General features: G+C 64.5%; 167 protein-coding genes (1 of these 167 running past the window's edge). 69 read left to right on the forward strand and 98 right to left on the reverse strand.

Going from position 1 to position 186,166, the window contains the following annotated elements:
- The 3 genes in view from bcsB to PQQ53_RS10440 are tightly spaced (at most 10 nt apart) and all read left to right on the forward strand, a layout consistent with a single transcriptional unit that may run on beyond the window.
- A protein-coding gene (gene bcsB / locus PQQ53_RS10430; RefSeq protein ID WP_408323977.1) for a cellulose biosynthesis cyclic di-GMP-binding regulatory protein BcsB crosses the window boundary here: on the forward strand, nucleotides 1–1,616 show its 3' portion. The gene continues 904 nt to the left of window position 1, outside the view; 1,616 of the gene's 2,520 nt are visible here — the last part of the coding sequence; its start codon lies beyond the left edge, outside the window; it ends in the stop codon at nucleotides 1,614–1,616.
- Between the two features lie 10 nt (nucleotides 1,617–1,626).
- Nucleotides 1,627–2,811, forward strand: coding sequence for a cellulose synthase complex periplasmic endoglucanase BcsZ (bcsZ, locus tag PQQ53_RS10435; RefSeq protein WP_408153064.1), 1,185 nt, complete (start codon nucleotides 1,627–1,629; stop codon nucleotides 2,809–2,811).
- Nucleotides 2,802–7,502: a cellulose synthase subunit BcsC-related outer membrane protein gene (locus PQQ53_RS10440; protein WP_408323979.1), complete on the forward strand. Its 4,701-nt coding sequence runs from the start codon at nucleotides 2,802–2,804 to the stop codon at nucleotides 7,500–7,502. Before bcsZ ends, PQQ53_RS10440 begins: the two co-directional genes overlap by 10 nt.
- Before the next feature lie 99 nt (nucleotides 7,503–7,601).
- On the opposite strand, the gene PQQ53_RS10445 is transcribed toward PQQ53_RS10440, so the two are convergent.
- On the reverse strand, nucleotides 7,602–8,498 hold the full coding sequence (locus tag PQQ53_RS10445; RefSeq protein ID WP_408323981.1) for a fructose bisphosphate aldolase: 897 nt from the start codon (nucleotides 8,496–8,498) through the stop codon (nucleotides 7,602–7,604).
- 139 nt (nucleotides 8,499–8,637) lie between these two features.
- Nucleotides 8,638–8,784: a hypothetical protein gene (locus PQQ53_RS10450; RefSeq protein WP_408323983.1), complete on the reverse strand. Its 147-nt coding sequence runs from the start codon at nucleotides 8,782–8,784 to the stop codon at nucleotides 8,638–8,640.
- 402 nt (nucleotides 8,785–9,186) lie between these two features.
- On the opposite strand from PQQ53_RS10450, the gene PQQ53_RS10455 reads away from it, so the two are divergent.
- The 5 genes from PQQ53_RS10455 (at nucleotide 9,187) to PQQ53_RS10475 (ending at nucleotide 13,360) form a co-directional block, all read left to right on the forward strand.
- Nucleotides 9,187–9,654 carry a FecR family protein gene (locus PQQ53_RS10455; protein WP_408142592.1) on the forward strand — a complete coding sequence of 156 codons (468 nt, stop codon included), beginning with the start codon at nucleotides 9,187–9,189 and terminating at the stop codon, nucleotides 9,652–9,654.
- A complete protein-coding gene (locus tag PQQ53_RS10460) occupies nucleotides 9,651–10,286 on the forward strand; it encodes an OmpA family protein (protein WP_408323985.1) in 636 nt (211 codons plus the stop codon). The genes PQQ53_RS10455 and PQQ53_RS10460 overlap by 4 nt, the downstream gene beginning before the upstream one ends.
- A 38-nt stretch (nucleotides 10,287–10,324) precedes the next feature.
- Nucleotides 10,325–11,809 carry a CHASE2 domain-containing protein gene (locus PQQ53_RS10465; RefSeq protein ID WP_408323987.1) on the forward strand — a complete coding sequence of 495 codons (1,485 nt, stop codon included), beginning with the start codon at nucleotides 10,325–10,327 and terminating at the stop codon, nucleotides 11,807–11,809.
- A gap of 319 nt (nucleotides 11,810–12,128) precedes the next feature.
- The gene (locus tag PQQ53_RS10470) at nucleotides 12,129–12,851 is read left to right on the forward strand and encodes a cytochrome c oxidase assembly protein (RefSeq protein WP_408323988.1); all 723 of its coding nucleotides are present in this window, start codon (nucleotides 12,129–12,131) and stop codon (nucleotides 12,849–12,851) included.
- A complete protein-coding gene (locus tag PQQ53_RS10475; RefSeq protein WP_408153070.1) occupies nucleotides 12,848–13,360 on the forward strand; it encodes a HemJ family protein in 513 nt (170 codons plus the stop codon). The genes PQQ53_RS10470 and PQQ53_RS10475 overlap by 4 nt, the downstream gene beginning before the upstream one ends.
- Here the strand turns inward: PQQ53_RS10475 and PQQ53_RS10480 are convergent.
- On the reverse strand, nucleotides 13,324–13,836 hold the full coding sequence (locus tag PQQ53_RS10480) for a DUF2231 domain-containing protein (protein WP_408142602.1): 513 nt from the start codon (nucleotides 13,834–13,836) through the stop codon (nucleotides 13,324–13,326). The two genes, PQQ53_RS10475 and PQQ53_RS10480, sit on opposite strands and share 37 nt — an antisense overlap.
- Before the next feature lie 51 nt (nucleotides 13,837–13,887).
- Here PQQ53_RS10480 and coxB point away from each other — a divergent pair, with 51 nt between their 5' ends.
- From coxB to PQQ53_RS10500, 4 genes are all read left to right on the forward strand, one after another.
- The gene (gene coxB / locus PQQ53_RS10485) at nucleotides 13,888–14,586 is read left to right on the forward strand and encodes a cytochrome c oxidase subunit II (RefSeq protein ID WP_408142604.1); all 699 of its coding nucleotides are present in this window, start codon (nucleotides 13,888–13,890) and stop codon (nucleotides 14,584–14,586) included.
- Nucleotides 14,583–17,120: a cytochrome c oxidase subunit I gene (gene ctaD, locus PQQ53_RS10490; RefSeq protein WP_408323990.1), complete on the forward strand. Its 2,538-nt coding sequence runs from the start codon at nucleotides 14,583–14,585 to the stop codon at nucleotides 17,118–17,120. Before coxB ends, ctaD begins: the two co-directional genes overlap by 4 nt.
- Nucleotides 17,117–17,455, forward strand: coding sequence for a hypothetical protein (locus PQQ53_RS10495; protein WP_408142608.1), 339 nt, complete (start codon nucleotides 17,117–17,119; stop codon nucleotides 17,453–17,455). The genes ctaD and PQQ53_RS10495 overlap by 4 nt, the downstream gene beginning before the upstream one ends.
- Before the next feature lie 150 nt (nucleotides 17,456–17,605).
- Entirely contained in the window at nucleotides 17,606–18,931 is a 1,326-nt protein-coding gene (locus PQQ53_RS10500; RefSeq protein WP_408323992.1) for a ferredoxin reductase family protein, read from the forward strand.
- Between the two features lie 214 nt (nucleotides 18,932–19,145).
- Here PQQ53_RS10500 and PQQ53_RS10505 read toward each other — a convergent pair whose 3' ends face one another.
- The 12 genes from PQQ53_RS10505 to PQQ53_RS10560 form a co-directional block, all read right to left on the reverse strand.
- Nucleotides 19,146–19,958: an ATP-binding cassette domain-containing protein gene (locus PQQ53_RS10505; RefSeq protein ID WP_408153075.1), complete on the reverse strand. Its 813-nt coding sequence runs from the start codon at nucleotides 19,956–19,958 to the stop codon at nucleotides 19,146–19,148.
- Nucleotides 19,958–20,968 (reverse strand): ABC transporter permease, encoded by a 1,011-nt coding sequence (locus PQQ53_RS10510; RefSeq protein ID WP_408142614.1) that lies wholly within the window; start codon nucleotides 20,966–20,968, stop codon nucleotides 19,958–19,960. Before PQQ53_RS10510 ends, PQQ53_RS10505 begins: the two co-directional genes overlap by 1 nt.
- On the reverse strand, nucleotides 20,968–22,077 hold the full coding sequence (locus PQQ53_RS10515) for a sugar ABC transporter substrate-binding protein (RefSeq protein WP_408142616.1): 1,110 nt from the start codon (nucleotides 22,075–22,077) through the stop codon (nucleotides 20,968–20,970). The genes PQQ53_RS10510 and PQQ53_RS10515 overlap by 1 nt, the downstream gene beginning before the upstream one ends.
- A gap of 578 nt (nucleotides 22,078–22,655) precedes the next feature.
- On the reverse strand, nucleotides 22,656–23,033 hold the full coding sequence (locus PQQ53_RS10520; protein WP_408153076.1) for a response regulator: 378 nt from the start codon (nucleotides 23,031–23,033) through the stop codon (nucleotides 22,656–22,658).
- A gap of 12 nt (nucleotides 23,034–23,045) precedes the next feature.
- Entirely contained in the window at nucleotides 23,046–26,186 is a 3,141-nt protein-coding gene (locus PQQ53_RS10525) for a CheR family methyltransferase (RefSeq protein ID WP_408323994.1), read from the reverse strand.
- Nucleotides 26,186–26,425 (reverse strand): type II toxin-antitoxin system ParD family antitoxin, encoded by a 240-nt coding sequence (locus PQQ53_RS10530; protein ID WP_408142622.1) that lies wholly within the window; start codon nucleotides 26,423–26,425, stop codon nucleotides 26,186–26,188. Before PQQ53_RS10530 ends, PQQ53_RS10525 begins: the two co-directional genes overlap by 1 nt.
- Nucleotides 26,426–26,591: 166 nt before the next feature.
- A complete protein-coding gene (locus PQQ53_RS10535) occupies nucleotides 26,592–27,086 on the reverse strand; it encodes a RidA family protein (protein WP_408323996.1) in 495 nt (164 codons plus the stop codon).
- Between the two features lie 44 nt (nucleotides 27,087–27,130).
- Nucleotides 27,131–27,895, reverse strand: coding sequence for an arsenical resistance protein ArsH (gene arsH, locus PQQ53_RS10540; protein WP_408323998.1), 765 nt, complete (start codon nucleotides 27,893–27,895; stop codon nucleotides 27,131–27,133).
- Nucleotides 27,895–28,317 (reverse strand): arsenate reductase (glutaredoxin), encoded by a 423-nt coding sequence (gene arsC, locus PQQ53_RS10545; protein ID WP_408142628.1) that lies wholly within the window; start codon nucleotides 28,315–28,317, stop codon nucleotides 27,895–27,897. The genes arsH and arsC overlap by 1 nt, the downstream gene beginning before the upstream one ends.
- A gap of 12 nt (nucleotides 28,318–28,329) precedes the next feature.
- A complete protein-coding gene (gene arsB / locus PQQ53_RS10550; protein WP_408323999.1) occupies nucleotides 28,330–29,400 on the reverse strand; it encodes an ACR3 family arsenite efflux transporter in 1,071 nt (356 codons plus the stop codon).
- 74 nt (nucleotides 29,401–29,474) lie between these two features.
- Entirely contained in the window at nucleotides 29,475–29,807 is a 333-nt protein-coding gene (locus tag PQQ53_RS10555; protein WP_408142631.1) for an ArsR/SmtB family transcription factor, read from the reverse strand.
- Between the two features lie 294 nt (nucleotides 29,808–30,101).
- Entirely contained in the window at nucleotides 30,102–32,369 is a 2,268-nt protein-coding gene (locus PQQ53_RS10560; RefSeq protein WP_408324001.1) for an SdiA-regulated domain-containing protein, read from the reverse strand.
- A gap of 170 nt (nucleotides 32,370–32,539) precedes the next feature.
- On the opposite strand from PQQ53_RS10560, the gene PQQ53_RS10565 reads away from it, so the two are divergent.
- Nucleotides 32,540–33,721: a serine hydrolase domain-containing protein gene (locus tag PQQ53_RS10565; protein ID WP_408324003.1), complete on the forward strand. Its 1,182-nt coding sequence runs from the start codon at nucleotides 32,540–32,542 to the stop codon at nucleotides 33,719–33,721.
- A 28-nt stretch (nucleotides 33,722–33,749) separates the two neighbouring features.
- On the opposite strand, the gene PQQ53_RS10570 is transcribed toward PQQ53_RS10565, so the two are convergent.
- Entirely contained in the window at nucleotides 33,750–34,175 is a 426-nt protein-coding gene (locus tag PQQ53_RS10570) for a cupin domain-containing protein (protein WP_408153089.1), read from the reverse strand.
- A 77-nt stretch (nucleotides 34,176–34,252) separates the two neighbouring features.
- Nucleotides 34,253–35,080, reverse strand: coding sequence for an AraC family transcriptional regulator (locus PQQ53_RS10575; RefSeq protein WP_408142636.1), 828 nt, complete (start codon nucleotides 35,078–35,080; stop codon nucleotides 34,253–34,255).
- A 285-nt stretch (nucleotides 35,081–35,365) separates the two neighbouring features.
- On the opposite strand from PQQ53_RS10575, the gene PQQ53_RS10580 reads away from it, so the two are divergent.
- The 5 genes from PQQ53_RS10580 (at nucleotide 35,366) to PQQ53_RS10600 (ending at nucleotide 38,311) form a co-directional block, all read left to right on the forward strand.
- Nucleotides 35,366–35,554, forward strand: a complete 189-nt coding sequence (locus PQQ53_RS10580) for a hypothetical protein (protein WP_408142638.1) — start codon at nucleotides 35,366–35,368, stop codon at nucleotides 35,552–35,554.
- 420 nt (nucleotides 35,555–35,974) lie between these two features.
- On the forward strand, nucleotides 35,975–36,721 hold the full coding sequence (locus PQQ53_RS10585) for a GntR family transcriptional regulator (protein WP_408324005.1): 747 nt from the start codon (nucleotides 35,975–35,977) through the stop codon (nucleotides 36,719–36,721).
- 17 nt (nucleotides 36,722–36,738) lie between these two features.
- Entirely contained in the window at nucleotides 36,739–37,611 is an 873-nt protein-coding gene (locus PQQ53_RS10590; protein WP_408324007.1) for a sulfite exporter TauE/SafE family protein, read from the forward strand.
- Nucleotides 37,608–37,940 carry a DUF1634 domain-containing protein gene (locus PQQ53_RS10595; protein ID WP_408142644.1) on the forward strand — a complete coding sequence of 111 codons (333 nt, stop codon included), beginning with the start codon at nucleotides 37,608–37,610 and terminating at the stop codon, nucleotides 37,938–37,940. The genes PQQ53_RS10590 and PQQ53_RS10595 overlap by 4 nt, the downstream gene beginning before the upstream one ends.
- 104 nt (nucleotides 37,941–38,044) lie before the next feature.
- Nucleotides 38,045–38,311, forward strand: a complete 267-nt coding sequence (locus PQQ53_RS10600; RefSeq protein ID WP_408142646.1) for a hypothetical protein — start codon at nucleotides 38,045–38,047, stop codon at nucleotides 38,309–38,311.
- Nucleotides 38,312–38,392: 81 nt separating this feature from the next.
- On the opposite strand, the gene PQQ53_RS10605 is transcribed toward PQQ53_RS10600, so the two are convergent.
- The 6 genes from PQQ53_RS10605 to PQQ53_RS10630 all read right to left on the reverse strand — a co-directional run bounded on the left by PQQ53_RS10605 (nucleotide 38,393) and on the right by PQQ53_RS10630 (nucleotide 46,952).
- Nucleotides 38,393–39,742 (reverse strand): ATP-binding protein, encoded by a 1,350-nt coding sequence (locus PQQ53_RS10605; RefSeq protein ID WP_408324009.1) that lies wholly within the window; start codon nucleotides 39,740–39,742, stop codon nucleotides 38,393–38,395.
- Nucleotides 39,742–40,452 carry a response regulator gene (locus tag PQQ53_RS10610; RefSeq protein WP_408324011.1) on the reverse strand — a complete coding sequence of 237 codons (711 nt, stop codon included), beginning with the start codon at nucleotides 40,450–40,452 and terminating at the stop codon, nucleotides 39,742–39,744. Before PQQ53_RS10610 ends, PQQ53_RS10605 begins: the two co-directional genes overlap by 1 nt.
- Nucleotides 40,453–40,468: 16 nt before the next feature.
- Nucleotides 40,469–43,624 carry an efflux RND transporter permease subunit gene (locus PQQ53_RS10615; protein WP_408324014.1) on the reverse strand — a complete coding sequence of 1,052 codons (3,156 nt, stop codon included), beginning with the start codon at nucleotides 43,622–43,624 and terminating at the stop codon, nucleotides 40,469–40,471.
- Nucleotides 43,621–44,688 carry an efflux RND transporter periplasmic adaptor subunit gene (locus PQQ53_RS10620; protein WP_408324016.1) on the reverse strand — a complete coding sequence of 356 codons (1,068 nt, stop codon included), beginning with the start codon at nucleotides 44,686–44,688 and terminating at the stop codon, nucleotides 43,621–43,623. The genes PQQ53_RS10615 and PQQ53_RS10620 overlap by 4 nt, the downstream gene beginning before the upstream one ends.
- A gap of 133 nt (nucleotides 44,689–44,821) precedes the next feature.
- The gene (locus PQQ53_RS10625) at nucleotides 44,822–46,393 is read right to left on the reverse strand and encodes an efflux transporter outer membrane subunit (RefSeq protein ID WP_408324017.1); all 1,572 of its coding nucleotides are present in this window, start codon (nucleotides 46,391–46,393) and stop codon (nucleotides 44,822–44,824) included.
- A 265-nt stretch (nucleotides 46,394–46,658) separates the two neighbouring features.
- Complete coding sequence (locus PQQ53_RS10630; protein ID WP_408324019.1) at nucleotides 46,659–46,952, reverse strand: EF-hand domain-containing protein; 294 nt, start codon at nucleotides 46,950–46,952, stop codon at nucleotides 46,659–46,661.
- 486 nt (nucleotides 46,953–47,438) lie between these two features.
- On the opposite strand from PQQ53_RS10630, the gene PQQ53_RS10635 reads away from it, so the two are divergent.
- Both PQQ53_RS10635 and PQQ53_RS10640 read left to right on the forward strand, forming a co-directional pair.
- Entirely contained in the window at nucleotides 47,439–47,780 is a 342-nt protein-coding gene (locus PQQ53_RS10635; protein WP_408153104.1) for a hypothetical protein, read from the forward strand.
- Nucleotides 47,781–47,985: 205 nt separating this feature from the next.
- The gene (locus PQQ53_RS10640; RefSeq protein WP_408324021.1) at nucleotides 47,986–48,231 is read left to right on the forward strand and encodes a hypothetical protein; all 246 of its coding nucleotides are present in this window, start codon (nucleotides 47,986–47,988) and stop codon (nucleotides 48,229–48,231) included.
- Nucleotides 48,232–48,294: 63 nt separating this feature from the next.
- Here the strand turns inward: PQQ53_RS10640 and PQQ53_RS10645 are convergent, their stop codons facing one another.
- Nucleotides 48,295–49,542, reverse strand: a complete 1,248-nt coding sequence (locus PQQ53_RS10645) for an arsenic transporter (RefSeq protein WP_408153108.1) — start codon at nucleotides 49,540–49,542, stop codon at nucleotides 48,295–48,297.
- A gap of 112 nt (nucleotides 49,543–49,654) precedes the next feature.
- The gene (locus tag PQQ53_RS10650; protein WP_408324023.1) at nucleotides 49,655–50,602 is read right to left on the reverse strand and encodes a GGDEF domain-containing protein; all 948 of its coding nucleotides are present in this window, start codon (nucleotides 50,600–50,602) and stop codon (nucleotides 49,655–49,657) included.
- Between the two features lie 187 nt (nucleotides 50,603–50,789).
- Here PQQ53_RS10650 and PQQ53_RS10655 point away from each other — a divergent pair, with 187 nt between their 5' ends.
- The 4 genes from PQQ53_RS10655 (at nucleotide 50,790) to dinB (ending at nucleotide 54,044) form a co-directional block, all read left to right on the forward strand.
- Nucleotides 50,790–51,347, forward strand: coding sequence for a cytochrome b (locus PQQ53_RS10655; protein WP_408142668.1), 558 nt, complete (start codon nucleotides 50,790–50,792; stop codon nucleotides 51,345–51,347).
- Nucleotides 51,348–51,481: 134 nt separating this feature from the next.
- A complete protein-coding gene (locus tag PQQ53_RS10660) occupies nucleotides 51,482–52,072 on the forward strand; it encodes a YceI family protein (RefSeq protein WP_408153113.1) in 591 nt (196 codons plus the stop codon).
- Nucleotides 52,073–52,121: 49 nt separating this feature from the next.
- A complete protein-coding gene (locus PQQ53_RS10665) occupies nucleotides 52,122–52,700 on the forward strand; it encodes a YceI family protein (RefSeq protein ID WP_408324024.1) in 579 nt (192 codons plus the stop codon).
- 177 nt (nucleotides 52,701–52,877) lie between these two features.
- Nucleotides 52,878–54,044, forward strand: a complete 1,167-nt coding sequence (gene dinB / locus PQQ53_RS10670) for a DNA polymerase IV (RefSeq protein WP_408142674.1) — start codon at nucleotides 52,878–52,880, stop codon at nucleotides 54,042–54,044.
- On the opposite strand, the gene PQQ53_RS10675 is transcribed toward dinB, so the two are convergent.
- From PQQ53_RS10675 to PQQ53_RS10700, 6 genes are all read right to left on the reverse strand, one after another.
- Complete coding sequence (locus tag PQQ53_RS10675; RefSeq protein WP_408142675.1) at nucleotides 54,011–55,471, reverse strand: heavy metal sensor histidine kinase; 1,461 nt, start codon at nucleotides 55,469–55,471, stop codon at nucleotides 54,011–54,013. The genes dinB and PQQ53_RS10675 overlap by 34 nt on opposite strands.
- Nucleotides 55,468–56,154 carry a heavy metal response regulator transcription factor gene (locus tag PQQ53_RS10680; protein WP_042328199.1) on the reverse strand — a complete coding sequence of 229 codons (687 nt, stop codon included), beginning with the start codon at nucleotides 56,152–56,154 and terminating at the stop codon, nucleotides 55,468–55,470. The genes PQQ53_RS10675 and PQQ53_RS10680 overlap by 4 nt, the downstream gene beginning before the upstream one ends.
- A 79-nt stretch (nucleotides 56,155–56,233) precedes the next feature.
- Entirely contained in the window at nucleotides 56,234–57,760 is a 1,527-nt protein-coding gene (locus PQQ53_RS10685) for an efflux transporter outer membrane subunit (RefSeq protein ID WP_408324026.1), read from the reverse strand.
- Nucleotides 57,757–58,980 (reverse strand): efflux RND transporter periplasmic adaptor subunit, encoded by a 1,224-nt coding sequence (locus tag PQQ53_RS10690; protein WP_408324028.1) that lies wholly within the window; start codon nucleotides 58,978–58,980, stop codon nucleotides 57,757–57,759. Before PQQ53_RS10690 ends, PQQ53_RS10685 begins: the two co-directional genes overlap by 4 nt.
- 29 nt (nucleotides 58,981–59,009) lie before the next feature.
- A complete protein-coding gene (locus tag PQQ53_RS10695) occupies nucleotides 59,010–62,306 on the reverse strand; it encodes an efflux RND transporter permease subunit (RefSeq protein WP_408324030.1) in 3,297 nt (1,098 codons plus the stop codon).
- 387 nt (nucleotides 62,307–62,693) lie between these two features.
- Nucleotides 62,694–63,128, reverse strand: coding sequence for a VOC family protein (locus PQQ53_RS10700; protein WP_408153119.1), 435 nt, complete (start codon nucleotides 63,126–63,128; stop codon nucleotides 62,694–62,696).
- 163 nt (nucleotides 63,129–63,291) lie between these two features.
- Here PQQ53_RS10700 and PQQ53_RS10705 point away from each other — a divergent pair, with 163 nt between their 5' ends.
- The 3 genes from PQQ53_RS10705 (at nucleotide 63,292) to PQQ53_RS10715 (ending at nucleotide 65,427) form a co-directional block, all read left to right on the forward strand.
- A complete protein-coding gene (locus PQQ53_RS10705) occupies nucleotides 63,292–64,176 on the forward strand; it encodes a LysR family transcriptional regulator (RefSeq protein ID WP_408142685.1) in 885 nt (294 codons plus the stop codon).
- Nucleotides 64,177–64,358: 182 nt separating this feature from the next.
- Complete coding sequence (locus tag PQQ53_RS10710; protein ID WP_408324032.1) at nucleotides 64,359–64,997, forward strand: LysE family translocator; 639 nt, start codon at nucleotides 64,359–64,361, stop codon at nucleotides 64,995–64,997.
- A 70-nt stretch (nucleotides 64,998–65,067) separates the two neighbouring features.
- Nucleotides 65,068–65,427, forward strand: a complete 360-nt coding sequence (locus tag PQQ53_RS10715; RefSeq protein ID WP_408142688.1) for a hypothetical protein — start codon at nucleotides 65,068–65,070, stop codon at nucleotides 65,425–65,427.
- Between the two features lie 18 nt (nucleotides 65,428–65,445).
- Here PQQ53_RS10715 and PQQ53_RS10720 read toward each other — a convergent pair whose 3' ends face one another.
- Entirely contained in the window at nucleotides 65,446–67,158 is a 1,713-nt protein-coding gene (locus PQQ53_RS10720) for a SulP family inorganic anion transporter (RefSeq protein ID WP_408153123.1), read from the reverse strand.
- Between the two features lie 29 nt (nucleotides 67,159–67,187).
- On the opposite strand from PQQ53_RS10720, the gene PQQ53_RS10725 reads away from it, so the two are divergent.
- Both PQQ53_RS10725 and PQQ53_RS10730 read left to right on the forward strand, forming a co-directional pair.
- The gene (locus PQQ53_RS10725) at nucleotides 67,188–67,514 is read left to right on the forward strand and encodes a hypothetical protein (protein WP_408324033.1); all 327 of its coding nucleotides are present in this window, start codon (nucleotides 67,188–67,190) and stop codon (nucleotides 67,512–67,514) included.
- 471 nt (nucleotides 67,515–67,985) lie between these two features.
- Entirely contained in the window at nucleotides 67,986–68,843 is an 858-nt protein-coding gene (locus PQQ53_RS10730) for a PA4780 family RIO1-like protein kinase (RefSeq protein ID WP_408142692.1), read from the forward strand.
- 108 nt (nucleotides 68,844–68,951) lie between these two features.
- Here PQQ53_RS10730 and PQQ53_RS10735 read toward each other — a convergent pair whose 3' ends face one another.
- From PQQ53_RS10735 to PQQ53_RS10760, 6 genes are all read right to left on the reverse strand, one after another.
- Entirely contained in the window at nucleotides 68,952–70,004 is a 1,053-nt protein-coding gene (locus PQQ53_RS10735; RefSeq protein WP_408142694.1) for a LacI family DNA-binding transcriptional regulator, read from the reverse strand.
- 48 nt (nucleotides 70,005–70,052) lie between these two features.
- A complete protein-coding gene (locus PQQ53_RS10740) occupies nucleotides 70,053–71,258 on the reverse strand; it encodes an ABC transporter ATP-binding protein (protein ID WP_408324035.1) in 1,206 nt (401 codons plus the stop codon).
- Between the two features lie 9 nt (nucleotides 71,259–71,267).
- The gene (locus PQQ53_RS10745; RefSeq protein ID WP_408324037.1) at nucleotides 71,268–72,182 is read right to left on the reverse strand and encodes a carbohydrate ABC transporter permease; all 915 of its coding nucleotides are present in this window, start codon (nucleotides 72,180–72,182) and stop codon (nucleotides 71,268–71,270) included.
- Nucleotides 72,182–73,147, reverse strand: a complete 966-nt coding sequence (locus PQQ53_RS10750; protein ID WP_408153126.1) for a carbohydrate ABC transporter permease — start codon at nucleotides 73,145–73,147, stop codon at nucleotides 72,182–72,184. The genes PQQ53_RS10745 and PQQ53_RS10750 overlap by 1 nt, the downstream gene beginning before the upstream one ends.
- Before the next feature lie 10 nt (nucleotides 73,148–73,157).
- Nucleotides 73,158–74,396, reverse strand: a complete 1,239-nt coding sequence (locus tag PQQ53_RS10755) for an ABC transporter substrate-binding protein (protein ID WP_408324039.1) — start codon at nucleotides 74,394–74,396, stop codon at nucleotides 73,158–73,160.
- Between the two features lie 75 nt (nucleotides 74,397–74,471).
- On the reverse strand, nucleotides 74,472–75,875 hold the full coding sequence (locus tag PQQ53_RS10760) for a GH1 family beta-glucosidase (RefSeq protein WP_408153127.1): 1,404 nt from the start codon (nucleotides 75,873–75,875) through the stop codon (nucleotides 74,472–74,474).
- 679 nt (nucleotides 75,876–76,554) lie between these two features.
- On the opposite strand from PQQ53_RS10760, the gene PQQ53_RS10765 reads away from it, so the two are divergent.
- The 3 genes from PQQ53_RS10765 to PQQ53_RS10775 all read left to right on the forward strand — a co-directional run bounded on the left by PQQ53_RS10765 (nucleotide 76,555) and on the right by PQQ53_RS10775 (nucleotide 78,244).
- On the forward strand, nucleotides 76,555–76,857 hold the full coding sequence (locus PQQ53_RS10765; RefSeq protein ID WP_408142707.1) for a VF_A0006 family four-cysteine protein: 303 nt from the start codon (nucleotides 76,555–76,557) through the stop codon (nucleotides 76,855–76,857).
- A gap of 198 nt (nucleotides 76,858–77,055) precedes the next feature.
- Nucleotides 77,056–77,703 carry a glutathione S-transferase family protein gene (locus tag PQQ53_RS10770; protein ID WP_408324041.1) on the forward strand — a complete coding sequence of 216 codons (648 nt, stop codon included), beginning with the start codon at nucleotides 77,056–77,058 and terminating at the stop codon, nucleotides 77,701–77,703.
- 157 nt (nucleotides 77,704–77,860) lie between these two features.
- On the forward strand, nucleotides 77,861–78,244 hold the full coding sequence (locus PQQ53_RS10775) for a hypothetical protein (RefSeq protein WP_408142711.1): 384 nt from the start codon (nucleotides 77,861–77,863) through the stop codon (nucleotides 78,242–78,244).
- A 210-nt stretch (nucleotides 78,245–78,454) separates the two neighbouring features.
- On the opposite strand, the gene PQQ53_RS10780 is transcribed toward PQQ53_RS10775, so the two are convergent.
- On the reverse strand, nucleotides 78,455–78,913 hold the full coding sequence (locus PQQ53_RS10780) for a hypothetical protein (RefSeq protein WP_408142713.1): 459 nt from the start codon (nucleotides 78,911–78,913) through the stop codon (nucleotides 78,455–78,457).
- 258 nt (nucleotides 78,914–79,171) lie between these two features.
- Nucleotides 79,172–79,621, reverse strand: coding sequence for an ester cyclase (locus PQQ53_RS10785; protein ID WP_408142715.1), 450 nt, complete (start codon nucleotides 79,619–79,621; stop codon nucleotides 79,172–79,174).
- Between the two features lie 427 nt (nucleotides 79,622–80,048).
- Between PQQ53_RS10785 and PQQ53_RS10790 the strand changes: the two genes are divergently transcribed.
- Nucleotides 80,049–80,291, forward strand: coding sequence for a hypothetical protein (locus tag PQQ53_RS10790; protein ID WP_408324042.1), 243 nt, complete (start codon nucleotides 80,049–80,051; stop codon nucleotides 80,289–80,291).
- A 212-nt stretch (nucleotides 80,292–80,503) separates the two neighbouring features.
- Here PQQ53_RS10790 and PQQ53_RS10795 read toward each other — a convergent pair whose 3' ends face one another.
- The 4 genes from PQQ53_RS10795 to yfcF all read right to left on the reverse strand — a co-directional run bounded on the left by PQQ53_RS10795 (nucleotide 80,504) and on the right by yfcF (nucleotide 85,206).
- Entirely contained in the window at nucleotides 80,504–81,718 is a 1,215-nt protein-coding gene (locus PQQ53_RS10795) for a DUF2252 domain-containing protein (RefSeq protein WP_408142717.1), read from the reverse strand.
- 241 nt (nucleotides 81,719–81,959) lie between these two features.
- The gene (locus PQQ53_RS10800) at nucleotides 81,960–82,925 is read right to left on the reverse strand and encodes a tetratricopeptide repeat protein (protein WP_408324044.1); all 966 of its coding nucleotides are present in this window, start codon (nucleotides 82,923–82,925) and stop codon (nucleotides 81,960–81,962) included.
- 507 nt (nucleotides 82,926–83,432) lie between these two features.
- Complete coding sequence (gene ftrA, locus PQQ53_RS10805; protein WP_408324046.1) at nucleotides 83,433–84,398, reverse strand: transcriptional regulator FtrA; 966 nt, start codon at nucleotides 84,396–84,398, stop codon at nucleotides 83,433–83,435.
- Between the two features lie 175 nt (nucleotides 84,399–84,573).
- On the reverse strand, nucleotides 84,574–85,206 hold the full coding sequence (yfcF, locus tag PQQ53_RS10810; protein WP_408153134.1) for a glutathione transferase: 633 nt from the start codon (nucleotides 85,204–85,206) through the stop codon (nucleotides 84,574–84,576).
- A gap of 681 nt (nucleotides 85,207–85,887) precedes the next feature.
- Here yfcF and PQQ53_RS10815 point away from each other — a divergent pair.
- Together PQQ53_RS10815 and PQQ53_RS10820 are read left to right on the forward strand one after the other, a co-directional pair.
- The gene (locus PQQ53_RS10815) at nucleotides 85,888–88,308 is read left to right on the forward strand and encodes a membrane-bound PQQ-dependent dehydrogenase, glucose/quinate/shikimate family (protein WP_408324048.1); all 2,421 of its coding nucleotides are present in this window, start codon (nucleotides 85,888–85,890) and stop codon (nucleotides 88,306–88,308) included.
- Between the two features lie 184 nt (nucleotides 88,309–88,492).
- Nucleotides 88,493–89,581 carry a porin gene (locus tag PQQ53_RS10820; RefSeq protein WP_408324050.1) on the forward strand — a complete coding sequence of 363 codons (1,089 nt, stop codon included), beginning with the start codon at nucleotides 88,493–88,495 and terminating at the stop codon, nucleotides 89,579–89,581.
- A 98-nt stretch (nucleotides 89,582–89,679) separates the two neighbouring features.
- Here PQQ53_RS10820 and PQQ53_RS10825 read toward each other — a convergent pair whose 3' ends face one another.
- The 6 genes from PQQ53_RS10825 to PQQ53_RS10850 form a co-directional block, all read right to left on the reverse strand.
- Entirely contained in the window at nucleotides 89,680–91,422 is a 1,743-nt protein-coding gene (locus PQQ53_RS10825; protein WP_408142728.1) for an ABC transporter substrate-binding protein, read from the reverse strand.
- Between the two features lie 108 nt (nucleotides 91,423–91,530).
- Nucleotides 91,531–91,812 carry a DUF2160 domain-containing protein gene (locus tag PQQ53_RS10830; protein WP_408142730.1) on the reverse strand — a complete coding sequence of 94 codons (282 nt, stop codon included), beginning with the start codon at nucleotides 91,810–91,812 and terminating at the stop codon, nucleotides 91,531–91,533.
- Entirely contained in the window at nucleotides 91,812–92,621 is an 810-nt protein-coding gene (locus PQQ53_RS10835; protein ID WP_168663913.1) for a carbohydrate ABC transporter permease, read from the reverse strand. The genes PQQ53_RS10830 and PQQ53_RS10835 overlap by 1 nt, the downstream gene beginning before the upstream one ends.
- The gene (locus PQQ53_RS10840) at nucleotides 92,611–93,507 is read right to left on the reverse strand and encodes a carbohydrate ABC transporter permease (RefSeq protein ID WP_408142732.1); all 897 of its coding nucleotides are present in this window, start codon (nucleotides 93,505–93,507) and stop codon (nucleotides 92,611–92,613) included. The genes PQQ53_RS10835 and PQQ53_RS10840 overlap by 11 nt, the downstream gene beginning before the upstream one ends.
- Nucleotides 93,504–94,592: an ABC transporter ATP-binding protein gene (locus PQQ53_RS10845; RefSeq protein ID WP_408324052.1), complete on the reverse strand. Its 1,089-nt coding sequence runs from the start codon at nucleotides 94,590–94,592 to the stop codon at nucleotides 93,504–93,506. The genes PQQ53_RS10840 and PQQ53_RS10845 overlap by 4 nt, the downstream gene beginning before the upstream one ends.
- A complete protein-coding gene (locus tag PQQ53_RS10850) occupies nucleotides 94,579–95,685 on the reverse strand; it encodes an ABC transporter ATP-binding protein (RefSeq protein WP_408142736.1) in 1,107 nt (368 codons plus the stop codon). Before PQQ53_RS10850 ends, PQQ53_RS10845 begins: the two co-directional genes overlap by 14 nt.
- Nucleotides 95,686–96,157: 472 nt before the next feature.
- On the opposite strand from PQQ53_RS10850, the gene PQQ53_RS10855 reads away from it, so the two are divergent.
- The gene (locus PQQ53_RS10855) at nucleotides 96,158–96,892 is read left to right on the forward strand and encodes an ABC transporter substrate-binding protein (RefSeq protein WP_408153138.1); all 735 of its coding nucleotides are present in this window, start codon (nucleotides 96,158–96,160) and stop codon (nucleotides 96,890–96,892) included.
- 125 nt (nucleotides 96,893–97,017) lie between these two features.
- Here PQQ53_RS10855 and PQQ53_RS10860 read toward each other — a convergent pair whose 3' ends face one another.
- From PQQ53_RS10860 to PQQ53_RS10870, 3 genes are all read right to left on the reverse strand, one after another.
- Nucleotides 97,018–97,428 (reverse strand): rhodanese-like domain-containing protein, encoded by a 411-nt coding sequence (locus PQQ53_RS10860; RefSeq protein WP_408153139.1) that lies wholly within the window; start codon nucleotides 97,426–97,428, stop codon nucleotides 97,018–97,020.
- 159 nt (nucleotides 97,429–97,587) lie between these two features.
- On the reverse strand, nucleotides 97,588–98,967 hold the full coding sequence (gad, locus tag PQQ53_RS10865; RefSeq protein WP_408142741.1) for a glutamate decarboxylase: 1,380 nt from the start codon (nucleotides 98,965–98,967) through the stop codon (nucleotides 97,588–97,590).
- A gap of 335 nt (nucleotides 98,968–99,302) precedes the next feature.
- Nucleotides 99,303–99,659 (reverse strand): hypothetical protein, encoded by a 357-nt coding sequence (locus PQQ53_RS10870; protein WP_408142883.1) that lies wholly within the window; start codon nucleotides 99,657–99,659, stop codon nucleotides 99,303–99,305.
- Nucleotides 99,660–100,223: 564 nt separating this feature from the next.
- Here PQQ53_RS10870 and PQQ53_RS10875 point away from each other — a divergent pair.
- The 5 genes from PQQ53_RS10875 (at nucleotide 100,224) to PQQ53_RS10895 (ending at nucleotide 106,530) form a co-directional block, all read left to right on the forward strand.
- On the forward strand, nucleotides 100,224–101,516 hold the full coding sequence (locus PQQ53_RS10875; protein WP_408324053.1) for an LssY C-terminal domain-containing protein: 1,293 nt from the start codon (nucleotides 100,224–100,226) through the stop codon (nucleotides 101,514–101,516).
- Complete coding sequence (locus tag PQQ53_RS10880; protein ID WP_408324055.1) at nucleotides 101,513–102,766, forward strand: LssY C-terminal domain-containing protein; 1,254 nt, start codon at nucleotides 101,513–101,515, stop codon at nucleotides 102,764–102,766. The genes PQQ53_RS10875 and PQQ53_RS10880 overlap by 4 nt, the downstream gene beginning before the upstream one ends.
- A gap of 43 nt (nucleotides 102,767–102,809) precedes the next feature.
- Nucleotides 102,810–103,907 carry a hypothetical protein gene (locus PQQ53_RS10885; RefSeq protein WP_408142885.1) on the forward strand — a complete coding sequence of 366 codons (1,098 nt, stop codon included), beginning with the start codon at nucleotides 102,810–102,812 and terminating at the stop codon, nucleotides 103,905–103,907.
- 332 nt (nucleotides 103,908–104,239) lie between these two features.
- The gene (locus PQQ53_RS10890; RefSeq protein ID WP_408324056.1) at nucleotides 104,240–106,309 is read left to right on the forward strand and encodes a putative bifunctional diguanylate cyclase/phosphodiesterase; all 2,070 of its coding nucleotides are present in this window, start codon (nucleotides 104,240–104,242) and stop codon (nucleotides 106,307–106,309) included.
- 2 nt (nucleotides 106,310–106,311) lie between these two features.
- Nucleotides 106,312–106,530, forward strand: a complete 219-nt coding sequence (locus tag PQQ53_RS10895; protein ID WP_408324057.1) for a hypothetical protein — start codon at nucleotides 106,312–106,314, stop codon at nucleotides 106,528–106,530.
- A 24-nt stretch (nucleotides 106,531–106,554) separates the two neighbouring features.
- On the opposite strand, the gene PQQ53_RS10900 is transcribed toward PQQ53_RS10895, so the two are convergent.
- From PQQ53_RS10900 to dapA, 4 genes are all read right to left on the reverse strand, one after another.
- On the reverse strand, nucleotides 106,555–107,004 hold the full coding sequence (locus tag PQQ53_RS10900; RefSeq protein WP_408324059.1) for a bactofilin family protein: 450 nt from the start codon (nucleotides 107,002–107,004) through the stop codon (nucleotides 106,555–106,557).
- Nucleotides 107,005–107,084: 80 nt separating this feature from the next.
- Nucleotides 107,085–107,477 (reverse strand): hypothetical protein, encoded by a 393-nt coding sequence (locus tag PQQ53_RS10905; RefSeq protein WP_408153144.1) that lies wholly within the window; start codon nucleotides 107,475–107,477, stop codon nucleotides 107,085–107,087.
- Nucleotides 107,470–108,441, reverse strand: a complete 972-nt coding sequence (locus PQQ53_RS10910; protein WP_408153145.1) for a M23 family metallopeptidase — start codon at nucleotides 108,439–108,441, stop codon at nucleotides 107,470–107,472. Before PQQ53_RS10910 ends, PQQ53_RS10905 begins: the two co-directional genes overlap by 8 nt.
- A 332-nt stretch (nucleotides 108,442–108,773) precedes the next feature.
- Nucleotides 108,774–109,694 carry a 4-hydroxy-tetrahydrodipicolinate synthase gene (gene dapA, locus PQQ53_RS10915; protein ID WP_408324060.1) on the reverse strand — a complete coding sequence of 307 codons (921 nt, stop codon included), beginning with the start codon at nucleotides 109,692–109,694 and terminating at the stop codon, nucleotides 108,774–108,776.
- Between the two features lie 416 nt (nucleotides 109,695–110,110).
- Between dapA and PQQ53_RS10920 the strand changes: the two genes are divergently transcribed.
- Nucleotides 110,111–111,403, forward strand: a complete 1,293-nt coding sequence (locus PQQ53_RS10920; protein ID WP_408142756.1) for an aspartate carbamoyltransferase — start codon at nucleotides 110,111–110,113, stop codon at nucleotides 111,401–111,403.
- Nucleotides 111,404–111,434: 31 nt separating this feature from the next.
- Here the strand turns inward: PQQ53_RS10920 and PQQ53_RS10925 are convergent, their stop codons facing one another.
- Both PQQ53_RS10925 and PQQ53_RS10930 read right to left on the reverse strand, forming a co-directional pair.
- The gene (locus PQQ53_RS10925; RefSeq protein WP_408142758.1) at nucleotides 111,435–112,304 is read right to left on the reverse strand and encodes an alpha/beta hydrolase; all 870 of its coding nucleotides are present in this window, start codon (nucleotides 112,302–112,304) and stop codon (nucleotides 111,435–111,437) included.
- A 184-nt stretch (nucleotides 112,305–112,488) separates the two neighbouring features.
- Nucleotides 112,489–113,265: an NAD(P)H-dependent oxidoreductase gene (locus tag PQQ53_RS10930; protein ID WP_408324062.1), complete on the reverse strand. Its 777-nt coding sequence runs from the start codon at nucleotides 113,263–113,265 to the stop codon at nucleotides 112,489–112,491.
- A gap of 89 nt (nucleotides 113,266–113,354) precedes the next feature.
- Between PQQ53_RS10930 and PQQ53_RS10935 the strand changes: the two genes are divergently transcribed.
- Complete coding sequence (locus PQQ53_RS10935; protein ID WP_408324064.1) at nucleotides 113,355–114,248, forward strand: LysR family transcriptional regulator; 894 nt, start codon at nucleotides 113,355–113,357, stop codon at nucleotides 114,246–114,248.
- A gap of 6 nt (nucleotides 114,249–114,254) precedes the next feature.
- Here the strand turns inward: PQQ53_RS10935 and PQQ53_RS10940 are convergent, their stop codons facing one another.
- Nucleotides 114,255–115,127 (reverse strand): aldo/keto reductase family oxidoreductase, encoded by an 873-nt coding sequence (locus PQQ53_RS10940; protein WP_408324066.1) that lies wholly within the window; start codon nucleotides 115,125–115,127, stop codon nucleotides 114,255–114,257.
- A gap of 104 nt (nucleotides 115,128–115,231) precedes the next feature.
- On the opposite strand from PQQ53_RS10940, the gene PQQ53_RS10945 reads away from it, so the two are divergent.
- The gene (locus PQQ53_RS10945) at nucleotides 115,232–116,143 is read left to right on the forward strand and encodes a LysR family transcriptional regulator (protein WP_408153150.1); all 912 of its coding nucleotides are present in this window, start codon (nucleotides 115,232–115,234) and stop codon (nucleotides 116,141–116,143) included.
- Nucleotides 116,144–116,162: 19 nt separating this feature from the next.
- On the opposite strand, the gene PQQ53_RS10950 is transcribed toward PQQ53_RS10945, so the two are convergent.
- Entirely contained in the window at nucleotides 116,163–116,522 is a 360-nt protein-coding gene (locus PQQ53_RS10950; RefSeq protein WP_408142766.1) for a response regulator, read from the reverse strand.
- A 269-nt stretch (nucleotides 116,523–116,791) separates the two neighbouring features.
- Here PQQ53_RS10950 and PQQ53_RS10955 point away from each other — a divergent pair, with 269 nt between their 5' ends.
- Nucleotides 116,792–118,009, forward strand: coding sequence for a sensor histidine kinase (locus tag PQQ53_RS10955; RefSeq protein ID WP_408324068.1), 1,218 nt, complete (start codon nucleotides 116,792–116,794; stop codon nucleotides 118,007–118,009).
- A gap of 105 nt (nucleotides 118,010–118,114) precedes the next feature.
- Nucleotides 118,115–118,609 (forward strand): GNAT family N-acetyltransferase, encoded by a 495-nt coding sequence (locus PQQ53_RS10960; protein ID WP_408153152.1) that lies wholly within the window; start codon nucleotides 118,115–118,117, stop codon nucleotides 118,607–118,609.
- A 33-nt stretch (nucleotides 118,610–118,642) separates the two neighbouring features.
- On the opposite strand, the gene PQQ53_RS10965 is transcribed toward PQQ53_RS10960, so the two are convergent.
- From PQQ53_RS10965 to PQQ53_RS10975, 3 genes are all read right to left on the reverse strand, one after another.
- Complete coding sequence (locus PQQ53_RS10965; protein ID WP_408142771.1) at nucleotides 118,643–118,999, reverse strand: hypothetical protein; 357 nt, start codon at nucleotides 118,997–118,999, stop codon at nucleotides 118,643–118,645.
- An 11-nt stretch (nucleotides 119,000–119,010) separates the two neighbouring features.
- A complete protein-coding gene (locus PQQ53_RS10970) occupies nucleotides 119,011–120,003 on the reverse strand; it encodes a hypothetical protein (RefSeq protein ID WP_408324070.1) in 993 nt (330 codons plus the stop codon).
- 263 nt (nucleotides 120,004–120,266) lie between these two features.
- Nucleotides 120,267–120,638 (reverse strand): lysozyme inhibitor LprI family protein, encoded by a 372-nt coding sequence (locus PQQ53_RS10975; protein ID WP_408324072.1) that lies wholly within the window; start codon nucleotides 120,636–120,638, stop codon nucleotides 120,267–120,269.
- A gap of 322 nt (nucleotides 120,639–120,960) precedes the next feature.
- Here PQQ53_RS10975 and PQQ53_RS10980 point away from each other — a divergent pair, with 322 nt between their 5' ends.
- Nucleotides 120,961–121,347 carry a DUF2917 domain-containing protein gene (locus PQQ53_RS10980; protein ID WP_408142777.1) on the forward strand — a complete coding sequence of 129 codons (387 nt, stop codon included), beginning with the start codon at nucleotides 120,961–120,963 and terminating at the stop codon, nucleotides 121,345–121,347.
- Nucleotides 121,348–121,488: 141 nt separating this feature from the next.
- Here PQQ53_RS10980 and PQQ53_RS10985 read toward each other — a convergent pair whose 3' ends face one another.
- The 9 genes from PQQ53_RS10985 to PQQ53_RS11025 form a co-directional block, all read right to left on the reverse strand.
- Nucleotides 121,489–122,067, reverse strand: a complete 579-nt coding sequence (locus tag PQQ53_RS10985; protein ID WP_408324074.1) for a hypothetical protein — start codon at nucleotides 122,065–122,067, stop codon at nucleotides 121,489–121,491.
- 287 nt (nucleotides 122,068–122,354) lie between these two features.
- Nucleotides 122,355–123,557, reverse strand: a complete 1,203-nt coding sequence (gene pcaF, locus PQQ53_RS10990) for a 3-oxoadipyl-CoA thiolase (protein WP_408153156.1) — start codon at nucleotides 123,555–123,557, stop codon at nucleotides 122,355–122,357.
- A 585-nt stretch (nucleotides 123,558–124,142) separates the two neighbouring features.
- Nucleotides 124,143–125,123 carry a D-erythronate dehydrogenase gene (gene denD, locus PQQ53_RS10995; protein WP_408324075.1) on the reverse strand — a complete coding sequence of 327 codons (981 nt, stop codon included), beginning with the start codon at nucleotides 125,121–125,123 and terminating at the stop codon, nucleotides 124,143–124,145.
- 27 nt (nucleotides 125,124–125,150) lie between these two features.
- Nucleotides 125,151–125,939: a 2-oxo-tetronate isomerase gene (gene otnI / locus PQQ53_RS11000; RefSeq protein ID WP_408324079.1), complete on the reverse strand. Its 789-nt coding sequence runs from the start codon at nucleotides 125,937–125,939 to the stop codon at nucleotides 125,151–125,153.
- 78 nt (nucleotides 125,940–126,017) lie between these two features.
- On the reverse strand, nucleotides 126,018–127,352 hold the full coding sequence (locus tag PQQ53_RS11005; RefSeq protein WP_408153159.1) for an MFS transporter: 1,335 nt from the start codon (nucleotides 127,350–127,352) through the stop codon (nucleotides 126,018–126,020).
- 69 nt (nucleotides 127,353–127,421) lie between these two features.
- Nucleotides 127,422–128,084 (reverse strand): 3-oxo-tetronate 4-phosphate decarboxylase, encoded by a 663-nt coding sequence (gene otnC, locus PQQ53_RS11010; RefSeq protein ID WP_408324081.1) that lies wholly within the window; start codon nucleotides 128,082–128,084, stop codon nucleotides 127,422–127,424.
- Nucleotides 128,081–129,394 carry a 3-oxo-tetronate kinase gene (gene otnK / locus PQQ53_RS11015; RefSeq protein WP_408324082.1) on the reverse strand — a complete coding sequence of 438 codons (1,314 nt, stop codon included), beginning with the start codon at nucleotides 129,392–129,394 and terminating at the stop codon, nucleotides 128,081–128,083. The genes otnC and otnK overlap by 4 nt, the downstream gene beginning before the upstream one ends.
- A gap of 15 nt (nucleotides 129,395–129,409) precedes the next feature.
- A complete protein-coding gene (gene ltnD, locus PQQ53_RS11020; RefSeq protein WP_408142793.1) occupies nucleotides 129,410–130,300 on the reverse strand; it encodes an L-threonate dehydrogenase in 891 nt (296 codons plus the stop codon).
- A gap of 88 nt (nucleotides 130,301–130,388) precedes the next feature.
- Nucleotides 130,389–131,093: a FadR/GntR family transcriptional regulator gene (locus PQQ53_RS11025; protein WP_408142795.1), complete on the reverse strand. Its 705-nt coding sequence runs from the start codon at nucleotides 131,091–131,093 to the stop codon at nucleotides 130,389–130,391.
- Between the two features lie 208 nt (nucleotides 131,094–131,301).
- On the opposite strand from PQQ53_RS11025, the gene PQQ53_RS11030 reads away from it, so the two are divergent.
- A complete protein-coding gene (locus tag PQQ53_RS11030; protein ID WP_408142797.1) occupies nucleotides 131,302–132,126 on the forward strand; it encodes an IclR family transcriptional regulator in 825 nt (274 codons plus the stop codon).
- A 96-nt stretch (nucleotides 132,127–132,222) separates the two neighbouring features.
- On the opposite strand, the gene PQQ53_RS11035 is transcribed toward PQQ53_RS11030, so the two are convergent.
- Nucleotides 132,223–133,533, reverse strand: a complete 1,311-nt coding sequence (locus PQQ53_RS11035) for an MFS transporter (protein ID WP_408324084.1) — start codon at nucleotides 133,531–133,533, stop codon at nucleotides 132,223–132,225.
- Nucleotides 133,534–133,581: 48 nt separating this feature from the next.
- On the reverse strand, nucleotides 133,582–134,772 hold the full coding sequence (locus tag PQQ53_RS11040; protein ID WP_408142802.1) for a M20 aminoacylase family protein: 1,191 nt from the start codon (nucleotides 134,770–134,772) through the stop codon (nucleotides 133,582–133,584).
- A 133-nt stretch (nucleotides 134,773–134,905) separates the two neighbouring features.
- On the opposite strand from PQQ53_RS11040, the gene PQQ53_RS11045 reads away from it, so the two are divergent.
- Complete coding sequence (locus PQQ53_RS11045) at nucleotides 134,906–135,814, forward strand: LysR family transcriptional regulator (protein WP_408142804.1); 909 nt, start codon at nucleotides 134,906–134,908, stop codon at nucleotides 135,812–135,814.
- A 6-nt stretch (nucleotides 135,815–135,820) separates the two neighbouring features.
- On the opposite strand, the gene phnN is transcribed toward PQQ53_RS11045, so the two are convergent.
- The 3 genes from phnN to phnF are packed head-to-tail and all read right to left on the reverse strand — an operon-like array spanning nucleotide 135,821 to nucleotide 137,855.
- Nucleotides 135,821–136,375 carry a phosphonate metabolism protein/1,5-bisphosphokinase (PRPP-forming) PhnN gene (phnN, locus tag PQQ53_RS11050; protein ID WP_408142887.1) on the reverse strand — a complete coding sequence of 185 codons (555 nt, stop codon included), beginning with the start codon at nucleotides 136,373–136,375 and terminating at the stop codon, nucleotides 135,821–135,823.
- 2 nt (nucleotides 136,376–136,377) lie between these two features.
- A complete protein-coding gene (locus tag PQQ53_RS11055) occupies nucleotides 136,378–137,100 on the reverse strand; it encodes a DUF1045 domain-containing protein (RefSeq protein ID WP_408324086.1) in 723 nt (240 codons plus the stop codon).
- Nucleotides 137,097–137,855, reverse strand: coding sequence for a phosphonate metabolism transcriptional regulator PhnF (phnF, locus tag PQQ53_RS11060; RefSeq protein WP_408142808.1), 759 nt, complete (start codon nucleotides 137,853–137,855; stop codon nucleotides 137,097–137,099). The genes PQQ53_RS11055 and phnF overlap by 4 nt, the downstream gene beginning before the upstream one ends.
- Nucleotides 137,856–138,034: 179 nt before the next feature.
- Between phnF and phnG the strand changes: the two genes are divergently transcribed.
- The 7 genes from phnG (at nucleotide 138,035) to PQQ53_RS11095 (ending at nucleotide 144,040) form a co-directional block, all read left to right on the forward strand.
- The gene (phnG, locus tag PQQ53_RS11065) at nucleotides 138,035–138,532 is read left to right on the forward strand and encodes a phosphonate C-P lyase system protein PhnG (RefSeq protein WP_408324088.1); all 498 of its coding nucleotides are present in this window, start codon (nucleotides 138,035–138,037) and stop codon (nucleotides 138,530–138,532) included.
- A complete protein-coding gene (gene phnH / locus PQQ53_RS11070; RefSeq protein WP_408324119.1) occupies nucleotides 138,532–139,143 on the forward strand; it encodes a phosphonate C-P lyase system protein PhnH in 612 nt (203 codons plus the stop codon). The genes phnG and phnH overlap by 1 nt, the downstream gene beginning before the upstream one ends.
- The gene (locus PQQ53_RS11075) at nucleotides 139,143–140,318 is read left to right on the forward strand and encodes a carbon-phosphorus lyase complex subunit (protein WP_408324089.1); all 1,176 of its coding nucleotides are present in this window, start codon (nucleotides 139,143–139,145) and stop codon (nucleotides 140,316–140,318) included. Before phnH ends, PQQ53_RS11075 begins: the two co-directional genes overlap by 1 nt.
- A complete protein-coding gene (locus tag PQQ53_RS11080) occupies nucleotides 140,315–141,238 on the forward strand; it encodes an alpha-D-ribose 1-methylphosphonate 5-phosphate C-P-lyase PhnJ (protein ID WP_408324091.1) in 924 nt (307 codons plus the stop codon). Before PQQ53_RS11075 ends, PQQ53_RS11080 begins: the two co-directional genes overlap by 4 nt.
- On the forward strand, nucleotides 141,235–142,011 hold the full coding sequence (phnK, locus tag PQQ53_RS11085; protein ID WP_408324093.1) for a phosphonate C-P lyase system protein PhnK: 777 nt from the start codon (nucleotides 141,235–141,237) through the stop codon (nucleotides 142,009–142,011). Before PQQ53_RS11080 ends, phnK begins: the two co-directional genes overlap by 4 nt.
- 8 nt (nucleotides 142,012–142,019) lie before the next feature.
- Nucleotides 142,020–142,796 (forward strand): phosphonate C-P lyase system protein PhnL, encoded by a 777-nt coding sequence (gene phnL, locus PQQ53_RS11090; RefSeq protein ID WP_408153168.1) that lies wholly within the window; start codon nucleotides 142,020–142,022, stop codon nucleotides 142,794–142,796.
- Between the two features lie 110 nt (nucleotides 142,797–142,906).
- Nucleotides 142,907–144,040, forward strand: a complete 1,134-nt coding sequence (locus tag PQQ53_RS11095; RefSeq protein WP_408142819.1) for an alpha-D-ribose 1-methylphosphonate 5-triphosphate diphosphatase — start codon at nucleotides 142,907–142,909, stop codon at nucleotides 144,038–144,040.
- Nucleotides 144,041–144,123: 83 nt separating this feature from the next.
- Here the strand turns inward: PQQ53_RS11095 and PQQ53_RS11100 are convergent, their stop codons facing one another.
- From PQQ53_RS11100 to manD, 5 genes are all read right to left on the reverse strand, one after another.
- Nucleotides 144,124–144,957, reverse strand: coding sequence for a GntR family transcriptional regulator (locus PQQ53_RS11100; protein WP_408324094.1), 834 nt, complete (start codon nucleotides 144,955–144,957; stop codon nucleotides 144,124–144,126).
- A 130-nt stretch (nucleotides 144,958–145,087) separates the two neighbouring features.
- Complete coding sequence (locus PQQ53_RS11105) at nucleotides 145,088–146,380, reverse strand: MFS transporter (RefSeq protein ID WP_408324095.1); 1,293 nt, start codon at nucleotides 146,378–146,380, stop codon at nucleotides 145,088–145,090.
- Between the two features lie 260 nt (nucleotides 146,381–146,640).
- A complete protein-coding gene (locus tag PQQ53_RS11110) occupies nucleotides 146,641–147,687 on the reverse strand; it encodes an L-idonate 5-dehydrogenase (RefSeq protein ID WP_408142825.1) in 1,047 nt (348 codons plus the stop codon).
- A 31-nt stretch (nucleotides 147,688–147,718) separates the two neighbouring features.
- Nucleotides 147,719–149,125, reverse strand: coding sequence for an MFS transporter (locus PQQ53_RS11115; RefSeq protein ID WP_408324097.1), 1,407 nt, complete (start codon nucleotides 149,123–149,125; stop codon nucleotides 147,719–147,721).
- 62 nt (nucleotides 149,126–149,187) lie between these two features.
- Entirely contained in the window at nucleotides 149,188–150,396 is a 1,209-nt protein-coding gene (gene manD, locus PQQ53_RS11120; protein WP_408324099.1) for a D-mannonate dehydratase ManD, read from the reverse strand.
- A 261-nt stretch (nucleotides 150,397–150,657) separates the two neighbouring features.
- On the opposite strand from manD, the gene PQQ53_RS11125 reads away from it, so the two are divergent.
- Nucleotides 150,658–152,157 carry a mannitol dehydrogenase family protein gene (locus PQQ53_RS11125; RefSeq protein ID WP_408324101.1) on the forward strand — a complete coding sequence of 500 codons (1,500 nt, stop codon included), beginning with the start codon at nucleotides 150,658–150,660 and terminating at the stop codon, nucleotides 152,155–152,157.
- Nucleotides 152,158–152,227: 70 nt separating this feature from the next.
- Here PQQ53_RS11125 and PQQ53_RS11130 read toward each other — a convergent pair whose 3' ends face one another.
- Both PQQ53_RS11130 and PQQ53_RS11135 read right to left on the reverse strand, forming a co-directional pair.
- Nucleotides 152,228–154,060 (reverse strand): diguanylate cyclase domain-containing protein, encoded by a 1,833-nt coding sequence (locus tag PQQ53_RS11130; RefSeq protein ID WP_408324102.1) that lies wholly within the window; start codon nucleotides 154,058–154,060, stop codon nucleotides 152,228–152,230.
- Complete coding sequence (locus tag PQQ53_RS11135; RefSeq protein WP_408324103.1) at nucleotides 154,060–155,214, reverse strand: extracellular solute-binding protein; 1,155 nt, start codon at nucleotides 155,212–155,214, stop codon at nucleotides 154,060–154,062. The genes PQQ53_RS11130 and PQQ53_RS11135 overlap by 1 nt, the downstream gene beginning before the upstream one ends.
- A gap of 510 nt (nucleotides 155,215–155,724) precedes the next feature.
- Between PQQ53_RS11135 and PQQ53_RS11140 the strand changes: the two genes are divergently transcribed.
- The 3 genes from PQQ53_RS11140 to PQQ53_RS11150 all read left to right on the forward strand — a co-directional run bounded on the left by PQQ53_RS11140 (nucleotide 155,725) and on the right by PQQ53_RS11150 (nucleotide 158,511).
- Nucleotides 155,725–155,955 carry a hypothetical protein gene (locus tag PQQ53_RS11140; protein WP_408153175.1) on the forward strand — a complete coding sequence of 77 codons (231 nt, stop codon included), beginning with the start codon at nucleotides 155,725–155,727 and terminating at the stop codon, nucleotides 155,953–155,955.
- Between the two features lie 410 nt (nucleotides 155,956–156,365).
- Nucleotides 156,366–157,148, forward strand: a complete 783-nt coding sequence (locus PQQ53_RS11145; protein ID WP_408142837.1) for an ABC transporter substrate-binding protein — start codon at nucleotides 156,366–156,368, stop codon at nucleotides 157,146–157,148.
- A 247-nt stretch (nucleotides 157,149–157,395) separates the two neighbouring features.
- Nucleotides 157,396–158,511 carry a succinylglutamate desuccinylase/aspartoacylase family protein gene (locus tag PQQ53_RS11150; protein ID WP_408142839.1) on the forward strand — a complete coding sequence of 372 codons (1,116 nt, stop codon included), beginning with the start codon at nucleotides 157,396–157,398 and terminating at the stop codon, nucleotides 158,509–158,511.
- A 153-nt stretch (nucleotides 158,512–158,664) separates the two neighbouring features.
- Here PQQ53_RS11150 and PQQ53_RS11155 read toward each other — a convergent pair whose 3' ends face one another.
- Nucleotides 158,665–159,471, reverse strand: coding sequence for a MetQ/NlpA family ABC transporter substrate-binding protein (locus tag PQQ53_RS11155; RefSeq protein WP_408142841.1), 807 nt, complete (start codon nucleotides 159,469–159,471; stop codon nucleotides 158,665–158,667).
- Nucleotides 159,472–159,515: 44 nt separating this feature from the next.
- On the opposite strand from PQQ53_RS11155, the gene PQQ53_RS11160 reads away from it, so the two are divergent.
- Nucleotides 159,516–159,767, forward strand: coding sequence for a hypothetical protein (locus tag PQQ53_RS11160; protein ID WP_408142843.1), 252 nt, complete (start codon nucleotides 159,516–159,518; stop codon nucleotides 159,765–159,767).
- Nucleotides 159,768–159,786: 19 nt separating this feature from the next.
- Nucleotides 159,787–160,965, forward strand: coding sequence for a porin (locus PQQ53_RS11165; protein WP_408142845.1), 1,179 nt, complete (start codon nucleotides 159,787–159,789; stop codon nucleotides 160,963–160,965).
- Nucleotides 160,966–161,102: 137 nt separating this feature from the next.
- Here the strand turns inward: PQQ53_RS11165 and PQQ53_RS11170 are convergent, their stop codons facing one another.
- Nucleotides 161,103–162,008 (reverse strand): LysR family transcriptional regulator, encoded by a 906-nt coding sequence (locus PQQ53_RS11170; protein ID WP_408324121.1) that lies wholly within the window; start codon nucleotides 162,006–162,008, stop codon nucleotides 161,103–161,105.
- Between the two features lie 146 nt (nucleotides 162,009–162,154).
- On the opposite strand from PQQ53_RS11170, the gene PQQ53_RS11175 reads away from it, so the two are divergent.
- Genes PQQ53_RS11175 through PQQ53_RS11185 form a run of 3 tightly spaced genes read left to right on the forward strand, consistent with a single transcriptional unit; the run spans nucleotide 162,155 to nucleotide 165,957 of the window.
- Nucleotides 162,155–163,591, forward strand: coding sequence for a M20 family metallopeptidase (locus PQQ53_RS11175; protein ID WP_408142847.1), 1,437 nt, complete (start codon nucleotides 162,155–162,157; stop codon nucleotides 163,589–163,591).
- Nucleotides 163,588–164,880, forward strand: coding sequence for an MFS transporter (locus PQQ53_RS11180; protein ID WP_408142849.1), 1,293 nt, complete (start codon nucleotides 163,588–163,590; stop codon nucleotides 164,878–164,880). The genes PQQ53_RS11175 and PQQ53_RS11180 overlap by 4 nt, the downstream gene beginning before the upstream one ends.
- 18 nt (nucleotides 164,881–164,898) lie before the next feature.
- On the forward strand, nucleotides 164,899–165,957 hold the full coding sequence (locus PQQ53_RS11185) for a serine hydrolase domain-containing protein (RefSeq protein WP_408324105.1): 1,059 nt from the start codon (nucleotides 164,899–164,901) through the stop codon (nucleotides 165,955–165,957).
- A gap of 163 nt (nucleotides 165,958–166,120) precedes the next feature.
- Here PQQ53_RS11185 and PQQ53_RS11190 read toward each other — a convergent pair whose 3' ends face one another.
- The 10 genes from PQQ53_RS11190 to gltS form a co-directional block, all read right to left on the reverse strand.
- Complete coding sequence (locus PQQ53_RS11190; protein WP_408324106.1) at nucleotides 166,121–166,672, reverse strand: glutathione peroxidase; 552 nt, start codon at nucleotides 166,670–166,672, stop codon at nucleotides 166,121–166,123.
- Nucleotides 166,673–166,871: 199 nt separating this feature from the next.
- Complete coding sequence (locus PQQ53_RS11195; RefSeq protein WP_408142854.1) at nucleotides 166,872–167,615, reverse strand: FadR/GntR family transcriptional regulator; 744 nt, start codon at nucleotides 167,613–167,615, stop codon at nucleotides 166,872–166,874.
- A 34-nt stretch (nucleotides 167,616–167,649) separates the two neighbouring features.
- Nucleotides 167,650–169,170 carry an arabinosylfuranosidase ArfA gene (gene arfA, locus PQQ53_RS11200; RefSeq protein WP_408142856.1) on the reverse strand — a complete coding sequence of 507 codons (1,521 nt, stop codon included), beginning with the start codon at nucleotides 169,168–169,170 and terminating at the stop codon, nucleotides 167,650–167,652.
- 83 nt (nucleotides 169,171–169,253) lie between these two features.
- Nucleotides 169,254–170,588 carry an extracellular solute-binding protein gene (locus PQQ53_RS11205; protein WP_408324107.1) on the reverse strand — a complete coding sequence of 445 codons (1,335 nt, stop codon included), beginning with the start codon at nucleotides 170,586–170,588 and terminating at the stop codon, nucleotides 169,254–169,256.
- 111 nt (nucleotides 170,589–170,699) lie between these two features.
- On the reverse strand, nucleotides 170,700–171,587 hold the full coding sequence (locus tag PQQ53_RS11210) for a carbohydrate ABC transporter permease (RefSeq protein ID WP_408142859.1): 888 nt from the start codon (nucleotides 171,585–171,587) through the stop codon (nucleotides 170,700–170,702).
- Entirely contained in the window at nucleotides 171,584–172,510 is a 927-nt protein-coding gene (locus PQQ53_RS11215) for a carbohydrate ABC transporter permease (RefSeq protein ID WP_408142861.1), read from the reverse strand. The genes PQQ53_RS11210 and PQQ53_RS11215 overlap by 4 nt, the downstream gene beginning before the upstream one ends.
- A complete protein-coding gene (locus PQQ53_RS11220) occupies nucleotides 172,500–173,582 on the reverse strand; it encodes an ABC transporter ATP-binding protein (RefSeq protein ID WP_408142863.1) in 1,083 nt (360 codons plus the stop codon). Before PQQ53_RS11220 ends, PQQ53_RS11215 begins: the two co-directional genes overlap by 11 nt.
- A 315-nt stretch (nucleotides 173,583–173,897) precedes the next feature.
- Nucleotides 173,898–175,229, reverse strand: coding sequence for an MFS transporter (locus tag PQQ53_RS11225; protein WP_408324109.1), 1,332 nt, complete (start codon nucleotides 175,227–175,229; stop codon nucleotides 173,898–173,900).
- A gap of 251 nt (nucleotides 175,230–175,480) precedes the next feature.
- Entirely contained in the window at nucleotides 175,481–177,214 is a 1,734-nt protein-coding gene (locus tag PQQ53_RS11230; RefSeq protein ID WP_408142867.1) for an IlvD/Edd family dehydratase, read from the reverse strand.
- Between the two features lie 368 nt (nucleotides 177,215–177,582).
- Entirely contained in the window at nucleotides 177,583–178,785 is a 1,203-nt protein-coding gene (gltS, locus tag PQQ53_RS11235) for a sodium/glutamate symporter (protein WP_408142869.1), read from the reverse strand.
- A gap of 298 nt (nucleotides 178,786–179,083) precedes the next feature.
- Between gltS and PQQ53_RS11240 the strand changes: the two genes are divergently transcribed.
- The 3 genes from PQQ53_RS11240 to PQQ53_RS11250 all read left to right on the forward strand — a co-directional run bounded on the left by PQQ53_RS11240 (nucleotide 179,084) and on the right by PQQ53_RS11250 (nucleotide 181,403).
- Nucleotides 179,084–179,470, forward strand: coding sequence for a DUF6232 family protein (locus PQQ53_RS11240; RefSeq protein WP_408142871.1), 387 nt, complete (start codon nucleotides 179,084–179,086; stop codon nucleotides 179,468–179,470).
- Nucleotides 179,471–179,626: 156 nt separating this feature from the next.
- A complete protein-coding gene (locus PQQ53_RS11245; protein ID WP_408142873.1) occupies nucleotides 179,627–179,965 on the forward strand; it encodes a hypothetical protein in 339 nt (112 codons plus the stop codon).
- Nucleotides 179,966–180,284: 319 nt separating this feature from the next.
- Entirely contained in the window at nucleotides 180,285–181,403 is a 1,119-nt protein-coding gene (locus tag PQQ53_RS11250; protein WP_408324111.1) for a hypothetical protein, read from the forward strand.
- A 117-nt stretch (nucleotides 181,404–181,520) separates the two neighbouring features.
- Here PQQ53_RS11250 and PQQ53_RS11255 read toward each other — a convergent pair whose 3' ends face one another.
- Nucleotides 181,521–183,974, reverse strand: coding sequence for a glycogen/starch/alpha-glucan phosphorylase (locus PQQ53_RS11255; RefSeq protein ID WP_408142877.1), 2,454 nt, complete (start codon nucleotides 183,972–183,974; stop codon nucleotides 181,521–181,523).
- 762 nt (nucleotides 183,975–184,736) lie between these two features.
- Here PQQ53_RS11255 and PQQ53_RS11260 point away from each other — a divergent pair.
- A complete protein-coding gene (locus tag PQQ53_RS11260) occupies nucleotides 184,737–186,104 on the forward strand; it encodes an MFS transporter (RefSeq protein WP_408324123.1) in 1,368 nt (455 codons plus the stop codon).
- The last annotated feature ends 62 nt before the right edge of the window (nucleotides 186,105–186,166 follow it).

Here is a 186,166-nt window from a genome sequence, read left to right on the forward strand (position 1 = left end):
CGCTCGAAGCGGGCGGCATCGTCGCGTCGTGGTTCGGCGCGCTGGCCGGCTATCGCGGCGCGCTGTTTCCCGCGCAACTGGACAACGCGCCGCTGTCGGGCAACGCCGTGGTGTTCGCCACCGACGACCAGCGCCCCGCCGGCGTAACGCTGCCTGCGATCTCCGGCCCGACCATCGCGGTGGTCGATCGCGCGGCGCCCGCGCGCGGCAAGCTGCTGCTCGTGATGGGCCGCACCGAAGCCGAACTGAAGACCGCCGCGAAGTCGCTCGGCATCGGCCAGAACACGCTCTCCGGCCCGAGCGCGACGATCACGCAACTGACCGAACTCACGCCGCGCGTGCCCTACGACGCGCCGAACTGGCTCGCGACCAATCGTCCGGTGCGTTTCGGCGAACTCGCCAATCCGCGTGACCTGACCGTGTTCGGTTATGACGCCGACGCCGTACGCATCAACATGCGCGTGCCGCCCGATCTCTTCATGTGGCACACGCGCGGCGCGCCGCTGGATCTGCGCTACCGCTACACCGTGCGGCCGGCGCGCGACCGCTCGTCGTTGAACGTGAGCGTGAACAACGGCTTCGTGCAGGCGCTGCCGATTCCGGCTGAGTCCGCGTCGGTGTTCGAGCTGAGCCATTACTTCGGCCGCATCATGCCCGACCGCACCGCCGAAGCGCGCCGCACCGTGCGCATTCCGCCGCTGCTGCTGACGCCGCGCGCGCAATTGCGCCTGCATTTCTACTACGACATTCCGAACACCGGCGAATGTCATGGCCGTCTGCTCGACAACGTGGTCGGCGCGATCGATCCGAACTCGACCATCGACCTCTCGTCGTTCCCGCATTACATGGCGCTGCCCGATCTGGCCGCGTTCGCCAATAGCGGCTTCCCGTTCACGCGCATGGCGGACCTTTCCGAGACCGCCGTGATCCTGCCGAACGACGCCGATTCGAGCGACTACAGCCTGTATCTGCTGACCATGGGCCGCATGGGTGAATCGACCGGCTACCCGGTGACGGGCGTGACGGTCGGCAGCGCCGACGACGCCGACAGGTACGCGAGCAAGGACCTGCTGATTTTCGGCGCGCCGGGCAAGCAGCCGCTGTTGCAGCGCTGGGCCAAATCGATGCCGTTCTCGAGCGACGGCAACGCGCACAGCTTCCGCCTCTCCGACATCGCCTTCTGGCTGCAGGACTGGTGGCACGGCGAACGCGGCGTCGAGCGCACGCCCGCGCGCGCCGACCTGACGCTCGTGAGTTCGAACGGCGCCGCCTTGCTGAGCGGCTTCGAGTCGCCGTTGCAGAAGAACCGCAGCGCCGTCGCGCTGGTGAGCGCGGCCGGGCAGTCTGACGCCGACCTCTCGAGCGCGCTGCTCGACGCCGACGTGCTGCCGAAGATTCAAGGCGCGATGGCCGTGATCCACGGCCGCGACGTCACCATCACGTCGAACGGCGACGCGTACTACGTCGGCCATCTGTCGCCGCAGGAATATCTGCGCTGGGCGCTGTCCTCGCATCCGCTGCTGCTGATGCTCGGCGGCGTGCTCGCGGCGCTGATCATCGCCGGCCTCTTCTACCGGACGCTGCGCTCGATCGCCGCGCGCCGCCTGAAGGACTGACAGGACTGATATGCGGGTTCTTCGAATCAACCAGAAAATGACCGTTGCGGTAACGCTCGCCTTGGCGGCGTCGGCGAGTGTCGGCGGCATCGTGAAAGTCGCGCAGAGCAACGGCGCGCCGGGCGCATGCGGCGAATGGAGCGGCTATCGCACCTTCGTCGAACGCTTCGTGCAGGCCGACGGCCGCGTGATCGACTACTCGACGCAGGCTCAGCAGACCACCTCGGAAGGCCAGTCGTACGCACTCTTCTTCGCGCTGGTCGCGAACGACCGCGCGACCTTCGACCGGCTGCTCGCCTGGACCCGCAGCAATCTCGCGGGCAATCAGTTCGACGCGCACAACGTGCGCCTGCCCGCCTGGCAATGGGGCAAAAAGCCGGACGGCTCGTACGGCGTGCTCGATCCGAACTCGGCCTCCGACTCGGACCTGTGGATCGCCTACGATCTGCTGCAAGCCGGCCGCCTGTGGGGCGACGCGAGCTACACGCAGCTCGGCGAGGCGCTCGCCGCGCGGATCGCGCGTGAAGAGATCACCACGCTGCCGGGCGTCGGGCCGATCTTGCTTCCCGGACCGCAAGGCTTCAAAACCGCCGGTGTGACACGTCTGAATCCGAGCTATCTGCCGTTGCCGGTGCTGCGCGGACTCGCGCACGAGTTGCCGGACGGTCCGTGGAACAAGCTCGCGGACAGCGCCTACAAGTTCGTCAGGACCACCGCGCCGCAAGGTTTCGCACCCGACTGGGCGGCCTGGCAAAACGGCCAGTTCGTGGTCGATCCGAAGAACGGCGACGTCGGCAGTTACGACGCGATCCGCGTCTATCTGTGGGCCGGGCTGGCCGCGCCCGCCGATCCGCTCGCGAAGCCCTGGCTCGCGGCGCTCGGCGGCATGCGCGCGAAGGTCGCGCAAAACGGCTTCCCGCCGGAGAAGGTGTCCTCGACCACTGGCGCTGCCAGCGGCGAAGGCCCGCTCAGCTACTGGGGCGCGCTCGCGCCGTACTTCAAGTCGCTCGGCGACCAGCACGGCCTCGGCCTCGCCCGCACGCATCTGGCCGCGCTCGACGCCGGCGTGCCGGGCCGCGAACCGGTTTATTACGATCGTGTGCTGGGCTTGTTCGGCACGGGTTTCATCGACGGCCGTTACCGCTTCGACGCAAGCGGCCGTCTCGTGCCAAGCTGGAGAAACGCATGCGATTGAGCGCCCTCGCGTTGTCATTGCGCTTCGCGCTGAGCCTCACCGCAGTCTGCTGTGTGGCGACGGCCGCACCCGATGCGCTGGCGCAAGCGTCGAAAGATCCGTTGAGCGTGCTGATCGATCAGGGCAAGTACTGGCAGTCGCATCAACGCGGCGACCTCGCCGAGCAGGCGTGGCTGAAGGTGCTCCGCATCGATCCGAAGCAGCCCGACGCGCTGTTCGGCATGGGCATGGTACTCGCCGACCGCAAGGACGGCGCCGGCGCGCAGCAATATCTCGCGCGCCTGAAGGCGGCCGCGCCGAACTATCCGAGTCTCGATGAACTGGGGCGGCGTCTGGGCGAGTCGAGCCCGCGCGACCAGACCGTCAACGACGCACGGCGGCTTGCGCAAAGCGGTCAGAGCGCGAGCGCGGTGCAGGAATATCAACGCGCGCTGCAGGGCAAACCGGCGACGCCGCAATTGCAGCTCGAGTACTACCAGGCCCTGTCGGCCACGCCACAGGGTTGGGATCAGGCGCGCCGCGGGCTCGAACAGCTTGCGCGCGACAACCCCGACGATCCGCGTTACGCGCTCGCCTACGCGCAGCATCTGACCTATCGCGACGTGACGCGCCGCGACGGTATCGCGCGGCTGCAAAAACTTTCGGGCGACGGCACGGTTGGCGCGGCGGCGAAAAAGAGCTGGCGCCAGGCGCTCTTGTGGCTGGATGCGCGGCCTTCCGACGCCGCGCTGTACCAGGCCTATCTGCAAACCGCGAGCGACGACGCCGCGGTCAAGGCGCGCTTCGATTCGATGGTGCAGCAGGACAGCGCGGCGCGCGCTCGCGCGCAGGAAAACACCGCCGTCGATGCGCGCGGCCGCGTGATCGCCGAGGGCTTCGCCGCGCTCGAGCGCAACGACGTCGCTACCGCGCGCGCGAAGTTTTCGTCGGTGCTCGCGAGCAGTCCGAACGATACCGATGCGCTCGGCGGCATGGGCATCGCCGCGTTAAAGCAGGAACACTTCGCCGAAGCGCGCAACTATCTGGAGCGCGCCTCGCGCGGCGGCAATCCGGCGCGCTGGAAAACCGCGCTCGACAGCGCGACCTACTGGACCTACACCAGCGACGCGATCGGCGCGCGCAGCAACGGCGAATTCGCAAAGGCGAAGTCGTTGTTCGAACGCGCGATCGCGCTGAATCCGTCCGACGTCACCGCGCAGGTGCTGCTCGGCGAAATGCTGCTCGCCAACCACGACGCAGCCGGCGCGGAACAGGCGTACCGGATGGCGCTGCGCCGCCAGGCCGACAATCCCGATGCAATTCGCGGGCTGGTCGGTGCGCTCGCCGCGCAAGGGCGCGGCGACGAGGCGTTGCAGTTCGCCAATCGGCTGAACACCGAACAGCAATCGAAGGCCGGCGGCATCAACCGTCTGCGCGGCGAGGCGCAGGCCGCTCAGGCGCGCGCCGCCGAAGCGCGCGGCGATCTCGGCAGCGCGCGCAGCCTATTCGAGGACGCGCTGCTGAACACGCCCGACGACCCCTGGCTGCGCCTCGACCTCGCGCGCATCTACGTGCGCCAGGGCGCGGTCGCGAACGCGCGCAGCATGATGGACGGCCTGCTCGCCGCGCATCCCGACATGACCGACGCGTTGTATGCGAGTGCGCTGCTGTCGGCGGAAACGCAAGACTGGAGCGCGGGTCTCGCGCAGCTCGACCGCATTCCGGTCGCGCAACGCACCGACGCGATGACCACCTTGCAGCACCGCCTGTGGGTGCATCAACAGGCCGACATCGCGACGCGGCTCGCGCGCAACGCTCAGACGCAGCAGGCGCTCGCCACGCTGCGCGCCGCCGAACCGATCGCGGGCAGCAGCCCCGAGCTGATCGGCGTGATCGCCGGCGCCTATCAGCAGGCGGGCGACCCGACCCGCGCGCTCGGCCTCGTGCGCGGCGCGATGAACGCGGCGCCGGGCAATACCGATCTGCTGCTGCAATACGCGGGCATTCTGTCCGCGACGGGACAGGAAGCCGAACTCGGCATGGTGATGCGCCGGCTCGCGTCAATGCAGTTGACGCCGCAGCAGCGCACGGACTTCGGCAACCTGAATCTCGGCATCGTCATCAAGCAGGCCGATGCGGTGCGTCAGCGCGGCGATCTCGCGAGCGCCTATGACGTGATCGCGCCGTGGCTCGCGGCGATGCCCGACAATCCGGATCTGCAGGCCGCGCTGGGCCGCCTCTATTCGAGCGCCGGCGACGATCGCAACGCGCTCGCCAGCTACCGCGTCGCGCTGCAGCGCCGCCCCGACGACCTGAGCCTGCTGCAGGCGGCGATCCCCGCCGCGGTCGGCGCGAAGCAGAACAGCTACGCCGAATCGCTCGCGAATCAGGCGCTGAACCTGGCGCCCAACGATCCAACCGTGCTCGCGACGGTCGGCCGCATGTATCGCGCGCAGGGCAAGCTGTCGCTCGCGTCGACCTATTTGCAGCGCTCGCTCGTCGCGGCCAACACGCCGATGGGCAGCGCCCCGCGCAACAATCCGGCGAGCAACGTGCCGCGCGGGTGGGAAACCGCGATGCGCCAGATCGGCGCGACGCCGCTGCCGGGCGTCAATCCGTTCGAAGGCAAAACGGTCGCGCCGAGCGCCGCCGACAACGCCGCGCCCGCCGGTGGCAGCTTCAATGCCGCGCGCGCAACCAATCCGTATTCGCAGTCCTCCTTGCCGACGCAGACCGTGCCGAACTATCCGCCGCCCACGCAGCCCGCGCCTTACGTCGCGCCCTATACGGCGCCCGCCCAGCCTTATGCGCCGAATGCCGCGCCCGCCGCGTTGCCGTACAACGCGCCGCGCTCGGGCGCCGACTCGGGCGGCTATGGACAGGAGACCTACGGGTCGAGCCAGTCCGGTGCGCCATTGCAGCCTTATCCGGGGCAAGGGCAGGCACAAACGCAAATGCCGCCGATGCAGCAGCAATACAGCCCGGGTTATCCGCAGCAGGCGCCTTATGCGCAGCAGGCGCCGCAGCAACCGCAATACGGCGCGCCGGATGGCTATGCCGCTACGCCATGGCCCATGTCGCCCGCCTCGCGCGAGGCGCAGGACAATGCCGGATCGGCGCAACAACAGCCGTATGCCGCTTCGACCGCGACTACGAGGCGCTCGACGAGCAAGAAGCAAAGCACGTCGAAGACCGCGCGCAGCGCACCCGCTTACGCGCAGCAGCAACAGCAGCCCTATGCACAGCAGCAGCCGTATTACGGCCAGCAGGCTTATCCGCAGCAACAGCAAGGCTACCCGCAGCAACCTTATCAACCCTATCCGCCGCAGCAGCAGGCGTATCCGAATCAGGGCTACTACGGGCAACAGCAGCCGTACATTCCGCAGCCGCCGACCGGCTACGCACAGCCTTACTACCCGCAGCAAGCTGGGGGCAACAGCGGCAATGCCGGCAACTACGCGGGCGCGAACCTCGCCAACACGCAGACGCTCGGCGTCGCCGAAGAGCTGGCGCAGATCAATCGCGAGCAGGCAAGCACGGTGTCGGGCGGCATCGTGTTCCGCAACCGCGACGGCGAGGACGGCCTGTCCACGCTGACCGACATCGAAGCGCCGATCCAGGGGCGCATCAAGGCGGGCAACGGCCATGTCGTCGTGACCGCGACGCCCGTCACGCTCGATGCCGGTACCGCGTCCAACAACGTGTCGACGCTCGCGCGCTTCGGCGCGGGCCTCTCCGACAGCGCGTCGAATTCGGCGGCGAAGGCCGGCAACAACGTGTACGGCAGCCAGACGGCGAGCGGCGTGGGGCTGTCGGTCGGCTACGAGGGCCGCAGCGTCAGCGGCGATATCGGCGTGACGCCGCTCGGTTTCCGCGAGACGAACATCGTGGGCGGTGCGCGGTACAACGGCGGCATCACCGACAAGGTCTCCTATTCGCTCGCCGTCGCGCGGCGCGCCGTCACCGACAGTCTGCTGTCGTATGCCGGCGCGCACGACGCGGGTTCCGGACTCGAATGGGGCGGCGTCACCTCGACCGGCGGCCTCGGCAGCCTCGCCTGGGACGACGGCACGAGCGGCCTGTACGTGAACGCTTCGTATCAGTACTACGGCGGCCACAACGTCGCGAGCAACAATTCGGTCAAGGGTGGCGGCGGGGTCTACACGCGCCTGCTGAAAGACGCCGACCAGACACTGACGGTCGGCGTGAACACCACGCTGATGCGCTACGACAGGAACCTCTCGTACTTCACGTACGGCCAGGGCGGTTATTTCAGCCCGCAACAATACGTGATCCTGAATTTGCCGGTGGAATGGACCGGACGCAATGGTCCGTTCACCTATGACCTGAAGGGCTCGATCGGCGTGCAGCACTATCGGGAGGATCCGTCGAACTACTTCCCGTTGAACGACGCCTCCCGTCGGCAAGGCGCGGCGGCGGACAATGCGGCTTCGATCGGCAGCGGCGTGGATAGCGGCGCGGTGTATCCCGGCCAGAGCAAGACGGGCGTGTCGTATTCGCTCAGCGCGGTCGGCGAATATCAACTGGCGCCGCAGCTGGCGTTCGGCGCGACGGCGTCGCTCGGCAATGCGTATGAGTATCGCGAGTTCTTCGCCGCCGTCTATGTGCGCTACAGCTTCAGCAAGCAGACGGGCTTGCAGCCGTTCCCGCCGACGCCGCTCAGTTCGCCGTATCTGTCGTTGTCGAACTGACGGGAGGTTGCGCGCGGCGGTGATCGTTGCAATGCTCAGCTATCCGGGCATTGCAACGTTCATCGGCCGCAAGTACGCTGCCTCGCCGCTCGCCGCCCCTCAAACCTTGACGACGGAAGCCTGATAAATCTCTTCGACGGCCTTTTCCAGCGCCGCGTCGAATTCACTGTCGCTCATCGGCTTCTTGAGGTCGTTGATCAGCGCCCGCGAGAAGCTGGCGATCATGCCGTGATTGGAAGCGAGCCGCGTGCACGCATCGGTTCGCGAGTAGCCCCCCGACAGCGCAACGACCCGCGCCGCCCGCGGATGCTCGATCAGCGGACGATAAAAGTCCGCGGTCTCGGGCAAGGTCAGCTTGAGCATGACGCGGCTGCTCTGCGGCAACGCGTCGAGCCCCTTGCTCAGTTCCGCGCGCAGCGTGGCCTCGGCGCCCGCCTTGTCGGGACTCTTGATCGACACTTCGGGTTCGAGAATCGGCATCAGGCCGTGCGATTCGATCTGCGCCGCCCGTTCGAATTGCTGCCTCACGATCGCCGCGATACCGGCCGGCGAATTCCCGTTGATGACCGAGCGCATCTTCGTGCCGAACACGCCGAGCTTCACCGCGCGCTCGAGCAGTGCGTCCAGTCCCGGTATCGGTTTCATCAGTTGCACGCCGTTGGCTTCGGCTTCCAGTCCCTTGTCGACCTTGAGGAACGGCACGACGCCACGGTCCTCCCACAGGAAGGCCGGCACCGGCTTGCCCTGGGCCTGACCATCCATGGTGGCTTCGAACAGAATCGCGCCGATGATCCTCGCGCCGGTAAAAGCAGGCGCGGTGATGATGCGCACGCGCATCTCGTGGATCAGTTTGAACATGCCGGCGTCGTCGCTGTAGGCGGTATCCGGAATGCCGTAAAGCCGCAACGCGCCGGGCGTCGAGCCGCCGCTCTGATCGAGGGCCGCGAAGAAGCCCTGCTTGTCACACACCTGCGCCATCATTCCGTCTTTAGCCATGAACACCTCTCTCTTTCGATAGCCGGATAACGGCCCGGTGAGTCCGATCCGGGCCCGTTGAAATCTGCTCCATCAGGGTTCTGCCTGAACTGAACGGCATAGCCGTATTCAAGCGCATCCGCTGAAGGCGCCGCAAGCCCTATCTTCCCGCGTTCGCTCCCGCGTCGGCGCGGTTGCGTAGCCGCTGCCTGCGCCGCCGGGCGCGGACTATGCTGACGAAGATCAGCACGATCGACAGCAATGCCAATTCGATCAGCGCGGGAACATGGATAGGATCATGGAACATGAGGGAAGCCTCCGCCACAAGGTCTGCTCATATTACGCCCGGCGGGCGCCGCTGTACGGCATCCGGTTCATGATTCGGTGTTGCCCGGCTTTGCAGCGGGCGAGTCGAGGCCGGCATGGCCCGCCGTCCATCGCGATCGCTGCGTAGCAACACCTTTGGCCACTGCAAGCCTTTCGGGTGGCGTTATGCGCGGCAGCGCACAGAGTCGTTTGCATGGGCGGCCCTACTCTGCTGGATACTGCAGAAGCGCCTCCCTGGCTCCCCAGGACCTGCCTTTCCGCCTCCCCTTCGCCAGTCCCAGCTCCACCGGCAGTCGGGCCATTATCGGTCACAACACCACGTCGACATCGGCACGCCGCGCCGCCCCGTGGAAAGTAGCGCTCTTGCCAACAGGTGCCGCCGATGCGTTTCCGATCCATCGCCCATGCGTTGATTCTTGCCTGCGGATGTGCGGCCACCGCCAATGCGCGCGCGGAGGATGCCGCCGGCGTCGTCAAGACCGTCAAGGGCGCGGTGCGCATCGAGCACGCGGGCGCAAGCTCGGGCGCGACGATCGGCACCGACGTGTACAGCAGCGACCGCATCGTGACCGGGCCTGAGTCGTCGGTCGGCATCACGCTGCGCGACACGACGTTGCTGTCCGCGGGCGCGAACACCACGCTCGAACTCAACCGCTTCGCGTTCGACAGCACGACCCATGCCGGCGTGCTCGACGCAAGCGTCAAACGCGGTTCGCTGGCCGTGATCTCCGGCAAGCTCGCCAAGGCGAATCCGGACGCGGTCCGCTTCAGCACGCCGACCACCACGCTGGGGGTGCGCGGCACCGAGTTCATTATCGAAGTCGGCGAGAACGGGGGGAATGCACGTTGACAGCCCTCATCCGGCCGCACCGGCCAGCATCGCTATCGGCAGCGGTGTTCGCAGCGGCATTCGTCGTGCTGACCTGCCTCGCCGGATGCAGCACGCCGCCGGACCGGATCGTTCTGTTGCCCGATCCCGAAGGCAAAGTCGGCGCGGTCATCGTGCACAGCGCCAAGGCGGAGCGGACCATCGACACGGCCTACGCGGGCGTCGACGTGACGAAGAACGGCGCCATCGAAAAGACCATGGACAGCCGCTCCGGCGTGCAAGCCCGTTACGGCGAGCTGCTCGCCGCCCGGCCGCCGCGCCCGATGACCTTCACCCTGTTCTTCCTGTTCGACTCGGCCACCGAGTTGGCCCCGGAGTCGCCCGCCACGGTCGAGAAGCTGAAGGCCGTCCTCGCGAACTGGCCCGCGCCGCAGATCGTGGTGATCGGCCATACGGATCTGGCCGGCTCCCAGGAATTCAACGACAGGCTGTCGCTGCGGCGGGCCAAAAGCGCCGCGGCGTTTCTGATCAAGCAAGGCATTCCCGCCGGCAAAATCGAAACCGCGGGCCGGGGCAAACGCGAGCCGCTGGTCCCCACGGCGGATGGCGTGCCCAATCGCATGAACCGGCGGGTCGTCATCACCATTCAATGACGCGCGCGGGTCGTCGGCGCTGAATCGCCCTCCCTTCGATGAAACGCTATTACGACCTCTGGCTCGCCCGCATCAAGTCTCTGCTGAAAGCGGCGCAGGGGCGTCCGGTCGCGCTCGCGGTGCTGTTTGCGCTGAGCCTGCTCAACCTGGCCAGCGAATGGCCGAGCAACCTCGCGCGTCCGGCCTTCATCACCACGCTCGACGAGACGCTGCCCGACTCGTTCAAATCCGCGCGGCAACTGCTGTTCGACCAGTACCAGCGTCACTACCCGCGCATGCCGAACGCACAGCCGGTGACGATCGTCGAAATCGACGAGGAGACGCTCGCCAGCGTCGGTCAATGGCCGTGGCCGCGCAACCGCCTCGCCGGTCTGATCGACGCGATCGCGGCACACAAGCCGCTCGCGATCGGTCTCGACATCTACATGCCGGAGCCCGATCAAACCTCGCCCGACATGGTGGCCGGCAATCTGCCGGAAACGGCCACAGCGCTCGCGGCCGCGTTGCGTGCGCTGCCCAGCCACGACACGATTCTCGCTGGCGCGCTCCATGCGGCGCCGACCATTCTGGGCGCGGCCGCGCTCGATCACGCGGCCTTCGCCACCAGCATCGATCTGCGTAGCGCGCCGATTCTCCTGCACGGCGCCGACCCGCTGCCCCGCGTGCCGCGTTACGACTACGTGCTCGCCAGCCTGCCGCAATTGCAGGCCGCGGCGCACGGTCAGGCGATGCTGAGCGTCGCGCTCGAACAGGGCGTGGTCCGGCATATTCCGCTCATCATGGGTCTGCGCGACACGCTGGTCCCCAGCCTGCCGATGGAGATGCTGCGCGTGGCCACCGGTTCGGCGGCGCTCGAAGTCTCGACCAACGGTTCGGGCGTGCAAACGGTCGGGGTCGCCGACGTGCAGGTGCCCACGCAACCCGGTGGCGACATCTGGCTGCATTTCGCTTCCATCCGCTCGACGCTGGACCGTTATGTGTCCGCACGCGAGGTGCTCGACGGCAAGGTGGACGAGGACCGCATCCGCGACAAACTCGTGCTCGTCGGATTGACCGGCGCCGGCGTGACCGACATGCGCACGACTCCGTTAGGAGAACTGGTACCGGGCATCGAGATTCAGGCTCAGGTCATCGAGACCATCGTCGAGGGACGTTTCCTGCTGCGTCCCACGTGGCTCAAATGGGCCGAGAGCGGGTTCATCATGGGCGTCGGCCTGCTGCTCATCTGGTATGTGCCGCGCAGGCAATCGCGGCTCGCGGGCGTGATCCGGGTCGTGCCGAAGGCAGTCACCGTGCTGGGCCTGTGCCTGCATCTGCTGAATCTCCTATGCTGCTTCTATATTTTCATTCGCTTCGGACTGCTCGTCGATGCGGCCGCGATCTTCATCATCCTGTCCGCGGTGATGGGCTGTTTCCTCTCGCCCGCGCTGCTTCATCTCCAGGAGCAAACCCGGATGGAAGCCGCCCTCACACAAGCTCGACCAGCCGATCAGGACGGCGCAGGCAAGGCGCCGGGCGCTTGATTAGCACTCTTATGAAAGCTCGTTGTCAGCCTGACGAAAATCGGTAAAATCCGCCATAGCTGGCCCTAAAGCGCGCTATTTGAGCTACAGTACATCTGCGGTCGATCAGGCTGCGAGCCCGTTTCGATAATTTTCCAGGTTCTTCCAGCGCGTTCGACGCGCCGTGCGAGGTGACGGAAATGGCAGATGCGGAAAGTGTTCCGGTGAGCGCGCGTGCAGACGCTCATGTCCCTCACAAGACAACCGGACGCGAGTTACGAAGAAGAATACAGGCCGCGTGTTACGCGATCGAAACCGGACCCTCCGACGACATCGCGCCATGCCCTATCTAGTCGCCTACTGCGGGCCGGCCGCGATCCCCGCCGATCTGTGGTTGCGCTGGAACACCGACCCGCTGCTGCTCGCAGCGCTTGCCGTTTTCGCCTACCTCGTCGCCAGCGGCCGCAGCGCCGATGCGCGAGCGGGCTGGGCCGCGCTCGTGCTGATGGTGGTCGTGTTCGTCTCGCCGCTGTGCGCGCTGTCATCGGCCTTGTTCTCGGCGCGCGTGACCCATCACATCATTCTGATTGCGGCCGTCGCGCCCCTGCTCGCACGCGCGTTTGCGCTGCCGCGCCTCGGCTATCCGCCGCTCGTTCCCGTGGTCGCCGCACATGCGGTCATCGTGTGGCTCTGGCATGCGCCCGGTCCGTACGCCTGGGGGCTCGCCACGGTGCCCGCTTACTGGCTGATGCAGACCACGCTGCTCGGCAGCGCGTGGCTGATGTGGCGCAGCGTCCTTGCGCCGACGCTGCAAACGGGCGCCGCCTTGATGGCGCTCGTCGCGACGATCGGGCAAATGGGCTTGCTCGGCGCGCTGATCGTGTTCGCGCCCGCGCCGCTCTACGTCGTGCATTTCGCCAGCACCGCCGCGTGGGGACTCACCCCGCTTGCCGACCAGCAGCTTGCCGGCCTCTTGATGTGGGTGCTGGCGATGATCCCTTATCTCGCAGCGGGACTGTGGCTCGCCTGGTCCAGCCTGCGCGTCAGAGAGCCCGCACTGTGACCATCCTGCTGAAGTTCATCCATCTGGGCGCGATCGCGATATGGTCAGGTGGCCTGATCGTATTGCCGTTTCTGTTCCGGCAGCGCCGCGCGCTGCCGCCTGGTTCAGACCTCGACCGCCTGCACCGCATCACGCGGCTGGTCTATGTGGAGCTGACTTCGCCCGCCGCCTTCGTCGCGATTGCGAGCGGCACGGCGCTGATCTTCCTGCAGGCCACCTTCGTCGAATGGTTCTCTCTCAAGATGGTGCTGGTCGGCATCATGGCGATGCTGCACGTGGTGGCCGGCCTCGTGATGCTGCATCTGTTCCTGCCCGACGGGCATTTCGGCAAGCTCTCCTCGATCGCGCTGACGAGCGCCTATGTGGTGGTGATCGTCGCGATCATCTGGATCGTGCTCGCCAAGCCGCACCTCGACTCAAACCTGTTCGCCCCGCATCTGTTCGAGCCAGGCGGACTCGCCCGCTGGCTGCATCAGTCCTTCGGCGACACCAGAATGCCGACGCCATGATCGAACACGAGCTTGCCCCCATGCCAGCCGGCGAAGCCCGTCATCACCGAGGCCAGAACCGAGAGCGCGAGGCCGTGCGGAAGGATCTGCTCGGGATAGTAGAGACGCACGCCCCAGCTGGCGCCGGCGATGGCGACCAGCGTCATCGCGGCCACCGCGTGGGACCAGCTCGCTTCCTTCAGGCGGATGCCGCGCACGAGCAGAATCTCGCCGGTGCCGACGAGGCTCGCGCCCACGCCGCTCCAGAACGCGAAGCCGGCGGCCCACAGACCCGCCCTCACCCAGAACGGATCGCCCGACCACCAGTAGAGGACGTCGATGCCGAGCGTGGCGACGACGAACGCGATCGGGAAATGCACCATCATCACGTGAATCGGATGCCCGACGAATGCGACGGCCGAACCCGCATCGAGCCGCAACAGTTCCAGCAACACCTCGCTCTTGCCGTTGGATCCGGCATGGTCTTTCTTTGCCATGGTCACAGTCCCTCGCGTCGAATGTGTGATCGTGCGAACCATCATAGCCGCTTGCGTGGACCGGTCCAAGCGGGATTGATCGCGGCGGTAGGCGCGGCGCTGTCGGGCTGCGCCGGCCCGCTGTCGACGCTCGCGCCGTCCGGACCCGCGGCGGCGTCGATTGCCGGGCTGTGGTGGACCATGCTGGCGGGCTCGGCCGTGCTGTTCGCGCTGGTGCTCGTGCTGTTCGCGCTGGTGATGCGGCGCCCGGGCTGGGGCTCGCAGGTGTCGCCCGCGCGCTGGATCGTGCTGGGCGGCCTCGTGCTGCCCGCCGTGATCCTGATCCCGCTGGTCTGTTATGCGCTCCTTGCCGGTGAACGGCTGCTGCCGCTGCCGGGCCATGCGCCCGCACGCGTCGACGCGATCGGCAAGCAATGGAACTGGACCTTCCGCTATCCGGACCAGGGTGGGGTGGAAACCCATGACGTGCTGCACCTGCCCGCCGGCACGCCGGTCGATATCGTCGTCACGAGCGAGGACGTCGTGCATTCGTTCTGGATTCCGCGCTTCGCCGGCAAGATCGACGCGATACCCGGGCACGCCACGCGTCTGCGCGTGCAGGCCGATCAGCCCGGTCAGTACGAAGGGCAATGCAACCAGTTCTGCGGGCTGGGACATGCAGGGATGCACTTCACGGTGATCGTCGATCGTCCGGAAGACTTTGCCGCCGCCGTCAAGCAGGCGGCCGCCAACGGGGAGATAAAGAAATGAGTGTGCCCGTCGAGCCGCCGTCACAGGGCATGAACGCGTTGCGGCTGCATCGCCAGCTCGCCGCGATCTGGGCCACCGGACCCGGCGTGCAGCGCCTCGCCGCCGTGAACCATACGGTCCTCGGCATGCGCATGATGATCACGTCGTTCCTGTTCTTTGCGATCGCGGGCGTGCTCGGCATGCTCACGCGCGTACAGCTCGCGACGCCGCACGCGGCCTTCATGGACGCCGAGACCTATAACCAGGTCTTCACGATGCACGGCTCGATGATGCTGTTCCTGTTCGCGATTCCGATGGTGGAAAGCTTCGCGGTCTACCTCACGCCGAAAATTCTCGGCACACGCGACTTCGCCTTTCCGCGCCTGACCGCGTACGGCTACTGGTGCTATCTGTTCGGCGGCACGATCCTGACGGTCTCGCTGATCATGCGCGCCGCGCCCGACGGCGGCTGGTTCATGTACACGCCGCTCAGCTCGAACGTCTACACGCCGGGCATCAACGCCGACGTGTGGCTGCTCGGCATCACCTTCGTGGAAATCTCCGCGCTCTCGCTCGCGATGGAGATCGTCGTGTCGATTCTGAAGATGCGCGCGCCCGGCATGTCGCTCGACCGCATGCCGATTTTCGCGTGGTACATCCTCGTCACCGCGATGATGATGATCGTCGCCTTTCCGCCGCTGATCCTCGGCTCGATCCTGCTCGAAGTGGAGCGCGCCTTCGGCCTGCCCTTCTTCGATCCACGGCGCGGCGGCGATCCGCTGCTGTGGCAGCACCTGTTCTGGCTGTTCGGCCACCCGGACGTGTACATCATCTTCCTGCCGATGGCGGGCGTGCTGTCGACCATCATCCCCGTGTTCGCGCGGCGGCCGCTGGTCGGCTACCGGGCCATCGTCGTCGCGATCATCGCGCTCGCTTTCCTGAGCTTCGGCATCTGGGTCCATCACATGTTCACGGTGGGCATTCCGCATCTGGCGCTCGCGTTCTTCTCGGCCGGCTCGGCGATCGTCGCTGTGCCGACCGCGATCCAGTTCTTCGCGTGGCTCGCGACGCTCTCGCACGGACGCCCGCGCTGGGACGTGCCGATGCTGTACGTGTTCGGCTTCTTCTTCGTGTTCACGGCGGGCGGGCTGACCGGCGTGATGCTCGCGATGGTGCCGTTCGACTGGCAGGCGCACGACACTTACTTCGTCGTCGCGCACATGCACTACGTGGTGGCCGGCGCGCTCGCGTTTCCGATGCTCGCGGCGTTCTACTACTGGCTGCCGTTGCTGACCGGGCGCACCGCCGTGCACAAGCTGTCGCTGCCGGCGTTCTGGCTGGTGTTCATCGGCTTCAACATGACGTTCTTCATGATGCACCTGACCGGCCTGCTCGGCATGCCGCGGCGCATCTTCACCTATCGCGGCGACGAGGGGTGGAACTGGCTCAATCTGCTGTCGTCGGTGGGCAGCTTCGTGATGACGATCGGCTTCGCGCTGGTGGTGATCGACATCATCGTGCAGGTGCGCTACGGCCGGCGCGTGCGGCGCAATCCGTGGGATTCGACCACGCTCGAATGGGCGATGCCGATTCCGCCCGCGCCGTACGCGTTCGCGTCGATCCCGCGGGTGGGCACGGAAACGGAGGGCGTCGCGCCGGGCAAACTGGCGGCGCTGCTCGCGCGCGGCGACGGCTATCTCGGCTTCACGCGCAACGGCTGGCAGGAAACGCTCGGTGTGCACATGACTTCCGGCGAGCCCGAACAACTGATCGTGCTGCCGCGCGCGACCTATCTGCCGCTCGTCACTGCCACCGTGACCTGCGCGGCGGTGCTGGCGATGCTGTTCGGCTTCTATCTGCTGTCGCTGACCTTTGCGTTCGTGACCTTCGGTCTCTTCATCTACGCGGGCCAGAGCGCCGGTCACGCGCGCGATTACGGACCGCTGCCGGTGGGCCGTGGCGTCAGCGTGCCGCCGCATACCGAAGTGGCCGGCGCGCCGGCGTGGCTCGCGCTGATCTGCACGCTGGTCGCGAACGGCACGCTGTTCACGTCGCTCGTATTCGGCACGTTCTATCTGTGGATCGCCGCGCCGAACTGGCCGGCCGCGGTGACGCCCGAGCCGAGCCGCCTGTTCGCGCTCGTGAGCGTCGTCGCGCTGGCCGTCGCGGCGGTCGCGGCACGCGGGTCGCTGCGCGCGGCCGCCGCGGACCGTCACGCGCATCGCTGGATCAGCGTGGCCGCGCTGGCACTGGTCATCGCGATTGCCGCCGATGTCGCGCTGATCGCCGGCGTCATGCCGCATCCGCGTGAGCACGCGCTCGGCGCAACGGCGGCAGCGTTGCTGACGTACGTCGGCATTCATGCGGGCATCGGGCTGCTGTTTCTGATCAGCAATGTACTGCGCATCGGCGCCGGCTTCGTCTCCCCGCGACGGCTCACGGACCTGCGGCTCACGCGCTTGTGGCTCGACTACACGCTGACGACGGGCATCATTGCGCTGGTCCTCGTGCTCGCGCTGCCCTCGCTGGTCGCGATGCTGGGAGCACGGCCATGAGCGCGCGGCCGCTTGCGCCACGGCGTCTGTGGTGGCTCGCCGTGGGCTTCACCATCTGGTGCGTTGCGCTCGTGATCCTGTATGCGCTGCACGCGATCGGCTGCGCGTTCGGCTGGCCGACCGGGCCGCTGCGTGTGAGCCTTGCGATCGTGTTGCTGCTGCATCTGGTCGCGATCGGCTGGCTATGGCGCTATCGTGCGGCGGCCATTCGCGATCCGGGTCCGGAGCCCATCAGTACGTTCATGCATACCGTCGTCATCTGGACTTTGATCGCGGCGCTGGTTGCCACGGTTATTACGTTTGGGCCCGCGCTCCTGCTGACTACTTGCCTATGAGCGCGACCGACAAGCAGCGACGCTTGAGGTACCAGACGACGCAATAGCTCGCGCACTGGCCGGCGCGCCGGTTGGCGCTTCGGTCGGCACGCTCCCCGCTTCATAGCCGCCATGCCGGCATGTCTGAATGCTCTAATAGAGAGGGATTTCATGCAGTATCGCGATCTTGTGCGCAAGGCCATCTGGTCCGCCGTCTATCTGCTGTTCATTCTTGCTCCGCTGTTCGCGCTGCTCGCGGGCAACCTGCCGCCAGCCCGCAATTTCGCCACCGAGTTTTCCGTCGCGCTCGGCTATTCCGGCCTCGCGATGATGGGGCTGCAATTCGGTCTCACCGCGCGCTTTCGCCATGTGACCGAGCCGTGGGGCGAGGACGTCATCTATCACTTCCACCGGCGCATTTCGCTGATGGCGGTCGGCCTCGTCGTCGCGCATCCGCTGATTCTGATCGCGATCCGCTCGCCGCAGCTCGCGCTGCCCGATTCGATCTGGGACATTCCGTGGGGCGCGCGCTTCGCGGTGTTGTCGATCGGCTCATTGATTCTGCTCGTGATCATGGCGCTGTGGCGCAAACAGTTGAAGCTGCGCTACGAACTCTGGCATCTGTCGCATATCGTGCTCGCGCTGGTCGCGATTGCCGCCGGCATGCTGCATATGGTGGGCTGGGGCTTTTATCTGGTCGACCCGCTCAAGCGCACGTTGTGGATCGGCATGACGATCTTCTGGATCGGCTTGCTGTTTTACGTGCGTCTGTTCAAGCCGCTGTTCATGCTGCGGCGTCCCTATCGCGTCACCGAGGTGCGCGCGGAACACGGCGACACCACGACGCTCGTGATGCAGCCCGAGGGGCACGCGGGCTTTCGCTTCAAGCCGGGCCAGTTCGGCTGGCTGACGTTGTGGGCGAGCCCGTTTCGCATCACCGGGCATCCGTTTTCGTTTTCATCGAGCGCGGAAGCCGCGGACGGCCGTGTCGAAATGACGATCCGCAACCTCGGCGATTTCACGAGCGCCGTGAGAACGGTGACGGCCGGACAGCGCGTCTATCTGGACGGACCGTATGGCGCTTTCACGATCGGCCATCCGACCGACATGCACGTGCTGATCGCGGGCGGCATCGGCATCACGCCGATGATGAGCATGATCCGCACGCTCGCCGATCGCGGCGACCAGCGCCCGCTGGTCCTTTTGTACGGCAGCAAGAACTGGGAGTCGATGACCTTCCGCGAGGAGCTGGAGGCGCTGAAAACGCGGCTCGATCTGAAGGTCGTGTATGTGCTGTCGGACCCGCCCGAAGGCTGGAGCGGCGAAAGCGGACGCATCAACGCCGAACTGTTCAGGCGTCATCTGCCGCCCGAGTACGCCGAACACGAGTACTTCATCTGCGGGCCCGACGTGATGATGGATGCGATCGAAACCGCGCTGGGCGAGATGAAAGTGCCGCTCGTGCGCTACCATTCCGAGCGGTATAGCTTCGTCTAGCTGAGGAGAGTTGCGATGCGCCGATTGTTAGCTGATCGACTGGCCGTTGCCACGGGGGTGATCGTGGTGGCACTGTCGCTGGTGTTTGCGTTGTTGCGGGTGAGTTCGGGGCATTAGCGGGTGAGGTTGGGGGCGCGTCTGGTTGGGCGTTGCAAGATACCTCGAGGTTATCGGGTATGCGGCCCCGCTCCGGCATACCCCCTGGATAGCGGGCTCAACGCGCGCTGGCGGCGCGCATTTCCCGGTACTCCCGCCGCACGATGTCCATGAGCTCCGACACGGAAGTCAGCGCACTCTTTTGCTCGTAGGTCACGCGGCCTCGCTGCATCAGCATGATGCGATCGGCGATATCGAGCGTCTGCGCATAGTTGTGCATGATCATGATGATGGACAGGCCGCCCTTTTCCTTCAGCCGCATCAGGAGATCGATGATGAGCCCCGCCTCGCGTGCGCCCATTGCGGCGAGCGGCTCGTCGAGCAGGAGAATCTTCGCATTGGAATGCACGGCGCGCGCCACGGCGATGGCTTGACGCTGCCCGCCCGAGAGGCGCTCCACGGGCAAATCCACCGACGACACGTGCACGCCGATATCGTCGAGACATTGCGCCGCACGCTCGCGCATCTGTTTGTGGTCGAGCAGCCTGAACGGTCCGCGCCGCACGATCTCGCGGTTCAGGAACATGTTGTGGTAAATGCTCAGCGAATTGGCGAGCGCGAGATCCTGATACACGCATTCGATGCCGAGCGAACGCGCATGATCGACCGAGCGCAGCAGCGTCTCGTGGCCGTCGATATGGAGCGTGCCGCCCGTCGGCTGATGAAAGCCCGTGAGAATCTTGACGAGCGTGGACTTGCCCGCGCCATTGTCGCCGAGTATGCCGAGAATCTCGCCCTTGCCGAGCGTGAACGAGACGCCGTCGAGCGCGGTCACCGCGCCGAAACGTTTGACGAGGCTCTCGCCGCGCAGCGCGAGCGGCGCAGCGGGCGCGGCATTCGCGACTGAGGAGGAGGCTTGTGATGGGTCCATCAGCGCCCTCCCTTACGGCGAATACGCCCGACGTGGATATTGAAGATCATCGCCGCCAGGATCGCGGCGCCGAGAATGATGTTGAACGTGAACGCGTTGATGCCGATGAGCGTGAAGCCGTCGTTGAGAATGCCGAGCACCGCCGCGCCGATCAAGCCGCCCACGATGGTGCCCGACCCGCCCGTGAGCGGCGTGCCGCCGATCACGGCGGCGGCCACGGCAAGGAACATGATCTGGTTGCCGCCCGCCTGCGGATCGATCGAGGTAATGCGAAAGGCTTCGAGGATGCCGGTGAAGCCCGCCAGCACCGCCGCGAGGATAAAATTGCCGAGGCGCAGCCGGTTCACCTGAATGCCGGCCTCGCTCGCGCCGATTGGATTCGCGCCCGCGGCCTGTGTATGCAGGCCCCAGCGGGTATGCCGCAAAAGCACGTGCATCGCGAAAGCGATCGCCACGGTCCAGATGATCTCGCTGTAACCCCACGCACCCATGAACCCCGAGAACGTAGGCGATCCTGGAGCAGGCGCGGGCGTGCCGCGCGAGATGGTGAGCGTGATGCCGTTGATGAGAAAGAGCGTACCGAGCGTGGTGACGAACGAGGGCAGCCGCAGCCACACCGTCACGGCGCCGTTCACGAAGCCGACGATCGCCGCGGCCACGAGCCCCGCGATCACGGCGAGCCACATGGGCGCGCCTGCGTCGTTCGCAAACACCATCATGAACGGCGCGAATGCGAACACCATGCCCGCCGAGAGATCGATGTCGCCGCCAATCATCAACATGATTTCGCCGAACGCGATGATCGCCACCGGCGCGATGAACTGCGACAGGTTGACGAGGCTCGCGTTGGTGAGCAGGAAATCGTGATTAGCGAATTCAAAGTAGGCAGCCAGCAGCACCGCCACGAGCAGGATACGCAGCTCGGCCGACCAGTGTGACGCAAATGAAACCCCCGCGCGCCGGGGCGCGCGGGCCGCTTCGATCTTGCTGGTTTCGTTCACTGTGTCCATCACGACCTGATTGCGCCGCTCATCGGAACGATTTGCGGCTTGGTGGTCTTGCCTTCATAGCGCGTCGAGGTATTCAGGTAGGGCTCGACGGTCTCCTTAGTCACGAATTTCAAGCCGGTATTGATGTCGGCCGGCCCGACCAGCCCGCCCGAGGAGAGGAACACGAACGCCTCCATCACCGTATAGAAACCCTGCACGTAGGGCTGCTGATCGATCGTGAAGTCGAGGAAGCCTTCGTGGATAAGCTGGATCGTGGTCGGCAGCAGGTCGAAGCCTCCACCGTGCACACCCTTCGAAGGAAGGTTCGATTCCTTCATCACCTGCGCGACGCCCTGCGTGCTGCCCGCATCGACGGCGAACATGCCCTTCAGGTCCTGATGGCCCAGATAGAACGACTTGATTTTTGAAAGCTCCTCGTTGACGGTCGCGCCCGTCGCCACCGTCTGGATGTCGATCTTCTTGCCCGACTTCTTGATGGCGTCGCTCGCACCGTCCAGGCGCGGCTGGATATTGAGCTGCCCCGGCGTCGCGATGAAAAGCGCGACCATGCCGCTGTCGATGAGGCTCACGATGCGCTCGCCCATCTGATAGCCGGAGAGATACAGGTCCTGGCCGATATAGGCGAGTCGCGGGTTCTTCTTGCCGCGCGGCGCGTCCGCGTTATAGGCGAACACCGGAATGCCGGCGTCGAGCGCGGCCTGGATCGGCTTGTCGAAGGCGCCCGGATCGACGATCGGCACGGCAATGGCGTCGGCCTTCGCGGCAATGGCCGAGTTCACGGCGCGGACCATCTCGCCCGCGTCCGAAGTGGCCGAGCCGGTCCACTGATAATCCATGCTGAGCAGCGAGCAGGCATCCTGAATGCCGTACTGGGTGGGTACGAAGAACGGGTTCGTGGTGACGTGATTGACGAACACGATCCTCCACTTTTTGTGGGCGGGAAAAGCCGCCTCCGCCGCCTGCGCGGTGCCGACCAGCCCGCCCGCGCCGCCTAGCGCGCCCATCAGCGAAAGCGCCGCGCCTAATCCCGTACCCTGCATCAGCCCGCGCCGCGCTGCGCTGAAACCGTTGCGCCGCTGTTCCTCGTCGTCATCCCGTTGCTGTGCCATGTCGTCCTCCGGTTCTCTTCTTCGTTCGTTGATGTGCTCGACTTCGAGTCGATCGCGTGCAGATGCTGGACGGCACCGGAGTGCGCTGGGCAGCGCGGGACTGAGGCGTGAAGATGTGCAACCCCGATTCGAAAGCGCTCGATACGCGCCGTGCGGTACCGAAAAAATGGTAGTGCAGCGCGGTTGTACCTCCTAATCCATGTATACCCCTAACTAGTCCGACTATTGGGATGCCCGGTGAGCGGACCGCGAGGCCTGGAAATCGACAGAGCCGTTAGGGGCGTCTCAAAGTCGAGGAATCAGTCGCGCAAAGATTGCTTCGCCGACGTTGCGCAGTCGGCCGCAGTAAGGGTTCCGAAATTTTTATCAGCGCGCCTCGCGCCCGGCAAAAGGACATTCAGCGGACGTTCCACGAAGCCGGGCTGGCCGTGCAGGTATCGGAAGGCCAGGAAAGAATGGGGTGTGGGAGCACTGCTTCGGGAAGGGGAACTGCGTCTGTTTCTGTCAAGCTCAGATAGTGGACATCAGGCTGGGCAGCGGCATGTGATTGACCTCGCCGCGATGACACAACTCATCGCTCAATTCCCCTGCGCCATCAATGCCCTGAAAAGCACCTGGTGATCGAACGGCTTCTGACAGCGCGGGTAATGACGATACGGCTGAGCGACCGCGTCGGCGCCATATCCCGTGGCAAACACGAACCGGATATGGCGCGACGCGAGCGCGTCCGCCACCGCATACGACTTCTCACCGTTCAGGTCGACGTCGAGGATCGCGGCGTCGATGTGCTCCTTGCCTTCTTCGATCAGCATGACCGCTTCCTGCGCGCGGGAGATCGGGCCGACGACGCTCGCCCCCGCCTCCTCAAGCAGGCTGGAAAGGGCGAGCGCCACCAGGTAGTCGTCTTCGACCACCATCACCCTTTGATCCTGCAGCTGTCTTTCCGAGCGGGGCATCTGCCGCCTTTCCTATGAAGAAGTGCTGTCGTGCGAACGGACCGACGGCAACGGTATCTCGATGTGGCACGTCACGCCGTCCGTCTTGAAAACGAGTTCGGTATTCGCATGAAGCGTGAACTTCAATGCCTTTTCGATCAGTTGCCGGCCGAAGCCGGTTTTGGACGCATCCGGCGGTGTTCGCAAGCCGCTTTCGATCCAGTCGATCACGAGTGCGCCGCCTCCCGCCGCTGCGGGCCGAACATCCCAGTTCAACGCGAGCCGCGCCTCCCCGTCCTTCAGTGCGCCGTACTTGATCGCATTCGTTGCCAGTTCGTGCAGCACGAGCGCTATCGTTTGTACGCTGCGAAACGATAGCGGCACGGCCGGGCCGCTTACGGTAAGCCGGTCACCGTCTGTCACGCCGAGTGCATCGAATTCCAGCCGCACGATGTCGTTGAGGTCGATCAGATTTCCATTCGCTTCACCGATGAGCCCCTGCAGGCGCCCAAGCGCCGCCAGACGGGTCGCGAACGTTTCGAGGGCGGGATCGTCCGCGAGCGTCTGCTGCGCGATCGACTGGATGACGGCCAGCAGGTTGCGCGTACGGTGCTGCAATTCCGCAATGAGCACGTCCTGCCTTTCCTCAGCATGCACCATGCCTGTCACGTCGACAAACGCGACGACCACGCCGTCCGTTGTCCGGTCGCCATTGCGGTAAGGCGCGAGGCGCACCAGAAAATGGGTCTGACCGTTGTTGGCGCTGACGTGCCGTTCGCGCGGCTCATCGGTGCGGAAGACGGTCGCGATGTCGTCCTCGAGTCCGGCCAGTTCCAGACGGCTTGCGAGTTCCGTGATGGGACGTCCGCGGTCGCCAGGCCGAATGTGAAAAATGCCGCTCATGGCGGGCGTAAACGAACGGATCACGAGGTTGCGATCGAGAAACACGGTCGCGACCGAAGTGCTCTCGAACAGGTTTTGCAGATCGGTATTCGCGCGATCTAACGAATCGATCTTGCCGTTCAGTTCCAGATTGACGGTATGCAACTCCTCGTTCAATGAAACGAGTTCCTCTTTCGACGCCTCCAGCTCCTCGTTCGACGATTGCAGTTCCTCGTTGACCGACACCAGTTCCTCGTTCGACGACTTGAGTTCCTCGAGTGCCGTTTCGTACTCTTCGATCATCGACTGCAAACGCTCGCGGGTATCGCGCAGTTCTTTCTCGGCCTGGGCCGCGGTTCCGTCGTACGTGGTCTGGGCGCGCAGGAACGCCTCCTCGCGCGTCAAACCCGGCCCATGGTCGGCGAAGACGACGAGATACATGCGCTCGTTTTGCGTGTGTTCGGCCAACGGCTCGACGCTCAGACTGACGACCTGCACCCGCCCGTCCTCGCCCTCGACGACTACGCCATCGCGTGTCACCAGGCGTCCCGACTCCACCGCCTCCCGGAAGACCGCGCGCAGGTCGAGGCTGAGTCCCTTGCGCGCCATCGAAAACAGCTGCCGCGACGGGGCGCCCGGTGCGGCCTCCAGATATTTGCCCGTGCGGCCCGAGTAGTAGACGACATCGCCGTCACGCGTGGCAAGCACGTGCGGGGGGGTGAAGCGCTCCAGCATGTGGGTATCGACCGCATGGCGAAGCGCGGCGCCGCCAAGGGGCGGCCGGCTGGGCGAGAACGCCGCCAGATTGCCGATGCGCAGCGACGACACCGCGAGCGGCAGACGGATTTGCGGCGCAACGTCCGCCCGGCGACGGAAGATCCGGTGCTTCTTCTCGATCGGGACGAAAAGCTCGTCGAACTGGCTGACGTGCTCCGACGTGCCGAGAAACAGGTAACCGTCCGGACGCAGCGCATAGTGAAACGTCGGGATGACCTGATTCTGAACGTCGGTCCCGAAGTAGATCAGAAGGTTGCGACACGACACGAGGTCGATGCGGGAATAAGGCGGGTCGCGAATGACGCTGTGCGGCGAAAAGATGCAGAGGTCACGGACCTCTTTGGCCACCACGTAACTGCCGCCATCGGGAACGAAAAACCGCCGGCGGCGCTCATCCGACACCCCGTCGAGTAACGGCAGCGGATAACGGGCCGCGCGCGCGACGGCGAGCGCGCCGTCATCGATATCGGTCGCGAAAATCTGGACGCGGGGCGCGTCGGTGCGGCCGTTGATCCGCTCGCGCATCAGGATGGCGAGCGAATAGACCTCTTCGCCCGTCGCGCAGCCCGGCACCCACACCCGCACGGTATGGTCGGCGCCGTGTCCATCCAGTAGTTTCGGAATGACGATATTCGCGAGACTTTCGAAGGCGTGCTCATCGCGAAAGAAGCTGGTGACGTTGATCAGCAGATCGCGAAACAGCGCCGTGACCTCTTGCGGATCCGCGGATAGCCGCGCCACGTAAGCTTCAGGGGTCTGGATCTCGAGAACCTGCATGCGACGCTGCACGCGGCGCAGAAAAGTCTTGATCTTGTAGCCGCTGAAGTCATGTCCGACCTGGCTGCGCAAAACGGCATAGATGGCTTCGCGCGCCTCGTCGAACCCGGCTGCTTCAGGCTGTGCGGTGGCCTCTCCGGCAAGCCCATCGAGCATGAACGCGCCGGCGGCAAAGCGGACGAGCTTCGCCCCCATCTGCTCGACCGGCACCGCGAAATCCACGAGACCGGTTGAGATTGCACTGTCGGGCATGTCCGCATGATGCGGGCCGAAGCCGTCGGTGGCCTGCGCGAGCGTCAGGCCGCCGCACTCCTTGATGGCCTTGATGCCGAGCGTGCCGTCGGAATCCGCGCCGGAAAGAATGACGCCGGCGGAGAACTCGCCGACGTCCGCTGCAAGGGCGCTCAGGAACACGTCGATCGGCCTGCGTTCCCGGCGGTGCTTGTCCTGGATCTGAACCCGAAGCGTCCGGTTCTCGATACTCAGCACGGCATCCGTCGGCAACAGATACACACAGTCAGTCTCGATTTGCATGCCGTCGGTAATGATGCGCACAGGCATCGTGGTGAAACGCGCGACGATCTCCGGCAGCAGGCTTTCGCGGTCCGGGCTCAGGTGAGTCACGATTACGCACGCGAGACCGGGCTTTGCCGGCATGCCGCGGAAAAAGCCCTCCAGTGCCTCGACAGCCCCGGCCGACGCACCCACGCCCACGACCGGAAATTCATTGCCTGACATCACGGCTTCTCCCGCATTGCCGCGCGAGCGTGTCCGTCTGCACGTCCTTTGGGCGGCGACGTCGAACTGGCGCCGACACCGTCCGGGGCGGCACGATGCGCGGCCTGCTCTTCGAGCAGGCGCAGCCCCGCGCGGACGACCTCGCTGGCCGTGCCGTAACGGCCTTTAGCGATCTCGGATTTGACGAACGAAGCGAGATGCTCCGTCAGGCTGACGCTGATTGCGTATTTAGCCGGCATGGGTGTCTCGGAACCAAGGGGGTAATACCTAATGTTACCCCTTGCATGAATGCGATGGCGCAACATTCCAATGGGAGTTCCGAGGTCAATCGCTGCACGAGGGCCGACTGCGTTTTATCGCTGTGCTATCCAACTGGCGATCATTGACCTCCGTTCGATGGAAGCGTCACGAATGAGGCGGAAAGAGCTCGACTTCGCCCTCGATCTCAACCGGGATGTCGAAGGGAAGCTCGGCCATTCCCACCGCGCTGCGCGCGTGAGCGCCGCGCTCCGAGCCGAAGACGTCGAGCATGAGTTCTGTGAAGCCGTTGACGACCGCGGGCTGCCGGTTGAACCCCGGTGCCGAGTTGACCATGGCGAACACTTTCGTCCAGCAGGCGATGCGCTCCAGGCTGCCGAGTTCGCGCGTGAGGCTCCCGAGGATGGCCAGTCCTGTGAGACGGGCAGCCGCAAACGCCTGCTCCTGGGTGACCTCGCTCCCCACCTTGCCGAGAGGCTCGGCGAGCGAACCGTCGGCGTTAGTGGGTCCGTGACCGGAGATAAGCGCCCTGTTGCCCACCACCCGTACCCAGGGGAATGGAAGCGCGACACCTGGCGGAAGCCGCAAGGGTTCGGGTATGACGTAGCCGAGTGCGTGCAGGCGATCTTCGATGGTCGACATCTTTGGACTCCGGGTAAAGGCCTAAGGGTTCGGTGGCCGCGCCGCTACTCCGTTTCGCTGTCGTCAGTGTCTGCATTGGCGCCCGCCGTTTCCTGATTCATGGCGGCGGCCGCCAGTGTCGTGGCGAGTTCCGGATGCGCTTCTTTCCGCTCGCTGTAGCGGTCGGTCAGGTAGTCCGAGCGGTCACGCACCAACAGCGTGAACTTGACCAGTTCTTCCATCACGTCGACGACGCGATCGTAATAGGCCGACGGCTTCATCCGGCCACTTTCGTCGAACTCCTGATACGCCTTCGCCACCGAAGACTGATTCGGGATGGTCACCATCCGCATCCATCGGCCGAGAATGCGTAGCGCGTTCACCGCGTTAAACGATTGCGATCCACCACACACCTGCATCACCGCGAGCGTGCGGCCTTGCGTGGGCCGAACACCGCCGCTTTCGAGCGGTAGCCAATCGATCTGGTTCTTGAATACTGCCGTCAACGTTCCGTGACGCTCCGGGCTGCACCATACGTGCCCTTCCGACCACTCCGAGAGTTTGCGCAGCTCGACCACCTTCGGATGATCGGCCGGCACGCTATCCACGAGCGGCAAGCCATGCGGATCGAAGACACGTGTTTGCGCGCCGAGATGGCGCAGGATGCGTTCGGCTTCGAGCGTGAGAAGCCGGCTGTACGACGTAGGGCGCAACGAGCCATAGAGCAGCAGAATCCGCGGAGCGTGTGAAGACGCCGTACGCGGTTCGAGCTTCTGCAGATCCGGTGTGTCGAGGTGTGGAGTGCTGACGTTGGGAATGTCCTGCGTCATTAGAGAATCCTCCTTCCTTCGCTATCGACGACCTGCTCGCCGTCCTCCTTCGTGAACGCGCCCTTCTGCCCGGCGGGCAGAATATCGAGCACGACCTCGGAGGGCCGGCACAGACGCACGCCACGCGGCGTGACAACGAACGGGCGGTTGATGAGGATCGGGTATTGCACCATGGCATCGAGCAACTGCTCATCGCTCAGGGAGGGATCGCCCAGACCGAGGTCAAGGTACGGGGTGCCCTTTTCACGCAGCGCGGCGCGCACTGTGAGGCCGGCACGGGCGATCAGATCCTGTAGTGTGCCCCGCTCCGGCGGCGTTTTGAGGTATTCGATAACCTCCGGCTCGATACCGGCATTGCGGATCAAGGCCAACGTGTTGCGCGACGTGCCGCAATCCGGGTTGTGATAGATCGTGACGCTCATATCCTTTGTCCTCTAACGCTGTGTTCTGGCTTCGTACCAGTGCTGCGAGCGGTTGACGACGCCGACCACGAACAGCATCACCGGCACTTCGATCAGCACGCCGACCACCGTGGCCAGCGCCGCGCCTGAATGGAAGCCGAACAGGCTGATTGCGGTAGCGACCGCGAGTTCGAAAAAATTGCTCGCACCGATCAGACTGGATGGCCCCGCGACACAATGCGCGACACCGAGCCTGCGATTCAACAGGTACGCGAGGCCGGAATTGAAGAACACCTGAATCAGGATCGGTACCGCGAGCATGACGATGACGAGGGGCTGCCCGACAATCGCCTGTCCCTGAAAGGCAAAGAGCAGCACGAGCGTTGCGAGCAGCGCACTGATCGAATAAGCGCCGAGCCGTGAGACCACCCTGTGAAAATGTGCGTCACCCTTCGCCATCAGCATTCGCCGCAGCAGTTGCGCGAGCACGACCGGAATGACGATGTACAAGCCCACCGAGATAATCAACGTGTCCCACGGCACGCTGATAGCCGACAGGCCGAGTAGCAGCGCGACGAGCGGCGCGAAAGCGACGATCATGATGGAGTCGTTCAGCGCGACTTGCGACAGCGTGAAGTACGGATCGCCTTTGCAGAGCTGCGACCAGACGAACACCATCGCCGTGCAGGGGGCGGCGGCCAGCAGGATCAGGCCGGCGATATAGCTGTCCAGTTGATCGGCGGGAAGCCACGGCGCGAAAATATGGCGGATGAAGATCCAGCCGAGCAAGGCCATCGAAAACGGTTTGACGAACCAGTTCACGAACAGCGTGACACCAATGCCGCGCCACTGGCGCTTGACCTCGCTCATGGCGGCGAAGTCGATCTTGATCAGCATCGGGATGATCATTACCCAGATCAGCAGGCCGACAGGGAGATTGACCTGCGCCACTTCCATGCGACTGATCGCCTGAAAGAGCCGGGGAAGCACCTGCCCGAGCAGGATGCCTCCCACGATGCAAAGTGCCACCCAAAGCGTCAGGTAGCGCTCAAAAAAACCCATCACCGCACGTGTGCCGCCGCGGGCCGTCTCAATGCTGCTCATCGCATTCCTCTGCGGATCTCATAGCGGCGCATGTTCGCCAAGGTTTTCAGTTGTGGAGTGGCAGGGCGTCTGCTTCATCGGATAGTTCCACTGCAATCGGCGAGGTTGCTCGCGGCACATGTCGCGCCGCTGCAGCAGTTCTCCGTCAGGAAACCAATCAGCCCTGTCATCGCATCGAAATTAGCTGTGTAGATGACGAATCGTCCGTCCTGACGCGGCTTCACCAGGTCCGCGTGCGACAGATCCTTCAGGTGGAACGACAAGCTCGAGGGGGAAAGCCCGACCTGCTGCGCGATCTCGCCAGCAGCCATCCCATCCGGACCGGCAACGACCAGCAAACGGAAAATCGCGAGCCGCGATTCATGGGCGAGCGCGCCTAGCGCGCGTACAACGAGATTCGAGTCCATGGGCGCTACGATAGCCCATTCGTCGTTATATTTCAATAAATGTTGAAATGACAGTGGGGCGCAAATTTCAGGTCGTTGCAGGCGACGGCACGGTCTGAGCACTCGGTGCGACTTCTGACTCGTAGACCCTGCGCGTCATGTAGCGCATGACGTGGAAGCTTCTGCCTGATCGGGAATCCTCCGCGTCAGAAGACTTAACGCCACCGCGAACTCATGCGTAAAGATCATAAAAAAAAACCGCCCGACATAATCGGACGGTTCTTCTCCCTACTCATGCCGCAAAGCGGCGAAAAATTACTGCCCGGGCGAACCAATCGACGCAGGTTTAAGCGGCTCGACTATGCCGCCGTGCACGCCAACCACTGCGTCGACATAGTTCGGCGCCGTTGTCGAAACGGTATCCCACACCGCGGACACCTTCGCATTGCCGCCGACGAAGACGGCACCCGCATGATTTCCGGCGGCAACGAGGCTTGCATCCGCACCCAAGGCCGTTGGAATCGCTTTCGTCGTGCCGTCTCCCTGCGCTGCAGCGAGCGGTGCGCCGTAGTTCACGGCAGCCGCGACATTACCGTTCGCGTCATAGACGATTACCGCATCGCCCTTACCCAAACCAATCGGGTTCGCCGCATCGTTATTGACGTTCAACATCGCCACGACCGGAACCGTGCCAGCGAGGCCCCAGGTTGTATGGAACGTATTGTCGTCCGTTCCGGGCACGCCCGGGACAACGACCAGATGTTCACCCGGTGCGAGCATCGTACCGGCGACGAAGGCGGCGCTATTGTTGGCATCGTTGACGTCGGCATGACTGTCGCCCCACTTCCAGCCGGTCAGATCGATTGCCGTGCTGCCGTAGTTATAGATTTCAAAGAAATCCTGGCCCCCGTCTGCGTTCGAGTTCACCTCCGAGATCAACACGGTCGGCGCCGGAGCACCTGCTGCTGCAGTCGTGAAGCTCTGCGTCGTGCCCGCATAGGCGTTGCCATACAGGTCGGTGATCACGCCGCTAGCCAGTTTTACGGTGTAGCGCGAACTATCCTGCAACGGCGTCGTCAAGGTGATGCTCACCCGAGTGCCGTTGAATTTGGCCTGGGTTGTGTCGTCAACGGACACATTGCGCGTATCGGAGCCGTTGCTGATCACGATGTTACCCGTGCCCGCCTGCACGACTTCGTCGAACGACAATGTCATGTGGTTGCCGATGATGCCTGTCGCGCCATCGACCGGCGCAGTGCTTGTCAATGTCGGGGCTGTGTGGTCGACGGTACCGATCGCCTTGAACGAGAATGTCGACAAGTCGGACACGGCAGAGGTATCGCCGCCAGCTGCCGTCTTGATCGCCCCCGTTGGATACGTGATGTGGTAGGTGGTGCCCGCAACCATGTAGAACTTCGGATGAACCTTCACCACGTTACCGCTGAACGTCACCTGGGATGCGTCGCTCACAGGAATCGAGCGCGTATCGTCGGCGCCGTTACTGAGAACGACATTACCCGCACCCGCCTTCACCGATTGATCGAAGGTCAGGTAGAGGTTGCTGCCAATACCGACATTGCTTGTGCTGGTGGTTGGCTTGAAGACGGTCAGGCCTGGCAGGCTCGGCCCCGCGGCCTGTTCACCGACCGCATAAATGGTGCCGTCCGAGTCCATCGTCACGCCCTCGTTCTGGGCAGTGGCGCTCATGTACAAGCTGCTCAGCAAATTGCCGCTACGATCCATCTTGACGATCTTGCCATCCGGCGCGCCGATGATGATGACGTCGTCGTAATCCGGAGCCTTGGTCGGTGCGATATTCGACAACGAGAAAACGTCGTTGAACGCGGAAAGGCCTGTCCTGGCCGCATCGAAAAGCACCGGTGGATTATCCGTCGACGGCAGGATGGGCGTGCCGTCCGATGCTGTCGCCGACCCGCCTGCGAAATTGATTGCGGCCTGGAAGATGCTGGTGGGCTGCGATTGGCGCACGGCAATGTAGCCGCCTGTTTTGGTATCGAACGTCACGCCCTCGATACCGACGTTGGCCACCGTCGTACCCAGTTTGACGGACTGTACGTCTGCCCGGCGCAATGTTCCGCCTGGCACGTAGGTGAACAGATCGACCTGACGCAGACGCTCTTCCACCAGGACGAACTTGCCGCCGCCGACATAGGTGATGCCTTCGGTGTCCTCGAAGTCGCCGGCATTGAGCGTCATGGAATCGATCACGTGACCATCGCTCTTTGCAACCTGCACGACTGCGGTCGCACCATCGCCGACGACAAACAGCGAATCGGTATCCTTGTCATAGGTCACGCCCGATGCCTCTGCGTTCAACAGATTGGTGCCGGACGTGGCGTATTGCAGAGGAAACATTGCCGTCTGCGTGTAGCTGTTCAAATCATAGGTGCTTTGCGGATCGCTGAATGCGAGCGCAGGAATTTTGCTATCTACTACGGGCACAGCATTGCCGCTATTGCCGCCATTATTGCCAGCAGTGGTGCTGCCATTGTCACCCCCGCCCCCGCCACATGCACTAAGACCGGCTGCGAGAATCGCAGAAATTAAGAGTTCTTTTTTCACGGTACGGTAATAAGTTGAAAGGTTTATAAGAATTCGCGACCATATCGGGCTTTTGTTGCATCTTCGTGATGGATTTGTTGCAGGCAGCCCTTTTCGGCATACGGGTAAATGGTGATCGCAACCAGGTCTCCCCTACTATGTCGGCTGGACCGATCACGACGGAGCCCTCTATGCCCACTACCCCAGCCTCGTCATTGCAGCCTTCCGCCGATGCCGCGCTCGCCGAGCGCGTCGATGCGGTGCTGTCCCGCGCGCTCGACGCGCAACGTCTCGTCGGCGCGGTCGTGCTGATCGCGCGCGACGGACAGCTCGTCTATCACCGCGCGGCGGGACTCGCCGACCGGGAATCACGTGCACCGATGCGCGAGGACACGCTGTTCAGGCTCGCGTCGGTGACGAAGCCGATCGTCTCGACGGCCGCCATGGTGCTCGTGGCGCAACGCAAACTGTCTCTCGACGATGACGTCACCCGCTGGCTGCCCGATTTCCGCCCGGCCCTGCCCGACGGCCGCGTACCGACGATCACGGTGCGACAGTTGCTGACGCATACGGCGGGCCTTGGCTACCGCTTTGCGGAAGCCGACGCGAACGGCCCCTATGCGCGCGCGGGGGTATCGGACGGGCTCGACGGCGCGGCCATCACGCTCGGCGAAAACGTGCGCCGGATCGCGGGCGTGCCGCTGCTGTATGCACCGGGGACGAGTTGGACCTATTCAGTCGCGCTCGACGTGACCGGCGCGCTGATCGAGGCTGTCAGTGGGATGCCCCTCGCGGACGCTGTCGATGCACTCGTGCTCCGTCCGCTCGGCGTTCGCGACACGGCGTTCGTCGCGCTCGATCCCGCGCGGCTCGCGACACCGTACGTGAACGATACGCCGCAGCCGCACCGGCTCGCCGAGAACGAGACCGCACGTGCAGTCGAAGGCATTGTCGGTGTCACGTACTCGCCGGCGCGCGCACTCGACGCGCAGGCTTTTGCGTCGGGCGGTGCGGGGATGGTAGGCCGCGCGAGCGACGTGCTGCATGTGCTGGACACGCTGCGCGCGGGCGGCGGTGCGCTGCTGCCTGCCGCCCTCGTGGACGAGATGGGCCGCGTGCAGACCGGCAACCTCGACTTGCCGGATCGGCCGGGCGTCGGCTTCGGGATCGGCTTTTCGGTGCTGCGCGATCCGCGCGCGGCGGCGTCGCCGGAATCGCCTGGCACGTGGCGCTGGGGCGGTGTGTACGGCCACTCGTGGTTCGTCGACCGCGCGCGCGGGCTGACCGTCGTGTCGCTGTCGAACACGCTCTATGAAGGCATGAACGGCCAATACACAATCGATCTGCGCGACGCCGTTTACGGCGCCGGTTGACGACGTCCTGATACCGTCGAAGGCGGCCTCAAATCCATTGATCGTTCTCGACGGTACGCTCGCTCGCCGCACCGTCGCCCGTGTTCACCACGCCTCGCGGTTCGATCAGCAGCAGCTTGACTTCGGCGTTGGCACGCGGCTTGTGCTCGACGCCCTTCGGCACCACCGCCATCTGCCCGGCGCGCAGCACGATCGAACCGTCGCCCGAAGGTCCGGCCCGGAAATCGATACACAACTCGCCTTCAAGAACGATGAACGTTTCGTCGGTATCGGCATGCCGGTGCCACGGGAACTCGCCTTCGACCTTCACAACCTTGAACTGATAGTCGTTCATTTCGGCGACGACCCGCGGTTGCCAGTGACCGTCGATCTGGGCGATCTTGCCCCTCAGATCGATGGTCCGGCACTGGCCACGGTCGACGGGCGCTGCGGGCTTGTTCGAGGATTGAGACATCGTTCTCTCCGTTCAAAGGTTGACGCGTTGAGAATACGCATGCTCCTTGCGGCCGTATTGAACGATCGTGGGCGTTTTCAGCCGCGCTCGATGCCGCCCGCGACCTGGAGCCAGCGCCCCGGCGTCAGCCCGAATGTCTTCGAGAAGTGTCGCGTCATGTGGCTTTGATCGGCAAAGCCGGCGCTCGCGGCGGCATGAGCGAGCGAGGTGCCGGCGAGCAGCATGCGGCGCACCGCATCGAGGCGCCGCATCGTCAGATAACGGTAGGGGCTCGTCCCGTAGAACGTGCGAAAGTCGTGCGACAGGCTCCAGCGATCGCGGCCCGTCGCCGCTTCGAGTTCGTCGAGCGTGACGACGCGCGCGCAGTTCACGTGCAGATAGTCGTGTGCGCGGCGCGCCGCGAGGAAGTCGCCTTTCGAGCGCCGTGCGGGCACCCCGGCAACGGCGGCAAGCGCGTGCGCCACTTCGGCGAGCGCATCGCTCTGTTCGAGAGGCTCGAGCGTATAGCCGACGTGTTGCAGCAACGTCGCGGTTGCTGCCGCAAGGCGCGGATCGGTCGTCACGCCGCCTTCGAGGAACGGCAGCGCACGTCCGCCGAGCACGTCCTGAAAGATGGCGGGCTCGATGTAGATCATCCGGTATTGAAACCCTTCGGCGGTGCCCGCCTCGCCATCATGAGGCTCGTCGGGATGCAGCACGAGCGTGTTGCCGGGCAGGCTGTTTCGCTGATCGCGCCGATAGTTGAAACGCTGGACGCCGGCGAGCGTGCGGCCAATCGCATAGGTGTCGTGGCGGTGCATGGCATATGCATGGCCGTGAAACCAGGCTTCGATGCGCTCGACGCCTTCTATCGGCTCGGCATGCTTGACCCAGTCGCTGGACAAAGCCGGTGTTTGTCGACTCATGACAAATGACCCTGGATGGCCTGACATGTTGCGGGCTCTTCGTTTTTAAATAACCAACAAAAGATCCTGACGTGTCGGAATCGAACCCACATGCCGCCTACCTCGAATCGCTGCCAAAGGAGAGACGATGTCACAATTTTCAACTTAAACAGCAGGTTACGGTGTGCGTCGTGTGCTCGATGCGAGTTTGGCACAGATCGTGAGTAGCCGTTTAGCGAGCGCAAATCACAGCCGCTCAACTCAAGCCCAGATCTGGTTACCAAACTACTTTAAAGGTGAATTGAAATGAACACACTCACTATTGTCGACCTGCATCAGGAGGAGGAACTCTCCCGTTCCGCTATGGCGCATGTTGTTGGCGGGCACGATGTGGAAAAGGAAAAAGCACTCGTGGAACTCTATCGTGTCATTGCCGGGATGGGCGTGGATACACCCGACCCGCCCGTCCACGTATCGATGAAGTTGCCGGGATAATTATCGACCTTTGACAAACGGCGCCGGTAGAAAGCATGGACATGAATCCACGTAGGAGATTGCCATAAGGGCTGGGTTACCGGCCCTTATGTTTTGGCCACTGCCCGCCTCGAATGCCGCTTCCCCGCGAGGACAAAGACGTTAGCGAGCCAAATCGTCCAGCGCGCGAGCCACAACCCTTATTCCCCCAATTCCACTCCCTCACATCGAAATTTGAGCGGCGGCACGCCAACTGCGCGACGAAACGTACGCGCGAAATGCGATGGGTCCGCAAAGCCCGCGCGCTGGCCAGTTTGCGCGGTCGTGAGGCGCGAGCCGACGATCCTCGAAGAACTCGATTTGACAGAAAACCCGCGCGGCGGTGAGGCGCCTTGACCATCCGGCTTGACGCCACGACATCATGACGTCATGATGTCTACTATGACCGGCGACCCACCGAACCAACTCCCCCTCTACGCGCAAGTCGAAGCGGCGCTCGCCGCGCGCATTGCCGACGGCACTTACCCGCCGGGCGCGCAGTTGCCCAACGAGGCAAGCCTGCTGGAGAGCTTCGGCATCAGCCGCACCACGCTGCAAAAAACCGTGCAGAACCTGATTGCGCGCGGCCTGATCGAAATTCGCCGCGGCAAAGGCACGTTCGTCACGCAACCACGGCTGACTCAGCCGCTCACCGAACTGAGCGGCTTCGTCGAAGACATGCGCGCGCATGGCCGCCGGCCCAGCGCGCGGCTGCTCGCCAAGCGCGTCGAACGCGCGGGCGAAGCCGTCGCCGAAAAGCTCGCGCTCAAGCCAGGCGCGCAGGTCGTGCACATCCAGCGCGTGCGCATCGCCGACGGCACGCCGCTCTCGTTCGACGAAACCTGGCTGCCGAAAGACATCGGCGAAAAGATCATCGAAAACGATCTGGAAGCCGAACCGATCTTCGCGCTGCTCGAAGAGAAGTACGGCGTTCCGCTGATCGAAGCGGAATACCGGCTCGAAGCGATCGCCGCTGACAAGGCCGTCGCGCGCGCGCTGGAAATCGCGCCTGGCAGTCCGATCTTTCTGATCGAGCGCACGTCGTATTGCGACGGCAACCGTCCGGTCGACTATGAAAAGCTGTACTACCGCGGCGATCAGATCCAGTTCGTCACCCGCCTCGCGCGGCGCAAGGCGGGGGCTCGATGAGCGGCGCGGCGGCGGCCATGGATCTGCATGACACGGTGTGGCTGTTCGCGGTGTCGCTCGGCGCGAGCGCGTTGGGCGGCATGCTCGGCATGGCGAGCGGCATCTTCATCGTGCCGATTCTGACGATGTTCGGCCATCTCGACATTCACGTGGCGATCGGCGCGAGCATCGTGTCGGTGATCGCCTGTTCGTGCGGCGGCGCCGCGCCCTTCCTGCGCGGGCGCCTGACCAACGTGCGGCTCGCCGTGCTGCTGGAAACGGCAACCACGCTCGGTGCATTGTCGGGCGTGCTGCTGAGCGGATTCGTGCCGGTGCCGCTGCTCTATTTCATCTTCGGCGTGGTCCTGATCCTGTCGGCGCAGCAGATGCTCGCGCGGCGCGCCGATCCGGCGCTCGCCGTGGCCGGCCCTCGCGACGGCGCCGCCCGCGTGTGGGGCGCGTCGCTGCGACTCGATTCGAGCTATCCGGACCGCGCGCTGGGACGCGACATCGCGTATCGCGTGCAGCGCATCCCGCTCGGTCTCTCGCTGATGTACGGCGCCGGCCTGATTTCGGCGCTGCTCGGCATCGGCAGCGGCGTGCTGAAGATTCCCGCGATGGACACCGCGCTGCGCCTGCCGATCAAGGTGTCGTCGGCCACCTCCAACTTCATGATCGGCGTGACGGCGACGGCCAGCGCCGGGGCCTACTTTCTGCGCGGCGAGATTGTGACCGCGATCGCGGGTCCGGTGGCGCTCGGTTCGGTCGTCGGCGCGGTGCTGGGCGCGCGGGTGCTGATGCGCGTGTCGAACGACAAGCTGCGCGTGCTGTTCGTCGCGATGCTCGCCGCGCTGGCCGTGCAGATGCTGCTCGAAGCATTCGGCATCCACCTGTTCGGAGCATCCGCATGAACCGCACGCACCACCCACGCCACCTTGAGCGGGCCGGCGCGCGGCTCGAACATTGGCTCGCGAGCCTGTTGCACTATGGCACGTGGATCGCCACTGGCACGATCGCCGCCGGCCTCGGGCTCACGCTGCGCACGCACGGCGGTACCGGGCCGGCCACCATCGGCGCGTCGGTCATGACAGCCGGTATCGCGCTTTTCATTCTGTTGCCGATAATGCGGCTTATATTGATGTTAGGGGTGTTCCTGCATCAACGCGACTACCGGTTCGGCGCGATTGCCGCGCTCGTGCTGGCGATCGTCGCCGCGGGATTGCTGGTCGGCGCGGCGTGATCCGCTGGGCGGCGCCTCGGGCGGGTATGATGCCGGGCGTGCCCTCATCGGAGCAGCGGGCGCCGCCGCTCCTTATGCAGCATTTCCTAGTCACGAGAACCATCATGCCTGCCCAACACGACGAAACGCCCACCGCCAGCACCACGCCGGGCACGGCCAAGCGCAAGACGATGTCCATCACCACGCGCAATCTGCTGATGATCGCCGTCGGCGTGGCGGTGTTCGCGATCGTGGCCACCGTGGTGCTGTACAGCACGATCATGTATGGCGACCAGATTCCCAATTTCGGCATCATCCTGATGATGACCGTGCCGGTCATCGCAGGTGTGGCGTTTCGGGTCGGACTGGATGCGTGGCTGGATCGCGGCTGAGCAGCGCGAGCCGGCAAGCGCGGTGACGGCAGCGGTGAGGTCGACACGCCGGTGAATCGCATCGCGTGGCGCGCCCCGCCGTCAAACGGACGCCACCGGCAGCACCACCCAAACCTCCAGCCCCCCGCCCTCGCGCGAATGAAACTGCAAGCCGCCGCCATGCAGCCGCGCAATCCGCTCGACGATCGACAATCCCAGCCCGGTGCCGCCGCTATGCGCGCGCGCATTGCGGCCGCGCTGAAACGGCGCCTTCAGTTGCTCCAGCTCCTGCGCCGAGAGCCCCTTGCCGCGGTCACCGACCGCGACCGTCACCGTCTCGGCGGTGGCCCAAGTGCGCACCGCAAGGCCACTACCGCCGTACACGATCGCGTTCTGCATCAGGTTCATCAACAGCCGCATCATGCTGATCGGCCGGTACGCGAGCGCCGGCAGCGTCGCGAGCGATAGCTCGAACTCGTGCCCGAGTCCCGCGAAATCGCCCGCGAGCCGTTCGATCAACGCATTCAGGTCGCCGGGTTGCGGCGCCTCGCGTTCGCCGCTGCCCGCGTAGTCCATGAACTGCTGCAGGATCGTTTCGATCTGGTCCAGATACGACTCGGCGGCGACCACGAAGCTGCTGTCGCTGCCGTGCGGCATCGCCATTGCCATCGAAAGGCGCAGCTTGGTGAGCGGCGTGCGGATGTCGTGCGAGATGCCCGCCAGCATCAACGAGCGCGTCGCCTCCGCTTCCTGTAACGCCTGGGTCATCTGATTGAACGCGCCGCTCACTGCCGCGATTTCGCTGGGGCCGTCGGTCGGCAATGGCGCAGGCATTTCGCCGGCGCTCACGCGGCCTGCGGCACGCGTCAATTCCTGAAGCGGTTCGTTCAGGTGCAACTGGATCGCGTAGCCGGCCAGCGCGGCCAGCACGCCCAGACCGAGCGACAGGAAAATCGCCGCTTCGAGTCCGTTGCCCTGCGCGTCCTCGGGAATCGGCAACGCGATCCAGTACGGCGTTTGCGGCGCGCCGGCGGGCGCGTGCATGCGAATCCACAGGCGCTGCCCGCCTTCGGTCTGCCAGCGCGCCGGCATGTCGGCGGGCAGATGCGCGCGCAGGCTGTCGAGAAACACGTTGCGCTGATAAGTGCGATACGCGCGCACGAGATTGCGCGGCGGCGCTTCGGCGGATTCGGGCGGCGGTTGCGTGCGCGCGTCCAGGCGTGCGGTCAGCGCGGCGCGCGTGGCGGGCGGCGTGGCGGCCAGCAGCTCGTCGAGCGTGCTCACGTAGGTCGCGAACACGGTCGCCGCGCGCTCCACGCGAGGCCGCTGCACGTAATGAAGCAGCACGCCGAGTGCGCACACCTGGCTCAGCATCACGAGCACGATCAGCAGCGCGATATTGCGCGCGAGCAGCGTGCGCGGCAGCATCCTTCGCAGCAGCGAGCGCGCCATCACTCGACGTCCGCGGCCAGCATGTAGCCGACGCCCCACACGGTCTTGATGAAACGCGGTTTCGAGGGATCGTCCTCGACGATCTGCCGCAGGCGCAGCACCTGCACGTCGATGCTGCGATCGAGCGCATCGTGGTCGCGGCCCCGCGCGCGCGCGAGCAGGTTGTCGCGGCTCACCGGCCGGTTCGGCGACGACGCGAGCGCGACCAGCAGCAGCATCTGCGCGGAGTGAATCTCCAGCGGCGCGCCCGCGCGCGCCAGTTCCTGCTTGCCGACATCGAGCGTGAAGTCGCCGAAGCGCACGCATTGCGACGTCACGGCGACCTCGCCCGACGCCATCTTCTGGCGGCGCAGCAAAGCGTTGATGCGCGCCACCAGTTCGCGCGGCAGGAACGGTTTGGCGAGGTAATCGTCGGCGCCGGTTTCGAGACCCACCACCCGGTCGAGCGGATCGCCTTTCGCGGTCAGCATCAGAATCGGCAAGGTCTGGCCCTGCTCGCGCAAACGCGCGCAGATTTGCAGGCCGTCTTCCTCGCCAATCATCAGATCGAGCACCAGCAGATCGAACGGCTCGCGCTCCAGATAGCGGTCCAGCCGCTTGCCGTCCTCGGCGACGCGCACGTCGAAGCCGTGCCCGCGCAAAAACCGCTGCAGCATGTTGCGCAATTCGATTTCGTCGTCGAGCACGATGATTTTGGCGGGGCGATCCATATGAAAGCTCCTCGGTTTAAGCGTCCGGCGGCATGTCGGGTGACATCCCGGATGACGTCCGCCGCGCCGCGTGCCGTTCGGAAAGGCGCTGCAGCAGCACGTAGAACGACGGAATGAACAGCACGGCGATGCAGGTCGACGCGAGCATGCCAGAAAATACCGCAATTCCCAGCGAGCGGCGCGCGCTCGCGCTGGCGCCGGTCGCGATCACGAGCGGCACCACGCCGAGAATGAAGGCGAACGAGGTCATCATGATCGGCCGGAAACGCAGCCGCGCCGCTTCCACCGCCGCCTCGGCGATGCCCACGCCCCGTCCGCGCAGATGCCGCGCGAATTCGACGATCAGAATCGCGTTCTTCGCCGACAGCGCGATCAGCAGCACGAGACCGATCTGCGTGTACAGGTTGTTGGCGGCGCCGAGCAACGCGAGCGTGCCGGCCGTGCCGAGCAAGGCGAGCGGCACCGCGAGCACCACGGCCACCGGCAGCAGCCAGCTCTCGTATTGCGCGGCCAGCACGCAGAACACCAGCAGCACGCCCACCGCGAATACCCAGTACGCCGAATTACCGACCAGCTTCTCCTGATACGACATCGCGGTCCATTCATAGCCGATGCCGGCCGGCAGGATGCGTGCGGCTTCCTGTTCGAATGCGGCGATCGCGTCGCCGGTGCTGAAGCCGGCCGCCGGATTGCCGTTGATCGCCGCGGCCGGCGCGAGGTTGTAAAGCGTCGCAATGGCCGGGCCGATGCTGGGACGCGCGTCGATGAAGGTGCCCAGTTCGACCATATGGCTGCTGTTGCTGCGAATCTGCAGACGGCGGATGTCGTCGGTCTGACGGCGGAACGCGCCGTCGGCCTGCACGAACACGGGGAACGTGTGGTTGAACGCGGTGAACTGATTCACGTAGCTGGACCCGACATAGTCCTGCAATAGATCGAACACGTTACCCACCGGCACTTGCAGCGACTCGGCCTTCGCCCGATCCAGCGTCAGTTCGACGGTCGGCACCGCGGCGCGGAACGGGCTGAACACGCGCTGCAATTCGGGGCGTTTCGCGACGCTCGCGATCAGCGCGTCGGTGGCTTCCTGCAAACGCCGATAGTTCTGCGTGCCGTCGGTGAGAAACACCTGAAGTTGCACGCCGCCGCTGTTGCCGAGGCCCTGGATCGGCGGCGGCACGATCACCACCGAGCGGATATCGGGCAGCGTCGCCAGTTCGTTATTCATGCGCAAATACAGCGAGCGCAGGTCCTCGCCTTTGCCGCGCTTGCCCCAGTCGTCGAGCGTCACGTAGATCAGCGCGGAATTCGGCAGCGACGCGTTGTTGTCGAGCGGCGAGATGCCGCCGATCGACACGACGTGGCTCACGCCGGGAATCGCGCCGATGCGCTTTTCGATCTGTTTGCTCGCCTCGCGGGTGCGCTCGAGCGAGGCCGCGTCGGCCAGTTGCGCGGCAATCAGCACATAGCCCTGATCTTCGAGCGGAATGAAACTGGTCGGCACGCGCGTCAGCAGAAAGGCGGACGCCGCGCCGAGCACGAGCGCAATCGCGAGCGCGAGGCCGCAGCGCTGCACGAACCACGACACCACGCGCACATAGACGCTTTCGACGCGCGCATAGCCCCTGTCGAACACGCGATAGACCACGTTCGGCTTGCCGGGCCGCGCGTGCCGCAGCCAGCGCACGCTTTGCACCGGCTTGAGCGTGACCGCGTTGATCGCGCTGATCACGGTGGTCGCCACCACCACCAGTGCGAACTGCCGGTACATCTGGCCGGTGACGCCACCAAGAAACGCCGACGGCAGGAACACCGAAATCAGCACCAGCGTGATGCCGACGATCGGCCCGAGCAGTTCGTGCATCGCGTCGATCGCGGCCTGCTTCGGCGTCTTGCCCTGCTCGATGTGCTGCGTGATGCCTTCGACCACCACGATCGCGTCGTCGACCACGATGCCGATCGCCAGCACGATCGCGAACAGCGTCAGCAGATTGATCGAGAAACCGAGCAGGTAGATCGCGCCGAACGTGCCGATGATAGTCACGGGAATCGTCGTGGCGGGCACCAGCATCGCGCGCCAGTTCTGCAGAAACAGCAGGATCACCGCGAGCACCAGCAAGGCCGCCTCGAAAAGCGTCTTGTAAACGTCCACCACCGATTGCCGCACGAAGGTGGTCGTGTCGAACGGCAGCTGGTAGCTGATGCCCTGCGGCATGTTCTTTGCAAGACGCGCCATGGTCGCCTTCACCGCATTGCCCACCTCCAGCGCATTTGCTTCGGGTAACTGATAGATGGCGATGCCCGCCGCGGGCCGGCCGTCGAGATTGAAGAACTGTCCGTAGCTGGACGAGCCGAGTTCACTGTGCCCCACGTCGCGAATCCGCACGAAACGGCCGCCGTCGGTCGGATCGGCCTTGATGATGATGTTGTCGAATTCAGCCGGCGTGGAGAGCGCGCCCTGCATCGTCACCGTGAGCTGGAATGCCGCGCCGCCGGCGTTCGGCTCGGAGCCGAGCTGGCCCGCGCTCACGTCCCGGCTCTGGCTCTGGATCGCCTGCATCACGTCGGCGGCGCTCAGATTGCGCTGGCTCAGTTTGCGCGGATCGAGCCACACGCGCATGCTGTACTGGCCGGTGCCGAACACGGTCACGTCGCCGACGCCCGGCAAACGCGCGAGCGTGTCGCGCAGATTGATCACCGCGTAGTTGCTGAGAAACAGCGAGTCGTAGCGCGGGTCGGACGATTCGAGCGTGTAGAGCTGCAGGATCGCGGTCGAGCGTTTGCGCACGGTCACGCCCTGCTGCTGCACCGCTTGCGGCAATTGCGCGGTGGCGGCTTGCACGCGGTTCTGCACCAGCACCTGGGCCTTGTCGACATCGGTGCCGACGGCGAACGTGACCGTGAGCGTATAGGTGCCGTCGTTGGTACTGGTCGACTGCATATACAGCGCGTTTTCCACACCGTTGACCTGTGATTCGATCGGCAGCGCCACGCGGTTGATCAGCGTCGCGGCGCTCGCGCCGGGGAAGCGCGCGACCACTTGCACGGTGGGCGGCGTGATCGGCGGATATTGTGCGATCGGCAGATTGATGAGCGCGACCGCGCCCAGCAACATCACGATCAACGCGATCACATTGGCAAAGACCGGCCGCTCGACAAAGAAGCGGATCATGAGCGTCCCTGCGCGGCGGCGGCGATCACCTGCACCTTGACGCCGGGCGACACCGCCAGCGCGCCGCCGGTCACGACCCGGTCGTTGGCGTCGAGGCCCGCCGTAATCGCGCGCAGCGCGCCGAACAGCCCGCCCGCCGTTACCGTGCGCCGCTCGATCACGCCCGCGCCGTTGACGATCAGCACGAACGCGCCGGCCTGTTCGCGCAGCAACGCGGTGTCGGGCACCAGCAGCACGTCGTGCGGCGCACCGGCGGGGATATGCACTTCGACCGACATGCCCGGAATCAGATGCGCGTCCGGGTTCGCGATGTCGGCGCGCAGTCTGAGCGTACCGCTGTCGGCATCCACCCGCGTATCGACGAATTCGAGCGCGGCGTTCTCGCCTGGAGCGGCGGGCGCGCCGAGGACGTTGACGCGCACCATGCGCGGCGGCCGCGTGAAGAGGCCAATGCGGTTCGCGTCGCGCTCGTTCAGCGTGAAATTCACATAGACCGGCTGGATGCGATCGAGCGTGGCGAGCTTCGCGGAGTCCGACGCGCCGACCACGTTACCGGCGTCGAAAGCGCGTGCGCCGATGCGGCCCGCGAACGGCGCGCGTATTTCCGTGTAGCCGAGATTGATGCGCGACATGTCGCGCTTGGCTATCGCCTGGTCGCGCGTGGTCTGCGCTTTCTGCAAGGTCGACTCGGAGGTCGCGTTGTCGGACGTGAGCTGCTTCTGGCGCGTCAATTCCTGTTCGGCGTTATCGAGCGCGGCCTGGTCGTACACGAGTTGCGCGCGATAAGTATCCGGCTCGATGCGAAACAGCAACTGCCCTTCCTTCACATAGGCGCCGTCGGTGAAGCCGATTTCCTTCAGCGTGCCTTGCACGCGCGCCACCAGCGTGACCGTGGCGGATGGCGCGACCGTGCCGTTCAGATCGATCTGTTCGCGTACCTGGCGGGCGAGCGGCCGTGTCACGGTGACTTGCGGCAACGCAGTTTGGGACGTCGGTGCGTTACCGTCGCGGCAGGCGGCCAGGGTCATCGCGAGTGCGAGGCAGAGTGCGGCGGTGAGCCGCATGGCGGGTGCTGCGTTGGGTATCGTGGTGGGCCGCGCATGCGCTTTGCCCCTCGTGCCACGTTCCGTTTCAACCCTTGCCCTCCCATACGTCCCCACCACACCGTGATGCTCAATGTCGTCATTCGCCATGTTCTTATTTCCCATTCTCAGGCCGCCCTCCACTCGCGCGCGCGAGCGGCGAATTCGCGGGCGGATTCAACAGCCTCCCCCAGTTCGTGCGCCGCGCCATCTCTTCGGCAACCTGTTCGCTGACCACCTGCTGCCCCTGCGCGACCTCCCATCCGCCGCCGAGCGCTCGATACAGCGACACCGCCGCGAGCGCGGCGAGGCCCTGGTTCTGCGCGAGCGAATCGCCGTCGCGCAACGCAGAACGCGATGCGTCGAGCACCGTGTCGTACGTGACCGAACCCGAGCGATACTGCGCATTCGCCAGCTTCAACGCCCGTTGCGATGCATCGGCTGCACGCGCGGACGCGGCCAGCGCATCGAGCGTGGTGCGCAGCCCCGAGATCGCGTCTTCCACTTCTTTCTGCGCTTGCAGCACCGTGTTCTGATAATCGAACACGGCTTCCTGAAACGACGCGTCCTGAATCCGCACCGCGTTTTGCAACTGATTGCGATCGAGAATCGGCAACGTGATGCCCGCGGAAAAGAGGCCGATCGTCTTGCTGCCCCATTGCGTGAGACCGATGCCATGTTGTTCGCCCGACGTCAGTCCGAACAGCCCGGTCAACGACAACGACGGGTACAGCTTCGCCTTGGCCGCGCCGATCAGCGCCGATTGCGCGGCCGCATTGAGCGCGGCCTGGCGCACGTCGGGCCGGCGCCGCAGCAGATCGGCGGGAATGCCGAGGTCGATCTGCGTCGGCGGCACCGGGATCGACGCGCTGCCCTTGAGCTGCGCGTCGACCGCGCTGGGCGGATCGGCGAGCAGCACCGCCAGCGTGTCGCGATCCTGCGCACGCGCCTTGATGAGCGGTGGAATCTGCGCCTCGGTTTCGGCCACCAGCGTGGCGGCCTGTTCGACATCGAGCTGGCTCGACGCGCCGCGCTTATAGCGCACCTGGGTCAGCGTGAGGCTCTGCTGCACCGACTTCAGATTCTCCCGCGCGACCGTGACGCGCTGTTCGAGCGCGCGCAGATCGATGTACGCGTTGGCGACATCGCCGAACAGCGACACCAGCGCGTTGTCGTACGCGGCTTCCGACACGCGCAACTGCGCCCGGTCCGATTCGATCTGCCGGCGATATTTGCCCCAGAAATCGATCTCCCAACCGGCATTCACGTGCAGATGCTCGGCCCACAGATGCGCCGGCGGAATTGGCCCGACGCCGCTCGTGTCGATATGGCTCGCACCCAACGAGACGCTGCCCGACTGCGGCAGCAGATTCTGCTCGCTGATCGCGAGCTGCGCGCGCGCCTTGAAGATGTGCAGGCCGGCCACTTGCAGCGTCAGGTTGCGTTCGTAGGCGCGCTGTTCGAGCGCGGTGAGCACGGGGTCGTTGAACGCGGTCCACCAGGCCGCCTGCGCGGCGGGCGCGGTCGGTACGCCGCCCGGCAAACTCTCCAGCCACTGGTTTTCGAGCGTCACGTCCGGCTGTTTGAAATCCGGGCCGACGCTCACGCAACCGGTCAGCGCCGCACCGAGCGAGACGATCAGCGACGCGCTGACGATGCGCAGGCGGCGGGACGTGGCAAGTTTCATCGCGCGTTTTTGCAGGCTTCAAGGTGCGGCTGATGGTTCGACAGCATGGCGCGCAGCGCGCGCGGCACAGCGCAAGACGAAGCAGAACAGAACAAGACAAGGGCAAACGGCGGCGCCAGGTGAGCGGCGCGACGCGCCAGCCGTAAACTTCGCACGCTGACGGCCCGAGCGAATTAAGCGGATCGAGCGGCTAAGGCGGCTAAGGCGGCTCCGCACGCACGCTGCACCGCGCCATCCTCTACGATCCCGCCAATGCCCGCGCGGCTCAGTGCGCTGCCCCGCGTTCCTGCATGAATGCCGCGATTTGCGGCAACGTGACGTAGCCCGCCTTCTGTGTGTCGATTTCGTCGAAATGCTGCGCGACCCTCGGCATGCCCGCTTCGGCCTGCGCCCTGGTGAGCCTGCCGTCGTGCGTGGTGTTGGCGTTTGAAAAGCGCGTTTGCAACTGCTGCGCCATGCGCTCCATACGCTGCGGGTTCGCACCTTGCGGCGCGGCGCTCTGCGCAAACGTGACGGTGGAGGCGCAGCACAGCAGCATGGCGGCGAGCAACTTTTTCATGACTGACTCCTTCGACTGAGGTTGAGCCATCTTGCGTCGCCTGCCGATGCCGCGAGCCGTTTCGATGACAGGCCGAATTCTTGTGGATGCGCCCCCGGCTGGCAATTGCAGAATCATGTCGAGTTATGTCATGGGTTTTCGCGAGCGCCCGGGCGGACTTTCATGCGGCCATCGCGCGTACCTTCGCTCGGGCTTCCCGACAACGCACAGCACGTGCTTCAAGCAGACGAATACGAGGCCGCGCACCTGATCGCAGGCGGTCTCGTCGTGACATCGAATGAAATGAGTTTGTCGTGCCGTTTTTGCGCGCGCGTTGCGTATCTTTCGTCTGCCGGCGCAGCAGACCTTCGCAAGCGCCGCATGCGCCGCCGGCACCCTTAGCGCCACCAGCGCATTCACGGAACGGCCGGGCTTCCACGCGAATCCGGCCCATTCGAGCCGCCGCTTCGTCGGAAGCGGCGCGGCTCCACGCCTCAGGAGTACCAAGTGACTATTCGTCTCGTCTGTGCCTCTACTTTTACCGCCCTCGGTCTTGCCTGTTCGTCGACGGCATTCGCGAGGGTCGTCGTGTATATGCCCGCGGCCGTGGTCTACGCGCCGCCGCCGCGGCCGGTCTATTACGCGGTGCCGGTCAGTCCGGTGTATGTGACGGCGCCGCCTCCGGTTGCCGCGCCTGTGGCGGTGCCCGTCACGGCGGCTGTCACGGTGCCGCCGCTCAAGCCCGCGCCGATGACCACCACGGTCGTCGTGCCCCCGCCCACCACCTATGCGGTCGCGCCAGCTCCCGCCGTCAGCTACGCGCAACCGGTCGTGATGATGCCGCGCTGAGCGTGTGCCAGGTGTGCCCGGTCCAATGTATGGACTACTGCGAAAGACTGCTGGCACCCGCATGGAACAGGCGGTCCACCAACCCGCTGACAAATCGTTGCGACGGGAGGGGAGCCGCCACCGGCGTATGCCGCACGGGCTGGAATGGCACTTGCTGAGCTCCCAGACACCGTCGGCCATATCGGCATTCTTTTGGACACATCAGATGGGACATCAAGACATAGACAAGGAAATTGCGCACCTCGAAGTCGTCTTCGGGTTGATCTCGGCGCGCGACCGCTTTCCGCTGTCGTACTGGCATCAGCGTCTACGCGCGCTGCACCGCGAGTCGATGATGCCGGCGCAACGGGCGCGCATCGCGCGGCTCGAAGCGACGCTGCGCTTGCTGAGGGAGGAGGAGGAAACGACCCGCACCGAGCGGCAGCGGGATTCGACCGCAACGCAGCGGTGACGCGCACGCCGAGGAGCGACGAACCTGCAATGCTCGGCCCGAACCGCCCGGCCGGTCAGCCGCTCAGAAGAGAAGCCGCGCGCCGAGCGCCAGCACGAGCGCCGGCACCATCACGAGCACGCCGACCTTCAGAAACTTGATAAAGCTCACGTCCTCGCCTTCCCGGCGAATCGCGTTGAGCCAGAGGATCGTCGCGAGCGACCCGGTGATCGACAGGTTCGGGCCGAGATCGACACCGATCAGGAGCGCGTCGATCACCCGCTCCGGGCTCTGCGCCTGCAGCACCGTCGAACTGGCGATCAGCCCGGCTGGCAGATTGTTCATCAGGTTGCTGCCGAACGCGATGATCGCGCCGGCCCAACCCGCCGTCGCGAGTTCGTTGTGTTCGGTCGCGCGCCGCAGCGTCGTGGCCAGCGCCGTGATGACGCCGGTGTGATCGAGCATCTCGACCAGCACGAACAGCGCGGCGACCAGCGGCAGCACGCTCCACGAGATTTCGCGGATCATCGGCAGCGGCGACTTGCGCTCCAGGATCAGCACGACCAGCGCAGTCAGCGCGCCGAGGATCGCAGTGGGCATGCCGAGCGGGACATCGTAGGCGGAGACCGTCAGCAGCACACCCGCCGTCACCGCGATGCCGGCCAGCGCGACGCGTCCGCTCGACGACAGTTCGACGGCCTCGAGATTCGCCTCGCAGATGCCGGCGAGCGCATCGCGCTGAGTCCAGCGCAGCATCACGTAAGTCGCGACGATCGACAGCACCGACGGCAGCGTGAAGCGCATCATCCACGCGCCGAGCGCGGGCGTGTGATTGCCGTACAGCACGATATTGGCCGGATTCGAAATCGGCAGCACGAAGCTTGCCGCGTTGGCGACGAACGCACAGACGAACAGCAAGGGCAGCGGCGGCGTCTTCGCTTTTTTGGCTGCGGCGAACACGGCCGGCGTGAGCACGACCGCCGTGGCGTCGTTCGACAGAAACGCGGTGATCACCACGCCGACCAGGTACACCAGCACGAACAGCCTGCGCGGCGAACCCTGCGCGTGGTTGACCGCCAGCACCGCGACCCAGTCGAACAGACCTTCGCGGCGGCCCACCTCCGACAGCAGCATCATGCCGAACAGGAACAGGTAGACGTCGGTGCCTTTGCCGATCGCCTCGAACGCGAGGTGCACCGGCAGGAGCCCGAGCGACACCAGCAGCAGCGCGCCGGCGACGGCCCACACGGCTTCGGGCCATTTGAACGGCCGCGTGATGACGCCGGCCGTGGCGATGGCGGCGATACCCCAAGACAGAAAAACGGAATTCACGGCATAGGCCCTGGATAATGAGTTGGGTGCGAACACAGGGGCGTCATGCCGAAGCCCCGGGCGTGCGCCAGCGCCAGCAGGTCTGCCCATGCCGGCGCCTGCGCCCGCGTGCTCATCCGGCCGGCTTGCCCGCCGCGATGCAGTCGCGCCCGTTGTCCTTCGCGCGATACAGTTGCGTATCCACGAAATTGACGAACGCGAGCGGATCGCCCGCTTCTGCGGGAATCACGCTCCCTACGCCGAAGCTCGCGGTCACGGTCTGGCGGAACGGCGAGCGCTCATGCGGGATCTTCGCGGCGCCGATCAGGCCGCGGCACCGCTCGGCCGCCTCGCGCGCCGCGTCGCTCAGCACGCCGGCAATCCGCTTCAGGCATGCGTCGCCCTGCACGTGTCCGTAATAGTCGTTGTACGACTTGAAGAAATCGACGTCGACCATGATCAGCGACAGCGGCGAACCATGACGCTGAGCAGCACTCCATTCACGTTGCAGCACCGCGTCGAACTCGCGGCGATTGCCGACCGACGTGAGGCCGTCCTTGAACGACAGCGCTTCGAGTTCGCGCTGCAACGCGGCCAGCTTCTCTTCGGTCTTCTTGCGCTCGCTGATGTCGAACATGAAACCGACCAGCGCCGACACCTCGCCGCGTTCGTCGCGCACCACGTGCACCACGTCGCGCAGCCACACGTATTCGCCGCGGCTCGTCAGCGCGCGGTAGTCCGCTTCGTGATCGGTGCCGGCCTTCGACTGCGCGACGCAGAACTCGACCACCTTGTCGCGGTCTTCCGGATGCATGCGCGCGGCCCAGTCCTGCACGTTCTTCCAGCTCGACGGCGCCCAGCCCAGCAGGGCTTCGATCTGCGGACCGACATAGGCGAACTCCATGCTGGCCCAGTCGATCTTCCACGGAATCGCCCGGGTCGATTCGAGCAGGGTCCGGTAGACGGCCGCATCGTGCTCCATGTAACCTTCGACGCCCGTCGCGCGAGGCGCCGCTTCCTGCAACTCGTGCCGCAAAAAATCCGCGCCGAGCGCGGCGGATTGCTTTCCAGTACTGGTCATCGGTGGTCGTTCCTCATTGCGAGTCAGCCGGAAAATTACCACAGCGCGAGCGTATTTCAATCACATTAGCGTCACCGCCACAACAATCTGTTCCCTTGCGCCCGTCTATTCAGTTTTCATCGGCCTCCCTACCATCCGCATTCACACGCGACATCCACGCAAGACCTCGCCATCCACGAGCACAAACATGCCATCACATCCGTCCGGTAATAAAGACCGCTACAACGGCGGCGCCATTGCGCTGCACTGGCTGATCGCGGTGCTGATCGTGTGCGGCTTCTATATCGGCTGGATCATGACCGATATCCCCGGCTTCACGCCCACCAAGCTGAAGTACTTCTCATGGCACAAGTGGATCGGCGTGACCGTATTCGTGCTCGCCGTGCTGCGCCTGCTGTGGCGCGCGAGCCACCGCGCGCCGCCGCTCGACCACGCCACGCCCACGTGGCAGAAGGCGGCCGCGCATCTGGTGCACGGCCTGCTGTACCTGCTGATGCTGGCGATTCCGCTGTCCGGCTACTTCTACAGCTCGGCGGCGGGCATCCAGGTGGTGTATCTCGGCATCGTGCCGCTGCCCACGATCATCGGCCCGGATCAGGCGCTCAAGGCCACGCTGCGCACGCTCCACGTGCTGCTCAATTACACGCTGCTTACGCTCGTGGTCATGCACGTGCTGGCCGCGCTCAAGCATCAGTTCGTCGATCGCGACGGGCTGCTCGGCCGGATGATGCCGTTCCTCAAGTAACGATCACAGCGATTACGCCGTGCGCCGTGCGGCAACCGGCGCCAGCGTGGCCGCGATTGGCTACGGCTCATTGGCAATCTAATTCCCCGCGGTGTGCAATCAATGCACGCGGGTTCGATAGGATGCGTACTACCATGAAATCAACCTCTACTCATACCATGCGTCTTCACTCTGTTCGCCGCGCGACGCTCGCCGGTCTCGCTTCCCTCTCGCTGTTCGGCGCGGGCCTCGCGCACGCCGACGTCGATCTGAGCAAAAGCACCGTCATCGCAACGACGAAGCAGATGAACGTGCCGGTCGACGGCAAGTTCAGGAAGTTCTCCGCACAACTGAATTTCGATCCCGCGAAGCCGACCGCCGGCAGCGCGAACGTGTCGATCGACACCGGCAGCTACGACCTCGGCGCCGACGACTACAACAAGCAGGCGCAAGGCAAGGAATGGTTCGACAGCGCGGCGTTTCCCGCCGCGACCTTCGTGTCGAGCGCGATCGCGCCGGCCGGCGGCAACCAGTACCGGATTACCGGCAAGCTGACCATCAAGGGCAAGTCGCAAACCGTCGTGGTGCCGGTCGCCATCGCGAGCCAGGGCGCCACGCAAACCTTCGACGGCGCGTTGCCGATCAAGCGCTCGCAGTTCGACGTCGGCACCGGCGAATGGAAAGACACGTCGATCGTCGCCGACGAAGTCGTCATCAAGTTTCACCTCGTCGCGGCAAAGAAGTAACGCACAACACCGAAACACCGCAGCACTTTTCTAAAACCTGGAGTACACCTTGAAGAAACAATTTCTGCTCGCCACGGGCGCGCTGGCCGCTGCATTGTCGTTCAACGCGATGGCAGCCGATACGTATCAGCTCGATCCGACCCACACGTCGCCGAGCTTCGAGACCGACCACTTCGGCGGCATCTCGATCTGGCGCGGCAAGTTCAAAAAGGCAAGCGGCACCGTCGTGCTCGATCGCGCCGCGAAGACCGGCACGGTCGACGTGACGATCGACATGAACTCGGTCGACATCGGCAATGACAAGCTCGACGCGGAACTCGTCACCGACAAGTTCTTCGACACCGCGAAATTCCCGACTGCCACCTACAAGGGCACGCAGATCCGCTTCGATGGCGACAAGCCGGTGGAAGTGATCGGCACGCTGACGATGCACGGCATCACGAAGCCGGTCAACCTGAAGATCGAATCGTTCAAGTGCTTCGTCAACCCGATGCTCAAGCGCGAAGTGTGCGGCACGGAATCGACCGCGACGTTCAACCGCGACGATTTCGGCATCGACTTCGGCAAGACCTACGGCTTCAAGATGCAGACCACGCTGCACATCCAGGCTGAAGGCATCAAGCAGTAAGTGCCTGCGCGGACGCGGCAAGGGACTCAAGGTAATATGACGGTTTGGCAGCGGGCGCGCGGCGAATCGTCTCGGCGCTGACCGCTGCCCGACGCAGCAGGCCATCCCGCACGGCAGCACGGCACGCGCATCGAATCAACTGTCCGCTGCCGTGGCCGTCATCCGTCGTTATCACCCATGAGTTCTCCCGTCCGTCGCATCGCGCACCTCGACATGGATGCGTTCTACGCATCCGTCGAGCTGTTGCGCTATCCGGAACTGCGCGGCCAGGCGGTGGTGATCGGCGGCGGGCGCAACGCCGCGCCGCAAACGCTCGAAGACGGTAGCCGCAGCTTCGCGAAGCTGCGCGATTACGCGGGCCGCGGCGTCGTCACCACCTCCACTTACGAAGCGCGCGCGCTCGGCGTGTTTTCGGCAATGGGCATGATGAAGGCGGCCGCGCTCGCACCCGACGCGGTCCTGCTGCCCACCGACTTCGATTCGTACCGCCACTACTCGCGCCTGTTCAAAGCGGCGGTCGCGGCGTTCACCGACCGCATCGAAGATCGCGGCATCGACGAAATCTATATCGATCTGACGGGCTTGCCGGGCGAGTCGAGCGAGATCGGCGCGCGCATCAAGCAGGCCGTCAATCAGGCGACCGGGCTCACCTGCTCGATCTGTGTCGCGCCGAACAAGCTGCTCGCGAAGATCGGCTCCGAACTCGACAAACCCGACGGCCTAACGATCCTCACGCCCGCCGACATACCGTTGCGCGTCTGGCCGCTGCCGGTGCGCAAGGTCAACGGTATCGGCCCGAAAGCGGCGGAAAAGCTGACCGCCCTCGGGCTCGCCACAGTCGGCGATCTGGCGGCGGCGGACGCGGGCATGTTGCAGGACAATTTCGGGCGCAGCTATTCGGCCTGGCTGATGCAGGTCGCCCAGGGTTATGACGAGCGGCCGGTGGTGGTCGAATCGGAACCCAAGTCGATGAGCCGCGAGACCACGTTCGAGCGCGATCTGCATCCGCGCCACGACCGCCCTGCGCTGTCCAGTTCGTTCACCGGGCTATGCGTGCGGGTCGCGGAAGATCTCGTGCGCAAGGGCTATGTGGGCCGGACCGTGGGCATCAAACTGCGTTACGACGATTTCCGCACGGTCACGCGCGATCTGACGCTCGACGAGCCGACCGCGGACGCCATCGAAATCCGCCGCGCGGCGACCGAGTGTCTGCGGCGAGTGGAATTGAATCGCAAGCTGCGCCTGCTCGGCGTGCGCGTGAGCGCCTTGACGCCCGCCAACGCGCAAGCGCTGAAGCCGCGTGTGCCGGTTCAGGCCGACTTGCCTTTCGCCAGCGACGAGTAACCGCCCTCGACCGTCACGCCGGCATTCGGGCCATTCGGGCGTGCGATCTGCGCGTCGCCGCCGATCTGCGATACCGCGACCGAAAACGCAAACGTGTTGATCCCCAGCTCGCTGTGCGCCGACACGGTGCCGCGATGCATCTCCGCAATCGCCTTCACGATCGCCAGCCCGAGCCCATGGTTTTCGCGGCTGTTCGTGCGCGAGACTTCCGCGCGATAGAAGCGGTCGAACAGATGTTCGAGCACGTCCGGCGCAATCGGCTCGCCGGGGTTGGCCACCGCGACGCGCACCTGATCGCCGTTGCGCACGATCGTCACCTTGATCGTCGCGCCCGGCTCGCAATGCTGGATCGCGTTCATCAACAGATTCGCGCACGCGCGGCCGAATAGCGAGCGGTTCACGCGCGCCTGCGCATCGCCCAGCAAATTCGCGTACACGCGCGCTTCTTCGAGCGGAATCTCCAGAAACTCCAGCGTGTGCGCAACCTCGGCGGCCAGCGATACCTCGATCAGCCCCGTCGCGCGCTCGCCCTGATCGGCGCGGGCGAGGAACAGCATGTCGTTGATGATCGCGCGCATGCGCTCGAACTCTTCGAGATTCGATTGCAGCGTATGACGCAGATCGTCGACCGAGCGGTTGCGCGTCAACGCCACTTCGGTCTGCCCGATCAGGATCGTCACCGGCGTGCGCAGTTCGTGCGCGACGTCCGCGTTGAACGATTCGAGGCGGCCATACGCGCCGTCCAGACGTTCGAGCGCGCCGTTGAAGGTGTTCGCGAGATCGTTCAGTTCGAGCGGCAGCGACGCCGTGTTCAGACGTTGCGAACGGTTGTTCGGGCTCACGGCGGACGCATCGCGCGTGAGCCGCGTGAGCGGCGCGAGCCCGAGGCGCGTCACCGAATAGCTGAGCAGCAGCACCGCGAGACTACCCAGCGCGGACAGTGCGGCGAGCGCCGAGCCGAACACGCGCATCGTGCGCACATTCGGCGAGTAGCTCGACGCCACCTGCAATTGCACTGGCGGGCGCGTGCCGTAAGCGGGAATGGTCTGCGTGAACGTGAGCATGTCCTGGCCGCCCCCGGGCGGAGTCACGCGCGTGTAGCCGCCGGGCCATTCCTTCACGACGGGGCCGTCGACCAGCTTGCCGTAGTTGTAGGATGGATCCATGCTCGACACCGAGTACACGGTGCTGCTGTCGTGCGGCGTCATGTCGGTGAGTTTTTCGCGGGCCATGCGCCATTTTTCCGGCGTCACCGCGTGATAGACGATGATGCGGGCGATCTGCGTGCGATCGTCGAGCGACTCGCGCAAGTGATGCTCGAGCTGCGTGCGCAGCACCAGAAACAGCCCGGTGCCGATCAGCGTGAACACGAACAGCGCGACGAGCGCGAACATCGATGCGAGGCGGCGGGCGATCGAACGGTTCATGACGATTCAGCCTCCTCGCGCACTTCCAGCACGTAGCCCATGCCGCGCACGGTGTGCAGCAGTTTCGAGGGGAACGGGCCGTCGAGCTTCGCGCGCAATCGTTTGATCGCGGTCTCGACCACGTTGGTGTGGCTGTCGAAATTGACGTCCCAGACGAGTTCGGTGATCGCCGTCTTCGACAGAATGTCGCCTTGCCGACGCGCGAGCACGCTAAGCAGCTGGAATTCCTTCGCGGTCAGGTCGAGGCGCACACCGTCGCGCGTCGCGCGCCGGCCGATCAGATCGACGAACAGATCGCCGACCGAAATCAGCGTGGATTCCTGCGAACGCGTGCGGCGCGCCAGCGCATGCAGCCGCTCCACCAGTTCGAGAAATGAGAAGGGTTTGGTCAGGTAGTCGTCGGCGCCTTCGCGCAGGCCGCGCACGCGGTCGTTCACGTGGTCGCGGGCGGTCAGCATGATGACCGGTGTCGACTTGCGCATGCGCAGCGCCTTGAGCACGCTGAAACCGTCGCGCTTGGGCAGCATCACGTCGAGCACGATGACGTCGTAATCGAACTCGGTGGCCAGATGCATGCCTTCCTCGCCGTCCAGCGCGACGTCGACGACCCAGCCCTGCTCTGTCAAACCGGAGCGCAGGTAGTCCACCACCTTGTGCTCGTCTTCAACAATCAGCAATTTCATGCGCGTCCCCTTGAGTGTCCATTATACGAAACGCCCTCGAATTCCTCCTGCGTGCGCGGATGCATCATGAACCGGCGGCTCATCTTGCGGGAGCCATCGCCTCCTGAGCGGCGGGCTGAGCGTCGTCCCGAGCGTCGTGCCGAGTGTCGTGAGACATGCCCGCGAGATCGGCGCCGGCCTCCCAGCCGCCGCCGAGCGCTTTCACCAGCGCAACCGACAAGGTCATCTGCTGGCCGTGAATCTGCACGTCCTGGCGCTCGCTGTTCAGCAGCGACTGCTGCGCGGTGATCACGTCGAGATACGCCACGAGGCCGCCCGAATAGCGGTCGGTGGCAAGCGACAACAGGCGCTGCGCATCGCCCACCGCTTCGTGCGACTGCTTCGCCGCGCCGTCCAGCACCGATAGCCCCGTGATGCCGTCCTGCACCTGCTGGAACGCGTCGAGCACGGTCTGCCGGTAGGTGGCCTCGGTGGCCTGATAGCCTTCGCTCGCGAACTTGACGTTGGCCGCGCGGCGGCCGCCGTCGAACAGCACCTGGCCGACCGTCGCGCCGAGCGTCCACATCAGCGTGGGCGCGCTCAGCAAGCTGGCGAACTGCGTGCTCTCCCAGCCGATGCCCGGCGTCAGCGTCAGGCTCGGAAAGAACGCCGCCTTGGCGACGCCGATCTGCGCGTTGGCCGCCGCCATCGCGCGTTCCGCCGAGGCGATGTCCGGGCGGCGTTGCAGCACGTCGCTCGGTACGCCGAGCGGGATTGCGGGCGCCTTCGCGTCGAGCACCTTCGGTTCGATCGCGAACTGCGGGGCCGGCACGCCGACCAGCGCGGCGATTGCATGTTCGAACTGCGCGCGCTGATTCAGCAGCAGTTGAGCCTGTACCTGCGTCGAGTCGAGCAGCGACTTCTGCTGCAGCACTTCGAGGCCCGACACTGAACCGAGGTCGTGCTCGGACGTGACGTAGTCGAGCGCCTTCTGCTGCAGCTTCACCGACTGGTTCAGCACGTCGATCTCGGCATCGAGCTCGCGCAGCGAGAAATAGTCAGTGGCGAGGTCGGTGGTGAGCACGAGCCGCGCATTCGCCAGATCATCCGCCGATTGCTCCGCCGAAGCCGTGGCGCCTTCCACTTCGCGACGTATCCGGCCGAATAGATCGGTGTCGTAGTTGATCGTCGGCCCGAGTTGCACACTGTTCTGCACGGTCGATTGAGTCGGCGTCGCGTAGTTGGTCAGCGGCCGGTTCTGCGAAATCCTGAAGCGCGAAGCCGTTGCGCCGAAATCCACTTCCGGCACGCGTTGCGCGCTGGTATTCGCGAGCGTCGCGCGAGCCTGCTCGTAGTGCGCGCTCGCCGCGACCAGCGTCTGGTTCTGCGCGAGCGCCTGGGTTTCGAGCGTGGCCAGCATCGGATCGCCGAATGCACTCCACCAGTCCGGCGAAATCGGCGCATGCGACGGCGCGGCCACGCGCCAGTACGAATCGGTGCGCCAGGTCGGCGGCACCTCGGCTTGCGGGCGCTGATAGTCCGGGCCGACCGTGCACGCGGCCAACAACGTGACACCCGCTACGCTCGCAATAGCGGTGAGCGCCCGGCGCGGACCCGCGAACTTCACGACGCCTCCTTGCCGCTCTTCTGCGGCTGCGTGACCTGCACGTGATCGCCGTCCGCGATCGAATCGCTCGGGTTGATGATGATCCTGTCATCCAGCCCGATGCCGCTTTCGATTTCGAGCGTCTGCCCGAGGTCGCGCGCGATCACGACCTTGCGCAGTTCGACGTTGCCCTTTGCATCGACCACCGCGATGCGCGGACCTTCCGCGCGAAACAGCAGCGCGTTGCCCGGCACCGACAGTTCCGCATGCGCCGCCGCCGGCACCGCGACCTGCACGTATGCGCCGGGACGCAGCTTGTCGTCGGGATTGGGCAGCGTCACTTCGATCTGCAGCGAGCGGGTCGGCACGTCGATCGCGCCGGAAATATGCGTGACGGTGCCGTGAAACTGCTGGCCCGGCAATTCCGCCTGCGTGACCACCACCTTCTGCCCCACCGACACGTTCTGCGCGTACGCCTGCGGCAATTGCACATAGACGCGCAACGGGTCCGACTGCGCGAGTGCGAACAGCGCGCGGCTCGTGCCGCTGCCCGCGTCGATCAGATCGCCGACGTCGACATTGCGCTGCGTGACCACGCCCGCGAACGGCGCGACGATCCGCTTGAACGATTCGAGCTGCTGCAGGCGCTTGACGTTGGCATCGGCGGCGGCGAGGTTGGCGACGTCCTGCGTATAAGTGCTTTGCCGCTCGTCGAGTTCCTGCTGCGAAACCGCATCGCGTTGCCGCAGTTGCTGCCAGCGCTCCAGCGAGCTTTTCGCGAGACCGAGGCTCGAACTGGTTTGCTGACGCTGGGCTAAGGCCTGTGCGAGCTCCTGATCGATCTCGGGCGTATCGAGTTCGGCGAGCAGTTGACCCTGCTTCACGCGTGCGCCGATGTCGGCGTACCAGTGCAGCAGATAGCCGGTCGAGCGCGCGTAGATCGGCGACTCGACATAGCCGCGCAAGGTGCCCGGCAAGAGCGTGTTGCCGCCGCCCTCGGTCTGCTTCGGGCTCACCACGTCCACGTACTGAATGGCGTTCTGCTGCGTGGTCGCCTCGACGGAGCGGTTTTGCAGCCCGTTCGCGATCACGGTGCGCAAGGCGCCCAGCGCGAGCAGCGCCAGCACGATCCAGAGCGCGACCTTCGCGCGCTTCCATTCACGGTGGCGCGGCGGCAGCGCGTGCCCTCCTTCGGTTTCTCGCGAGGGGATCGCCAGCGATGCATGTGTTTTTTCGGTCATCTCAGTCAGCCATCTCAGTCAGCCGTCATTTAACTTGATGCGGGCCGGGGAGCACCGCCGTGGTCCGGCGCGGGGCCGTCGGGGTGGTCGTTGCCGTTGCCGCTATTGCCGTTCTTACCCTGGTCGCTCTGGTCGCCTTCGTCGCCGTTGTCGCCGCCATGACCCGCTTGATCCCCGTCGTCGTTGTGATGACGGCGCGCGAGGCGGGTATGGATGCCCGCGAACACGACCGGCACGAAGAACAGCGTGGACACCGTCGCGAACAGCAGGCCGCCGATCACCGCGCGGCCGAGCGGCGCATTCTGCTCGGCGCCTTCGCCGAGACCGAGCGCCATTGGGATCATGCCGATGATCATCGCGAACGCGGTCATCAGCACCGGGCGAATCCGGCTCGCGCCGGCTTCGAGCGCGGCCGTGAGCGGCGGCGCACCGGCGGTGAGGCGCTGACGCGCGAAGGCGACCATCAGAATACTGTTGGCGGTGGCCACCCCCATCGTCATGATCGCGCCGGTCAACGCCGGCACGCTCAGATGCGTGCCGGTCAGAAACAGCATCCACACGATGCCCGCGAGCGCCGCCGGCAATGCGCTGACGATGATCAGCGGATCGACCCACGACTGGAAATTCACCACGATCAGCAGATACACCAGCACGATCGCCACCGCCACGCCCAGGCCGAGGCCGAAGAACGAGCTGCGCATGGTCTGCACCTGGCCGCGCACGACAATCTGACTGCCGCGCGGCAGCGACGCCCGCACGTTATTGACGAGCTTGTCGACCTGATTGGCCACGCTGCCCAGATCGCGCTTCTCGACGCTCACGTACAGGTCGATCACCGGCCTGATGTTGTAGTGCGAGACCTCCGCGAACTGGTTTTGCGGCGAGACCCGCACCAGGTTGCCGAGCAGCTGCGTGGGCCCGGTGGCCGAACCCGACACCGGGGTACGCAACATTTCGTCCATCGACGACACCTGATACTGCGGCGTCTGCACCGCCACCTTGTACTCGACGCCGTTCTTGTTGTTGATCCAGAATCCCGGCGACGTTTGCGAACTGCCCGATAACGAAATGAGCACGTTCTGCGCGACATCGTTCGCACTGAGATTGAGCTGCTGCAAACGCGTGCGATCCATGTCGAGATTGATGACCGGCTCGTCCAGTTTTTGCTGGATATGCGTGTCGACCGTGCCCGGAATCACCCGCACCTGCTTCAGCAACTTGCGCGCGACCTCCAGGTTGCCCTGCTGGTTCGCGCCGGAAATCTGCACGTCCACGGCGGCAGGCAAGCCGAAGTTGAGAATCTGCGTGACGATGTCGGCCGGCTGGAAGAAGAACTCCACGCCCGGAAAGCGCTGCGGCAGGATGGTGCGCAGCTTGTCCATGTACATCTGCGTCGGCTTGTGGTCTTCGTTCAGCGCGATCTGAACCTCGCCGTCGAACGTGCCGATCGTGGCCGCGTTGCTATACGACAGGTTGATACCGCTATACGGCAAACCGAGGTTGTCGAGAATCGTGCCGAGTTCTTTCGGCGGCACGACCTCGCGGATCACCTTCTCGACTTCGTCGGCCAGACGCGCGGTTTCCTCGATACGCGTGCCGGTCGGCGCACGGAAGTGCAGACGGATATCGCCCGCGTCGACAGTCGGGAAGAAGTCTTCGCCAAGCACGAAGACCAGACCCATCGAGACGATGCAGAAGCCGAGAAACACGCCGCCGAACCTGCCGCGGCGCACCAGCAGGCTGCTGAGAATCACGATGTACGCGGATCGCATACGCTCGAAACCGCTATCGAAACGCCGGTAAACGCGCGTGAACAGATTCGGCTTCGCATCGGCTTTCGGCTTGTGCGCGTGACCCATCAGCAGCATCGCGAGCGTCGGCACCAGCGTGCGCGACAGGATGTACGACGCGAGCATCGCGAACACCACCGCTTCGGCGAGCGGCACGAACAGATAGCGCGCCACGCCGGTCAGGAAGAACATCGGCACGAACACGATACAGATACACAGCGTCGAGACGAGCGCGGGAATCGCGATTTCGCCCGCACCGTCGAGAATCGCATCGTGCAGATTCGTGCCCATATGCAGATGCCGTTCGATGTTCTCGATCGTCACGGTCGCATCGTCGACGAGAATCCCGACCGCCAGCGCGAGGCCGCCGAGCGTCATGATGTTGATGGTCTGCCCGAGCGCATGCAGCACGATCAGCGACGACAGGATCGACAGCGGAATCGAGATTGCAATGATGCAGGTGCTGCGCCAGTTGCCGAGAAACAGCAGGATCATCGCGGCGGTTAGCGCGGCGGCGATCAGCGCTTCGCGCACCACGCCCTGCACGGCCGCTTTCACGAACACCGACTGATCGAACAGCGCCGTGATGCTCAGGTCCGGCGGCAACGCGGCACGCGCGCTCGGCAACAGCCCTTTCAACGTGTCGACGATCGACAGCGTCGAGGCGTTGCCGTTTTTCATCACCGACATCAGCACGCCGCGCCGTCCGTTCTGCCGCACGATGTTGGTTTGCGGCGAGTAGCCGTCGCGCACGTGCGCGACTTCACGCAGATAGGTCGTCGCGCCGTTGAGGGTGCGCACCGGAATATTGTTGAGCCCGTCGAGCGTGTCCGGCGAGCCGTTCATATTGACCGTGTATTCCTTCGGCCCGATCTTGGCCGTGCCGGTCGGCAGAATCAGGTTTTGCGCGTTGAATGCGTTGACCACGTCGGTCGGCGTCAGCCCCTTGGCCAGCAACGCGCGCGTGTCGAGGTCGACCGAAATCAGACGCGACTTGCCGCCGTACGGATACGGCACCGCCGCGCCCGGAATCGTCACGAGTTGCGGGCGCAGGAAGTTCAGCGCGGTGTCGTTGAGATCCTGCTCCGAGAGCTTCGGGCTCGACAGGCCGAGCTGGATCACCGGAATGCTGGAGGCCGAATAGCTGATCACCAGGGGCGCGGTCGCGCCCGGTGGCATCTGCTTGAGCTGCGCCTGTTCGACGGCCACGGTCTGCGCGATCGCGGTCTGGATGTTCGCGTTCGGCTGCAGGAACACCTTCAGGATCGAGATGCCCGCGAGCGATTGCGATTCGATGTGCTCGATGTCGTTGACCGTGGTGGTCAGACTGCGCTCGTTGACCGACGTGATGCGGTTGGCCATGTCCTCGGCTGACAAACCCGTATACGTCCAGATGATGCTGACCACCGGAATATTGATTTCCGGCAGCACGTCGACCGGCGTGGTGAACAGCACGAATGGCGTCGCCAGCAAGATCAGAATGGCCATCACGATGAACGTGTATGGCCGTTTAAGCGCTACGTTGACGATCCACATTGAAACGCGCCCGAGAAAATGCAGGTAAGAGATGGGTAAGTAGCGCGTATGCTAGATCGATAGCGCCAACGCCTGCATGGCGCGAAAATGGCACAAATGTCAGGAAGGAAAGCGTAAGCCGATGCGGCGTTTCAAAACACGCCGGCATTTGGCGACAAGCAAACGTTTGTTGAGAAAAGATGCGCCCTGTTGCCGGCACGTTGCGTCGCGCGATACGTGGCGGCACGCGGAAATAATAGGAAACATGCTTTCAGATTGATTTGTGCAAAGCAAATACGTTGCGAGGCGCAACGCGCTTTGCACCACATGTCAGATGAAAAAAACCGGCCGCCCCTTTCGAGGTCGGCCGGTTTTCTTTCGACGCGCGCGGTGGTGGTTCGTGACGGCTTACTTGGCGAACAGCGACGACATATCGGCAAACGCCTTGAACTCCAGCGCATTGCCCGACGGATCGAGAAAGAACATCGTCGCCTGCTCGCCGACTTCGCCCTTGAAGCGCACATGCGGCTCGATGATGAAGTCGATGCCCGCCCGCTTCAGTTTGTCGGCGGCGGCCTGCCATTGTTCCATCGACAGCACCGCGCCGAAGTGGCGCACCGGCACCGCATCGCCGTCGACCTTACTGGTTTGACGGTGGCCGGTCTCTTCCGGTGCGAGGTGTGCGACGATCTGATGGCCGTAGAAGTTGAAATCGACCCACTCATCCGAGCTGCGGCCTTCGGGGCAGCCCAGCAGTTCGCCGTAGAACTCGCGGGCAGCGGCGATGCTGTGAACAGGAAACGCCAGATGGAACGGCGGCACAACGTTTTCGACAACGCTCATGATGGACAACTCGCTGACTGGAAGTGGGGGTGGGTGCAATTGACGTGGCGCCGCACAGGTGGCACGCGTGAGGCCACGCTCAGTGCAGATTTTAACCATAACCAAAAGTGGTGAAAAACGATATATATTTGACCTGACCATCACCCATTTCGATTAATCGATCATGCTCAGCGAGCTCAAGACCTTCCTCGCCGTCAGCCAGTACGGCACGTTTTCCGGCGCGGGCGCGCGCATTGGCCTCACGCAATCGGCGGTCAGCGCGCAGATGCAGCGGCTCGAAGCGGAACTCGGCTTCGCGCTGTTCGACCGCACCGGCCGCTCCGCGACGCTCAACGACGCCGGCCGCGAAACGCTCGCGCTCGCCGAGGAAATGATGACGCTCTACGCGCGGCTCTCCGAACGCGGTGCGGTCGCGGCGGAAAGCGGCATGCTGCGGGTGGGCGCGATCGCGTCCGCGCAAGTGTCGTTTCTCACCGACGCGCTCGCCCGCTTTCGCGACGACCGGCCCGGCTGGCGGATTCGCGTGGTGCCGGGCGTGTCGCTGGGTCTGTTGGGACAGGTGGATTCCGGCGAACTCGATCTGGCCGTCATCATCAAGCCGCCGTTCGCGCTGCCGTCCGAACTCGAATGGCGCACGCTCGTCAGCGAGCCGTTCGTGCTGCTCGTGCCGAAAAAGCTCGCGCGCGGGACGCGTTCCTGGCGCGAGCTGCTCAGGAGCGAGCCGTTCATCCGCTATGACCGCACGTCGTTCGGCGGCCGGCTGGTCGAGCGTTTTTTGCGGCGCTCGCGGCTGAACGTGCGCGACGCGATCGAACTGGACGAATTACAGGCGATCGTGCAACTGGTCGCGCGTGGGATCGGCGTGGCGCTGCTTCCGAATACGGCGGGGCTCGGCAAGTGGCCCGCGAGCGTCGCCGCGCTCGAACTGGGCGACGCGACGTTCCAGCGCGAGATCGGGCTCGTGCAGCGGCCGCGGCATAGCCGGCAGGCGGTGGCGGATGTGTTGGCGGAGTGTGTTGGTGTGGCCGCTGGCGGGCGTAGGGTTTGATGCAGGGCCTGGCGTTGCCGATTGTCCTGTCGCGCGGACCTTCAACTGTATCTGTAAGACCTGCGCCAGCGCGCGCAGAATCATCGCTCGCCCATCAGCTCACACGTTGAATCGCGAACCCGATCCGCCTACGCGCCCCGCCCCGTGCGTCGCCGAACCCGCCCGTCACCGAGTGCCCGCCCATGATCGCCAGCCCCTTTCTCAGCGCCGATGTCCTGATCGCCTACAGCGCCTACTTCGTCGGCACCGCGAGCCCGGGGCCCAGCAATCTCGCGATCATGTCGCTGGCGATGAGCTCGGGCCGCCGCTCCGCGCTGACTTTCGCGCTCGGCGTGGTGTCGGGTTCGTTCTCGTGGGCGTTGCTGGCGTCGCTCGGCTTGTCGGCGGTGCTCGCCACTTACTCGGAATGTCTGACGGCGATCAGGATTGCCGGCGGCGTCTATCTGCTGTGGCTCGGCTTCAAGTCCGCGCGTTCCGCGTTCAGCGCCGGCAAATTGCCCGCCGCGGCCGCGCGGCCCGACGAGCCGCTCAAGCGCCTCTATCTGCGCGGCCTGCTGCTGCATCTCACCAATCCGAAGGCGGTGCTGGTCTGGCTGTCGATCGTTTCGCTGGCCATGTCGCCCGCGGGCGGAGCGTCGCACGTGATGCCGGTCGTGCTCGGCTGCATGGTGATCGGCGTCACGGTGTTCAGCAGCTACGCGGTGCTGTTCTCGACCGAGTCCGCCCGCCGCATTTACGCGGCGATCCGGCGCTGGCTCGATGGCTCGCTCGCCGTCATGTTCGCGATTGCGGGCATCAAGCTGCTGAGCTCGAAAAGCTAGCCGCCTTCGGCGCGCGCCGCCGCTCTGCGATACTGATGCCGTGAAAGACCGACGCGGACCAGTGAACACGATGAGCGGCAGCAACAGGATGAACCCGGCGGCACGACGCACGCCCTGGCAAAAGCGCTGGTATCGGGCGGGCGCGGCCGTGCTGATCGGCGCATTGATCGCGGCGGCGCTGATCTATACGAGCGCCGCCCCGCCCGATGACGCGCTCGCGCGCTACAGCGCCGTCGATCCGCGCTATCAGATCGAATTGCAGCGCATCGGCGGCAATGCGGCGGTGCTGATGGCACAGCTTCATCAATGGTTCGACGGCCTGTGGCACGGCAGAGCGCTCGCCGCAACGGTGGCGGCACTGGGCCTCGCGGCCGCCGGCGCCTGCGTTTTCATCGGCTATTTTTTCGACGACGACGCGCCGCCCCGCTAACGCCGACAGCCCCCTTCGCTACGACTCGTGCTTCACCTGCGCGTCCGGCTTCTCGACGCCCGCCGCGCGCAACGCCTCATGCAGCGTGGCGAAGATACAGCGCGCCTCGACGAGCGGCGTGATGCCATGCCGGTCCATGTCCGAGCGCAGATAACGGTTCACGCGCGCGAAGATCACTTCGATGCCGCCGCGCTTGAGCGCCTCGCACAGCTCGCCCACCGAACGCGCCGCCGAATAGTCGAGATCGGTGATCGCGCTCGCGTCGATCACGAACCAGCGCACCGCGGTCGGCGCCCCTTCGATCAGGCGGCGGGTATCGTCGACGAAGAAATGATCGTTCGCATAAAACAGGTCGGCGCCGAAGCGATAGACGATCAGCCCCGGCGCGGTCTGGATGCCGGGCGCGGCCGGCACCGGCACCCACATGCCGTCGTCGCCGGGCGCGAGGACCATCGTGTGCGGCCGGTAGCTGTGCCGCACGTGCCGCAGCAGCGATAGCGCCACCGCCACCAGGATGCCGTGCTCGACGCCGATCAGCACCACCGCCGCCGCGGTGAACACGGCCAGTGCGAATTCGCCGGGGCTTTCGCGGCGAATCGCGAACAGCGTCTTCAGATCGACCAGGCCGATCGCAATCGTGAACACGATGCTGGCGAGAACGCAGTGCGGCAGGTATTGCAGATAGCGGCTGAAAAACAGCAGCACCACGACCACCACCGCCGCGAACGCGAGCTGCGCGAACTGGCTGCGCGTGCCGGCGCGATCGGCCATCGCGGTCTGGGTCGGACTGCCGTTGACCACGAACGCACCCGACACCGCCGCCGCCGCGTTGGCCGCGGCGATGCCGAGCAGATCGGCGTTGGTGTCGACGGATTCGTGATAGCGCTCGGCGAACACGCGGCTCGCGGCGGCGCTTTGCGCGACGATCATCACGAAGCAGGAGGCCGCGACCGGCACCAGATCGAGTAGCTGCTGCCACGTCACCGAAGGCAGGCGCAGTGGCGGCAGGCCGCCCGCCACGGGCCCGAGCACGGCGATGCCGCGGGCCGCGAAACCGTAGAGATCGCTTGCCGCGATACCCGCCGCCACGGCGATCAACGGCACCGGCAGGCGCGGCAGGAAGCGCTTGCACGCCAGAATCGCGGCGACCACCAGCAGCGAAATGGCGAGCGTCGGCGGATCGATGCGCGCCGACTCGCGCACGACGAGCGTCAGTTGATCGATGCTGCGCGCCGCGTGGCCCGGCACGCCGAGCATGTCGCCCAGCATCGCGATGCCGACCTGCACGCCGACCCCGGCGAGAAATCCGACCAGCACGGTGCGCGACAGGAAATCAGCGAGAAAGCCCAGTTTGAAAATCCGTGCGATCAGCAGCAACGCCGCGGTGAGCAGCGCGACCATCGCGGCGAGCGACGCGTAGTCGGCGCTGCCCGCGGGCGCCATGGTCGAGAGCCGGCTCGCGAAAATCGTCGCGGTGGCGGAATCGGCGGCCACGACCAGATGCCGCGACGCGCCGAAAAAGGCAAAGGCGACGAGCGGCAGAAAGACGGTGTAAAGCCCGGTAACGGCAGGCATGCCGGCAATGCGCGCGTAGCCGAGCACCTGCGGAATATCCATCGACGCGAGCTGCACGCCGGCCAGCGCATCGCGCGCCGCCGCGGCACGGCTCAGAGGAAGCACGCCCTTCAGCACGCCGGCGCGCGCGGTGATATTCGCCAGAAAATCTCGCATACGCGATAGTGCCCCACACTTAGGTCATCGTGCATCGTGCCGCGACTCGGCACGCGAACGCAAGACCTGATGAGCAGGCGATCGCCGGCTGGAGAAAAAGCCGGGAGCGAATCAGCGCAAGGACCGCAAGCAGACAGCCGCAAGCCGGCATCGTCTGGCAACACTGCTGCCAGCGCACCCGCTTCGGCAACGGCAGGGCATTAACGCTTGAAGTGACCTGTTTGCGGATCCACATGCCGCGCAAAACCAAACAGCGCGACGATGCAGATTGGACAGGCGAGCAGAACAACGGCCAACATCACACACCCCGTAACAAATTGTTACTGGTGAGTTTAAGCGATCTGCATGGAAATTGAATGCGGGAAACCGCAAAGCACTGTTGCCAAGAATTACAACTATTTTTGACAAATGCTCGAAGCGGGGACTGCGCGGACACGCGAAAAAACGCCGGAAAAACGCTGATTTTCTACAGAGAGAGGGGCACGGCGGCTTTAGAACGGCTCGCCAGATTGGCGGCCGCACCGGCAGTCTCCTGGCGGGGATTAGATGAGCGCTTCCAGGGATTCCGGGGCCGGGGCATCAGCCGCCGCCATGGCCCGCGTCTTTCGCTCTCGCTGTTCGCCCGCCAAGCACGAGTGCGCAAACTTTGGTTCGGCAACCTCAGCCTCGAACCCGCCCTGACGAACACCGCTTGCCGCCTGGCACCCGTCCATCCGGCCACATCGTCGGTCTCCCTTATAATCCGGCATGACCCGAATCCCCCCGCACACGCCCTCGCAGGCGCCCGCCCTGCGCCGCCGCACCGCCCACCGCTCCCCGGCGGCCGCATGAAAACGCCGAAACGTCTACTCCCGCTGGTCGAAGAAGGCCTGATCGACGAAGTCATCTCGCAGTTGATGAGCGGCAAGGAAGCCACCGTCTACGTGGTGCGCAGCGGCGATTCCACCCGTTGCGCGAAGGTTTACAAGGACGCGAAACAGCGCAGTTTCCGCCAGGCCGCATCCTATCGCGAAGGCCGCAAGGTCAAGAACAGCCGTGAGCAGCGCGCGATGGAAAAAGGCAGCCGCTACGGCCGCGAAGTGCAGGAACAGGCGTGGCAGAACGCCGAAGTCGACGCGCTGTTCCAACTCGCTAACGCGGGCGTGCGTGTGCCGCAGCCCTTCATCTGCACCGACGGCGTGCTGCTGATGGAACTGGTGACGGACGCCGACGGCAACGTCGCGCCGCGTCTGAATGACGTGGATCTGAGCGAAGCACGCGCACTCGAATTGCACGCGCAGCTGCTCAAGGAAGTGGTGCGGATGCTGTGCGCCGGCATGATTCACGGCGACCTGTCCGAGTACAACATTCTGCTGGCCGCCGACGGCCCGGTGATCATCGACCTGCCGCAAGCGGTGAATGCCGCGGGCAATCTCGACGCGCCCGCGATGCTGGAGCGCGACGTCGACAACCTGGCCGCGTATTTCGGCCGCTTCGCGCCGGCGCTGCTCGAGGCCGGCTACGGCAAGGAAATCTGGGCGCTGTACGAAGCGGGCGCGTTGCACGTCGATACGACATTGACCGGTCATGTCGAACAGGACACCACGCCGGTCGATCTGGAAGCCGTGCTGCAGGAACTCGAGGATACGCGGCTCGATGAAGAGGCGCGGCTGCGCTACGAAGAGTCGCTGCGCAGCGGGACGTGACGCGCGCAAGCCGCTTCTGCCGTACGTCAAGACGCGTCAGGGCCGCAACGTGAAGCGCCCCCGAAGCGCCCGTGAGCCGCACACGAGCGGCCCCACGAGGCAAACACGCTACGAAACGCGACCCGCTCGCTCCGCCTTCACCGAAGCCCCCGCCCCCGGCGCCCGCCCCATCGACTCCCGCATCGTCACGCTCACCGGAAACTCGCGAAATATCTCCCACGTGGTCCGGTAGCACTGGTTGACGAGCCAGCGCACCGCGTTCTGCGTCAGCTCCGCGGTCGGGATGTGCACCGACGTCAGCCCAGGCGCCGCGTAAGCGGCCGAGTAATCGTCGTCGTAGCCGATCACCGACATCTCGTCCGGCACGGCAATGCCCGCCTGGTGCAGGCGCGCGAGCGCACTCACCGCCATCGTGTCGTTCGCGCAAAAGAGGCCCGTCACGCGCCGCTTCGAATCGAGCACCTTCTGCGTGGCCGCGTAGCCGCCCTCCGGCGAGAAGTCCGATTCGATCAGCGTGACGTCGTCTCGCGCAATGCCGTCACGCGCCAGTTCGGCGAAGAAGCCTTCGAGCCGCGCCTGATTGTCCGACGCGCTGAACGGCCCCGAAATCACCGCGATGTCCCGGTGTCCGTAGTCGAGCAGCGTGCGCGCCGCCAGTTCGCCGCCGCGCCGGTGATCGGCGCAAAACGACGCTTCAGGCAACTGGTCGAACGCCCGGTTGAGGAACACCATCTTTGGATGCATGCGATGCAGCATGTTCAGGTCGTCGTCGTGCAGATCGTGGCTGATCACCACCACGCCGTCGCAATCGCGGCCAATCAGAAAACGCACTGCCTCGATCGCCTGCTCGCGCGGCGACACTTCCCCGCAACCGGTCGCCACCACGACGTGACGGCGCACCGCGCGCAGTTCGGCGTCAGTCTGTTTGAGAATCGTGCCGTAGTAAGAGCCGAAGAAGGTCGGCACGAAAATGCCGATCATGCCGAGCGACTGCGTCGCCATCGCGCGGCCGATCGACGACGGACGGAAGTTCAGCGCTTCGATCGCCGCCTGCACGCGAGCAGCGGCATCGGCCGAGATCGGCCCTTTACCGGAAATGGCGCGCGACGCTGTCGACATGCCCACGCCGGCCAGTGCCGCGACATCCTTGAGAGTAGCCACGCGGATCTCCGTCAAACCATGTTGATTCCAACGACACCTTCGCCGGCGCTACAGCCGCGCGCCGCCCGCGTCGTCGAACAGCGAGACATGCGCGGCGTCGAACGAGAACGCCACGCTGTCTCCTGGCGCGACCGGTGTCTTGCTCTGGTCGATCGATGCGACCTGCTCGCCATGATAGTCGAGCCAGATGACCCGGTGGTTGCCCATCGGCTCGACCAGCGTAACTTTTGCACGCTCGGGGAGTCCCTCGCCCACCCGCACGTCTTCGGCGCGCACACCGAGCACACACGGCTGCCCTTGCTGCGGCGCGCTCTTGAACGCATAGGCCGACACGTCGAGCCGCCAGTGCGCGCCGCAAAACCCGATCGACCCTTCGCGCGACTCCAGCGTGCCCTTGAGCAGATTCATCGCGGGCGAACCGAGGAAGGTCGCGACGAACAGATTGTCGGGGCGCGCGTAGACTTCGGCGGGCGTGCCGAACTGCTGGATCACGCCGCCGCGCATCACCGCCATGCGGGTGGCGAGCGTCATCGCTTCAACCTGATCGTGCGTCACGTAGATCATCGTCGCGCCGAGGCGCTGATGCAGTTGCTTGAGTTCGCGGCGCAATTCGGTGCGCAGTTTGGCGTCGAGATTCGACAGGGGTTCGTCGAACAGGAACACGTCGGCTTCACGCACGATCGCCCGGCCGATCGCCACGCGCTGCCGTTGCCCGCCCGAGAGTTGCGCCGGTTTGCGCTTGAGCAGCGGGCCGAGCTGCAGCATCTCGGAGGCGCGCGCCACGCGCCGCGCGATCTCCGCCTTCGGCGTGCCGTTGATGCGCAGTGCGAACGACAGATTGCGCTCGACGCTCATGGTCGGATACAGCGCATACGACTGGAACACCAGCGCGATGCGGCGGTCTTTCGGATCGGCCCAGGTCATATCCTCGCCCGCGATCTCGATGCTGCCGTCGCTCACGTCGATCAGCCCGGCAATGCTATGCAGCAAGGTGGATTTGCCGCAGCCCGAGGGCCCGAGCAGCACGACGAACTCGCCGGCGCGCACGTCGAGATCGAGATTCTCGATCACGGTGTTCGCGCCGAGGCGAATGGTCAGATTGCGCACCGCGACGTTGGCCGGGTTCGTGAGGCCCGCCGCGTCCGCGACGCCGGGCACGCTTGCCGCGTCGGCACCCGCCTCGTTTGCCGCATTCCCCAACGGATTGCCCAGTGCGTGGCCTACCGCATTGCCCACATCAGCCGCGTTTGTCATGCCCTTGCCCTATCCCTTGACCGCGCCCGACGCAATGCCGCGCACGAACCAGCGACCCGAAATGAAGTAGACCGCGAGCGGCACCATCGACGTCAGAATGGTCGCCGCCATGTTGACGTTATAGAGGCGCTCGCCGGTCGTCGTATTGATGATGTTGTTCAACTGCACCGTCATCGGCAGGTTTTTGGTGCCCGCGAACACGAGGCCGAGAATGAAGTCGTTCCAGATGCCCGTCACCTGCATGATGACCGCGACCACGATGATCGGCGTCGACATCGGCAGCATCAGCTGCACGAAGATGCGCCAGAAGCCGCCGCCGTCGACGCGCGCCGCCTTGAACAGCTCCTGCGGAATCGACACGTAGTAGTTGCGGAACAGCAGCGTCATCACCGGCATGCCGAAGATCGTGTGAATCACGACGATGCCCGGCAGCGAGCTGAACAGATGCACGCTCGCCAGCACGCGCACGAGCGGATAGACCATCACCTGCACCGGAATGAACGCGCCCATCAGCAGCACGCCGAACAGCAGGCCCGCGCCGCGCGGGCGCCAGAACGACAGCGCGTAGCCGTTCAGCGCGCCGACCGCGATCGACAGCACTGTGCTCGGCACGACGATGCGCACCGAGTTCCAGAAGCCGACCCGGATGCCGTTGCAATCGAGCCCGGTACACGCGGACTGCCACGCGGCGCTCCATGCGTCGAGCGTGAAATGCGCGGGAAATGCCAGCAGATTGCCGAGCCGGATCTCGCTCATCGGCTTGACCGAGGTGACAAGCATCACGTAGAGCGGCAGCAAAAAGAACAGCGCCGCGCTCAGCAGGAACGCGTAGACGCCGAGACGCGCGGGCGTGAATGCCGTGCGCCGCCGTTTGTGCGCCCGGCTCGGCGTGCCGCTTTTCAGCGGCGAACTGAGCGTGTTCATCAAACCTCCTTGCGCAGCGCCGCGCGGCTGCGGGCATAGAAGAACGGCGCGAGAATCGCGAGCACCGTCGCCAGCAAGACGATCGAAGCCGCCGACGCGAGACCGATATTGGCACGCCCGAACAGATAATCCATGATGAACTTGGCCGGCACTTCGCTCGCGGTGCCGGGGCCGCCTTGCGTCATCGCGACCACCGCATCGTAGAGCTTCACGACCATCACGAACAGCAGCACGAAGGCGGTGGAGATCGACGGCCCGAGCATCGGCACGACGATGCTCGCATACACGCGCCAGCGCGGAATGCCGTCGATGCGCGCGGCTTTCCACAATTCGTCGTCGATGCCGCGCAAGCCCGCGAGCAGCAGCGCCATCACCAGACCCGAGGCCTGCCACACCGTCGCGATGACGATCGTGTAGATCACCCAATCCTGATCGACGATCCAGTCGAAGCGCGCGTGCGCGAAGCCGAGCTTGTGCAGCACGGCCTGCGCGCCCAACTCCGGATTGAGGATCCATTGCCACACGAGCCCGGTCGCGACGAACGACATCGCATACGGATACAGAAACACCGTGCGCAGCGCGCCTTCCGCCACCACGCGCTGATCGATGAAGATCGCCAGCAGCAGACCGATCACCATGCACGCGACGATGAAGCACGCGCCGTAGATCACGATGTTCTGCAGCGACTGCAGCCAGCGGTCGTTATGAAAAAGCCGCACGTATTGCGTGAAGCCCACGAACGTGTCGGAAGGAAACGTGCGCGAATTGCTGAGCGACACGCGCGCGGTCCAGACCATCGTGCCGAGATACGCGAACACGACGGTCAGGATCATCGGCAGCAGCGCGAGCCACGCCGCGATGGAAAACCGCTTCTTCAGCGGCTTGTGACGCGGCTTCCGGCGAGGCCCGTTGCGGGGCGGCTCGCCGGACCCGGAGCCGTTGGCCGGCAGCTTGAGCGCGTGCATCGCCGCCCGCCTAGCTCTTCAACGCGCTGGCAAACGCTTTCTGCGCGTCGTCGATCGACTGGTTCTTGTTCCAGAAGTTGGTGACGACGTCGATCAGCGCACCCTGCGTGTCGGGCGAGATCAGCATTTCCGCATTCGGCAACTGGCGCGACTTGTCCTTCATGATCGCGATGCCCTCCTTCGCGCAGATGTCGAGACTGCTGGCGTCCACGTCGGGACGAATCGGAATCGAGCCCTTCTTCGCGCTGAACGCGACCTGCGCGGACGGCGAGGTCATCACCGTGGCGAGCAGATTCTGCGCCTTGATCGTCGAAGGGTTGTCGGTCTTCGGGAACACGAACACGTCGCCCGTCACCAGATACGGCGAATGCGGACCGAAGCCGGGGAAGCAGCCGAAGTCCTTGCCCGCGCTCTGATTGGCCGCCGAGAACTCGCCCTTGGCCCAGTCGCCCATGATCTGCACGCCCGCTTTGCCGGTAATCACCAGCGCGGTTGCGTCGTTCCAGTTGCGGCCTGGCGAACCCGGATCGACAAAATCGTGCAGACGCTTGAACGACGCGAGCACCTTCTTGAAGGCGTCCGAATTCACCGCCTTCATATCGCGGTCGCGGTACACCTTCATATACAGATCGGTGCCGCCCACTTCGGCGAGCACCGCGTCGAACGTAATCTTCTCCTGCCACGGCTGGCCGCCGAGCGCGAGCGGAATCACGCCCGCGGCCTTCAGCTTGCCGAGATCGGCGATGAACTCGTCGTAGGTCTGCGGCTCGGCGGTGATGCCGGCCTTCTGGAACACCGGCTTCGAATAGAAGAACCAGGCCAGCATGTGGATGTCGACCGGCGCCGCGTAGTAATGGCCCTTTATCCTGATGCTGTCGACGATCGACGGCGGGAGCATGGTGCTCCAGTTCTCTTTCGCGGCGACCTCGTCGATGTTGTTCAGCAGGCCCTGATCGATCAGGTCGTGAAACTGCTTCGACGTATTGAATTGCGCAGCCGTGGGTGGATCGCCGCCGACGATCCGGTTAATCGCGGTGGAGCGCGCCTGATCGGCGCCCGCGACCGCATTGTCGACCCACTGACCGCCTGCCTTGTTGTACGCATCGGCAAACTGGCGAATCGCGGCCGATTCGCCGCCCGAGGTCCACCAGTGAATCACGTTGGCCTTCAGAGGCTCCGCCTGCGCGACGACGCCATACAACGCCAGTGCCGCAACCACGCCTCGCAAGACCATTTTTTTGCTGTTCATTCCGTCTCCTCCAGGCTTTGCGCCCGTGTTTCAAGTCGACATGCCAACCAGCTCTACCTGCTGCTCCGTCAATCGTTACGTCCTCGCTCCCCGCTCCTTCAAAAACTTCGCGACCAGCTCCGCGCTGCGTTTGAGCGTGCGCTTCTGCGTCGCGTAATCGACATGCACGATGCCGAAGCGCCGCTCGTAGCCGAACGCCCACTCGAAGTTGTCCATCAGCGACCAGAGGAAATAGCCGCGAATCTCGACACCGGCCTTGATCGCCTCGTCGACCGCGGCGAGATGGCGCTTCAGAAACGAGATGCGCTGGCTGTCGTCCACCTTGCCGTCGATCACCTGATCGTCCGAGGCCATGCCGTTTTCGGTGATGTAGATGGGCGGCAGGTTGGCGTAAGTCCCCTTGAAACCGGTCAGCAGGTCGCGCAAGCCGTCGGGATGCACTTCCCAGCCCATCTGCGTGCGCTCGACGCCTTCGAGCGGCACTTCCCTGAAACCGTGCGCGCCGTCGCTCGCGACGTTCGTGCGGAAATAATAGTTGATGCCGAGGAAATCGAGCGGCGCGGAAATCGTTTTCATGTCGCCGTCGAGCACGAGCGGCTCCGTGCCCGGCCACAATTCGAACAGGTCTTGTGGATATTCGCCCTTGAGCAGCGGGTCGAGAATCCACGCGTTGTGCTGGACTTCGAACAGATGCGCGGCGCGCTGGTCGGCCGCGCTGTCGCTATTGGCCGTGCCGCGGCCGATGTTGGCGACGATGCCCTTTTGCGAGCGCGGATCGTTGGCCCGCAGCACCGGCACGGCGAGACCGTGCGCGAGCAGCAGATGATGCATCGCCTGCGTCGCGAAGCGGCCGTTGGCAAGGCCCGGCGCATGATGGCCGTTGCCGTAGCCGAGATACGCGGAGCACCACGGCTCGTTGAGCGTTCCCCATGCATCGACCGAGCCGGCCAGTTCACGGCTCATCAGGTCGGCGTAGTCGGCGAAACGGTACGCGGTGTCGCGATTGAGCCAGCCGCCGCGATCTTCCAGATGCTGCGGCAAGTCCCAGTGATACAGCGTGACGAAGGTCGAGATGCCCTTCTCTTTCAGACGCGCGAGCAGGCGCCTGTAGAAGTCGATGCCCTTGCGGTTCGGCGCGCCCGCCGCGTCCATCACGCGCGGCCATGCGATCGATAGCCGATAGGCTTCGAGACCGAGCCCCGCCAGCAGATCCACGTCCGCTTCCCAGCGATGGTAGTGATCGCAGGCCACGGCGCCCGTGTCGCCGGCCAGCACCTTGCCGGGCGTCGCCGAGAAGGTGTCCCAGATCGACGGCAGGCGGCCGTCTTCATGGATCGCGCCTTCGATCTGATACGACGCGGTGGCCGCGCCGAGCAGGAAGTTCTTGCGCCACAGCGACGAATCCGCGGGCGGCGTGAAAGGATCGGCGAGCGAATGGGGGGAGATCGGATCCAGTACTGCGGATGGGTCGTTTGCCATGGATTCTCCTGCGCTGAGGTCGTTGAACCGGGTGTGGCGGAGCCGTCGTTCGACCCATGTAAATGCTTGGGTGGAAGCGCTTCCACACTGACCAGCGAACAATAGCAGCGGCGGATTCACCGCAGCAATCAGGGTTTGTCTGGAGCGGGGCCGGCGTCTGGGTTCATGGGGTTCTGAAGCGTGTTCACTCGCGTCTGAACTCGGGCAGCGCAAGCTGTGCATAGCTTACGGTCCGATGGTTCGGAGCGCCGAGCGTTGGGATGGTTGAACGCCCTTCTTTTCATCGTTCAGTGACGACCGGAGGCATGCTCCTTGCAGATGGACGGGCAATCGCCATCGATAGATCGCCGCAGAATTTGGAAACGCGTCGGACTGTATGGTTTTGGGTTCAGGCTGATGGCTCTTACTACTCGCGGAACCGCGAAAAACCTGGCCGCATTGTCGTCTCGAGTAAAAGCATTTCAAGTGCAGGAATTTCGGGAACTGCCGATTCAATCGCATTGCAGAAAGCAATGATGTGAGACGGCAGTATCTGCGTCTCTTTTCGCATTTTTTCATATTGCCTGCATGTTCCTGATTCGCGGTTTCGAGCGGGTTTCAGCCGGCCATTACATCAAAAGCATCAAGAGGCAACGTGATACGATTTCCCGTCTCAATCGCTGCGTCTCGCCCAAAATCCATGCGCAAACTCGCCCGTCTGCTTTTCTTGCTCATAATCGCATCCCCGCTCCCGGTCCTGGCGCAAGGCATCAGCAATCCAGACTACGATCAATGCATCCTGCAATCGCTGAGAGATAGTCAAAGCACCATAGCGGCAAACGAGATCAGACGCTCGTGCGAAGCGCTTTACAGAAACGGCGCGCTGCTATTGCCTCGGGAACGGTCGTATCACGTGTGTGTCCTGCAGAATTTGCAGAGTGTGAGAGGCCAATTTGCGATTCAACAGATCCTGCGGGCATGCCAGCGCCAGAATCAGATGTAAGCCATAGTTCGTTACTCAGTAAGCCAACCCATCCGCGCGACGAGCGCGCTGGCCGCGCACGATTGGGATGCGAACGGCGAATGACCGTGCGGGGCGCCGCTGGTCCGTTGCATAGGCGCAGGTAGAATCGTCGATAGTCTTCGAGCAGGCATTCAACTAAGCAGGAGGTCGAACCGATCCCTCATGAACAAAAGCCCCATGAAGCTCTATTTCAGCCGCAACTACAACCCGCGCCTCGCCGTTGCCGTGGCGCGCTATCTGAACTCACCGGTCGAGTTCGAATTCGCGTCCCCCTTCTCCCCGGACGAGAGCGAGAAGTTTCTCAAACTCAATCCAAACCAGGGCCTTCCCATTCTGGTCGAGGGGGAAACGACACTGTGGGAAGCGGACGCGATCGCTTGCCGGCTCTCGCGCCTCGCCAGGTCCGACTTCTGGCCGACAGGCGACGCCATGCCGGACCTCATCCGCTGGATCAGCTGGGGCTACTGGAATTTCGTGCGTGCCTGCGATCAGGTTCATTTCGAACGGGTGACCAAACAGCGTTACGGCCTCGGTCCGGTGAGGCGCGAGGTCGTCGAGGAGGGCTTGAGCCAGTTCACGTCCTCGGCCGCGATTCTGGAGCAGCATCTCGCGCACAGGGATTGGCTTGTCGGCGGCGAGCCCACCTACGCCGATTTTCGCGTCGCCTGTGTGTTGCCGTTCGCCGAACTCGCCGGCCTGCCGCTCGCCGATTTCTCGCGCGTCGAAGCCTGGCATGCGCGGCTCATGGAAATCCCCGCGTGGCGGGATCCATTCGCAGGGCTCGACGCGCCTGAACTGCCCCCGGTAAGAGCGCAAGCGAGATGACTCCCGGCGGCGTCCGTCATGGCGACGCCGCGCCCGCACAACACGACCTCGACGACTCGCGCTTGAGGGTTTTCCTTAGTCTCAGGCACGGCAACATGCTAATGGTTGGCCGTCGATGGACATGCTAGGATTTCTTCAAACAACTCCGGAAACTGCTATGCCGTTCATCTGCGAAAACGTTGAATGTCGTGCCGTGCTGGCTCGTGGGCAAGTCAGATCCACTCACGAGGACGAGAGGTGGTACTTCTACTGCCCGGACTGCAAAGCCAGGAACGAGTTGAAAAATATCGGCATACCTGGCGGTCCTGTCGAGTTGGTTCAGCCGGAAAGATCCGACCTTCCGCATAAGGTCATAGCGACTGCCCGGCCATTGGAAGACGGCAGGTACGCAGCGCAATTGCGCGTTCAAAGGGCGCTCAGTATGAAAGGCGTTTTCGCGGCCGAAGAGCACTGGGAGCAGCTCGGTGTCTTCCTCGACGCGCAAGAGGCCGTCGCGCATGCGAAGTCCAGGGCAGCAGACTTGCTGGAGCGAAAGGCCTAGTCTCGCGTGGCGCGTTTCATTGCGCCGCAGGAATCAATGCGCGGATCTTTACGGCCCATCACCGTGGATCCGCGTGACGACGTCGTGCTGTACGGTGCGCATGCCGTGCAGAAACGATTCAGCTTTCCGTACGCTCCACGAAGCGGCATGAACGAATTCCGCACCTCTGCGAAACACAATGTGAGTGGTGCGAATCGAATCAACCTTAACTCACGAAGCGCCACTCGCAGCAAGCTTGACAAATAGCCTGGCCGCTTCGTTGCCATGAGATAAGGCGCGCAATGCAAGGGAGAGCGCTAGCTGTGCGTCGTGAGAGACCGCGCTACGATCCTGATCGAAGAGCTTGACGGCGTGGCGCATATGCTGCGCCGCCTGCGTGTGAAGCTCCACGGCCGCCGCATGATGTTTTGCCACGTCCGCGGCACTGACGCTCGCGCCGCTCGATGGAGGCGTTATCGACGGTGTATTGGCGTTGTGCGCGCCTGCGTCGTGTGCCTGATCGATTGCATGCAGCGTGTGGCCGTGGGCCATCATCGCCTGATGTGCGGCGTGGGCAAAGTCTCGACCGTCCTCGAAATGACGCGCCGCCTCGCGGTGATGTCGCGCCGCCTGCTCGTGATGCGACGCCGCGGCTTCGAGATGACCCTTCTTGCTGTGCTTCGTGTTCATGCCGGCTCCTGTGCAATTCAGGACTGACTCCGATGGCGACCGGTTCGAAGACACTCGCGGGTCGCAAACTACAAGCCCCTAATCTACACGCACCCAGGCCTTCTGTGGCATTGGCGTGTCGTGGAAAATCGGTATCGTGTTGCGCCTGGATGCCGAACGGAGTTCGTGTGGTGAGCGAGCTTGCATTCGAGTGCGGCCGGCCTGCTGGGTTGCATGCGCTCCGCCTGTCTGAAGACTGCGCGAGCGCCGCGACTTCGATCACGCTGCGTTGACAAGTCCCAGTTGTTGCATCGCGGTCAAGCCATCGTCCAACCCGATTTCTTCGACTATCTTGCCGTCTTTGAGCCGTAGCACGGTTGTGCCGGTAAAGCGCATTGTCCGACCGGTCGCAGGCGGTAACGATCCCACGAGGAAATCGCCGAATGCCGGACCGGTATGTGTGCCGCCACCTTCCCAGCGGCCAACCACATATTCCCCCTCGGCGATGAGATCAGCGGCGCCCCAGAAATTGAGGTCCGGGAACGCTTCGCGGAAATCGGTCATGAATGCCTTGATGTCCTCGCGGCCACGGCGCGGTTCGTGAAGCGAGTATTGAAGCAGCATGTCAGGAGCAGCAAGCTCATCGACGATGTCGAGGTTGCATGTCTTGCCCCAGAAATCAGTGAACCAGCGGCCCACGACGGCCTTGTTGTCATCTTCCCTGGACATGGTGAATTCCTCGTTGAAAGTGGGTGAGAGAGGGAAACGCAATCGCTTCCCTCTGCATGAACACTATCGGCGCAAGCATTCCGCCGCCCCCCGTTTCTTGCTGGAATACTCGATAAGCCAACACGCGGCCGATGGCGACGAGGGTGACGTGCCACTTCGGCGGCAGCGCATCGCGCACGCGCAAGCAAGGGCGACACGACGGCATAGCGGTTTGCGTTCGGCGTCCCCTGCACTCACGGCAAATAGACAGCAAGAATCGGAGTGCCGGCATCGATTCGCTGCCATATCTTGTCCATGCGATCGCACCGTAGACGAGGCCGGCCCGGGAGCAATGGTGTGCTCGAATCACATATATCCCGCGGGCGTCCGGTCGCCAATCCGGCCTTCGCGCAGCGCGCGCCCGTCCTTCACTGACTGGAGTCAAACAATGTTGCCCTTTCTCTCGCTTCATGCACTCGCAGCCCAACGCGGCGATGGACTGCGCCCCGAACTCAAAGCCTTGTTCGAACACCATGCCGGGCTGGCGACCGGTCTCACCGCTGCTATCGAGCCTGTCGAAACAGAGTGTTTTTCTCAGCCCACGGGCGACGCTGGCAACGTTTCTCTGAAGGAGTGCGGCGCCGACGGGCCGACGGCGAGCGTTTCATGCCTGGGTGAGAGCGGACAGTAAGACGCGAACTTCTGAACGACCTGGAAGGGCCGACGAGAGCCAGTCGCCGGCTCTGTCACATGCCGGGTACAGGCGCAGTTCAACAGAAGCGGGGAGTCGGACGGGCCGCGCCGACTTTGCCGCCTATCGTTTCGCTGCGCTTTTCCGCGCATCGGTCCTCCCGGGAAGAATGGGCGACGGGGTGTGCCGAATGCCAACGCATCACTGGCCCCTCAGCCCTTCCCTCCTGCTTCAAACCCACCCCGATCAAAAGCCTCGCAATATACCTTCCAGTCGTCCCCAACCTGCGTCGCGCATTGCGTCGCAAGATCGATCAGCGGCAACTGCCAGTCTTTACGATTGCCGAACACAATCAGCTCGTCGGCAATCGACGACTTCTGCCGCCCGCCGCTGCGCAGATGCGCCCACGCGCTCAACTCGGCCATGCTGTTGATCACCGCTTCGAGCCGCGGCAGTTTGCCGTTCCAGTCGCTCAACGCAACCCGGTCTTCCGACGGCTGCAGGCTGCGCAGCACATACGAACGCCGATTGAAATCGACCGCATGCAGGAACGCCTGCGAGACCGCCTGATTGCGCCGCTGCACTTCGACGACGCGCTGCGCCTCGGTCTGCCACTGCGGCTGCGGCGTGTGCAGATGCGGCGTGAGCGACGAAGGCAGCGCCTCTTTCAGATCGATCAGATAGTTGCCATCCGGCGACCCCTTGCCTTCGACGAGAATCACATAGCGGTCCACGCCGAGACTGCCCGTGCCGGCGATCCGCCGCGCCACGTCGAGGATGCGATAGAAGTCGGGATTGGGCTCGCTCGCGGCGAACCGTTGCATGAATTGCGTGACGGCCGCGCGCTGTTCGTCGGTCACGGGTAGCGCTTTCTTGCCGTCCACTTTCAGCACGCGTGTCTTGCCCTTGAGCACCGTGCGCCGCTCCAGATGCGCCGCGCGCGTGCGGCTTGCCAGTGCATCGAACAGATCGCGCACCATGCCGACCGCAGTCTCCGCCTCGATCCAGCGCGACTTGCCCACCGCGAGCGCCGCGCCGTACGCGTCCACCGCCGTGTGGCAGAGCGCCAGCGCCTGCGCGCGGCTCAGCTTGAGGTCGGCGGCGCCGACCAGCACGCTCGTCAGCAGACGCACCAGTTCGTATAGCGCGGGCGCGAGACAGGCTTCATCGAAATCGTTGTTGTCGAAGTAGATCAGGCGATTGTCGGCCTTGTAGCTGCCGAAATTTTCCAGATGCATGTCGCCGCAAATCCAGACCGGCGGCGCATCGTCGAGCACCTTCTCGCGCGGCAGACGTTCATAGAACAGATGACAGGTGCCGCGCAAAAATACGAACGGCGAACTGCGCATGGCTTTGTATTTCATCGCGAGCCGTTCGGGATCGCGCCCGGCGTTGAAACTGGCGATGATCTTCGCGATGTCGGGCATGGGCGTTCCGTTCGTTGAGCGCAATGCGGCTCGGTGGCAGGGAAGCGGCTTCATACGGTTTCATGCCGCCCGGTGCGGGTTCAGCGCATGCTCGATGCTCGCGCAGCGAATCATGCGGCCGCGTGGGATGGGCCACGTCGTGTTCGCCGCGGGCGTCGGCCTCGATGTTGCCGACAGGCCGCCATCGCCGCCACCCCGCTCGCACGACCATTGCATGATAAGCGCCACCTGCACAGCCGCGCTAGCGCCCCGTCATCAGATAGTACCGCCCGTCGGCACTCACGTTGAACCCGAAACCGCACGCCGTCGGCGAGCCGCGCGTATGCACGTCGAGCGTTTCCGGCTCCGAAAGGCTGAACTCGATCAGGCATTTGTCGCCGCGCTGCTCGTACGGCGCGAGCGTGCCGATCTTCGCGGTGGCGTCGATCGGCCCGTTGCCGCCGGCCTCGGTCATCGGCACGCGCGCCACGCCGTCGAAGAACCGCACATAGGCCGACATGCTGCCCATGTTCGCGCTGGGCTCGCCGTCCGGGCCCACGGTGGGATAGACGAAATCGCCGTCGATCCGGTAGACGCCGCGTCGCCCTTTCACCGGCTTCATGTCGATGCTGTTCCACGCGCCAAAGAACATATAGCGGCTAAAGCGCGCGCCGGGCGGCGGTATGCCCGTCACCACTGCTTTGTTCGAAATCGCTTCCAGACGCTGACGCGCGGCGGCCACCGCGCGGCCGAGCAGCGCGTCGCTCGGGTAGTCGTCGCCGCGGCTCACCGCGCTCCGGTAGTAGGCGCGCGCGTCGGGGAACGCGCCGAGCTTCTGTTGCACGTCGCCCTGATGGACCAGCGCCATCGCTACGCGCGAGCGCGCCGAACTGGTCGCCTTCGGCGAGTTCTCCTCGGCGGCCCGCATCGCGGCGGCCTCGGCGAGCGAGGCTTCCATTGCAACCAGCGTCTGCGCGTCCTTGATACGTCCCGCTTCGAGCGCGGCCACGCCGAGCGCCGCGCACGAAGCATTCGTGCGGCACGCGATGTCCTTGCCTGCCAGCAGGTTGCGTCGATACAACTCGGCGCGCGAATCGGCCTGCTGCGTTTGCGTTTGCGTTTGCGTTTGCGTCTGCGTTTGCGTTTGCGTCTGCGTTTGCGCCACGGCGAACGCCGGCATGAGCGCGGCACTCGCGCCCAGAACGGCAAGCATAGCCACGGCGAACATGGTTCTGACGTTCATGAACAGGAGAATACGACGGGGATCATGTGTTTCGGCGTTTCTTTTCGATGTGCCGCTTCGAACACATGTCTTGTGCCCGTGACATGCACGACTCACACCACCCGCGCTGACGCGGCCACTGCCCGTGATGCTGACAGAAAATCGGCGCCTGCGCGAATCCGTTCGGGCGCCGCCGGTCGCCGGCCTCGCATGCGACGGACAGGAAAACCGCAGCGCGCCACGCTCTATGTCGCGCGCATGGCGATCGCATCGCGTCGCGCCACGTCGATACATCGGCAACGCGCCACACCGCGCAGCGCCGGTTCGCGTTGCTGCCGCGAGTTGGGGGCTGGCGTTCGCGGCCGACGCGCGATGGAACGGGCGCGTCCAGAAGCTACCGCCAGGCCACGCGCATCGAGCGCCATTTTTGCGAACGCGCGGCTGCACACTACTTTGTTTATAGAATGATCGCCAATACCCGCCGTCTATCGCACACGACACAAGCGCGCTTTTTCAGGCACGCTCCTGTGCGCCGAACTTCTTGCGATACGCCGCCGGACTCGTCAGCGCGACGCGCCGAAAATGGCGCCGCAGCGATTCTTCAGAACCGAAGCCCGCGACTTGCGCGACGCGCGCCATCGGCCACGAAGCCTGCGCTTCGAGCAATTCGCGCGCAATCGCAACCCGTTCCCGCACGACCCACTCGAAGAGCGCCATGCCGGTCGCGTCGCGAAACTGCCGCTGCAGCGTGCGCGGGCTCATCGCGGCGCGTTCCGCGAGCGAGCCCAGCGTGTGCGGCTCGGCCGGATGCGTGCGCACCCAGTCCATCAGTTTCGCCAGCCGCCCGCTCTCGTCCTGCGGCATCGGCCGCGGCACGAACTGCGCCTGCCCGCCCTCGCGATGCGGCGGCACCACGAGCCGTTGCGCGACCCGATTCGCCACCGCGCCGCCATGATCGCGCCGCACCAGGTGCAACAACATGTCGAGCCCCGCCGCCGATCCCGCCGACGTGATGATCCGGCCTTCGTCGATATAGAGCGCGTCGGGTCGCACGTTCAACTGCGGGTAACGCTGCTGCAATTTTTCGGCGTAGCGCCAGTGGGTCGTGACCGTCTTGCCGTCGAGCACGCCTGCGGCCGCCAGCACGAACACACCGGAACAGATCGAACACAGCCGCGCGCCGCGCTCATAAGCGGCGCGAATCTTTTTCAGAAGCGGTGCGGGCGGCACTTCGTCCGCGTCGCGCCAGCCGGGAATGACGATGGTGTCGGCGCGCTCCAGCAGCTTCAGCGTGTATGGCGCGGCGATCGTGATGCCGCCCGCCGCGCGAATCGGACCGGCTTCGACCGCGCACACCGCGAAGCGATACCAGTCGACGCCGAGCTCGGGACGTTCGAGCGCGAACAGTTCGGTCACGCAGCCGAATTCAAAGGTGCAGAGCCGGTCGTAAGCCAGTGCGACGACGAGGTGATTGTGCATGGCGCAATGTTACTGGAGATTGCAATTGCGCCAGTCGAATAGACGACGAGGCGATGCGACGACTCGCGCTTTTTGGGCCCGCGAGACAGCACGTCTCAGGAGGGTATGGCTCTGAGCCAAACGGCCGGGGCAGACCGGATCGGCAAAGGCCAAATCCAGCCCAGGCCTCGTCTATTCAAAGCGGCGGACGGTCCAGCTCGATCCACCGCTGCACGGAAGGCCTCTCCCATTGGCGCGCAGCGTAATCCATTAACCGTGCCGGCACCCGATCGCCATGCATGATGAGGCGATTCAGCATCAACGCGAGGTCCGTATCGGCGATACACCAATTCCCGAAGAGATTGGGCGCATCTCCAGCGAGCAGCGCCTCGGCCGCAGAAAACAACTTTCGCGCCGCCGCTTCGGCCGCAAAGGTGAGCGGCGCCCCTGCCTGACCGTAGAACACCACCTCCGTCGAACGCTCCTGCCGGATCGGCATCAGATCGCTGCGAAGCCAGGCTTGCATCTGGCGCGCCCTTGCCCGAAGAAATCTGTCCTGAGGGTAGACGAGCGTTTCTGGAAACGCTTCGTCGAGATACTCGGTGATCGCCGACGACTCCGACAAAGCGAAGTCCCCATGCACGAGCGTCGGTACGCGCTGTGTCAACGAACGGGCCGCGTAGCTCGCTTCATGGTTCGCTTGACTGCCGAGATCCACGCTCGACAGGTCAAACGGCAATCGCTTCTCGTGAAGGGTCACAAAGACCGACATTGCGTAAGGGCTCGTGAACTGGGCATCGGCGTATAGACGAAGACGACTTTCCTGCAAGATGCTCTCCCTGGCGGGTTACGTTGGTGAGGAACCTCGATGATATCCGGCTCAGACCGCGTTCGATCACGGGGGCACCTGCACGAGAAAACCCAGTTTGAAAAAACTCTCACCGGTTCGACACGACATCCAGACAATGGGCTAACTAGATCGTTATCATTTGAATTGGACTACCTCAAATCCGTCCAGGCTTTTCCGTCAAAGCAAAATCAGGCCCTCACGGATGTCTTCAAAAAATTCGAAAGAGCCGACCTGCCGAACGCAAATCAGCCATTTGTATTAAAATGTACGGACTAGTTAGTTTTAAATGCACGCACTACGCTGCCGAAAACCTCGTCAGACGCCATGTGGCCGCGAACGCCGCACGCCTGCGCACCGTTCCGGATGCCCTTTGCGCTTAGCCTTTTGCTTCGCGCCCAACGCAATACGCTCAGGGAAATCCGCGAAATCGAAGGCGCTCGCCCGCCTCGCGCCGGTGCCGGCATGCGCGCGCCATGCAGTAACACCACCAGCGCGATGACGCAGCGTAAGACCACGTCGAAAGCCCTGACGGGCTTTTCACCCGAGCCGATTCACCACTGCCGGAGCCAGCGCGCACCGGCTTCACGACCCGGCACATGCACGCCGCCCGCTTCAGGCGGCCCGTATGCATGGGCCCAATTTTGCGTACCTATGAAGACAATGTCCAGGCAAACTCAAACTAACCCACCATCGACCGCGGCGCGCGTCGGTCTGTCCGTCGTGGGTGCGCTGGGCCTCCTGCTCGGCCTCTATTTCGTGATCGGCGGGGGCATGCTCATCGCCCGCGGCGGCTCCTGGTATTACCTGCTGATGGGCCTCGCCATCGGCGCGACAGGCATCCAGCTCGCGCGACGCCGCTCGAACGCCTACGTGCTCTTCATGATCGCCCTCGTCGCGACCGCGCTGTGGGCCGTCTGGGAAAGCGGCATCGACTTCTGGCCGCTGCAAGCGCGCATCTTCATGTTCTCGATGATCGCCATGCTGCTCGCGCCCGTCTATCCGGTCCTGCGCCGCCTTGAGGGCAAGAGCCCCGCCAGGGGCGCCGCGTGGGCCGTCGGCCTCGTGCTGCTGGCGTGTAACGCGCTGTTCGTGTACGGCATGTTCATTCCGCACGGCACCTTCGGCACCGAGTCGGACGCCGGCCTTGCGAGAAACCATACCGGCACCGGCGACTGGTCCGCATACGGCCACTCGGCGGGCGGCGACCGTTTCGTGGGCTTCCCGCAGATCAATCGCGACAGCGTGAAGAACCTCCAGGTCGCGTGGACCTACCACACCGGCGACGTGCCGCTCAGCCCGACTGGCGGCGGCGCGGAAGACCAGGAAACGCCGCTGCAGATCGGCGACACGCTGTTCGTTTGCTCGCCGCACAACACGGTGATCGCGCTCGACGCCGCGAACGGTCACGAAAAGTGGCGCCATGAATTTCCGAGCAAGACGACCGTCTGGGTGCGTTGCCGCGGCCTCGCGTACTTCGATACGACGAAGCCCGTGCAGCAGCCAAGCGTGAGCGGTTCGACGCCCATCACGCCCGTTGCGCTGCCGGCCGATCAGGCCGCCTGCCGTCGCCGCATCTTCATGAATACGATCGACGCGAAGCTGGTCGCGCTCGACGCCGACACCGGCAAGCTCTGCGCGGACTTCGGCGAGAACGGCGTGATCAACCTGAAGGCCGGGCTCGGCGATGCGACCGACCCGCTCTACGAACTGACCTCGCCGCCGACCGTCGCGGGCACGACCATCGTGGTCGGCGGACGCGTCGCCGACAACGTGGCGCTCGACATGCCAGGCGGCGTGATCCGCGGCTTCGACGTGATCACGGGCAAGATGAAGTGGGCGTTCGACCCGGGCAATCCGCAGGACAAGCAGGCGCCGGCGGCCGGCAAGACCTTCACGCGTTCGACGCCGAACGTGTGGGCGCCGATGTCCTACGACGCGTCCTCGAACACCGTCTACATGCCGGTGGGCAATGCGGCAATCGATCTGTGGGGCGCGAAACGCACGCAACTCGACGAGTCCTACGGTGCGTCGATTCTCGCGCTCGACGCGACGACGGGCGCCGAGAAGTGGCACTACCAGACCGTCCACCACGATCTGTGGGACTACGACGTGCCGATGCAGCCGACGCTCATCGACTTCCCGGTCGACGGCAAGAAGGTGCCGGCGCTGGTGGTCGGTACGAAGATGGGCCAACTGTTCGTGCTCGACCGTCTGACCGGCAGGCCGCTCACCAAAGTGATCGAGCAGCCGGTGAAAACCGCGACGATCCCGGGCGAGCCCTATTCGAAGACCCAGCCGGTGTCGGTCGGCATGCCGCAGATCGGCGCGGAAGTACTGAAGGGCTCAGACATGTGGGGGATGACCCCGGTCGACCAGATGATGTGCCGGATCATTTTCCACGGCATGCGCTATGACGGCAAGTTCACCGCGCCGGATACCGACACGTCGCTGAGCTTCCCCGGCTCGCTCGGCGGGATGAACTGGGGCGGCCTGTCGTACGACCCGGACGCGGACATGATCTTCGTGAACGACATGCGCCTCGGCCTGTGGGTGCGTCTCGTCAAGGAAGCGCGGCGCGGCGGCGAATCGAACGGCAATGAAGCGGTGAACGCCGGCATGGGCGCGGTGCCGCTCGGCGGCACGCCGTATTCGGTCACCAAGGACCGCTTCTTCTCGCCGCTCGGCATTCCTTGCCAGAAGCCGCCTTTCGGCAGCCTGACGGCCATCGACCTGAAGACGCGCAGCGTCGCATGGCAAGTGCCGCTCGGCACGGTGCGCGACACGCGCCTCGCGGGCGTGCAGATGCACATGCCGACGCCGATCGGGATGCCGACCATCGGCGGCTCGCTCAGCACCGGCGGCGGTCTCGTGTTCTTCGCGGCCACCCAGGACTACTACCTGCGCGCGTTCGACAGCTCGACCGGCAAGGAAGTCTGGAAAGCCCGCCTGCCGGTCGGCAGCCAGGGCACGCCGATGAGTTACGAGCTCAACGGCCGCCAGTACATCGTGATCTCGGCGGGCGGCGCACGTCAGTCGCCGGATCGCGGCGATTACGTGATCGCCTACGCGCTGCCGCAATAGCACGCGACACGAGCACCTGAAGCGCGGCACATTCGTCCGCGCTTCAGCGTGGCTCTGAATGGCGTCAGCGTGCGCACCCTCGCAACGGCATGCCGCCGGCGCAGCTTCGCGTCGGGCATGCCGTTTTCATTCGCGCTTCTCGTGCCCCCCGTGGGGCACAGCGTGCGGTATTCTCTTTTCCCTTATGAAACAATCACCCCTCGCGCTACCTCAGTGCCATGACACCTCACGCGGGTCGGCGCGTGTGTTCGGCCGGCTGGCGCGGCGTACCTCGGCGGCGCTGGCCGTGTTCGCCGCGCACGCTGTGACGGCGCACGCCCAAAGCTCCGTCACGCTCTACGGCGCGCTCGACACCAGCATCGAAATCACCAACCCCGGCGCGGGCTACGTTGCACGCATGGACTCCGGCGCCTATCGTGGCTCGCGCTTCGGCCTGCGCGGTGCGGAAGACATCGGCAACGGCGTCAAAATCCTGTTCGACCTGGAGAACGGCTTCAACTCGGGCAACGGCTCGCTCGCCGTCGCCGACACGATCTTCAATCGCCAGGCATGGATCGGCGCGTCCACGCCCTATGGCACCGTGCGGGTGGGCCGTCAGTATTCGCCGATCTACATCCCGTTCAAAGGACAGCTCGACGCATTCGGCGCCGGCACGATCGCCTCGGGACTCGACAATCTCTCGAAGATCACACCGTATGAGAGCAACGCGATCACATATCTGTCGCCGGAATTCCACGGCTTCTCGACGACGCTGATGGCCGCCCTGCGCGACCCCGCCGACGGCGACGGCAACGGCCTCGCGGGCCACATCGAAACGCTCGCGTGGCGCAGCGGTCCCTTCCGCATTTCCTATGCGCACCAGCAGACGCACGGCGACGGCGCGTTGCGCGCCAATCTCGGCGGCGTCTCGTACGTGTATGGGCCGCTCACCGGCTTCCTGTCGTTCTTCAACGGCGATGGCGGCACGCCGCGCTATCACAACGACGGCGCGTCGGTGTCGGCGCGCTACGCGATCAACGGACGCTTTCGCGCCTCGCTCGGCTACACGTATCTGCGTGACCGCTCGGGTGGCGACAACAATGCCGACCAGTTCAGCGCCGCCTGCGAATACGATCTCTCGAAGCGCGTGCTGCTCTATGCGAGCGCAGGCTGGCTGAGAAATCACGGAGACGCCGAATTCACGCTCAAGGGCGTGAACGTCACCGGGCTCACGCCCTCGTGGCCCGGCGCCAGCGTGCGAGGCGTGCAGTTCGGCATGATCAACCGCTTCTAGGCGGCGCGCGTAATACGCGTGCCCGTCGCGTGAAAAAAACGGGCGGCCTTGCACAGGCCACCCGCCCACACCCTCTCATACCATCGCGCAGCGATTCCCTAGCGCACCTTCCCTTCCCTCCAGGCCGTCAGCAACTGGTCGTACTTGACCGTCTCGCCCTTCGGCTTCTCGTTGCCCAATTTCTTCCACGGTGCGTGCTGATCCGACAGCCATTTCCCCGGATCGCTTTCCGCATTCAACTCCGGCGCGCACACCTTCATCCCCGCACGCTGCAAGCGGCCCAGCACCTGGTCCATTTCCTTCGCCAGATTGTCCATCGCGGCTTGCGGGGTCTTTTCCCCGGCCACGGCCGTCGCGACGTTTTTCCACCAGAGCTGCGCCATCTTCGGATAGTCGGGCACGTTGTTGCCGGTCGGCGTCCACGCGACGCGCGCCGGGCTGCGATAGAACTCGATCAGGCCGCCGTACTTGTCCGCGTTCTTCGTGAAGAACTCGCTATGAATGTCGGAATCGCGAATGAACGTCAGCCCGACGATCGACTTCTTCAGCGAGACCGTCTTCGACGTGACGAACTGCGCATAGAGCCATGCGGCCGCACGCTGGTTCGGCGGCGTCGACTTGAAGAACGTCCACGAGCCGACGTCCTGATAGCCGTTCTGCATGCCGTCCTTCCAGTACGGACCGTGCGGCGACGGCGCCATCCGCCACTTCGGCGTGCCGTCGGAGTTGGTCACGTTGCCGGGCTTGAGCATCGACGCGGTGAACGCGCTGTACCAGAAGATCTGCTGCGCGATGCGGCCTTGCGCCGGCACCGGCCCCGCTTCGTTGAAGGTCATCCCCGAGGCTTCGGGCGGCGCGTATTTCTTCAGCCAGTCGATGTACTTGGTGGTCGCGAAGACCGCCGCCGGACTGTTCGTGCCGCCGCCGCGGCTGACCGACGCGCCGACCGCGTGGCAGCCGTCGGGCGTCACGCGAATGCCCCACTCGTCGACCGGCATACCGTTCGGGATGCCCTTGTCGGCTTCGCCCGCCATCGACAGCCACGCGTCGGTGAAGCGCCATCCCAGCGACGGGTCTTTCTTGCCGTAGTCCATATGCCCGTAGACCTTCTCGCCGTCGATATTCTTGACGTCGTTGGTGAAGAACTCCGCGATGTCCTCATACGCGGACCAGTTCACCGGCACGCCGAGATCGTAGCCGTACTTCGCCTTGAACTTGTCCTGCAGGTCCTTGCGCGCGAACCAGTCGGCGCGGAACCAGTAGAGGTTGGCGAACTGCTGGTCGGGCAGCTGATAGAGCTTCTTGTCCGGCGCGGTCGTGAAACTCGTGCCGATGAAGTCCTTCACGTCGAGCCCGGGGTTCGTGTACTGCTTGCCTTCGCCGGCCATATAGTCGGACAGCGGCACAATCACGCCATAGCGGTAGTGCGTGCCGATCAGATCGGAGTCCGAAATCCAGCCGTCGTAAATGCTCTGGCCGGATTGCATCGAGGTCTGCAGCTTCTCGACGACGTCGCCCTCCTGGATGATGTCGTGCTTGACCGGAATGCCCGTGATCTCGGTGAATGCCTTGGCGAGCGTTTTCGATTCATACATGTGCGTGTCGAGCGTTTCGGACACCACATGCACCTCCTTGACGCCCGCCGCCTTCAGCTTCGCCCCGGTGTCGATGAACCACTTCATCTCGTCCATCTGTTGCTGCTTCGACAGCGTGCTCGGCTGGAACTCGCTGTCCACCCACTTCTGCGCCTCCGGCGTGCCGGCCATCGCCGCGTGGCTAGTAAAGCCTGTCGCGACGACGCCTGCCACGGCGAGCGTGACGATCCGTCTCCTCTGTTGCATGGCTGTCTCCAGTCTCTGAGCACCCCTTGCATCAACTGCCGGCGTCCGCCCGGGGCATCAACGGAACCGGTCTGTCCAGATACGCAAGTCTTCGGAACGCAACGCCGTTCAACCCTTCCACATGACGGTGAGCAGCACGAGCATCGACACCACAAAGCCCGGCCACGCGTTCGCGTTCTCCGCGCTGATGCCGATCCACGCGAGATTGATGTACGCGGCGATCAGCAGCCCGATGAAGAGCCGGTCGCCACGCGTGGTGGAAATCGGCAGGAATCCTTTTCGTTCGATGGTCGGTGAGCGGATTTCCCACACGGTCATGCCCGCCAGCATCAGCACGATGCAGCCGAAAAAGACCGCCACCTCGGGGGTCCAATACATCCACGTGAGCATCAGACTCTCCCCATCGCAAAGCCCTTCGCGATGTAATTGCGCACGAAGTAGATGACGAGCGCGCCCGGCACGATGGTCAGCACGCCCGCCGCCGACAGCACGCCCCAATCCATCCCCGCCGCCGACACCGTGCGCGTCATCACCGCGGCAATCGGCTTCGCGTTGACCGTCGTGAGCGTGCGCGCGAGCAGCAGTTCGACCCAGCTGAACATGAAGCAGAAAAACGCCGTTACGCCGACGCCCGACTTGATCAGCGGCAGAAAGATCTTCACGAAGAAAGCGGGAAACGTATAGCCGTCGATGTACGCGGTTTCGTCGATTTCACGCGGCACGCCCGACATGAAGCCTTCGAGAATCCACACCGCGAGCGGCACGTTGAACAGCATGTGCGCGAGCGCGACCGCGATATACGTGTCCATCAGACCGACGCTGGAATAGAGCTGGAAGAACGGCAGCAGGAACACGGCGGGCGGCGTCATGCGGTTCGTGAGCAGCCAGAAGAACATGTGCTTGTCGCCGAGAAAGCGGTAGCGCGAGAACGCGTAGGCCGCCGGCAGCGCGACCAGCACCGACATCACCGTATTCATCAGCACGTAGATGATCGAGTTGATGTAGCCCCAGTACCAGGACGGGTCGGTGAAGATGACCTTGTAGTTGTCGAAGGTCACGTGATGCGGCCAGACGGCGAACGCCGACATCGTCTCTTCGTTCGTGCGCAGCGAGATCGACAGCATCCAGTAGAGCGGGACCAGTGCGAACAGGATGTACACCGTCAGCACGACGACGCGCATCCAGCGGTTATTGCCCATATTCGTCTCCCCCGGTTGCCGGCCCGCCCTTGCCGACGCGCTCCATCCAGTTGTAGAGAATGAAGCACAGCAACAGGATGATCAGGAAGTAGATCAGCGAGAACGCCGCCGCCGGTCCGAGGTCGAACTGGCCGACCGCTTTTTGCGTCAGGTACTGCGAGAGGAACGTGGTCGAGTCGCCCGGCCCACCGCCCGTCAGCACGAACGGCTCGGTGTAGATCATGAAGCTGTCCATGAAGCGCAGCAGCACCGCGATCATCAGCACGCCGCGCATCTTCGGCAGCTCGATGTAGCGGAACACCGCGAAGCGGCTCGCGCCGTCGATTTCGGCGGCCTGATAGAACGCGTCGGGAATCGCGCGCAAGCCCGCATAGCAGAGCAATGCGACGAGCGGCGTCCAGTGCCAGATGTCCATCACGAGCACCGTGATCCACGCGGCGGCGGGACTCGCCGTGTAGTTGTAGTCGATGCCCACGCGATTGAGCACGTAACCGAGCAGACCGATATCCGGCCGCCCGAAAATCTGCCAGATCGTGCCGACCACGTTCCATGGAATCAGCAGCGGCATGGCAAGCACGACCAGCGACGCCGACGCGCGCCAGCCGGACGCGGGCATCGCCAACGCGAGGCCGACGCCGAGCGGGATTTCGAACAGCAGCACGCACGCGGAAAAGATGATCTGCCGCCCGAGCGCACCGCGCAGATCGGCGTCGTTGATGATCGCGCGAAACCACTCGGTGCCGACGAACACATGCTGCGTCGGGCTGATGATGTCCTGCACCGAATAGTTGACCACCGTCATCAGCGGCAGGATCGCGGAAAAAGCGACGCAGATGAACACCGGTATGACCAGCAGCCAGGCCTTCTGGTTGACGGGCTTGTTCATCGCACGATCCTTTCGTCGTTGCTGAAGAACACGGTTTGGGCCGCGGCGAGCTTCAACCAGACCGCCCCGTCGCCCACCCGCAGATGCGGTTCGAGCTTGGCCCGGAAGATGTGGCCGTCGCATTGCGCGGTGACCAGCTGATAATTGCCGAGCTGCTGCACGCGCAATACGTTCGCCTTCACCGCGCCGGGCTCGCCGTCGTTCACCACGCGCACGAACTCCGGGCGAATCCCGAGCGTCAGCGTGCCGCTCGCGTGTTTCAGCGTATCGAGCGTGTGCGCATCGAGCCGCACGTGCTGCGTGCCGATCCTGATGCCGTCGGCATCCAGATCGACGGGGCAGAGATTCATCCCCGGACTGCCGATGAAATAGCCGACGAACGCATGATCGGGCCGCAAAAACAGCGCGTCCGGGCCGCCCTTCTGCACGACGCGGCCGTTCGTCATCACGATCACTTCATCGGCGAAGGTCAGCGCCTCGACCTGATCGTGCGTCACGTAGATCAGCGTCAGCTTCAGTTGCTGATGGATCTTCTTCAACTGACGACGCAATATCCACTTCATATGCGGATCGATCACCGTCAAGGGTTCGTCGAACAGGATCGCGGCGACGTCCTTGCGTACGAGTCCGCGCCCCAGCGAAATTTTCTGCTTCGCATCCGCCGACAGATTGTTTGCCTTGCGCGGCAATTCCCGCGTCATGTCGAGAATCTCCGCCACCTCATGCACGCGCCGCCCGACGTCGCGCGCCGCCATCTTGCGGTTGCGCAATGGGAACGCGAGGTTGTCGAACACGCTCATCGTGTCGTAGATCACCGGGAACTGGAACACCTGCGCGATGTTGCGCTCGCGCGGGCTCAAGCCGGTGATGTCGCGTCCGTCGAACAGCACCCTGCCCTCCGACGGCCTGACGAGGCCCGATACGATGTTCAGCAGCGTGGACTTGCCGCAGCCGGACGGCCCAAGCAACGCATACGCGCCGCCGTCTTCCCAGACCATGCTCATCGGCTGCAATGCGTAGTCGTCGAGCGTCGCGGGGTTGGGGGCGTACGCGTGCGCGAGATTCTGGAACTCAATGCGCGCCATGAGCCGCCTCCGGGCCGGACAGGAGCTTCGTGTCCGCGCCGAACACGAACAGTTCGTCGGGGTCGATGTACACGTCGAGCTGCGTGCCGAGATCGATCTGATGCACGCCTTGCAGTTGCGCGACCAGATCGACACCGCCTTGTTGCGTGTGCAGATGCAGGTAGGTTTCGGAGCCGCTCAATTCGGCCAGTTCGAGCCGGCACGGCACCGCGACGGAGCGCTCGGTGCGGGGCGCGAGCCGCAGATGGCCGGGGCGGATACCGATGCGGAACGTGTCGTTGCCGCGCACCGCGCGCATGCTGGCCCGTTCGAGCGGCACGTCGATGCCGATCGGCAGGCGCGCGGTGCCGTCGGCGGTCAGATCGCTCACCAGCATGTTCATCGGCGGATCGTTGAAGACAGCGGCGACGTCGACGGTGGCGGGCGCGTTGTACACGTCGAGCGTGGGGCCGTGCTGCAGCACGCGCCCCCTGTCGACGATCGCCGTATAGCCGCCGAGCAGCAGCGCTTCGAGCGGCTCGGTGGTCGCGTAGACGACCGTGGTCTTGCCGTCGGCGAAGAGCGTCGCCAGTTCGACGCGTAGTTCTTCGCGCAGCTTGTAGTCGAGATTCACGAGCGGCTCGTCGAGCAGCACCAGCGACGAACGCTTGACCAGCGCCCGCGCCAACGCGCAACGCTGCTGCTGTCCGCCGGACAGTTCGCCGGGACGGCGTTGCAGCAGATGATCGATGTGAAGTTTGGCGGCGACTTCATGCACGCGCCGTTTGACTTCGTCGGCGGGCAGCTTTTGCAGTTGCAGCGGCGACGCGATGTTGTCGAACACCGTCATCGCCGGATAGTTGATGAACTGCTGGTACACCATCGCGAGGTTGCGCTGTCTAACGCTGACGCCGGTTACATCCTGGCCGTCGGCCAGCACGCGCCCTGACGCCGGGCGGTCGAGTCCGGCCATCACGCGCATCAGGGTGGTCTTGCCGGCTTGCGTCGGCCCGAGCAGCACGTTGATCGCGCCGGGCACGAGCCGCAGATCGACGCCGTACAGATGCGTCTGGGCGCCCGAAACGACTGTCACCCGCTCCAGTTCCAAGACCAAATCGCTCTCCTTTGTTCTAAGTGCGTCTCCGGTGCTGCGGGTGCCTGGCGCGGCGCGCAGGCGTGGTGCGTGATGGTGTTACGGATTGCTTGCGCCGTGGGATCGTTCGGTGAATCTTCCGTGGTTCTTATGCTTCAGGGCGAACCATCAGGCAGGCCCTATTTTTTCCGAAAGGAATTAAAACAACAGAATCGATGTTCCTTTTTGTTCGTTTACGGATAAATTGGTGTTAACCATACAATCGTGAAACAGTTTCACTCCCACCTCCTTACCGTATGCGTCTTAAATTCTTTCGCTACCTGAGTTTTTTCATCATTGTCGTAAGAATCATGTCAGCGTAACAGAAAGGTTATGGCCCGAGGAGGCGGCAGCAAGCCCGCCACATGGGCGGGGGAACCGATATGCTGTCGCGCATCGACGAATTCCTGAACCTTGAGACCGCGTGCAAAACGCGGTCGCGACGAGAGCCGCCATGAACATCGAACCGTCCGTTGTCGCCGCCTTCTCGCCCACCGGCAAGCTGCGCGCGTCGATCAATCTCGGCAATCCGATTCTTGCCAACAGACATCCCGAATCCGGCGAGCCGTTCGGCGTGTCGGTCGACCTTGCGCGGGCGTTTGCCGCGAAGCTCGGCGTCGAACTGGAACTGGTGGTTTTCGATGCCGCAGGCAAATCGGTGCAGGCCCTGAGCGAGGAGCGCGCCGATTTTGGTTTCTTCGCCGTCGATCCATTGCGCGGCGAGACCATCGCTTTCACGGCGCCGTACGTGTTGATCGAGGGCTTCTATCTCGTGCGCGACGACTCGCCCGTCAGAACGAATCAGGACGTCGACCAGGCGCACAACCGGGTCGCCGTCGGCAAGGGCAGCGCTTACGACCTGTTCCTCACGCGCGAACTGAAGGCGGCGCAAATCGTTCGCGCACCCACGTCGCCGACTGTCGTGCAAACGTTCCTTGAACAGAATCTCGAAGTGGCTGCCGGCGTCAAGCAACAACTCGAAGCCGATGCGCTAAAAGTCTCCGGGCTGCGCTTGCTCGACGAACGATTCATGGTGATCCAGCAGGCGATGGGCACGCCTAAAAGTCGCGGCGCCGCGGCGGCGAACGTTCTGAGTCAGTTTGTCGAGGCAATGAAGGCGTCGGGATTCGTGGCCGAGTCGCTGGAGCGGCATGGGATCGTTGGCGCGTCGGTTGCGCCGGGGGCATAGCTGCGGCGCATGGTGCAGTGCGGGGCGTCTCGAAAGAAAACGCTGGCAGCGTGATGCGGCTCCCCTTCAAGACGCACCGGCCGCCACCAACGTGCTTCAAAGACGGAGCGGCCTCGCGCCGCCGCTCACTCGCTACGGGCAACGGCCAACGGTAAGCCCTCATCGAGCCAGCCGGTGATGCCACCGGTCATGACCTTGACCGGGCGGCCGAGTCGAGCGAGATTGATCGCGGCACGCGTTGCGCCGTTGCAGTGAGGGCCCGCGCAGTACGTGACGAACAGCGTATCGGGCGGATAGTCGACGAGCTTCGATGCCACGATCTTGCCGTGCGGCAGGTTCACGGCGCGAGGCACATGGCCGCCGGCGAAAAGCGCAGCGCCACGCACGTCCAGCAATACGAAATCGATCGAAAGCGGATCGTTGCTGGCCAGTGCCGCGTGGACGTCGGCGCAATCCGTTTCGAATGACAGCAACGTGCTGAAATGATCGAGCGCGGCAGCGCTATCGGCAGCAGGAATGGCTGAGACCGGGGACATTTAAAGCTCCTTTTGCGTGTAGTGTCACGAAGGATTGTCCCGTTCTCACGCACGATCGACCAGTGGCGCAATTGACAGATTCCGGTAACATCACGCCACCCTGCCCCACCCCGTTTCCGCGCAGCCATAGCGGTTACGGCTGCGCCTCGATCGGTATCCTCAACACTTGGCCGGCGCCGCGGGTCCCGACGCATGCGTGTGCAGCTCGGGAGGCGTCGCGTTTCCGCCATGCGTTTCGAGAAATTTGCACGCATTGACGATGTCCGCGGCGAGCAGTTCCGCCACGTTCCGGTTGATGTGCGGCCGCACCACGACCCGCAGGCTCGTCACTTCCTCGGCATTGGGCGGCATCGAGTAAGCCGCTAGCACCCAGCCTTTCTCGCGCACCTTGTTCGACACATCGAACTCGTTGAAATTTTTTACTTTCTTGTCGAGCGTCACCGCGACCACCGGGATGCGCTGCGCGTCGTTCATGACGGTGAAATAGCCGCTATCCACGAGAATGCCCCGCAACGCAATGGCATTGTCCAACGTGTGCTGCATGACTCTCCGATAGCCCTCAAAGCCCTGGCGAATGAACATGTAGTACTGCACCGCCACCTGGAACGCGTTACGGCTGAAATTCAACGTCGCGGTCGGCATTTCGCCGCCCAGGTAATTGACGTAGAAAACCAGTTCCTCGTTGAACACCTTGCGTTCGCGGAAAATGATCCAGCCGAGGCCAGGAGGCACGAGGCCGTATTTATGCCCCGACGCATTGATGGACAGCACGCGCGGCAGCCGGAAGTCCCATTTGTAGTCGGGGTAAAGGAAAGGATTGACGAATCCCCCCGACGCGCCGTCGATGTGCATCGGAATCGAAATGCCGGTGCGCTTCTCGTAGTCGTCGAGCCAGTCGTGAATGCCCTGGATATCGTCGTCCTCGCCGGTGAAGGTCTGCCCCGCGATGGCCACGACGGCGATGGTATTTTCGTCGACGTACTTGTCGAGCTGTTCCGCCGTCAGCCGGTAGTTGCCGGGACTCAGCGGCACGATGCGCGGTTCGACGTCGAAGTAGCGCAGAAACTTTTTCCACACGATCTGCACGTTGCCGCCGGTGACCATATTCGGCCTGCTCGTGTCTTTTCCTTCCGCTTCCCTTTTCTTGCGCCAGTTCCACTTGTGCGCGAGACCGGCAAGCATGCACGCCTCCGACGAACCTACCGTCGCCGTGCCGTACGGCTCCACGCCTTTCGGCCCGTTCCATAGCTGATGCAGCCACTTGACCATCCGCGTTTCCATCGCAAACACCTGCGGATACATGTCGTGGTCGATGTAGTTCTTGAATATGTTGCGCCTGGCGGTCTCCGCGGCCTCCGGTTCAGCCCAGGTGGTCACGAACGACGACATGTTCAGCATCGGGTTCGCGTCGGTCCACTCGGCGCTGATGACGACAGCGGCGGCCGCGCGCGCGGACATGCCGTCCTTGGGAAATTCGTCCTCGGGAATCGGATAGTTGAACTCGTCATAAGGTGTGATCTTGTCGCTGGCCGTAGTCATCTGTCGCTCCTCGATGGATAAAGATTGGATGCGATGGTCGCCGTGGACGGCGTGATCGCCAGTCGGTCCGATGCCGGCTGCTGCAAATCGCTGTTCCTGTCGAGCTTGATGCCGGTCGCGGCGCCGTGGCACTCGACATATTCGGCAAGCAGTGTCCTGATGGCGCGACCTGTCTTCCGATAGCGGGAATCAGTCAGAGTCGCGAGCGAAAGCCGGCGCTCGTGTGCCGAGCCCATCCGACGACCGTTCCGCTACGTCGCCGGACGCTTCTGACCGCGCCGGCCTCGTTGCGCACGAAGGCCCGCGTTGTCAGAAGGACTGCGGGCGTGGCCGGCTTAAAGACAGGAGTTGATGTCGGCCGCGCCACCACTGGCATCACCGCCGCCGGCCCCTGGACGAAAGCCAACCCATGTCTTGCTGTTGCCCGACCACGAAGGCCGCACGAGGGCGGCGGCGCCACTCGGAGGCTGCTGCCCCGGCACATAGACGTCCATCGCCTGATTGTTCGCCACGATGACCTGCGATATGACCTGCTGTTGCGACCGGTTCGCCCATTTCTGAGCGATGCATTGCCAGACGGCGGAGACCGGCTGCTGACTTTCGCCGACCGTTTGTGCGTTCGGCGGCATCGGTGCGTTCGCACAGGCGGTCAAGGTGGCGGCAGTCACGACGAGAAGTGGTAACGATTTCATTTTTTCATCCCTCACTTGGATCCGCGTTTCTATCGGTGTGATGCTACGTTCCGGGAGCACGTGCTCTGGCCTCGAACGATTCGCATCGCTCGAACATTTCATGACATGCCCTCACTACAGGCACTTTTCAGTGCCGACTGGCAGTTATCGAACCTGAACGAGCCGCGCGATGGGCCTTGGGGTACGCCGCAGCGGCAGCCTTTCGAGCGTGACCCGCAGCAAGATGGGCGGCAGTTGCTTGTCGAGCATGCCGTCAATGAAAGTAACGCGCGCCTCTGAACCCTCTCCAGCCGGATGCGGCTGCCGATCCCAGCACAATGACGGCTATCGGCCGATGCGTAAATCGGCCTTTGGTCTTATACGTGCGAGCGTCGCGCCGTATGACGATTGAAGGCCTCGATCGTGGCGGTTTTTAACCATGGCGCGCTCGAAGCCGCACACTATAATTCCACTCGCATAGCGTGGAAGGTACGACACGGAACGGCCTGCATTTGCCGTCAAGCTCGATTGATATCGGCCCATCGACAGGAATGCCGTCCTGGCTCGGGGCACAAAGGTTACGCGATGGACCGCATCGTGAATCGACGGCTGGCTGCAGTGGTCATCGCCTTCGCATTGTGCGGTTGCGGGGCCGCCACGCTGCAGAGCGCAGGGGAACGCAGCTATAAGAGCCGCGCCGTGAATCGTGACGAAGGTGGCGTGCGCGTTTCCGCGTCGGTCCTGTCGGCGCAGGAAAGCGCTGAGGTGTACGGCGTGCCGCTCGCCGCAAAGGGCATTCAGCCAGTCTGGGTCGAGGTGCAGGACAACGACACGGCCAGCTATTTCCTGATGTCGCCGGGCCTCGACCCAAATTTCTTCCCGGCTTCCGAAGCCGCCGAGGCATTCGGCGAGAGCAATGGGCCTGGCGGCAAAGCCGAACTCGAACGGCGCTTTCGCGCGCTCGCTTTCCGTAATCCGGTCCGGCCCGGGCAAACCGTCTCGGGCTACGTGCTGACCAACCTCAGCGAGGGCGCGAAGCTCGTGCAGTTGGACCTCGTGGCGAGCGAACGGGCACGCACCTTCTCATTCCTGATGGTCGTGCCCGGCTTCTACGCCGACTACCACGTCAGCGAGGTTTTTCGGCGCGATATCTATCCGCCGGAAAAAATCGTCAACTACACGGATGACGACGCGTTTCGCGCCGCACTCGAAGCGCTGCCCTGTTGCACAACTAACGAAAGCGGTTCGAAGAACGGCGATCCGATCAACCTCGTCATCGTGGGTGGGCTGAACGACGCGTTTCCCGCACTGGTCCGCCGCGGCTGGAGTCCGACGGAACAGAAATGGTCCGGCGCGATCATGAAGACGGTGACCTCCGCGCTGTCCGGCGACCGTTACGTCAATGCGCCCGTCAGCGATCTTTACCTGTTCGGCCGCGCCCAGGACCTGGCCTTGCAGAAAGCGCGCGACACCATTCACCAGCGCAATCACCTGCGACTCTGGCTGAGCCCGATGCGCTATCACGACAAGCCCGTTTGGGTCGGCCAGATCAGCCGGGATATCGGCGTGCGTCTCACGTTTCATTCGCCGACGTTCACCACGCACAAGATCGACCCGGACGTCGACGAGGCGCGCACCGCGTTGACGGAAGACATGGCCTATTCGCAGAACCTCCAGAAGATCGGCTTCGTCAAGGGGGTGGGCGCCGCGCCGCCAGGCGCACCGAGCGAGAACCTCACCACCGATCCGTATTTCACCGACGGCTATCGCCAGGTACTCATCTTCGACCAGCAACCGACCGCGCTATCGGGAATCGAATTCCTGCCGTGGGAGTCCGACGCGAAGCTCAACACGCTGCCGCCGGGAGAGAAACGATGAGTGACTCGCGTTCTCTGCGTCGGGCATGCAAGCAGGCCGTGGGCTGCGTCATCCTCGCGTTCGTTCTCGCGGGCTGCACGACGTGGACGGCGCCGGCCAGTATCGACGATGCGCCGCTGCGCGAGCGCGCGGTGAACGAGTCGAAGCGGAATACGCGCGTCAGCGTGGCCGTGTTGGGATCGGATGACAGCAAGCGCATGTTCGGCGCCGATCTCAACAAGCACAACGTCCAGCCGCTGTGGGTCGAAGTGGAGAACCACACTTCGCAGCCCTTATGGTTGCTCCATTCCGGCACCGATCCCAACTACTTCTCTCCGCTCGAAGTCGCCTGGTCCATGCACACGCTGTTGGGCGGCGCGACGAATGCGGACATCGACAGCCATCTGAACCGGCTCGGCTTCAGAAATCCCGTTCCACCCGGCGAAACCCGCACGGGGATTCTGTTCACCAACCCGGACCGGCAGATCAAACTCGTCAATATCGATCTGCTCGGCGACAGGACGTTGATCCCCTTCTCGCTGTTTCTGCCGATCCCGGACGACGTCGTCGACCCGCGTCTCGTACTAACGCCGTTCCTGTACCCGGAAGCCGAGATCACCGACTATCACGACCTGGCTTCCTTGCGTGCCGCGCTCGAACGGTTGCCGTGCTGCGCGAGCGGCGAGCACGCGGCGGCGGCAGCCGATCCGTTGAACGCGGTCGCAATCGGCACGCTGGGTGACATCGGGGCGGCCCTGGTGCGTCGCAGCTACCGTCGCGACATGCGGAAGAACGACCTCGCGCAATGGGTGTTCGGGCGCCCGCCCGACGTCGTCCTGCGCAAGGAAGCGCAGACGGGCGCGCCGTCCACGTCGTTGCGCGCGTGGCTCACACCCATGCGCTTTAACGGCACGCCGGTTTATCTGGTGCAGGTCGGGCGGCCTGTCCGCGGCCGCTTCGCACACAACGACACGGACGGCGGCACGCTCCATGAGGACGTCGACGAAGCGAGAAACTTTCTGATTCAGGACATGATGTATTCGGGTGGTCTGGATAAGCTCGGCTTCGTGTACGGCGTAGGCTCATCCCCGCAGGTAGGCTCGCGCACCTCGCTAGACGGGGCGCGTTATCACACTGACGGACTGCGTGCCGTGATGTTCTTCGCGACGCGCCCGCTCAGTTTCACGAACGTGACGATTCTCGACTGGGTGCCCTACCTGGACCAGCGTGAGCCCGCCGCGCACGAGGAGAACGGCGATGCCGGAAAATAGCCCGCTCTGCGCGCGGCGTGGCCGCGTCGCGCTGCGCACGCTCATGCGGGCGCGTGCATGGGCCAATCGCCGGGCAGGGCTCGCTGCCTTGGCCTCCTGCGTGGCGCTCGCAGCGTGCGCGACGAAGCCGCTCGTTCCCTACTCGACCGACACGCCGCCCCTGATACTCGTTCCGGCGTCCTATGCAGGCGTAGAGGACAAGCGGGCGCGGTTTCGTGAAATCTACTGCGCGGTGCTCGAAGCGCACGGCGCAGCGCTTCCCGATTACCGCCCTTGCGAAAGCGCACTCACACGCGTCGGCACCGAACCGGCCGGCACCGGCGCGCCGGTCGCGCTGGGCCAGTCCACGCGGCACCTCGTTGCGGCGGTCGTCGCCGGCATCGGCTACGACTGCTTCAAACCGTGGCTGAACGCCCCCGGCACCGTTACGACCCAACTGCGGCAATCCGGATACGACGGCTTCATGCTCGAGGTCGACGGCTTATCGAGCTCCGCTCACAATGCACGACAGATACGCGATGCCATCATGGCGATGCCACCGCCGGACGGACCCGCGCGGCTCGTGCTGATCGGTTACTCGAAGGGGGCGCCGGACATCCTCGAAGCCGTCGTTGCCTATCCGGAGATCCGCAGCCGCGTGGCGGCCGTCGTCAGTGCGGCTGGGGCGGTCGGCGGCTCGCCGCTCGCCAACGACGCGCAGCAGTATCAGGCTGATCTGCTGCGGCACTTTCCGGGCGCGACCTGCACCTCGGGAGACGGCGGCGCCGTCGAGAGCCTGCGCCCCGCGACACGCAAGGCGTGGCTCGCGCAGAATCCGCTTCCGGGCGAGGTGCGGTACTACTCGCTCGTGACGTTCCCGGAGCCGCAGCGGATATCGTCGATACTCGAATCGAGTTACGAGAAGCTCGCGCGAATCGATACACGTAACGACAGCCAGGTGATCTTCTACGATCAGGTCGTACCCGGCAGCGCGTTGCTCGGCTACATCAATGCCGATCACTGGGCTTTGGCGGTGCCGATTGCCCGATCTCATGCCACGATCGGCGCGCTGTTCGTCACGCAGAACGCGTACCCCCGCGAAGCACTGACGGAGGCAATTCTGCGGTTTCTGGAGGAGGATCTGGCGGCAACCGGGAAGTGACACTAACCCGGCCGCCGGATCCAGCCGGACACCATCCCGCAAACGTGCCTTCAACGCATTGCCATGCGTGGTCAATGGCAGCGCCTCTTGCGGCCACAGATGCCATCCGATACCCGGTTATCGATCGTCCATCCCTATTCGACAGGTCCTTCGTCGGCTTGGGGCAGCCGGCGGGTTCCGGGTCGCGAATACCGTCCGCCCGTTGACCCGTGTCGCTCCCCTGCCACGCTGCCCCCAGACTCGACGGCCAGCGGATTGGAAATGCGCTAAATAAAAACCGCAAATTGCCGATAACATGTCCAGCCGCATTCCTACCGGCGGTTGGACCCAACATGCAGAGTTCATACAATTTTTGGCTCGTGGCCATCTCGTTCGTGGTCGCGACGCTGGCGTCGTACACAGCGCTCGATCTGACCGGCCGCATTTTCCTGCTGGCGTCGGCGCCGCTGCGGCACGCCTGGCGCGCGGGCGGCGCGGCGGCGCTCGGCGTCGGCATCTGGTCGATGCATTTCATCGCGATGCTCGCTTTTTCACTGCCTATCCCGCTCGGCTACGACGCCGCGACCACCGCCTTCTCGCTCGGGCTGGCGATCGGCGCGTCGTACCTTGCCCTGTGCATGACGACCCAGGTGCGGCTGACGCCTGCCCGCCTGCTGGCGGGCGGCGTGCTGATGGGGCTGGGCATCGCCGGTATGCATTACACGGGCATGGCGGCGCTGCAGATGACGCCGGGCATCCGTTATCAGCCGGCATGGTTCGCGGGGTCGCTGGTGATCGCGATTGGCGCGTCGAGCGCGGCCCTGTGGATGGCGCGCGTACTCAGTGACGACGAACAACGCCACGTCGTGCGCAAACGTTTCGCCGCGGCGCTGGTGATGGGCGTCGCGATCAGCGGCATGCACTACGCGGGCATGGCCGCCGCCGGCTTTGCGCCCGGCGCCCTATGCGGCGCGGCCAAAGGCGTGGATGCCGCCTGGCTCGCCACCTCGGTGATCCTGCTCACGTTCGCAATCCTGATCGTCACGCTGATGCTGTCGCGTTTCGGCGCGCGCGCCACCTTCCTCACCGGCGCGGTGTCGAGACTGAACGGGCAGATCGTGCGCCTCGCCACGCTCGACACCCTGACCGGACTACCGAACCGCAGCACGCTGACCGAGCGCATCGAACTCGCGCTGACCAACGCGCACCGTCAGCGTTCGCTGTTCGCGATCCTCTTCATGGATCTGGACGGCTTCAAGACCATCAACGACTCGCTCGGCCACTCGGCCGGCGACGCCGTGCTGTCCGCGTTCGCGCAACGCCTGCAGCAATGCGTGCGCGCGAACGACACCGTCGCGCGCCTCGGCGGTGACGAATTCGTCGTGCTGGCGGAAAACCTCGGCTCGCGTGAAGACGCGAGCGCGCTGGCCGAAGGCGTGCTTGAACGGATGCGCCGCGGCACGTGGACCGATTCGCAGCCGCTGCAGGTGATGCCGAGCATCGGTCTCGCACTCTATCCGCCCGACGGCGACTCCGTCGAAACGCTGCTGAAGCACGCGGACGCAGCCATGTACGAAGCCAAGCGCGCGGGCCGCAGCACCTATCGCTTCTTCGAGCGCAGCATGAACGAGGCAGCCGTGCGCACGCTGCAGATTCAGAACGCACTGCACGACGGACTTGCCGCCGGCCATTTCTCGGTGCACTTCCAGCCGAAGTTTCACGGCGGCGGCGACTCGCTGGCCGGCGCCGAAGCGCTAATCCGGCTGCATGATCCGCAGCTTGGCGAACTGACGCCGCTCGAATTCATTCCGGTCGCCGAGCGCTCGGGCCAGATCGTCCAGATCGGCTACTGGGTCGTGCGCGAAACTTGCCGGCGGATTCGCGGCTGGATCGACCAGGGCCTGCCGCCAATGAAAGTCGCGATCAATCTTTCGCCGCGCCAGCTCCTGCAGCCAGATCTGATCGCGACCATGCTCGAGATCGTCAAGGCCGAAGGCGTCGCGTGCGAGCAGATCATGTTCGAAATCACCGAAACCGTGGCGATGCAGGACGCGCCGCGCACCATCGAGATGATCCGCGCGTTTCAGGCGAGCGGTTTCGAGATCGCGATCGACGATTTCGGCACCGGCTATTCGAGCCTCGCCTATCTGCAACGCTTTCGCGTGAAGCAACTGAAGATCGACCGCTTCTTCACCAACGGACTCGACGAGCACGGCCCGGAAGGCAGCGCGATCGTCTCGGCGATCATCGCGCTCGCGCACTCGCTGGAAATGGACGTGGTGGCCGAAGGCGTCGAGACCGAATCGCAACTCGACATGCTCAGGTCGATGATGTGCGACGAGATGCAGGGCTTTCTGCTCGGCAAGCCCGTCAGCGCCGACGATTTCGGCGAACTGCTCAGAGGCAGGATGCTGGCGGTGTGAGCGTGCCGGTTGTTGAACCGCTGAGCGGGTTGATCGCACAGGCGTTCAAACGGCTGAGCGTCGAGCGCGACATGCTCGCCACGCTCGATCGCGGCGCGTGCGCACGCCTCGCGACGAGCCGCGCCGTGCGCGCACAGCACGATGCGCTCATGCCGCGCGGCGACGTCCGCGGCCACCACGATGCCGTGCCGCACGCTCCCTCGATGCCCGGCGCCGTTTGACCATTTGACGCGCGGTGAGCCCGCCTAGCCGGCCTGGCGTTCCCTGCGCTCGTCGCGCATGGACTCGTCCAGCGAGACCAGGAGCGGCGGCGCCTGCGCGGCCTGCGCGGCTTCCCGCTTGGTGAGCTTGCCATCGACCGACGCGCCGCAGTCCATCCGCAGTTGCTGGTAGTAGATGTTGCCGGTCACGTGCGCATTGCCCTGCAACTCGACGAAGTGATCCGCGATCAGATCGCCGACGATCCTGCCGTTGACCACCACGTCGTAGCCGTGCACGTTGCCCTCGATCGAGCCACGCTCGCTCAGCACCAGCAGCGTCTGGGCGCCGGGCGCGCCGCTGACGTTGCCTCTCACGTGGCCATCCATGCGCAGGCCCTCGCTGAACTGCAGGTCGCCCGTGATCCGCACGTCGTGGGCGATCAGGGTGGCGAGCTTGGTCTGTTCGATGCCCGCGCTTTTTTTCTTGCTGAACATAACGGTTTCCTCGGAATAAGAATGTTCGTCGCGTGATGCTGTCCGGGCAACGGGGGCGGGTTTGCGCTCTGCGCCCCCACTCACCGCCGCGCCGTCTGCGTCTTGCTCTGCCCCCGCAGAAACTGCAACTCGACATTGAGCCGCGCGACGTCGGCGGCGGCGCTGTCGGCCGACTTCTGCACCGCCGCGCGAGCCGCCGACTCCTGCGCCAGCGCAAGCCGCGCGCGGGCCAGTTCGGTCTGCTGTTGCCCTTCGTCGACGGATGCGGGCGCGCACCGGGCCGGCGGCATGCCGGCGCGCCGTGCGTCCCAGCCGGCCAGCGCCGCCGCGCCGAGCGCCGCGCTGAACGCACACGCCCCGGCCCACATTGCCACGCGCCGAGCCAGCGATCGCGCCGGCCGCAGCGTGTAGGTGCGCCCGCTCAGTGCGAGCGCGACGCGGTCAACCCGTCGGCCGTCCCAGCGCTCAGCCATGAGGCGCCGGCGCGAATAGCGCGAGGTAGTCGACCGGATTGACCGGCGCGCCGTTGACCAGCACTTCGAAATGCAGATGCGGGCCCGTCGAGCGTCCGGTCGAGCCGACGTCGGCAATGTGCTGACGCGGTAGCACCAGGTCGCCCACATGCGCGACGATTCGCGACGCGTGCCCGTAACGCGTCATGAGTCCGTTGCCATGATCGATTTCGACCGCGTTGCCATAGCCCGCTTTCTCGCCGGCGAACACCACGCGGCCGCCCGCCGCCGCCATGATCGGCGTGCCGGTTTTAGCGACCAGATCGATGCCCGGATGAAAACTCAAACGATGCGTGAACGGATCGCTGCGGTTGCCGAACGGCGAACCGAAGCGCGCGCCGTCGGCCGGCATGCGCCCCGGGAAAGCCGCGTAGGCGAGTTCGTGATCGGCGGTTTGCTGTTCGAGCGCCGACAGCGTCTCAGCGATGCAATCGAGCTGCCGGCGCGTGCGTTCGGCGTCGGCAGATCCGTGTGCAGACGGCACGATTTCGCTGCAGGGCCGCGGCGACAGCGCGGGGCCGCCCTCGCCGTCGGTGGCGGACAACTCCGCGTCGGACGCCGGCGCCAACGGAACGGGCGAAGCCAATGCGCGCGGCGCGGGCCGCGGCGTATTCAGACGGGCTTCGAAATCGCGCAAGGCGCCGACCTGTGTGGTCAGCCGCGCCATACGCGGCTCCATCTGCGCAACCGACGCGCTGAGCTTGCCGAGTTGATCGATCGCGTAATCGTGTTCGACGCGGCTTGCAGCCTGAGCACCGGACGCCTCATGCGCATCCCAGTGCATGCCAATCGCGACGCCCGCGGCGAGCGCCAGCGCCGCCGCGCCGCAAGCCGCCCCCACCGCGACCGACAACGCCGTGCGGCGCGTGACGAAGCGGACCGAGCCGCTGGAAAGCTGACTACCGGCGCTGAATACGGAAGCCATCACGGGCTCCCCGCGCACGAAGCGCAAGCGGCACGAAACCGTGCAAGCGAGTCGCGGCGCATGCCGCGGGACATCGGTGCGTCACTCGCGCCCGGCAGACGGCGCATGAAGGCACGGGACAGGAAATTGGCAAACAGGAATGGCAGCATTCGGCATGGGCCGGACACAGGCCGGCGGCAATAAAGGACCAGAAGGGCGCCGATTATCGCCTGGCTACGCCAAGCTTTATCTCAAATACAGAGCGGTGATTAGAGATGCCAAACACCGCTTGCAAGCCGTGCCTGGATGCGTCGCGATGACCGTCCTTTCGCCCGTGCCGCGCGACGATCCGATCAGGTCAATCGTTCGGCATCCTGTTCAATTGCACAGGGTCCGTCCAGCGCTTCGAGCCGCGCGGCGAGCACATCGCTCGCGCGCGTCATCGGCATGCGCAGTTCGTTGCGGATCAGCCCTTGCGCGGCGAGCAGCGCCTTCACGGGCGCCGGATTCGGCTCGGCGAACGCCGCCTGGATCAGCGGCACGAGATCGTGAAAAATGCGTCGCCCTTCGTCGAGCCGGCTCGCCGTCAGCGCGCGATACAGCGCGACGAAGCGCTCCGGCCGCAGATGCGCGGACGCCGCGATCGCGCCGCTGCCGCCCAGACAAACGGTGTTGAAGATCGCGATGTCCTCGCCGGCGAGCACCTGCAGGCGGCCGTCGCGAATCAGCGCGAGCGTGGTGTCGAGCGAACCGGCGCAATCCTTCACGGCCTGAATCCGCGGATGCGCGGCGAGCGTCAGCAACGTATCGAGTTCGAGCCGCACACCGGTCCGGTACGGAATGTCGTAGAGCACGACCGGCTTGTCGCTTGCATCGGCGAGTGCGGTGAAATGACCGACGATCCCCGCTTGCGACGGCCGGATGTAATACGGCGCGGCAATCAGCACGCCGGCGATCGGTAGCGTGTTGAGTTGCTGGATGCGCTCGCGCATGCTCGCCGTGTGATTGCCCGATACGCCGACCACCACCGGCAACGCCCGCGCACCGTCCGCACCACGAGCCACGGCTTGCGCGGCGTCGAGAATCGTTGCCAGCACGGCGTCCTGCTCGGCGGCATCGAGCGCGGCGGGCTCGCCGGTCGTGCCGAGCGCGACCAGCCCGGCGACGCCCGCACCGGCATAGCGGCGCACCAGCGCGCGCAACGCGGCGTGATCGACGGCGCCGTCGGCGAACGGCGTAATGAGCGGAATCCAGATACCCGAAAAATCAGACATGTTTCTACCTCGATGACGCGACCGTATCGATTCCGTTCAGCGGTACGAGGGAAACATTCAGGACAGGCCGCAGGCGGGCGGTGACCGGCTATTCCGTCGCACATCTGACGACGGAACAGCGTGCTCCGGTCAGATGAGCGGCTGTTTTTTGGCTTTGGCGCCAACATTCGGGCGGTTCGCGCTGCTGCGAACGCGCAACTCGTCCGCGCGCATCCCCGCCACGCTAGTGAAAGCGTCGTGTGCGAGGGTCGACAGGCGGAGTCGGAACGTGGGGCCGGAGTGCATGAACCGCAGTGTAACCGGCTGCGGCGCCGTCTGGCAAAGCCATCTCGAAAAGCGCTTGACTTCTCCTGCAGGCCAACTAATATACGCACCGCGTACATCCGCCACCACTCCCTTCCCCGACAGGTGCCTCCATGAGCGTCCCGCAACAAGCCTTCCTACGCGACGCGATGCGCCGCCTGAACATGACGCGCGACACGTTCGCAAGCCGCATCGGTGTTTCGCGCCGGGCGCTCGACACGTGGCTTCTGCCGGACGACTCGCAGGAATCGCGGGCCATGCCGGAGATCGTCGAGCGCTTCGTGTCGGAGATCGTGGTGCACGGCGACCCCGGCGAAAAATATACGCAGAGCGTAGATTCACAATCGCTTGCCAGCCAGATGCTGTTCGAAGGCCGGCCCCAACTGTTGTCGGTCGATCAGTTCTCGCGCGACTCGGTGGAGGCGCTGTTCCGGGTGGCAGACATCATGCAGCCCATCGCGCGGCGCCGGAAAATCTCCCGCGTCCTCGAAGGCGCGGTGCTCGGCAATCTGTTCTTCGAAGCCAGCACGCGCACCCGCGTGAGCTTCGGCGCGGCCTTCTGCCGGCTGGGCGGCTCGGTGTGCGATACCACCGGCTTCACGTTTTCGTCGATGGCCAAGGGCGAGTCGATCTACGACACGAGCCGCGTGATGAGCGGCTACGTGGACGCGCTGGTGATCCGCCATCCGGAGCAAGGCTCGGTGGCCGAATTCGCGCGCGCGACCAACGTGCCGGTGATCAACGGCGGCGACGGCCCCGGCGAGCATCCGAGCCAGGCGCTGCTCGATCTCTACACGATCCAGCGGGAGTTTTCGCGTCTGGGGAAAATCGTCGACGGCGCGCATATCGCGCTGGTCGGCGACCTGAAGTACGGGCGCACCGTGCATTCGCTGGTGAAACTGCTGGCGCTGTACCGCGGCATCAAATTCACGCTGATTTCGCCGCCGATGCTCGAAATGCCCGGCTACATCATCGAGCAGATTTCGCGCAACGGCCACGTGATCGAGCAGACTCACGACCTCGCCAACGGCTTGCGCGGCGCCGACGTGGTGTACGCGACGCGCATCCAGAAAGAGCGCTTCACCGACGAATCGTTCGAAGGCTACACGCCCGATTTCCAGATCAATCAGGCGCTGGTGGACAGCGTATGCGGCGCCGACACGCTGATCATGCACCCGCTGCCGCGCGACAGCCGGCCCGGCGCGAACGACCTGAGCGTGGATCTGAACCACGACGCGCGGCTGGCGATTTTCCGGCAGACCGACAACGGCATTCCGGTGCGGATGGCGATTTTCGCGGTGCTGCTGGGCGTCGAAAAGCTGGTTCAGCATTCGATGCGCGACGCCGCGTGGCGCCCGCCCGCGTATCTCGGCCCGGATGACGCGGTGTTTCACGGCATCGACTGAAGGCCGCGGCGCGGTATTCGAATTCGCGCGTTCAGCTCGCGGCGCTGGTGAGGTTGCCTGCCGCGGTGCCAGCCATGCGCGCGTGCCTGAACGCGCTGGCGAAGAACAGCACCTGATACTGCACCGCGTTTGACCAGTACGCCCAGGTGTGGCCGCCGGGCCGCTCGGCGTAGTCATGCGGCACGCCGAGTTCGACGAGCCGCTCGTGCAGCATGCGATTCGACTGCACCAGCGAATCGTTCACGCCGCAGTCGATCGTCAGCGCGATATGCGCGTCGTCGAAACTGCGCGCATTCTCGACGATCGCCTCGCTGTTCCAGAAGCCCGCATCGCGGGCCGGGTCGCCGAATACCTGCTCGATGCCGGGTTCGTCCTCGGAGCCGCGCGGGTCCACTGCGCCGCTGATGCTGCCTGCGGCGCCGAATTCATCCGGCCGGCCCAGCGCGATATGCAGCGCGCCGAATCCGCCCATGCTCAGGCCGGTAATCGCGCGCGCCTCTTTCGTCGCAATGGTGCGGAAGTGCGCGTCGACGTAAGCCACCACTTCCGTGCCCACGTAGGTCTCGTAACGGCTGCGCGGATTGACCGGACTGTCGATGTACCAGCTTTCATGACCGCCGTCTGGCATCACTAGAATCACGTGATAGCGGTCGGCCAGCTTGCCGATGGGCGAATTCGTAGCCCAGTCGGTGTAGTCGCCGCCGGAACCGTGCAACAGGTAGACGACGGGAAAGCGATTGGCCGTATTGCCTTGCGCATATTGATCGGGCAGCACCACCGTCGCCTCGAACGACTCGTGCATCGCCGCGCTGGGAATGGTGACGACCCGCGACTCATAAGCCCATGCGGGCGCCGTGACGAGCAGCGTCAGAATGAGCCAGAACGCACGAACTGGATTCACGGTGTCGCTCTCCCTGTCTAGGTGTCCGAAGAACACTACCCGGCATGCGGCGGCCTGCTTGCGTCGACGACTCTAGCAATAGCGACTTACAACCAAATTTCAGCGCAACCTACGATCCCTTCAGAGAGAAGCCCGCACACGCTCACGCGCAGGGAGGAGCGAACGTTCGCCCTGCCTGCCCGGCCTATTCGACATGCGCGGCGAAGCCGACCCGATCCGGCGCCAGATCGTCGCTCAGCGTCAGTTCAGGAATCGCATACGCGCCGCCGTTCTGCTGCCGGAACGGTATCGGCTGGGTGGTCCAGAGATCGTCGAGTCTTTGGCCCAATGCTTCGCGAACCTCGGCATAGTTCGCCTCGTCGATTCTGCTCGTGCGATAAACCACGAACGGCGGCAACACGTCGAAACCGGGGTAATACAGGACGCCGTGCTGGATCGGGAACAGCACGTCGTCCATCGGACCATTGATGCCGCGCGCACTGTAGTGCGACTCCCAGCCGCCCGTCGTGACCACCAGCATGGCGCGCTTGCCGGCGAACCTGCCCTCGCCATAACGCTCGCCCCAGCGCGCGTCGGAGTGCTCGCCGACGCCGTACGCAAGGCCGTATGCATAGACGCGCTCCACCCAGCCCTTGAGGATGGCCGGCATCGAGAACCACCAGAGCGGAAATTGCAGGATCACCGCGTCCGCCCACATCAGCTTCTCCTGCTCGCGGACGATGTCCTCGCTCTGCAGGCCATTCTCGAACGCATGCTTCGACTCGCGGGACGGATAGAAGCGCTCGCTGGCTTGCCGCTCGATGCTGTCGTGCGCATCGAGCGAGGCTTTCCACTGCATCGCGTACAGGTCGGAAACCTGCACGACGTGGCCCGCGTCTTCGAGCCGCTTGACTGCAAAATCCTTGAGCGACCCGTTCAACGATTTCGGTTCAGGGTGCGCGTAAACAAGCAGAACTTTCATGACCGTGCTCTCTTTCGTGATTGAATGACATCACGATAGATTCCGCTCCGATATACTGGAAATGAATTCCCAATATATCTGGTATTGCGATGGTTAATCTACGAACACTCGACCTCAACCTGCTCGTCACGCTCGATGTGCTTCTGTCGGAGCACAACGTGACGCGCGCGGCCGAACGCCTGAACTTCTCGCAGCCGTCGGTCAGCGTGCATCTGGCCAAACTGCGGGACGTGTTCGGCGATCCGCTGCTGCTGCCCGGGCCGCGCGGCATGCGGCCCACCGCGCGCGCCGAGGCCTTGCGCGAACCGCTGCGCGAGGCGCTAGAAGCGCTCGAACGCGCGGTCGCCCCGGCGAGCCCGTTCGATCCGGCGGTGGCCACCCACACGTGGCGCGTCGCCGCGAGCGATTACGCGGAGTCGACGATCATCCTGCCCGCGCTGGCCGGCATGCGCGCGGCGGCGCCGGGCACGCGCCTCGCCGTCGTCGAAGCGGCGCCGCTGCGCATCGCGAAACAGGCCGAACGCGGCGAGATCGATCTGGCCTTTCACACGAGCGAAGGCTCGCCCGAAGGATTGCGCCGGCGTGTGCTATTTGCGGAGCGCTATGTGCTGGCGGGCCGCGCGGATCATCCGCGGCTCAAGCGCCGGCCGACGCTCGCGCAGTTCTGCAAGCTCGACCATGTGATCGTGTCGCCGGTGGGCGGCGGCTTTGTCGGCGTCACCGACGAAGTGCTCGCGAAAGCGGGACTCACCCGCAAAGTGGCGCTTTCGGTGCCGCATTTCCTGTTCATGCTGTCGGTGCTGGCGAGCACCGACCTCGTCGGCATGCTGCCCGCGCGGCTCGCGCGCGACTGCGGCGCGCTGCGCATGGTCGAGCCGCCCGTCGACGTGCCGGGCTACGAGATGGCGATGCTCTGGCATGAGCGTTCGCATCGAGACCCGGCGCATCAATGGTTGCGGGAGCACATCGCGGGGTCGGTGTGACGACGCTTAGCCTTTGGCGCTGCCGATCGCATTCAGCTGGGCGAGCACGTCACCGCTCAGATTCAGGCGCGCCGCCAGGTTCTCGCGCAAATGCCCAGGCGAAGACGTACCAGGGATCAGCAGAATGTTAGGTGCCCGACGCAACAGCCACGCGAGCGCCACCTGCATCGGCGTCGCGCCGAGCGTCTGCGCGATGTCCGATAGCGCCGACGACTGGATCGGCGTAAATCCGCCAAGCGGAAAGAACGGCACGTAAGCGATGCCCTTGTCGGCGAGCTCGTCGATCAAGGCGTCGTCGTCGCGATGCACGAGGTTGTAGTGGTTCTGCACGCAGACCACCTCCGCAATGCGCCGCGCCTCGTCGATTTGCGCGGCGGTCACATTGCTCAACCCGATATGACGCACGAGCCCGCGCTGCTGAAGCTCGGCGAGCGCCGTCACCGGCTTTTCGATCGAGCCTTCGGAGGGCGCGTGCACGCTGCCCATGATGCGCATGTTGACGACTTCCAGCACGTCGAGGCCGAGGTTGCGCAGGTTGTCGTGCACGCCGCGCTCGATATCCGCGGGTTCGAACGCCGGCAACCACGCGCCGTCGTCGCCACGCGTCGCGCCCACTTTCGTGACGATCACGAGATCGTCCGGGTACGGATGCAGGGCTTCGCGAATCAGCTGGTTGGTAACGTGCGGCCCGTAAAAGTCGCTCGTATCGATGTGGTTCACACCCGAGGCCACCGCCTCGCGCAGCACCGCGAGCGCCGTGGCGCGATCTTTCGGCGGCCCGAACACGCCTGGGCCGGCAAGCTGCATCGCCCCGTACCCCATGCGCCGCACCGTGCGGCCGGCAAGCGAAAAGCTATCCGTGAAACTGACATTCGACATGACGCGCTCCTTGATGAGTGGATGAACGGCAGTATCGCCGGGATTGCGTTGTTAAATAAACAGGTCTAACGTGTACGGGTTGTTTAAAAATGTGAACAATCGCAATGGAATTGAACGACCTGGCCGCCTTCGTCTCCGTCGCCCGGGCGGGCGGCTTTCGCGACGCGGCGCGCAGCGCCGGCGTGTCCGCATCGAGTCTGAGCATCGCCGTGCGCCGCCTGGAGAGCAAACTCGAGCTGCGTCTCCTGAACCGCACCACGCGCAGCGTCGCGCCGACGGAGGCCGGGCTGCGCCTGATCGAAAAGCTGACGCCGCTGTTCGGCGAAATGGAAGCGGCGCTGGATGTCCTCAACGGCTTCAGGGACACGCCGACCGGCACGCTCAAACTGAACGTGCCGTCGAGCACGGCGCGCATCGTCCTGCCGAACGTCATCGCATCCTTCCTGAAGCAGTACCCGGATATCCGCGTCGAAGTCGTGGTCGAGGACGGCTTCGTCGACGTGCTGTCGATCGGCTGCGACGCCGGCATTCGCTATGACGAACGCCTCGAACAGGACATGATCGCGATCCCGATCGGACCACGCGTGCAGCGCTTCGCGACAGCCGCGGCCCCGGCCTATCTCGACGCACACGGACGCCCCGAGCATCCGCGCGAGTTGCTCTCGCATGCGTGCTTGCGCGGCCAATTTGCCGGCGGCGCCACACCGACCTGGTACTTCGAGCGCGACGGCGAAGTGCTGCAATTGAATCCGTCTGGACCCCTGATCGTGCGGCCAGGCGCAGCGATCGATCTTGCGGTCAGTTGCGCGGTGGCAGGCGTCGGCGTGATCCATCTGTTCGAAGACATGCTGCGTGCGCCACTCGACAGCGGCGCGCTGGAGCCCATTCTGGAGCCGTGGTGGCAGCGCTTTTCGGGGCCCTTTCTCTACTATCCCGGCGGCCGCCACATGCCGGCGCCGTTACGCGCGTTCGTCGATTTCGTGAAGGCGGGCAATGCGGGTGGTCAGACGGATTGAGCCGCGCGCGCCCGGCATCTCAACGCGTGCGCTTGCACAGTTGCGCGACCATCGCCAGAAAGCGCTCCGCGCCGACCGGCTTGCGCACGCACACGTCCCAGTTCTTCCCGTCGGCTTCGAGCGGCGGGACCGCGGTATGAACGACGATGGGCACATTGGCGAATCCCGGCAGCGCCCGCAGACGCCGGCACAATTCTGCGCCGTCCATGACCGGCATCGTCCAGTCGGTGATAACCAGGTCGGGAACGTGCGCTGCCGAGCGCGCCATCGCCTCGGCGCCGTTGCTCGCGCAACCCACCTCATAACCTTCACGTTCGAGAATCAGGCGCCACGCCGCGAGGATTTCCGGCTCGTCGTCCACCAACAGGATTGAGTGCATCAGGATCGCCGGGTTGATTGTCTTGCTCGTCTGCGGATGGCGCCGCAACAAATGTTCCGCTCATGGAGAATGCGGTGATAATGAACCGGATGACTGGCTTGAACGGCGCGTGGCAAGTCCAGGTGAGCACAGCGCCTGCTGGTCGGGTCTCTCAATCACTCCAGCGGACAGCTTGTTTCTCCAAAGTGCGGCGATGTGCCCGCAACCGATATGTCCGCAGTGATTTGAGCCTTTGCGCATTGTAGAAACTTCACCCCTGCGTTCCAGTCATGACCGACACCCGCGTGAGCCCGCTGCGCAATTTCGCCGACTTCGTCCGCTCGGAGCGACTCCGGCTCACCGAGCAATGGATGAACGCCGTGGCGAGCGACCTCGATCTCGTTGAAGCCGACAAGCTCACGTACCAGCAACTCGCCGATCATCTGCCGGAGATTCTGGAAGGACTCTGCGCGGCGCTCGATAGCGAAGATCTGGAGCGCGTCGAAACATCGATCGAACGCAACGCGAAAAAGCACGGCAACGTGCGGTGGCGCCAGGGCTACCGGATCGAGGAGCTCGTGCGCGAACTCGACCTCTTCCATCAGGTGCTCGACGAGGCGCTCGAAGCGTTCGCGCAACAGGACAGCACGTTCACGCGCCGTCATGAAAACCGCGCGCGGCGGCTGATCACCGAAGCGTTCAGCATGGTGTCGTACACGTCGATCAAGGAAGTAGTCAGCGAGCGTGACCGCAAGATCGACGAATACACCGGCCAACTCGAACGCGCGAACCACGAGTTGATACTGAAACAGCGGCTGGTGGGCGAGCTGCACGAATCGCGGATGCAGATCACGCGCAGCGTGGTGCACGACCTGCGTAATTTCCTCAATGCGTTTTCCATCGCACTGCAACTGATCGCGCGAGCGCCATCGAAGGCCGATACCGCGTTGGCGCTCGCGAACCGGCAGGCCGACGACATGAAGCTGCTCGTCGATCAGATGGTCGAGTATGCGGTCATGCTCGGCGACGGCGCGCCGCTCGTACTCGAACAGGTCGAGCCGCGCGAGCTTTACGACGAACTGGTCACGTCCACGCGTCCGTTGATCGAGGCCAAAGGGCTGACCTTGCGCGCATCGTGCGACCCGGCGTTGCACACGGTCACGTCCAATCGTCTCAAGCTGAAACAGATCGCGGTCAATCTGCTGTCCAACGCGACCAAGTACACCAAGTCGGGGCAAGTCGAACTGCAGTTCGCCATGGCCGGCACAGAGCACTGGACGATTCGTGTGTCCGATACCGGTGTGGGCATCGCGGCTTCGGACGCGGAGCGCGTGTTCGACGAATTCGAGCGCGCCGCGGGCGAGGATATTCCAGGCACGGGCCTGGGTCTCTCGATCGTCAAGGAGTTGTGCCGCATGTTGAATGGGCAGATCGATTTCGTGTCCCGCGAGGGCGTGGGGACGGCGTTCGATATCCGCTTTCCGGTGGTGCTCGAACAAACGCAATGAGGTCTAAGCGATGGCGGCATCGCACCGCACACGTTCCGTTAAACTGCTCGAACTCAAAGCGCAGCAAGCCTGCGTTACGTCGAAACAGCCCACGACAACGCGCGAATGATCCACATCCACACCGCCCGCTTCCCGGAACAGCTCGACGCCGTCCGGGCCATCTTTCGTGAGTACGCCGAGAGTCTGGGCATCGATCTCTGCTTCCAGGATTTCGATTCCGAACTGGCCGACCTGCCCGGCAAATTCGCGGCGCCCCGCGGCCGCGTGCTGCTCGCTTATCAGGAAGCGGATATCGTCGGCTGCGTCGCGGTGCGCCCGCTCGATGACACGACCTGCGAGATGAAGCGTCTGTATGTCCGTGCGTCGGGTCGCGGTTTGCAGGCCGGTAAGCAATTGGCGATACGCATTTGCGCGGTGGCAAGAGAGTCGGGCTATCGCCGCATCCGCCTCGACACGCTGCCGAGCATGCACGCGGCGCTGCGGCTTTATGCATCGCTGGGTTTTGAACCCATCCCTGCTTACGTGTTCAATCCGATCCCCGGCGCGATATTTCTGGAGTGCGATCTGACTCGCCATCCCCAGGAAGATCAGCCGGTTTAGTCGTGCCGCGCCGTGCGGCGGGCACACGGTGCTTCATTGCGGCACCGGTTCGCTACGGCCTGCCAGCAGACAGGCACTCATCGCGCCGCCGTGCTCGCTCAACCCGCGCACGACGATCTCCGACGATTTGCCGTCGCGCCGCGCCAGTTCGGCCAGGTCGAGCAACGCGGCGTATCGCGCGGAACAGTCTTGCGATGCTTCGGCCGCATCGTTCGCGTGAAGGCCGTAAGTGTCTGCGATGAACTCACTCGCAACCGCCGTCAGACCTAGCGCGACAATAAGCGCCGCGAGCAGGCCTTTGAAAGCAGCGCTCGTCGATATCGCTTCGACATGCGCGCGGTGCGCCACAGCCCGTCCTTGTTCATCGATCGCGTCACGATGGACTCGCATCGCCGCGCTCCTCACGCCCAGTGTGCCGGCACCCAGACTCGCCCGACCCAATGGCCCGGCACCCACACCGCCGGGCGCGGCGCCGGCGCGACGTACACGACGCGCGGCGCCACATACAGGGCCGGCGGCGGGGGCGGCGGTGCGTACACCACTGGCGGCGGAACATAAGCCACCGGCGGCGCCACCACGACCGGCTTGGGCGCAACGTAGACGACCGGCGGCGGAGGCGGCGGTACGTACACCACCGGCTTCGGCGCCACGACGGCCGTCGTACCGCCGGTCGCGACGACGCCGCTCGTGACCACCGTCCCGCTCGTCGTCACCGTGTTGCTGTGCGTGCCGGTCACGCTCGTCGAGGTTGTCACGACGCCCGGCGCGACACGCGTCGCCGTGCCGGCGTGATAGACGCTCCCGCCGTCCGAGCCCGTCACCGTGCCCGAGCGCGAGCAGGTCGAGCCGGCGCAATTGGTCGACGCGGAATGATCGACCGTGTTGCCGTTCGAACCGGTGATCGATCCCGACGACGAATATTGGCCCGGCGCGGTCTTCGTCACCTCGCCGGAGGTGGTGGCCGTTTTGCCGTCCGGACCCGTCAGCGTGCCGGTGTGCGAACAGCTCCCGCCGGCGCAACCGGTGTCGCCGGCATGCTGGACGGAGTTGCCGTCACGCCCGGTCGCCGTGCCCGAATTCGAGAACTGGCCCGGCGCGTTACGCGTCACGGTGCCGGTGTTGCTGGCAAAGCCGCCATAAGGGCCCGCGACGCCGCCCGCGTGCGAACAGCTGCTGCCGCCGCACGAACCGTAACGCGCGCCGTTGTAGGTGCCGCGCGATGTGTACGCCGTGCCGTGCTGCGACCACGCAAACGCCGACGCGCTGCCGAGTGCGAGGATGGTGGCGGTGGCGCCGAGCACGAGCTTGCGCAACGCACCGCGCGCGGATGAAGAGGCTACCGATGACGCAACACACGCGGCGCTGACCGGGACGACGAACGAACGATTTTTCACGGTATGTCCTTGCTGGGTTCGGGCCACTTGTGTCACTGCGGTGTGGCGACAGACGGACTATAGAAGGACCCACCGGGTAAATCAGCAACGCAGATATGTCGCGTTGTTTCACCGCGAGGGAAGCCCGTTGGGCGAGGGTTTGCGGGCGTTTTGCGGGCGTCGTGACATATCTCGACATAGATTGTTGCGGGCGGGCGCGACGCCCGGAACGTGGCGTGCGCCCTCGTCGCGCACGCATCTGAATATCGGCGCGAAATGCGAACTCAGAACGGCCCGCGACTCGCCAGGTGCGCGTACTCGTCCTTCAGCGTGTCGATGCGTCGACGATATGCCGCGAGCAGACACGCGTGATCACGGCCACATGCCTGCCTCGACTTCAGCCATGCCTGTTGTTCGTCCTGCATGTTGCCGCGCGTGCCCATCGCGACGAGTCCGGTCAGCATCTGATAGCGAACCGACATCTCGACATCCAGCTCGCTCAGTTGCCGGGAAGCACAAATCGTCTTCTCGTCGGGCAAACGCGCCCGATTGCAGTCGAAGCTCGCGGCGCAAACGGAACCGGCAGCGAACGCGGCCATCATGATCAGCGCACATTGCAGACGTCGTTTGATGCGGCGGTTATGGTTTCTCGTCATCGTCGTTCGGGAGTGGATGCGATGGAATGAATCTGCCAGCATGGACGCTCGCGTGTCAATCCGCGTGATGCGTGCATAAAGCAGCACATTTTGATTGACAAGCCCTGCGGCAAAACGGCACACTCGATTCCATGCTGACGCACCTCTCCATCGCCATTGCGATTAATCACCCGATGCGAGCCATCACTGGCTGGCCATTGGGAGCATGTGTGCGCTAGTAGTCTGAATCTGCAAACAAGACCCCCAAGGCCCCGCCGGTAACGGAAGGGGCCTTTTGTTTTGTGGGCGCCTCCGTCAGCCGGCACGATGACGGAGAACAAAGATGGATCAGGCAAGCCCGCAGTGCATGGACGATGACTCGAGTCTGGTGTCGTATCGGCATCGGCCCGACGAGTGTCTGCCGAAAGTCGTAGTGCATTTTTCCGTGTTGCCCGGCGCGACGCTGACCTGGCGCGTCGACGCCAACAGCACGCTCACGGTGCAAGGCGCGCGTGTCTGGCTCACGCGTGTCAGTTCACCTTACGATCACTGGCTCGCGCCCGGCGAAGAACTCCGCCTGCAACGCGGCGAGCGTGTATGGCTCAGCACGGACGGCGACGCTGCCGCACGCGTGTCGTTGAGCAGCTTGCTGCCCGCCAGACGCGGGGTGATCGGGCGCTGCCTGGGAAGGCTCGCGTGGTTGAGCATCGGCACGCCTACACCGCGTTAGCGAAGCCATTCGATGCATAGCGTAGCGCTCGCGTGATGGCTGAAACATGCATATGCGTCAGAAGAAATGCGGTGGCACCCCTGCTGTCAGGGGGGTGCGTTTCGACGGTATGGGTAGTTCATCGCGCCGTGTGCATCACACTCACTGCGCCACCGGCGTGATCTGCACCGCCGCGGCCGACACGAATACCGCGTGAATCGTGTCGCCCGCCTTCACGTCTTTCAGATCGACGCCGGGACCGGCTTCGAGCGTCTGCGTCCGATATGCGCCACGCAAGGTGACGAGCCGCTTCTTCCGGTCGATCTTCTCCACGGTGGCGACCACTTCGGTCTGACGCGCCGATTCGAAACCGCCGGAGGCCGGCGTGTACGTCTGCTTGTCGACGCGCTTGCGAATCCCCTTCTCCGCACCGACGACCTTCTCGGCCTTCACGAGCAACGCGTTTTTATAGAGCACGTCTACCCGATCGCCCACCTTCAGTTGATCGAACGTGCTGACCTGTTGGCCTACCAGCACGGGCACTTCATTGCCGCCAGGCCCCTTCAGCGTGAGCGAGCGGCTGCCCGCATCGATGCCGACGATTTCCGCCTTCATGTGCACCGGCTCCACTGCGCCGATCACGCCTTGCGCAGCGCTCGCCATGTCGTCTTGCGCCCACGCCGGTTGCGCCGCGGCGAACGCCGCGACCATCAATGCTGCGCCAATCGTCATTGCCTTCATCTGCGCGCTCCTTGTGACAGTGTTCGGTCCGGCTCGGCGGTAGTCCGAATTAGAGGACATACGCGTTCGACGCCAGTCATAACCACCTCTTCAGGACAACCGCTTTCAAACGATTCTAATTTTTTGGTAGCACGCAGCGAGCCCGCACACATCCGCTGCGTATGAACACACGATACGGCGCATGAAGCACAAAACAAAACAGCCCCATCGCACAAGCGATGGGGCTGTTCATGATGCCTTGCAAAGCAGGGACGCGTGCGAAACGCGACACGCCCCACTTCAAACCATTACACGCGCTCGATAGCGATCGCGATGCCCTGGCCGACGCCGATACACATCGTGCACAGCGCAAAGCGGCCTTGCGTGCGATGCAGCTGATACATCGCGGTCGTCACCAGACGCGCGCCGCTCATGCCGAGCGGGTGGCCGAGCGCGATCGCGCCGCCGTTCGGGTTCACGCGCGCGTCGTCGTCGGCAACACCGAGTGCGCGCAAGACCGCGATACCTTGCGAAGCAAATGCCTCGTTCAGCTCGATCACGTCGAACTGATCGATGGTCATGTTCAGACGCGCCAGCAGCTTTTGCGTGGCGGGCGCCGGGCCGATGCCCATCACGCGCGGCGCGACACCGGCCGTGGCGATACCGAGCACGCGAGCACGCGGCGTGAGGCCGAAGCGCTTCGCCGTTTCTTCGTTGGCGAGCAGCAGAGCCGCCGCGCCGTCGTTCACGCCCGACGCGTTGCCGGCCGTGACCGTGCCGTCCGGACGCACCACGCCCTTGAGCTTGGCAAGCGTTTCGAGGCTGGTCTCACGCGGGTGTTCGTCTTGCGACACCGTGACCGGATCGCCCTTCTTCTGCGCGATCGTCACGCCGACGATTTCCTGCGCGAGCGTGCCGTCGCGTTGCGCACGAGCCGCCTTCTGCTGGCTGCGCAGCGCGAATGCGTCCTGATCGGCGCGGTTGATGTTGTAGTCGGTCGCGACGTTTTCGGCGGTCTCCGGCATCGAGTCGACGCCGTACAGCTTCTTCATCAGCGGGTTGACGAAACGCCAGCCGATCGTCGTGTCGTAGATCTCGGCCTGGCGCGCAAACGCGCTGCTTGCCTTGGGCATCACGAACGGTGCGCGGCTCATGCTTTCGACGCCGCCCGCCACCATCAGCGCGGCCTCGCCCGACTTGATCGCGCGCGCGGCAATGCCGACCGCGTCCATGCCCGAGCCGCACAGACGGTTCACCGTCGAGCCCGGCACGCCTTGCGGCAGGCCCGCGAGCAGCAGCGACATGCGCGCGACATTGCGGTTGTCGTCACCGGCCTGGTTCGCGCAGCCGTAGATCACGTCGTCGATCGCGTCCCAGTCGACGCTCTTGTTGCGCTCCATCAGTGCCTTGAGCGGCACCGCGCCCAGATCGTCGGCGCGCACCGACGACAACGAACCTGCATAGCGGCCAATGGGGGTGCGAATCGCGTCGCACAGGAATGCTTCGGTCATGTGATGTCTCCAGTTGATGTGCTGCGCGCGCGGCGCCGTGGCCGGCCGCTCTGGCGCTGGCGCCAATGTGGACGGGATGCGCTGAGGCATCGGCCCGGCGAGCGCAACGGGAAGCGGTGACACGGCAGCCGTCACGTCGAGGCAGCTTAGCGCAAGATGGTGAACGACGGTTTCGAAATCGCCATTTGTTCTTTATACGAACACACGGTCATATATCGAACAACGAGACTCGATGATAGGCGCGGGCGCGAAACCATGTCAAGCGCGGCCAGGCCCGCACCAGGGAATACGTGCAGGCCGAACAATGAGGGCGCAGTGGCCGTCATGCGTCGGATGAATTGTGGTGAACTGCAAGGCCGCTTAAGGGAGCGGCCTTGCCGGAGTACAACCCGTGGCTGTTGGCCTGGAGTTAAAGCTGAAGCCGCAGACAAGCTCTGTGCACCCGCTCTGGTGAGCGGGCCGTCGGGAGCGTAACTGCTGGCGAGCCCGGAGCTCAAGCTAAAAACGAAAGCCGTGGCCGCGCTGAAACTGAAACTGAAACGAAGCCGAAGTCAAAGCCCAAGCCCAGGCCCAAGCCCAAGCCCCTCATCGAACCTCGATCCCCTCATCCGCGATATACCCGCGAATCACGTCCGCGAAGCTGCGATCGCCGCTCAGTCCGAGCCTTTCGGCGCGCGACGTGTCCCACTGCCCCGGCCAGCTGCCGACGATCTTCTCCACACGCGCATCCGGCTCACGCACGATCCGCTGCGCGACCGCGTCGCCGGCGACCTCGCGCAGCGCGGCGATCATCTCGTCGACGCTCACCGAAATCCCGGGCAGATTCAGCACGCGCTGGTTGCCGAGCGCGGCCGCATCGATTTCGAGCCCGGCGATCAGGCTCTCGATCGCCTTGCGCGGCGACAGCAGCCACAGGCGCGTCGAACCCGCGACCGGGCACGTCGCCGATTCGCCGTTCAGCGGCTCGCGGATGATGCCGCTCGCGAACGACGACGCCGCCGCATTCGGCCGCCCCGGCCGCACGCTGATGGTGGGCAGCCGCAACACGCGGCCGTCGACGAAGCCACGCCGCGCGTAATCGTTGAGCAACAGTTCCGCGATCGCCTTCTGCGCGCCATACGACGACTGCGGATTCAAGGCGGTGTCGTTCTGCACGATCTCGGGCAGGTCGCCGCCATAGACCGCGACCGAACTCGTGAACACCACGCGTGGCCGATGCCCGCGCTGCCGGCAAACTTCCAGCAGCAAGCGGGACGCATCCAGATTGATGCGCATGCCGAGATCGAAATCCGCTTCGGCCTGGCCGCTCACGATCGCGGCCAGATGGAAGATCGCCGAAGTTTTGTCGTCGATCACGCGTTCCAGCACGCTGCGCTCCGCGATGTCGCCCACTTCCGTGCGCACGCGGCTGTCGCCGAAATCGCCCGCACGCACCACGTCGAGCAGCACCAGCTCGGTAATCGCTTGCGGCGCGCCTTGCTGGTCTTTCAGGGAACCGCGCGCGAGCAGTTCACGCGCGAGACGCTGGCCGAGAAAACCCGCGCCGCCGGTAATCAGTACTTTCATGATGGGTCGTCTTTCGTTTGATGAGGGTTAGCGGGCGGCGGGCAGATAGGGCTTCAACCAGCCGAGGCCGGCGGAAGTGCCCGCGCGCGGCCGGTATTCGCAACCGATGTAGCCGTCGTAGCCGAGCGAATCGATCAGTTCAAGCAGATACGGGTAGTTCAGTTCGCCGATGTCGGGCTCGTGCCGCTCCGGCACGCCCGCGATCTGGATGTGACCGATGCCCGCCATATCGCGTTTGAGTTTCACCGCGAGATCGCCTTCGACGATCTGGCAGTGATAGCAGTCGAACTGCACCTTCAGATTCGGCGCGCCGACTTCCACGCAAATCGCCTGGGCGTCGTCCTGACGGTTCAGGAAAAAGCCCGGCATGTCGCGCGTGTTGATCGGCTCGATCACGACCATGAGGTTCTCGGCTTGCGCGGTCTGTGCCGCATGCGCGAGATTCTTCAGATACACCTCGCGATGTTTCGCGCGCGGCTGATCCGCGCCGATCAGGCCGGCCATCACGTGCACCTTGCGGTTGCCGAGCACGCGCGCGTATTCGAGCGCGGTGTCGAAGCCGCGCCGGAACTCGTCCTCGCGGCCCGGCAGCGAGGCGATGCCGCGCTCGCCGCCCGCCCAGTCGCCGGGCGGCGCATTGAAGAGCGCCTGCGTGAGACCGTGCGCGTCGAGCCGCGCCTTCAGTTCGCCGGCGCGGAAATCATACGGAAACAGATACTCGACCGCTTCGAAGCCGTCTTTCGCGGCGGCGGCGAAGCGGTCGAGAAAAGCGTGCTCGTTGTACATCATCGTCAGGTTGGCGGCGAAACGAGGCATGGCGGCAACTCCTTGAAAACGGTGTAAGCAAACGCGCGGCGCAAGCAATGAACGGGCGCGCCGCGCGCCAATGTCGATTTAGCGATTGACCAGCTTCGCCGGCGTGAGCCACGTGGCCACCGCGCCGATCACCAGCATGCCGGCCAGCACATACATGCCGGTCTGCGTGCTGTGCGTGAGGTCTTTCAGATAGCCGATCATGTACGGACTCGCGAAGCCCGCGAGATTGCCGATCGAATTGATGATCGCAATGCCGGCAGCCGCACTGGCGCCCGACATGAACGCGGTCGGCAATGACCAGAAGAGCGGCGCGCAGGTCAGCACACCGGCGGCGGCCAACGACAGGAACGCGATCGACACCACCGTGTTGTCCGCGAACGAAGCGGCCACCGTGAAGCCGACCGCGCCGAACAGCGCCGGCACGATCAGATGCCAGCGGCGCTCGCGGCGCTTGTCGGCGCTATGGCCCATCACGTTCATCACGACGATCGCGCAGAGAAACGGGATCGCGCTCAGCAGACCAATGTTCAACGCGCCGCTCACGCCGGTCGATTTGACGAGCGTCGGCATCCAGAACGTCAGGCCGTATTGCCCGGTGACGAACGCGAAGTAGATGAGCGACATCCACCACGTGCGCGGATCGCGAAACACCGCGCCGAGCGAGTGCTTCTGGTTTGTCTCCTGCGGCTGCGCGGCGGCGATTTCATCGGTGAGCAGGCGCTTTTCGCGCTCGCTCAGCCATTTCGCGCTGGCGATGCCGTTGTCGAGATAGAGGATCGTCGCGATACCGATGGCGACCGCGGGAATCGCTTCGATCAGGAACATCCACTGCCAGCCCGCGAAACCCGAGCTGTTATGGAACGCCTGCATGATCCAGCCGGACAGCGGGTTGCCGAAAATCCCCGACACCGGAATCGCCGACATGAACACCGCGATGATCTTCGCGCGTCGATGCGACGGAAACCAGTAGGTCAGGTACAGGATCACGCCCGGATAGAAACCGGCCTCGGCGAGACCCAGCAGAAAGCGCAGCAGATAGAACTGCATCGGCGTCTTCACGAACACGAACAGTGCGGACAGCAAGCCCCACGTGATCATGATCCGCGCGATCCAGATCTTCGCGCCGATCCTGTGCATCAGGATGTTGCTCGGCAACTCGAACAGGAAGTATCCGATGAAAAACACACCGGCGCCGAGGCCGAACACCGTTTCGCTGAACGCGAGATCCTGCGACATCTGCAGCTTTGCGAAGCCGACGTTCACGCGGTCCAGATAAGCGACCACGTAGCACAGCATCAGAAACGGCACGATGCGCCAGAACACCTTTTTGTAGGTGCGTTCAACTTCGGCAGCGCCGGGCTGTGCCGCGCCGGCGGCAACGGGACGGCTTGCTGCGGTCTGATACGAACTCATGCATTGTCTCCTTCCATGAATAGCCTCATGCGCCGCTTCAGGCGGCAGGGCCTTGTTGTGCCAGCTTCTTTACCAACGTGCGCCGAACACGGCGCGCAGTTCTTCGAGTGCGGCTTCGTCGAGCGGAGCGGGCCGTGGATTCGTCATCAGCCACAGGCGCGCGGTCTCTTCGAGTTCTTCGAGCGCATAAGATGCCTGCGCGACGGAACGCTCCCACACCACCGGCCCGAGCCGCTCCAGCAGCACCGCGCGAACCGTATCGGCAAGCGCGGCGATCTGCGCGGCCACTTGCGGATCGCCCGGACGCTGGTAGCGAATCAGCGGGACGTGGCCCACTTTCATCACGTAGTACGGTGTAAGCGGCGGCAGCACGTCCGCCTCGCTCCACACGCCCGCGAGCGTCAGCGCAACCAGGTGTGTCGAATGCGTATGGACGACGCCGCGCGCCGCGCTGTTCGCCGCATAGATGCCGCGATGCAGCGCCAGCGTTTTCGACGGCTTGCCGCCCGACACCGCGTTGCCGTCGAAATCGACCTTGGCGATATCGGCGGGATCGAGCCGGCCGAGGCACGCGTCGGTCGGCGTGATCAGCCAGCCGTCGTCGAGCCGCGCGCTGATGTTGCCGGCGGTGCCCACCGTATAGCCGCGTTCATAGAGACTCGCGCCGCTCACGCAGATTTCCTCGCGCACGCGGGCTTCATTCGAAGTATGGAGTGCGGGTGTGCCGGTCATCGCGCGGCTCCGTCGAGATGACGCAGCGCCTTCTCGAAGAAATCGGTCGTGCCGAAGTTGCCTGATTTCAGCGCGAGCGCGAGCGGTTCGGCGCCGGTCGTCGCGGTAGCCGGCACGCCCGGATCGATCTGCGCGCCGATGCGCAGCGTGCGCACGTCGAGTGCCTGCACGACCGCGCCCGATGTTTCGCCGCCCGCCACCACGAACTTGCGCACGCCGCGTTCGAGCAAGCCGCGCGCGATCGACGCGAGCGTCGCTTCGACCAGATGCCCCGCTTCGTTGACGCCTAGCTCACGCTGCACGGCCTTGACTTCGTCGGGTGTGGCCGTTGCGTAGATCAGCATGGGCTCGCCACGTTCGAGATGCGTTTGCGCGAACGCCAGCGCCTGCTCGACGACGGCTTCGCCGCGCGCCGCCGCCAGCGGATCGATGCGAAACGCGGGCCGGTTCGCGCGCCATGCCGCCACTTGCGCGTTGGTCGCCTTCGATGCGCTGCCTGCCAGCACCGCCGACAGACCTTCGACACGCGGCAATTGCGCGGCGTCGTCCTGCTCAGCGAGCAAGCCCGCGCGCCGGAAGTTGGCCGGCAAACCCAGCGCGACGCCGGAGCCGCCGGTGATCAGCGTCAGGTCCGCGCAGGCTTCGCCGAGCACGTGGAGATCGGCGTCGGATACGGCGTCCGCAATCGCCATGCGCACGCCGTCCTCACGCAGCGCGTCGAACGCCGCGCGCACGCTCGCCACGCCTTTGGCCACGGCGTCGTAACGCACGAGGCCGACTTTAGATTGCGTCTGACGTTGCAGCACGCGCACGAGGTTCGCGTCGCGCATGGGCGTGAGCGGATGGTTTTCCATCCCCGACTCGTTGAGCAGCACGTCGCCGACGAACAGATGGCCGCGAAAGATCGTTCGGCCGTTCTCGGGAAACGCCGGGCAAGCGATCGTAAAAGCGCTCGCGTTGCCGCCATCGGCGCTCAGCGCATCGAGCAGCGCATCGGTCACCTGGCCGATGTTGCCCGCGTCGGTCGAATCGAACGTCGAGCAGTACTTGAAGAAGAATTGCCGGCAGCCTTGCGCGCGCAGCCAGTCGAGTGCGGCGAGCGATTGCGCGAGCGCATCGGCGGCGGGAATGGTGCGCGATTTCAGCGCGACCACCAGCGCGTCGGCCTCGATCGTTTCGCTCGATGCGGGCACGCCGATCGTCTGCACCGTGCGCATGCCGCCGCGCACCAGCATGTTGGCGAGATCGGTCGCGCCGGTGAAATCGTCGGCGATGCAGCCGAGCAGCGCGCGTTTCGTTGTAGCCGTCATGGATCGCTCTCCTGCTTACTTCGCCGCCGGCACGTCGATGCCGGGGAAAATCTTGATCACCGCGGAATCGTCTTCGCCACCGTGGCCGGCCGTGGACGCCATCATGAACATCTGATGCGCGGCCGCCGACAGCGGCAACGGGAATTTCGAGCGGCGCGCGGTATCGAGCACGAGGCCCAGGTCCTTGACGAAAATATCGACCGCCGACAACGGCGTGTAATCGCCCGCGAGAATGTGCGGCACGCGGTTCTCGAACATCCACGAATTGCCCGCGCTGTGCGTGATCACCTCATACAACGCGTCGGGGTCGACGCCTTCGCGCAAGCCGAGCGCCATCGCCTCGGCGGCCACCGCGATATGCACGCCGGCCAGCAACTGGTTGATGATCTTCACTTTCGACCCCGCACCGTGCGCCGCACCGAGGCGGTACACCTTGCCGGCCATCGCGGCGAGGACGTCCTCGCACGCGGCATAGGCGGCGGCCGGGCCGGACGTCATCATCGTCATCTCGCCGGATGCGGCGCGCGCCGCGCCGCCTGAAACCGGCGCGTCGAGCATTTGCAGACCGGCGGCCTCGACCCGCTTGCCGAGTTCGATCGCGAAGTCCGGCGCAACCGTCGCACTCGCGATCACCACGCCGCCTGGCTTCATCGCGGCCACCGCGCCCTGCTCGCCGAACAGGACGGCGTCGGTCTGAGCCGCATTCACGACCAGCGTGACGACCACTTCGCACTGCGCACCAAGTTCGGAAGGCGTTGCGCAACCCACGCCGCCTTCAGCGACGAACGCCTGCAGCACCTCGCTGCGCAAATCGCAAGCGTGGACCCGAAAGCCCGCTCGCAACAACGACCGCGCGACACCCAGGCCCATTGCACCAAGACCGATGACACCGACATTTCTGGACATGCTTGACCTCTATGAATTCGTTCTGCGTTGTCGCGCCCGATGAGCGCATGCGTTGATCGGCGCCCTCGCTGCGCCATGGGCTGAAACCTCAGCAAATCCCCGCTTCCGCGAGGCGCCGTGCGGCGTTGTACATATGCGTGCGCGCCGCGTTGCGCGCCGCCATCGGATCCCCCGCGCGAATCGCGTCCGCAATAGCCGCATGCTCTTCGCGCACCTGGCGCGAAAAGTCCTCGCGCAAGGCCTCGTTGCGGCGCGTGACGACAGTGCCCGCCTCCAGGTACTGATTCAGAAAGGTGAGTGTCTTGAGGAAATACGGATTGCCGGTGGCCGCCGCAATCGCACGATGGAACGCGACGTCTTGCGCGACGCCCTCCTCGCCTTCGGCCACCGCCTGATCGATGCGGGCAAGCGCGGCGTCGATCGCGGCCATGTCGGCATCGCTGCGGCGCATCGCGGCTTCCGACGCGACTTCCGCTTCGATCGCGCGACGCAGCGCCAGGATCTGCACGACCGAGCCGGGCTCGGCCGCTTCGGCGGAATCGATCCGCAGCGGCCGAACCGTGCCGTGCGCCGCGACGAACACGCCGCTGCCCTGGCGCGGCTCGACCACCCCTTCGTTCTTCAGCCGCGAAATCGCCTCGCGGATCACCGTGCGGCTCACACCGAATTGCTGCGCCAGCGCGGCCTCGGTCGGCAGCTTGCCGCCGCGCTCGAAAGTGCCCTTGTCGATCTGCTTCAGAAGCTGCTGGGCGACCGTGTCGCTCAACGCCCGCGCAGGAATCTTGTCGAACATCGATGCCTCGATTGATCATGTTATCGGGTCATCATACAAATTTTGAATGCGACCTGCATCCGCGCAAACCCTGGTATTTTTGGGCAAATCGGTGTCGAGTTGGCGAATCACAAAGGCTTAAGCTATCGTCACGCCTTTGCGCCACCGCGCGCCGCGTGAACCGGTGCGGCGTCGCGCGCACTTTTCTCGAACGCATTTCTCAAGGCCCATGAGCAAAGCCCTGCCGCCGTCTTCCGCCGTGCCCGCCAGCGCCGAACCGGCCCCGGACAAACCGGGCGACTCGTATGTGCAGTCGTTCGCGCGGGGCCTCGCGGTCATCCGCGCGTTCGACGCGACGCGCCCCGAACAGACGCTCACCGATGTCGCCGCCGCGACCGGCCTGACGCGCGCGGGCGCGCGCCGCATTCTGCTGACCCTGCAGACGCTCGGCTACGTGGAGTCCGAGGGCCGCCTGTTCCGCCTCACGCCGAAGATTCTCGACCTCGGCTTCGCGTACCTGACGTCGATGCCGTTCTGGAATCTCGCCGAGCCGGTGATGGAAAGCCTGTCGGCGCAAGTCCACGAAAGCTGCTCGGCGGCCGTGCTCGATCGCACCGAGATCGTCTACGTGCTACGCGTGCCGACGCACAAGATCATGACCATCAATCTGTCGATCGGCAGCCGGCTGCCTGCGTATTGCACGTCGATGGGCCGTGTGCTGCTGTCCGCGCTCGACGACGAAACGCTCGACGCGACGCTCAGCTCGACGCCGCTCTATGCGCATACGCCGCGCACCGTCACGGATAAGGAAGAACTCAAGAGATTGATCGCGCAGGTACGCCGCCAGGGATGGGCGATCGTCGATCAGGAACTGGAAGGCGGGCTGATTTCGCTGTCCGCGCCGATCCGCAATCGCCAGGGGCGCGTGATCGCGGCGATGAACATCAGCGGCAACGCGCAGCGCAATTCGGCGAAGCAGATGGTGAAGGCGTTTCTGGAGCCGTTGCAGCAGGCCGCGCAGACCGTGTCGGAGATGGTGGCGCGGCGCGGTTGAAGGCGGTTCGCCTGATTGCGAAGCGAGCGCGCGCGGCTTGCCCGCGCACCGTGATCAAGGCTACGGAAAAGGCGCGGTTGAAGGCGCCACGATCACTCAATCGATCGATTCATTCGCGGTCTCCCTGAGCATCGAGACCGCAATCAGCGACACCACCACGCACGCCGCCACATAACCGGCCGGCGCCAGCTTGCTGCCGGTCACGCGGATCAGCCAGGTCGCGACCAGTTGCGCGGTCCCGCCGAATACGCACACGCTCACCGCATACGCGATCGAAATGCCGGTGGCGCGCACGCGCCGTGGAAACGACTCGCACATCAGCGCGAATTCCGACGCCGAGCCCATCGAATAGAACACCAGCATCAGCGCGGTCAGCGACATCACAACCGATAGCTGCGGAAAGCGGTTCATCAGCATGAAGGCCGGAAACAGCAGTACGACCAGCACGCCACGGCCAAACAGGATCGGCCGCTTGCGGCTGCCGATGCGGTCGGACACGAGGCCGAACAGCGGGCACGTGATCAGCATCACGAGGCCCGACGCGACGCCGACCAGCATCGACAGCGACATCGGCAGGCCGAGCGTGTGGATCGCGTAGGTCGGCATGTAGAACGTGAGGATGTAGGTCGAGACCGTGCCGCCCATCACCGTCAGCGTGATCAGCACGAGCGGACGCAGATGCGCGGTGAAGAGTTCGTGCAGCACGCCGCGCTCGATCCCGTGGCCGTGCGCGCTGGACGTATCGTCCGCGAGACGGCGGCGCAGGTAGATGCCGACCGGCGCGATCAGCACGCCGAGCAGAAACGGCACGCGCCAGCCCCAGCTTTCCAGCGCTTCCTTCGACAACGCCGCCGAGAGCGTGGCAGCAATGCCCGCGCCCATCAGCGCCGCGCCGCCTTGCGTCGCCAGTTGCCAGCTGGCGCGAAAACCGCGCCGCCTGCCGCCGCCCTGTTCGAGCAGCGTGGAGGTGGCCGCGCCGAACTCGCCGCCTTGCGAGAAGCCTTGCACGAGACGCGCGAACACGATCAGCAACGGCGCGGCGAGACCGATCCGGGCGTAGGTCGGCGTGAGCGCGATCAAGCCGGTGCTCGCCGCCATCAGCATGATGGTCAGGTTGAGCGCGGCCTTGCGCCCCTTGCGGTCCGCGTACACGCCGAGCAAAACGCTGCCGAGCGGCCGCGTGATGAACCCCGCGGCGAAGGTCGCCACCGACAGCAGCAACGAAGTGGTCGGGTCCATCGACGGAAAAAACAGCCTGCCGATGATCACGGCGAAAAAGCCGTACACGGTGAAGTCGAAGAATTCGAGCCAGTTGCCGATCACCGCGGCGGCGACCGCGCCCCGGCTGGAGATCCGGTTCGTGCCTGCGGCGTCGAGGGTGCGCCTCGCGTCGGTGGTGGTGTTCATCGTGTGGTCTCTTTCGTCGTTATGCCGGCCGTACCGCAGTGTCAGGGCTCACTGCTCCAGATACCGCTCCACCAGCCGCGTCCAGAACGCCGCGCCCACCGGCAGACTGCGATCGTTGAAATCGTAGTGCGGGTTGTGCACCATGCACGCATCCTCGCCCACGCCATTGCCGATCCGCAGGAACGTGCCCGGCCGTTTTTGCAGCATGAAGGCGAAATCCTCGCTGCCCATCAGGATGTCGGTGTTCGCGACCACCTTGTCGTCGCCGACGAGTTCACGCGCGACCTGCACCGCGAAATCCGTTTCGGCATCCGAATTAACCACCACCGGATAGCCCTCGATGTACTCGACCACCGCCTTGCCGCCATAACTCGCCGCCTGGGTTTCGGCGAGTTCGGTAATGCGCTTCTTCAGTAGCGCGCGTACTTCGGGGCTGAACGAACGCACGCTCAGTTCCAGTTTCGCGCTGCTCGAAATCACGTTGTTGGCGGTGCCCGCATGCATCGAGCCGACCGTCACGACCGCCGGCTGCGATGGATCGACGTTGCGCGCGACAATCGTCTGCAACGCCATCACGATGCTCGCCGCGACCACGACCGGATCGACGGTCAGATGCGGACGCGCGGCATGCCCGCCAACGCCTTCGATCGTGATGATCGCCTTGTCGCCCGCCGACATGAACGGCCCCTTGCGAAACAGCAGCGTGCCGGGTTCCGCGCCCGGATGGTTGTGCACGCCGAACACGGCGTCGCAGGGGAAGCGCTCGAACAGGCCGTCGTTGATCATCTTCAGCGCGCCGCTGTCGATGCCGCTCTCTTCCGCCGGCTGAAAATACAGATGCACCGTGCCCGAGAAGTTGCGCGTGGCCGCGAGATGCTGCGCGGCGCCGAGCAGCATCGTCGTGTGGCCGTCGTGGCCGCAGGCGTGCATCTTGCCGTGCGTGCCGCTCGCATACGGCAGGCCGGTTTGCTCGATGATCGGCAACGCGTCCATGTCAGCGCGAATGCCGATGCTGCGGCGGCCGTCGCCCACCTTCAGCGTGCCTACCACGCCGGTCTTGCCAACTCCGCGCGTCACCTGCCAGCCCCATTGCTCCAGTTTCTCCGCGACCAGCGCGCCGGTTTGCAGCTCCTCGTAGGCCAGTTCCGGATGGTGATGGATGTGATGGCGAATCTCGCGCAGGCTCTGCGCAGCAGGCTCCAGATCGGACACTTCGGTAAAACGCGCGGCTTCTTTCATCTCGATGGCTCCGTGAAATCATGCCGCGCAAACACGCGGCAAACAGCTCGCCACTATAGCCACGCCGTTTTGTTCGAATAAGATGCTATTTTTTTCACCCTGATTAACAAGTCTTATATAGAGGATTACCCTCATGAAGCTGCAGCAGTTGCAGGCATTCGTCGCGGCCGCGCATCACCGCAGCTTGCGCGCCGCCGCGCGCGAACTCGGCGTGACGCAACCGGCCGTCACGCATACGATCCGCGAGCTCGAAAACGCGCTGAACGCGGAGTTGATGGTGCGCAGCGTGCGCGGCATCGAGTTGACGGCGTGCGGGCTCGCGCTGCTGCCGCGCGCCGAGCAGTTGCTCGGTGACATGCGGCGCACGGTCGAAGCCGTCGAACAGGTGAAAGGCGAACTGGCCGGCAAGGTCAGCGTCGGGACCATGCCGTCGATTGCGCTCACGGCGCTGCCACATGCGGTGTCGAGCTTTCGCCGGAAGATGCCGCTGGTGAACCTGCATCTGGAGGAAGTGACGATTCCCGATGCGCTCGCGCGTTTGCGCAATGGCGCGCTCGACATCGCGGCGCTTCATCACGTGCAGGCGCTCGACAGCGATCTGGTGCAGGCGCCGCTCTACTCGACGCAGTTCGTGGTCGCGCTGCGCGCCGGGCATCCGCTTGCGAACGTGACACGTCTGCACGAGCTGCTCGACGCCGAGTGGATCGCGACGGTCGGCGCCGATCACTTTCCGCACAGCGTGATGATGGCGATGTTCAACGCGCACGGCTTGCCGGTGCCGAAACGGCTGGTGCGGGCGCCGTCGTCGTTTGCGGTGACGTTGGGGCTGGTGTCGCAAACCGACGTGATCGGCTGCTTCACGCGGCCGCTCGCGCAGATGGTCGCGCCGCTCGGCATCCGCGTCGCGCAGATCGAAGACGCGCTGCCGAACTACGATCTCAGCATCATCTCGCGGCGCGATCTGCTGCCCACGCCCGCGGTTCAGCAGTTCGTCCTGTGTTTGCAGCAGGCGACGCGGGAGCGGATGGCGGCCGGTGAATAGTCCGCTTTAGTGAACCCCGGCGCGCGCCATGAGAATCTCGATCAAGGCGTGCCCCGCGTCTTCGAGGCGGCCCGAATTGTCGATCGTCGTACAACGCACGCCCGCGGGCAATGAGAACGGCGCACGCCGCGCGAGCCGCGCCGCGACCTGCTCCGCGGACTCACGCGCCCGCGCGCCAAGACGCGCTTCGAGAATATGCGGCGCGGCGTCCACGTGCACGATTTCCGCGTGCGGATAGCGCGCCAGTGTGTGCTGCACATGCTGCCGCGAGCCGTTGACGACCACCGTGCAACCGCGCGCCAGCCACGCATCGAGTTCGATGCCGATGCCATAACGCAGCGCGTGACTCGACCATTCGAGCGCGAACAGGCCGAGCACCGAACGCGCCGCGAACTCTTCGACGCTCAACGCCACATGCACTTCGCCGTTGCCGCTCGGCCGCGTGATGTAGCGGTGCGCGAACAGGATCGGCTCGCCCGCGAGACGTTGGCGCGCGAACGCCAGCAACGCGTCCTTGCCCGCACCGGACGGCCCCATTACGTAGATCAAACGCCCCGCCATGGTCATGCCACCTCGCCAGTGCGGAACGGCAAACGCTGCCACAGCACGAACGGCTCACCGGGCGCCGGCTCGACGAAGAGCGCGGCCTGATCGACGCTCAACGGCCCGAGCGCGGACGTTTGCTGCCGCCACCAGGCAACCAGCGCCGCGCGCTCCTGCAAGTCGGCGAGCGAACCGGACAGCGTCATGTGAAAACGGAATTCGTCGAACACGTACGGATACCCCCAATCGATTAACAACGCGCGCTGCCGTTCGCTCAGCGGCGCTTCGAGCCGGCGCGCGAGGTCGGCAGCGGACGGCCGCGCACGCAACGGGTGGAACGTTTGCAGCGCGCTACTCGCCAGCGCGCGAATGGCGGCCTCGCCATGCTGATCCACCGGACGCAGTGCGACGAAATCGCCGAGCGTCGCGGCTTCCACCGGCAACATGAACGCGTGCTGCGTGAGCGCCCATGCACGCGCCGCGGCCAGCAGGTGGTCCTGCGTGACGCCGGCCGCGAGATGAAATGGCGCGACCAGCGTGCCGTGCCAGCCATAACGGCGCGGCGCTTCGGTCAACTCCGTCAGCGCGCGCGTCAAGCCTTCCGGTTGAGGCGGCACGTGGCGCTCGCCACTTTGCGCATCGCGGCCGAGCCATACCGAGCCCGCCCGCCACCACTCGGACGCGCCCGATGGCGCGTAATACACGGCAAAGCGTGCGCCGGCGCTCCACGCAGCGCCGTTCACAGGTCGTGCTCCACCAGCAACTGCACGCGATCCGCCGCGAAATGCGTGAAGCCGTATTTGACCGGCGTGCCTTCCAGATCGACATCGACGTTTTCGACCCACAGCACCGGCTGCTGCCGGTTGATGTTCAAACGCCGCGCCACTTCGGGCTCGGGCAGCACGCTGCCGATGCGGCTCCACTTACGCAGATAGTCGTCGACGCCGAACTCGGCCATCGACTTCGTGACGCTGCCGGTGCGCTCCAGTACCTCGGGCAGGCCCGCGAACCGCGTGGCCGGATACCAGCTGCGCGCGAACGTGAGCGGCACGCCGTCGGACTCGTGCAGCGATTCGATCCGGTAGACCGCCGCGCCCGCCCGCAGACTGAGCGCCTTCGCGACACCCGGCTCGGCCTTCACACGCGCCGCCGACAACATCGTGCCCGCCGCCGCGTGATGCTGCTGGCGCAAGTTCTCAGTGAAGCGCGTGCGGCGGCCAATCGAATAATCGATCGCGCCGGGCTGCACGAAGGTGCCGCGCCCCTGCTCGACGCTGACGAGGCCCAACGCGGCCAGCCCCAGCATCGCCCGGCGCACGGTGTGCCGGTTCACATCGAAGCGTTTGGCCAGCTCGCCCTCGCTCGGCAAGCGCCCTTCTTCGCCGAAGCCGCTGGCCGCGATCTCGGCCGCCAGAATCTGCTCGATCTGCCGCCACACGGCAACGCCCGCGCCGCGTTCGAGCGTCGTGCCCGGCATCGCGTTGTCGTTCGATGTCATGGTGCTGTCATTCCCCCAGGGTCAAATATTCGGCATGGTGTGCATTGTAGTGCGCAAGCCGTGATGAAAATGTGAAACGGTGGCACACATGCCGATGCGCGACAAGGTACCTCTAAACGTCTAGACGTTTAGATGAATAGATGGTCAAATGTCCATTTGCTTGCTCAACAGGAAATCCGATGAGCGCTACTTCCGCGTCGCCTGCGTCTGCTCCTGCGTCGTCCGAGCGGCGCGCATGGATGGCTGTACTGGCCCGCACGCCGCGCGCCGATCTCGAAGCCGCCATGGAGCGCGCGCTGCACGGCCTGCCCACTCCCGCTTACGACTGGCTGCGGCCGCCCGAAATCGGGCTTGCGATGGTGCGCGGGCGCGTCGGCGGCAGCGGCGATCCGTTCAATCTCGGCGAAGCCACCGTGACACGCGCAACCTTGCGCCTGCGCGTACCGGATGATGCACTCGCAACAGTCGGCGTCGCATGTCACCTGGGCCGTGACCGCCGCCGCGCGGAACTCGCCGCGCTGGCAGACGCGCTGCTGCAAATGCCCGAGCATCACGCGGCATTGCATCGGCAACTGGTCGAACCGTTTGCCGCGCAACAGGCCGCGCGCCGCGCCGAACGGCAACGCAACGCCGCGGCCACGCGCGTCGAGTTTTTCACGATGGTGCGGGGCGAATGATGGAAAACGCGCAGATTGCCTTGTCCACATTGACGCCGGGCTTCGCGGACCCCGTCCACGATACGCAGGCGGTGTTCCGCACGCTGCTCGATGCATTGTCGCGGCCGGGCACGATCGGCGAGGTCGGCAACGTGCTGCCCGACGTGCGGGCCACGCGTGCTGAACTCGCCGCGTTCGCCGCGCTGCTCTCGCTATGCGACTACGCGACGCCCGTGTGGCTCGCGCAGCCGGACGCCGCGCTCGGCTCGGCGCTGCGTTTTCACACCGGCGCGCCGCTTGTCGGCGAACCCGGCGCCGCCGCGTTCGCGTATGTTCATGATGCAAGTGCATTGCCACCGCTCGAGCGCTTTATGCTCGGCACCGCGGAATCGCCCGAGCAGGCGGTGACGCTGCTGATTCGCGTCGAAGCACTCACAGGCGGCATTTCGGTCGTCCTCAGCGGACCTGGCATTCTGGATACCGAAACGATTGCACCGGTCGGTCTGCCGGAGCACTTCTGGCGCGAGCGCGCCGCGCTCGCGCCGCTGTTTCCGTGCGGTATCGACTGCTATCTCGTCAGCGGCACTCGCCTGATCGGCTTGCCGCGCACAACTCAAGCGAAGGTGAACTGATGTACGTTGCCGTCAAAGGTGGCGAGCGCGCAATCGAAGCGTCGTGGCGTCTGCTCGATCAGGCGCGCCGCGGCGATACGCGACTCGCCGAACTCGGCGTCGCGCAGATTCGCGAGCAATTGCGCCTCGCCGTCGCGCGCGTGATGATCGAAGGCTCGGTGTTCGACGAGGAGCTCGCCGCGCTGGCGATCAAGCAAGCAGCCGGCGATCTGGTCGAAGCGATCTTCCTGCTGCGCGCGTATCGCACCACGCTGCCGCGTTTCGGCTACACGCAGCCGATCGACACCGAAGCGATGCAGGTCGAGCGCCGCATTTCGGCGACCTTCAAGGACGTTCCCGGTGGTCAGTTGCTCGGCGCGACTTACGATTACACTCAGCGTCTGCTCGATTTCGCGTTGCTTGCCGAAGGCGAGGCCGAAGAAGCGGGCACAAGCGCACGCAATGACAACGGCACAGCCGAAGCATATGGCGGGTCGCTCGCAAGCGCGGCGGCGGCAACAAACGCCATGCCGCGCGTCGTTACCTTGCTCGACACCGAAGGCCTGATCGAACAGGAACGCCCCACGCCGAGCGCGCCGCCCCCCGGCGATCTTTCGCGCGAACCGCTCGCCTTTCCCGCCAGCCGCGCGACGCGCCTGCAGAATCTGGCGCGCGGCGACGAAGGCTTTCTGCTCGCGATGGGTTACGCGACGCAACGCGGCTACGCGCACTCGCATCCGTTCGCGGGCGAGATCCGCGTCGGCACGATTGCCGTCGAGATGGAACTCGACGAGCTGGGCGAAGCGGTCGACATCGGCGACATCGACATCACCGAATGCCAGATGATCAACCAGTTCGCCGGCAGTGGCACCGTGCCGCCCACCTTCACGCAGGGCTACGGTCTCGCGTTCGGCCACTCGGAGCGCAAGGCAATGGCGATGGCGCTGGTCGATCGCGCGTTGCGCGCCGAGGAACTCGGCGAAGCGGTCGCGTCGCCGACCCAGGACATCGAATTCATGCTATCGCACAGCGATAACGTCGAAGCGTCGGGCTTCGTTCAGCATTTGAAGCTGCCCCACTACGTCGACTTTCAGTCCGAACTCGAACTCGTACGACGCTTGCGGGCACAGCATGGTGCGCAGACGCGGAATCAAAGCGAGCAACAATGCAGCGATCAAGCGGAGCAGGCAGCATGAACGCGCCCGGCGCATCTCCAACCCCCGCCTCGTACGACAGCGCCGCGCACGGCTACAACTTCGCCTACCTCGACGAGCAGACCAAGCGCATGCTGCGCCGCGCGTTGCTCAAGGCCGTGGCGGTGCCGGGCTGCCAGGTGCCGTTCGCGTCGCGGGAAATGCCGTTGCCGTTCGGCTGGGGCACCGGCGGAATTCAGGTCACCGCGGCGATCATCGGTAAGCAGGACACGCTGAAGGTCATCGATCAGGGCTCCGACGAAACCACCAACGCGGTCAACATCCGCCGTTTCTTCGCGCGCACCACGGGCGTCGCGACCACGCGCCGCACCGCCGAAGCGACGATCATCCAGACACGTCACCGGATTCCCGAAACGCCGCTGACGGACAGGCAGATTCTGGTGTACCAGGTGCCGATGCCCGAGCCGTTATATCGGCTGGAACCGCGCGTCGCCGAATGCAGGAAGCTGCATGCGCTCGCCGACTACGGTCTGATCAGCGTGAAGCTCTACGAGGACATCGTCCATCACGGCAGCATCGCCACCACGTACGACTATCCGGTGATCGTCAACCACCGCTATCTGAGTTCGCCGTCGCCGATCCCGAAGTTCGACAACCCGAAGATGCACATGAACCCCGCGCTGCAACTGTTCGGCGCCGGCCGCGAACGGCGCATTCACGCGATTCCGCCCTACACATCCGTACGCAGCCTCGACTTCGACGATCATCCGTTCGACGTGCAGAAGTGGCAGCACGCGTGTGCGCTGTGCGGATCGACCGAGAGCTTCCTCGATGAAATGATCGTCGACGACGCGGGCAAACGCATGTTCGTCTGCTCCGATAGCGACTACTGCCACGAACGCCGTGGCGATGCGGACCAGGCTCCGGCGCAGCCCAACGCACGCGACGGAGAATCCGCATGACGCCACAGCCGCTATTGAGCGCTCGCCATTTGACCAGGCAATACGGCGGCCGCAACGGTTGCAGGAACGTCAGCTTCGATCTGTATCCGGGCGAAGTGCTGTGCATCGTCGGCGAATCGGGCTCGGGCAAGACCACGCTGCTCAATACGCTCGCGCTGAAAACCACGGCCGACAGCGGCTCGCTCCACTACACCGCCACGCAGGGCGAGCGGCTCGATCTGCTCGCGCTGTCCGAGCCGCGCCGGCGCCTGCTGATGCGCACCGAGTGGGGCTTCGTGCAGCAGAATCCGCGTGACGGACTGCGCAGCGGCGTCTCCGCCGGCGCGAATATCGGCGAGCCGTTGATGGCGGTCGGTGCGCGCCACTATGGCGAGATCCGTCACGCGGCCACGCAGTGGATGGAACGCGTCGAACTCGACGCTTCGCGCATCGACGAATTTCCCAGCGCGTTTTCCGGCGGCATGCAGCAGCGCCTGCAGATTGCGCGCAATCTCGTGACCGGTCCGCGGCTCGTCTTCATGGACGAACCCACCGCCGGGCTCGACGTATCGGTGCAGGCGCGTCTGCTCGATCTGCTGCGCACGCTGACGTCCACGCTGCACCTGTCGGTGCTGATCGTCACGCACGATATCGGCGTCGCGCGTTTGCTCGCGCATCGGCTGATGGTCATGCAGGGGGGCGAAGTCGTCGAGTCGGGTCTGACCGATCAGGTGCTCGACGATCCGCAGCATCCCTATACGCAAACGCTGGTTTCCTCGGTTCTGCCGGTTTGAGGCTCACGATGCAATCCATTGAAGCAGGCAGTCGCACAGTTCATGAAGCAGGCGCGGCCGGGCGTGCGTTCTCCTGCAACACGGCATTGATGCTGCGCGCGGCCGGCGTCGGCAAGACCTTCACGCTGCATGGCCAGGGCGGCGTGCGGATCGACGCGCTCGCGGACGTTTCGCTGGAAGTCGAACGCGGCGAATGCGTGGTGCTGGTCGGGCCGTCGGGCGCGGGCAAGAGCACGCTGCTGCGCTGTCTGTACGGCAACTATCTCGCCAGCACGGGGTCGATCGAGATACGCGACACAGCGGATCATGGCCAACCCGTGTCGATCACCGGTGCCGAACCGCGCGACGTGCTGCGCCTGCGCCGCGATGTGGTCGGCTACGTGAGCCAGTTTCTGCGCGTCATCCCGCGCGTGCCGACGCTCACGCTGGTCGCCGAACCGCTGCTCTCGCGCGGCGTGGCCGAAGACGAAGCCCGCGCGCGCGCCGCCGCGCTGCTCGCAAGGCTCAACGTGCCGCAGCGGCTGTGGACGCTCGCGCCCGCCACCTTCTCCGGCGGCGAGCAGCAGCGTGTGAACATCGCGCGAGGATTGATCGCCGGGCATCCGCTGCTGCTGCTCGACGAACCCACTGCCTCGCTCGACGCGGAGAACCGCGACGTGGTCGCCGGGCTGATTGTCGAAGCGCGCGAGCGCGGTGCGGCGATCGTCGGTATCTTTCATGACGAAGAGACGCGCAGCAAGGTCGCAACGCGCCGGCTCGCCTTGCAGCCGCCACGGCGTCACTGAACGATTGATCGACCGCCGCGAAACGGCACTAGAATGGACCGGCGAACGGCGATGAGAGACTACCCCCATATGGCAACAACACCCAGGCTCGATAAGAACGGAGCAAGTCGATGTTGATCAGGAACGCTCGCATCGTGACGCGAGACGAAGCATTCACCGGCGTGGTGCGCGTCGAGGACGGCGTGATCCGCGAGATCGCACGCGGCACGACCGCGGCGCGCGAAGCTGAAGACTGGGACGGCGATTATCTGCTGCCCGGTCTGATCGAGTTGCATACGGACAATCTCGAGAAACACCTCGCGCCGCGTCCTGGCGTGCAATGGAATACCGACGCCGCGTTCGTGATCCACGACGCGCAGGTGGCGGCCGCGGGCATCACCACCGTGTTCGACGCGCTCGCGATCGGCTCGCGCTCGAACGTCGGGCTGCGTGGCCGCGATGTGCAAACGCAATGCGCCGATTCCCTGCTGCGCTTTTCAGCGCGCAAACTGCTGCGCGCCGAGCACTTTCTGCATCTGCGCTGCGAGATCGCCACCGCCGACGTGGTCGAGGTGTTCGATTCGCTGTGCACGCATCCGCTGTTGCGGCTCGCATCGGTGATGGATCACACGCCCGGTCAGCGTCAATGGCACGATCGCGAGCAATGGCGCCGCTTCCAGGAGCGCGACGGCAAGCTGAGCGACGAACATGTCGCGGCCGCGCTGGCCGAACTGTCGGTCGAACAGGAACGTTATGCCGATGCGCACCGCCGCGAGATCGTCGCGCGTTGCCAGCGGCTCGGCATTCCGGTGGCGAGCCACGACGACACGCTGATCGAGCACGTCGAACAGGCAAAGGCCGAAGGCATCGTGCTCGCCGAATTCCCGACCACCCGCATTGCCGCCGAAGCCGCACGCGCGCACGGCATCTCGACCATCATGGGCGCGCCGAATATCGTGCGCGGCGGCTCGCATTCGGGCAACGTGTCGGCGCTCGAACTCGCGAAGGCGAACCTTCTCGACATCCTTTCGTCAGATTACGTGCCGTCGAGCCTGCTGACCGCAGTGTTCGACCTCGTCGACAAAGCCGGCTGGACGCTGCCGCGCGCAATGGCGACGGTCTCCGCCGAACCGGCCCGCACCGCCGGTCTGCACGATCGCGGCGCGATCGAAACGGGTTTGCGCGCGGACTTCGTGCGCGTGACGATGCTCGACACGCTGCCGGTGCCGCGCGCGACTTATCGCAGCGGGACTCGGATCGTTTGATGGGGTGAATGGAAAGCACGCGGCGCAACGCTAGCCGCCCGCAAGCGCCACATACCGGATGCGCGCTTGCGTCGCGTCGTGCCTCACGTCGACAACGGCACGCGCTCCGGCTCGTCCGCTTCGAACCACGCGGGGTTACGTTCGGCGATCGGGCCGAGCGACATCAGAATCTCACGCAGATGGCTGCGCATCGCGTCTTCGGCGGCGCTCGGGTCGTGTGCGCGCAAGCCGGCCAGAATCCTGGCGTGCTGTTTGATCAGCAGATCGAGCGGCGACACATCGGGCAGGCTCAGATAGCGTACCCGGTCCATTTGCGCCTTGATGTCCTGAATCGTTTCCCACGCAGCCGTGCAGTCGATCGCCTGGGCAATCCCGTAATGAAACGCCTCGTCGAGCGCGAGAAACGCGGCAGTATCGTTCGACTTCGCCGCCAGCTTCTGTTCGCGCAGATTATCCGCGAGCGCCTGCAATTGCTCGTCGGTGATCGACACCGCCGCCTTGCGCACCACCGCGGTTTCGATCGCTTCGCGAATGAAGCGCCCTTCGCGTACCTGGCGCGGCGAAATCCGCTTCACGAACGTGCCGCGCTGCGGCAACACCTGCAATACGCCGGCTTCGACCAGTTTGATGAACGCCTCCCGCACGGGCTGCCGCGACACCTGAAACATGTCGGACACTTCCTTCTCCGAGAGCGGTGTGCCCGGCACCATCTGTCCGACGAAAATCGCCTCGCGCAAGGCGCGGAAAATCTGCTTGCCGATCGGCTCATGCGAATCGAACGAAACGTTCGCGGTCAGATCGGGCAGTTGAGCAGGTGTCCCGGCTTGCGCGCTCGCGCGGCGCCGCGTGCGGCGCGCGACGAGCGCCGTATCGGCGGAGAGAGACGATTCGTTGGTGAGGAGGTTCTTGGTCGGCATCGGGCAGAGCAACGGGTAACAGCGAATCGATCGCGGAAAGAGCACGGGTGTCAGGCACCGCGAGACACCCGCGAGGTACGCGCGCGACGGCAGGCAAGCCTCGCCACGCGTGACACCATACCGCACCATACTACCATGCACGTTTCATCGCCAATGTGCTCTCCCGCGGCTCGCGAATCCACACCAGCGAGCACACCGCGCCGAGCACAGCGACCGCGCCGGCCAGCACGAAGGCGCTGCCGTAGGCACCATGCGTCGCCTCGACGATAAAGCCGGTCACCGCCGGCCCGATGACCCCGGCCAGATTCGCCAGCAGATGCACGAAGCCGCCCACGCCGCCGACGTGTTCGCGCGGCACGGTATCCTGAATCACCGCCCAATACACTGCGCCCGTCACGTACAGGAAGAAGATCGACACCGACATCAGCGCGACCGCGCCCTGTGTGCTGGCCACACGGCCGGCCAATGCGACACACACCGCCGCCGCGCCGAGACAGGTGCCGAGCACGATCTTGCGCGACAGCAGCGGTTTGCCGGTCAGCCGCAGGATCAGGTCGGAGATGAAGCCGCCGGCCGCGAGCCCGATGCTGCCGAGCAGCCATGGAATCACCGTCGCGAAACTCATGTCGCGCAGGCTCAGGTGATGCGCCTCGGTCAGATAGGTCGGAAACCACGACAGGAAGAAAAACAGCACGTAGTTGTATGAGAAGAACGCGAAGGCGGTCGCGAGAATGATCGGCTTGCGCAGGAAGTGGCCGAGGCCGAGCTTGCCGCCATCGGCCGAATGCGAGATTGCATGCTCGTCCGCCTGGCCCGCGCGGATCAGGTCCAGTTCGTGAGGCGTGACGCGCGCATTCTCGTGCGGATGTTCGGTCGTCGTGATCGACCACAACACGAGCCATGCAAGCCCGAACAACATGATCGCGACGAAGGCCCAGCGCCAGCCGAACCGCACCGCCATGAAGCCGACCACCGGCCCGGCCAGCGCACCGCCGAGCGGCGTGCCCGAACTGATGACGCCGATCGCGCTCGCCACTTCCTTGCGCGGAAACCAGTTGTTGACCATCTTGCTGTTGGACGAACTGAACGGGCCCTCGCCCATGCCGAACAACACGCGCAGCACGATCAGCGAGCCGATGCCGCTCGCCAGCGCGGTCGCGCCGCAGAACACCGACCACACGCCCATCGCGGTGCCGAACACGCGCTTCGCGCCAACCTTGTCCGACAGCACGCCGCCGACAAAGTTGAATAGCGCATAGCCGATAAAAAAGCTGCTGAACACCATGCCCATTTGCGCATGCGAGAAGTTCAGGTCTTTCTGGATCAGCGGCGCGGTGATCGACAGCGCCGCGCGATCCAGATAGTTGATCACGCCCGCCAGGAACAGCAGCGCGACGACAAACCAGCGTTGACTCTTGATCATCAGGTGTCTCCAATGTCGACGTGAGTTAGCGCTTTAGCGCTTACTCACGTCCCATGCAAAGCTGTCGGCTGGAGTTAGCGCTTTAGCGCTTAGTCCAGCCCCATGCAAGGCTGTCGGCTGGAGTTGGCGCTTTAGCGCTTAATCCAGCTCCATCCTCGATGGATGCTCGATCCGCCTCTTCGCGGGCGTTCAGACCAGCTTGTCAGTTCGATTCGCCGCATAGGACCCAGCGCGTGCGACGCCCTATCAAGCGGCGCGGCTCAGTCGAAATTCAGATGGACCTTCATCGACTGCGAGCGGTCCAGCGCCACTTCGAACGCGCGGTTCGCGTCGCTCATCGCGAACGCGTGCGTCATCAGCGGGCGCAAGTCGAGTTTGCCGGCGGCGATCTCCTCGGCGGCAATTGCGTATTCAGTGGTAAAGCGGAACGAGCCTTGATAGCGGAGTTCCTTCGCCATCACCAGGTTTGCGGCCACCGGCGATTGACCGGCCGGCAGGTTGCCCACCTGAATCACCGTGCCGCCCGCGCGCGCCGAACGCAGCGCCGTGTCGAGACCCGCGGGACTGCCGGAGGCTTCGATGACGACGTCGAAGGTGCCGCGCTGCGCGGACCACTGATCGATCGTGGCGGTGTCGGCGGCGTTCACGGTCTGGTCCGCGCCGAGTTGCTGCGCGACCCGCAATGCCACGTCGGACAGATCCAGCGCCACCACGCGATGCGCGCCCGCGCGACGCGCGACACTCAGCAGAATGCAGCCGATCGGACCGCAGCCGATCAGCAGCACGCTCGCGCCCACCAGCGAGCCGGCCTGCTTCACCGCGTGCAGCGCGACGGCGAGCGGCTCGGCCATCGACGCCTGCGCGAAATCGACGCCATCCGGCACCGGCACGCATTGCCGCGCCGCCACGACGATGTACTGGCGGAACATGCCCTGCGTATGCGGAAAGGTCGACGCGCTGCCCATGAAGCGCATGTTCAAGCAATGATTCGGCATCCCGCCAACGCAAAAGCGGCATGTTCCACACGCGAGGCCCGGATTGACCGCGACGCGTTGACCCCGTGCGAGATGCAGGCCGCCGCTCACGCCTTCGCCGAGTGAATCGATTTCGCCGGCCACCTCGTGACCGAGCACGAATGGCTCCCGCACCACGAAGTCGCCGCTCTTACCTTTGAAGTAGTACGAAAGATCGGAACCGCAGATGCCGCCGGCGCGCACCCGCACGCGCACCTGGCCCGGGCCGGGCTCGGGCGGATCGACTTCGTCGATACGGATCAGTTTGGGTTCGTGAAGCACTGCTGCCAGCATGATGGACTCCAATAGGGTAAAGTTCGCGCGCTCAATGCTGCGCGGCGGAAGAAGACGGGGATGAAGACGCGAACACTTGCGCGGCGCCATGTGTGTCGGCTGAACCGGCGCCGCCCCAATCGTGAAGGTCGCCGTTGCGGCGCAGCGGCGCGGTTTCCGGCAACGCGAACAGCGACAAGGCCGACACGATGCCGAGCACGGCCACGTAGGCGATCAGCGCGAGCGAACTGCCGTGCGTGACCTGAATCAGCTTGACGGCGAGCAGCCCGAGCACGCCGCTGCCGAGCAGCGAGCCGATCTGCCAGATCAGCGCGATACCGCTGCAACGCACGCGCGCCGGGAACAGCTCGGGGAACAACGCCGCTTGCGGCGCATAGCAAAGACTGTGGCCGATGCTGATCGCGAGGATCATCACGAGCTGCACTGCGCCACGATTGCCACTGTCGATCGCGAAGAAGAACGGCACCACGAGCGCGATGTGCAGCAACGCGCCCGCCATAAACGTCGGACGGCGGCCGATGCGGTCGGACAACGCGCCCGCGAGCGGAATCGTCACGAGTTCGAGCGCCACCGCGACAATCACCGTTTGCAGCAACATGCTTTGCGCGATGCCGTGCGCTTTGCCATAGGCGAGCACGATCATCGTGTACATCGCGAACGTGCAGGCCTCGATCAGTTTCGCGCCGACGCCCTTGACGATGGTCGGGCCGAACTGCCGCACCACTTCCACGACCGGCCGCGACGCCACCGCCTTGGTGCGCTGGATGGTCGCGAAGATTGGCGACTCTTCGGTGCGCAGGCGGATATACAGGCCGAGCGCAACCAGCAGCGCGCTGGCAAGAAACGGAATGCGCCAGCCCCAGTCGAGCAGTTGCACGGGCGTCAGCGTGGCGGAGAGTAGCGCGAACAGGCCGGACGGAATCAGGAAGCCGGCAGGCGCGCCCAACTGCACGAGACTCGCGAAGAAGCCGCGCCGCGCGGGCGGTGCGTATTCCGCGGTGAGCAACACGGCGCCCGCCTGCTCGCCGCCCACACCGAAGCCTTGCAGCACGCGAATCAGGATCAGCGCGACTGGCGCCCAGATGCCGATCGACTGATAGTCCGGCAGCAAGCCGATCGCGAAGGTGCCAAGCCCCACGATCAGGATCGTGACGATCAACGCCTTCTTGCGGCCGACGCGGTCGCCGAAGTGGCCGAACACGATGCCGCCCAGAGGCCGCGCCAGGAAGCCGACCGCATAGGTGGCAAACGCGGCGAGCGTGCCGATCAGCGGGTCGGCGGCGGGGAAAAACTTCTGACCGAACACCAGCACGGCGGCCGTGCCGTAGACGAAGAAATCGTAGTACTCGGCGGCGGTGCCGATGGTCGACGCGAAGGCCACGCGGCGCAGCATGGCGCTGCTGGCCGGCGCGGCGCCTGTTGGGCGGGCTGGTTTCAAACGTGTCTCCATGATTTTTTCGTTAGTTAGTTAAGCGTATCGAATCGATCGGGCTCACCGGCTCACCAGTTCCACAGCGTGCCGTCTTCGAGACGCGCCACCGGCAGGTAGGCGGGGTCATACGGATAACGCGCGGCCGCCGCTTCGTCGATGTCGACGCCGTGGCCCGGCGCTTCGCCGGGATGCATCATGCCTTTGTCGAAGCGCCATGCATGCGGGAATACATCGAGCGCTTCCTCAGGAAAGCCCATGTATTCCTGCACCCCGAAGTTCGGCACCCACAGGTCGAAATGCAGCGCCGCGCCCATGCAGACCGGCGACAGATCCGACGGCCCGTGACAGCCGGTACGCACCTGGTACAACGAAGCGAAATCCGCGATGCGCCGCAAATGGGTGATGCCGCCCGCGTGCGTGAGAGTCGCGCGGATGTAGTCGATCAACTGCTCCTCGATCAGCTGCTTGCAATCCCAGATGCTATTGAAGACCTCGCCAACCGCGATCGGCGTGACCGTATGCTCGCGAATCAGCCGGAAACCGGCCTGGTTTTCCGCGGGCGTCGGATCTTCCATCCAGAACAGACGATACGGCTCGACCGATTTGCCGAGGCGCGCGGCTTCGATCGGTGTCAAACGGTGATGCACGTCATGCAGCAGATGCGTGTCGAAGCCGAACTTGTCGCGCACCGCTTCGAACAGCTTCGGCACGAAGTCGAGATACTTTTCCGACGACCAGCTCTGCTCTTCCACCGCGCCCTTGGTGGCCGGCTCGTACGTGCCGCTGCCTTTCGCCACGCCGTACACCGAGCGCATGTTCGGCACGCCACATTGAATGCGGATCGCCTGATAACCGGCCTCGATATGTTCGGCGTAACGGTCGAGCGCTTCGGGAATGTCGCGTCCGGTGGCATGCCCGTACACCATCACGCCTTCACGCGACGCGCCGCCGAGCAGCTTGTACAGCGGCATGCCCGTGACCTTGCCGAGGATGTCCCACAGCGCCATGTCCACCGCGGCGATCGCCGTCATCGTGACGGGACCGCGCCGCCAGTACGCCCCTTTGTAAAGGAACTGCCAGGTGTCTTCGATACGGCCGGGGTCGCGGCCGATCAGCAGCGGGCACACATGGTCCTTCAGATACGACGCGACCGCCAGTTCGCGGCCGTTCAGCGTTGCATCGCCGATGCCGTGCACGCCTTCGTCGGTGACGATTTTCAGCGTGACGAAATTGCGGCCCGGGCACGTGACGATCACGTCGGCGCGAACGATCTTCATGACTTCTTCCTTGCAAAGACGGTTGACGAGCCGCGCTCATGGCGTACAGACATGACGCGGATAGCTCGCGGTTTTCATGTTGCTTACGAACGATGGCGAGGACGCTGACCGAGTCGAAAAATCAGACTCACCGGGCTGTCCCAAGCCGTTTGAACGATGCTACCATACAAGTATAGCGAACCGTCAAATCAGGGTTTTCCCGCTGAACGGTGTCGTTCCGAAGCCGTCTTACGCCCAACCGAGCCACCTGGATTTCATTACATGAGTTCCGCCGCCCCACTGCTTTCCTTGCCGCGTCTGTCCCGCGACGCGCTGCCCGCACTGCCCGCGCATCTGCTGTCGCCACAATGGGACGAGCCGCGCATCGGTATCGTTCATCTCGGCATCGGCAACTTTCATCGCGCGCATCAGGCGCTGTATACGGAAGAAGCCATGCTCGCCGAAGGCGGCGATTGGGGTATTTGCGGCGTGACGCTGCAAGGCGACGTCGGCAAGCGCGACGCGTTGATGGAACAGCAGGGTCTCTACAGTCTGGTCGAACGCGGCCCGACGGGCGCGAAGGTCACTGTGATGCGCGCGCTGCGCGAAGTGCTCGCGATGCCCGTTGATCGGCGTGCGCTGTTCGCGCGCCTTGCGGAGCCGGCGGTGCGGATCGTCTCGCTGACCGTCACGGAAAAGGGTTATTGCCGCGATTCGAAAACCGGCGAGGTCGCGCTCGACGATCCCGCCATCGCGCACGATCTGGCCCACCCGCTCGCGCCGCGCACGGTGCCCGGCATACTCGTCGCGGCATTGCGCGCGCGGCGCGACGCCGCAAACGGCAAACCGTTCACGGTGCTGTCGTGCGATAACCTCGCGCATAACGGCGCCGCGCTGCGCCAGGTGGTTTGTTCGTTTGCCCGGCAACTCGATGCCGCGCTGGCCGACTGGATCGCCGCCGAAGTCGCGTTCCCGGCGACGATGGTCGACCGCATCGTACCCGCCACCACCGACGCCGAGCGCACGACCGCCGCCGAACAACTCGGCTATCGGGACGCTGCGCCCGTGCCTTGCGAGCCGTTCCGGCAATGGGTCATCGAAGATCGCTTTCCGCACGGACGTCCCGCGTGGGATGCGGTCGGCGCACAACTCGTCGACGACGTCACGCCGTTCGAGCTAGCCAAACTGCGCATGCTGAATGGCACGCATTCGACGCTGGCCTATCTGTCGATGCTCGGCGGCTTCGCCACCATCGACGCGGCGATCGCCTACCCCGCGATGCGCGCTTTCATCCTCGCGATGATGACGGAAGAAATCGCGCCGACGCTAAGTATGCCGGCATCGTTCGATCTCGCCGGCTATCGCGACGCTTTGCTGGAGCGTTACGCGAACCCGGCGCTGAAGCACCGCTGCGCGCAGATCGCGATGGACGGCAGCCAGAAATTGCCGCCGCGCCTGCTCGCGACGATCGCGGCGCGCATCGAAGCGGGCCAGCCATATCGACGGCTCGCGCTTGCGGTCGCGGCGTGGATGATGTTCCTGCGCGCTCAGGCGGACGACGGCACGCGTTACGAGATCAGTGATCCGCTCGCGGACAGATTGACGGCGCTCGCGGCGCCGGCGCATGGGGAGCCCCAGGCGTTGATGGACGCGCTACTCGCGGTACGGGAAGTGTTTTCGGCGGATCTCGCCGGTCATGGGGAATTCAGGGCGACGCTTTATCGCGCGCTGCGATTGCTGAAGGAAAACGGCGCACGGGGGGCAATCGCCGCGTTGCAGTGAAGCGTTGCATCGAGTCGCGGCGACGGCGTGAACCGGCAGGCGCTTCCGGGCATCACGCTTGTCAGCCGCCTCAAGCGGTCGGCTCGGACTCGCGCCCTTCGGTCGCGCCTTCGCTAGCCCGCGCTCGCGCGAGCGCGGTCCGCTCGACCTCCTCGGCCTGTTCGCGCCGGCGTGCTTCGAGCACATCCTGATAGCGCAGATACGCGCACCGTCCGCCGGATTTGGCCGCGTACATCGCCGCGTCGGCGTTGAGCAGCAGTTCCTCGGCGGTGCCGCTGTCGTCCGGAAACTGGCTGATGCCGATGCTCGCGCCCACCGTCATGCTGTGCCCGTCCATCAGCAGCGTTTCGTTCAGCGCGCTCATCATGCGCGCGGCGATGCCGGGCGCGGCCTGGGCGACACGCGGCCCTTCGATCAGCACGATGAACTCGTCGCCACCGAGCCGCGCCACCACGTCCGCGGCACAGAGTACCTGCTTCAGGCGCCGCGCGACGGCAACGAGCACCTTGTCGCCGACCGAGTGGCCGAACTGGTCGTTGATCTGCTTGAAACGGTCGAGATCGACGAATAGCACAGCAAGCCCCGCGTCGTGCAGCTTCGCCTCTTGGATCGCGCTTTCGAGCTTCTGCATGAACAGCATGCGATTCGGCAATCCGGTCAGCACGTCGTGCGTGGCGAGATGCACGAGCTCGCGCTGCTTAGCGTGCAGCGCATCCATTTGCGCCTTGATCTCGCGGCGCAGACGATCGAAGCAGCGCGCCAGCACGCCGATCTCGTCGGTGCGTTTGAGCGGCAGCGTGTTCATCGCGTGTTCGGCGAACAGGTGCGTCGCCGCGTGCGCGAGCAGTTGCAGAGGCTTGGTCACGGCGCGCGCGAACAGAATCGCCAGCAGCACCGCGAGGCCGCTGAAGATCAGCACCATGCGGATGATCTGATTGCCGAGCAGATGCGCGCCCGACAACACGTCGTCGAGCGGCTTGGCAAGGCCCAGCACCATGAAGCGGTTGCCCTCGGAACCGCCAAACGGCCTGCGCACGAACGCAAGCACCTGGCCTGCCGCCTGCCTCGGCCGTGCAAGGCCGTTCACCAGCACTTCGTTGTGCGCCTGCTCGAAGAGCGGCCGCGTCACCGGGAAGCTGTCCTGCATCAGCACGCGCCGCCCGCGATCGAAGCCGAACGTTTTCGACGCATCGGGATGAACCAGGAAGTCGCCCCACTCGTTGGCGAGATAGACCTGATAGTCGCTCGGCAAATCGCTCTGCAAGCGCCTGAGCATACCGGCCAGATCGATGTCGATCACGACCACGCCGACCACGTTGCCATTCGCGTCCGCGATCGGCGTGCCGAGCCGCAGCGTCGGCTTGCCCTCGGCGCCATGCGTGCCGTACTCGTGATTCACCGAAATCGGCGACGTGTAGATGCGCCCAGGTGCAAACGTCAGCGTCTCGAACACGTACGCGAACTGGCCTTTTTCCTGCAGCTTGCTGCCTTCCACACGCACGAGGCCGTCCGCGTCGCGATCGAAGCGGATCAGTTCCAGACCGTAATGCTGCCGCGTGATCAGCCGGATTTGCAGGTACTCCTGGTGATGCACCATGAAGCTTGAATACACCTGCGCGAGCCGCTCGCGTCCGGCATTCGCGCCGAGGCCGTCGTCGCTTTGCGCGACGCTCGCCGAGGATGGCATGGTCGCGAGCACCAGCGCGTCGGCGCCGACATCGTCGATCGACGCGGCAAAGCGCTGCCCCAGCAGTTCCGTCGACGTCAGCAGGCTGCGCTCGGCTTCGTTGACCAGCATCGTGCGATTCGCGTGATACGCGTAATAGCCGGTCGCACCGGACGCGAGCACGCCGATGCACGCAAGGAGCACCGATAGCTTGGAGGTCAAGCCGGGCCGCAGCATCAGAACCGCTCCGACCGGTCGCCGGACACGATGCGGGTCCACAGCTCCTCGCGCCGTTGAATGTCTTCCACCGGGCCGATCCAGACAATGTGCCCGGTGCCGCTGTTTTCCACGGGCGCCGTCAGCGTGTTGGCCAGGCCCTGGCGTTGCGTGAGCAGCGCGCTCACGTCCGGTTCGAGCATGTAGTTGATCCACGCGAGCGCGAGCGGCCGGTCGCTCGCCGCGCGCGTCATCGACCAGCAATCGAGCCACGCGAGCACGCCCTCGTCGGGAATCACGTAGCCGACGTCCGCGCCCGCGCGGCGCAGCAATTCGACCTGTTGCGTGCCGTAATTGCCGAACATCAACGCAACATTGTGGCGGATGAAGAACGCGGTCGCTTCTTCGGGCAGCGTGTAATAGGTCAACAGATTGCGGCGCAGATCGACGAGCTTATGGGCGATCGTGCGCATTTGCGCGGCGTCGAGCTGAAACGGATGCGGATAGCCGAGCGCCAGCGCCGTGAACGAGAAGTTGTGCTGGGCGCTGTTGAAATCGAGCACCTTGCCGCGGTACTGCGGATTCCATAACTCGCGCATCGAATGCGGCGCGACCGGAACCTGCTTGCGGTCGTAGATGAGTCCCATCGACGAATACGTGAACGGGATCGCGTAGACCTTGCCCGCCGAGGTCAGTCCTTCAATCGAGCCCACTGCCTGAAAACGCGGCAACTGTTTTTTTGTGTTCGGCAGGCTCGCCAGATCGAGCGACGCCAGCAGATTCGCCTGCGTATAGCGGCGGATTTCGGCGGTATTGGCGGCGAGCACGTCGAAAGGCGGGGCGTTTTTTGCGTGCATCTGGGCCCACAGCGCCTCGTCGGAGTCGACCAGCGTGACTTCGACCTTCGCCTCGTAGCGCTGCTCGAACGCCTTCACGACGTCGGCGTCGGCATAACCGGGCCATGCGAGCACGCGCAGCACTTTCTCCGCGGCGTGAGCGGGTGCGGGCAGCAAGAAGCCCGCACCGCACACCACGCCGAACACAACCGCCAACGCGCCGCGCAAAACGCCACGATGCAGTAAATGCGCGCGTGCCAAGGCAGAAGCGGCTGCAATTCGCCGTTGAAAGAACTGTTTAAAACAGCGCATTTCGCCCGCCATTAACATCATATGCATATACAACACCGTTTAGCAGAAGGCCGTTGGACGAGCGTAAAACCGCGCGGCATTTCATCCGCGACCCGTGCTCGGTGACTTTCTCCAGACAGATACGCCTGCCGCGCCGCTATCGACGATAAACGCAGGGAGCACCGATGATAGCGCCAAAGCAATATTTTTTTGCCGCTGAACGGGTCCGGTTTCGAAAAAGAGCGTATCAGAGGCAAGGCGGACAATCCGCTTATTAACGTTTAACGACAATTCAGTCCGCAATCTTTAACACGGCACCCAACGATTTAAAGATTCGGGCGATGACGGCAATAATTCGTCATGCGTCGTGGTAAATAGCCTCGTCTGAATTCGCCAATACGGCGCATCGGATAACGCCGGCGGTGCCACATCTAAAGAAGCGCAGTACCGATGCCGATAACGATGACTTGTCCCAATCCGCCGCCGGCGGTTGCCGGCGATGTGCGGTCGCCGCGCGGGCGCCGGCCGGGTAGCCGATGAGCCGAACAGAAACAGACGATGCGCGTGAGAAAAACCGAGTGGATGGGCGTGGCCGTCGTGGCCGGATCGATAGCCTGCTTCGGCGGCTGGCTGCAAAGCGAAATGACCCGCGCGGCGCTGGCGCGCATGCAGCGCGACACGCCGGATGCGCACGGCGCCTGCGCGGGCATGAGCGCGCGGGAAACTGAAATGAGGGGCAAGGGTGAACTGTGGTGCGGCACGATCGGGGCGGGACCAGGGGACGCATGAGGAAAGACGTGGAGGGATTGGGTTTGCAGGCGGGATGACGGGAGCGGCGACGATTACGGTACGGCCCGCACTAGCAGCGCCAGCCGGACCTATAATTAGCCAACTTCAATTAGCCAACTTCATTACTACGTCATTACATAGCAACCCAACCGGGGGAAAACCCCAAATCACACCCACAGCAATCCCGCACGCGCACCCTATCCCCACCACATTCACGCTTTAGAAGCTATCCTCTCGCGCCATCCGGTGTTTTACTGACTACCCAATCTTTTTGAACTGATAAGCTTGGCGCGCGCTGCTGACCGCCCCGGCCGGCAGCTTCACCCCAAGCCCGCCGTAAGTCACGACGGGTGTCCCGCAGCGCTACAACCGCACGCGGGAGCATTCGAACTACACCGAGGAGTTAAATAGTGAAAAAACTGCTAGCGGCTTTGACGGTTGCTCTGCTTGCCACCGTCTCGATTGGCGCACACGCTAAAGATTGGTCCACGATCCGTTTTGGCGTTGATGCCAGCTACCCCCCGTTCGAGTCCAAGGGCTCGGATGGCAAGCTCGTTGGCTTCGATATCGACCTCGGCAATGAAATCTGCAAGCGCCTGGATGCCAAGTGCGTGTGGGTCGAAAACGACTTCGACGGCATGATTCCCGCGCTGAAGGCGAAGAAGTTCGACGGCGTGCTGTCGTCGATGTCGATGACGCCGCAACGCGCCGAACAGGTCGCGTTCTCGTCGAAGCTGTTCAACACGCCGACGCGTCTGGTCGCGAAGAAGGGTTCGGGCATCCTGCCGACGGCCGAGTCGCTCAAGGGCAAGTCGATCGGCGTCGAACAGGGCACGATCCAGGAAACCTACGCGAAGACGTACTGGGAACCGAAGGGCGCGAAGGTCGTGCCGTATCAGAACCAGGATCAGGTCTATGCCGACCTGCTTTCGGGCCGTCTGGATGCAGCATTGCAAGACGCGGTGCAGGCTGAAATCGGCTTCCTGAAGACGCCGCGCGGCGCGGGCTTCGACTTCGTCGGCAAGGACCTCGTGGACGCGAAGATCCTCGGCAACGGCGCGGGCATCGGCATGCGCAAGGAAGACACCGATCTGAAGGTGAAGGTCGACAAGGCGATCGCCGACATCATCAAGGACGGTACGTACAAGAAGCTCGAGAAGAAGTATTTCGACTTCGACGTGTACGGCGGCTAAATCAGCAGCTGAGTCCGCCACGCGCGTCCGATGACGCGCTGGCCGGCTGGCAGAAAAGGGCTCCGCACAGCGGAGCCCTTTTCGTTTGCGCCGCCGCATAAAACCACATCACGCGTCATATCGGCTAAGATCGTGCGGTCGCGGCGCCGCAAAGCGGCCCGCCCTGGCCCCGCCACGAATCACGCTTTCATACTGTAATCAACGACATAGCGCAGCGCGCCCAATTGGGCCGCGGCTTTCGGAAACCATGCAAACCCAAACCCATCCGCTGATTGCGCCCACGCTCGGCACCGCCCGCAACCTGACGAGTTTCCACTACGGTCCCGGCGGCGGGCAGAAGATTTACATCCAGTCCTCGCTGCACGCCGACGAATTGCCCGGCATGCTGGTGTCCTGGGAACTGCGCCGCAAGCTGGCCGCGCTCGACGCCGCCGGCAAGCTGCGCGGCGAAGTCGTGGTCGTGCCGGTGGCCAATCCGATCGGTCTGAACCAGCACTTTCTCGGCCACCTGACCGGACGTTTCGAAACCAACACCGCGCAGAACTTCAACCGCAATTTCCATGATCTGTCGGCGCTGGTGCAGCCGGTCATCGAGTCGCGTCTGACCGACGACATCGACGCGAACCGCACGGCGATCCGTGCGGCGATGCGCGAAGCACTCGACGCGCAGGAGCCGACCACCGAACTCGCGTCGCAACGTCTCGCGCTGCAAAAGCTCTCGTACGACGCGGACGTGGTGCTCGATCTGCATTGCGACTGGGAAGCCGCGATGCACCTGTACACGAACCCGGACCTGTGGGCGGAAGTCGAGCCGCTCGCGTGCTATCTCGACGCGAAGGCGTCGCTGCTCGCGCTCAACTCGGTGGGCAACCCGTTCGACGAAATCCACAGCTTCTGCTGGTCGGATCTGCGCGGCCGTTACGGCGAGCGCTTCCCGATTCCGAACGGCTCGATCTCGGTCACCGTCGAACTGCGCGGTCAGCGCGAGGTGTCGTACGAGTACGCTGAAAAAGACGCGCAGGCGATCATCGAATACCTGACCTCGCGTGGCGTGATCGACGGCAAGGCCGCTCCGCTGCCGCCGCTCGAATTCGCCGCCACGCCGCTGGCGGGCGCCGAGCCGCTCGTCGCGCCGCAAAGCGGCGTGCTGGTGTATCGCTGCGAAGTCGGCACGTGGGTGGACGTCGGCCATGAAATCGCGGATATCGTCGACCCGCTGACGGACCGCGTGGTCACGGTGAAGAGCAGCGTGGCCGGCGTGCTGTACGCGCGGCACAGCACACGTTTTGCGACGGCCGGGCTGGAATTCGCGCGGATTGCCGGCTCGAAGGCATTCCGCAGCGGTTCGCTGTTGAGCAATTGAGCGTCATTGCGACGCGGCCGGTGTTGCACTAGCCGCTAGCCGCTCGCCACTAGTGGCTGCGCCTTTCGGTCTCTGTCCGAACGCCAGGCAACAAAGCAGATCGCCCGCTGAAATAGCGGGCGATCTGCGTTAACGCACCGTGTCAGGTGCCGCTCAGAAAGCCGGAATGATCGCGCCTTTGAACTGCGTGTCGATGTACTTGCGCACCTCGTCGGACTCGTACGCCGCGACCAGCTTCTTCACCCACGGCTGATTGCGATCCTGCACGCGCACCGCGATGAGATTCGCGTACGGACCTTTGATGTCCTCGATGGCGATCGCGTCTTTGGTCGGCTGCAGGCCGGCTTTGACCGCGTAGTCGGTATTGATCGACGCCGCATCCAGATCGTCGAGCGCGCGCGGCAATTGCGCGGCGTCGAGTTCGACCAGCTTGAGCTTCTTCGGATTCTCGACCACGTCGAGCGGCGTCGCGTTCACGCCGTTCGTGCCGACGCCCGGCTTGAGCCTGATCGCGCCGTACTTCTGCAACAGCAGCAGTGCGCGGTTGCCGTTGGACGGATCGTTCTGAATACCGACCTTCGCGCCTTCCGGCAAATCCTTCAGCGACTTGAATTTCTTCGAATAGAAGCCCATCGGCGACACATAGGTCAAGCCGACGTTGACGATCTTATAGCCGCGCTGCCTGATCTGACTGTCGAGAAACGGCTGATGCTGAAAACCATTGGCGTCGAGATCGCCCGCGTCGAGCGCCGCGTTCGGCTGCACGTAGTCGTTGAACTCGATGACCTTGAGGTTCAACCCGTCGCGCGCCGCCACCTTGGTGACGACCGACCATATCTGCGCATCGGGGCCACTCATCGTGCCGACCGTGATGCGTTTGTCGTCCGCGTGAGCGAACGCTGCCGTGAGCGAAAACGCGGCGACGGCGAGCAGATTCTGGATGAGTGTCCGGCGTTGCATGCTATTTCCCGTAATCGATTGAGGTGAATTTAACAAAAGACTGAATGAAGCCGCATCGTCACACGCCGTCGCGGCGCTGGAAAACCAATCGTTTTTCACACGCTTATATCCGCGCTTCGAGCAAAGCTTATACAGGCACTGCCTTGCGCGATTTCACCTTGCAAAGCCACGCCTTTGTCGCGCCAACACGACAGATAAAAAAAATAACCGCACTGTCACATACCTTACTCAGCGTTCCCTTAAATTTCGGGCCATCGCATGATCTGACCGAAGAGCCGGGCATCGCGATCGCCTAATTTTTAACCGGAGAAAGTCTTGAACAAGAAAGTATTGACCGCCGCTACGCTCGCCGTCTTCGCTACCGCCGCTCACGCGCAAAGCAGCGTCACACTGTACGGGTTGATCGACGCAGGTATCAGCTATGTGAACAACTCGAAGTCGGCCACCGGCAGCGACAAGCTCTTCAAGTACGACGACGGCGTGGCGCAAGGCAGCCGTTGGGGCCTGCGCGGCACGGAAGATCTCGGGGGCGGCCTGAAGGCGCTGTTCGTGTTGGAAAGCGGCTTTAACAGCGGCAACGGCACGCTCGGCCAGGGCGGCGCGATGTTCGGCCGTCAGGCTTACGTCGGTCTGTCGCAGAACAACGTCGGCTCGCTGACGTTCGGTCGCCAGTACTCGTTTTCCACCGACTACCTCGGCGGCAACTACTCGACCGGCGGCCTGACCGTCGCGGGTAACTACGCTTACCACATCAACGACGTCGACCAGTTGACGTCGAGCCGTATCAACAACTCGGTCAAGTTCAGCAGCGCGAACTTCTCGGGCCTGACGTTCGGCGCGATGTACGGCTTCTCGAACCAGGCTGGCGGCTTCGCCGGCTCGCCTGCTACGGGCACGACCGCTGCAACGGTTGCAGGTTCGTCGCGCGCTTACAGCTTCGGCGCGAACTACGCCAACGGCCCGTTCGGTCTGGGCGTCGCGTACACGGACATCCGTTACCCGGGTCAGGCATCGCCGGCCTTCTCGACCTCGCTGGCTAACGTGACGTTCCCGACGCTCGGCAACGGTCAGATCCAGGATCTGCGCACCTTCGGCGCTGGCGGCCGTTACGCTATCGGCGCAGCGACGCTGTGGGCGTTGTATACGAACACGCGCCTCGCACCGATCTCCGGTGAATCGACCACGTTCGCCGCGTACGAAGCAGGCGCGAAGTACGCGTTCACGCCGGCTATCACGGCAGGCGCCGGCTACACGTACATGCATCTGAGCGGCGCGAACACGGGTCACTGGAACCAGGTGAACCTGAGCGCCGACTACGCGCTCTCCAAGCGCACGGACGTGTACGCACTGGGTATCTATCAGATCGCGTCGGGCCATAACGGCACGCAGGATCTGCAAGCGCAGATCGGTTCGAGCACGAGCTACTTCAGCACGTCGGGCACGGGCGCGGACAACCAGCTGGCATTCCGCGTCGGCATCCGTCACAAGTTCTAAGCGGGTCCTGGACGGCGGGGAGCGCATGCGTTCCTGCCGTGCGGATTCGGAGCTTCTGGAAAACGCCCTGCGGGGCGTTTTTCTTTTTGCGGCATAGGCCGTCGCCCACGAAGCGGGCTCGCACGGCGCTCACCTGCTCAATCCAGAAGCGCGGGATTGTCGATCGCCCCCGTCAACAGCTCGACAAACGCCTGCACCACGCGCGGCAGCACGCGCCCGGCCATCGTCTGAATCTGCAGCGAGCGCTGGTGCAGTTCAGGATTACTGATCGGTATCGCGACGAGCCCATCCACTTCCAGCCGGCTGCGCACGGTCAGAAAACCCGTCACCGTGACGGCATCCGTTTGCAGCACGAAACTTTGCAGCGCCGCATGATAGTTGCTGACGAACACCGGATCGAACACGAGGCCTTCCAGGCTGCACGAAATGTCGAATAGCTGACGGATCGTCACGCCCTGGTTGTCGATTGCGAGCGGCCACGGCAGCAGGTCCGCTAGCGAAACGGCGTCGCGCGCCGCGAGCGGATGATCACGCCGCACCAGCGCGAAAATCGGCGCACGCTGCGCGTACACCACGTTGATGTCCGGCTCCGGCGCAATGCTGAAACACACCGCGATATCGGTAGTGCCGTCGCGCACGCGCTGCGTCGCCACCGATGGCGCCGACACTTCGAGTTGAAAATGCGTGGCCGGGTGCGTCTTCAGAAAACGCGCGAAAACCTGCGGCAGAAAATGCGGCGCGACGCCCTCCGAACTCGCGATGCGAATCGTCGCGCGGCCGCCGTTGCTCAGTCCACGAATTTCCTCGGTGACGCGCTCCGCGTCGAGCAGGCTACGCCGCGCGTGCTCGGCGAGCAGACGCCCGGCGTCGCTCAACACCATGCCGCGCGGCCGCCGCTCGAATAGCGCCGTGCCGACGTCCTCCTCCAGCTTTGCGATCTGTCTGCTGAGCGCCGACACGGCGACGTACAAACGCCCCGACGCCTTGCTCAGCGAACCGCTGCGCGCCACTTCGAGAAAGTAGCGCAGCGCGGTGTTGTCCAACTGGCTCATGGTTTTTCCGCTTTGCCGTTTCGGCAACGATATCTGCCAAATATTGTAATTGTCCACAAATATCGTCCACCCCAAGATCGCGACATCGCTTCGAATCCAGCGCTCGCGCTCGCGGCGCGCCCCACCGGAGAACAACGTTGACCCGTGACTCGGCTATTCAACATGCGACGGAGCAGTACGATTCCGGCCGCTTTCTCGATGACCTCCAGCGCCGCGTCGCTTTCCGCACGGAGAGCCAGGAAGCCGACAGCGGCGAGCGCCTGCGCGCCTATCTGAGCGATGAAATCACGCCGACGCTGACGCAATGGGGCTTCACCTGCCGCATCGCCGAGAATCCGGTGGCGGGCGCGGGGCCGTTTCTGATCGCCCACCGGCATGAAGACGACGCGCTGCCGACCGTGCTGTCGTACGGCCACGGCGACGTGGTGCGCGGCTACGACGCGCAGTGGCGCGAAGGCCTCGCGCCGTGGCGCGTCACCGTCGACGGCGAGCGCTGGTACGGGCGCGGCACGGCGGACAACAAAGGCCAGCACAGCATCAACCTGGCCGCCCTGAAAGCGGTGCTCGATACGCGCGACGGCAAGCTCGGCTTCAACCTGAAGCTGCTGTTCGAAACCGGCGAGGAAGTCGGTTCGCCGGGACTTCACGAACTCTGCGCGCAACTGCGCGACGAACTGGCCGCCGACGTGCTGATCGCATCCGACGGCCCGCGTCTGACCGCACAGCATCCCACCGTCTTTCTCGGCTCGCGCGGCCTCGTGAACTTCCGGCTCGACGTGAAGCTGCGCGACGGCGGCCATCACTCCGGCAACTGGGGCGGCCTGCTGCGCAACCCGGGCGTGGTGCTCGCCAATGCAATCGCGTCGATGGTCGACGCCAACGGCCGGGTGATGGTCGAAGGTCTGCGCCCGCCGCCGATGCCCGACGCGGTGCGCCGTGCGCTGGCCGGGCTCCAGGTGGGCGGCAATCCGGGCGAGCCCGCTGTGGATGCGGACTACGGCGAACCCGGCCTCACGCCGGCCGAGCGCGTGTTCGGCTGGAACAGTCTCGAAGTGCTCGCGTTTCGCACCGGTAATCCGGAGAAGCCGGTCAACGCGATTCCGCCGCACGCGTTCGCGCACCTGCAGATCCGTTTCGTAGTCGGCACCGACTGGCTGAATCTCGAACAGATCGTGCGCCGCCATCTCGACGAGCACGGCTTCGGCATGGTCGACATCGATGTCGAGCGCGGCGTGCCCGCGACCCGCGTCGATCCCGACAACCCATGGGTACAGTGGGCGTTGCGCTCGCTGCAGCAAACCACCGGCAAGCAGCCGGTACTGCTGCCGAACCTCGGCGGCACGCTGCCCAACGACGTGTTCGCCGACGTGCTCGGCATGCCGACGCTGTGGGTGCCGCACTCGTACCCCGGTTGCTCGCAGCACGCGCCGGACGAGCATCTGCTCGCTCCGGTGGTGCGCGAAGGATTGCGCATCATGTCGGGCCTCTTCTGGGACCTCGGCGTGCGCGATGCCGATGCCCCCAACAGCGCAGCCGCGCTTCCCACGCAACGCCGCCAGGGAGTCCCGTCATGAGCATCGATTCCGCCACAGTCGACGGCACGATCGCCGAACCCAAAGCGCGCTCGGGCGTATCGCGCCTGATCCTCGCGACGTCGATCGGCAATGCGCTCGAGTTCTACGATCTGATCGTGTACGGCTACTTCGCCACCACGTTGTCGCGGACCTTCTTTCCGGTCCACGACAAAACGGTGTCGCTGCTGCTCACGCTCGGCACCTTCGCGCTCTCTTATCTGGCGCGGCCGATCGGCGCGCTCGCGCTCGGCTCGTTCAGCGACCGCAAAGGCCGCAAGGCGTCGCTCACGCTGTCGATCGGGTTGATGACGCTCGGCACCGGCATGGTCGCGCTGATGCCCTCGTATGCCGCAATCGGCCTGCTCGCGCCGATCGGCATTTTTGCTTCACGGCTATTGCAGGGCTTTTCGGCCGGCGGCGAGTTCGGCAGTTCGACGGCGTTTCTGATCGAGCATGCGCCGGCTCGCAAAGGCTTCATGGCAAGCTGGCAGTTCTCCAGCCAGGGCGCGAGCACACTGATCGCGTCCGCGTTCGGCGCGGTGCTGACCGGCGCACTCACGCAATCTCAACTCGACGACTGGGGCTGGCGTATTCCGTTCCTGTTCGGCATGCTGATCGGGCCGGTCGGGCTCTACATTCGCCGCCGGATCGACGAAACGCCGGAGTTCGAACGTGCGGAGAAATCCGCCTCGCCGGTGCGCGAATTGCTGGCAACGCAAAAGGAGCGCGTGCTGGTCTCGATCGGCTCGCTCGTGCTCACGACCACGGCCAACTACATGCTGTTATACATGCCGACGTATGCGGCCCGGCAACTCGGCCTCGCGCCGTCGTCCGGCTTCATCGCGACGCTGCTGGCCGGCTGCATCATGATGGTGTTGACGCCGATCGTCGGCCACTGGTCGGACAAGGTGGGCCGCATCCGCATCATGCTGGGCGCAGGCGTGCTGTTCTTCCTGACGGTCTATCCGGCGTTCATGTTCATGAACGCGCATCCGTCGCTGGGGACGCTGCTCGCCGCCGTCGTATGGGTCGCGCTCCTGAAGGCCACCTACTTCGCGCCGATTCCCGCGTTGATGTCCGAACTCTTTCCGACCCGCACACGCACCACCGGCATGGCGCTCGGCTATAACATCGGCACGACCGTCTTCGGCGGCTTCACGCCGCTCGCCGTCGCGGCGCTGATCGCCGCGACCGGCAACAATCTCGCGCCCGGGCTCTATCTGATGCTCGCGGCCGTGATCAGTCTTTTCACTATCGTATGGGCCCGCGTTCGTCTGAATGCGCGTTGAACCGACAGGACTCTATTCATGCAAGAAGATTTGCAACAGGCAGTGCAGTTCGCAGTGGATCACGAATCGCTTTGGGACCGTCACGTCGACGGCGCGTGGGGCGTGCACGTCAACGATCCGCCGCCGTGGAACCGGCTGCTCGGTCCGGTGCACGATCGCGGCCCCGTGTCGGGCGCGATCGCGGTGGACGGCCGCGTGCTCACCTCATGGGGCGAGCCCGATCGCGCCGATCTGACCTTCAGCGTCGCGAAGATGTACCTCGCGCTGCTGGCCGGAATCGCGCACGATCGCGGCTTGCTGCCGGACGTGGACGAACCGGTGCGCGTGCGGGTGCCCGGCATCGGCTTCGACGATGCGCACAACGCTGACGTGACCTGGGCGCACCTGCTGCAACAGACGAGCGAATGGCAAGGCACGTATTTCGGCCTGTCGGATCAGGCAGACCACTATCGCGCCGTCAATTTCGCCGCGCCGCCCGATGGCAAAAAAGGCGAGCTGCGTCCGCTGCAACGCCCCGGCACGTACTGGGAATACAACGACGTGCGCATCAACCAGCTTTCGCTGGCGCTGCTGCATCTGTTCCGGCAACCGCTGCCCGAGGTGTTCCGCGAAGCGATCATGCGCCCGGCCGGCGCGAGCGAAAACTGGCAATGGGTCGGTTACGACCATGCGTGGGTCGAGATCGACGGACGGCGCATGCAGTCCGTTCCGGGCGGCACGCACTGGGGCGGCGGCATGTCGGTCAGCGCGAACGATCAGTTGAAAGTCGCGCAAATGCTGCTGAACGACGGCGTCGTGAACGGCCGGCGGATTCTGTCCAGCGAGTGGATCGCGCGGATGCGTACGCCATGCGCGATCGCACCGTTTTACGGCTATCTGGTTTGGCTCAATACCGATCGCAAGGTTTTCCCGAGCGTGCCGGCATCAAGTTATTTCGGCGTGGGCGCGGGCAGTTCATTTACGTGGATCGAGCCCGAGCGCCGGATGACGGTGATCGTGCGCTGGTTGAACCCGGCCGCCGCCAACGAGTTCTTCGGGCTCGTTCTCAATGCGGTCGATGCGATCTGTGTCGATTGATGCTTCGTGTGTGCGATTTCAGGCCGCTGGGTGAAGGTTGATGAGTCTTCGCCTTCGCTCACCCGGCGGCCCTGAAAGACCGCCACAACTCGATTGAACGCAAGCATGAGTGCGAGCGCGGCCGATTCGCGCCGCACTCACGGCCTTCACACCACTCACTCCATCACGCCGCCTTGGCGAGTTCCGCGTCGATAGCGGTGACGAGACGCGGATCATCCGCCGTGACGTCGGGCGAAAAGCGGCCGACCACTTCGCCGTTGCGGCCGATCAGGAATTTTTCGAAATTCCACAGCACGTCCACGCGATTTTCCGGATCGACGCCATAGCCCTTCAATTTTTCACGGAAAGGCCCTTCGCCGGTCGCGGTGGGTCGCGCTTCAGTCAGGCGCGCGTACAGCGGATGTTGATCTCCTCCGAGCACGGAGATTTTCGAAAAGAGCGGGAAATGCACGTCATAGCTCGTGCTGCAAAACGCGGCGATCTCGCCGTCGCTGCCCGGCTCCTGGCCCTTGAAGTTGTTGGCGGGAAAGCCGAGCACTTCCAGACCCGACGCGCGTTTGTCCTGATACAGCTTTTCGAGGCCGCTGTATTGCGGCGTGAGCCCGCATTTCGACGCGACGTTGACGACGAGCAGCACCTTGCCCTCATAATCGGCAAGGCTCGCTGCATTGCCGTCGATTGTTTTCAGCGGAATATCGAATAGCGCTTCTGCCATGGAGCCTCCTGGTTGAAGATGGGCCGCTCGTCAGCGTGATCGTGAGCCGAACGCGTGAGTCGAACGGTGAAGCGATCCAGCTTACCCGATCCGCCGCGTTTCGGCAGAAGGCGCTCCGAGGCATCCTGTGCGCTCAACGAGACGCGCAGTCTTCACGACCGGCAAGCCGCACCTCGATCAATCACCCGCCCTCGCGCCTTCACCCGGCGTCTTTCGGACTGATGGTGTACCTCAGCATTCTTTCGCGCGACGCCGCGAGCAATCGCGTCATCGCCGCGGACGCGGCTTCCGGTTCCCGCGCGACGATCCCGCTGCGCACCGCGTCGTGCAGTTCGATATCTTCGCTGGGCCGCGCAGCCTGCCGCAGTAGCATCTCGGACGACACCCGCAACGCGGCCTTGATCGCGCTGCCGATCGTGATGAACATGCCGTTCTGCGACATCGCGATGATCGCCATGTGGAACTCCAGCACCGCTTCGCCCACGGCGCGTACATCCGATTGCGCGGCCGGCGACGCGTAGGCGTCCGCCAGCTCACGGTAGCGGCGCTCGATCAGTTGCAGGTCGTCGTCGCTGCCATGGCGCGCCGCCAGAAAGCTCGCGCGCGGCTCGAAGCACAGGCGCATCTCGAAGATGTCTTCGACGATCTTCGAATCGAACTGCGCATTGAGGCGCCACGCGAGCACGTCGCGGTCGAGCAGATTCCAGTCGGAGAACGGCAGCACGCGGGTGCCGATTTTCGGCGTCACCTCGATCAGCCGCTTGCCGGTGAGCTGCTTGATCGCCTCACGGATAGTGGTACGACTCACGCGGTACTCGCTGCACAATTCGCTTTCGACGGGGAGCAGATCGCCCGGACTGAATTCGCCCGAGACGATCCGCATGCCGACGATTCTCGCGACCTGTGCCGTCATCGTACCGACGACGGGCTCACGCTCGAACATCACCCCTCCTTCGTAGACGCCCGCTTCGATCAACCTAGCCGCGCTTTGCCGCAGTCGTGACGATCACGTTCCACGAGCCCGGCTTCAGACGCGCGGTGATCTTCTCACCGTCGACCACCACACGGGCGTTGGTCTCGGGCACGACCGTCAACGGCGCTTCGCGCGTGTTCACCGCCTTCATGTTCGCGTGATGAAGTTCGAGCGCGTGATCGAGCGTGCGTTCGGCGCCGAGGCCGCGCAACTCGATGTTCAGGTCCATCTCGTCGGTCAGGTGCCGGTTCAATGCGAAGATCGTCGTGGTGCCGCTCGCCCGGTCATCGACCACGGCCGCGCACAGGTAGGCGATCTCGGGGAAAGTCTCGGCCTCGTACGACGGCGACTCGATCACCGGCTTGAGGACGCGGCCATGACCGAACTTCGACGCCTGCGCGAACGGATAGAAAATCGTCTGCCGCCACGCCGCGCCGCCCGGCTCGGTCATGATCGGGCCGATCACATTGACGAGCTGCGCGAGACAGGCGGTCTTCACGCGATCGGCGTTGTTCATCATCGTGATCAGCGCGCCGCCCACCAGCAGCGCGTCCTCGGCGTTGTAGACCTCTTCGATCAGGCGCGGCGCGCTCGGCCAGCCGGGCTTGCGCAGATCGTTGATCGAGCGGGCCTTGTACCAGACGTTCCATTCGTCGAACGACAGCATGATGCGTTTGGTCGAATGCTTGCGCGCGGCCACGCTGTCCGCCACGGCGACGATCTCCTTGATGAACAGGTCCATCACGTCGATGTTGCCGAAGAACTCCGCCGTGGAGTCGTGACGGTTTTCGAAGTACGTGTGCAGCGAAATGAAGTCGACCTGATCGAAGCAGTGTTCGAGCACGCGGTCTTCCCACGCGCCGTAAGTCGCCATTTCATGGGTCGAGGATCCGCACGCCGCAAGCTGGATGGTGGGATCGACCGCGCGCATCAGCTTGGCTGTTTCGAGTGCGACGCGGCCGTATTCATCGGCGGTCTTGCGGCCGATTTGCCACGGCCCGTCCATCTCGTTGCCGAGGCACCAGAACTTGATGTCGTGCGGCTTTTCGTAACCATGCTCATGACGCAGATCCGATAGCGCGGTGCCGCCCGGATGATTGCAGTACTCGACGAAATGCCGCGCTTCGTCCGGTCCGCGCGTGCCGAGGTTGACCCCGTACATCGGCTCGATGTCGAGCTCGCGGCACCAGTCGATGAATTCATTGGTGCCGAACTGGTTGGTTTCGACCGAATACCACGCGAGATCGAGGCGCTTCGGCCGCTTCTCTTTCGGACCGACGCCGTCTTCCCAGTTGTAGCCCGACAGGAAGTTGCCGCCGGGATAGCGGACGATCGTCGCTCCGAGTTCGCGCGTCAGTTCCATCACGTCTTTGCGATAGCCACGCTCATCGGCTTCGGGGTGGCCCGGTTCGTAGATGCCGGTGTACACGCAGCGGCCCATATGTTCGACGAAGGTGCCGAACACGCGCCGGTCAAGGTCCGCAACGACAAAATCGCGGTCGACGACGAGGCGGGAAGTAATCATGGTGAGAGGTCCTCTTGTGAGATCGACGAGGCGCGCCGCCCGATGCGGCGCGCTGGCTGACAAGTTCGGCCGCCGGGCGGCCACTACCTGGACAACAGCTTGTTGACGCGGTCTTCCGCGTCCTTCTGAACCGCCGGAATCGGCTTGCCGGAGGTCAGCATGTTGCTGACCTCGCTGCCGACAATCTCCTGAATCGCGAACTGGCGCGGCACCGTGTTCGGCAGCAAATAGCCCGTCGACGAGATTTCCTTGATCGACGAACGATGCGGCAACGCGTTGAATGCTGCGCTATCGATGACGGACTGGCGCGCCGGCAGATGCCCGGTGCGCGCCCAGTCGGCGTCGTGGTCGTAGAGGAACTTGAGGAACACGAACGCGGCGTGGCGCGTCTTGTCGTCCTTCGCGCCGCCCTTGAGCATGACCCACGAATGGCCGTCGGCCCACACCGCCTTCTTCTGGAACAGGTTCGGGAACGGCACGACGTCATAGCCATTGTTGGCGAGCGGCGAGTCCGACTTCTTCGCCAGGTTGGTCAGGTCTTCGATCACCCAGGTCCCGCAGATCAGCACGCCGGCCTTGCCGTTCATGAACGCCTGGTTCGATGCGCCGTAGTCGAGATTCGGCGTAATGTCGCCCGCCTTCATCAGAGCGTCGAGCAGTTGCAGCGCGTTCGTCACGGGCTTGCTCTGCAGATCGATCTTCGTCGGTCCGGACGGAAACAGCGTGCCGTTCTGCTGATACACCATCGTGTAGAGCGAACGCGTCTGCGCGGCGCTCTCGTTCGCGATCGGCATCGTGATGTACGGCAGGCCGGTCTTGTCCTTGAACTGCTTCGCCTGTTTGAGCAGTTCGTCAGGCGTGGTCGGCAGGATCGGCTTGCCGCTCGCATCGACCAGACCCGCCTTTTTGAACAGATTGACGTTGATGTGCCAGAGCCACGAATGCGTGTCGAACGGCAACGCGTAGGTCTTGTCGCCGAATGTGACGCCACGGTGCGCGTGGCCCGTGAAGTCCTTCGTATCGACGCCGACCGATTTGAAGCCGTCGTCGAGCGGCTCGACGAGCTTGCGCTTCACGTAGTCGCCGAGCACGGCTTCGTGCATCACCGAAATGGTCGGCACGTCATGGCTGAGAATGCGCGCGTCGATCTGCGTATAGTAAGGATTCCATTCGATGATCTGCGGCTTGACGACGATGTCTTCCTTGTTCGTCGCATTGAACTGGTTGACCAGCGTCGTGATGATGCCGCACTCGCCCGCCGCTTTGCTCACGTCGTTCACATTGCCGTATTCAGCGTCGCAGGCGCCAAAGAAACGCGACAGCGTAATTTCAGTTTTGGCCTGCGCCGGCGCCGTCAGGCCGGCCGTCAGACTCAGCAAGGCGAGCGAAAGCGCACCGCGCACGAGCGATCTTTTCATCGTTGTCTCCTAGGTCGATAATGAGCCGCGTCTTTCCGAACGACTGTGCGCGGCTGCCGGGTGGTCATTGGCGTGACCGGTTGTGCTTCGGTTGTGCTTCGCCAAGCTCGACTACCGCACCGTGGTGCCCGCCACCGCCGCCACGATGTACTTCTGGAAGAACAGATACAGCACGAAGATCGGCAGGCCCGCGAACACCGCTTGCGCCATCAGATACCCAATCCCCTCGGACTGTGCGAAATTGCCCTGTGTCGATGCGAGGCCAATAGTCAGCGTGTACATCTCCGGCTTCGATGCCGACACGAGCGGCCACAGGTAGTCGTTCCACGCGCTGAGAAACGTGAAGATCGCGAGCGTCGCCTGCGCGGGGATCGACAGCGGCAGCACGATACGCCAGAACACCTTGAAGCGCGACGCGTTGTCGAGCAACGCCGCTTCCTCGATATCCACGGGCACCGCCTTGAAGTACTGCGTCATCAGATACACGCCGAACGGCGACGCGAGGCGCGGCAGAATCAGCGCACCATAGGTGTTGTGCCAGTCGAGCGAGGCGAAGATGCTGTGCAGCGGAATCACGAGCGCCTGCTCGGGAACCGCGAGCCCGGCGAGGCAGATCACATACAGCCAGCGCTTGCCCGGAAAGTTCGTGCGCGCGAAACCGTAACCCGCGAGCGATGCGATGACGAGTGTCAGGAACGTCTGGCCCAGCGCGACGATCACGCTATTGATCAACCAGCCGCCCACCGCCGATGTGCCGATGATGCTCGTATAGTTCTGCAGCGTGAACGGCGGCGAGAACAGCACATCGGTATGTTGCTGAAGGAACGCGTTCGGCTTGAACGACAGCGCGAACACCCACACGAGCGGCGCGATCCAGACGAGCGCGAGCAGCACGACGGCGCCGAGCATCACGCGCTCGCCGAAACGGCCCGCGAGCGAGCCGCGCGAGCGTTGCTCGGGAGAAGGACTCGGGGCGGATTTGAGTGCGGCGGTGCTCATGCGGAATCCTTTCTGCGAACGATCCATGCCTGCGCGGCGATGCCCAGCAGCATCAATGCGAACAGCACCTGCGCCGCGGCTGCCGAGTAGCCGAATAGCCATTGACGGAAGCCGGATTCGTAAATGAACTGCACCAGCGGACGCGATGCGTTGTTAGGACCGCCGTCGGTCAGCAGTTGCGCCTGACCGAATAGCTGGAACTGGAACACCGCTTCGATTACCGCGACCAGCGCGACGGTGCGCCGGATCGACGGCAGCGTGATCGACGCGAAGGTGCGCCAGCGCGTTGCGCTGTCGAGCGCGGCTGCTTCATACAGCTCCTGTGGAATCTGTTGAAGCGCGGCGAGGAACAGCATCATCGGCAGGCCGACGATCCACCATACGGTGACGATCGCGATCATCGGCAGCGCGGTGGCTTCGTGCACGAGCGGCACGTACTCGGGAAGGTTCAGCGCGTGGCTCACGTCGGCGAGCAGTCCGTGGCCGGGCATCAGCACGAGCTTCCAGACCAGCGTGACGATCGTGACCGACAGCACCGACGAGCCGAAGAAAATCGCCCGCAACGCCGCGCAAAACCGGCCCGGCCGGTTGAGCACGAGCGCGAGTGCGAGACCCAGCGCGACGAACATCGGCACCGTCATGAACACGAAGTAGAACGTGTTGCGCACGGCGCCGCGAAAGATCGGATCGGCCGCGAGGTCGACGTAATTCTTGATGCCGATGAACTCGCTCGTGCCGGCGAGCAGGTCGACGTTTTGCAGGCTCAGCCACCAGCCGTACCCGAGCGGCACGACCAGCAGCAACACGTAGACGACCACGAACGGCAGCACGAACAGGCCGTTCGACCAGGACGCGAGGGGATTACTGAAACGGCGTTGCCGCGCCTTCGGCATACCTGCCGCCAGCGAGCGCTCAGCCGCCATGATGCGCCGTCCCGCTTGCGTCGAACAGATGCAGATGAGCGGCGTCTATGCTCATACGGAGCGGGTCGCCGGCCTGCAATTCGTATTCGCGTGGAATCTCGATCACGATTAGCTGATTGCTCGCGAGACTCACGTGCGCGAGCGAACGATCGCCGAGCCGTTCGATGAATTCGGCGCGGCCGCCGAGCGGACCGTTCGCGTCGATCACCACGTGCTCGGCGCGAATGCCGAGCGTGAGCTGGCCCAATGGCAAACCGCCGGCCGCGATGGTGGTGGGAATGACGACATTGTCGACCGGCAGGCGTACGAGCAGACGGCCGCCGTTATCGCCTGCGGGCTCGACGTCGATAAAGTTCATGGCCGGTGCACCGATGAATCCCGCAACGAAGCGCGTGGCCGGACGGCGGTAGATGTCGAGCGGCGCACCAATCTGCTCGATGCGTCCGCGATTCATCACGACGATGCGCGTGGCAAGCGTCATCGCTTCGATCTGGTCGTGCGTGACGAAGATCATCGTCGAACTGAGACGGCGATGGATGCGGGCAAGCTCGACTCTCGTGCGGGTGCGCAGCGACGCATCGAGATTCGACAATGGCTCGTCGAACAGGAATGCTTCGGGCTCCTTAACCACCGCACGGCCAATCGCCACCCGTTGACGCTGACCACCCGACAATTGTGCGGGACGACGCTTGAGCAACGCATCGAGTTCGAGCATACGGGCCGCTTCGGTAATGCGCCGCTCGATCTCGCTCGCGGCGACACCCGTATTGCGCAGTCCGAACGCCATGTTGTCGTAGACCGTCATGTGCGGATAGAGCGCGTAGTGCTGGAACACCATCGCGACATCGCGCCTCGCCGGTGGCAGGTTCGTGACCTCGCGGCCGCCAATGCTGATCTGCCCTTCGCTGACGTTTTCGAGTCCGGCGATCATGCGCAGCAGAGTCGACTTGCCGCAGCCGGAGGGGCCTAGAAAGACGAGGAATTCGCCTTCGTGGATATTGAGGTCGAGACCCGTGATCACTTCCGTCTCGCCATACCGCTTTGTCACGCCGTTGAGCTGAATGCCCGTCACCGCGCCTCCTTGGGTTATGTCCCGGAACTGCTGTCTCTGTCTGCTTTGATATTATGAAAATATAATAAGGTAGCCTGATTGGAGACGTCCAATCCCTGTTTCGATATCGAGGTATTCGGGTTTCGGTATGCGCATGCGTATTGGATCGCACTGCGATGCTTCGATTCGGGCTTGAGGACGCTGATCAGGGTGCAGAGCCCCGCGCCGACATTGGCTGTCAAGAGAATTGTGAAGAATCGGCAAGGGTTAACGAGCCCGCGCGATCGAATAGCCGATCAAGCAACGGCGAGGCGGGCTCTTTTATATTTCTTTTTCTTACGTCGCGCGGGGCGCGTGCAGCGCTGAGCGCACGACGAAGGTAATCACAACCGCAAACACCAGCGTCGCCGCGAGAAAGTACAGGCCGGCGGCGAGGCTGCCGGTCGCATCCTTGATGAGCCCGATTCCGTACGGCCCCAGATAACCGCCGAGATTGGCGAGCGAATTGATCGTCGCAATGCCGACGGCAGCACTCGCGCCGGTCAGGAACTGCCCCGGCAGGGCCCACACCACTGCCTGAATCGAATACAGCGAAAACGCCGTCAGGCAGATGAAGATGAATTGCAGCAGCGGCGCTTGCGCCCACGCGCTGGCCGCCATCGTCACGGCCGCGAGAGCGGATACGACGACGATGTGCCAATAACGCTCGCCGTGACGATCCGAATGACGCGGCACCAGATACAGACCCACCACGGCGAACAGATACGGCACCGCCGACAGCAGACCCGTGGTCGAATCGCTGACGCCGAATGCCTTGATGATGGTCGGCAGCCACAACGACAATCCGTAGATGCTCAACGGAAACGGCAGAAACAGCAGCGCCAGCAGCAGCACGCGTTTGTCCTTCAGCGCGGCGAGCGGATTGCGATGCGATTCGAGCCCGTAGGACGCGTGATCGGTAGCCAGTTCACGTTCGATCCACGCACGATCTGCCGACGCGAGCCAGTGCGCGCGGGCGGGCGACTCCGGCAGAAGACGTAGCGTGGGCCAACACAGCAGCACGGCCGGCAATCCGCTCAGCACGAACAGGATCTGCCAGTTCGACAGACCGAACGCGCCATGCGTCGACAACACCATGCCCGCAATCGGCCCGGTCACGATGCCGGCGATGGGCTGAGCCAGCACGAGCAGCCCGATGATGCGCGCGCGGTGCCGCATCGGAAACCATTTGGTCAGGAAATAAAGAATGCCGGGATAAAGGCCCGCCTCCGCGGCGCCTAGCAGAAAGCGCAATGCGTAGAAGCTCCGTGGCCCTTCCACGAGCGACATCGCCATCGTGATGACGCCCCACGTGAACAGGATGCGCGCGAACCACACGCGTGCGCCGAAGCGTTCCAACGCGAGATTGCTCGGTACTTCGCACAGAAAATAGCCGATGAAGAACAGGCCCGCGCCGAGGCCGTAAGCCGCGTCGCTCAGGCCGATCGCCGCATTCATGTGCAGCTTCGCGAAACCGACCACCGAGCGGTCGATATAAGCGACCACATAAATCAGCGCGAGAAATGGAATCAGTCTGCGCGTCAGCATCCCGACGATGCGTTGCTCGTCGCCGTGCTCCACATGCGAAGGCGCAGCAACCTGCTGCGCGCCGGCCGGCTTGGTGCTCATTGCACTGTCTCCATCGATTAGGGTGGTGTCGTGTGGATGCGCGACGCGGCCTGCATGTCCGTAGGCGCCTTTGCGCCGGCCAGCAGTGCGACGCGACGGCGCGAGCGCGCGCGCGACTGTTGCGTCGCTGCGCGCGACCCGCGCGTGGTGCGCGTGAAACTCGGGGTTCTGATCAGACCGCGTGTAACCGCCGCCTGGCGGTTACACGGCTCACTCGACTCAGCGCGACATGCGTCGCCGAGCCTATGACGTCAATGAGAATGTCGCGGCACGGCAGCGCCGCGGCAACCAACGAGGAAATCGAGGTCGCAGCCTTCATCGGCCTGCAGCACGTGATCGACGTACAGGCGCTGATAACCGCCGCCAGCCGGCGCCTGCGGCGGCACATGTTGCGCCATGCGGCGCTCCAGTTCCGCGTCACTGATATCCAGATGCAGCGTGCCGGCATCGCAATCGAGTTCGATCCAGTCGCCGTCCTGCACGGCGGCGAGCGGGCCGCCCGCCGCCGCTTCCGGCGTCACGTGCAAGACCACCGTGCCATAGGCGGTGCCGCTCATGCGCGCGTCCGAAATCCGCACCATGTCCTTCACGCCCTGGCGCAGCAGCTTCGGCGGCAGCCCCATGTTGCCCACTTCGGCCATGCCCGGATAACCCTTCGGGCCGCAGTTCTTCATCACCATGACCGAATTGGCGTCGACGTCGAGGTCTTCGTCGACGATACGCGTCTTGTAGTGCTCGAGGTTTTCGAACACCACCGCGCGTCCGCGATGCTTGAGCAGACTGGGCGTGGCCGCCGACGGCTTGAGCACCGCGCCGCGCGGCGCGAGATTGCCGCGCAGCACGCGAATGCCGCCATCGGCGACGAGCGGGTTGTCGAGCTGGCGGATGACTTCGTCGTTGGTGTTGGGCGCGTCCTTGACGTTGTCCCACAGCGATTTGCCGTTGACGGTCAGCGCACCGGGATGCGGCAGCAGGTCCGCTTCACCGAGCCGGCGCAGCACCGCCGGCAGACCGCCCGCGTAATAAAACTCTTCCATCAGGAAGCGGCCCGACGGCATCAGGTCGACGATCGTCGGCGTATCGCGGCCGATACGCACCCAGTCGTCGAGTTCGAGATCGACGCCCATGCGACCGGCAATCGCCTTCAGATGAATCACCGCATTGGTCGAGCCGCCGATCGCAGCATTGGTGCGAATCGCGTTCATGAAGGCCTCGCGCGTCAGGATCTTCGACAGCTTGAGGTCTTCGTGTGCCATCTGAACGATACGGATTCCTGACATATGGGCGAGCACGTAGCGGCGCGAATCGACCGCGGGGATCGCTGCGTTATGCGGCAGCGACGTGCCGAGCGCTTCGGCCATGCACGCCATCGTCGAGGCCGTGCCCATCGTGTTGCAGGTGCCCGCCGAGCGCGACATGCCGGCTTCGGCCGAGAGGAACTGATGCAGGTCGATCTCGCCCGCCTTCAGCGATTCGTGCAGTTGCCACACTGCGGTGCCCGAACCGATGTTCTTGCCGTCGAGCTTGCCGTTCAGCATCGGACCGCCGGTGACGACGATCGCCGGCACGTCGCAACTCGCCGCGCCCATCAGCAGCGCGGGCGTGGTCTTGTCGCAACCGGTGAGGAGCACGACCGCGTCGATCGGATTGCCGCGGATCGCTTCCTCGACGTCCATCGCCGCGAGATTGCGCGTGAGCATCGCGGTCGGACGCAGGTTCGATTCGCCGTTTGAAAACACCGGGAACTCGACCGGGAACCCGCCCGCTTCGTAGACGCCACGCTTCACGTGCTCGGCGATCTTGCGAAAGTGCGCGTTGCACGGCGTGAGTTCCGACCAGGTGTTGCAGATGCCGATGACCGGACGGCCATCGAATTCGTGATCGGGAATGCCCTGATTCTTCATCCAGCTTCGATACATGAAGCCGTTCTTGTCGGCCGTGCCGAACCATTCAGCCGAACGCAATTTCCGCTTATTTTCCGACATGCCTATTTCCTTGATGCACGTGCCGGGGCACAGCACCGGCCAGTTTGACCTAACCGGCGCGGCGCGACCGGCGAGATGACGATTAAGCGGCTGGCTACAGCGCGTTCCGCGCTGTCTCGGGCCTCGCAAAGCTCTGGAATGCGGATCACGGAAGGCTGTCGCTCAATTTATGGGACTGCTGAAGTGTACGGAGCAGGCCGATATCTTTCCAATTAAATTTTTGGCGGTATCGATATCAGTTTTGGTATCAGAGGGTGGGACGTGCGCGGGATGGGCGTCCCGCGAAGGTGCGACACAGATAGACGCTGAATTCGCGGTCCCGCAATTGGTCATCCTCTGGCGAAGCCGATCGGCCCGCCTCAAGCGTATCAGCGAAAGAACGGCAGCGCGAGAAACAGCTTGATGACGATCGCGTTGACGATGTCCATGAAAAACGCGCCGGTCATCGGGACGATCAGGAACGCGATGTGGGAATGGCCGAAACGGTTGGTAATCGCCTGCATGTTGGCGATGGCGGTGGGCGTCGCGCCCATGCCCAGGCCGCAATGCGCGGCGCTCAGCACGACCGCGTCGTAGTTGCGCCCCATCACTGGGAACGTCACGAACACCGCATACAGCGCCATCAGCAGCGTCTGCGCGACGAGGATCGCGATGACCGGCACCGCGAGCGCCGCGAGTTCCCACAGGTCGAGTCTCATCAGCGCCATCGCCAGAAACAACGCGAGGCTGACATTGCCCACGAGCGCGACCGCATGCTGATCGAGTTGCACCCGCACGAGCGACAGCCCATTGTTCAATAGCACGCCGACGAACAGCACGCAGACGAACGTAGGCAATTCGAAGACGGTCCCGGCCAGCCACTCGGCCACCACCTCGCCCACGGTCAGACACACGGAGATCAACGCGAGCGTCGTGATGATCGCAGCGGGCGTAGTGGGCTGCTGGGCTTTGGGCTCTTCGAAGACCAGCGTCTCGTTCTCGCGATCGGAAATACGCCGCCTTTCGTCGTCGCCGATTCGACGCATGAGCAGGCGTGAAATCGGACCGCCGAGCACCCCGCCGATCACCAGCCCGAACGTCGCGCAGCCGATGGCGATTTCCGTGGCCGAGTTCAGCCCATGATGCTCGGTGAAGACCTGACTCCACGCGGCGCCCGTGCCATGACCGCCCGACAGCGTGATCGATCCGCCGAGCAGTCCGAAGAGCGGATCGACGCCGAGCGCGAAGGCGAGCAACACGCCGACCACGTTCTGCAGTATCAGCAGTCCACTGACGAGCGCGAGAAATCGGATCAGCACGGGCCCACCCGCCTTCAGGCTGGAAATATGCGCATTGAGACCGATGGTCGAGAAGAACGCGAGCATGAGCGGCACCTGCAGCGCGGGCTCGAAGCGCACTTCGATACGCGTCGTAAGGCGTATCAGCAGCACACCGACGGCAACGATGAGCCCGCCGGCCACCGGTGCGGGAATCGAGTAGGTGCGCAGCACGGTAATCCACTGAATCAGCTTCTCGCCGAGAAGCAGGACGAGCGAGGTCGCGACCAGAGTTCCGTATACGCCGATATTCATGAATGACCTCCCGACCGGAAGCGCAATCACGTCTTATCCCTTGGGCGCGACGCCGTGGCGGGATTGGATCGACCCGGGATTGCGCGAGCAATAGACGACCGCCGACCTGGGCAGGCGAGCGGATTATTTTCTATTCACGTACGGGCACATCGACAACCATGCTTCATGTTAGCCATTCCGCCGGCTCAGGGTAGAAATTTCCTTGACCCGCCACAATCCGGGCATCATGTCACGTCACTGGTCGCGTTGAAGTCTGCTACGCTGCGCCCTTCTCCTTCACTACCTCGCATTGAACCCGATGGAAACCCCTTTCAACGATCGCGGCGTGTCGGTCACGCGCAATGCACTCTCGTCCGCCGGCCAGGTCTTTCCGCTGCGCGATATCGTCGGCGTGCAGGTCGTCACCGTGCAGAAGAACAAGGTCTTGCCGGTGACGATCTCGGTGCTCGGCCTGATCGGCGCGATTGCCGGCGTGATCTTCGGTTCGCCGGCGGGCATTGTGTGCGGCGTGATGCTGGTCGCGGTCGGCTGGCTCACCTGGGCCACGCAGGACATCACGCATCGGCTGATGGTGCAGACAGCCGACGGCGAACGCGAGGCGCTGATGAGCACCGATCGCGAATTCGTCGAGCGGGTGGGCGCGGCGGTGGACGAAGCGAAAGCGGCGGCGGTGCAGAAGGCGTGACGCCGTCCACGTTTGTACGACACTCGCTCATTAGCACAAGCTCGTTAACACAAATTTGATTCGCGCAGCCGCAGCTTTTGCGTGCCATTGAGGCGCGCCTGATTAAAGTGGAGCGGGTATCGACAACGCGCGCCGCCTCTGCGGGTCGGCGCAACCATGATGCTCACTTCAGTCGCCACGTCTGACATCTCCGTGCCGCGCGTTTCGCGCATCGGCCACCGCGCCGCCCATCCGATGGTTCCGCTCGTCGTTATCGACGTGACCGTGCCCGGCACGTCGTCGGCCCTTGCGCGGCGAGCATTGCATGCCGCGCTCGGCGGCGATCTGCGTCTCTACATCGTGACCGTCGACCAGCTGCGCGAGCACATCGTCTTTCGCATCGAAGTGACCTCGCGCAGTGTCGACGACGTGATCGGTGTGCTGAGCGCCACCCTCGAGCGCGCGACGCTGGGCCGCGCGCATGCGACCATGATTCGAGCTTCGCGCCCGGATTGAAGCAGGCCGATGCAGGCGCGTACCGGCGCCTGACTCACCGCGAGCAAACCTTTACACATCTTGGCAATTGTGCCCGACGGGCCATGTAGAGTCGCCGCTTCCATTGTTGCGTTCCTTCTTGCAGGGTGTCTTCGCTTTGATGTGGCTTGAGCGTGTCTCCATCCGCGGCCGCTCGTGAATTCCGTCGGGGCTGGCTTGTATGAGCGATCAGTCTGCTCCGCACACGCCGCGAGTCGGCTTCACGCCGACACGAAACACCCCCAGGCATTGCGATGCATTGCCCCGCAAGAAGACCGCGCCTTTTAGCGAAGCGTGATCCATGCCCCTGTCATCTCTTCATGCCGCGCGGCGGCCTCTCCGTCCGCTTTGGCAAACTCGCCTCCGCGCCGGTTTGCGTGCCCTCCAGCAGCGTCTCGCTTGCATGGCGGCGTGCGCGGCCACCGCCCTCGCCGGTTGCGCCGCCACCTTCCCCGTGCCCACGCCGCCCCCGCCCACGGCCATGCTGATCAACGGCGGCAACGACGGCCTGCTGATTCCGCTGCATGTGGAGCGTGCCGACGAGGGTCACGCGCGCCTCGGCCTGCCGGTCCAGCTCGACGGCAAACCGTTGTACGTCGCACTGGACACCGGCACGCAAGGGGTGCGGATCCTGAAGTCGACGCTGCCGGGTTCGAACTACACGCGCGCCGGCGACGTCACGTCGCTCTCGTTCGCGAACGGCGCCGAAGTGGTGGGCGCCACGCTCACGCTGCCGTTCAGCGTGGCCGGCACGAAGCCGGCGCCGATCGCCGCGCAGGCAGTCGACGTGGTGCGTTGTCTGCCGGGCGCGAAGCGTTGCGTCGCGATGGACGGCTACACCGGCGAATTCGGTTGGGCGTTCTCCGGGATTGCCGGCATCGGCGCGGACCTGCCGGGCGATAACTGCTGCACGCAGCCACTGCGCGTGTTGCCGGGCAACATCGGGCAGCGCTATCTGGTGCGCTCGAACTTCGCGAAGCCTTACCTCGTGCTGAGTCCGTCGAATGCGATGACGAAGGACTACACGATGCTGCCGCTGGCGGCATCGAAAGACGGTGCGACGCAATGGCCGACCGGCTGCGTGCGTGTCGCCGACAAGATGACCTTCTGTGCGCCGCTGGTGTTCGCCACCGGCAGCTCCGGCATGATCCGCATCGAAACGGACAAGACGCCGAACTGGACCGGCGACGACGACGTCGGCAACGTGCTCAATCGCGGCAACTACGAGGCGGCGATCGGCGTGGGTTCGTGGACGCACCACTACGAGAGTGCGCAAGTCACGATCGTCAAGGCGAAGCCGAACGCGAACCGCATCGTGGTGGGTCTGATGGCGATGCAGAACATCGACGTGCTGTTCGATTTCCAGCGCGGCGAGTTGGGTCTGCATGCGGCGAACGCGAGCGAAAGTTTCGCGCCGTGAGATTGCGCGCGCGATAAACGCGCGCGATAAAAAAGGCCGTGCGGTTCAAACGATGAACCGCACGGCCTTGTCACTTATAGCGCGCTCAAACGAAACAGAAACGGCGGCCCGCCCTCCTCAATCGAGCTCGAGCTGGTTCACCCGCCAGATATTGCGTGCATATTCGCCGATCGTGCGGTCGGATGAAAACTGCCCCATCCCCGCGACATTCTCGATCGCGCTTTCGGTCCACGCGCGCTTGTCGACGAAGCGCGCATCCACTTCGTCCTGCGCCTTCGCGAATGCGGCGAAGTCGGCCAGCACCATGTAGTGATCGCCCCAGTCGACCAGCGTGTGGAAAATGTCCGAGAAGCGCACCGGATCGTCCGGCGAAAAGAAGCCGCTGCGGATCTGGTCGAGCGCCGTGCGCAGTTCCACGTTTTCCTCGTAGACGTGCCGGGGCCGGTAGCCGCTCGCGCGCAGGTCGTCCACCTCGTCGGCGGTATGGCCGAAGATGAAGATGTTCTCGCGCCCCACCGCGTCGCAGATCTCGATGTTCGCGCCGTCCATCGTGCCGATCGTCAACGCACCGTTGAGCGCGAGCTTCATGTTGCCGGTGCCGGACGCTTCGGTGCCCGCCATCGAAATCTGTTCGGACAGATCGGCCGCCGGAATGATCAGCTCGGCCACGCTCACGCCATAGTTCGGCACGAACACCACTTTCAGACGATCGCCGATCAGCGGATCGTGATTGACCTTCTCGCCGACGTCGCCGATCAGCTTGATGACGGTCTTCGCCATCCGGTACGCGGAGGCGGCCTTGCCCGCGAACATCACGACGCGCGGCACCCAGTCGCGCTCCGGATTCGCGCGAATCTGGTTGTAGCGCACGATCACATGCAGCACGTTCAGTAGTTGCCGCTTGTATTCGTGAATGCGCTTGACCTGCAGGTCGAACAACGCGTCCGGATTGAAATGCTGTCTCGTATGCTGCACGAGCCGTTGCACGAGCCGCAATTTGTTTTGCCGTTTGGCTTCCCGGAAAGCCTCGATGAAGCCGTCGTCGGTGCGCAGATTGCGCAACTGCTCCAGCTCGAACAGATTGCTGCGCCAATGCTTGCCGATCCGTTCGTCGATCAGCGACGACAGCGGCGGACTCGCTTGCGCGAGCCAGCGGCGTGGCGTGATGCCATTGGTCACATTGGTGAAGCGGTCGGGATAGATGCGCGCGAAGTCGGCGAAGATGTCGCGCGTCATCAGTTGCGAATGCAGCTTCGACACGCCGTTCACCTTGTGACTCGCGACGATCGCCAGATACGCCATGCGCACGCGCCGCTGCCCGTACTCGTCGACGAGTGAGATGCGGCGGATCATCTCGGCATCATGACCCGAGTGCTCGCTGACGTGCTTCAGAAACTGCGCGTTGATCTCGAAGATGATCTCGAGATGCCGCGGCAACAGACGCGCGAGCATCTCGACGTCCCACGTTTCGAGCGCTTCGGGCATCAGCGTGTGGTTCGTGTAAGAGAAGATCTGCGTGACGTGTTTCCAGGCCTTGTCCCACGGCAGATGATGGACGTCCACCAGTAGACGCATCAATTCGGGAATCGCCAGTACCGGGTGCGTGTCGTTCAGATGCACCGCGACTTTTTCCGCGAAGCGCCCGAACGTGCTGTGCGTGCGCTGATAGCGGCGAATCAGATCCTGCATGGTCGCCGATACGAAAAAGTATTCCTGGCGCAGCCGCAGTTCGCGGCCGGCCGGCGTGGAGTCGTCGGGATACAGCAGGCGCGAGACATTCTCCGACATGTTCTTCGTGTCGACCGCGTTGCGGTAGTCGCCACGATTGAACGCGCCGAGATCCAGTTCCTCGGTGGCGCGCGCCGACCAGAGCCGCAGCGTGTTGGTCGCGTCGGTCGCGTAGCCGGGAATGACGGTGTCGTATGCGGTGGCGTTCACATGTTCGGTGTCGATCCATTCGACCTTTTCGCCGCGCTGCACCGTGCGCCCGCCAAAGTGAACCATGTACTTGATCTCGGGCCGCGGAAACTCCCACGGATTGCCCGCACGCAGCCAGTAGTCCGGCGCTTCGACCTGCTCGCCGTTGACGATTTCCTGACGGAACATCCCGTACTCGTAGCGGATGCCGTAGCCGAAACCCGGGATGCCGAGTGTCGCCATCGAATCGAGAAAGCAGGCCGCTAGCCGGCCGAGACCACCGTTGCCTAGCGCGGCGTCGGGCTCGATATTGACCAGCGCTTCCATATCGACGCCGAGGCTCGCGAGCGCTTCCTTCATCTGGTCGTGAATGCCGAGCGCCAGCAATGCATTTGTAAAGGTCCGGCCGATCAGGAATTCCATCGACAGGTAGTAGACGCGTTTCACGTCCTGCTCGTATTGCAGGCGCGTGGTTTTCATCCAGCGCGCGACCAGCCGGTCGCGCACGGCGAGGGCTGCCGCGTGCAGCCAGTCATGCGGATGCGCGGTGACGGCGTCCTTGCCGACGCCGTACATCATGCGATTGGAAATTGAGCGCCGTAGCGCGTCGACGGTACTGTTGAGCTGGTCGAATTCCAGATCGACGGCTGTCATCGAAGCCTCCGGTTAAGAGCGACGCGGCATGCGCGGACCGCACAGGTGACGGACGGGAGGCGCGTGCCGGTCAGGCGGTTTAAGAAACAGAGTAGGACATTTTACGGCTGCCGCACACCGGCGAGCACGAGCGGTTAGTTACGCACGTGCCATGCCCGCAAGCACGGGCGCGTACAGGCCGTTGCGCGCCGATACGACGGCTGCGCGCACGGACGCGGTGCAAATCGGCGCGTGGGCGGCACTGCGGACGTGCATCGCGAGCGCTGAATCCAATCCTAAGCACGACGCGAGTCGCAGCGCGTATTGGATAAACGTGGACCTGCAACAGCATTATTTTTTCGCCGCGTGACGCGCGGATGAACCGGGACGATTGAATCGGCTTCATCGTCGAATCAGGCTGCCTCGTCTGCGGAACAGTGACGCGAGTCACGTGTGACAGGGTGCTACGCGCATCCGTTCGAAGCGACTGGCCGGGGCTGACAGTTAGTTGCGTTCTGACGCCTGCATCGCATCCGTTCAGGTCAAAGCCCTCACTGTCCGCGCGCCAGCAGGATTTCCACGTCTCTGTAACAATCGCTACATTCCGCCGCGCGACCCGCCTCGCCCTGTCGATCAGCCGACGCGCACTTCATTCCACGCAACTCTGCCGCTCGCGTCGTGTTCTCCAGGGAGCCGCGGCAACGGCATGCATAACCGACGAGCCACGCCTTGTCCGACAAACCCAGCGCCACCGCCGCGCCCCCCTTCCCGGCGGACGGCCCGATGTCCGCCGCCAACCGCCGCGCGATGGCCGCGATCATGCTCGCGGTCGCACTCGCCACGCTCGACACCGCGATCGCCAACACCGCCCTGCCCGCCATCGCCGCGGACCTGCATGCGGCGCCCGCGGCGTCGGTGTGGATCATCAACGCGTACCAGCTCGCGATGGTCGCAACGCTGCTGCCGCTCGCCGCGCTCGGCGATATCGTCGGGCATCGGCGCATTTATATCAGCGGCATTGCGCTGTTCACGCTGGCCTCGCTCGCGTGCTCGATGGCCTCGACGCTGCCGCTGCTCGCCGCCGCGCGCGTGCTGCAAGGGCTCGGCGCGAGCGCGATCATGAGCGTGAATACCGCGTTGATCCGCTATCTGTATCCGCCGCACCGGCTCGGGCGCGGCCTCGGCACCAATGCGCTGATCGTCGGCGTGTCGTTCGCGGTGGGGCCGACGGTGGCCTCGCTGATCCTGTCGGTGGCCGCGTGGCCGTGGCTGTTCGCCGTCAACGTGCCGCTCGGCGTGCTGGCGTTGGCCTTTGCATGGCCCGCGTTGCCGCACACCGGGCGCGGCAAGCACAATTTCGATCCGGTCGCGGCGCTGCTCAACGTGATCACGTTCGCCGCATTGATTTTCGCGCTCGGCGAGGCGGCCCAGCGCGCGTCGACGCAACTGGTGCTGAGCGCGGCGGCGATCGCGCTGGTCTTCGGCCTGCTGCTGATTCGCCGTGAGTCGGGCCACCCCGCGCCGATGCTGCCGGTCGATCTGTTCAAACGGCCGGTGTTCGCGTTGTCGGCGGTCACGGCCGTGTGCTCGTTCGCGGCGCAGGGTCTCGCGTTCGTCTCGCTGCCCTTCTACTTCGAGGACGTGCTGCATCGCAGCCAGGTCGAAACCGGCTTTCTGATGACGCCGTGGCCCGTGGTGGTTGCGTTGGCCGCGCCGCTCGCGGGCAGTCTGTCGGATCGCTATCCGCCGGGCCTGCTCGGCGCGATCGGGCTGGCGGTGATGTCGGCGGGGATGGCGTCGCTGGCGTTGTTGCCGGTGCATCCGCACGTGCTCGACGTCGGCATCCGGATGGCGATTTGCGGCGCGGGCTTCGGCTTCTTCCAGTCGCCGAATCTGAAGGCGTTGATGGCGAGCGCGCCGCCGGAGCGCAGCGGCGGTGCGAGCGGCATCGTCGCGACCGCGCGGCTGCTCGGACAAACCACCGGCGCGGCGCTGGTGGCGTTGAGCTTCGGGATTGCCGGCCGGCATGGTCCGACGCTCGCACTCAGCACCGGCGCGTTCTTCGCCGGCGCGGCGAGCCTCGCGAGCGGACTGCGGCTTTTGGCGCCGTCGCATCGCGCGGGTGCGCATGTGAAGGCGTCGGCGAAATGAAAGAAGCGGGCGCGCTGTGCACAGCCCCCCCCCCTGTTTTGGGGGGTTAACCCATAACCCGA

It is taken from the genome of Paraburkholderia strydomiana (assembly GCF_046030495.1).
GTDB lineage: Bacteria > Pseudomonadota > Gammaproteobacteria > Burkholderiales > Burkholderiaceae > Paraburkholderia > Paraburkholderia strydomiana_A.

Coding starts and splice junctions, on each gene's coding strand:
- bcsZ (WP_408153064.1), top strand. CDS start 1,627: ATGCGGGTTCTTCGAATCAACCAGAAAATGACCGTTGCGGTAACGCTC.
- PQQ53_RS10440 (WP_408323979.1), top strand. CDS start 2,802: ATGCGATTGAGCGCCCTCGCGTTGTCATTGCGCTTCGCGCTGAGCCTC.
- PQQ53_RS10445 (WP_408323981.1), bottom strand. CDS start 8,498: ATGGCTAAAGACGGAATGATGGCGCAGGTGTGTGACAAGCAGGGCTTC.
- PQQ53_RS10450 (WP_408323983.1), bottom strand. CDS start 8,784: ATGTTCCATGATCCTATCCATGTTCCCGCGCTGATCGAATTGGCATTG.
- PQQ53_RS10455 (WP_408142592.1), top strand. CDS start 9,187: ATGCGTTTCCGATCCATCGCCCATGCGTTGATTCTTGCCTGCGGATGT.
- PQQ53_RS10465 (WP_408323987.1), top strand. CDS start 10,325: ATGAAACGCTATTACGACCTCTGGCTCGCCCGCATCAAGTCTCTGCTG.
- PQQ53_RS10470 (WP_408323988.1), top strand. CDS start 12,129: ATGCCCTATCTAGTCGCCTACTGCGGGCCGGCCGCGATCCCCGCCGAT.
- PQQ53_RS10480 (WP_408142602.1), bottom strand. CDS start 13,836: ATGGCAAAGAAAGACCATGCCGGATCCAACGGCAAGAGCGAGGTGTTG.
- ctaD (WP_408323990.1), top strand. CDS start 14,583: ATGAGTGTGCCCGTCGAGCCGCCGTCACAGGGCATGAACGCGTTGCGG.
- PQQ53_RS10495 (WP_408142608.1), top strand. CDS start 17,117: ATGAGCGCGCGGCCGCTTGCGCCACGGCGTCTGTGGTGGCTCGCCGTG.
- PQQ53_RS10500 (WP_408323992.1), top strand. CDS start 17,606: ATGCAGTATCGCGATCTTGTGCGCAAGGCCATCTGGTCCGCCGTCTAT.
- PQQ53_RS10505 (WP_408153075.1), bottom strand. CDS start 19,958: ATGGACCCATCACAAGCCTCCTCCTCAGTCGCGAATGCCGCGCCCGCT.
- PQQ53_RS10510 (WP_408142614.1), bottom strand. CDS start 20,968: ATGGACACAGTGAACGAAACCAGCAAGATCGAAGCGGCCCGCGCGCCC.
- PQQ53_RS10515 (WP_408142616.1), bottom strand. CDS start 22,077: ATGGCACAGCAACGGGATGACGACGAGGAACAGCGGCGCAACGGTTTC.
- PQQ53_RS10520 (WP_408153076.1), bottom strand. CDS start 23,033: ATGCCCCGCTCGGAAAGACAGCTGCAGGATCAAAGGGTGATGGTGGTC.
- PQQ53_RS10525 (WP_408323994.1), bottom strand. CDS start 26,186: ATGTCAGGCAATGAATTTCCGGTCGTGGGCGTGGGTGCGTCGGCCGGG.
- PQQ53_RS10530 (WP_408142622.1), bottom strand. CDS start 26,425: ATGCCGGCTAAATACGCAATCAGCGTCAGCCTGACGGAGCATCTCGCT.
- PQQ53_RS10535 (WP_408323996.1), bottom strand. CDS start 27,086: ATGTCGACCATCGAAGATCGCCTGCACGCACTCGGCTACGTCATACCC.
- arsH (WP_408323998.1), bottom strand. CDS start 27,895: ATGACGCAGGACATTCCCAACGTCAGCACTCCACACCTCGACACACCG.
- arsC (WP_408142628.1), bottom strand. CDS start 28,317: ATGAGCGTCACGATCTATCACAACCCGGATTGCGGCACGTCGCGCAAC.
- arsB (WP_408323999.1), bottom strand. CDS start 29,400: ATGAGCAGCATTGAGACGGCCCGCGGCGGCACACGTGCGGTGATGGGT.
- PQQ53_RS10555 (WP_408142631.1), bottom strand. CDS start 29,807: ATGGACTCGAATCTCGTTGTACGCGCGCTAGGCGCGCTCGCCCATGAA.
- PQQ53_RS10565 (WP_408324003.1), top strand. CDS start 32,540: ATGCCCACTACCCCAGCCTCGTCATTGCAGCCTTCCGCCGATGCCGCG.
- PQQ53_RS10570 (WP_408153089.1), bottom strand. CDS start 34,175: ATGTCTCAATCCTCGAACAAGCCCGCAGCGCCCGTCGACCGTGGCCAG.
- PQQ53_RS10575 (WP_408142636.1), bottom strand. CDS start 35,080: ATGAGTCGACAAACACCGGCTTTGTCCAGCGACTGGGTCAAGCATGCC.
- PQQ53_RS10580 (WP_408142638.1), top strand. CDS start 35,366: ATGAACACACTCACTATTGTCGACCTGCATCAGGAGGAGGAACTCTCC.
- PQQ53_RS10585 (WP_408324005.1), top strand. CDS start 35,975: ATGACCGGCGACCCACCGAACCAACTCCCCCTCTACGCGCAAGTCGAA.
- PQQ53_RS10590 (WP_408324007.1), top strand. CDS start 36,739: ATGGATCTGCATGACACGGTGTGGCTGTTCGCGGTGTCGCTCGGCGCG.
- PQQ53_RS10595 (WP_408142644.1), top strand. CDS start 37,608: ATGAACCGCACGCACCACCCACGCCACCTTGAGCGGGCCGGCGCGCGG.
- PQQ53_RS10600 (WP_408142646.1), top strand. CDS start 38,045: ATGCCTGCCCAACACGACGAAACGCCCACCGCCAGCACCACGCCGGGC.
- PQQ53_RS10605 (WP_408324009.1), bottom strand. CDS start 39,742: ATGGCGCGCTCGCTGCTGCGAAGGATGCTGCCGCGCACGCTGCTCGCG.
- PQQ53_RS10610 (WP_408324011.1), bottom strand. CDS start 40,452: ATGGATCGCCCCGCCAAAATCATCGTGCTCGACGACGAAATCGAATTG.
- PQQ53_RS10615 (WP_408324014.1), bottom strand. CDS start 43,624: ATGATCCGCTTCTTTGTCGAGCGGCCGGTCTTTGCCAATGTGATCGCG.
- PQQ53_RS10620 (WP_408324016.1), bottom strand. CDS start 44,688: ATGCGGCTCACCGCCGCACTCTGCCTCGCACTCGCGATGACCCTGGCC.
- PQQ53_RS10625 (WP_408324017.1), bottom strand. CDS start 46,393: ATGAAACTTGCCACGTCCCGCCGCCTGCGCATCGTCAGCGCGTCGCTG.
- PQQ53_RS10630 (WP_408324019.1), bottom strand. CDS start 46,952: ATGAAAAAGTTGCTCGCCGCCATGCTGCTGTGCTGCGCCTCCACCGTC.
- PQQ53_RS10640 (WP_408324021.1), top strand. CDS start 47,986: ATGGGACATCAAGACATAGACAAGGAAATTGCGCACCTCGAAGTCGTC.
- PQQ53_RS10650 (WP_408324023.1), bottom strand. CDS start 50,602: ATGACCAGTACTGGAAAGCAATCCGCCGCGCTCGGCGCGGATTTTTTG.
- PQQ53_RS10655 (WP_408142668.1), top strand. CDS start 50,790: ATGCCATCACATCCGTCCGGTAATAAAGACCGCTACAACGGCGGCGCC.
- PQQ53_RS10660 (WP_408153113.1), top strand. CDS start 51,482: ATGAAATCAACCTCTACTCATACCATGCGTCTTCACTCTGTTCGCCGC.
- dinB (WP_408142674.1), top strand. CDS start 52,878: ATGAGTTCTCCCGTCCGTCGCATCGCGCACCTCGACATGGATGCGTTC.
- PQQ53_RS10675 (WP_408142675.1), bottom strand. CDS start 55,471: ATGAACCGTTCGATCGCCCGCCGCCTCGCATCGATGTTCGCGCTCGTC.
- PQQ53_RS10680 (WP_042328199.1), bottom strand. CDS start 56,154: ATGAAATTGCTGATTGTTGAAGACGAGCACAAGGTGGTGGACTACCTG.
- PQQ53_RS10690 (WP_408324028.1), bottom strand. CDS start 58,980: ATGACCGAAAAAACACATGCATCGCTGGCGATCCCCTCGCGAGAAACC.
- PQQ53_RS10695 (WP_408324030.1), bottom strand. CDS start 62,306: ATGTGGATCGTCAACGTAGCGCTTAAACGGCCATACACGTTCATCGTG.
- PQQ53_RS10700 (WP_408153119.1), bottom strand. CDS start 63,128: ATGAGCGTTGTCGAAAACGTTGTGCCGCCGTTCCATCTGGCGTTTCCT.
- PQQ53_RS10705 (WP_408142685.1), top strand. CDS start 63,292: ATGCTCAGCGAGCTCAAGACCTTCCTCGCCGTCAGCCAGTACGGCACG.
- PQQ53_RS10710 (WP_408324032.1), top strand. CDS start 64,359: ATGATCGCCAGCCCCTTTCTCAGCGCCGATGTCCTGATCGCCTACAGC.
- PQQ53_RS10715 (WP_408142688.1), top strand. CDS start 65,068: ATGAGCGGCAGCAACAGGATGAACCCGGCGGCACGACGCACGCCCTGG.
- PQQ53_RS10720 (WP_408153123.1), bottom strand. CDS start 67,158: ATGCGAGATTTTCTGGCGAATATCACCGCGCGCGCCGGCGTGCTGAAG.
- PQQ53_RS10730 (WP_408142692.1), top strand. CDS start 67,986: ATGAAAACGCCGAAACGTCTACTCCCGCTGGTCGAAGAAGGCCTGATC.
- PQQ53_RS10740 (WP_408324035.1), bottom strand. CDS start 71,258: ATGACAAACGCGGCTGATGTGGGCAATGCGGTAGGCCACGCACTGGGC.
- PQQ53_RS10745 (WP_408324037.1), bottom strand. CDS start 72,182: ATGAACACGCTCAGTTCGCCGCTGAAAAGCGGCACGCCGAGCCGGGCG.
- PQQ53_RS10750 (WP_408153126.1), bottom strand. CDS start 73,147: ATGCACGCGCTCAAGCTGCCGGCCAACGGCTCCGGGTCCGGCGAGCCG.
- PQQ53_RS10755 (WP_408324039.1), bottom strand. CDS start 74,396: ATGAACAGCAAAAAAATGGTCTTGCGAGGCGTGGTTGCGGCACTGGCG.
- PQQ53_RS10760 (WP_408153127.1), bottom strand. CDS start 75,875: ATGGCAAACGACCCATCCGCAGTACTGGATCCGATCTCCCCCCATTCG.
- PQQ53_RS10765 (WP_408142707.1), top strand. CDS start 76,555: ATGCGCAAACTCGCCCGTCTGCTTTTCTTGCTCATAATCGCATCCCCG.
- PQQ53_RS10770 (WP_408324041.1), top strand. CDS start 77,056: ATGAAGCTCTATTTCAGCCGCAACTACAACCCGCGCCTCGCCGTTGCC.
- PQQ53_RS10775 (WP_408142711.1), top strand. CDS start 77,861: ATGCCGTTCATCTGCGAAAACGTTGAATGTCGTGCCGTGCTGGCTCGT.
- PQQ53_RS10780 (WP_408142713.1), bottom strand. CDS start 78,913: ATGAACACGAAGCACAGCAAGAAGGGTCATCTCGAAGCCGCGGCGTCG.
- PQQ53_RS10785 (WP_408142715.1), bottom strand. CDS start 79,621: ATGTCCAGGGAAGATGACAACAAGGCCGTCGTGGGCCGCTGGTTCACT.
- PQQ53_RS10790 (WP_408324042.1), top strand. CDS start 80,049: ATGTTGCCCTTTCTCTCGCTTCATGCACTCGCAGCCCAACGCGGCGAT.
- PQQ53_RS10795 (WP_408142717.1), bottom strand. CDS start 81,718: ATGCCCGACATCGCGAAGATCATCGCCAGTTTCAACGCCGGGCGCGAT.
- PQQ53_RS10800 (WP_408324044.1), bottom strand. CDS start 82,925: ATGTTCGCCGTGGCTATGCTTGCCGTTCTGGGCGCGAGTGCCGCGCTC.
- ftrA (WP_408324046.1), bottom strand. CDS start 84,398: ATGCACAATCACCTCGTCGTCGCACTGGCTTACGACCGGCTCTGCACC.
- PQQ53_RS10815 (WP_408324048.1), top strand. CDS start 85,888: ATGTCCAGGCAAACTCAAACTAACCCACCATCGACCGCGGCGCGCGTC.
- PQQ53_RS10820 (WP_408324050.1), top strand. CDS start 88,493: ATGAAACAATCACCCCTCGCGCTACCTCAGTGCCATGACACCTCACGC.
- PQQ53_RS10825 (WP_408142728.1), bottom strand. CDS start 91,422: ATGCAACAGAGGAGACGGATCGTCACGCTCGCCGTGGCAGGCGTCGTC.
- PQQ53_RS10830 (WP_408142730.1), bottom strand. CDS start 91,812: ATGCTCACGTGGATGTATTGGACCCCCGAGGTGGCGGTCTTTTTCGGC.
- PQQ53_RS10835 (WP_168663913.1), bottom strand. CDS start 92,621: ATGGGCAATAACCGCTGGATGCGCGTCGTCGTGCTGACGGTGTACATC.
- PQQ53_RS10840 (WP_408142732.1), bottom strand. CDS start 93,507: ATGAACAAGCCCGTCAACCAGAAGGCCTGGCTGCTGGTCATACCGGTG.
- PQQ53_RS10845 (WP_408324052.1), bottom strand. CDS start 94,592: ATGGCGCGCATTGAGTTCCAGAATCTCGCGCACGCGTACGCCCCCAAC.
- PQQ53_RS10855 (WP_408153138.1), top strand. CDS start 96,158: ATGAACATCGAACCGTCCGTTGTCGCCGCCTTCTCGCCCACCGGCAAG.
- PQQ53_RS10860 (WP_408153139.1), bottom strand. CDS start 97,428: ATGTCCCCGGTCTCAGCCATTCCTGCTGCCGATAGCGCTGCCGCGCTC.
- gad (WP_408142741.1), bottom strand. CDS start 98,967: ATGACTACGGCCAGCGACAAGATCACACCTTATGACGAGTTCAACTAT.
- PQQ53_RS10870 (WP_408142883.1), bottom strand. CDS start 99,659: ATGAAATCGTTACCACTTCTCGTCGTGACTGCCGCCACCTTGACCGCC.
- PQQ53_RS10875 (WP_408324053.1), top strand. CDS start 100,224: ATGGACCGCATCGTGAATCGACGGCTGGCTGCAGTGGTCATCGCCTTC.
- PQQ53_RS10880 (WP_408324055.1), top strand. CDS start 101,513: ATGAGTGACTCGCGTTCTCTGCGTCGGGCATGCAAGCAGGCCGTGGGC.
- PQQ53_RS10885 (WP_408142885.1), top strand. CDS start 102,810: ATGCGGGCGCGTGCATGGGCCAATCGCCGGGCAGGGCTCGCTGCCTTG.
- PQQ53_RS10890 (WP_408324056.1), top strand. CDS start 104,240: ATGCAGAGTTCATACAATTTTTGGCTCGTGGCCATCTCGTTCGTGGTC.
- PQQ53_RS10900 (WP_408324059.1), bottom strand. CDS start 107,004: ATGTTCAGCAAGAAAAAAAGCGCGGGCATCGAACAGACCAAGCTCGCC.
- PQQ53_RS10905 (WP_408153144.1), bottom strand. CDS start 107,477: ATGGCTGAGCGCTGGGACGGCCGACGGGTTGACCGCGTCGCGCTCGCA.
- PQQ53_RS10910 (WP_408153145.1), bottom strand. CDS start 108,441: ATGGCTTCCGTATTCAGCGCCGGTAGTCAGCTTTCCAGCGGCTCGGTC.
- dapA (WP_408324060.1), bottom strand. CDS start 109,694: ATGTCTGATTTTTCGGGTATCTGGATTCCGCTCATTACGCCGTTCGCC.
- PQQ53_RS10920 (WP_408142756.1), top strand. CDS start 110,111: ATGAGCGTCCCGCAACAAGCCTTCCTACGCGACGCGATGCGCCGCCTG.
- PQQ53_RS10930 (WP_408324062.1), bottom strand. CDS start 113,265: ATGAAAGTTCTGCTTGTTTACGCGCACCCTGAACCGAAATCGTTGAAC.
- PQQ53_RS10935 (WP_408324064.1), top strand. CDS start 113,355: ATGGTTAATCTACGAACACTCGACCTCAACCTGCTCGTCACGCTCGAT.
- PQQ53_RS10940 (WP_408324066.1), bottom strand. CDS start 115,127: ATGTCGAATGTCAGTTTCACGGATAGCTTTTCGCTTGCCGGCCGCACG.
- PQQ53_RS10945 (WP_408153150.1), top strand. CDS start 115,232: ATGGAATTGAACGACCTGGCCGCCTTCGTCTCCGTCGCCCGGGCGGGC.
- PQQ53_RS10950 (WP_408142766.1), bottom strand. CDS start 116,522: ATGCACTCAATCCTGTTGGTGGACGACGAGCCGGAAATCCTCGCGGCG.
- PQQ53_RS10955 (WP_408324068.1), top strand. CDS start 116,792: ATGACCGACACCCGCGTGAGCCCGCTGCGCAATTTCGCCGACTTCGTC.
- PQQ53_RS10960 (WP_408153152.1), top strand. CDS start 118,115: ATGATCCACATCCACACCGCCCGCTTCCCGGAACAGCTCGACGCCGTC.
- PQQ53_RS10965 (WP_408142771.1), bottom strand. CDS start 118,999: ATGCGAGTCCATCGTGACGCGATCGATGAACAAGGACGGGCTGTGGCG.
- PQQ53_RS10975 (WP_408324072.1), bottom strand. CDS start 120,638: ATGACGAGAAACCATAACCGCCGCATCAAACGACGTCTGCAATGTGCG.
- PQQ53_RS10980 (WP_408142777.1), top strand. CDS start 120,961: ATGGATCAGGCAAGCCCGCAGTGCATGGACGATGACTCGAGTCTGGTG.
- PQQ53_RS10985 (WP_408324074.1), bottom strand. CDS start 122,067: ATGAAGGCAATGACGATTGGCGCAGCATTGATGGTCGCGGCGTTCGCC.
- pcaF (WP_408153156.1), bottom strand. CDS start 123,557: ATGACCGAAGCATTCCTGTGCGACGCGATTCGCACCCCCATTGGCCGC.
- denD (WP_408324075.1), bottom strand. CDS start 125,123: ATGAAAGTACTGATTACCGGCGGCGCGGGTTTTCTCGGCCAGCGTCTC.
- otnI (WP_408324079.1), bottom strand. CDS start 125,939: ATGCCTCGTTTCGCCGCCAACCTGACGATGATGTACAACGAGCACGCT.
- PQQ53_RS11005 (WP_408153159.1), bottom strand. CDS start 127,352: ATGAGTTCGTATCAGACCGCAGCAAGCCGTCCCGTTGCCGCCGGCGCG.
- otnC (WP_408324081.1), bottom strand. CDS start 128,084: ATGACCGGCACACCCGCACTCCATACTTCGAATGAAGCCCGCGTGCGC.
- otnK (WP_408324082.1), bottom strand. CDS start 129,394: ATGACGGCTACAACGAAACGCGCGCTGCTCGGCTGCATCGCCGACGAT.
- ltnD (WP_408142793.1), bottom strand. CDS start 130,300: ATGTCCAGAAATGTCGGTGTCATCGGTCTTGGTGCAATGGGCCTGGGT.
- PQQ53_RS11025 (WP_408142795.1), bottom strand. CDS start 131,093: ATGTTCGACAAGATTCCTGCGCGGGCGTTGAGCGACACGGTCGCCCAG.
- PQQ53_RS11030 (WP_408142797.1), top strand. CDS start 131,302: ATGAGCAAAGCCCTGCCGCCGTCTTCCGCCGTGCCCGCCAGCGCCGAA.
- PQQ53_RS11035 (WP_408324084.1), bottom strand. CDS start 133,533: ATGAACACCACCACCGACGCGAGGCGCACCCTCGACGCCGCAGGCACG.
- PQQ53_RS11040 (WP_408142802.1), bottom strand. CDS start 134,772: ATGAAAGAAGCCGCGCGTTTTACCGAAGTGTCCGATCTGGAGCCTGCT.
- PQQ53_RS11045 (WP_408142804.1), top strand. CDS start 134,906: ATGAAGCTGCAGCAGTTGCAGGCATTCGTCGCGGCCGCGCATCACCGC.
- phnN (WP_408142887.1), bottom strand. CDS start 136,375: ATGGCGGGGCGTTTGATCTACGTAATGGGGCCGTCCGGTGCGGGCAAG.
- phnF (WP_408142808.1), bottom strand. CDS start 137,855: ATGACATCGAACGACAACGCGATGCCGGGCACGACGCTCGAACGCGGC.
- phnG (WP_408324088.1), top strand. CDS start 138,035: ATGAGCGCTACTTCCGCGTCGCCTGCGTCTGCTCCTGCGTCGTCCGAG.
- phnH (WP_408324119.1), top strand. CDS start 138,532: ATGGAAAACGCGCAGATTGCCTTGTCCACATTGACGCCGGGCTTCGCG.
- PQQ53_RS11075 (WP_408324089.1), top strand. CDS start 139,143: ATGTACGTTGCCGTCAAAGGTGGCGAGCGCGCAATCGAAGCGTCGTGG.
- PQQ53_RS11080 (WP_408324091.1), top strand. CDS start 140,315: ATGAACGCGCCCGGCGCATCTCCAACCCCCGCCTCGTACGACAGCGCC.
- phnK (WP_408324093.1), top strand. CDS start 141,235: ATGACGCCACAGCCGCTATTGAGCGCTCGCCATTTGACCAGGCAATAC.
- phnL (WP_408153168.1), top strand. CDS start 142,020: ATGCAATCCATTGAAGCAGGCAGTCGCACAGTTCATGAAGCAGGCGCG.
- PQQ53_RS11095 (WP_408142819.1), top strand. CDS start 142,907: ATGTTGATCAGGAACGCTCGCATCGTGACGCGAGACGAAGCATTCACC.
- PQQ53_RS11100 (WP_408324094.1), bottom strand. CDS start 144,957: ATGCCGACCAAGAACCTCCTCACCAACGAATCGTCTCTCTCCGCCGAT.
- PQQ53_RS11105 (WP_408324095.1), bottom strand. CDS start 146,380: ATGATCAAGAGTCAACGCTGGTTTGTCGTCGCGCTGCTGTTCCTGGCG.
- PQQ53_RS11110 (WP_408142825.1), bottom strand. CDS start 147,687: ATGCTGGCAGCAGTGCTTCACGAACCCAAACTGATCCGTATCGACGAA.
- manD (WP_408324099.1), bottom strand. CDS start 150,396: ATGAAGATCGTTCGCGCCGACGTGATCGTCACGTGCCCGGGCCGCAAT.
- PQQ53_RS11125 (WP_408324101.1), top strand. CDS start 150,658: ATGAGTTCCGCCGCCCCACTGCTTTCCTTGCCGCGTCTGTCCCGCGAC.
- PQQ53_RS11130 (WP_408324102.1), bottom strand. CDS start 154,060: ATGCTGCGGCCCGGCTTGACCTCCAAGCTATCGGTGCTCCTTGCGTGC.
- PQQ53_RS11135 (WP_408324103.1), bottom strand. CDS start 155,214: ATGCATATGATGTTAATGGCGGGCGAAATGCGCTGTTTTAAACAGTTC.
- PQQ53_RS11140 (WP_408153175.1), top strand. CDS start 155,725: ATGCGCGTGAGAAAAACCGAGTGGATGGGCGTGGCCGTCGTGGCCGGA.
- PQQ53_RS11150 (WP_408142839.1), top strand. CDS start 157,396: ATGCAAACCCAAACCCATCCGCTGATTGCGCCCACGCTCGGCACCGCC.
- PQQ53_RS11155 (WP_408142841.1), bottom strand. CDS start 159,471: ATGCAACGCCGGACACTCATCCAGAATCTGCTCGCCGTCGCCGCGTTT.
- PQQ53_RS11160 (WP_408142843.1), top strand. CDS start 159,516: ATGAAGCCGCATCGTCACACGCCGTCGCGGCGCTGGAAAACCAATCGT.
- PQQ53_RS11180 (WP_408142849.1), top strand. CDS start 163,588: ATGAGCATCGATTCCGCCACAGTCGACGGCACGATCGCCGAACCCAAA.
- PQQ53_RS11185 (WP_408324105.1), top strand. CDS start 164,899: ATGCAAGAAGATTTGCAACAGGCAGTGCAGTTCGCAGTGGATCACGAA.
- PQQ53_RS11190 (WP_408324106.1), bottom strand. CDS start 166,672: ATGGCAGAAGCGCTATTCGATATTCCGCTGAAAACAATCGACGGCAAT.
- PQQ53_RS11195 (WP_408142854.1), bottom strand. CDS start 167,615: ATGTTCGAGCGTGAGCCCGTCGTCGGTACGATGACGGCACAGGTCGCG.
- arfA (WP_408142856.1), bottom strand. CDS start 169,170: ATGATTACTTCCCGCCTCGTCGTCGACCGCGATTTTGTCGTTGCGGAC.
- PQQ53_RS11205 (WP_408324107.1), bottom strand. CDS start 170,588: ATGAAAAGATCGCTCGTGCGCGGTGCGCTTTCGCTCGCCTTGCTGAGT.
- PQQ53_RS11210 (WP_408142859.1), bottom strand. CDS start 171,587: ATGAGCACCGCCGCACTCAAATCCGCCCCGAGTCCTTCTCCCGAGCAA.
- PQQ53_RS11215 (WP_408142861.1), bottom strand. CDS start 172,510: ATGGCGGCTGAGCGCTCGCTGGCGGCAGGTATGCCGAAGGCGCGGCAA.
- PQQ53_RS11225 (WP_408324109.1), bottom strand. CDS start 175,229: ATGAGCACCAAGCCGGCCGGCGCGCAGCAGGTTGCTGCGCCTTCGCAT.
- PQQ53_RS11230 (WP_408142867.1), bottom strand. CDS start 177,214: ATGTCGGAAAATAAGCGGAAATTGCGTTCGGCTGAATGGTTCGGCACG.
- gltS (WP_408142869.1), bottom strand. CDS start 178,785: ATGAATATCGGCGTATACGGAACTCTGGTCGCGACCTCGCTCGTCCTG.
- PQQ53_RS11240 (WP_408142871.1), top strand. CDS start 179,084: ATGGAAACCCCTTTCAACGATCGCGGCGTGTCGGTCACGCGCAATGCA.
- PQQ53_RS11245 (WP_408142873.1), top strand. CDS start 179,627: ATGATGCTCACTTCAGTCGCCACGTCTGACATCTCCGTGCCGCGCGTT.
- PQQ53_RS11250 (WP_408324111.1), top strand. CDS start 180,285: ATGCCCCTGTCATCTCTTCATGCCGCGCGGCGGCCTCTCCGTCCGCTT.
- PQQ53_RS11255 (WP_408142877.1), bottom strand. CDS start 183,974: ATGACAGCCGTCGATCTGGAATTCGACCAGCTCAACAGTACCGTCGAC.
- PQQ53_RS11260 (WP_408324123.1), top strand. CDS start 184,737: ATGTCCGCCGCCAACCGCCGCGCGATGGCCGCGATCATGCTCGCGGTC.